We start from the raw sequence: 228,389 nt of genomic DNA, 5'->3' as shown, positions 1-228,389 counted from the left end.
CGGGCCACGGCATCGGCGTAGGCCTCGTCCACGCCGGTGTCGAGGTCGTTGTGGTTGATCGCGTTGGCGATCAGCAGGACCGAGCCCTCCCAGTGGTCCATGACGGCGAGGTCACTGGTCAGGAGCATGGTCAGCTCGGGCAGCTGCAGGTCGTCGCGCTCGCCGGGGCCGATCTTCTCCAGGCGGCGGACGATGTCGTAGCCGAGATAGCCGACCATGCCGCCGGTGAAGGGCGGCAGACCCTCCTGGCGTGGGGTGTGCAGGGCCTGGATCGTGGCCCGCAGGGCCTTCAGGGGGTCGCCGTCCACGGGCACGCCGACCGGCGGGGTGCCGAGCCAGTGCGCCTGTCCGTCGCGTTCCGTCAGCGTCCCGGCGGACCGGACACCGACGAAGGAGTACCGGGACCAGGAGCGGCCGTTCTCCGCGGACTCCAGCAGGAAGGTGCCGGGGCGCTCGGCGGCCAGTTTGCGGTACAGCGCGACCGGGGTGTCGCCGTCGGCGAGGAGCTTGCGCGTCACCGGGATGACGCGCCGGTCGGTGGCGAGTTTGCGGAAGGTCTCGAGGTCCATGGCGGCTGACCCTACTGATCCGGGGTGGTCGCGCCGGAATCGGCGTCCTTGAGGAGCACGTCCTCGTCGAAGCAGGTGCGCGCGCCGGTGTGGCATGCCGCGCCCACCTGGTCGACCTTGACGAGCACGGTGTCGGCGTCGCAGTCCAGCGCGACCGACTTCACCCACTGGACGTGGCCCGAGGTGTCGCCCTTGACCCAGTACTCCTGGCGGCTGCGCGACCAGTAGGTGCAGCGGCCGGTGGTCAGGGTGCGGTGCAGCGCCTCGTCGTCCATCCAGCCGAGCATGAGCACCTCACCGGTGTCGTACTGCTGGGCGATGGCGGGCAGGAGACCGTCCGCGGCGCGCTTGAGGCGGGCGGCGATCTCCGGGTCGAGGCTGCTGGGGGGAACGCTGCGGCGCGAAGCGCCTCGATCAGGGGCGGCGGTCGGGCGACGGGCGGGAGTCCCGGTCGTACTGGTCATGGGTGCCATTGTGCCGCGCGGGTACGACAGTGCCGGTGCCGTGTCCACTGCGCGGACTCGCTGCCTGGCCGTAGGCTGATCCCATGTCGACCTTCGCCAAGCGTGAACGGCTCCTGCTCGCCGACCTCTTGGAAACCGTCGGTCCGGATGCCGACACCCTCTGCGCGGGCTGGCGGACCCGGGACCTGGCCGCGCATGTGATCGTGCGCGAGCGCCGCCCGGACGCGGCCGGGGGCACGCTGATCAAGCAGCTCGTGCCGCGCCTGGAGAAGGTGATGGCCGAGTACACCGCGAAGCCGTACGAGGAGCTCATCCAGCTGATCCGTACCGGCCCGCCGCGCTTCTCGCCGTTCCAGCTCAAGCAGGTCGACGAGGCGGCCAACATCGTCGAGTTCTACGTCCACACCGAGGACGTACGCCGCGCCCAGCCGGACTGGAGCCCGCGGGAGCTGGACTCCGTCTTCCAGGACGCCCTGTGGTCCCGCCTGGAACGCACGGCACGGCTGGTGGCCCGTGGTGTGCCGACGGGCCTGGTGCTGCGCCGCCCGGACGGGCAGACGACGGTGGCGCACCGGGGCACGCCGGTGGTGACGGTGACCGGCGAGCCGTCCGAGCTGCTGATGTTCGCGTTCGGCCGGCAGAACGCGGCCGAGGTGGAGGTCGAGGGCGAGCCGGACGCGATCACCAAACTGAACGAATCGAAGCAGCTCGGGATCTGAGCCGGCCGGCCGACGGTCCGGGAGTGCGCTGGTCCGGCCGCGGGAGCGGCCCCGCGGTCAGCCCGGCAGTTCCGCGCGCCGCAGTGCCGGCACGACAAGGGCGACGAGCCCGCCGAGGCCACAGACACCCGCGCTGACGACGTAGACCGGCCCGAGCCCGAAGCCCCCGATCGCAGCCGCAGCGAGCGGCATGCCGAGCGGGGCCAGGCCGAGGCTGACCAGGCTGGAGACGGCGGTGACGCGGCCCAGGTAGGCGGGGTCGGCATGGGTCTGGAGCAGGGCACCGCACAGGGCGCCGCTGAGCCCGGCGAGCAGGCCCACGAGCCCGGCCACGCCGACGGCGGCGGCGAGCGCGGGCACGAACGCGAGGGCGCCGATGGCCACGGCTCCCGCGACACACGCCGACCCGGTGACCTGCCCCGCGCGGGGCAGTCGCCCCCGGACCGTGAGCAGCAGCGCGGAGGCTCCGGCCCCGACCCCGAATCCGGCCAGCACCCAGCCCATGCCCGAGGCACCCCAGCCCCGCCGGTCGGCGAGCAGCGTCAGCCCGATGTTCAGCGGTCCGACGAAGCCGAGGTCACCGAGGGCGATGGCCAGCATCAGCGGGGCGAGGACGCGATGGCGGCGGATGTGGCCGAGACCGGCGCGCAGATCGTTCCAGGCGGTACCCGCCACCTCGGCCGTGTCGTCCTTCGGCAGATCCCGTACCCGCACCGAGAGCAGCAGCGGAACGGAGACGGCGATGAGCATCCCGGCGAAGGCGAACGCGGCCGGGGCACCACCGACGGCCACGCCGAGCCCGCCGAGCGGAGCGCCGACCACGGCGGAGAACCGGATCGCGAGGCCGCGCATGCCCTGGACCCGGGCGAGCTGTCCCTTCTCGGTGAGGCGGGCCGGCAGGGCGCCCACGGCCGGCATGAACACGGCGTCGACCGCGCCGAAGACCAGCGCCAGCAGGGCGAGCGGCCACAGTCCCGGGCTGGTGAGGAAGAGCAGGGCCGCCACGGCGAGGACGGCCGCGCAGCGCACGGCGTCGCTGCCGATGACGACCCGGCGCGGCCCGAACCGGTCGGCGATCACTCCGCCGCCGAGCATCAGCACGGCCCGGGGCAGCGCGCTCGCGGACGTCACGAGACCGGCCTGCGCGGGCGTTCCGGCCTGTACGGCGGCCCAGGACAGGGCGAGGTAGTAGACGCTGTCGCCGAGCATCGAGCAGGTGTAGGCGGCGAGCCAGCGCAGGACGTTGGGGTCGCGGTGGGCCTGCGGAGCGGTCGCCGACGGTATGAGCGTGGCGGTCACGGGAGGGGGTCCTCTCAGACGCGGAACGGGAAGCCGTACAGGTAGAGGGCGACGTGCTCGCGTCCCTCGGTCTCGCCCGCGGCCTCGGCGGCCTGACCTCGTTCGTCGTACCTGCGCAGGACCGCGTCCAGTTCTTCCTTCAGCGCGGTGAGTTCCGCCGGCGTCAGCCGCAGCCACGACTCCGTGTCCACGGACGCGGTGTTCCACTCGGGCCCCCAGGCGGGGCGTTCGTCGAGGTAACGGCGGTACTGGTCGGCCCGCTGGTCGTGGAAGAGACGCGTGGCCGCGAGGTGTGCGGCGGCCTTTCCCGGCTCGCCCCGGAAGTCCTCGTCCCGGATGCTCACCCCGTCCGACGCCGGCTGCCACCAGCGCTCCCGGCCGTCCGCCGTCTGCGGCCGGGCCTCCTCGATCAGCCCGTGGTCGGCGAGTTTGCGCAGGTGGTAGCTGACCAGGGACACCGCCTCGTCCACGTGCTCGGCCAACTGGGAGGCCGTGGCCACCCGCTCCATGCACAGCAGCCGGTACAGGTTGGCGCGCAGCGGGTGCGCGAGGGCCTTGAGCGTGCCCACGTCCGTGATCCGGCGGTTCTCTTTGCTCGCCATGCCCTCACCGTAGATACGCAAGAAAAGTTGCGCAATAGATTTTGCGCAACTTGTCTTTCGCGTCCGTGCATGAGAAAGCCCCGGCCCACCCCAAAGAGGCAACCGGGGCTCGGCGCCGTGTCAGCGCACGGGGTGGCCCGCCTCGCGGAGGGTCTGCTTCACCTCGGGGATCCGGAGGTCGCCGAAGTGGAAGACGGAGGCGGCCAGGACCGCGTCGGCGCCGGCGGCGATGGCAGGGGGGAAGTCGGCCAGCTTGCCGGCGCCGCCGGAGGCGATCACCGGGACGGTCACGTGCTTGCGGACCGCCGCGATCATCTCCAGGTCGTAGCCGTCCTTCGTGCCGTCCGCGTCCATGGAGTTCAGGAGGATCTCCCCGGCGCCCAGCTCGGCCGCCCGGTGCGCCCACTCGACGGCGTCGATGCCGGTGCCGCGCCGGCCGCCGTGGGTCGTGACCTCGAAGGAGCCCGCCCCGGTGCGGCGCGCGTCCACCGACAGGACCAGCACCTGCCGGCCGAAGCGCTCGGCGATCTCGCGGATCAGGTCGGGGCGGGCGATCGCGGCGGTGTTCACGCCCACCTTGTCGGCGCCCGCCCGCAGCAGCTTGTCCACGTCCTCGGCGGTACGGACGCCGCCGCCGACCGTCAGCGGGATGAACACCTGCTCCGCCGTGCGCCGCACCACGTCGTACGTCGTCTCCCGGTCGCCCGAGGACGCGGTGATGTCCAGGAACGTCAGCTCGTCGGCGCCCTCGGCGTCGTACACCTTCGCCATCTCGACGGGGTCGCCCGCGTCGCGCAGGTTCTGGAAGTTGACGCCCTTGACGACCCGGCCGTTGTCCACGTCCAGGCAGGGGATGACTCGGACCGCCAGGGTCATGACTGTTCAGGCTCCTCTGAATGCTTCGATTTCCACTTCGACCAGGATCCGCGGATCGACGAACCCCTCGACGACCAGCAGGGTCGACACCGGGCGCACCGAGTCGAACATCTCCTTGTGCGCCCGGCCCACGGCGTCCACGTCCCGCACATGGGTCAGGTACATGCGTGTACGGATCACGGACGCGACATCGAGTCCGAACTCGCCGAGCGCCTCGAGGGCGCTGGTGAAGGCCACCTTGGCCTGTTCGTACGGGTCGCCCTCGCCGTACAGCACGGTGCCCTTGAAGGACGTCGTGCCCGCCACCAGCACCCGGTCGCCCGCCGCGACGGCACGTGCGAAACCGAAACTCTCTTCCCAGGGACTTCCGCTCTGCACGCGCCGCACGGCATCGCTCATGACGACACAGCCTCCAAGGCCTCTTCCAGGGTGAACGCCTTCGCGTACAGGGCCTTCCCGACGATGGAGCCCTCGACACCGAGGGGTACCAGCGCGGCGATGGCGCGCAGGTCGTCCAGGGACGACACGCCGCCGGAGGCCACGACCGGGCGGTCCGTCGCCGCGCAGACGTTCTTCAGCAGCTCCAGGTTGGGGCCCTGCAGCGTGCCGTCCTTGGCGATGTCGGTGACGACGTAGCGGGCGCAGCCCTCGTTGTTGAGGCGCTCCAGCGTCTCGTAGAGGTCGCCGCCGTCGCGGGTCCAGCCGCGGCCGCGCAGGGTCGTGCCCCGTACGTCGAGGCCGACGGCGATCTTGTCGCCGTGCTGGGCGATGACCTTGGCGACCCACTCCGGGGTCTCCAGGGCGGCGGTGCCGAGGTTCACGCGCGTGCAGCCGGTGGCCAGGGCGGCGGCCAGCGAGGCGTCGTCGCGGATGCCGCCGGACAGCTCCACCTTGATGTCCATCGCCCTGGTGACCTCGGCGATCAGGTCGCGGTTGTCGCCGGTGCCGAAGGCCGCGTCCAGGTCGACCAGGTGCAGCCACTCGGCGCCCGAGCGCTGCCAGGCGAGGGCGGCCTCCAGCGGGGAGCCGTAGGAGGTCTCGGTCCCGGACTCGCCGTGCACGAGGCGGACGGCCTGGCCGTCGCGGACGTCGACGGCGGGGAGGAGTTCGAGCTTGGCCATGTCTCTACAGGGTTCCGATCCAGTTGGTGAGGAGCTGGGCGCCGGCGTCGCCGGACTTCTCGGGGTGGAACTGCGTGGCCCACAGGGCGCCGTTCTCCACGGCGGCCACGAACGGCTTGCCGTGCGTCGACCAGGTCACCTTGGGCGCCGCGATCAGCGGGTTGTGCGATTCCAGGGCCCAGTCGTGGACGGCGTAGGAGTGCACGAAGTAGAAGCGGGCGTCGGCGTCGAGGCCGGCGAACAGCTCCGAGTCGGCGGGGGCTTCGACGGTGTTCCAGCCCATGTGGGGCACGACCTCGGCCTGGAGCGGCGCGACCGTACCGGGCCACTCGTCCAGGCCCTCGGCCTCCACGCCGTGCTCGATGCCGCGCGCGAAGAGGATCTGCATGCCGACGCAGATGCCCATCACGGGCCGACCTCCGGACAGGCGCCGGTCGACCACCCAGTCACCGCGGGCCGCGCGCAGGCCCTGCATGCAGGCGGCGAAGGCCCCGACGCCCGGCACCAGCAGGCCGTCGGCGTTCATGGCCTTGTCGAAGTCACGGGTGATCTCGACATCGGCGCCCACCCGCGCGAGGGCGCGTTCGGCCGAGCGGACGTTGCCGAAGCCGTAGTCGAAGACGACGACCTTCTTGCCGCCTGTGCTCAATTCCACACCCCCAGCCGCATCACGCCCGCGACCAGGCACATGCCCGCGCCGATGGAGAGCAGCACGATCAGGCTCCTGGGCATCTGCTGCTTGGCGAAGGAGATGATGCCGCCGACCAGGAAGAGACCGACGACGATCAGCAGGGTCGAGAGACCGTTCATGGGGTTACAGCGCGCCCTTCGTGGAGGGGAGGATGCCGGCCGCGCGCGGGTCGCGCTCGGAGGCGTACCGCAGCGCCCGGGCCAGGGCCTTGAACTGGCACTCCACGATGTGGTGCGCGTTGCGCCCGTACGGCACGTGCACGTGCAGCGCGATCTGCGCCTGGGCGACGAAGGACTCCAGGATGTGCCGGGTCATCGTGGTGTCGTACTCGCCGATCATCGGCGCCATGTTCTCGGGCTCGGTGTGCACGAGGTACGGGCGGCCGGACAGGTCGACGGTCACCTGGGCGAGGGACTCGTCCAGCGGGACCGTGCAGTTGCCGAACCGATAGATCCCCACCTTGTCGCCGAGCGCCTGCTTGAAGGCGGCGCCGAGCGCGAGGGCGGTGTCCTCGATGGTGTGGTGGGAGTCGATGTGCAGGTCGCCGTCGGTCTTCACGGTCAGGTCGAACAGACCGTGCCGGCCGAGCTGGTCGAGCATGTGGTCGTAGAAGCCGACGCCGGTGGCGATGTCGGTCCGCCCGGTGCCGTCGAGATCGATCTCGACCAGCACCGAGGTCTCCTTCGTGGTGCGCTCTATGCGTCCTACGCGGCTCATGCCTTACAGCTCCTTCTTCACTTCACGGACCGCGTCGAGGAACGCGTCGTTCTCCTCCGGGGTTCCGGCGGACACCCGCAGCCACCCCGGTACGCCGTTGTCCCGGACCAGGACGCCCCGGTCGAGGATCTTCCGCCAGGCGGTGTGGGCGTCCGGAAACCGGCCGAACTGCACGAAGTTCGCGTCGGACTCCGTGACCTCGTAGCCGATCGCGCGCAGCTCGGCGACCAGCCGGTCCCGCTCCGCCTTCAGCTGCTCGACGTACCCCAGCAGGGTGTCGGTGTGCTCCAGGGCGGCCAGGGCGGTCGCCTGGGTGATCGCCGACAGGTGGTAGGGCAGCCGGACGAGCTGGACGGCGTCCACGACCGCCGGGTCGGCGGCGAGATAGCCCAGGCGCAGACCCGCCGCGCCGAACGCCTTGGACATCGTGCGGGAGATGACCAGGTTCGGGCGGCCCTCGAGCAGCGGCAGCAGCGAGTCGCCGTGGCTGAACTCGATGTACGCCTCGTCCACGATCACCATCGACGGCTTGGCCGCCTGCGCCGCCTCGAACAGCGCGAGCACCGTCTGCGGCGGGACCGCGTTGCCCGTGGGGTTGTTGGGGGTGGTGATGAAGACGACGTCCGGCTTGTGCTCGGCGATGGCCCGCTCGGCGGCGGCGAGGTCGATGGTGAAGTCCTCGTTGCGGGGACCCGGGATCCAGCCCGTCCCGGTCCCGCGCGCGATGAGCGCGTGCATCGAGTACGACGGCTCGAAGCCGATCGCCGTACGGCCCGGCCCGCCGAAGGTCTGCAGCAACTGCTGGATGACCTCGTTGGAGCCGTTGGCGGCCCACACGTTCTCGATGCCGAGCGGGTACTTGCCCGTCTTCGTCAGGTACGCGGCCAGCTCGGTGCGCAGCTGGACCGCGTCCCGGTCCGGGTAGCGGTTCAGGTCGCGGGCGGCCTCCCGCACCCGCTCCGTGATCCGCTCGACCAGCGGCTCGGGCAGCGGGTAGGGGTTCTCGTTGGTGTTCAGCCGTACGGGGACGTCCAACTGGGGCGCGCCGTAGGGGGACTTGCCGCGCAGCTCGTCCCGTACGGGGAGATCGTCGATGCGGGTCACTTGCCTTCAGGAACCTTCCACCCGAAACGAGCCTTGATCGCCGCGCCGTGCGCCGGGAGGTCCTCCGCCTCCGCCAGCGTCACCACGTGATGGGCGACCTCGGCGAGCGCGTCCCTCGTGTAGTCCACGATGTGGATGCCGCGCAGGAAGGACTGGACGGACAGGCCCGAGGAGTGGCAGGCACAGCCGCCGGTGGGCAGGACGTGGTTCGACCCGGCCGCGTAGTCGCCGAGGGAGACCGGGGCCCACGGGCCGATGAAGATCGCGCCCGCGTTCTTCACCCGGTCGGCGACCGCGGCGGCGTCGGCGGTCTGGATCTCCAGGTGCTCGGCGCCGTACGCGTCGACGACCCTCAGGCCCTCCTCGACGCCGTCGACCAGCACGATCGCGGACTGCCGGCCCTTGAGCGCGGGCACGATCCGGTCCTCGACGTGCTTGGTGGCCGTGACCTGCGGCTGAAGCTCCTTCTCCACCGCCTCGGCCAGCTCGACGGAGTCGGTGACCAGGACGGCCGCCGCGAGCGGGTCGTGCTCGGCCTGGCTGATCAGGTCCGAGGCCACGTGCACCGGGTCGGCGGTGTCGTCCGCGAGGATCGCGATCTCGGTCGGGCCGGCCTCGGCGTCGATGCCGATCCTGCCGGTGAAGAAGCGCTTGGCGGCGGCCACCCAGATGTTGCCGGGGCCGGTGACCATGTTGGCCGGCGGGCAGGACTCGGTGCCGTAGGCGAACATCGCGACGGCGGTGGCGCCGCCGGCCGCGTAGACCTCGTCCACGCCGAGCAGCGCGCAGGCGGCGAGGATCGTCGGGTGCGGAAGGCCACCGAACTCGGCCTGCGGCGGGGAGGCGAGCGCGATCGACCCGACCCCGGCCTCCTGGGCCGGTACGGCGTTCATGATCACGGAGGACGGGTAGACGGACCGGCCGCCCGGCGCGTACAGCCCGACGCGCTCGACCGGCACCCACTTCTCGGTCACCGAGCCGCCCGGCACCACCTGGGTGGTGTGGGTGCTGCGGCGCTGCTCGCGGTGGACCAGGCGGGCACGGCGGATGGACTCCTCCAGCGCGGCGCGCACGGCCGGGTCGAGGGCCTCGAGGGCGTCGGTGAGGGCCCGGGCCGGGACACGGACGGATTCCAGCCGTACTCCGTCGAACTTCTCGGCGAAGTCGATCAGCGCCGCGTCGCCACGATGATGCACGGCCTCGCAGATCGGACGCACCTTCTCCAGGGCGGCCGAAACGTCGAAGTCGGCTCGGGGCAGCAGGTCGCGCAGGGCGAGTCCCTCGGGAAGGGCGTCGCCGCGCAGATCGATTCGGGAGATCACGGTCCCAATTCTCTCAGACCGCCGTCGCGAGCCGCGGACGCGTATCAATGGCTGATACAGAACGTGGCGGAACTCGGAAGATCTCCTTCACCTCTAGTGTTCCGGCAGTCACTGAGCGGGCATGAACGGCTGTACGAAAGCACTGGACGCACTGGACCGGGAGAGGACAAAGGTGACCGAGGGGGCCGGCGTCGCAGCCGGGGACCTGCCGGACGAGCTGACCGCGGCCGAGGCGGGCATGTGGCAGGCCTTCCGCAACGGCAGTGTGTACGACCTGAGCCGTGGGGACGCCGAGGTGGACGATCCGCACGGCGGACACCCCTGGGGTCCGGAGCGCACGGTGCGGGCGCGGATCGTGGCCTGGCTGCTGCTGGACGGCCCGCCGGCGCTCGCGGGCCGGGTGTCCGCGCTGAAGCTGACCGGCGTGCGGATCACCGGCACCCTGGACCTCTCGGGCGGCACGGTACGGCCGTACGTCGAACTGCGCGGCTGCCGCTTCGACGAGGAGGTCCTGCTGCCGGAGGCCCGGTTCACCACCCTGCGCATGGTGGACTGCGCGGTGCCCCGGCTGGAGGCGGCCCGCGTGCACACCGAGGGCGACCTGCATTTTCCGCGCTGCCGGTTCCAGAACGGGGCCCGGCTGACGGACGCGCACATCGGCACCGACCTGATGCTCAACCAGGCCGTGGTGTACCGCGACCGCAGCGGGCGGTCGATCTCGGCGGACGGCATGACCGTGGGCCAGGACCTCCAGGCGGAGATGCTCCAGTCGCACGGCGAGCTGCGGCTGCGCGGCGCCAAGGTCGGCGTCTCGCTCAGCCTGCGCGGCGCGAACCTGGACAACCCCTACTCCCGCTACGCCCTGAACGCCCCCCAGCTGACCGTCGAGCGCACCCTGTACCTGACCCCGGCCGGCGTGGGCAGCCCGCTGCTGAGCGGCACGACACCGGCGCGCGGGACGCGGATCCAGCGCTTCGAGTGCCGGGGCGGGATACGCCTGGACGACGGGCGGTTCGGGGACGCCGTCGACCTCGAGCGGGCCCGCTTCGCCCTCAGCGACGACCAGGAGCTGTCGCTGCGCCGGGTGCACGCCTCGGAGCTGCGCTTCCTCGGGGAGGGACCGCAGCGCGGCAAGGTGGTGCTGTCCGGCGCGCGGATCGTCAGCCTGGTGGACCGGGCGGCGAGCTGGCCGGGCCCCGGCAATCTGCACATGGGCGGCTTCGTGTACGAGAACCTCGTCCCGCGCGGCCCGTTCCCGCTGGCCGGCCGGCTGGACTGGGTGGCGGCGGCCACCGCGGAGTACGCCCCGGAGCCGTACGAGCGGCTGGCGGCGGTGCTGCGGGCGGCCGGGGAGGACGAGGACGCGCGGGAGGTGCTGCTCGCCAAGCAGCGCCGGCGCCGCGAGACGCTGCCGCCGGCCGCGAAGGTCTGGGGATTCGTGCAGGACTGGACCGTGGCCTACGGCTACCGTCCCGGCCGGGCCGCGGTGTGGATGGCGGTGCTGTGGGCGGCGGGCACGCTGGCGTTCGCCCACGCGGACCATCCGCCGGTGAACCACGACGGCCATCCGTACTGGAGCCCGGCCCTGTTCACGCTGGACCTGCTGCTGCCGGTGGTCGACCTGGGCCAGGCCGGCCAGTGGCAGCTGCGGGGCGGCTGGCAGTGGCTGGCGGCCGTGATGATCCTGCTCGGCTGGATCCTGGCGACGACGGTGGCGGCGGGGGCGACACGGCTGCTGCGGCGGAGCTGACCGCTTTCCGCCCGACGGCGGTACAAAGGTGGAACAGTCACCTTTTGCCGGTCCTTGACCCCGGACCGTACAACTTTCCGCGACTTCGCCCGTCCCTCTGGCGCGCCGCCGACCTGCGGTCTTTCAATGGTCGGCACCATGGTTGCGCTCCCACCGTTCATCCGCCCCACCCGGATGACCAAACGCCCCCCGCGCCCGGCCGGCCGACCGCAGGCCGGGGACGAGGTCGTGCTCGACGCACCCGACGACCGTCTCTCGCCCGCACTGGTCGCGGCCGGACGGGGCGAGTACCGGCCCGCGGCCGAGCTGATCGCCGCCACCCGCGCCGGCGGCGAGTGGGAGAACCACGACCGGTACGTCCGGTATCTGGCGGCCTTCGCCCGTTCGCGTCCCGAGTGGTTCGACTCCTGGCGGGCGAGCACCCCGGGGACGCCCGACGCCCTGGTGGTCGAGGCGCAGCTGGCCGTGGACCGCGCCTGGCCCTCGCCGGCCCGCGCCGAGCTGCTGCGCGAGGTGAGCCCGCTGATCACCGCCGCCGCCCGGGCCGACGACCGCGACCCGGTGCCCTGGCGGATCGCGCTGGACCACGCGCGCGGCTCACGGGCCGGCCACCGGTACTTCGAGGAGCTGTGGGAGGCGGCCGTGCGCCGCGCCCCGCACCACTACGGCTGCCATGTGGCCGCCCTGCGCTACCTGGCCGGCTTCCGGCGCGGTTCCCACGACGCCTGCTTCGACTTCGCCGAGCGGGCCGCGCAGGACGCCCCGGCCGACTCGCTCGTCCAGGCCCTGCCGGCCCGGGCCGCCTTCGGCTGCCTGATCGACGGGCACGACCCCGAGATCCCGCGCGCCCGGCTGGACATCGCGGCCGACCAGGCGCTCGCGCTCTCCGCCCGCTTCCCGGCGGCCGATCCGTGGACCGCCCAGATCCGCAACAAGCTCCTGTACGTCCTGCTGCGCCTGCACCGCTGGGAGGACGCGCGCGGCGAGCTGAGCCGGATCGGCCCGTACGCCACCTCCTTCCCCTGGGACCGGTTCTCCGAGGATCCGCTCGGCCACTTCCTGCGGCTGCGCGAGCACCTGCTGACAGCGGGGTCCCGGCCCGCCCGCGCAGGCCTCATGGCGCTGATGAGCACGCCCGGCGTCACTCAGGGCGGGCGCGGCGGACACACTCCCGCCGGTGACCACTAGGCTGGGGCGTCGTGACCACCGTCCGTCTCCCGCTCTTCCCGCTGAACACGGTGCTGTTCCCGGGGCTCGTGCTGCCGCTGAACATCTTCGAGGAGCGCTATCGCGCCATGATGCGCGAGTTGCTCAAGACACCCGAGGACGAGCCGCGCCGGTTCGCCGTCGTGGCCATCCGCGACGGCTACGAGGTGGCGCCGAGCGCCCCCGGCATGCCGGACCCCACGGCACAGCCCGACCGGGGCCCGGCCGCGGGCTTCGGCCAGGACCCCCTCAAGGCCTTCCACGGCGTGGGCTGTGTGGCGGACGCGGCGACCGTCCGGGAGCGGGCCGACGGCACGTTCGAGGTGCTGGCGACGGGGACGACCCGGGTGCGGCTGCTGTCCGTCGACGCGTCGGGCCCCTTCCTGACTGCGGAGTTGGAGGAACTGCCGGAGGAACCGGGCGACGAGGCGGGCGCGCTGGCCGAGGGGGTGCTGCGCTCCTTCCGCCAGTACCAGAAGCGGCTGGCGGGCGCCCGCGAGCGCTCGCTGTCGACGGGCGCGGACCTCCCGGACGACCCCGGCGTGGTGTCGTACCTGGTGGCGGCGGCGATGGTGCATGACACGCCGACGAAACAGCGCCTGCTCCAGGCCCCCGACACCGCGTCCCGCCTGCGCGACGAGCTGAAACTCCTTCGCTCCGAGACGGCCATCATCCGTAGTCTTCCGTCACTGCCCGCGTTCGAGCTGACTCGGGCGCCGACGAGCCTGAACTGAGGGACCTGCACGCACCGATGGCGAAGAAGTCGAAGAAACAGCAGCAGTCCGGAGGCACCCCCGCGACGGTCGCCCTGTCCTCGGCCGGCGTGGACTTCACGGTCCACTCCTACGACCACGACCCCTCCCACCCCTCCTACGGCGAGGAGGCGGCGGAGGCGATGGGCGTCTCCCCCGACCGCGTCTTCAAGACCCTGGTGGCCGACGTCGACGGCACCCTGACCGTGGCCGTGGTCCCGGTGTCCGGCTCCCTCGACCTGAAGGCCCTCGCGGCGGCGGTGGGCGGCAAACGGGCGACCATGGCCGACCCGACGCTGGCGGAGCGGACGACCGGGTATGTGCGGGGCGGCATCTCACCGCTGGGCCAGCGCAGCGAGCGACATGGCAAACACCTCACGACGGTTGTTGACGAGTCCGCCCTGACTCACCCCACGATGTTCGTTTCCGCAGGTAGGCGCGGCCTTGAAGTAGAGCTGTCTCCGACCGATCTAGTGGCGCTGACAGGCGCCGTAACGGCCAACATCGCTCGCTAGTCTGAGACAAGACGAGACCCCCGGCCGGAAGCCGGGGGTCTCAGGGCACCTGTCATGTTGCTTGCCGTCCAGTCGCCCCTACCGGCACCGGAAGATGCCGGAGCTCATTCGCCCCGCGGGGCATACGGGTGATCGGGCACCACACGGCCATCAGGCAGCGTCTTGACGTACGCAGGTGACGCCATGATGTGAGCCGCCACCTTCTGCACTACGTCAGCGTTCCAGGTGCCCATGGCGACCATCGGTCGGCCATCGGGCGCCACCCGCGGCACGAGTCGGATCAGATCACGGTTCGGGACGCCGATGGCTAGCAATGCCTGTCGCAGCGCCTCGTGTGCGTCAGAGGCAGCCTTACGGCTGCTCTTGTAGACCTCCATCGGGATCACGACCGCCCCCTGTGGTCATGGGGGTGAAGCCAGATCTCGACATTGCAGTCTGAGGCCTTGGACCAGTCGCCGGCCGCACGCGCCGCGGCGCGGCGCTTCTTGAGTACGGCACAGGTGACACAGTTCTCTGCCGGCTCAGGATCCGGAGCCGGTTCGGAAAGGTAGACGGGCGCGCTTGGCGCCGTCCAACGACTACTCTCTCTCACGTCGTCCTGTCCTCTCAGGATGGCCACGCCCCCGGATCACCCGCCGTGATCGCGGGGGTCCTTCATGTCCTCCATCGTCCTGCGCCTTCACGGCCGTATCTGCCGACGTTGAGGGACAGTTGGAGCGTCTGGGCGGTACCGTTGAAAACGCCCAAACGTCCAAGGAGGGGGACTTGAACCAAGCGCTAAGATCCGCTATGGACGACGCGGGCATGTCCCCGCGACAACTGGCAACCCTTGTCAGGGTCACGAGCAAGACGATTGATCGCTGGGTTGCGGACGAAAACCTGATCCCGCATGCCAGAAACAGGGCAGATGCCGCCGAAGCACTGAAGGTAGATGAAGGAATGCTCTGGCCTCAGGCAGTAAGAGACCGCGTGAAGACGGGCGGAGACCTAGAGATCGTGCGGTCATACCCCTACCGGTCTGCCTGCCCTTCAACGGTCTGGGGTGAGCTTGTAGCCAGTACGAAGGAAGAACTGTTCTTCGCCGGCTACACGAACTACTTCCTGTTCATCGATCAGCCCAACTTCGTCTCCACCCTGCGCGGCAAGCTAGAGAGCGGCTGTCGAGTCCGCTTCCTTCTAGGGGACCCTGAGGGCGAGATCACGCGTCAGCGTGAGGCCATCGAAGACGTAGCCCTGTCTGTCTCCACACGCATCCGCATCACACTTGAGAACCTGCGGAAGCTGGGCAACGCAGAAGGCCTGGAAGCGCGCTACAGCGCGCCAGAGGACGCGGCGAACCATGTGAGCCTGTCAGTCTTCAGGTTTGGCTCTGAGGCGCTTGTGACGCCTCACCTTGCACGGCTCGTTGGCCATGACTCGCCCCTCTTGCATCTCCGCAAGCGGGACTCTGGTGGACTCTTCGACCGGTTCACCGAACACGCAGAAGAGCTTTGGGGACGGGCGACGCCTGTCACTGCGTGACGCGACGCCTCTTGCTCCGGCAGGAGGCGTTTACGTCTTCCTGAGCCGTTCTCAGGCCGTTTGCATCGATATTCGGGATTTTATGCATCCCTTTGAAATGCCGTCACAGGCTGTCATCTGGGCATGTCCGATTTGATCTAGACCCCCCCTATCGGAACCTGCGAAAATGTGTCGAGTCATGGGGGCCGGGTCTTCTGCGTACAAGATCAACGAGATATACTCACCCCCCGGTATGCGGCTACAGCCGCTCACAGTAACGAGCGGTGACGAATGGACCTGCTGTTTATGCAGGTCAACGATCCCAGCCAATAGCAAAGTCATCGGTGAACGGCACTTGAGTGATGCCGAGATCAAGGCAGGCCGCTACGCGGTGGTGGCCATCCATCAGCTCGCCACGGCGTACGAGGATCGGACGCTGAACGCCATGCAGTCTGATGGACTCTAGAAGGTCCGGGTAGCTGTCGTCTTGACGCTTGCCGTCCAACGTGTCGGCCACGGCCAGGCCGAGTAAGTCACCTGAGTACAGTTCTAGAGCCTCAGATACCTGCATGACTCCGGCCATAGCCACACGCGTCTTTTTGCTGCCATGCACCAACTCAGTCAGGTTGAATGCTCTTCTCACGCAGTGATTACAGCTAGAAGGAATCGCATAGCCGCGGGGCGGCCGAAGGAACTCATTGGCCGGCCGCCATTGGCGGCATGATCCGCAACACTCCTTCTTTGGCTCAGTCATCGGGAACTACCTGCCGGCGCTTGCGCGCCCTGTATTCCCTTGCCTTCTGTACTCGCGTCTCACGAGTCTTCTGATATTGCTGCCTGGCCTCAGACTTCAGGCATGACTTACAGCGGGCGCGCAGGGCGCCTGTGTGGCTATGGAAGTAGAAGTACTCTGCTGTCGCAGGCAGTAGGGTGAGGCAGCTATTGCATTCCTTCATAGTGCTCCGTTCTTGGTAAGCGAGATAGAAAAAAGAGGCGCCCACTAGCTGAGGACTAGTGGGCGCCGTACCGACGCAGCGAGGATCAACGGGCAGGAAGTTAAAAGACCCTAGCCAAGCTTGGATTCCCTTGTGCTCGACTGAGCTGATTGCTAGTACTCAGTCATGGGTGACTTTGACGTCGGCATTGGTGCGTGCTGGGACTTTGACATCCCAGCACGCTTGACCTTAGAAGGTCGGGTTAACCAGGCCAGTTCCCTGAATCACAGCGATAGACGGAGCGTATCGCGACGTCACGAAAGAGGCGTAGTTGTAGAGGCGGACGAAGACGCTCATGTTCTGAGCGTACGTCTGCTGGAAGGCTTCCGCCCTGATGTGAGACTCGAAGAGCATCGAGTCTGCAAGCCTGGCAATCAGAATCTGATCCTGATTCGTGCCAGCACCAAGGTTGGTCGGGATGTTGTTGTCCAGGAAAACCGGGAGTCCGAACATCCGGCCAACGGCGCCTTCGGCAGTCTGCTCAGTCTGGATACCCATCGAGTTGAAGGGTCCCTGATCGTGAGGGAGGATGGCCGGCCGGTTCTGGGAATCCACTTGAGTGGAAATCCAGGCCCAACGCCGCGGATGCATCACAATGGCATCCGGCGGCAGGTAGCGAGACGCGTTGATCTGCTGAATGGCATTCGCCATCTGGTTATACAGATTCCCAGCACCGAACAGAGTCGGGGATGCGCTGGTGTACGTCACGCTATGCGTGCCGCTCAGGGTCGTGAGGCCAGTGAGCTGACCACCCGTACCCGGACCCGAAAGAACCTGAGTGTCAAGGGTCTGCGCATACGCGGCAGCGAGATCCGACAGGATCACATTGTCGATGTTCAGAGGGCTCTGCTCCAGAAGCTGGAGAGAAACCGTCTGACCACCAGCAATGGTCACGACCGGGGCAGCAATGCTGCTGGTCGTAATGTCAGTCTGCTGGATTCCAGTATTCTGAGCAGCCTGAGACGCAACACCCGTTCCACCAGTAATCTTCGGGACGTTCAGAACGTCCGTTCCGGCCGGCAGATCCTCGGTCGGAATGAGGTTGGCAGTCACGCGTCCAGGACGCGCAAACTTCACGTACTCATCCTCAAGCCACATCGGCGGAGCGAATTCACCGCCAGCGCCATTCGTGGTCGAGATGGCGCGCTCTTCGTTATTCCTGCGGAGCCTGTCAGCCGCATCTGCGTTGCCGTTGCGGGACTGGTAGAGATCCCGGAAGTAGGAGTGACTACCATCCTTGCGGTAAGTCGACTCATTGCGCGTCACGCTGACAGACGGAGCGTACTTACGAGCCATAGGAGCTGCCGCCGCTTCCGCGGCAATCTGCTCTTCAAGCTCCTGGATACGCTCGTCATAGCCGCGAACTTCAGTGGACAGAGCATCAAACCGGCTCTGCTGGCCACTGGACAGCGATCGATTGTGCTTCTCGGCAACCGCCAGAATGGAATCAATCGCGTTGCGTGCCTCAGTGCGCTTGGTGCGCAGATCGGCAAGCATCTGGTACTTAGTCATTTTGATGGACCTCCAAAAGGGTCGAAATTTGGAAGCCCACATGGCCACGCTTTAAGTCGGAGTCCACCGACATACGGCATGACAAAGGCCCGAATCCGAATCCACGGACCGGGCCTTGACTCAATATGGGTTGTTACTTGTTTGTCTCGTCAGCCTGGCTCTCCAGCCCCTTAACTCCCGAGATCTCCGACCACCGCGGTAGCGGTGGCAGAGAAGCTTCTATGTGCTCCATCTCGGCGCGATGCGCCGTTCTCAGCTCTTGCTCATAGCTCGCAATCACTGCGTCTTCCCTGGCGCGCTCAAAGGCGCCGAAGTGCAGAATGTCAATCGCAAGGGCATGCCAAAGCTCGTTTTCGCTCTCGCGGCATACGAGAGCAGTGAGGTACCGCTGACGCGGAGACATCTTCCTGATGGTCTCGCGCAGGGATGCAAATTCGCTCATGGATCAGACTCCTTTGATGGTCGATTCTTGGTTCCGAGAGGATAAAAGGACGCCGCCTGCCGGCGGTTCTGGAAACTTAAAGACCAGATGCAGCGTCGACAGGCGGCTAACCACCCAACCAAAGGAGGACCCCGCGATGAGCAGTCGCGGGTATAAGTGCAGTGCCACATCTCAAGTGGGTTCCACTGCGCGCCTATGCGCTTTCAACACGCCATAGGACAGACGAGCCTATGTAGGGGCACGTCCAGTTGCGACGACTCGAAGGAGTCTCCTTGGGTTTTTCCCTCTATTAGTCTAGGTAAAGCGTTACATACCTAGTTCTGCCTTGACCGCGCGATGTTTACGTACTCGCGCGGCAGTCTGCTTCCGGCGACGGTGATCCTTGCAGCCGTCGCAAACGCTTGGCCACTTGCGGCTTGAGGCCGCGGAACGCTGGACAGCGAAAGACTCCCGGCACTCCTGACAGGTGCCGGTATAGCTCTTCATTCCATCACTCAACTCAACACGGCCATGGGCCGTGTTCCATGCCTTCTGTCTTGCGCGTGCTGCGGCACGCTCTCTAGCTCGTATAACGGCCGAACGCTGTGCGGCCGGTATCTCCCACAGGGGAACGCCCTCCATGGCGTCAGGAGGGCTCTCAGGGATTTTCATTCTTCTCACTTCCACCGCAGCGCAAGGCTGCGTGATGTCATGCTTCCGCCCCGAACGTCTCGGGGCGATGGGATTATGAATCGTCAGGCCGGCGTCCATGACGTCGGCTATATCAATGCTCATTGAAGAACCTCCTTGGCAAGACAGAGAGAAGCCATCTCTTCGATGGCGAATCGATGGCTGACAAATAACGGCCGTGACTACGGCCGATCAGTTCACAATAAAGACAGAGGCCATCGTGAGGCGATGGCCGATCAAATCAACATCACTAGACATATACCGTTGGCCGATCATTCAAGGCCAACGCGTCAAATAGCGCCGTGGCTACGGCGCATCAATCCATCAGTTAGCGGCCCATGGCCTCATGGCCTAGGGCCGGATCAATTACTGATCAATAACCATGCAAGCCCATGGCTTGCTACTGATAAGTAACTTATCTAGTCATGGATAAGCCGTGCCGGCTCTTCGGCCGGCACGGCGTTGATTGATAGTCATAGTTCAATGGCGCCCGTAGGCGCCTGTATGTCTTGTGATTCATCGGTCATGGGATGGGCACCGAAGGTGCCCTAAAAGAATAGAGAGCAAAACTACGTTTCCCCTGATCACAGGGTTGCCGTTTAGCCTCGTAGGCTAAAGGCCTTAGCCTGACAGGCTAAAAACTCACTCCGTAGGCACTGGACTAAGGTCACGAACCCTGACGCCATGGTGTCGGCAGAACCCTGTGCCGTTGCTGCCCTTCTGGGCTGCGTAGGCAGGAATCACCAGGCAACGCGCTGAGGAGTCCTCAGAGATGAGTCCCCATCCCTTGGCTTGTTTGATGGCCTTAGAGAGCGTCACAGGGTGCACAGGCGCCATCTCGCCCGTCCTGGCGTCCACAGTGCCCAGGGCGCTCCCCAGGGCGCCAGGGGCGAACTCAGCATGTCCAATGCGGTTCATCTCGGCTACCGCGATGAAGTAGACGCGCATGGCCAAGGGCTTGATGGTGTGGTCCATCGCGCGCTCTCGCGCGACGCTCTGAGACACGGCCACCCAAGGGCCGTTGATAGTGATACTCACTCACTATCACCATCGTTCGGCACGTCCAGGAAAGCCATGACGAGAAGAGGCCCGATACGCTGCGCCTCATGGCGCATGCCGCGGACTGCATCGGCAATCTCCTTGTCTGAGGCGCCCTCAAACTGAATCATGATGAACTTCGTAGGGTCATCGTCCTCCATGCGGTGGACGTCAACGCCAGTAAGCATGCTTTCTCCCTTCGGTCGGTTGGTAGGCAATAACAAAGCGCCCCCAATGCCTTCACATTGGGGGCGCCCTGAGGCTCTGTATTCGTTTGTGAGCGCCTTTCAGCGCATCATGCGTCTCGTACCGCCATGGGTGGCTCGTATCGCTCCTCAGCGGCTGTCAGAGGCCGCGGAAGCCAATAGGAGCGGAATACCACACCATTGGTAAAGCTCTGCTCGACCCTTACGGCATCGGCCGGCAGGATGTCTAGGTCTGCGTCCGCCATGTCTTCCGCCAGGAAGACCAGCCATCCAACGGACTTGCCGTAATCGACCTCCAAGACTTGGAGGTCATCTTCGTCTTCGATGACTCGTGTGGGGTTCACCGGTCGCCGCCCTCGTAGGCGCGGACCAGGTCCATCATGATTCCAACGGCCTTGCCGACGTCGCCGTTGCTGCCCCTGACGTAGCCGTGCTGATTGAGCACGGCGAACACGTCGCTGATGAGTCCGAACGTGAAGCGCTCAGACTGCTGTTCCTGCCCCGTGGGCAGGGCTGTAGCATCGGACACAGCCGCTCTCCTTCTAGCCAAGGTGATCGGTCAGAAGGGCCGTTGAGGTTGCCGCCTCGCGGCCCTTCGTCGTGTTGCTGGGATGAGCATGACGACATGTGTCGTCACTGTCAACCCTTCTACTCCCCTAAGCGTCTGCCGACACTCCGACAGGCATGAACTTCTGGATGGACTCCAGGGGCACCCAAGCTCCCTCAGACAGGGCGGACAGCACGTCAGCTCCCACGGGCGCCACAGTGCCTCCCTGGACGTGCTCTTGGGCGCGCTGCTCCAAGTCCTCAGGCAGATGGAAGGCCATCACGGGGCCTTCCCACGGCACCGACGTGCCCAAGATGGTCTGTCGGGTTCCCTGATGGTGCTTGAACATGAAGCGAGCACCAGAGTTGAGCATCAACCGTCGGCGCCCTTCCTGGTCCAGTCGCTGCCACAGTTCCCCGAAGGTCTCCCCCGTTGGCTCTTGGACGTACCGAGCGGGGACTTTGGGCAGCGCCTCAAGGCGCTTTCGCTCCGAAACGAGATACCGCATGTCTTCCTGGTACTCAGCTTCGTCTTCGGGTCCGTCGTAGGCGCCGGCCGCACGGTCGGAACGCATGGCCTTGATTCTGGCCTTGACGGACTCCAGTTCCGCTGTGTGATCCTCGCCAGGAATGTACTTGCGGCGCATAACCTCAACGCCGCCAAGCTTCCCAAGGAAGATGAACTCTACGATTGCCTCAACACCGTCTGGCGTATCGGTACGGAATGCATGCTGAGGACAAGGCTTACTGTCCTTCGCCCCACGGCACATGTAGTACCGGTACTCTCGGAAAGTTCCGTTCTTATTCTGCCTACGGCGGTAGTTGTGACGCATCGGAGCGCCACACGCGCAGAAGACAACGCCTAGCAAGGCGGATGTCTGGTCGCTACGTACCTTCTTGACGGAACGAGCGTCTAGCACCTCGTTCACTTGCTGCCACTCAGACAGCGTGAGAACGGGATCAGCAACCTTGACATACTCCCCATTGACGAGAACGGGTTTCATGCCGATCTTATTGCCGTTCTCGTCCTTCTTGGCTTCCATCTTTCTGCCTAGCGTCCCTTCGGAACGCAGGATGAGACCAATCCTATTCCCTGTCCATGCTCCGCTCTTCGTTTCCTTGCCCTTACCAATCCTGGCCCGGTCAAGGTTCGTCGGAATGCCGCGGGCGTTCCAGTCTTGGGAGATCTCGTTAAGAGAGTCCCCATCCAATACCCTCTGCGCTGCCTCGCGGACAAGCTCCGCGCTTTCGGGGTCAATCTCGTACCCGACTCCGCCACCAGGAAGATTGACGTACCTGTAGCCGAAGGGTGCAGCGCCACCTGTTGAACGAGTGGTCTTCCTGGCATGGCGATACCATGAATTGACACGGTCCTTGATTGCCTGCGCCTCCATCTGCGCAGCAAAGGCAAACGCCATGACCATGAACTCTGAAGCGGCGTTAGTCAGGTCCAGTTCTTCAATGCCACCCTCACAGAAGATGAGCCGCTTTTTGTGGTCCTTGGCCCAACGGCAGAGATCTGCCGCATCTGCCATGGATCGCAACGCGCGATCCTGACGCCAGAAAATGAAGGCATCGAATTCATCTGGCCGGCGCATCCATGCGCCTAGCTCCGGCCGATCCTGAGGCGCGACCTTAGACGCGCTTACGTCTTCGTCGCACGCTTCGCCTACGACTTCCATACCCCGCTCACCAGCCTTACGGCTGGTGATGTCCCGTTGCCTGGTGATGCTGGTGGACTCGTCCTTGAGGTCTGAGATCCGCAGCGCCAGCACTGCGCGTAGCTTGGCCATGACGGCAGGGTAGGGATACACGAGGTGTCTGACAAGTCACCTACTCGGCCAGCGCAAGCGGCTGCCGACCGTCCTCGACGACTCGGCCGAGGCCCACGAGACGATCTGCGTGTCGGCCGGACGCCGGGGCCTGGAGGTGGAGCTGGCACCGGAGGCCCTGGCGAAGCTGACGGGAGCGGTGCTGGCGCCGATCGGGCGGGGCTGACGAACACGCTGCTCGCACCCATCGCCTGCGGCAGGCGGATCGGGCGGCTGCCGGGCGGGGCTGACGCCGGGTGCCCTGCCTGAGGGGCTCGGCGGGCGCGGTGCCTTCTCAGCCGACCGAGACCGGTGGGTGGGTGCGAAACGGGGGTACAGGGGGGCGGAGCCCCCTGGTCACGGTGCCGGTATCTCGGGATCGCGGGGCCCGAACAGCGCCGTGAGCCCGAGGTGAACCAGCAACGCACCCAACGGCCAGGCCAGCAGCGCCCCCTTGGCCCCCAGCTTCAGCGGCGCCGAGAAGGTGACCCCCTTCCCCACCTGCTTGGCGTGCGCCAGCACGTCGGACGTGGGCCCGAGCCACACCCCCAGCCGCCACGCCAGCACCGACCCGAGCAGCGCCCCGAGCCCGAGCGCCACCACGACCGGCACACCCCCACGCCGCCGCAGCAGAGAGACGACCACCGCGCTGACGAGCCCGAAGCCCAGCCCCAGCAGAGCGAACGTTCCGTCCACCCCCACCGCCTGCTCGCCCTCGCTGTCCTTGAGGTAGACGACCCAGCTCTTGTCGACCACGTCACCGACCAGCGGCACCTGCGGCGCCAGCCACCACCACAGCAGCCCGAACAGCACCCCGCCCAACGCCACGGCCACCGTGATCACGGCGGCATCCCGCAGTTCGGTCTTCATCCCGGGGCCGTCCTGTTCGTACACGCCCCCGGACAGCCCGGCAGGCGGCGGCGCCTGCCAGACGTCGTTCGGGGACTGGTTGTGCGGCGGCGTAGGCGGAGTCAACGGTGCGGTCACCCTGACATCGTGCCAGGTCGCGCTGTGCGCCGCGTCACCGGACGGCGGCCCTGCGGTACGCCCGGGCCGCCACGGCCAGCGAAACGACCCCGACACCCGCGCACACCCCCAGGTCGAACAGGACGACGGCCCAGTCCGGATGGGCCCCGAAGGTCCTGGCGTACGCCTCCACACCGTACGTCGACGGCAGCAGATCCCGGGCCAGCCGTACGGCCTCCGGCATCCGGTCGGCCGGCAGCACACCCAGCAGCAGCGCCGCCGACATGCCCAGCTGCCCGAGCAGGGTGGCCAGCTCGGGCCGTGGCGCGAGCAGTCCGCAGGCGGCGCCGAGCCCGGACAGCGCGGCCCCGGCGAGCGGGATCACGGCCAGCAGAATCCACAGATTGCCCAGCGGCAGCCCGAACAGCACGCACCCGAAGACGGCGGTCACCAGCGTCCCCGGCACCGTGAACGAGGCATAGGCCGCCGCCGCGCCGAGCACCACGGCGGCCGGCGGCACCGGCAGGGTGGCGTAATGATCGAGCCCGCCGCTCGCCCGCAGCTGCCCGAAGTACTGCGACAGCAGGTTCAGCGCCACATAGGCGACGACGAGCACCGACGATCCCGCCACCACGGACTGGGCCTCGCTCCCGCTGTCGACGACACCGCGCATCATCACGGCGATGCCGACGGACTGGAAGGTGGCCACGAACAGCAGCGGGATCCGTGCCACCCGGGCACGGGACAGCTGCGCCCGGTAGACGGCCGCCAGGGACGGCCACAGCCGCGCGGCCGGGCCGAGTTCGGCCGCGCCGGTCGCCGTCTCCGGCACCGCCCGGGCACCGCCCGGCAGAACCTCCGCGGGTACGACACTCACGACGAGCTGCTCCTCTTCCGTACGGCAGTCGCGCACACCCATACGTATGCCGCGGTCCGCGCGCTCACGCCTTCACCAACCCCTGCCGGGCCGCGCCGCCGAGCGCCAGGTAGACGTCCTCCAGGCTGGGCGTGGCGAGGGTGAAGTCGTCCAGGGCGGTGAAGGCGGCCCCGCCGGTCACGGTGGCGACAGCGGCGCGGGCCTCCTCGGGCGCGAGCCGCAGCGTCCAGCGCCGGCCGGACTCCACGGCGCGCTCGCGCAGTGCGGCGACCTCGGGCACCTGAAGCGGCGCCCGGTCCCGCCACACCAGCTCGACCCGCACCTCGCCGGCGACCTGTTCCTTCAGCCCGGCCGGGGTGTCACAGGCGATCACCCGGCCCTGGTCGACGACGGCGACCCGGTCCAGCACGGTCTCGGCCTCGATGACGTTGTGGGTGACCAGCAGCACGGTCGTACCGCGCTCGGCGCGCCGCCGGTCGACGGCCGCCCAGACCGCGCGTCGGGCCACCGGGTCCATGCCGGTGGTCGGCTCGTCCAGCACGAGCAGCGGCCGCTCGCCGACGAGGGCGGCCGCGAAGCAGGCGAGCCGCCGCTGCCCGCCGGACAGCTTCTTCAGCGCCCGCCCGGCGATCGGCGTGAGCCCCAGCTCCTCCAGTACGGCGTCCCGCTCGGCCCGAGCCTGCCGCAGGTCCAGGCCGCGCAGGCGTCCGGTGGTCTCGGCGGCGAGGGAGACGGTCAGCTCGTCCAGCGCGGAGGACTCCTGCCCCAGGTAGGCGAGGAGGCGCGCGGCCCGCTCGGGGTGCCGGACGATGTCGTGCCCGAGGATCTCGATGCTGCCGGTGTCCGGCCGCAGCAGCCCGGTGAGCTGCCGTACGAGCGTGGACTTGCCGGCGCCGTTCGGCCCGAGCAGCCCGAAGACCTCGCCGCGCCGCACGTCCAGCTCGACATCGTCGGTGGCCCGCACCTCGGGGGTGCCGGGCGCGCCGCGCCGGCCCTTCACGGCCGGGTAGGTCTTGCCGAGCCCGCGCACGCGTACGACCTCGTCATGCCAAGGTGCCTGTGCCGCGCGCGTACTCACAAGGGACGAGGGTACGGGGTCGGACCGCTTTACTCGCCTTTGGGGCCACTTCCGTACGCGACCGGTAAGAAGTGCCAGCCGTCACTCCCCCGTCACGCTCTCCGCCGCCGCCGGCACGTCGATCTCCCGCCAGAACCCCGCCCGAATGGCGTAGCGGTCGTGCTCGTCGATCTGGTCGTCCTTGTGGGCGAGCAGCCCGAACCGCGCGGCGTAGCGCAGCAGCTCGCCGTCGATGCGGTGCGGGATCCGGGGATACAGCTGCGAGAGCCTCTGCAGCTGGCTCTGGTCGCCGAGCCGGGAAATCCAGCGGCGTGCGAAGACCTGTCCCACCTCGTACGGGTCGCCGCCTACGGTGGTGATGTCCTCCTCGCGGTCGGCCCAGCGCTGCTCCGCCGTGGTGAGCTGGGCGAGCGTCGGCATGGAGGCGACCTCGGGCGGCTCGGCGACCACGCCGGGCCGGTCCACCCAGCCCTTGTCGGAGGACCAGCGCAGGGTGGCGGTCGCCGGCTGCTGGGCGGGCTGGGCGCCGGGGGCGCGCAGCGCGGCGAGGTCCTTGGGGGTGGGGACGCCCTTGTGGGCGCCGGCCCGCTCCTGGGTGCCGTTCTCGGTCCCCGCCACGGCCTGCGGGGGCGCGCCCTGTTCGTCCTGCCGCTCGGCGGCCGCGAGCGCGGACTCGGGCAGCGGCGCGGAGAGGATCGCGGCGATCTCGGGCCGGGGCGCGGGCGGCGGGGCACAGACGCCGGTCAGTTCCTTGGCGCGGACGGCCTGGGTGATCCAGGCGCGGTCCAGCACGCGCCGCTCGTCGGCCTCGGCGACCAGGTCCTCGGACTGGTTGTAGTCGCCGTCGGCGGCCTGGACGGCCCACAGGTGGACGGCGACGCCGTGCTCCTTGGCGGCCATCATGCCGGGCAGCAGATCGCCGTCGCCGGTGACGAGGACGACGTCGGAGCAGGCGCGGTTGCGGGCCAGCTCGGTCAGCTCGGCGTGCATGGCGGCGTCCACGCCCTTCTGCGCCCAGCGTCCGTCGCTGCGGGTGAGGGCGCCGAGCCGGACGGTGACCCGGGGCATCACGCGCAGCCGGCGATGCTCCGGTTGGGGGACGCGGTCGGGGGCGCCGTCGAACCAGTAGATGCGCAGCAGGGGACGCTCGGTGTCGGACTCCGCGCGCACCCGCAACGCCTGGATCAGCGCGGTGTGGTCGACGGTGATCCGGGACCGCGAGGGCTCACCGGCGAGGAGACTGGCGGCGGCTCCCAGCAGGTACCCGGCGTCCACCAGGACGATGCAGCGGTCCACGCGACTCACCCTCTTCCCGGGAGGTTTTGCTTCGGACTTCCTTCGAGTCTGCCCGACGCCGCGGGGGTTAACGGCCCGAACTCGATCTTCGGCGTGGCGTTTCCGGATCCCGTTCCCCCACCACCCCTGTCACACACGGTAATTATCCGACATGCGCTTGATGTCAGCGTATGTGAATCTGGTCCCGGCCCTGGCCCCTAGATCCCCCACAGGAGGCAGATCACCATGGCCAAGAACAAGAACCGCAAGCAGGCCGGCCCGCAGAACCGCGCGCCCCAGGCCGAGCAGGCCCACGAGCACGCGCAGCGGCAGACGGAGGCCCACGAGTCGCCGGTGTCGCACATCCAGGGCAGCCCGGCGGATGTTGCCGGCAAGAAGCGAAAGAGCTTCGGCCACAACTAAAGGGCAGTTGAAGCCCAGGCACACAGGAGGGGCGCACCCTTGGCGGGTGCGCCCCTTCGCGCGTGCTCATGTTGTCACGGGTCAGCCGGCCAGGCAGGAGGGGCCGAGGAGCACCTTCAAGTCGCCGAAGAGCGCGGGGTCGGGCTTGACCCGGTGCCGGTCCAGGCGCAGCACGGTGGTCTTGCGCGGGCCCTGGAGCCTGATGCGGACCTCGCTGTCGCCCTTGTGGTGGCTGAGGATCTCGCCGAGGCGGCTGACCATGGGCGGGGTGACCCTGGTGGCCGGAATGGTGAGGATCACCGGCGCGTTGGTGCCCGCGTTGGACAGGTCCGGGACCATCAGCTCCATGGCGACGAGCCGGGGCACGTCCTCCCGCTTGTCGAGGCGTCCCTTGACGAACACCACGGCGTCCTCGACGAGTTGGGTCGACACCAGCTGGTAGGTCGCCGGGAAGAACATGCACTCGATGGAGCCGGCGAGGTCCTCGACGGTGGCGATGGCCCAGGCGTTGCCCTGCTTGGTCATCTTGCGCTGCAGGCCGGAGATGATGCCGCCGATGGTGACGACCGCGCCGTCGGCGTGCTCGCCTCCGGTGAGCTGGGCGATGCCCGCGTCGGCCTTGTCGGCGAGGACGTGTTCCAGGCCGAAGAGCGGGTGGTCGGAGACGTACAGACCGAGCATCTCCCGTTCCTGGGCGAGGAGATAGGTCTTGTCCCACTCGTCGGTGGAGAACTCCACGTCGAGTCCGAAGCCGGGCTCGCTGCCGGTGTCCTCGCCCATGCCGCCGAAGAGGTCGAACTGCCCCTCGGCCTCCTTGCGTTTGACCGCGACCACGTTGTCGATCATCGGCTCGTACTGCGCCGTGAGCCCCTTGCGGGTGTGGCCCATGGTGTCGAAGGCGCCGGCCTTGATGAGCGATTCGGTGGTGCGCTTGTTGCAGACCACCGCCTCGACCTTGTCGAGGTAGTCGGGGAAGGAGGCGTACTTCCCCTTCGCCTTGCGGCACTTGATGATCGACTCGACCACGTTGGTGCCGACGTTGCGGACGGCGGAGAGGCCGAAGAGGATCACGTCGTCGCCCTGGGCGGCGAAGTTGGCCTCGGACTCGTTGACGTTCGGCGGGAGCACCCGAATGCCCATGCGACGGCACTCGTTGAGGTAGACCGCCGACTTGTCCTTGTCGTCCTTGACCGAGGTCAGGAGCGCGGCCATGTACTCGGCGGGGTGGTTCGCCTTGAGGTAGGCCGTCCAGTACGACACCAGGCCGTACGCGGCGGAGTGCGCCTTGTTGAAGGCGTATCCCGCGAACGGGACCAGCACGTCCCACAGGGCCTGGATGGCCTCGTCGCTGAAACCCTTCTTGCGCGCGCCCTCCTGGAAGAGGACGAAGTTCTTCGCCAGTTCCTCGGGCTTCTTCTTGCCCATCACGCGGCGGAGGATGTCGGCCTCGCCGAGCGAGTAGCCCGCGATGATCTGGGCGGCCTTCTGCACCTGCTCCTGATAGACGATCAGGCCGTAGGTGACGTCCAGGACTTCCTTCAGGGGCTCTTCGAGCTCCTTGTGGATCGGCGTGATCTCCTGCTGCCCGTTCTTGCGCAGCGCGTAGTTCGTGTGGGAGTTCATGCCCATCGGGCCCGGCCGGTACAGGGCCGACACGGCGGAGATGTCTTCGAAGTTGTCGGGCTTCATCAGCCGCAGCAGGGACCGCATGGGGCCGCCGTCGAACTGGAAGACGCCGAGGGTGTCGCCGCGCTGGAGCAGATCGAAGGTCGTGGGGTCGTCGAGGGGCAGGGACAGCAGGTCGATGTCGAGGCCCTTGTTGGCCTTCACCATCTTGACCGCGTCGTCCATGATCGTGAGGTTGCGCAGGCCCAGGAAGTCCATCTTCAGCAGGCCGAGCGACTCACAGCTCGGGTAGTCCCACTGCGTGATGGTCACGCCGTCGGTGTGCCTGACCCAGACCGGGACGTGCTCGGTGATGGTCTCGCTGGACATGATCACGCCGGCCGCGTGCACGCCCATCTGCCGGACCAGGCCCTCCACGCCGCGCGCGGTGTCGATGACCTTCTTCACGTCCGGCTCGTTCTCGTACATCGAGCGGACCTCGCCCGCCTCCGAGTACCGGGGGTGCTCGGGGTCGGTGATGCCGGACAGCGGGATGCCCTTGCCGAGGACGTCGGCGGGCATGGCCTTGGTGATGCGGTCGCCCATCGCGTACGGGTAGCCCAGCACGCGCGCGGAGTCCTTGATCGCGTTCTTGGCCTTGATGGTGCCGTAGGTGCCGATCATGGCGACCTTGTCGGCGCCGTACTTCTCGGTCACGTACCGGATCACCTCGACGCGCCGGCGCTCGTCGAAGTCGATGTCGACATCGGGCATCGAGATGCGCTCGGGGTTGAGGAACCGCTCGAAGATCAGGCCGTGCGGGATCGGGTCGAGGTCGGTGATGCCCATGGCGTAGGCGACGATCGAGCCGGCCGCGGAGCCTCGGCCGGGGCCGACGGCGATGCCGTTGTTCTTGGCCCACATGATGAAGTCGGCGACGACGAGGAAGTAGCCGGGGAAGCCCATCGAGATGATGACGTCCATCTCGTAGTCGGCCTGCTTCTGGCGGTCCTCGGGGACGCCGCCCGGGTAGCGGCGCTCCATGCCGCGGCGGACCTCCTCCTTGAACCAGGTGACCTCGGTGTAGCCCTCCGGGATGTCGAACTTGGGCATGAGGTCGCGCTTCTCGAACATGCCGTCCGTGTCGACCATCTCGGCGACGAGGAGCGTGTTGGCGCAGCCCTCCTGCCAGGCGTCCGAGGAGTCGATGGCGTACATCTCGTCCGTGGACTTCAGGTAGTAGCCGGTGCCGTCGAACTTGAAGCGGTCGGGGTCGGAGAGGTTCTTGCCGGTCTGGATGCACAGCAGGGCGTCGTGGGCGCCGGCCTCGTGCGCGTAGGTGTAGTGCGAGTCGTTGGTGACCAGCGGGGGGATGCCGAGCTTCTTGCCGATCTCCAGCAGGCCGTCGCGGACCCGGCGCTCGATCTCGATACCGTGGTCCATCAGCTCCAGGAAGTACCGGTCCTTGCCGAAGATGTCCTGGTAGTCGGCGGCGGCCTTCAGTGCCTCGTCGAAGTGGCCGAGGCGCAGCCGGGTCTGCACCTCGCCGGAGGGGCAGCCGGTGGAGGCGACGATGCCCTCGGACCACTGGGCGATGGTCTCCTTGTCCATCCGGGGCCACTTCTGCAGCCAGCCCTCGGCGTAGGCGTCGGAGGAGAGACGGAAGAGGTTGTGCAGGCCGGTCCTGTTCACGGCCCACATCGTCTTGTGGGTGTAACCACCGGAACCGGAGATGTCGTCCCGCTTCTGGTGCGGCTGGCCCCAGAGGATCTTGCGCTTGTTGCGCCGGGACTCGGGGGCGACATACGCCTCGATCCCGATGATCGGGGTGATTCCGGCCTTCTTCGCGGAGTGGAAGAAGTCGTACGCCCCGTGGAGGTTGCCGTGGTCGGACATGGCGATGTGCGTCATGCCCATCTCGTTGCAGGCGTTGAACATGTCCTTGAGCCGCGCGGCACCGTCCAGCAGCGAGTACTGGGTGTGGACGTGCAGGTGCGTGAACGGCGGCTTTGACACGGTATGGCCTCCAACAATTAAACGCAGCGGCGCGTAGCGCCTCGATGAGGGGCGGCGGTCGGGTGACGGGTGGGCACTCGGCGACGGGCTGGCGGACAGTTCTGGGGTCAGCGTCGAAGTCTATGCCCCGGGACTGACACTCGCGGGGAGTCTCTGCGTACCTTCGTGCGGGAACCGGGCACTCCCGCGTGGCGTCGCCCGTTGGAGACGGCAGAAACGCTGTCGTTCAGGTAGGCACGGAAAGCACCAGGAGGCACCCCGCGATGTCGGTCCCCCAGCTCAACGACGAGCAGCGCGGCGAGGAGATCCTCGCCGTCTTCGACACCGCCTTCGGCCGGCTCCTGGCCGCCGACCCGGCCGCGTTCCGGGTGAAGTTCCGGAAGATGGCGGCCTCGGCCTTCGCGTTCTACCGGGGCACCGCGGGCCTCTTCTACCACGACCTCGACGCCGAGAAGCGCGGTGGTCCATTCCTGGACGACCGCACCTCGCGCGTGTGGATCCACGGCGATCTGCACGCGGAGAACTTCGGCACGTACATGGACTCCAACGGCCGGCTGGTCTTCAACGTCAACGACTTCGACGAGGCCTACGTCGGCCCCTTCACCTGGGACCTGAAGCGGTTCTCGGCGTCGATCGCGCTCATCGGGTACGCGAAGGCGCTCAGCGACGAGCAGATCACCGAGCTGGTGACGGTCTACGCCGCCGCCTACCGCGAGCGCGTCCACGCCCTGGCCACGGGCGCCAAGAGCGACGAGGTGCCGCCGTTCACCCTGGACAGTGCCGAGGGCCCGCTGCTGGGCGCCCTGCGCGCCGCCCGCTCGCTGACCCGCTTCGAGCTGCTGGACTCGATGACCGAGATCCGCGACTTCGAGCGCCGCTTCGCGCCGGGCGGCGGCTCCATCGAGCTGGACGCGGCCACCCGCTACAAGGTCCTCGCGGCCTTCGACGGCTATCTGGAGACGCTGCCGGACTCGTCCCTGGCCCGCCCCGACTCCTACCGCGTGAAGGACGTCGTCGGCCGCCGCGGCATCGGCATCGGCTCGGCCGGTCTGCCGTCGTACAACATCCTGCTGGAGGGGCACAGCGACGCCCTGGAGAACGACGTCGTGATCTACATCAAGCAGGCCCAGACCCCGGCCGTCTCCCGGCACATCACCGATCCGGCCATCGCCGGCTACTTCCAGCACGAGGGCCACCGCACGGTGATCTCCCAGCGCGCCCTGCAGGCGCACGCCGACCCGTGGCTGGGCTGGACCGAGCTGGACGGCGCGGGCCAGCTGGTGGCCGAGGTCTCGCCGTACGCCGTCGACCTGGACTGGGGCGACATCGACGACCCGGAGGAGATCGCGCAGGTCGTCGCCGACCTGGGCCGGGCCACGGCGACGATGCACGCGGCGGCGGACGACACCTCCGGCGAGTCCCTGGTGCCGTTCTCCACCGAGCGGGCCATCGACGCGGCCATCGCCGCCGACGAGGAGGGCTTCGCGCCCCTCCTGGTGGACTTCGCGCACGAGTACGGCGCACGCGCGCGTGCCGACCACCAGATCTTCGTCGACCTGTTCCGCAACGGCCGGATTCCGGGGCTGTAACCTTCGGCACTCACAGGCACCCTTTAGGGGTCCCTTAACCGGCTACGTGTCAGACTCTTCTCTCGCTATGGACATATCCGGGACCCAGCTCAGAGCCGTGCGCGCGGCGCTGTTCACGGCTGTCGTCGTGACGCTCAGCACCGCGTCGCACGTGCTGCTGTCCCGGGCCCCGCTGCCGGTGGCGACCGTGCTCGCGGTCGCCGCCGGAGTGTTCGCCGGCGCGTACGCGCTGGCGGGCCGCGAGCGCGGCTTCGGCCGGATCGCGGCCCTGCTGATCCCGCTGGAACTGGCCGCCGACACGGTGTTCACCACCGGGCAGAACACCTGTTACGGCAGGGCGGGCGGCCCGATCGCCGGCCCGCTGCACGCGGTCGGCTTCGACGTGCTGTGCCAGGGCGGTGCCGTCGGCTCTCCGCTGGCCCAGATGGCCGGGGCGCACGGCCGCCCCGGGGCGCTGCTCGCGCACGCCAGTCCGGCGGCCGCCTGGCTGCTGCTCGCCGCGCACGTCGGCGTGGGCCTGCTCGCCGCCGCCTGGCTGCGCCGGGGCGAGCGGGCGCTGGTGCAGCTGCTGCGCGCGGTCGCCACCACCACCTTCCGGCCGCTGCTGCTCGCGGGCGCCGCCGTCACCGTCCGGCTGACCCCGGCGCCCCGGCTGCCGCGCCCGGCCCCGCGCCGGGCCGCCGCCCGCGACCGGCTTCTCGTGCACTCCCTGGGACGGCGTGGACCGCCGTGCTCGCCCGCCCTCGCCCTCGGCGCCGAGGCCTGAGCACTTCCAGTCCCCCACACGTATCCCGCGTACGGCATGTGCGCGTCCCATATGGAGATCACGAATATGAGCAAGCGGAACAGCCAGACGGCGAAGACGGCGGCGCGGGAGCGGCTGCGCGAGGAGCGCGAGCGCCAGGCCAAGCGCGACAAGGCCAAACGGCAGGTCATCGTGGCCGCCTCGGTCGTGGCCGTGCTGGCCGCGGCCGGCGGCATCGGCTATGCCGTCGTCCAGGAGAACAAGCCCACCGGGTGGGACGCCGCGAAGACCGAGCCGCTCGTGAAGCCGGCCAACACCACGGGCGCGGACGGCACGACCGTCGTCATCGGCAAGAGCACCGCCACGAAGACCCTCACCATCTACGAGGACCCGCGCTGCCCGGTCTGCGCGCAGTTCGAACAGACCGTCGGCTCGACGGTGAAGAAGGACATCGACGACGGCAAGTTCAAGCTCCGGTACGTCGGTGCGACCTTCCTCGACAAGAACCTGCCGGGGGTGGGCTCGAAGAACGGGCTCAGCGCCCTCGGCGCCGCGCTCAACGTCAGCCCTGAGGCGTTCCTCGAGTACAAGGCCGCCATGTACTCGACGAAGTGGCACCCCGACGAGAACGACGACAAGTTCAAGGACGACGCCTATCTGATCAAGATCGCCGACACGGTGCCCGCCCTGAAGGGCAACGCGGCGTTCCAGAAGGCCGTGAAGGACGGCACCTACGACCGGTGGGCGCTGGAGGAGTCCAAGATCTTCGACAAGGACGGCATACAGGGCACCCCGACCCTGAAGATGGACGGCAAGACGCTGACGGGCTCCGACGGCAAGAACCCGCCGATGACCGTGGCCGAGTTCAACACGGCCATCGACGCGGCGCTCAAGGGCTGACCACCCGGCGGAATCCGACGTTCCCGTGAAGAGCGGGCGAACATTGAGCGTTCGCCCGCTCTTGTGTGCGTACCGGTCAGTAACCTGATCGGCCGTGACCAGTCGAAGCAGATCATCCGAGGCATCAAAGGGCCTCAACTCCCTCTCGCCCCGCCGCCGTACGGTCGTCAAGGCCGCGGCGGCGACGGCTGTACTGGCCGGCCCGCTCGCCGTCGGCCTGCCGGCGCGCGCGGCCGACCAGGCCCCCGCCTTTCTGCACGGTGTCGCCTCCGGTGACCCGCTGCCCGACGGCATCCTGCTGTGGACCCGGGTGACCCCGGCCCCGGACGCGACACCCGGCTCCGGCGTCGGCCCGGACACCGAGGTCAGCTGGGTCGTCGCCACGGACAAGACGCTGGCGAACGTCGTCGCCAAGGGTTCGCTCACCGCGACCGCCGCCTCCGACCACACCGTGAAGGCCGACATCCGCGGCCTGGACCCGGCGACCGACTACTGGTTCCGGTTCTCCGCCGGCGGCACCGACTCCCCGGTGGCGCGTACGCGCACCGCGCCGGCCGCCGACGCGAGCGTGTCCGGCCTGCGCTTCGGCGTGGTCACCTGCGCCAACTGGGAGGCCGGCTACTTCGCCGCCTACCGCCACCTCGCGGCCCGGAACGACCTGGACGCCTGGCTGCACCTCGGCGACTACATCTACGAGTACAAGTCCGGCGAGTACGCGGCGCGCGGCACGGTCGTCCGCCCGCACGCACCGGCCAACGAGATCATCACGCTCACCGACTACCGGATCCGGCACGCGAAGTACAAGACGGACCCCGATCTGCAGGCCCTGCACCTGAAGGCGCCGGTCGTCGCGATCTGGGACGACCACGAGTTCGCCGACAACGCCTGGTCGGGCGGGGCGGTCAACCACACCGAGGGCGCCGAGGGCACCTGGACCGCCCGCAAGGCGGCCGCCAAGCAGGCCTACTTCGAGTGGATGCCGGTCCGTCCCGCGATCGAGGGGACCACCTACCGGCGGCTGCGGTTCGGCAAGCTCGCCGATCTGTCGCTGCTGGACCTGCGTTCCTTCCGCTCCCAGCAGGCGTCGGCGGGCAGCGGTTCGGTGGACGACCCGAGCCGGACGATCACCGGCCGGGCCCAGCTCGACTGGCTGAAGGCGGGCCTGAAGGCCTCCGACACCAGGTGGCGTCTTGTCGGCAACTCGGTGATGATCGCGCCGTTCGTCATCGGCTCGCTCACCGCCGACCTGCTCAAGCCGCTCGCCAAGCTGCTCGACCTGCCGCAGGACGGCATCGGCGTCAACACCGACCAGTGGGACGGCTACACCCACGACCGCCGCGAACTCCTCGACCACCTGCGCTCGAACGCCATCGGCAACACCGTCTTCCTGACCGGTGACATCCACATGTCCTGGGCCAACGACGTGCCGGTGAACGCGGGCACCTACCCGCTGTCGCCGTCGGCGGCCACCGAGTTCGTGATCACCTCGGTAACGTCCGACAACCTCGACGACATCGTCAAGGTGCCCGAGGGCACCGTCTCCGCCATCGCCGCGCCGCTCATCGAGGCCGCCAACCGGCACGTCCACTGGGTGGACACCGACCGGCACGGCTACGGCGTGCTGGACATCACCGACGAGCGCGCGCAGATGGACTATTACGTCCTCTCCGACCGCACCGACCGGAACGCGACCTCCACATGGGTGCGCTCCTACCGCACCCGCAGCGGCACGCAGAAGGTCGAGCGGACCTACGCCCCGGTGTAGCCGGCGGCTACTCGGACCGCAGGCCGTCGAGGAAGCCGAGCGCCACCCGCCAGGTGGCCTCGGCGGCCTCGCGGTCGTAGTCCGGCAACTCGGGGTCGGTGTAGAGGTGCCCGGCACCCGCGTACCGGTAGACCTCCACATCGGCTCCGGCCCGGCCCATCTGCAGATACCAGGCGGTCAGCCAGTCGTCCGTCTCGAACGGGTCCGGCTCGGCCACATGCAGCTGCACCGGCAGCTCGTCCACGTGCGCCGTGGGCGCGATGTCCGACGTGCCGTGCAGAAGCAGCAGCCCGCGCGCCTTGTCGTCACCGAGGGCGAGGGTCTGGGCGATCGATGCGCCGAGCGAGAACCCGGCGTACACCAGCCCGCGGTCCGAGTACGGGGCCGCCGCCAGCACGGCTCGCTTGAGCAGCTCCTCCTTGCCGATCGACTCCTTGAAACCCATGCCCTCCTCGACGGTGTCGAACGTGCGCCCCTCGAAGAGGTCCGGCGTCCACACCTCGTGACCGGCCGCGCGCAGTCGGTCCGCGGCCTCGCGCACCGCGGGCCTGAGGCCGTAGGTCGAGTGAAAAAGCATGATGTTCATGAGGCCATGGTGCCAGCCGGTGCGACACCGCCGAGCGCCCGTGGCCCAGGAACGCGCGGAATTCGCATGTTCATGGCCGCGCGGCACCGGTTAGGAGCGCAGGCATGGAGAACCTAGTCCGTCCTGTGATCGTGATCGGCGGCTCGGTGCTGCTCACGCTCGTCATCGGCTGGGCCACCGACCGGGTGCTGTGCAAGGCCGACGAACGCGACCATGACTCACCGCTGTGGGCGCTGCTGCGCCGCGGCCGTGTCCCCTACCAGCTCGTGCTGTGCGCCGCCCTGCTCCGCGGGTCGTACGACCAGGCGAAGCTGCTCGAGCGGCACCAGCCCGGCATCGGCCGGACGCTGACGCTGGTGCTCATCGGTTCCGCCGCCTGGCTGGTGATCCGGATCGCCGCGGCGATCGTCGAGACCTCCTACAGCCGCTACGCCCGCGCACACCGGGATCCGGCCCGCGTGCGCAGGGTCCGCACCCAGGTGGAGCTGATCATGCGGGTGGTGTCCGCGATCGTCATCGTCGTGGCGATCGCCGCCATGCTGCTGGCGTTCCCGGCGATGCGCGCGGCCGGCGCCTCACTGCTGGCCTCGGCGGGCATCCTCGGCATCGTGGCCGGTGTCGCCGCCCAGTCGACCCTGTCCAACATGTTCGCCGGGCTGCAGATCGCCTTCGGCGACATGGTGCGCATCGGCGACACGGTGGTCGTGGACGGCGAGTGGGGCACGGTCGAGGAGATCACCCTGACCTTTCTGACGGTACGGACCTGGGACGAGCGGCGGATCACCATGCCGGTGTCGTACTTCACCTCCAAACCCTTCGAGAACTGGTCGCGGGGCACCCCGCAGATGACCGGTACCGTCTTCTGGCACCTCGACCACACCGCGCCCGTCGAGGCAATGCGCGAGAAGCTGCGCGACATCCTGCGCGAGAGCCCCGCCTGGGACGGCCGCGCCTACGGCCTGGTGATGACGGACAGCACGCCGAACACCGTCCAGGTGCGGGCCCTGATGACCGCGAAGGACGCCGACGACATCTGGACCGTGCGGGTCGCGGTGCGCGAGCAGATGATCGCCTGGCTGGCGGCGGAGCACCCCTACGCGCTGCCCCGCGTCAACACCTCCGAGGCGGTGCCGCGTCCCTCGGACCCGGTCAGTGGCCGCGTTCCGCGCCCCCGTTGACCTGGATGATCTGTGAGGTGACGTGAGCGGCGGCGGGCGAGGCCAGCCAGTGCAGGGTCGCGGCCACGTCTCCCGGTATCCCGGCGCGGCCGGTCGAGGTCTCGGCGATGAGCTGCGCCCGCCGCTCCGGCGCCGGGCCGGCGCCGAAGAACTCGGTGTCCTCGATGTAACCGGGCGCGACCACGTTCACGGTGATGCCGTGCGGTCCCAGCTGCCGGGCCAGATCGTGGGCGTACGGGTGCAGCGCTGCCTTGGACGCCGCGTAGGCGCCGCTGCCCGAACCGCGGTAGGCGGCGATGGAACTCAGGAAGAGCACCCGCCCGCCCGGTTCGGCGAGCCGGTCCTTCAGGGCTTCGGTGAGGAGAGCGGCGGTCAGGGTGTTGAGCCGGAAGTTGTCCGTCCAGGCGTGGGCCACCTGCTCCAGGGGGTCGTCGGCACCGGCCGGCGGATGCTGGCCCCCGGCGCCGCCGGCGCTGTGCACGAGCACGTCGACCGTGCCGAGTTCCCGGGCGACGAACTCGGCCACCCGCCGTACGTCCGCCGGCCGGGTCAGGTCCGCCGCACAGGTGACGGAGCCGGGCACCCCCGCCTTCTCCAGCACCTCCGCACGCCGCCCCAGCAACAGCACCCGGTCGCCGTCCGCCGCGAACATCTGCGCCGTCGCCAGCCCGATGCCCGTACCACCACCACTGATCACGATGTTGCGAGTCATGATCCGAGAGTAGGAGCGAACCGCCGACGATGCCGGGATTTATCCACAGGTCCGGCATGTTTGTACGACTATTCGTGCACAGTGGCTGTTCATCCACAGCGGCCGTCCAGCCGCGAGGATCACCGCAGGCTGCGCACGTCGAGATGTCTGAGCACCCGGTCCACGATCTCCGGATCCGCCCCCGGCTCGCTCCGCGCCGCCAGGACCTCGTGCCGGGCCGCGCTCAGCATCTCGTTCTGGATGTTCCGGACCCGCTTCAGCCGCCTGGCCCGCTGATGCTGGGCCTCCCGCCGCTCCTCCTCGCCCATGTCGGGACTGATCCGGATCCCGATGTCGAAGGCGCGCCGCAGCATCTGCTCCGACAGGTCCTCGGGCAGCTCCTCCACCTGTTCGATCTCCCGCAGCCTGCGCTTGGCCGCCTTCGCGGCCCGCACCGCCAGCTCCTTCTCGAACTCCTGCTCCCGCTCGGAGTCGGCCCGCACCCCGAGCCACTGCACGAGGGACGGCAGCGTGAGCCCCTGCAGGACCAGGGTGACGATGATGACCCCGAAGGCGATGAAGACGATCTCGTCGCGGTCGGGGAACGGGGAGCCGTCGTCGGTCTTCAGCGGGACCGCCAGCGCCAGCGCCACCGAGGCCACCCCGCGCATCCCGGACCACCACATCACGACGGTCTCCCGCCAGCTGACCGGGATCTCCTCGTCGTAGTCCCGCCGCGCGTGCAGCCGCTTGGTCAGCCAGGTGGCGGGCAGCAGCCACACCAGCCGTACGACGATCACCACACCCACGACGGCGGCGGCCCAGCCCAGCAACTCGCCCCAGCGGCCCTGGGCCGTCCGGATGGCGTTGTGCAGTTCGAGGCCGATGAGCCCGAACGCCACACCGGTGACCAGGGTGTCGATGATGTCCCAGAAGGTGTGCCCGGCCAGCCGGGTCATCACGTCGTCGGCGCCGGTGGCGTACTCGGCGAGGAACAGCGCCGTGGTGAGCACCGCGAGCACCCCGGAGCCGTGCAGCTTCTCCGCGAGCACGTAGGAGGCGTACGGCACCAGCAGGGTCATGCCGATCTGCAGGGTCGGATCGCCCAGCAGGTCCATGAGCCTGTTCGCGCCCCAGCCGAGCACCAGGCCCACGGCCACCGCGACGACTGCGGACAGCACCAGGTCCAGGCCGGCTCGCCACGCCGAGAACGAGCCGCTCACGACCGCGGCGATCGCCACGTGGTACAGCACGATGGCGGTGACGTCGTTGAAGAGCCCCTCGCCCTCCAGGATCGACACCAGGCGGCGCGGCAGCCCGAGCTGCCCGGCGACGCTGGTCGCGGCGACCGGGTCGGGCGGGGCGATCAGCGCGCCGAGCGCGAAGGCGGCGGCGATCGGCAGCCCCGGCACGATCGCGCTGGCGACGAACGCCACACACGCCATCGTCACGAACACCAGCGCGACGGCCAGCAGGAGGATCGGGCGGACGTTGGCCGCGAACTGCCGCCAGGAGGTGCGCCGTACGGCGGCGTAGAGCAGCGGCGGAAGCAGCCCGGGCAGGATCAGCTCGGGCGGGATGTTCACGTTGGGCACGAAGTCGGCCACCGCGAGGGCGCCGCCGAACAGGGTCATCAGCACCGGCGCCGGCACCCTGAACCGATCCCCCAGCGGGACGCTCACCAGAGCCCCGAGCAGCAGGACGAACAACAGAGCCAACTGATCCACGGACGGCGCTCCGGGGGTCGACGATCACACGGCAGGCCTCAAGCCTGCCATCCGACCGGCGGCGGCGCCCGCCGCCACGGGGCCGCGGCGCAGGGCCTGCGGGGCCCGGCGCGAAGGCCTACAGGGCGCGGCGCATCGCCCGGTGGGGAATGCCGGCGTCCGGGAACTCCGGGCCGTACGCCGCGTAGCCGAGCCGCTCGTAGAAGCCCAGCGCGTGGGTCTGGGCGTGCAGGTCCACCGCGGTGAGGCCACGCGCGCGTGCCGCGTCCTCGATGGCCCGCACCAGGGCCACGCCGATGCCGAGCCCACGGGCCTCGCGGGCGACGGCGAGCCGCCCCAGGGAGCCCACCGAGGTGTCCGCACCGGTCTTCGCCGCCGCGGCCTCGCCGTGCAGCAGCCGGCCGGTGCCGAGCGGCACACCGTCCTCGCGGACCGCCAGCACATGCACGGCGACCGCGTCGTAGGCGTCGTACTCGATGGCCTCGTCGACGCCCTGCTCCGCGACGAAGACCTCCTTGCGGACCGCGAAGCAGGCGTCGCGGTCGGCCGGCTCCTCGGCGACCCGGACGGCGAACGGCGCGCTCACGCGTACGTCTCCTCACGGACCTGGTCGAGGGCCGTCTGCAGGTCCTCGGGATAGGCGCTCTCGAACTCCACCCACCCGCCGTCCCCGGGGTGCTCGAAGCCGAGGCGCACGGCGTGCAGCCACTGGCGGGTCAGGCGCAGCCGCTTGGCGAGGGTGGGGTCGGCGCCGTAGGTGAGGTCACCGACGCAGGGGTGCCGGTGGGCGGACATGTGGACGCGGATCTGGTGGGTGCGGCCGGTCTCCAGCTTCACGTCCAGCAGGGAGGCGGCGCGGAACGCCTCGATGAGGTCGTAGTGCGTCACGGAGGGCTTGCCGTCGGCCGTGACCGCCCACTTGTAGTCGTGGTTCGGGTGGCGGCCGATCGGCGCGTCGATCGTGCCGCTCGTCGGGTCCGGGTGGCCCTGGACCAGGGTGTGGTAGCGCTTGTCGACCGTGCGCTCCTTGAACTGGCGCTTGAGCGAGGTGTACGCCCGCTCCGACTTGGCGACCACCATCAGGCCCGAGGTGCCGACGTCCAGGCGGTGCACGATGCCCTGGCGCTCGGCGGCGCCGGAGGTGGAGATCCGGTACCCGGCGGCGGCGAGACCGCCGATGACGGTGGGGCCGCTCCAGCCCGGCGACGGATGCGCGGCCACGCCGACCGGCTTGACGATCACGACCACGTCCTCGTCGTCGTGCACGATCTCCATGCCCTCGACAGGCTCGGCGACCACCTGCACCGGCGCGGGCGCCTGCGGCATCTCGACCTCGAGCCAGGCACCGCCGCTCACCCGCTCGGACTTGCCGACCACGGCGCCGTCGACCTGGACCTTGCCGGCCGCGGCCAGCTCCGCCGCCTTGGTGCGGGAGAAGCCGAACATGCGGGAGATGGCGGCGTCGACGCGCTCGCCCTCCAGGCCGTCGGGCACGGGCAGGGTTCGGATCTCGGGAATCGTGCTCACCCGTCGAGTATGCCGGACGGGGGGAACCGGCCCGCACGAGCCTGTGGAAAACCGTCTGTGGACGGTCCCGGCCTCAGTCCTTGTGGACCGTGCCGTCAGTCCTTGTGGACCGTGCCGTCCGGGTCCAGGCCCCGGAAGGACAGCAGGACGATCAGGATGCCGCCGCACACGATGGCCGAGTCGGCCAGGTTGAACACGGCGAAGCCCTTGGGCGCGATGAAGTCCACGACCTTGCCCTCGAAGACGCCGGGCGAGCGGAAGATCCGGTCGGTGAGGTTGCCGAGGGCGCCGCCGAGCAGCAGGCCGAGCGCGATGGCCCAGGGGTAGCTGTAGAGCTTGCGGGCCAGGCGCATGATCACCACGATCACGGCCGCGGCGATCAGGGTGAAGATGACCGTGAAGGCCGCGCCGAAGCCGAAGGCCGCACCCGGGTTGCGGGTGGCGTTCAGCTCCAGCCAGTCCCCGACCAGCCTGATCGGCTCATGGCCCTCCAGCTTGGCGACCACGAGCAGCTTGCTGATCAGGTCGAGGGCGTACGCGAACGCGGCCACCGCGAACAGCAGGGCGATCCGGCGCCCGCGACCCCTCCGGGTCTCGGCCGGGGTGGACGCGCCGGAGCCGGCGGGCGCTCCTGCTGCAGCCGTCTGCTCGCCGCCGTCGTCCGGGGTGTCCGGCGTACCGATGATGCGCTCCGCCTCTGCCACGTGAGTCCCTCAACCTAGGTGCCTGACTGAGGACGAGACTACGGCACGGCCCCGCACACTCAGGAGCGGCGTTCCTGCTTCTGCTTGCACTCGACGCACAGCGTTGCCCTGGGGAAGGCCTGCATCCGGGCCTTGCCGATGGGGTTGCCGCAGTTCTCGCACAGGCCGTAGGTGCCCGCGTCCAGCCGCTCCAGGGCGTGCTCGTTCTGGACCAGCATCTCGCGCGCGTTGGCGGCGAGCGCCAGCTCGTGCTCGCGCGTGATGTTCTTGGTGCCGGTGTCGGCCTGGTCGTCTCCGGCGCCGTCCCCTGAGTCCCGCATCAGGCCCGCGAGGGACGCCTCGGAGGAGCTGATCTCGGCGCGCAGCCGCTCCACCTCGGACAGCAGCTCGGCGCGGGCCTCGGTGACCTCTTCCGGCGTCCAGGGGTCCTCGCCGGGGCGGACCGCCAGCTCGCCGGGCTCCGCCGCGGCGACCCGCGCTTTGGGGACGGCGGTCTCCGCCGTGGCCGTGCCAGGAGTCTTCTTCGCAACCACTGTCGTGGCTCCCGTCTGCTTCGCGGCCCGCGCCGCGCCCGCTTTCTTGGCCCTGCTCGTGTCGGCCGCCTCCGTGGCGTCCAGCGCGGCCGCCTTCCCGCCGCCGGTCTTGCTGGCCGCCGCCTTCTTGACGGCCTTCTCCTGCGCCGCTCCCTTCGCCGCCGGCTTCTTACCGCCGGTCTTCTTGGCCACCGCCTTCTTCGGGACCGCCTCGGCCACGTCACCGGCGACCGTCTTCTCGGCTGCCGCCTTCCCGGCCGACGCCTTCTTGGCGGCCGACGCCCTCTTGGCAGCGGCCTTCTTGGCAGCGGCCTTCCTGACCGGCGCCTCCTCGGCGCCGGTCTCCTTGCCGGCCGCCTTCGCGGCAGACCCGGCCGACCTCACGGCAGACGCGGCCGCCTTCTTCCCGGCCGCCTTCTTCCCAGCCGTCGTCGCCCTGTCCACGGACTTCCTGGGAGCCCTCTCCTCTGCGGCGGCCGTCTTCTTCGCCGTGGTCCTCCTCGCGGCCGGGTCCGCCGGCTCCTTCGCCGCGACCGTCCTGCCGGCAGCCGTCTTCCCGGTGGCCGGCTCCTTCACGGCCGGCTCACCGATCGCCGTCCTCGCGGCCGACTGCGTGCGCCTCCCCCCGGTCGGCCTCTTCCTGCCGTCCAATTCCTTGGCCTCGCCACCGGTGGCGGCCTCGGCGCCGGAGGCGGCCGCGCCCCCGCGCCTACCGGTCGCCGGCTGCTGTACGGCGGTCCTTTTCGCCACCATGGCCGCGACCCCTTCACATATTGTGATGTTGCACGCGAATCGTGCTGGGACGATAAATCGACTTGAGTCCCGCGGCAACGGGGCACACCGCCCGATTCGCCCGCCCGCACTCCCCCGCGCAGCGGGCCTGCATCCGTTGTGCCCAGCTCCCCGCCGGGTAATCCGCCGGGCCCGGCCCGCCCTGACCCGAACGCCCGCCCCTGGCCATTCGGGTCATCCCGGCCCGTCACACGGCCGGCGGCCGCACCCTGCGGAAAACCGGTCCGCCGCTGTCGGCGCGGCGCCGTACACTGGGCGGAGCGAAAAGCGTGGATGGGGACGAGTAGCGGCGTACGCAGCCCAGAGCGACCCGGGGACGGTGTGAGCCCGGGGGCGAGCGCGACGTGAAGATCACCCCGGAGCCGCCGGAAGAAAGCCGTAGCCGCAGGGCGAGGGCCAGTAGAACCGGCTTCGCGACCCCAATGAGGGGGCTCACCGGCGCGTACGGCGCGTCGGAGGGCCAAGGAGGGTGGTACCGCGGGAGCGCGCCGCACACGGCGTAGGCAGGATCGAAGGCTCTCGTCCCTCCGACGGAAGGCAGCAAGTCCGTTGGAGGATGCTCGCAGATGACAGCGCCGACGTACCGCCAGGTGCCCGCACAGGTCGACCTGCCCGCTCTTGAGCACGCCGTGCTCGACTTCTGGCGCGATCAGAAGATCTTCGCCAAGAGCCTGGAGCAGTCCGAGGGCCGCCCGGAATGGGTGTTCTACGAGGGCCCGCCCACCGCCAACGGCATGCCCGGCGCCCACCACATCGAGGCGCGCGTCTTCAAGGACGTCTTCCCGCGCTTCCGCACCATGCGCGGCTACCACGTGGCGCGCAAGGCCGGCTGGGACTGCCACGGCCTGCCCGTGGAGCTGGCCGTCGAGAAGGAGCTGGGCTTCTCCGGCAAGCAGGACATCGAGGCGTACGGCATCGCCGAGTTCAACGCGAAGTGCCGCGAGTCCGTGACCCGGCACACCGACGCCTTCGCCGAGCTGACGACCCGCATGGGCTACTGGGTGGACCTGGACGACGCCTACCGGACCATGGACCCCGAGTACGTGGAGTCGGTCTGGTGGTCGCTGAAGGAGATCTTCACCAAGGGCCTGCTGGTCCAGGACCACCGTGTCGCCCCCTGGTGCCCGCGCTGCGGCACCGGCCTGTCCGACCACGAGCTGGCGCAGGGCTACGAGACGGTCGTCGACCCCTCCGTGTACGTCCGTTTCCCGCTCACCTCCGGTCCGCTCGCCGGCGAGGCCGCGCTCCTGGTGTGGACGACGACCCCCTGGACCCTGGTGTCCAACACGGCGGTCGCCGCGCACCCGGAGGTCACCTACGTCGTCGCGACCGACGGCGAGGAGAAGCTCGTCGTCGCCAAGCCGCTGCTCGCCAAGGCGCTCGGCGAGGGCTGGGAGGCCACGGGCCAGACCTTCACCGGTGCCGAGATGGAGCGCTGGACGTATCAACGTCCGTTCGAGCTCGTGGAGTTCCCGAGCGTCAGCGAGGGAACCAACGGGCACAGTCCCGGGCCGGCCCACTACGTGGTGAACGCCGACTACGTGACGACCGAGGACGGTACGGGTCTGGTCCACCAGTCCCCCGCCTTCGGTGAGGACGACCTCAAGGTCTGCCGCTCCTACGGCCTGCCCGTCGTGAACCCGGTCCGCCCGGACGGCACCTTCGAGGAGGACGTCCCGCTGGTCGGCGGCGTCTTCTTCAAGAAGGCCGACGAAAAGCTCACCGAGGACCTCCAGCAGCGCGGCCTCCTCTTCAAGCACGTCGCGTACGAGCACAGCTACCCACACTGCTGGCGCTGCCACACCGCGCTGCTCTACTACGCGCAGCCCTCCTGGTACATCCGCACGACGGCGATCAAGGACCGCCTGATCCAGGAGAACGAGAACACCAACTGGTTCCCGGAGACGGTCAAGCACGGCCGCTTCGGCGACTGGCTGAACAACAACATCGACTGGGCGCTGTCCCGCAACCGCTACTGGGGTACCCCGCTGCCGATCTGGCGCTGCGAGGACGACCACCTCACCTGCGTCGGCTCCCGCGCGGAGCTGACCGAGCTGACCGGCACCGACCAGTCGGGCCTCGACCCGCACCGGCCGTACATCGACGATGTCACCTTCGCCTGCCGCCACGACGGCTGCGGCAGGACGGCCACGCGCGTGCCGGAGGTCATCGACGCCTGGTACGACTCGGGTTCGATGCCGTTCGCGCAGTGGGGCTACCCGTACAAGAACAAGGAGCTGTTCGAGAGCCGCTACCCGGCGCAGTTCATCTCCGAGGCGATCGACCAGACCCGCGGCTGGTTCTACACGCTGATGGCCGTCGGCACCCTGGTCTTCGACAAGTCGTCGTACGAGAACGTCGTCTGCCTGGGCCACATCCTTGCCGAGGACGGCCGCAAGATGTCCAAGCACCTGGGCAACATCCTGCAGCCGATCCCGCTCATGGACCAGCACGGCGCGGACGCGGTGCGCTGGTTCATGGCGGCCGGCGGCTCCCCGTGGGCGGCCCGCCGGGTCGGCCACGGCACCATCCAGGAGGTCGTCCGCAAGACCCTGCTGACGTACTGGAACACCGTCGCCTTCCAGGCGCTGTACGCCCGTACGTCGAACTGGGCGCCCGGCGCCGCCGACCCGGCCCCGGCCGAGCGCCCGCTGATCGACCGCTGGCTGCTGTCCGAACTGCACGCGCTCACCGGCGAGGTCACCGAGGCGCTGGAGACGTACGACACCCAGCGCGCCGGCAAGCTGCTGTCCGCGTTCGTCGACGACCTGTCCAACTGGTACGTCCGCCGTTCGCGCCGCCGCTTCTGGCAGGGCGACAAGGCCGCGCTGCGCACGCTGCACGAGGTGCTGGAGACGGTCACCAAGCTGATGGCGCCGATCACCCCGTTCATCACCGAGCGGGTGTGGCAGGACCTGGTCGTGCCCGTGACCCCGGGCGCGCCGGAGTCGGTGCACCTGGCCTCCTGGCCGGAGGCGGACCTCGCCGCGATCGACCCGGAGCTGTCGAGGCAGATGGTCCTGGTGCGCCGGCTGGTGGAGCTGGGCCGGGCCACGCGCGCGGAGTCGGGCGTCAAGACGCGTCAGCCGCTGTCCCGCGCGCTGATCGCCGCGAGCGGTTTCGAGACCCTGGACCGCGAGCTGCACACCCAGATCACCGAGGAGCTGAACGTCTCGTCGCTGGCGTCGCTGAGCGAGGTCGGCGGCAGCCTGGTGGACACCACCGCCAAGGCCAACTTCCGCGCCCTGGGCAAGCGGTTCGGCAAGCGGGTGCAGGACGTCGCCAAGGCGATCGCCGCCGCCGACGCGGCCGCGCTCTCCCTCGCGCTGCGTGAGGGCACGGCCTCGGTGGAGGTCGACGGTGAGACGGTCAGCCTCGCTCCCGACGAGGTGATCATCACCGAGACCCCGCGTGAGGGCTGGTCGGTGGCCTCCGACTCGGGTGCCACGGTGGCGCTGGACCTGGAGATCACCGAGGAGCTGCGGCAGGCGGGTCTGGCCCGTGACGCGATCCGGCTGATCCAGGACGCCCGCAAGAACAGCGGTCTGGATGTGGCCGACCGGATCGCTCTGCGCTGGGTGTCGACGGACCCGGCGGTGGTCGCTGCGCTGGCTGAGCACAGTGAGTTGATCGCCGAAGAGGTTCTGTCGACGGACTTCCGGCAGGGCGAGGCGGACGACAGCTTCGGTGAGCCGTTCACCGATGAGGGGCTGTCGCTGACGTTCCGGCTGCGCAAGGCGTAAGCGCCGAGCGGTTCGAGAAGGGCCCGGTCTCCAGGACGGAGACCGGGCCCTTCGTCTGAGCGCGCCCGGCGCTCACCTCTCAACCCGAGTAAAAAGGGCGGGCCCCCGGGACCGAAGTCCAAGGGGCCCGCCCTATTGAGCGCTGCCGACGCCGTTGTCGTACTAGTGCCCGGTGCTCAGTTGTCGTCCTCGTCGATCAGGAACCCGCGCATCGGCGAGGGTGCCTGACCCATCGGGGACGGGCCCTGCGGGCGGACCGGGGCCATGGGCTGGGTCATGGCCGGGGTCATCTGCTGCTGGCCGCCGTAGGACGGGGCGGACGGACCGGGGTTGCCGCCCATCGTCTGGTTACCGCCGTAGGACGGGGCGCTCGCGCCGGCCGGGGCCATGGAGGGCGCCGGGGACGGCGGCAGCGACGCGGTCGCCGGGGTACGCGGCGGGGCCAGGGAGTCGTCGGCCTGGGTCTCCAGCTGGCGCAGCTGGGACTCGAGGTACGACTTCAGGCGCGTGCGGTACTCGCGCTCGAAGCCGCGCAGGTCCTCGACCTTGCGCTCCAGCGTGGCGCGGGCGGACTCCAGGGAGCCCATCGCAACGCGGTGCTTCTCCTGCGCGTCCCGCTCCAGGGCGTCGGCCTTGGCACGGGCGTCGCGCTCCAGACCCTCGGCGCGGCTGCGGGCCTCGCCGACGATCTTGTTGGCCTCGGACCGGGCCTCGGCGATCGCCTGGTCGGCGGTCTGCTGGGCCAGCGAGAGGACACGGGCGGCGCTGTCGCCACCGGGGCCCTGACCGGGCATACCCATGGGACCGCCCATGGGGCCACCCATCTGCTGCTGCATGGGCGGCTGGCCGCCCATCGGACCCTGACCCATCGGGCCCTGACCCATCGGACCCTGGCCCATCGGGCCGGGACCCTGCGGGCCGCCCTGACCGCCGGGACCGGCGGGCAGCTGCGGGGCGCCGCTCGGCAGCTGGGGCGGGCCACCCATGGGGCCGCCCATCTGCTGCTGCGGCGGGCCCGATATCCCGGCGGGCACCGGCCCGCCGGGACCTCGCATGCCCTGCTGAGGCATGCCCTGCTGGGGCATGCCCTGCTGGGGCATGCCCTGCTGCTGCATGCCCTGCTGCTGCGGGTGCGGCTGCTGGTCCTGCTCCGGCGGGCCCTTGCGCATGTTCTGCTGGTTCTGCGCGGCCGCACGGGTCGCGGCGGCCAGCTTGGCGCGCAGGTCCTCGTTCTCGCGGAGCAGACGGGTCAGTTCGGCTTCGACCTCATCGAGGAAGGCATCGACCTCGTCCTCGTCATAGCCTTCTCGGAGGCGGACGGTCGTGAACTGCTTGTTCCGCACGTCCTCGGGGGTCAACGGCATCTCTTCACCTCAACGTAGTCATCGGCAGTCGGCAAGACCGTATCGTCCACCCTCATCACATGAAGCTCCCCGTGATGGAGAGGAGGATGTAGACGATGATCATCAGTACGAAGAAGGACAGGTCGAGCGCCACGCCCCCGAGACGCAGCGGCGGGATGAACCGCCGCAGAAGCTTCAGCGGTGGATCGGTGACAGTGTAGGTGGCCTCCAGTACGACCACCATCGCCTTGCCGGGTTGCCACGAGCGGGCGAACTGGAACACGTAATCCATGACCAGCCGGAAGATGAGCACGGCGAGGAACACCAGCAGCGCGGTGTGCACCACCGTGACGAACACGCTCATGGCCTGCGCTTCCCTCTCCCCTGTTCCGTGCTCTTCCGAGCCTCGATCCGGTTGTTGCGTCTCAGCTCTGGTTGAAGAACCCGCCCTCTGCGATGCGGGCCTTGTCCTCCGCCGTGACATCGACGTTAGCAGGCGACAACAGGAACACCTTCTGCGTCACCCGCTCGATGCTGCCGTGAAGACCAAACACCAAACCGGCCGCAAAGTCGACAAGTCGCTTCGCGTCTGTGTCATCCATCTCAGTCAGATTCATGATCACCGGGGTGCCCTCACGGAAGTGTTCCCCGATGGTACGGGCCTCGTTGTAGGTCCGGGGGTGAAGCGTGGTGATCCGGTAAGGCTCTCGCTCGGACACAACCTTGGGCATGATCACCGGTGCGTTCTTCTCGAGGGGCTGACGTTCTTGTGTGATGGACGCCACGGGCGCGATCCGCGCCGGACGCCCGGATTCCGCGGCGAGCGAAGTCGATCGGACCACCGGCTCGCGCGGCGCGGGCGGTTGCACGATTCGCACCTCTTCGTCCCTTTGGGACTGATGTGCACCGTGCGATTGGTGTGAAGGTTCGTGCCGTCGGTGATCCCGCTCGGGTTCCGGGTCCAACTCGGGCTCGAAGTCGTCGTCGGGGTCGAATCCGCGGCCGTCGTACCCATCGTCCTCCACGAGGCCGAGGTAGACCGCCATCTTGCGCATCGCGCCGGCCATGCTCTGAGTCCTCCGCTCTGTGGTGGATCGGCTGACGACTGCCAAGTGCCCGCGATCCACGTGGTCGTTGTGCCCGCCTTCGCAGGTACTGACCATATTTTCTGCTGTGGTCCGACTTCTTGGCGACGTTACCCGAGCCTGGGGCGGACTCCGAGTACCGCAGTGCCGACGCGCACATGTGTCGCACCGGCGGCCACGGCCTGTTCGAGGTCCGCACTCATCCCTGCCGACACCATGGTTGCAGCCGGATGGGCTCGGCGCAGGTCGGTCGACAAATCCATGAGGCGTTCAAACGCGGCCCGTTCGCGTCCCGCGTACTCCCCGGTGAGCGGGGCGACGGTCATCAGCCCGTCGAGCCGCAGTCCCGTTGCCTCGCCGACGAGGTCGGCCAACTCTTCGATTCCGCCCGGGGCCACGCCTCCGCGCTCGCCTCTGCCGCCCTCGCCCGCGTCCAGCGCCACCTGGATGAGACAGCCCACCTCGCGCCCGGCCCGTACGGCCTCCTTCGAGAGAGCTGTGACGAGCTTGGAACGATCCACGGACTGCACGACATCCGCGTAACCGACCACGGAACGGACTTTGTTGGTCTGCAACTGACCGACAAAGTGCCATTTGAGGGGCAGGTCCGCGCAAGCCGCGGCCTTCGGCGCCGCGTCCTGGTCGCGGTTCTCGGCGACATGCCGCACACCGAGTTCCGACAGGATCCGCACATCGCTCGCCGGGTAGGTCTTGGTGACCACGATCAGGGTCACCTCCTCCCGCTTGCGCCCGGCCGCCACACACGCGGCGGTGATGCGCTCCTCCACTTTCGCCAGATTCGCGGCGAGTTGGGTCCTACGGTCCGTCATGCCCCATCAGTCCAGCCATACATAGCCCGCGAGCCGCCCGGTGGTGCGGTCACGGCGGTACGAGAAGTGGTCACCCGACTCCAGCGTGCACTCCGGCGACTGCGCCCGGTCGCGCACCCCGAGCCGGTCGAGCTGCGCGTGCACCCCGGCGCTCACGTCGACCGCCGGCGTGCCCCAGCTGGTTTCGGCGTGCGCCGCCGGCTCGACGGCCGCCACCTCGGCGCGCATCGCCTGCGGCACCTCGTAGCACCGCCCGCACACGGCCGGTCCGGTGCGGGCGACGATCCGGCCCGGTTCGGCGCCGAGTTCGACCATGGCCCGCACGGCGGCGGGGACGATCCCCTTCACCATGCCGGGCCGGCCCGCGTGCGCCGCCGCGGCGACACCGGCGACGGGATCGGCCAGCAGCACCGGCACGCAGTCGGCGGTGAGGACGGCGAGGGCGAGTCCGCGGCGGGCGGTGACGATCGCGTCGACCTCCGGCACCGGACTCCCCCACTCCCGGCTTCGCTCGAGCGGGGGGACCCCCACTCCCCAGGGCTCGTCCACCACGGCCACGTCGGCGCCGTGCACCTGGTTCATCCAGACGACCCGGACCGGGTCGATACCGAGCGACTTGGCCGCGATGTCCCGGTTGGTCCGCACGGCCCCGGGGTCGTCGCCGACCGCGCCGCCGAGGTTGAGCTCCTCATACGGAGCGGCGCTCACCCCGCCCCACCGGTCGGTGAAGGCGAAGTGCGCGCCGCTCACGCTCTCGCGCCGTCCTATCACTTGAGGAAGTCCGGGACGTCCAGTTCCTCGGCCGCGCTGTCCGCGTAGGAGGGCCGCGGCGCCGGGGGGACCTGCGGAGCCGGGATGTCGGCCACCGGTTCGGGCGCCGGCTCCGGCTCCTCCTTGGGCTTGACGCTGCCCAGCGAGCCGAAGGACGGACGGCTGGGCTCGCTCGACCGGGCCGGAGCGGGCTCGTCGCGGCGGGAGCCCGCCGAAGTCGAGGCCGAGCCGAGGACGTTGTCCCGGCGGGCCGGCGGCTGGCCCCCATCGAAGCCGGCCGCGATCACGGTGACCCGGACCTCGTCGCCGAGGGCGTCGTCGATGACCGCGCCGAAGATGATGTTGGCCTCGGGGTGGGCGGCCTCGCTGACCAGCTGGGCCGCCTCGTTGATCTCGAACAGACCGAGGTCGGAGCCGCCGGAGATGGAGAGCAGCACACCGCGGGCGCCGTCGATGGACGCCTCCAGCAGCGGCGAGGAGATCGCCATCTCGGCCGCGGCCACCGCGCGGTCGTCGCCGCGGGCAGAGCCGATACCCATGAGGGCCGAACCGGCCTCGGACATGACCGACTTCACGTCGGCGAAGTCGAGGTTGATCAGGCCGGGCGTGGTGATGAGGTCGGTGATGCCCTGGACACCGGAGAGCAGGACCTGGTCGGCGGACTTGAAGGCGTCCAGGACCGAGACCTGGCGGTCCGAGATGGACAGCAGCCGGTCGTTGGGGATGACGATGAGGGTGTCGACCTCTTCGCGCAGTTCGGCGATGCCGTCCTCGGCCTGGTTCGCCCGGCGCCGTCCCTCGAAGGTGAACGGGCGCGTGACCACGCCGATGGTGAGGGCGCCGAGCGAGCGCGCGATGTTGGCCACGACGGGCGCGCCGCCGGTGCCGGTGCCGCCGCCTTCACCGGCCGTCACGAAGACCATGTCGGCCCCCTTGAGGACCTCCTCGATCTCCTCGCGGTGGTCCTCGGCGGCCTTGCGGCCGACGGCCGGGTTGGCTCCGGCGCCGAGTCCGCGGGTGAGTTCGCGGCCGACGTCCAGCTTGACGTCGGCGTCGCTCATCAACAGCGCCTGTGCGTCGGTGTTGATGGCGATGAACTCGACACCCTTGAGACCGACCTCGATCATCCGGTTGATGGCATTGACACCACCGCCGCCGACACCGATGACCTTGATGACTGCGAGGTAGTTCTGCGGTGCTGCCACGTCGAAGGCCTCTCGCCTCGAATTACGTTGTCGCCACCGGGGCGGTGCCCCGCGCCGGGACGACGGATGCCGAATGGGACGGTCCATAGCGCCGACCCGAACCCTAACCCTGAAGTTTAGGGTTACCAGTGTGTCTGTTCCCTGGAGTCTTCTGAACAGGACACTAAGTCGACAAGTGGCGCCCGTTCAACGAACACGCCGAACCTCCCGTTTTTCTTTTCACCCTATGTGATCAGCCGTAGCAGTGCCCAACCAGGGTGCTGGCCTGCGCTGATGCGCGTCAACTCCCCGATGACGCAGGGGCGGTGGGAACGCTGACGTCGAAGTGCCGCACGCGGGGAGCTGCTTTCATGAGAGCCGTGAGGGCCCGCGCCTTGGCGGGGCCGTTCTCGCCGCTGCCCCACGCGACCGTGCGGCCGTCGGCCAACTCCAGCGAGATGTCGTCGTAGGAACGGACTTGGACGGTCCGGGTGTCCCCCGCCACGGCGGCCGGCAGCTCACCGGCGACCCGGACCGCCTCGCGCACCAGCCGGTCGGCTCCGAAACGACGGAAGCTGGCGACGCCGGAACCGGTCCGAGAAACGGACAATTCCAACGCGGGAACGCCTTTCGGCGCTTGCGAAACCGTAGCGAATCGGACACCTTCGTCGTCGACTTCGACGAAGTTCCCGCCTTTTCGGACCAGCAGAACCGGAGTGCGCTCGGTCACTTTCAGACCGATTCCCTGGGGCCAGGAGCGGACCACATCAACGGTGTCAATTCTGGGCAATTTCCGGCGAAGTCGGGCCTCGATGCCCTCGGTGTCGACGGAAATCATCGGCGCCCCGACCGGTACGGCCGCCGCGTCCCGTACCTCGGCGGGGGTCAGCACGAGCGTGCCGGACACCGAGACGTGCCGGACGCGCAGCCAGTTCGAGCCGTACAACACCCAGGTGCCACCGCCCCCGAGGAGCACGACGAGTGCGGCCAGAATGACGATCACACGAAGGCCTGGTCTCCTGAGCCCGCGGACGAGCGGCGGGCCGGACGACTCCTGCTGGCGTTCACCGCGCTCGGCGGTGGAGGGTCCGGCCACGCGCGCTCCCTTTCTTGGCTCGGTTCACCTCCAGGGCGCCCAAGCCCGTGTCGAGAGCCCGATCGTGCTCAGCGCCGCGCGCCTCCGCGCGTTCGGTCTCTCGACACCGGCGCGCCCCTTCGGCTCACTCGCCGATGCTAGTGGTGGCGCGAGGCGATCGCCTCGTACACCATGCCGACGAGCAGCTCGTCGGCGTCCCGGCGGCCGAACTCGCTTGCCGCGCGGGACATCTCGTACAGCCGGTGCGGGTCGGCGAGCACGGGCAGGACGTTCTGCTGCACCCACTCGGGCGTGAGTTCCGCGTCGTCGACGAGGAGTCCACCGCCGGCCTTCACCACCGGCTGGGCGTTGAGCCGCTGTTCGCCGTTGCCGATGGGCAGCGGGACATAGGCGGCCGGGAGTCCGACGGCGGAGAGTTCGGCGACGGTCATCGCACCCGCGCGGCAGAGCATCATGTCGGCCGCGGCGTACGCGAGATCCATCCGGTCCAGGTAACTTACCGGGATGTAGGGCGGCATACCCGGCATCTGGTGCACTTGCGGCAGTTCGTTCTTCGGGCCGACCGCGTGCAGGATCTGGATGCCGGCCTGCTGGAGCCACGGGGCGACCTGCTGGACCACCTCGTTGAGGCGCCGGGCACCCTGGGAGCCGCCGGAGACGAGCAGCGTGGGCAGGTTCGGGTCGAGGCCGAAGCGGTGCCGGGCCTCCGGACGCGCGGCCGCGCGGTCCAGGGTGGCGATGGAACGGCGCAACGGGATGCCGATGTAGCGGGCGTCGCGCAGCTTGCTGTCCGGCGTGGAGACGGCGACCCGGGCCGCGTAGCGCGAGCCGATCTTGTTGGCCAGGCCCGGGCGGGCGTTGGCCTCGTGGATCACGATGGGCACACCGAGCCGCTTGGCCGCCAGGTAGCCGGGCAGCGCGACATAACCGCCGAAACCGACGACGCAGTCCGCCTTCGTGCGCTCCAGGATCTGCTCGGCGGCCTTGATGGTGCCGCGCAGCCGGCCCGGGACGGTGATCAGCTCGGGAGTCGGCTTACGGGGCAGCGGCACCGCCGGGATCAGCGCCAGCTCGTAGCCGCGCTCCGGGACGAGCCGGGTCTCCAGGCCGCGCTCCGTGCCCAGGGCCGTGATCCCCACGGTCGGGTCCTGCCTGCGCAGGGCGTCCGCGAGGGCGAGCGCGGGCTCGATGTGGCCGGCGGTCCCCCCACCGGCGAGTACGACATGCACCGAAATTCACCGCTCTCCGGACGAACGCGCCGCCGAGGCACGCCGTCGCATCGTGTTCCATCTCCGGGGACTCCGACCGGACCCGGAGCCCCCGGCACCCCGTTTTCTACCAAAGCGAGGTTGCCGCATGGCAAGCGCCGCCCGCGCAGCGGGCTCGTCGCGCGCGAAGGCGATCAGCAGCCCGATGGCGAACATGGTCGGCAGCAGGGCGGACCCTCCGTAGGAGAACAGCGGGAGAGGGACGCCGGCGATCGGCAGCAGACCGAGCACCGCACCGATGTTGATCACCGCCTGGGCGGTGATCCAGGTGGTCACGCCTCCCGCGGCGTACCTCACGAAGGGGTCCTCCGTGCGTCCGGCCACGCGGATACCCGCATAGCCTAGAGCCGCGAACAGGGCGAGCACCGACAGTGTCCCCGCCAGGCCCAGTTCCTCACCGGTGACGGCGAAGATGAAGTCGGTGTGGGCTTCCGGGAGTTGCCCCCATTTTTCCACACTCGCACCGAGACCGGAACCGAACAGCCCGCCGGAGGCCAGGGCGTAGATGCCGTGCGCGCCCTGCCAGCACATGTCGTTCGGGCCGGGGTCGGTTGCGGCGATGCAGCTGAGTCGGTTCAGCCGGTGCGGACTGGACCAGATGGCGAGCGCGGCGAGCACCCCGGCGATGCTCAGCACCCCGGAGAACAGCCGGGTCGGCGCTCCCGCGAGCCACAGCAGCCCGAACAGGATCGCGGTCAGGATGATCGTCGTACCCATGTCGCCGCCGAGCATGATCAGCCCGAGCAGCAGGAAGGCGACCGGCACCAGCGGCACCAGCATGTGCTTCCACTGGGTCAGCAGCCTCTTCTCCTGCTTGCGGGCGATCAGGTCCGCGCCCCACAGCACCAGGGCCAGCTTGCCGAACTCGCTGGGCTGGATCTGGAAGGAGCCGCCCAGGGAGATCCAGTTCTGGTTGCCGTTGACCGCCATCCCTATCCCGGGGATCTGCACCAGGACCATCAGGAACACGGCGCCGGCGAGGATCGGGTACGCCAGCGCCCGGTGCAGCTTCACCGGCATGCGGGAGGCCGCGAACAGCAGGGCACCGCCGATGAGCGCGGCGAGGAACTGCTTGCGGAAGAAGTACGACCCGGGCAGCGACAGCTGCAGCGCGGTGATCTGGGAGGCCGAGTAGACCATCACCAGACCCAGCACCATGATCAGCAGGGTGCCGCCGACGATCAGGTAGTAGGCGGTCAGCGGCCGGTCCCAGGCCTTCCGCGCGCGGATGTAGAACCGTTGCACGGAGCTCTCGCGCGGCGGACGGGGTGCCGCGGGCCTTCTGGCGGCGCCCTGAACCGGTGGACGGCCTGTACGGCTACCGGACATCACCAGCTCCTCGCACCCGCCGACCAAACCCGAGCCACATCCGCCTCACGCGTCCCTCCAAGGGTCCCGAAGCACCCCAGGTGACCGAGACCCGTCGTCAGGCGCCCGCGCCGAGTTCGCGGACCGCCGCCGCGAACGCGTCACCGCGCTGGTTGTAGTTGGTGAACATGTCCATGGAGGCGCAGGCCGGGGCCAGCAGTACCGTGTCACCGGGCTGAGCGAGCCGCCTGGCCTCCGTCACCGCCTGGAGCATCGCCCCAGTGTCGGTCCGGTCGAGCTCGACCACGGGTACTTCCGGCGCGTGTCGCGCGAGGGCGTCGCGGATGAGGGCACGATCGGCGCCGATCAGGACGGCACCGCGCAGCCGCTGTGCGGACTTGGCGACGAGTTCGTCGAAGGTCGCACCCTTCCCCAGACCGCCCGCAATCCATACGATCGGTTCATATGCCGCCAACGAGGCTTCCGCGGCATGGGTGTTGGTCGCCTTGGAGTCGTCGATGTACGCGACCCCGTCGAGGTCGGCGACGTGCGCGATGCGGTGCGCGTCCGGGCGGAAGGCCCGGAGGCCGTCGCGTACGGCCTTGGCGGGCACCCCGAAGGCGCGCGCGAGGGCCGCCGCGGCAAGGGCGTTGGCGATGTTGTGCGGGGCCGGCGGGTTGATGTCGGAGACCTCGGCCAGCTCCTGGGCGCTCTTCTGCCGGTTCTCCACGAAGGCGCGGTCGACCAGGATGCCCTCCACGACACCGAGTTGGGAGGGCCCGGGGGTGCCGAGGGTGAAACCGATGGCCCGGCAGCCCTCCTCGACGTCGGCCTCGCGCACCAGGTCCTCGGTGAGCTTGTCGGCCGCGTTGTAGACGCAGGCGACCCGATTGCCTTCGTAGATACGGCCCTTGTCGGCGGCGTACGCCTCCATGGAGCCGTGCCAGTCGAGGTGGTCCGGGGCGACGTTGAGGACGACGGCCGAGTGGGCGCGCAGCGAGGGCGCCCAGTGCAGCTGGTAGCTGGACAGCTCCACGGCGAGTACATCGAGATCGCGGTACGGCTCGTCCCCGAGCACCACGTCCAGCAGGGAGACGCCGATGTTGCCGACGGCGGCCGTGCGCAGGCCCGCGGCCCTGAGGATCGACGCGAGCATCTGCACGGTCGTGGTCTTGCCGTTGGTGCCCGTGACTGCCAGCCAGGGCGCCGCATCGGGCCCCCGCAGGCGCCAGGCCAGCTCGACGTCGCCCCATACCGGCACGCCCGCTTCGGCCGCCGCGGTGAACAGGGGCTTGTCCGGCTTCCAGCCTGGCGCGGTGACGATCAGCTCGGTGCCCTCCGGCAGGGTCGCCCCGTCGCCGAGGCGCACGGTGATGCCGAGCGCCCGGAGTTCGGCGGCCTGTTCACGCGCGCGTGCGTCGTCGCCGTCGTTGACGACCGTGACGATCGCCCCGCGCGCGTGCAGCGCCTTGGCCGCCGGTACGCCCGAGACGCCGAGCCCGGCGACGGTGACGTGCTTGCCCTGGAACCCAGAAGACCCAGAAGGCACCGAGGAGGTCACTTTTCCGCTGCCCATCCTGCGTAGAAGAGGCCCAGTCCGACAATCACACAGATGCCCTGGATGATCCAGAACCGGACCACCACCAGGACCTCGGACCAGCCTTTGAGTTCGAAGTGATGCTGGAGCGGCGCCATCCGGAAGACACGCTTCCCGGTGAGCCGGAAGGAGCCGACCTGGATGACGACCGACATGGTGATGAGGACGAACAGACCGCCCATGATGGCCACCAGCAGCTCCGTGCGGGAGAGGATGGCCAGGCCGGTGAGGACACCGCCGAGGGCGAGCGAGCCGGTGTCACCCATGAAGATCTTCGCGGGCGAGGTGTTCCACCACAGGAAGCCCAGGCAGGCACCCATCAGCGCGGAGGCGACCACCGCGAGGTCGAGCGGGTCGCGCACCTCGTAGCAGGCGGCCGGGTTGGTCAGCGTCTGCGCGTTGGCGCAGGACTCCTGGAACTGCCAGACACCGATGAACGTGTAGGCGCCGAAGACGAGCACGGAGGCGCCGGTGGCGAGGCCGTCCAGACCGTCGGTGAGGTTCACGCCGTTCGACATCGCGAGGATCATGAACAGCGCCCAGATCACGAACAGCACCGGGCCGATCGACCAGCCGAAGTCCGTGATGAACGACAGCTTGGTGGAGGCCGGGGTGTTGCCGCGCGAGTCGGAGAACATCAGCGACAGTACGGCGAAGGCGATGCCGACGATCAGCTGGCCGGCCATCTTCGCCTTGGCCCGCAGACCCAGCGAACGCCGCTTGACGATCTTGATGTAGTCGTCCAGGAAGCCGACCAGGCCCATGCCGACCATCAGCCCGAGCACCAGCAGCCCGGAGAACGTCGGCGGCTTGCCGGTGATCACCTTGCTGAGGAAGTAGGCGGCGACCGTCGCCAGGATGAAGGCGATACCGCCCATGGTCGGCGTACCGCGCTTGCTGGCGTGCTCGCGCGGGCCGTCGTCACGGATGTACTGGCCGTAGCCCTTGCGGGCGAGCAGCTTGATCAGCAGCGGAGTGCCGACCAGCGTCAGGAAGAGGCCAATGACTCCCGAGAACAGGATCTGGTTCATCATCGGGCGGCAACCTCACCCTCGGCGCCGGTCTCGATCAGCGCCTGGGCGACGCTTTCGAGCCCCACCGAACGGGACGCCTTCACGAGTACGACGTCCCCCGGGCGCAACTCGCTGCGCAACAGGTCGACCGCCGCCTGTGCGTCGGACACGTGCACCGACTCCTCACCCCACGAACCCTCGTTATATGCGCCCAGTTGCAGCCAGGAGGCCTCAGTCCCCCCGACCGCGACGAGCTTGCTGACGTTGAGCCGGACGGCGAGCCGTCCGACGGCGTCGTGCTCGGCGAGCGCCTCGTCCCCCAGCTCGGCCATCTTGCCGAGCACCGCCCACGTGCGGCGCCCCTGGCCCATGGCCGCGAGCGCCCTGAGGGCGGCCCGCATGGACTCGGGGTTGGCGTTGTAGGCGTCGTTGACGATGGTCACGCCGTCCGGGCGCTCGGTGACCTCCATCCGCCAGCGGGAGAGGGAGCCCGCCTCGGAGAGCGCGGTGGCGATCTCTTCCGCGGACATGCCCAGCTCATGGGCGACGGCGGCCGCGGCGAGCGCGTTCGACACGTGGTGCTCACCGTACAGGCGCATGGTCACATCGCTTGCACCGGAGGGTGTGTGAAGTCTGAAGGCGGGCTGTCCGCTGTCCGTGAGTCGCACGTTCTCGGCGCGTACGTCCGCTTCGGCCGACTCTCCGAAAAGGACCACCTTCGCCTTGGTACGGGAGGCCATGGCACGGACCAGCGGGTCGTCGGCGTTGAGGATCGCGGCGCCGTCCTCGGGAAGGCCTTCGACGAGCTCGCCCTTGGCCTGCGCGATCTGCTCCCGGCCGCCGAACTCGCCGATGTGAGCGGTGCCGACGTTGAGGACCAGGCCGATCCTGGGGGGCGTGAGGCCGGTGAGGTAGCGGATGTGCCCGATGCCGCGGGCGCCCATCTCCAGCACGAGGAACTGTGTCTCCTCGGTGGCGGACAGGGCGGTCAGCGGCAGCCCGATCTCGTTGTTGAGCGAGCCGGGCGTGAACACGGTCGGCGCCTTGCGCCGGAGCACCTGCGCGATCAGGTCCTTGGTGCTGGTCTTGCCCGCCGAGCCGGTCAGGGCGACGAGGGTCGCGCCGAGCCGGCGTACGACGTGCCGGGCGAGGGCACCGAGCGCGGTCTGGACGTCGTCGACGACGATCGCGGGCACGCCGACCGGGCGCGACGCCAGTACGGCGACCGCGCCCGCCTCGATCACCTGCGGTGCGTAGTCGTGGCCGTCCACGCGTTCGCCGACGAAGGCGGCGAACAGACTGCCGGGCACCACCTCGCGGGAGTCCCGGACGACCGGTCCCGTGACCTGCACGGACGGATCCGGTATGTCGTGCGTCTGCCCGCCGACGACTGCTGCGATCTCGGCGAGGGAGAGGGCGATCACAAGTTCATCCCCTGGGTCTTCTGGATTTTCATCCCTGGGTTTTCTGGATGGCTTCGCGGAGCACCTGGCGGTCGTCGAAGGGACGGACGACGCCGGCGATGTCCTGGCCCTGCTCATGGCCCTTGCCTGCGACCAGCACGGTGTCGCCGGCCTGGGCACGGCCCACGGCGGCCGCGATCGCGGCGGCCCGGTCCTCGAACAGGAGCACCTCGCCACGCTCGTGCGCGGGCACGGAGGCGGCGCCCTGCAGCATGGTCGCGAGGATCGCGAGGGGATCCTCGGAGCGGGGGTTGTCGGAGGTCAGTACGGCCGTGTCGGCGAGCCGTGCCGCGGCGGCGCCCATCGGGGCACGCTTGGTCTGGTCGCGGTCGCCGCCGCAGCCGAGAACCACGTGCAGACGGCCCTTGGTGACCTTGCGCAGCGCCTTGAGCACGGACTCGACGGCGTCGGTCTTGTGCGCGTAGTCGACGACCGCGAGGTAGGGCTGCCCGGCGTCCACGCGCTCCAGCCGTCCGGGGACGCCCGGGACGGCGGCGACGCCGTCGGCGGCGGTCTGCGGGTCGAGACCGGCGGCGGCGAGGGCGACGATCGCGGCGAGGGTGTTCGCCACGTTGAAGGGACCGGGGATCGGAGACCTGGCGTGGATCCGCTCGCCGTTCGGGCCGAGGACGGTGAACGTCGAGTCCATGGGGCCGACGTGGACGTCCTCCGCGCGCCAGTCGGCGTCGGGGTGGCCCTCGGCGGAGAACGTGACGACGGGGACCGTGGCCTCCTCCGCCAGCCGGCGGCCGTAGGCGTCGTCGGCGTTGATCACGCCCAGTCTGCTGCGTTTCGGGGTGAACAGCTGCGCCTTGGCCCGGAAGTAGTCCTCCATGTCGGAGTGGAACTCCATGTGTTCCGGGCTGAGGTTGGTGAACACGGCGACGTCGAAGACACAGGCGTCGACCCGGCCGAGGACCAGGGCGTGGCTGGAGACCTCCATGGCGACCGCCTCGACGCCCCCCTCGCGCATGACGGCGAACAGGGCCTGGAGGTCGGTGGCCTCGGGAGTGGTGCGCTCCGACTTGATGCTCTCGTCGCCGATGCGGATCTCCACCGTGCCGATGAGACCGGCGGGGCGGGAGGCGTCCAGGCCGCCCTCGACGAGATAGGCGGTGGTGGTCTTGCCGGAGGTGCCGGTGATGCCGATCTGGAGCAGGTCTCGGCCCGGGTGGCGGTAGATCGTCGCCGCCAGCTCCCCCATCCGTGCGCGCGGGTTCTCGACGACCAGGACGGGCAGTCCGGTCGCGGTGGCGCGCTCGGCGCCCGTGGGGTCGGTGAGCACGGCGACGGCGCCCAGGCTCGCGGCCTGGGTGACGAAGTCGGCGCCGTGCAGCCGTGCGCCCGGGAGGGCGGCGTACAGGTCGCCGGGGCGGACGGCGCGCGAGTCATGGGTGATGCCCTTGATCTCGGCGGCGCCCTCCGGCGCGGTGACACCCAGCTGGTCGGCGAGCTCCGCGAGAGGTGTGGCGGGGAGCAGCGACGGCCTGGGCAGTCCCGGATATGTCACGGGTTGGCCCTTCTGGGTGGTTTGGGACTGATCAGCGTGTGGCACGGCGGTGAGCGTACCGGGCGTACCCGCTCCGGAGCGAAGTGAGGGCTTGCCGGCCCCTTGGTTCCCGGCGTCGGGGGTGATCGTCGTCACGAGCTCGTTCCTGGTGTTTCGGGTGCTGATCAGGGGCTGTCTCAGGGCTTGTAGTCGACCGGCAGGTTCGCGGCCGGCACGCCGGTCGGCGGGACCTGGAGGGTCTTCAGGGCGAACTCCATCACCTGCTTGTAGATGGGACCGCAGATCTGCCCGCCGAAGTAGCTGCCGGAGGTGGCGTTCTGGATGGCGCAGTAGACGGTGATGCGGGGGTTGTCGGCGGGCGCGAAACCGGCGAAGGACGAGGTGTAGCCGCGGTACCTGCCGGTGGCCGGATCAACGCGGTTGGCCGTGCCGGTCTTGCCGGCGACGTTGTAGCCGGGGATGCGGGCCTTGATGCCGGTGCCCTGCTCGTCGTCCACGACGGACTCCAGCATCCGGGCAACCGTCTTCGCCGTCTTCTCGCTGACCACGCGGGTCTCCTTGGCCTTGGGCGCGGGGGTGAAGCGGCCGTCGGCGCCCTTGGTTCCGCGCACCAGGGTCGGCTCGATCCGGACCCCGCCGTTGGCGATGGTCGAGTAGACGGAGGCGGCCTGGACGGCGTTGATGGAGAAGCCCTGGCCGAAAGGAATCGTGTACTGCTGCGAGGTGGACCACTTCTGGTACGGCGCGAGGATGCCCGGGGTCTCGCCCGGGAAGCCGAGTCCGGTGTAGCTGCCGATGCCGAACTTGCGCAGATAGGAGTAGAGGACCTTGTCGGCCTCGGACTGCGTCTTGCCGAGCTGACCGGTGGCCAGGATGGTGCCGATGTTGCTGGACTTGGCGAGGACGCCGTTCAGCGTGAGGTACCAGGTGGCGTGGTCGACGTCGTCGGAGAAGAGCCGGTCGCCCCGGTGCAGCCGGTTCGGTACGACGACATGGGTGAGCGGGGTGGCCGCGTTCTCCTCCAGCACGGCCGCCATGGACATCACCTTGGCGGTGGAGCCGGGCTCGTAGGCGTCCTGGACGGCCGCGTTGCCCAGGGCGGCGGAGTCCGCCTTGGACAGGTTGTTCGGGTCGAAGCCGGGCGAGTTGGCCATGGCCAGGATCTGCCCGGTCCGGGTGTCCTGGACGACGACGTAACCGCGGTCGGCCCTGGACTTCTTCACCTGCTCGGTGATGGCGTTCTGCGCGGCCCACTGGATGTCGCGGTCGATGGTCAGCTCGACGTCGGAACCGGGCACGGCGGGCGTCTCGGTGGACCCGGCCGTGGGCACCTCCCGCCCACCGGACTGGGCGTACCGGATCTTGCCGTCCTTCCCCGCGAGCTGCTTGTTCAGCTCCTGCTCGATGCCGCCGCCGCCCTGGCCGTCGGCGTTGACCCAGCCCAGTATCCCGGCGGCGAGGTCACCGTTGGGGTACACCCGCTGGCTGCTCGGGTCGGCGAAGACGCCGGCGAGCACGTTGACGGTGTTCTTGTCCGTCTCCGACTTCTTGGCGAGCGCGCTCTTCAGGTCCTTGATCTGCTTCCAGACCTGTGGGGTCTGGCGGGTGGCGAGCCGGGCGTACCGGGAGCTCTGGTTCTTCGGCCGCAGCTTGTTCACGATGTCCCGCTGGCTCTGCCCGAGGATCGGCGAAAGCAGCGCGGCGGCCTGCTCCGGGCCGTCGTCGATCTTCAGCTGCTTCCTGCTGAACATCGTCGGATCGGCCGTGATGTCGTACGCGTCCTCGCTGATGGCGAGGGCCACACCGCTGCGGTCGGTGATCCCGCCGCGCTCGGCGGCCAGCGTGTGCACGACATACCGGTTCTGCTCGGCGCGCGCGGCGTACGCGCTGGCGTCGACGGCCTGCACCTGGAGCAGCCGTAGGACGAAGGCGATCAGGACCAGGGTGAGCGTGAGGCTGACCAAGCGCAGCCGGGGCCGTGGTCTGCCGAGCCGGAGCGGGCGCTGATACGGCGGCCGAGCAGCGCTCGGCCGCCGCGCCGGGCGCGCACCGGGCCCGGGCTGCCGCCGCACGGCACTCCGCGGCCGCGGCGGCCCGGCCGGCCCGGGCACACGACGGCGCGGCGGTTCCCTGTCGGACACTTCCGTCACCTGCCGGGGGTCGGGGTGGGGATGGGCTGGGGGGTGGAGGGGGGCGGGGGAATGGCACCCGCGAAGGCCGAGGCGGTGGGGACGGACTCGGGCCGGCCCTGTGCCGATGCGGTGGCGGAGGGCGTGGCCGAGGCCCGGGTGGTGTTCGTGGACGAGGCCGGGGTGGTGGGCATGGCCGAGGTCGGGCCGGTGGGCGTGGCCGGGGTCGCGGAGGGGGCCCCGGCCGGGGGCAGGGCCTCGGGGGCGACCGGGTCGCTGAGGACGGCGGACTCGGGGGCGGCGCTCGGGACGCCCTTGATCTTGCCGTCGGAGCCGAGGAAGGCCGGGTCGCCGCCGGGGACCATGCCCAGTTCGCGGGCGCGGCGCTGGAGGGCGTCGGGAGACGAGTAGGCGTCGATGTCCCGCTGGAGGGCCTGTTCCTCGTCGGTGAGGTTCTTCGTCCGCTTCTGCAGGTCGGCGAGTTTGAACGAGCCTTCGCTGAGCGCCGAGTTGAGCACCAGCAGTCCGATCAGGCCGCCGCCGAGGAGCAGGACGACGAGCAGCACGAACGGGGTGCGGGCGGCCCGGGCCCGGCCCGCCGGAAAAAGCCGGACGAGCCGCGCGGCCCGCCCCCTCAGCTGTGGTCTCCTACTCACGGCTCCCCCGCTTGCTCCTGCGCTCCTCGCCACCGCACCGGGCCGGCCGCACATCGGGGGCGTGGCACTCCGGGCGGGTACAGGGATCCGCAGGGTGCACCCGGTACGTCACGCAGTCCGCGTGGGGCTCCGGGCAGGATCGGGGATCCTCGCGTCGCTCCCGAGTCCCGCAGTCCGCGTGGCGCTCCCGGTACGTCCCGCAGTCCGCGTGAGGCTCCCGACGAGTCTCGCAGTCCACGTGGCGCTCCGGGCGGAGCCGAGGATCCTCGCGGCGCTCCCGGTGACCCCCGAAGTCCGCGCGGCACTCCCGGTGAGTTCCGGAACCCTCGCGGCGCTGCCGGTACGTCCCGCAGTCCGCGTGGCGCTCCCGGTGAGTTCCGCAGTCCGCGTGGCGCTCCGGGCGGAGCCGGGGATCCTCGCGGCGCTCCCGGTGACCCCCGAAGTCCGCGCGGCACTCCCGGTGAGTTCCGGAACCCTCGCGGCGCCCCTGGTGAGTTTCGAGGTCCGCGTGGCGCTCCCAGTGAGTTCCGCAGTCCGCGTGGCGCTCCGGGCGGAGCCGAGGATCCTCGCGGCGCTCCCGGTGACCCCCGAAGTCCGCGCGGCACTCCCGGTGAGTTCCGGAACCCTCGCGGCGCCCCCGGTGAGCCCCGAAGTCCGCGCGGCACTCCCAGTGAGTTCCGCAGTCCGCGTGGCGCTCCGGGCGGAGCCGAGGATCCTCGCGGCGCTCCCGGTGACCCCCGAAGTCCGCGCGGCACTCCCGGTGAGTTCCGGAACCCTCGCGGCGCCCCTGGTGAGTTTCGAGGTCCGCGTGGTGCGGCCGGTGGGTCCGGGAGGCCTCCTCAGCGGTCGCCCGGTGATTCCGGGGCCGGTCACCGGTCCCCCGGTGCGTCCGGGAATCCCCATGATCCCCCGGGAGAGCCCGGCAACTCCCACGGTCCCCCGGGAGAGCCCGGCAACCCCCACGCGCCACCCGGTACGTCCGGGAATCCCCGCATCCCCCCTGGCAGGTCCGGGAATGCCCCCGGCCCCCCTGGTGAGGCCGGGAATCGCCCCGCGCCCCCCGATGAGTTCGGGAATCCAACCGACCCGTCTCGGTCACTCGGCGTCCTCCCTGATGCGCTCGGCGCCGCGCAGCCTGGCCGGTGCGGCCCGGCGGTTCTCGGCGACCTCTTCCTCGGTGGGAAGTTCGGCACCCCGGGTGAGCAGCTTGAGCCGCGGCTGGTAGCGCTCCGGCACGACCGGGAGGCCGGGGGGCGCCGTGGACGCCGCGCCGGCCGCGAAGACCTGCTTGACCAGGCGGTCCTCCAGCGAGTGGTACGACAGGACCGCGATCCGCCCGCCGACGTCCAGGGCCTTCACCGCCGCCGGGATCGCCCGCTCCAGGACGGACAGTTCGCCGTTGACCTCGATGCGCAGCGCCTGGAAGGTGCGCTTGGCGGGATTGCCGCCGGTGCGCTTGACGGCCTGCGGCAGGGCGTCCCGGATCAGCTCGACCAGCCGCGCGCTGTTGCTGAACGGCTCCTTCTCGCGCTCGCGCACGATCGCGGCCACGATCCGCTTGGCCTGCTTCTCCTCGCCGTACGCGCGCAGGATCCGCACGAGTTCGCCCGCCGGGTAGGTGTTGAGGACCTCGGCGGCGCTCATGCCGGTCGTCTGGTCCATCCGCATGTCCAGGGGCGCGTCCTGCGCGTAGGCGAAGCCGCGGTCGGCCTCGTCCAGCTGCATGGAGGAGACCCCGAGGTCGAACAGAACGCCCTGCACGCGCGCGATGCGGAGCTTCTGCAGTACCTCGGGCAGCTCGTCGTAGACGGCGTGCACGAGGGTGGCACGCTCACCGTAGGGCGCCAGCCGCTCGCCCGACAGGCGCAGCGCCTCCTTGTCCCGGTCGAGTCCGATCAGCCGTGCCGCGGGGAACCGGGTCAGCAGCGCCTCGCTGTGTCCGCCGAGGCCGAGGGTGCAGTCGACGACCACCGCTCCCGGGCGCTCCAGGGCGGGCGCCAGCAGGTCCAGGCACCGCTGGAGCATGACCGGGACGTGTCGACTCTGTCCCTCCCGTCGCCCGCCACCGCCCTTCAGCGGAAGCGCTTCGCGCCCATTCATTCAGGGGGCCTCTCATCGTCCGGCGGGCCGCACGCACCGCCGGGTCCCCGCCAGCTCGTGCGGTGAAGGCCTGCCGGCGCCGGAAGCGTCAGCCGGACCGGGAGCGGGAGGAGGCCGAGCCGTACGTACGCGCCGCGCACGTGGGGAGACGGCCCGGGGGTGAGCCGGCGTCTCCGGGGGTTTCACCAGCAGGGAGAGCCACGTCTCCCGCTTCGCGTCACTTTAGTCCACCCTGTCTCGCGGTCAATCAACCGGCCTGCGCGTCGCCCACCGCATCGCATCGAGTGCCGCGATTCGGCCGGATTCACCCGTCCGGGGCAGGTTTACCCTCCCTGTGGGGTAGCTCACAACAAGCCACGATGACGTTTTTTGTCCCGCTCTCACAGCAGGACGGCACCAGGGGTGACCAGTAACGTCATGAGTATGACGACTTCCGCAGCAGTGCCCACTGGACCCGAAGGCGCCATAACCGACGGCGGCACCGTGACGGATCGCCTGGTCGAGGCCAACCAGGCGTACGCCGCCGAGTTCACCGACCCCGGCATGGACGCCCGCCCCGTTCTCAAGGTCGCGGTCGTGGCCTGTATGGACGCCCGCCTCGACCTGCACGCCGCGCTCGGCCTGCAACTCGGTGACTGTCACACCATCCGCAACGCGGGCGGTGTCGTCACCGACGACGTGATCCGCTCCCTGACCATCAGCCAGCGGGCACTCGGCACCCGCAGCGTCGTGCTCATCCACCACACCGGGTGCGGCATGGAGAGCATCACCGAGGACTTCCGGCACGACCTGGAGATGGAGGTCGGCCAGCGGCCGGCCTGGGCGGTGGAGTCCTTCCGGGACGTCGACCAGGACGTGCGCCAGTCCATGCAGCGCGTGCGCACCTCGCCGTTCCTGCTGCACACCGACGACGTGCGCGGTTTCGTGTTCGACGTGCGCGCCGGCCTGCTGCGCGAGGTCGACCCGGCCTGACCGGGCACACCGGCCCACCGCGCCGGAAGCATCCCGCCGTCGCCGTATCACCGTCTCACCGTATCGAAAAGACGGTCGAAAAAGACGTAACACCGACATCCTGCGGGCAGTTGTCCACAGGCGAGTGACACGAATCGGTAACGGCGGCAAGAATGCGGGGTGTGGCGTCACGCGGAACTATTCCCGCGTGGTGTCCGTGTTTCGGGGTGGGCCGGTTTCGCATGCAGCGTCGGCCCGGAAAGAACGGGCCGAGGAGGGCCGGGTGACGACCTATGACGATCGAGCGAGCCTCACAGATCTGACCGCCACGGTGGAGCGGGTACGCGGTTCGGTGGAGGGCGTGATCGAGGGCAAGCCCGAGGTCGTACGGCTCGCGCTGACCGTGCTGCTCGCCGAGGGCCACCTGCTGATCGAGGACGTCCCCGGAGTGGGCAAGACGATGCTGGCCAAGGCGCTGGCGCGGTCCATCGACTGCTCGGTGCGGCGCATCCAGTTCACGCCCGACCTGCTGCCCTCGGACATCACCGGTGTGTCCATCTGGGACCAGCAGCGCCGGGACTTCGAGTTCAAGCCGGGCGCCATCTTCGCGCAGATCGTGATCGGCGACGAGATCAACCGCGCCTCGCCCAAGACCCAGTCGGCGCTGCTGGAGTCCATGGAGGAGCGGCAGGTCACCATCGACGGGCAGACGTACGAACTGCCCAGCCCCTTCATGGTGGTGGCCACGCAGAACCCGGTCGAGATGGAGGGCACCTACCCGCTGCCCGAGGCCCAGCGCGACCGTTTCATGGCCCGCGTCTCCGTCGGCTACCCGAGCGTGGAGGCCGAGTTGCAGATGCTGGACATCCACGGCGGGGTGAGCCCGCTGGAGGACCTGCAGCCGGTGGCGCACGCGCACGAGATCGTGAAGCTGATCGAGGCGGTGCGCACCGTGCACGTCTCCGAGCCGGTCCGGCGGTACGCGGTGGAACTGGTCGCCGCCACCCGCACCCACCCCGACCTCAGACTCGGCGCCTCCCCGCGCGCGACGCTGCATCTGCTGCGCGCGGCCAAGGCGTCCGCGGCCCTCGCCGGCCGGGAGTTCGCGCTGCCGGACGACGTCCAGACGCTCGCCGTCGCCGTCCTCGCGCACCGCCTGCTGCCCACCGCACAGGCCCAGCTGAACCGACGTACGGCCGAGCAGGTCGTGCAGGAGATCCTCCAGCACACCCCGGTGCCCGCGGCACCGGGCCCGCACAGCGGCTTCGGCGGCTTCGGGCAGGGCGTTCCGGCATATCCCCAGCAGCCGCCGCGGAGTCTGTGATGAGCGCCGGGGGGACGGGGCAGGCCGAGGCCGACCGCGGAGAGTCCGGTGGCGTCCGCACGGCCCTCGCGGGGCTGACGACCCGTGGCCGTTCCTTCCTGGCGGCCGGGGTCGCGGCCGCGATCTGCGCGTACGTCCTGGGCCAGAGCGATCTGCTGCGGGTCGGCCTGCTGCTGGCCGCGCTGCCGCTGACCTGCGCGACCGTGGTGTACCGCACGCGTTACCGGGTGGCCGGCACCCGCCGGCTCTCCCCCGCGCGCGTGCCGGCGGGCAGCGAGGCCCGGGTGCATCTGCGGATGGACAACGTCTCCCGGCTGCCCACCGGCCTGCTGATGCTCCAGGACCGGGTGCCCTACGTCCTCGGGCCGCGCCCGAGATTCGTGCTGGACCGGGTGGAGCCGGGCGGCCGCCGCGAGGTGTCCTACCGGGTCCGCTCCGATCTGCGCGGCCGCTATCCGCTGGGCCCGCTGCAGCTGCGGCTCACGGACCCCTTCGGAATGTGCGAACTCACCCGTTCCTTCTCGACGTTCGACACCCTCACGGTCGTCCCGCGCGTGGAACCGCTCGCCCCGGTCCGCTTCAGCGGCGAGGCCAGGGGGTACGGCGACGGGCGGCAGCGCTCGCTGGCCCTGGCCGGCGAGGACGACGCGATCCCGCGCGGCTACCGCTACGGCGACGACCTGCGCCGGGTGCACTGGCGGTCCACCGCGCGTTACGGCGAGCTGATGGTGCGCCGCGAGGAGCAGCCCCGGCGCTCCCGGTGCACGGTCCTGCTGGACACCCGGGGCGGCGCCTTCGAGGGCGCGGGCCCCGACTCGGCCTTCGAGTGGGCCGTCTCCGGTGCCGCCTCGGTGCTGGTGCACATGCTCGAACGCGGCTTCTCGGTACGGCTGCTGACCGACAGCGGCAGTGTGGTGCCGGGCGAGGGCGCCGACGGGTTCGCGGGCACCGGCCAGGAGACCGCGGAGGCGGCCGGGCTGATGATGGACACCCTCGCGGTGATCGACCACTCCGACGGCACGGGCCTGTCCCGGGCGTACGACGTGCTGCGCGGCGGCAACCAGGGACTGCTGATCGCCTTCCTCGGCGACCTGGACGAGGAGCAGGCCGCGACGGTCGCCAAGATGAGCCGGCGCAGCGGCGGCGCCGTCGCCTTCGTGCTGGACCCGGACACCTGGGTGCGGGAGGCGACCGATGTGCCGCGGGCGGGCGAACGGCACGCCGAGCGGCTGCGGGCGCTGCGCGAGGCGGGCTGGACGGCGCTGAGCGTGCCGCGCGGCGCCGCGCTGAACGCGCTGTGGCAGCAGGCGGACCGGGAGCGCTCGGGCCTGGCCGCGGTGGGCGGGGAGGCGACGCGATGAGCGGACGGGCACGACTGGCGCTGTGCGCGGCAGCGGCCACGCTGATGGCCTCCTGCGCGCTGCTGCCCTTGGTGGCCGAGCCGACCTGGCTGCTGCAGCTGGTCCCGCTGGTGGCCGTGCAGACCGGGGTGGGCGCGGCGGCCCGCCGGGTGCCGCTGGGCCGGCCGCTGACCGTGGCGGCGCAGGCGCTGGTCACCCTGGTGCTGCTGACCCTGGTCTTCGCCCGGGAGTACGCGGTCGTCGGGCTGATCCCGGGCCCGGACGCCTTCCGGCACCTCGCCGACCTGCTGCAGCAGGGCTCGACCGACGTCAGCGAGTACGCGATACCGGCGCCGCTGACCGACGGCATCAAGCTGATGCTGATCGGCGGCGTGCTGGTGATCGGTCTGCTGGTGGACATGCTCGCGGTGACCTTCCGCAGCGCGGCGCCGGCCGGGCTGCCGCTGCTCGCGCTGTACTCGGTCGCCGCGGGGCTGTCCGACGGCGGGGCCGACTGGCTGTGGTTCCTGGTGGCGGCGGCCGGCTATCTGATGCTGCTGCTCGCGGAGGGCCGGGACCGGCTGGCCCAGTGGGGCCGGGTCTTCGGCGGCGCTCCCCGGACGCCGGGCGCCCCGGAGGGCGGCGCGGTGGCCCCGGTGCGCACCGGACGCCGGATCGGCGCGGTCGCGCTCGGCGCGGCCCTGGTGGTGCCGCTCGCCCTGCCCGCGATGCAGGGAGGCCTGCTGGACGCCGCCGGCACGGGCGTGGGAGCGGGCAACGGCAACGGCGGCACGATCTCCGCCGTCAACCCGCTGGTGTCCCTGCGCGACAGCCTGAACACGAACGACGACCGCCAGGTGCTGTCCGTGAAGACCAGCACGAACGACATCTCGGACCTGTATCTGCGGATAGTGTCCCTGGACGACTTCGACGGCACCACATGGAAGCCGGCCCAGCGGCACATCGTCGGCGTGCCGGCTCAGTTCCCCACACCGATCGGCCTCGGCGGCGACATCAAGCGCGGCACGGTGACGACCACCATCTCGGCGTCGGACTGGTACGCCCAGGACTGGCTGCCGATGCCGTACCCGCCGAGCGGTGTGAAGATCGGCGGCCGCTGGCGCTACGAGCCGGTCGGCATGACCCTGGTCGGCGACCACGGCCAGACCACGCGTGGCGAGACCTACCAGGTGACCAGCCTGGACGTGCAGCCGACCGCCGAGCAGCTGTCCACCGCGCCGGAGCCGCCGGCGGCCCTGGAGCGCGAGTACACGAAGGTGCCGTCCTCGCTGCCGAAGGTGGTGGCCAGAACCGCCAAGGAGATCACGTCGGGCGCGCGGAGCCACTACGAGGAGGCCGTCAAGCTCCAGGACTACTTCGCCGTCACGGGCGGCTTCCAGTACGACACCCAGGTCGAGGTCGGCCGCGGCCCCGGCGCCATCGCGAACTTCCTGAAGAAGAAGGAGGGCTTCTGCGTCCACTTCTCCTTCGCCATGGCGGCGATGGCCCGCACGCTCGGCATCCCGGCCCGGGTCGCGGTGGGCTTCGCGCCCGGCACCCCGCAGCCCGACGGCACGGTCGCGGTGAACCAGAAGGACGCGCATGCCTGGCCCGAGCTGTACTTCGAGGGCGTCGGCTGGACCCGTTTCGAGCCGACCCCGACGCGCGGCACCACACCGTCGTACACCCAGTCGGACACGCCCGGCACCTCGCTGCCGGACCAGACCCTGCCCTCGCACCAGTCGTCCTCGGCGCCCTCGGCGGCGGCCTCGCCGAGCCAGAGCTGTCCGGCCGCTCTGGTCAGGCTGCAGGACTGCGGCGGCGCATCCGCCGCGGCGGCCCCGCACAGCGGTGGCGGTGGCACGGGCCCGTGGTGGTACCTGCTGATCGGCCTGGCCGCCCTGGTGGTCCTGGCGATTCCGCTGTCCCCGTTGCTGTGGAGGTTGCGGGTGCGCTCGGTGCGGCTCGGCGGGCACGCCCGTACCGAGCAGGGCGCGGCCGCCCACGCCCTCGCGGCCTGGCAGGAGTTGACGGACACCGCCTGGGACCACGGCATCGCGCCGGACGAGTCGCTGACGCCGCGCCGGGCGGCCGCCCGGATCGTCGAGCTGGGCCGGCTGGATCCGGCGACCGGTGCCGCGGTGCACCGGGTCGCGGACGCGGTGGAGCAGGTGCTGTACGCGCCCCGGCCACGCCCGGCGGCGGGTACGGCGGAGGCCGTGCGCAGGGTGATCGACGGGCTGCGCGGCACGGCGAGCACCGGCGCCCGGCTGCGGGCGCTGTTCCTGCCCCGCTCCTCGGTGCGGGTGCTGTGGGCGGTGTCGGCGCGCTGGTCGGCGCTCAGGACCAGGGTGACGGCGGCCCGGCCCGGCCCGCGCCGGCCGTCGCAGCAGCAGGGCTGAGGGCATGTGTGAGGGGCGACCACCGCTGGTGGTCGCCCCTCACACGTTGTCTGTCGGCGTCCGGGAGAGCCCGGGGAAACCGTTGGCCGGCTAACGGCCGTGTTCGTCCCGGCGGCGCTGCCAGCGCTCCTCGATCCGCTCCATCATGGAGCGCTTCGGCCGCGCCTGGCGACGGACGGCGCCCGCGGGCTGCTCGCCCGGCTTCGGGGCCTTGCGCCAGCCGGTGACGGCGAGTACGGCACAACCCAGCATGACGAGGAAACCCACCACGCTGACCCAGATCAGCTGCATGACCATTCCGGTCATGAGGAGCGCGATACCAATGAGGAAGCCCGCAACCGCCTGGTAGACCCGCCGCCGGGTGTACGTCCGCAGCCCGTTTCCCTCAAGCGCTGACGCGAACTTGGGATCTTCGGCGTACAGCGCTCGCTCCATTTGCTCGAGCATGCGCTGCTCGTGCTCCGAGAGCGGCACGGAGTCCTCCTCATCGTGCAGTCGCCGGGGCGACCCGGGGGGTCCCTTCAGGATAGGCAGGGAATCGCCCCCGTGAAACCCGCCCCTCTACGCCAATTGGCCAACCGGAATCCGTCATGGCCGTCCCGACTCGCTGAGGCTTCCATTCCCCGGCGGCCGACCCGTCATGCCGGGTGGTGTACCTCGATCATACGGCGCAAACCCCTCGATCGGGGGTCTTGTGGCGTACTCCATCCGCCGCCGAGGCCCTGATCAGCGGCGGGTCACGGCAGTCGGCTCAGGCCTCGGCGGCACCCGGCGTCTCACCGAGCACATGCAGCTGGGTGGCGACGGAATGGAACGCGGGCAACTCGGCCGCGGCGGCCTCCAGCCTGAGGAGCGCGTCCAGGGCGCCGGGCTCGGTGTCCACGAGGACGCCGGGGACCAGGTCGGCGAAGACCCGCACGCCGTGCACCGCGCCGACCCTGAGGCCCGCGCCCTCGACCAGCGCGGTGAGCTGCTCGGCGGTGAACCGGCGCGGCATCGGGTCGCCGGCGCCCCAGCGGCCCTCGGGGTCCTGCAGTGCCTGCCGGGCCTCGGTGAAGTGGCCGGCGAGGGCGCGGGCGAGCACGGCGCCGCCGAGGCCGGCGGCGAGCAGGCTGAGGACGCCCTCGGAGCGCAGCGCGGCGACCGCGTTGCGGATGCCCTCGGCCGGGTCGTCCACGTACTCGAGGACGCCATGGCACAGCACGGCGTCGTAGCCACCGCGCTCGACCACGTCGAACAGGCCGTGCGCATCGCCCTGGACGCCCCGGACCCGCTCGGCGACGCCGGCCTCGGCGGCCCGGCGCTCCAGCGCGAACAGCGCGTTCGGGCTGGGGTCGACGACGGTGACGCGATGACCGAGCCGGGCGACCGGTACGGCGAAGTTGCCGCTGCCGCCTCCGGTGTCGAGGACGTCCAGCGACTCCCGTCCCGTGGCCTTGACCCGGCGGTCGAGAGCGTCCTGGAGGACCTCCCAGACCACGGCGGTACGCAGGGAGGCGCGGGGGCGGCTCGGGTCCGACACGGCAGTTGACTCCTCGGCAGGGCGGCATCGCTTCAGGCGAGTCCACCCTATTGCCTCCGCCGCCCTGCCGGTCACCGCGGGCGGATCCGGCCGGGCGCGTCTCGTACGCCGGACTTCCGGTGGTCAGCCCGCGTCCGGAAGGTCACCGCGCGCTCTCGGGCCGTCCGGTTCCCCGGGGTCCTGGCGGGGCTGGGGCAGCACCGGCTGGAGGACGAGCATCCGCTCGACGATGCGCAGGAACATCGCCACGTCCCGTATCAGGTCGTCGGCGTCGCGACGGCTCGCCGCGCCCTGTATGCCGGCCTCGGCACGGGCCCGGCGGGCGGCGCCGGAGGCGAACAGCGCGCTCCACTCGGTCAGTTCGGGGGCGATCTCGGGCAGCACCTCCCAGGCGCTGCGGATCCGGGCGCGGCGGCGCGGTGAGGTCTCGGGGCGGCCGCGGGCGGCGAGCACGGCGGCGGCGGTGCGCAGGGCGGCGAGGTGGGCCGTCGCATAGCGCTCGTTGGGCGTTTCCAGGACGGTGGCCTCGTCGAGTGCGGCGCGGGCCTGGGCGAGCAGGTCGAGGACGGCGGGCGGGGCCGTGGCCCGGCGGAGCACGGGGTGCACATCGCTCGCCGGGCCGGTCAGTGAGGGGGCAGGGCCGGTGGCGCGGCGCCGGCGAGCGGCGGCTGCGGACGGATTGGCCATGACGAACCTCCTGTCGTCTGGGTGACGGCACGGGTGCCGTATGTGTCCATCGTGGGGTATGGCACTGACAATCCGTTCTGACCTGGGGTTTTGCTTCGATCGTAGGTTCGGGCGTATTTTTTGCACTGACCAGTCAGTTCAAAACACAAACCGCAGGGGGGCTTGTGGACGGCGTGGACGTCAGGGCCGAGGGCCTCGGGCTCAAGGGGCCGCGGGGGTGGGCCTTCCGGGGCGTCACCCTCGACGCGGAGCCCGGCTCACTCATCGCGATCGAGGGACCGTCCGGCTCCGGGCGCACGTGTCTGCTGCTCGCGCTCACGGGACGGATGAAACCCACCGAGGGAGCGGCCACCGTCGGCGGGTTCGGACTTCCTCGGCACATGGCCCGGCTGCGCCGCGTCAGCGCGGTCGCCAACGTGGCCGGGGTGACCGACCTGGAGCCGGCCCTGACCGTCGGCGAGCACCTGCGCGAACGGGCCCTGCTGCAGAGCCGCTTCGGCGACTCCCTGCGCGAGCTGCTGCGCCCGCGCACCCAGCGCGTGCACGAGGCACGGCTGCGCGTCGACGCGGCCCTGGCCGCCGCCGGACTCGACCTCGAAACGTTGCCCAAGGGCTCCCGGACGGCCGTGCGCGACCTGGAGCGGCCGCAGGAACTGCGCCTGTCCATCGCCCTGGCGCTGCTCGGCAGGCCCGGGCTGCTCGGCGTCGACGACCTCGACACCAAGCTCTCGGACGCCGAGCGCGCCGAGCTGTGGGCGCTGCTCCGCTCGCTCACGCGCGCGGGGACGACGGTGGCGGTCGTGTGCCGCACGGCCCCCGACGGCTGCGTCGTCGTACCGACCGGGCCGAAGGACACCGGCGCGGAGGCCGGCACGGGCGACGCGAGCGACAAGGGCGACGAGCACCGGGGCGACGAGATCGAGAAGGGCGAGCCGATCGTGAAGAGCGACCCGAAGGAGGACGCCGATGCGCTCGCCTAGGCTGGCCGTGCTCGAGCTCAGGCGCTTCGGGCGCGGGCGCCTGCCGCGTGCCGCCCTGGTCGCGCTGCTCGTGCTGCCGCTGCTCTACGGCGCCCTGTACCTGTGGTCCTTCTGGGACCCGTACGGCCGTCTGGACCGTATCCCGGTGGCCCTGGTGAACGACGACAAGGGCGCCACCGCGGGCGGGAAGCGGATCACCGCCGGTGCCGGCATCGTGGACGGGCTGCGCGACAGCCGGACCTTCGACTGGCACGAGGTGAGCGACGACGAGGCCCGGGAGGGCGTCGAGAACGGCACGTACTACCTGTCGCTGACCATGCCGGCCGACTTCAGCCGGCGGATCGCCTCCAGCTCCGGCGGCTCCCCGGAGACCGGCGCCCTCCAGGTGCGCACCAACGACGCCAACAACTACATCGTCGGCCAGATCTCCCGCACCGTCTTCAACGAGGTCCGCTCGGCCGCCTCCGCCAAGGCATCCCGCACGTTCCTGGACAAGATCTTCGTCTCGTTCTCCGACATCCACGACAAGACCGTCACCGCCGCCGAGGGCGCCGACCGGCTGAACACCGGCATCGGGAAGGCGGAGAAGGGTTCCGAGGACCTCGCCGACGGGCTGAAGGACGCCAAGAGCGGCAGCGGCAAACTGGCCAAGGGCCTGAAGAAGCTGGACAAGGGCGCCGGCGCCCTCCAGGACGGCTCCCGCCGGGTCGCCGACGGCATCCAGGCCCTCGCCGACAAGGTCAACGGCGTCCATGACCAGGCCGGCCCCTACCTGAAGGACAACGAGAAGACCATCGGGGACACCGCCCGCCTGGTCGCGGACTCGGCCAGGACCGTCAAGGACAACCTGGACGTCCTGGTGAAGCTCGCGCCGGGCGCCGCGCAGGCCGCCCACACGAACGCGGACGTCCTGGCCGGCGTCTACAAGACGCGCTGCGAGGGTGCGGCCCTCCCCGACCCGATCTGCCCGGACCTGAAGCGGGCCAGGACGGCCGCGGCCGAGGTGGCCACCGTCGCCGACGATCTCAACACGCTGATCGCGGACCAGGACGGCGACCTGAAGAAGATGCGGGACAACCTCGGCACCCTCCAGAAGCAGGCCACGGCCCTGGAGAAGCGCGCACCGCACCTGTACGAGGACGTCGACGACGCCGTCAAGAAGATCGACAAGCTGAACACCGGCGCACAGAAGGTCGCCGACGGCGCCGAGAAACTGCACACCGGTCTCGGCACTGCCCAGACCGGCGCGACCACGCTGGACAAGGGCATCGGCACGGCCGCGTCGGGCGCCAAGACCCTGAACGGCGGCCTGTACCGGCTGTCCGACGGCTCCGGAAAGCTCGCCGGCGGACTGCACGACGGCGCCGGGAAGATCCCGGACTACGACAAGAAGGACCGCGACCGGCGCACCGGCGTGATGGCCGACCCGGTCCAGCTGGCCTCCCACGACCTGCACAGGGCGCCGAACTACGGCACCGGATTCGCCCCGTACTTCATCCCGCTGTCCCTGTGGGTGGGCGCGATGGTCGCCTACATGCTGATCCCGCCGCTCAACCGGCGTGCCCTGGCGGCCGGTTCGCCGGGCCGGCGGATCGCGCTCGCCGGATGGCTGCCGGTGGCCGCCCTGGGCGTGCTCCAGGTGGCCGCGCTGATGGCCGTACTGCACTGGGCGATCGGTCTGCAACTGCTCCGCGCGGTCGGCACGATCAGCTTCCTGTGCCTGGTCACGGCCTGCTTCGCGGCGATCGTGCAGTGGCTGAACGCCCGCTTCGGCGCGGCCGGCCGGATCCTGGTGCTCGCGCTGCTGATGCTCCAGCTGACCTCGGCGGGCGGCACCTACCCGGTGCAGACCAGCCCCGGCTTCTTCAACGCGATCCACCCGTTCCTGCCGATGAGCTACATCGTGGCGGCGCTGCGCCGGCTGATCACCGGCGGCGGGCTCGGCCCGGTCTGGCAGGCGTGCGGTGTGCTGGCCGCGTTCACCGTGGGCGCGCTCGCGCTGACCGCCCTCGCGGCCCGGCGCCGCCAGGTGTGGACGCTGGACCGGCTGCACCCGGAACTGAGCCTGTGAACCGGGGGGACGCCCCGCACGCGCGCGTACCTGTGACAATCGGGGCCATGGAAAGCAGCAGCGCCAGGTCCGGCGGCAGCACGCGCCGCGAGGCCACCCGGCAGAAGCTCTACGAGGCGGCCGTCACGCTCATCGCCGAGCAGGGCTTCTCCGCGACCACGGTGGACGAGATCGCGGAGCGGGCCGGGGTCGCGAAGGGAACGGTCTACTACAACTTCGCGAGCAAGTCGGTCCTCTTCGAGGAACTGCTGCGGCACGGGGTGGGCCTGCTCACCGCCTCGCTGAAGGAGGCGGCGGAGCGGACCGCGCGGGCGGGCGGCAGCAAGGTGGACGCGCTGGACGCGATGGTCCGCGCGGGCCTGGTCTTCATCGACCGCTATCCGGCCTTCACCCAGCTGTACGTGGCCGAGCTGTGGCGCACCAACCGGGCCTGGCAGTCCACGCTGATGGTGGTCCGGCAGGAGGCCGTCGCGGTGGTCGAGGGGGTGCTGCGCGCGGGTGTGGCGGCCGGCGAGTTCAGCGACGAGATCGACGTCCAGCTGACGGCGGCCGCGCTGGTCGGCATGGTCCTGGTGGCCGCGCTGGACTGGAAGTCCTTCCAGCCGGAGCGCTCCCTGGACGACGTCCACGCGGCCCTGTCCCGGCTGCTCCAGGGACGCGTGAGCGGAAAGGGCTGAGCACCTGGGAAGGCGCCGGTCCGCTGCCGGACCGGCGCCTCCTGTTCCCCCGTACCCCCTGTGGTCCCCCGTGGGTGGTCGTCCCCGGGTCCCCCGACTCGCTTCCGCCGACGGATCGGCGGAAGGAGCGGCCGGGTGGCGGGCGCCGTTCCGCCGCCCCGTGTCGGCGGTGCCGGGCCGCGCCCCCTTGCCGTGTCTCCACTGTCCCGTTCGCACGGGTCGCGGCCCATCCGCGCGCATACTCATCTCGCAACCTAGGTACGGATACTCAGGCCTGCGCACGCATGCCCACGCTCACGGCCCGCCGCCCGGCCGCGATCGCGTCCGCGCTCACCTCCCGAGGACCGGATTGTCAGCGGCGGTCGATAAAGTCGCAGGCATGGCACGGATTGCGGTGATCGGCGCCGGGATGGGCGCGATGGCGGCCGCCGCCCGGCTGGCCGTCGCGGGCCACCGGGTGGTGGTGTACGAACGCACGGACACGTACGGCGGCGCGGTGCGCCGCTTCGAGCGGGACGGGTTCGGCTTCGACACCGGCCCGGGCCTGCTGACGCTGCCCGCCGTGTACCGCGATCTGTTCGTCAAGACCGGCAAGGAGCCGCTGGAGGACCGCGTCGAGCTGGTCCAGGTCGATCCGTCCTCGCGGCACCTCTTCGCGGACGGCACCGAGGTGTCGCTGCCGAACGCCTCGCGCGCGGGTGTGGTCGCTGCCCTGGACGAGGCGCTGGGCGGGGGCGCGGGCGAGCGCTGGGGCGCGTTCCTGGTGCGGGCCCGGGAGGCCTGGGACCGGACCCGCAGACCGCTGCTGGAGGAGCCGCTGTGGACCGACTGGCGGGTGCTGGCGCAGAAGGAGCCGTATCCGGCCGTCCCGCACAAGCGGCTGCTGCGCACCCGGCGCGCGAGCACGCTGTCCGAGATCGGCACCTGGGAGCTGCGCGACGCACGCCTCGCGGCCCTGCTGGAGGGTTCCGCGCTCGCCCACGGCCTCGATCCGCGGACGACTCCGGCGAGCGCTGCCGTCCTGCCCTACATGGAGCACGCCTTCGGCACCTGGTATGTGCGCGGCGGAATCCGGGAGTTGGCACGCGCGGTGTACGAGCGCTGTGTGCAGCGGCGGGTGGAGTTCGTCTTCGGTGCGGAGGTCACCCGGGTCCTGGAGAAGGACGGCCGGGCGGTGGGCGTGGAGTTGAGAGGCGGCGAGGTCGCCGAGGCGGACCAGGTCGTGGCGGACGTGGACCCGGCTCGGCTGAGGACGCTGACGGAGCATGCGCTGGACGAGGAAGGGGACGTACGAGCCGATCCTTTCAGACCCTGGCCGGGGCGGTTCACCGTGCTGCTGGCCCTGCGCGGCGGGCGCGAGACCGGTGCCCCGCACCGGACGGTCGTCCACCCTCCGGCCCCCGAGTCGGAGCTGGACTTCCTGGCTTCTCCGGGCGGGGACCTGCCCCCGCGTCCCACGGTGACGGTGCTGCGCCCCGACGACCCGGCGCTCAGACCGGACGACGGGCACGAGTCCGTGGTGCTGTCCGCGGTCGTGCCGACCGAGGCCGGCTGGGACCGGGAGGGCACGGTGCGGCGGTACACGGAGCATCTCCTCGCTGCCGCCGAGGCCGCGATGCCGGGGCTGCGGGGCCGCGTCCTGTGGCAGGAGGTGCGCACACCCGAGCGCACCGACGCGGAGACGGGCGCCTTCCTCGGCGCGGTGCCCGCCCCTGCACTCGCCGCCGGCCGGGGACATTTCCTGCATCCGTCGAACACCACGCGGCTGCCCGGTCTGTACCGGGTCGGCGGCTGGTCCCACCCCGGCGGCGGCCTGCCGCACGCGGGCATGTCGGGCGCGCTGGTCGCGGGGCTGATCGTGGAGGGCCCGGGCTTCCGCGGCTCCCAGTGAGCCGGGCCCGGCTCCCAGTGAGCCGGGCCGGGCTCCCAGTGAGCTGGGCCCGGCCCTCACCAGCGGTGCGGGCTCAGAAGCGGTACTGCTCGTCGTACCCGGCGCCGGGCTGCTGCTGGGCCTGCCCCTGGTTCTGGTACGGGTACGGCTGCTCCTGGGGGAGTTCGCCGCCGTAGGTCTCGTCGGTGCGCTGCTGCGGCACCCACACCCCGCCGGGCGGGGTCGTCTCGCCGTAGCCGCCGTACGGCGCCTGGGCGTAGCCCTGCTGGTCGTACTGCCCGGCGTAGCCGGTGTTGTCGTACGCGGCGCCGCCGTAGGACTGGCTGCCGATGTACGGGTCGGAGTAGTTGGCGTAGCCCTGCTGGCCGCCGGTGTCGTAGCCGTAGGCCTGCTGGCCGTAGCCCGAGTAGTCGTAGGCGTAGTTCTGCTGCTCGGCGCCCTGGTGCTGGGCGGCGCCCGCGTAGGCGGTGTCGCCGTAGACGCCGTAGGAGCCGGTGTCCTCGGGCATGGGCTGGGGTTCGTAGACGGCGGTGCTCTCGGCCGCGGTGGGCTCCATGGCCGGCTGGCCGGCCGGGGTGAAGACGTCGTCGCGGTCGTAGTCGTCGTAGTCGCCGTAGTCGCCGTGTCCCTGGCCGTAGCCGGCCCGGTCGGCGTCCCGGTCGTCCTCCGGGCCCAGGAGCTCCTGGTCGGGGTCGTCCAGCGCCGGGTCGTGCCGGTCGGCCCTGCCGCGGCGGCGCTTGCTGCCGCCCGCCGCCTCGGCCCCGGGGTCGGGTCGTTTGACCGCCCAGCCGGCGGCGAAGCCGCGACGGAACGAGAGCGTGACATAGGTCTGGCCCACCGCGAAGGCGATGGCGCCGACGCCGATCACGATCACGGACGGCATCAGCACACCGACCACGACCCCGAGGAAGCCGGCGAATGCGAGCAGCCGCCAGCGCAGGCGCGCCTTGTACTGCAGCAGCACCTCGCCCAGCAACCACAGTGCGACGATGCCGAACGCGATGTAGAGGACCGTCCAGCCCATGTACGCCCCTCTCCCAGTGACCGCTACGCAGTGTGTCGTATTACGGTGCGGCCGGTCTAGGCCTGCGGGGGGTGGTGCAGGCCCAGGTTCTCGTAGATTTCCAGGGTCGCCGTGGAGTTGTTGAGCGTGATGAAGTGCAGTCCGGGCACTCCCTCGGCGAGCAGCCGAGCGCAGAACTCCGTGGCGAACTCGATACCGATGGAGCGTACCGCCGCCGGATCGTCCTTCGCTGTGAGGATCCGCTCTTTCAGGGCGTCCGGGAACAGGGCGGTGCTCAGCTTGGGCACCCGTTGCAGCATCTTCACGCTGGTGACCGGCAGCACCTCGGGGATGACAGGGGTCTCACAGCCCGCGGCCACCACACGGTCACGCAGCCGAAGATACGACTCCGGGTGGAAGAACATCTGTGTGATGGCGTAGTCCGCCCCCGCACGGCACTTGTCCACGAAGTGGGCGACGTCGGTGTCCCAGTCCGCGGAGCGGGGGTGCATCTCCGGGAAGGCGGCGACCCCCACACAGAAGTCGCCCGACTCCTTGATGAGGCGGACGAGTTCGGCCGCGTACGCCAGTCCCCGGGGATGCGGCACCCACTCGCCCATCGGGTCGCCGGGCGGGTCGCCCCGCACGGCGAGCATGTTGCGGATCCCGGCGTCCGCATACTGGCCGATGATGTTCCGTAGTTCGGCGATCGAGTGGTCGACCGCGGTGAGGTGGGCGACGGGCGTGAGCGTCGTGTCCACGACGATCTGCTGCGTCTCCCGGACCGTGGTCGTCCGCGTGGAACCGCCGGCGCCGTACGTGACGGAGACGAAGTCGGGGGCGACGGCCTCGACCCTCCTGAGCGCGTTCCACAAGTTCCGCTCGCCCTGGGGGGTCTTCGGCGCGTAGAACTCGAACGAGTACGTCGTCTTGCCGGTGGCGAGCATGTCGCGCACGGTGCGTGCGCGATCAGTCCTGGTGGAGGGGGTTCCAAGGGCCATACGGGCAGGTTAGCCAGGGGTGGGCGGTCCCCCAACCGGACGACGGAGATTTAGCCGAATTGTCGCTTTCTCGTCCACTCCTTGGACAAAAACTCGGACGACGGTGCCGTCAGCCCTGCCGCAACCGCTTGGCGAACTCAGCCGCGGCCGCCCCCGGGTCGTCGGCCTCGGTGATCGCACGCACCACGACCACCCTGCGGGCACCCGCGTCCAGCACCTGGTCGAGATGGGCGAGGTCGATCCCGCCGATCGCGAACCAGGGGCGGTCGGTGCCCAGGCCGGCCGTGTACCGCACCAGGTCCAGGCCGGGCGCGGGCCGGCCCGGCTTGGTCGGGGTGGGCCAGCAGGGGCCGGTGCAGAAGTAGTCCACGCCGTCCTGCACGGCGGCCGCGGCGGCCTCGGACTCGGCGTGCGTGGAACGGCCGATCAGCACCTCGTCGCCGAGGACGGCGCGGGCCGCCGGGACCGGCAGATCGCCCTGGCCGAGGTGCAGCACGTCGGCGCCGGCGGCATGGGCGACGTCCGCGCGGTCGTTCACCGCGAGAAGCTTGCCGTGCCGGGCGCAGGCGTCCGCGAAGACCTCCAGGTGCGCCAGCTCCTCGGCGGCCTCCATGCCCTTGTCGCGCAGCTGCACGATGTCGACACCACCGGCCAGGACCGCGTCCAGGAACTCGGGAAGGTCGCCCTGGCGCCTGCGCGCGTCCGTACAGAGGTACAGACGGGCGTCGGCGAGCGCGGCGCGTGCGGTGTCGGACATACGTGGGTCCCCCCTGGTCGGCGTCCCTGACGGCTTCGGCGGGCGGCGTACGGGCTGCGACGGCCCGCACGCCACCCCTCAGGTGCGATTCGGCTCAGACGGCGAGCGCCTGGGCGCGGCGCTTCACCTCCGTGCCGCGATTCTCGCTCAGGGCCTGCGCGGGCGTGCCGGGCAGGGTCGGGTCGGGGGTGAAGAGCCACTCGATCATCTCTTCGACCGTGAAGCCGTCGTCCCTCAGCAGCGTCAGGGTGCCGGACAGGCCCTTGACGACCTTGTCCCCGTCGATGAAGGCGGCGGGGACGTGCAGTGCGCGGTTCTCACCTCGGCGTACGGCGATGAGCTGGCCCTCCTTGACCAGCTGCCGCACGCGCGTCACCTCGACGCCGAACTGTTCGGCGATGTCGGGGAGGGTGAGCCAGGCGGGGACGAGAGCATCGATCTTTGCGTCAATCTCGGTCACGGAAACAGGGTAGTACCGGGGACGTGTCGTCGGTCGGCTGCGGGTGCGTCGTGGCTGGTCGCACAGTTCCGCGCGCCCCTCGGGCATGCTGCCCCAAGGCGCTGATCAGGTGGCCGTGGCGTCCTTCAGGGACTTTGCCGGATCTGCCAGCGCCTCCGCGTTCATGCTGCGGCCTGCCTCGATCAGCCGGCGCCCCTGCGCCAGATCACGCGGTCGGCCGACCGCCAGCAGGGCGATCAGGCGGTCCTCGCGCAGCCAGCACACCGTCCAGGCCGGGCTCGTCGGGTCGCCGCGCCAGACCATCTGGTCGGCCGCGGCGTGGTGGCCGGCGTACTGCACGAACCGGCCGAACTGCTCGGACCAGAAGTACGGCACCGGGTCGTAGACCGCCGGGGTCTCGCCGAGGATGTTCCCGGCGACCGTGCGCGGGCCCTGCAGGGCGTTGTCCCAGTGGTGGACGAGCAGCCGTTCGCCGTAGCGGGCGGAGGGGAAGGAGGCACAGTCACCGACGGCGTACACGTCCTCGACGGAGGTACGCAGCCGGTCGTCGGCGAGGACGTCGCCGTGCGGGCCCAGCTCCACGCCGGAGCCGGCCAGCCAGGCGGTGGCGGGGCGGGCGCCGATGCCGACGACGACGGCGCCCGCGGGCAGCCGGGTGCCGTCGGCGAGCACCACCGCGCCGGGCTCGATGTGCTCCACGCGCGCGTGGGTGCGCAGTTCCACGCCCGCGTCGGCGTACCAGGCGGTCATGGGCGCCGCGACCTCGGCGGGCAGGGCGCCGGCGAGGGGCCGGTCGGCGGCCTCCACGACGGTCACCGCGCAGCCGGCCTGGCGGGCGGCCGTGGCGAACTCGGCGCCGATCCAGCCGGCCCCGACGACCACGATCTCGTGCTGCCGGGCGAGCACCGGCTTCAGCCGTTCGGCGTCGTCCAGGGTGCGCAGCAGATGCACGCCGGGCACCCCCTCGGTGCCGGGCATGGTGATCGGCTCGGCGCCGGTGGCGAGGACCAGGACGTCGTACGGCACCGGGCCCGCCTCGGTGTCCAGCTCGCGCTCGGCGGGGCGCAGGCCCAGCACCTCGCAGCCGAGCCGCAGCTCGACGCCGAGGGACTCGAAGTCCACGTCGAAGGCGGAGTCCTCGGCCTTGCCGAGCAGCACGGCCTTCGACAGGGGCGGGCGGTCGTACGGCTGGTGCGGCTCCGCGCCGATCACGGCGACGGGCCCCTTGAAGCCCTGCTCCCGCAGCGCGACCGCGGTCTGCACCCCGGCCATGCCCGCGCCGACGACGACCACGCGCCGCCCCGCCGACGTGCCCCCTTGCCCTGTCTGCTCGCTCACCCGATCACCATAGACACGTGACAACGCGTCAGTCAGCGGGCGTGCCCGGTGACCTGTTCCACAACGCTCGTACCGGCGCCCGCCTGGGACTCCCACTCCCAGGTCTCCTCCAGCCGCACCCGCCCGTCCGGCAGTTCCAGGACCGTGGACACACAGTGCCCGGAGGAGGTCGTCCCGTCGGTCTTCAGCTGCACGTACCGGAAGTCCAGCCGGTCACCCTCCCGGGTGCCGACCAGATGACCGCGCACGACATCGCCGCCCGCGTACTCGGCCCAGATCTCGCCGTCCTGCTCGTGGTACGCGAACCGGGTGCGGGTGCCCACCTGACCTGGGGCTTGGTCAGCCACGGGGGCGAGGATCAGTCCGTCCAGCGAGCGGGTCATGGGCAGGGGGCTCCCTTACGGGTGACGAGGGGGGCGGGCTAGGGTGGCCACCGTACAAGCACTCGCGGGAGCCCGGACGCACCGGGCTGAGAGGGAGGCTGGCGGCCTCCGACCGTACGAACCTGATCCGGGTCATGCCGGCGAAGGGAGGGGCTGGACGCCCATGTCGTCACGTACGTCCGATACGTCCGACGTCCTCGTCATCGGGGGCGGAATCATCGGCCTGGTCACGGCCTGGCGCGCGGCGCAGCGCGGGCTCGCGACCGCCGTGGTGGACCCCGAGCCCGGCGGCGGGGCCGCGCGGGTCGCGGCCGGAATGCTGGCCGCGGTCACCGAACTGCACTACGGCGAGGAGCGGCTGCTCGCCCTGAACCTGGAATCGGCCCGCCGTTACCCGGACTTCGCGGCCGAGCTGAGCGAGCTGACCGGCCACGACCTCGGCTACCGCCGCTGCGGCACCCTCGCGGTCGCGCTCGACGCCGACGACCGCGCCCATCTGCGCGAACTGCACGCCCTGCAGCAGCGGTCCGGCCTGGACTCGGAGTGGCTGTCCGGGCGGGAGTGCCGGCGCCTGGAGCCGATGCTGGCGCCCGGGGTGCGCGGCGGGCTGCGGGTGGACGGCGACCACCAGATCGACCCGCGGCGGCTGGCGGCGGCGCTGGTGGCCGCGTGTGAGCGGGCGGGCGTCACCTTCCACCGCGCGTGGGCCGAGCGGCTGGACGTCGCAGGGGACCGGGCCGCCGGGGTGACCACCGCGGACGGCACCGGGCTGCGCGCCGGGCGGGTGGTGCTCGCGGCCGGGAGCATGAGCGGGCGGCTCGCGGGCGTGCCGGAGGCGCTGCTGCCGCCGGTGCGGCCGGTGAAGGGGCAGGTGCTGCGGCTGACGGTGCCGCGCCGGTACGCGCCGTTCCTCAGCCGTACCGTACGGGCCGTGGTCCGCGGCAGCCATGTCTACCTGGTGCCCCGCGAGAACGGCGAACTGGTCGTCGGCGCCACCAGCGAGGAGCTGGGCTGGGACACGACCGTCACCGCGGGCGGGGTGTACGAGCTGCTGCGCGACGCCCATGACCTGGTGCCGGGCATCACCGAACTGCCGCTCACCGAGACCCGGGCCGGGCTGCGCCCCGGCTCCCCCGACAACGCACCGCTGCTCGGCCCCTCCGGGCTGGACGGTCTGCTGCTGGCCACCGGGCACTACCGCAACGGGGTGCTGCTCACGCCGGTCACCGGGGATGTGATGGCCGAGGTCCTGGCGAACGGCCGGCTCCCGGAAGAAGCCCGTCCCTTCACGCCGCAGCGTTTCGGCGCCGCCGTCCTCATGGAGCAGCCCGCATGAGCATCTCCGTCACTGTGTCCATCTCCGTCAACGGAGAGCGCCGGGAGATCGTTCCGGGTACCGCTCTCGACGCCGTCGTACGGTCACTGGTGTCGGTGCCCTCCGGGGTGGCCGCCGCCGTCAACGAGACCGTCGTCCCGCGCGCGCAGTGGGCGTCCACGGCGCTGGCCGAGGGCGACCGGGTCGAAGTCCTCACCGCGGTCCAGGGAGGCTGAGCCATGGCCGACGATCCCTTGGTCCTCGGGGGTACGACCTTCTCGTCGCGGCTGATCATGGGTACGGGAGGTGCGCCCAGCCTGGAGGTGCTGGAACGGGCGCTGGTCGCCTCCGGTACGGAGCTGACGACGGTCGCGATGCGGCGGGTGGACCCCTCCGTGCACGGCTCGGTGCTGTCGGTGCTGGAGAAGCTGGGCATCCGGGTGCTGCCGAACACGGCGGGCTGTTTCACCGCGGGCGAGGCCGTGCTGACCGCGCGGCTGGCGCGGGAGGCGCTGGGCACGGACCTGATCAAGCTGGAGGTCATCGCCGACGAGCGGACGCTGCTGCCGGATCCGGTGGAGCTGCTGGAGGCGGCGGAGACGCTGGTCGACGACGGGTTCACGGTGCTGCCGTACACCAACGACGACCCTGTGCTGGCGCGGAAGCTGGAGGACGTGGGGTGTGCGGCGGTGATGCCGCTGGGGTCGCCGATCGGGTCCGGGCTGGGAATCCGCAATCCGCACAACTTCCAGCTGATCGTCGAGCACGCGCGTGTGCCGGTGATTCTTGATGCGGGGGCCGGTACGGCGTCCGATGTGGCGCTGGCCATGGAGCTGGGGTGTGCGGGGGTGATGCTCGCGTCCGCGGTGACGCGGGCGCAGGAGCCGGAGGTTATGGCGGCGGCGATGAGGCATGCGGTGGAGGGGGGCCGGCTGGCTCGGTCGGCGGGGCGGATCCCGCGGCGGTATCTCGCGGAGGCGTCGTCTCCTGCGGAGGGCTTGGCCGTGTTGGATCCGGAGCGTCCTGCGTTCTGAGCCGGTGTTGCGGTTGCCCCCTGCTCTCCCACCCACGCACCACCCGTCACCGCCTACTGGAAGGCTGGACTTTCCCGCGGGGCGCCCTCCCCGTCGGCGGCCGCGGGGGGTCGTGAGGGGGGCGTGGGGGCATGGGGGCGTGGGAGGGGCGTAGGGGGTCGTGGGGGTCCCCGGCCGCGGGGGATCGTGGGGCCCCGGGCGGGGCATGGAAGGACCTCGGCCGCGGGCAATTGGGGCCCCTGCTGCGGGTGTCTTGGGGGCTCGGCCGCGAGTGATCGTGGGCCCCTACCGCGAGTGATCGCGGGGGCCCGGCCGCGGGGGATCGTGAGGCCCCGGGCGGGGCATGGAAGGACCTCGGCCGCGGGCAATTGGGGCCCCTGCTGCGGGTGCTTGGGGACTCGGCCGCGAGTGGTCGTGGGGCCCCGGCCGCGGGGGATCGCGGGGCCCCGGCCGCGGGGGATCGTGGGGCCCCGGGCGGGGCATGGAAGGACCTCGGCCGCGGGCAATTGGGCCCCCGTTGCGGGTGCTTGGGGACTCGGCCGCGAGTGGTCGTGGGGCCCCGGCCGCGGGGGATCGTGAGGCCCGGCCGCGGGTGATCGCGGGGGCCCGGCCGCGGGGGATCGTGGGGGCCGGCAGCGGGTGATTGGGGGCCCGGCCGCTGGTGATTGGGGGGGCGGCTGCCGGTGGGCGGGTGGGGCGGGGGTTTGGTGGTGTGTCGCGTCACAGGTCGGCTTCAGTGGAAGGGGAAAAGCGGTCTCGGCGGGGGAAGTGTCGGTCGTCCCTCGTAGACTCCCCTGCGTGGATACGACCCTTCAGGACCCCCTCGTCGGGCAGGTGCTCGACGGCCGTTATCGCGTCGACGCGCGGATCGCGGTCGGCGGGATGGCCACGGTCTACCGGGCCCTGGACACCCGTCTGGACCGTGTGCTCGCGCTGAAGGTGATGCACCCGACGCTCGCGGCCGACGGATCCTTCGTGGAGCGGTTCATACGGGAGGCGAAGTCCGTCGCCCGGCTCGCCCACCCCAATGTCGTCCAGGTCTTCGACCAGGGGACCGACGGGTCGTACGTGTATCTGGCGATGGAGTACGTCGCCGGGTGCACCCTGCGGGACGTGCTGCGCGAGCGCGGGGCGCTGCAGCCCCGCGCCGCCCTCGACATCCTCGAACCCGTTCTCGCCGCGCTCGGCGCCGCGCACCGGGCCGGGTTCGTGCACCGGGACATGAAGCCCGAGAACGTGCTGATAGGCGACGACGGGCGGGTCAAGGTCGCCGACTTCGGCCTCGTGCGGTCCGTGGACACCCAGACCAGCACGACCGGCGCCGTCCTCGGGACCGTGTCGTATCTCGCGCCCGAGCAGATCGAGCAGGGCACCGCCGATCCACGCGTCGACGTCTACGCGTGCGGTGTCGTGCTCTACGAGATGCTGACCGGCGGCAAGCCGCACTCCGGGGACTCCCCCGCCCAGGTCCTCTACAAGCACATCCACGAGGACGTGCCGCCGCCCTCGGCGCTGGTACCGGCGCTGCCGTACGAGTTGGACGAGCTGGTCGCCTCGGCGACCGCGCGCACCCCGGACATCCGGCCGCACGACGCCGTGGCGCTGCTCGCCCAGGTGCGCGAGGCTCGTCAGAGGCTGAGCGAGGAGCAACTGGACGCGGTGCCGCCGCAGGCGCTGTCCGCGCAGCACGACAACGCGGGCGACCGTACGAGCGTGATACCGCGCTCGCTGACCTCCCCCACGCCCGGCTTCGCTCGCGCGGGGGGACCCCCGTCCCGGCCGCTGCCCGTCAACGAGGAGGGGCCCGACGGGGGTGACGTCCGGCACACCAGCCGGCTGCAGGCCCCGCCTGTCCCGCCCCGCAGGTCGAGGCGGCTGGTGCTGACGATCGCCGCCGCCGTGCTGGTGGTGTTCGGCGTGGGCGCCGGGGTCTGGTACATCAACTCCGGCCAGTTCACGAAGGTCCCGCCGCTGCTGTCGAAGACGGAGGCACAGGCCCGGGACCGGCTGGAGTCGGCCGGGCTCGAGGTCGGTCAGGTCAAGCGCGCGTACAACGACACCGTGCGGCGGGGCACGGTCATCGGCACCGACCCCGCGCCCGGCGCCCGGATCCGCGACCACGACTCGGTGACGCTGACCATCTCGCTGGGCCCGGAGACGGTGAACGTGCCGGATGTCACGGGCCGCCCGCTGGCCGAGGCGCGGGCGCGGCTGAAGGCCGACGGGCTGGAACCGGGCATGGTCACCCGGGAGTTCAGCGAGGACGTCGCCAAGGGCTCGGTGATCGCCACGACTCCGCAGGCCGGCACCCAGCGGCACGCCGGGTCGGCGATCGCGCTGACCGTCAGCAGGGGCCGCCCGATCGACGTGCCGGACGTCAGCGGTGACGACCTGGCCGACGCCAGGCAGGAGCTGACGGACGCCGGGCTGAAGGTGAAGATCGCCCCCCAGCAGGTCAACTCCGAGTACGACAAGGGCAAGGTGGCCCAGCAGAGCCCGGGCGACGGCAGCCAGGCGGCCGAGGGTGACACGGTGACGCTGACGCTCTCCAAGGGCCCGGAGATGCTCGAGGTGCCGGACGTGGTCGGCGACAGCGTCGGCGACGCCCACAAGGCACTGGAGGGCGCCGGGTTCAAGGTGGAGGAGGACCGCGGCCTGCTCGGGCTGTTCGGCGACACCGTGAAGAAGCAGTCCGTGCAGGGCGGCGACAAGGCGCCCAAGGGCTCGACCATCACGATCACCATTCGCTGACCAGGGCTCTCGCGGACCCGTCGGCAACAGCGGCGGCGGGCCGCCGGTGAGCCCGCGCAGTCGCACCCTGATCGGGGGCGTCCCCCCACGTCCTGGCATGCTGGGTGTGCCATGACCTCACCCTCTTCGCCCTCGCTCCCGGCCTCCCCTCCGCGCAACCCCGTCGGCGGACATGTCCCCGTGGCCGGCGGTCTGCACTCCGTGGGGCTGTCCTACGCCCGTGACCTGCGGGCGGAGACCGTGCAGGTCTTCGTGGCCAATCCGCGGGGCTGGGCCACGCCCGCCGGGAATCCGCGGCAGGACGAGGTCTTTCGCGCGGCCTGCGCCGAGGAGTCGGTCCCGGCGTACGTCCATGCCCCCTACCTGATCAACTTCGGCTCGCACACCGAGGCGACCGTGGAGCGGTCGGTGGAGTCGCTGCGGCACTCGCTGCGGCGCGGGCGGGAGATCGGTGCGCTGGGTGTGGTCGTGCACACCGGCAGCGCGACCGGCGGGCGGGCCCGGGAGGTGGCGCTGAAGCAGGTGCGGGAGCACATGCTGCCGCTGCTGGACGAGCTGACGCACGACGACGACCCGTTCCTGCTCCTGGAGTCGACGGCCGGGCAGGGGGCCTCGCTCTGCTCGCGCACCTGGGACTTCGGCCCGTACTTCGAGGCGCTGGACGCCCATCCGAAGCTCGGGGTCTGCCTGGACACCTGCCACATCTTCGCCGCCGGCCACGACCTGACCGGCCCGAGCGGCATGCACCAGACCCTGGACCTGCTGGTGGACACCGTCGGCGAGGGCCGGCTGAAGCTGATCCACGCCAACGACTCCAAGGACGTGGTCGGCGCGCACAAGGACCGGCACGAGAACATCGGCGCCGGCCACATCGGCGAGGACCCGTTCCGGGCCCTGATGACCCATCCCGCGACGGCGGGCGTACCGCTGATCATCGAGACGCCCGGCGGCAAGGAGGGGCACGCGGCGGACGTGGAGCGGCTGAAGAGGCTCAGGGACGGCTGAGGCGCGGGGTCAGTCCTCGTCTTCGAACAGTACGTGTGTCGTGTCTACGATGTGCACCACGAGCGCCACCGGATGGGCGACGAGATCTTGGTGCGGGGATCAGTGGACAGTATGGCGAGGCCGCGCTGAAGCAGTTCCCGGCGGTCCTCCGAAAGGCTGTCGCGCACGCGCGCCGCGGCCTCCGAGAAGATCACGTCGAAGACGGCCGTCGAGGCTCCTCGCACGGTTGTCGCAGTAACCGGCGATGAGCTTGACGGCCCGGTCAGAGCTCCGGCCCCTCCCCGGGCTCCTCCTGGTACGAGTACCGCTGTTCCTTCCACGGATCGCCGACGTTGTGGTAGCCGCGTTCCTCCCAGAAGCCGCGGCGGTCGGCGGTCATGTACTCGATGCCGCGGACCCACTTGGGGCCCTTCCAGGCGTACAGGTGCGGCACGACCAGGCGGACCGGGAAGCCGTGCTCGGCGGTGAGGAGTTCGCCGTCCTTGTGGGTGGCGAAGAGGGTGCGGTCGGAGGCGAAGTCGGACAGGCGCAGGTTCGAACTGAAGCCGTACTCCGCCCAGACCATCACATGGGTGACGTCCGGCGCCGGCGGGGCCAGTTCCAGGATGGTGCGGGCGGGGGCGCCGCCCCACTCCGCGCCGATCATGCTGAACTTCGTCACGCAGTGCAGATCGGCCACCACGGTGGTGTACGGCAGGGCCGTGAACTCCTCGTGGTTCCAGATGTGCTTGTCACCGTCGGCGGTGGCGCCGAAGACGCGGAACTCCCAGCGCTCGGGGCGGAACTTCGGGACGGGACCGTAGTGCGTGACCGGCCAGCCGCGCTGGAGCCGCTGACCCGGCGGAAGCGCGAACCCTGCCGTTGCTCCAGACTCTCGCTCCACCGGATGACCCATGTATCCATCCTGACAGACCTCGGGCAGTGCCCTTGACCACCCTCTCTGAAACCGGACAAGAACCAACAACAAGTGACTTACTTACTAAGTGCACACTTACTGGACGATCTTCGCCGCCGATGCCATCATGCGGCGCTATCGGCCGGGTCCGGTTTACCTGGAAGGAGTCCATTGCGATGCAGGGCGACCCCGAGATCATCGAACTGCTCAACGAGCAGCTGACCGCCGAGCTGACCGCAATCAACCAGTACTTCCTGCACGCCAAGCTGCAGGACCACAAGGGATGGTCGAAGCTCGCCGAGTACACCCGGGCCGAGTCGTTCGACGAGATGCGGCACGCGGAGATCCTCACCGACCGCATCCTGCTGCTGGACGGCCTGCCGAACTACCAGCGGCTCTTCCACGTCCGGGTCGGGCAGACGGTGACCGAGATGTTCCAGGCGGACCGGCAGATCGAGGTCGAGGCGATCGACCGGCTGCGCCGGGGCGTCCGGGTGATGCGCGAGAAGGACGACATCACGTCGGCCAACGTCTTCGAGGCGATCCTCGCCGACGAGGAGCACCACATCGACTACCTGGACACCCAGCTGGAACTCGTGGACAAGCTGGGCGAGGCGCTGTACATCTCGACCCTGATCGAGCAGAGCCAGCCCGATCCCTCGGGCCCCGGCACCGGCGGCTTCTCCGCACACTGAGCGCCGGCCCGCACGACTGCTAGGCCGCGTCGTCCAGCCGCTCCAGAGCCGGGACACGCCGTTCGACGAGCTCCCGGCGGGGGCAGGCGCCCCGGCCGAGCAGCGCCTGAATGCGCCGTACGCAGTTCCCGCAGTCCGTGCCCGCCTTGCAGGCGGAGGCAATCTGGCGGGGGGTGCAGGCACCGTCCTCCGCGTGCTGCTTGACCTGGGCCTCGGTGATGCCGAAGCAGCTGCAGACGTACACGCGGACTCACCTCCCGACGGGATCGCTGTATTGCTGCCATCCCCTTGATCGGTGAGGCAAACCTAACCTTACCCGCCGCACAGGGCGCGCAAAAGTGGGGAAGGGCGCGGATCGGATGTGATCCGCGCCCCAGATCGCCCACAGGTCCGGCGGGGTCCTACTGGTCCCGGTACATCTCCGCGACCAGGAACGCCAGGTCCAGCGACTGGCTGCGGTTCAGCCGCGGGTCGCAGGCCGTCTCGTAGCGCTGGTGCAGGTCGTCGACGAAGATCTCGTCTCCGCCGCCCACGCACTCGGTGACGTCGTCGCCGGTCAGCTCCACATGGATGCCGCCCGGGTGGGTGCCGAGCGCCTTGTGGACCTCGAAGAAGCCCTTGACCTCGTCGAGCACGTCGTCGAAGCGGCGGGTCTTGTGCCCGGAGGCCGCCTCGAAGGTGTTGCCGTGCATCGGGTCCGTCACCCAGGCCACCGTCGCGCCGGACGCCGTGACCTTCTCCACCAGCTCGGGCAGCCGGTCGCGGATCTTGTCGGCACCCATCCGGACGATGAAGGTCAGCCGGCCCGGCTCGCGCTCGGGGTCGAGGCGGTCGATGTACTGCAGCGCCTCCTCGGCCGTCGTCGTCGGGCCGAGCTTGATGCCGAGCGGGTTGCGGATCTTCGAGGCGAACTCGATGTGCGCCCCGTCCATCTGGCGGGTGCGCTCGCCGACCCACACCATGTGCGCGGAGACGTCGTACAGCTTGCCGGTGCGCGAGTCGACCCGGGTCAGGGCGGACTCGTAGTCCAGCAGCAGCGCCTCGTGCGAGGAGTACAGCTCGACGGTCTTGAACTCCTCCGGGTCAGTGCCGCAGGCCCGCATGAAGTTCAGCGCGTTGTCGATCTCCCGCGCGAGCTGCTCGTAGCGCTGGCCCGACGGGGAGGTCTTCACGAAGTCCTGGTTCCAGGCGTGCACCTGGCGCAGGTCCGCGTAACCGCCGGTGGTGAAGGCGCGCACCAGGTTCAGCGTGGACGCCGAGGCGTGGTACATGCGCTTCAGCCGCTCGGGGTCCGGGATGCGGGACGCCTCGGTGAACTCGAAGCCGTTGACGGAGTCGCCCCGGTACACCGGGAGCGTCACACCGTCGCGGGTCTCGGTCGGCTTGGAGCGGGGCTTGGAGTACTGCCCGGCGATACGGCCGACCTTCACCACGGGCACGGCGGCCGCGTAGGTGAGGACGGCACCCATCTGGAGCAGCGTCTTCAGTTTGTTGCGGATGTGGTCCGCGGACACCGCGTCGAAGGCCTCGGCACAGTCGCCGCCCTGGAGAAGGAACGCCTCTCCCTTGGCGACGGCCGCCATCCGGGCGCGCAGCTGGTCGCACTCGCCCGCGAAGACGAGCGGCGGATACGACTCGAGGTCCGCGATCACTGCGCGCAGAGCCTCGGGGTCGGGGTACTCGGGCTGCTGCGCCGCGGGCAGGTCTCGCCAGGTGTTGCCAGCGCTCGGGCTGGTCTTAGCGTTCACGGTCACCTCGTAAACATTACGGGGTCGTGTCGCATGCCCCATCTTCTGGCTCGAAGGGTGAGACGCGCCGGTTGTCCTGTGGACGGGGCCGACCGGCGACGGGTGCGGTAGGGTTCCTGCCATGTTCGCGCTTTCGATCCAGAACTGCACCCAGAACTGGTGGTGGACCGCTTCTCCGGCGGCCCACTGATCGCGCGTACGCAAGACTTCGCGAAGGCCGCCCGAGGGGCGGCCTTCGGCGTTCCCGGGGTCGTTCCTCACCGACATCGCTACCGGCATCGGTATCTCCAGCGACGGAAGAGGACCCATGGACCTGGCACAGCTCCTGCACGACGACCGCCCCTTCGCCCTGCTCCGCCGCCGTACGCCCGGCCGCGACGAGCACCCGGTGGAGGTGCTGCTCGGCCCGGTGACCCGCCGCGACCGGCTCGCCGACCTGCCCGACGAGGGCCTCGCGCTGGTCCCGTTCCGGCAGATCCGCGAGCGCGGCTTCGACGTCCGCGACGACGGCACCCCGCTGCTGGTGCTCACCCCCGAGGAGTCGTACGAGCTCCCGCTCGACGTGGCGCTGTCACAGCTCCCGGCGCACGAGGTGCGCGTCGAGGGCGGCGGCTTCGACGTCGGCGACGAGGAGTACGGCGAGATCGTCGGGCGGGTGCTGGCGGAGGAGATCGGCCGGGGCGAGGGCGCGAACTTCGTGATCCGGCGCACGTACGAGGGCGGGATCGCGGGGTTCGGCCGCGCCGACGCGCTCGCGCTGTTCCGGCGGCTGCTGGAGGGCGAGCGGGGCGCGTACTGGACGTTCGTCGTACACACCGGGGACCGCACCCTGGTGGGAGCCAGCCCCGAGGTGCACGTGCGGATGTCCGGCGGCACGGTCGTCATGAACCCGATCAGCGGGACCTACCGCTATCCCGCGGAGGGCCCGACCCCCGGGCATCTCCTCTCCTTCCTCGCCGACGGCAAGGAGATCGAGGAGCTGTCGATGGTGGTCGACGAGGAACTGAAGATGATGTGCACCGTCGGCGACATGGGCGGGGTGGTCGTCGGGCCGCGCCTGAAGGAGATGGCGCACCTCGCGCACACCGAGTACGAGCTGCGCGGGAAGTCCTCCCTGGATGCGCGGGAGGTGCTGCGGGAGACCATGTTCGCGGCGACGGTGACCGGCTCACCGGTGCAGAACGCGTGCCGGGTGATCGAGCGGCACGAGGTCGGTGGCCGGGGTTACTACGCGGGCGCGCTGGCCCTGCTCGGCCGGGACTCCGGGGGCGCGCAGACCCTAGACTCCCCCATCCTGATCCGCACCGCCGACATCTCCGCCGAAGGACATCTGCGCGTCCCGGTCGGGGCGACCCTGGTGCGCGGCTCCGACCCGGCGGGCGAGGTCGCGGAGACGCACGCGAAGGCGGCGGGCGTGCTGGCGGCCCTCGGGGTACGGCCGTCCCGGCCGCGCGAGGAGCGCGAGCGGCCCCGGCTGGCCGACGACCCCCGGGTGCGGTCGGCGCTGGACGGGCGGCGGTCCGCGCTGGCGCCGTTCTGGCTGCGGATGCAGGAGCGGTCGACGGCCCTGGAGGGCCATGCCCTGGTGGTCGACGGCGAGGACACCTTCACGGCGATGCTCGCGCACGTGCTGCGGTCGAGCGGCCTGGACGTCACCGTCCGGCGGTACGACGAGCCGGGACTGCGGGCGGCGGTGCTCGCGCACGAGGGGCCGGTGGTGCTCGGGCCCGGTCCCGGTGATCCCTCCGACGTGGCCGACCCGAAGATGCGCTTCCTGCGGGAGCTGACCGCCACGGTGCTCCGGGATCACCGGCACGGTGTCCTCGGGGTCTGCCTCGGCCACGAGCTGATCGCGGCCGAGCTGGGACTGGACATCGTCCGCAAGGAGGTGCCGTACCAGGGGGCGCAGACCACGATCGACCTGTTCGGGCGGCCCGAGACGGTCGGCTTCTACAACAGCTTCGTGGCGCGCTGCGACGACGAGGTGGCGGAGGAGTTGTCCGCGCACGGGGTCGAGGTGAGCCGGGCCGGCAATGGGGAGGTCCATGCCGTACGAGGGCCCCACTTCGCCGGCGTGCAGTTCCACCCGGAGTCGATCCTGACGCTGAACGGGGCAACGGTCGTACGGGAGCTGGTGGGCCAGCTGCGCCGCACGACCGTGTAGCCGTCCCGGCGCCGCGGTCAGCCGAAGAACACCCCGACCTCCTCGTACAGCTTCGGGTCCACCGTCTTCAGCTTGGCCGTGGCGTCGGAGATCGGGACCCGGACGATGTCGGTGGCGCGCAGGGCGACCATCCTGCCGAAGTCGCCGTCGTGGACGCAGTCGATGGCGTGCAGGCCGAAGCGGGTGGCCAGCCAGCGGTCGAAGGCGCTCGGCGTGCCGCCGCGCTGGACATGGCCGAGGACCGTGGTCCGTGCCTCCTTGCCGGTGCGGCCCTCGATCTCCTTGGCCAGCCACTCGCCGACGCCGGAGAGCCGGACATGCCCGAAGGAGTCCAGCGACCCGTCCTTGAGCACCATGTCGCCGTCCTTGGGCATGGCGCCCTCGGCGACGACCACGATCGGCGCGTACGACGCCCGGAAGCGGGAGGTCACCCAGGCGCAGACCTGGCCGACGTCGAAGCGCTGCTCGGGGATGAGGATGACGTTGGCGCCGCCGGCCAGCCCGGAGTGCAGGGCGATCCAGCCGGCGTGCCGGCCCATCACCTCCACGACCAGGACCCGCATATGGGACTCGGCGGTGGTGTGCAGCCGGTCGATGGCCTCGGTGGCGATGTTGACGGCGGTGTCGAAGCCGAAGGTGTAGTCGGTGGCCGACAGGTCGTTGTCGATGGTCTTGGGTACCCCGACGCAGGGCACCCCGTACTCGTCGGACAGCCGCGCGGCGACGCCCAGGGTGTCCTCGCCGCCGATCGCGATGAGGGCCTGCACGTCCAGCTTGGCCAGGTTGTCCTTGATCCGGCGGATGCCGTTCTCCGCCTTGAGGGGGTTGGTGCGCGAGGAGCCCAGGATGGTGCCGCCGCGGGGCAGGATGCCGCGCACCGCGGGGATGTCGAGACGGACGGTGTCGCCTTCGAGGGGGCCTCGCCAGCCGTCCCGGAAGCCGACGAAGTCATAGCCGTACTCCTGCACGCCCTTGCGGACGATGCCCCGGATGACGGCGTTGAGCCCGGGGCAGTCGCCGCCTCCGGTCAGTACTCCGACCCGCATGGAAATGTCCCTTCACCGCGGTTCCCTGACACAGAGTCACGCTAATGGTGATTCCCGTCACATCGGGAGAGGCGGGAAGGGTGATTCCGGATGAACGGCTGCGCGGCGGGCCCTACTCCTCGTCCAGTCCGCGCTCTATGGCGTACCGCACCAGCTCGACCCTGTTGTGCAACTGCAGCTTGCCGAGGGTGTTCTGCACATGGTTCTGCACCGTGCGGTGGGAGATGACGAGGCGTTCGGCGATCTGCTTGTAGCTCAGGCCCTTGGCGACCAGCCGCAGCACCTCCGTCTCCCGGTCCGTCAGCCGGGGCGCGCCGGGCTCGTCGGTGCCGGGGGCGGCGGCGGGTTCGGAGGCCAGCCGACGGTACTCGCCGAGGACCAGCCCGGCGAGGCCCGGCGTGAACACCGGGTCGCCCACGGCGGTACGGCGCACCGCGTCCAACAGCTCCTCCGTGGACGCCGACTTCAGCAGATAGCCGGTCGCGCCGGACTTCACCGCCTCCAGCACATCGGCGTGCTCACCGCTCGCCGAGAGGACGAGGACGCGCAACGCCGGATTGTGGGCGACCAGTTCCTTGCACACCTGGACGCCCGGCTTGGCGGGCAGGTTGAGGTCCAGCACGAGGACGTCGGGGGCGGCGGCCTTGGCACGGCGGACCGCCTGTTCGCCGTCGCCGGCGGTGGCGACCACGTGGAAGCCGGACTCGGTCAGGTCCCGGGCGACCGCGTCGCGCCACATGGGGTGGTCGTCCACCACCATGACCTTGATCGGGTCCTGCTGCTCGCTCATCGACGTCCCGCCTTCGCGTTCCTCGGTACCTTCAGTTCCACTTCCGTGCCCTGCCCGGGCACGGAGCCGAGTTCGGCGCTGCCGCCCAGGTCGCGCAGCCGCCCCCGGATCGACTGGGCCACGCCGAGCCGGCCCTCCCCCTCGGCCTCGGCGAGCCGGCCCTCGGGGATGCCGGGGCCGTCGTCCCGGACGGTCACGACGACCTCGTCCGGCTCGTCCTCGACCAGGATCCAGGCCCGGGCCCCCTCGCCCGCGTGCCTGCGCACGTTGTCCAGGGCGGCGCCGACCGCGGCGGCCAGCTCCCGCGCGGCCGGCCGGGGCAGCACGACCGGCGCACCGGGCTCGGCGAGGCTCACCCGCGAACCGGCGTACGGCGCCAGCAGGGCGCGCAGATCGACCGGTCCCTCGTCGTCGGGTTCTTCCACCGCGCGTACGACGGCTCCCGCCGAGGCGTCCTCCGACACCCGGGAGACCGGCAGCAGGCCGCCGGAGACCAGCGTGCGCAGTGCCACCTCCTGCTCCCCGGCGAGCCGCCCCAGCTCCGCCGCCTCACCGCCGCTGACCGCGCCGCGCCGCTGCACCATCGCCAGCACCTGGAGCACGCTGTCGTGGATGTCCCGGGCCAGCCGCTCCCGTTCCCGGGTCGCTGCCTCGATCTCCAGGGCGCGGGCGAGGGTGCGCTCGGAGGCGCGGGCGACCTCCACGACGTAGCCGATGGCGATCGAGGCCACCCAGACGAGGATCAGGCTGTGCACGGTGTCCCGGGCGGGGTGGCCGCGTTCGACCAGGTTGGCCAGCGCGACCGGTGTGGAGGCGGCGGCGGCCCAGCGCCAGCCGCCCTTGATCGCGAAGGCCAGCACCGCACCGGCGGTCCATATCGACGGCAGCGTGGGGCCGCCCGCGATCCGCTGGTGGCTGTCGGCGAGCGGGGTGATCAGGACACCGGCGAGGGCGATGGTCAGGTCGGCGGCCAGGAAGGGCTTGGTGCAGCTCGCCGCGTTGCGCACCCACGGCAGGGTGGCGAGGGTCCAGACGAACATGACGGCGAAGTAGCAGACGGCGACCCAGGGGCGCGTGAAGAGGCCGTGCCTGGTGGCGCCCAGACCGATCGCGTACAGCATGGTCAGGACGCGGTAGCCGGCGAGCGCGCGCCACAGCGGCAGCTCGACCGACATCCTCAGCACGCGCTCGCGCCTGGCCATGTCCCCCGTTCCCCCCGGCCTCTCCGTCAGGCCTCTGCCTTCTTCTCGGCTTCCTTCTTCTCGGCCTCCTTGGCCGCCTTGGCCGCCTCCGAGATCTGCCGCTTGGCAGCCGTCGCGTACATGTCGACGTACTCCTGGCCGGACAGCTTCATGATCTCGTACATGACCTCGTCGGTCAGGGCGCGCAGTACGAAGCGGTCGTGCTCCATGCCGTGGTAGCGGCTGAAGTCCAGCGGCTTGCCGATGCGGATGCCGGGCCGCATCAGCTTCGGCATCACCTTGCCGGGCGGCTGGATCTTCTCGGTGTCGATCATCGCCACCGGGATGACCGGAGCCCCGGTGGCGAGCGCCACGCGCGCGAGGCCGCCCGGCTTGCCCCGGTAGAGCCGGCCGTCGGGCGAGCGGGTGCCCTCGGGGTAGATGCCGAACAGCTCGCCGCGCTCCAGCACCTCTATGCCGCTCTTGATCGCGGCCTCGCCGGCGCCGCGCGCCCCGGAGCGGTCCACCGGGAGCTGTCCGACGCCCTTGAAGAAGGCGGCGGTCAGCCGGCCCTTCACACCGGGGGTGGTGAAGTACTCGGCCTTCGCGATGAAGGTCACCTTGCGGTCCAGGACCGCGGGCAGGAAGAACGAGTCCGAGAAGGACAGGTGATTGCTCGCCAGTATGGCGGGGCCCTCGGCCGGGATGTTCTCCAGGCCCTCCACCCAGGGCCTGAAGGCGACCTTCAGCGGCCCGCCGATGGCGACCTTCATCGTGCCGTACAACACCCGCTTGCCTCCTGTTTCCGTCGAACAGACCTTAACCCTTCAGGAGCGTCAAAGGCCCCGACGACCCTGGTCGGTGTCAGTGCGGTCGCGTACGGTGAAGCACATCCGCACGTTTCCCTCACGCCTCCGCCGGTCGCCGGTCGGGGCCCCTTCAGGAACAGGAGCGTCGAAGGTGCCGGTCCTCCCCGGAGCCGAGCCGTACCGCCACCAGGGCGGGGAGGTGGGGGTCCTCCTCTGCCACGGCTTCACCGGCTCGCCCCAGTCGCTGCGCCCCTGGGCGGAGCACCATGCGGCGCGCGGCCTGACCGTGTCGCTGCCCCTGCTGCCCGGCCATGGCACCCGCTGGGAGGACATGCAGGTCACGGGCTGGCAGGACTGGTACGCGGAGGTGGACCGCGAGCTGCGCCTGCTCGCCGAACGCTGCTCCCAGGTGTTCGTCGCCGGCCTGTCGATGGGCGGCGCGCTGGCGCTCAGGCTGGCCGCTCGGCACGGCGAGCGGGTGCGGGGCGTCGTGGTCGTCAACCCGGCGAACAAGGTGCACGGCCTGTCGGCGTACGCCCTTCCGGTGGCCCGGCATCTCGTGCGGACGACGAAGGGCATCGCGAGCGACATCGCCAAGGAAGGCGCGGCCGAGCTGGGCTACGACCGGGTGCCGCTGCACGCGGCGCACTCGCTGCGCGGGTTCCTGCGCCGGCTGGACGGCGAGCTGCCCCAGGTCACCCAGCCCTTGCTGCTGCTGCGCAGCGCCCAGGACCATGTGGTCCCGGCGGCCGACTCGGCCCGGGTGCTGTGCCGGGTGTCGTCCACGGACGTGACGGAGATCGTGCTGGAACAGAGTTACCACGTGGCGACGTTGGACCAGGATGCGGACCGGATCTTCGAGGAGAGCCTCGCCTTCATGGGCCGGCTCGCACCCGGTCTCGGCAAGGAAGGGGCGGCCACAGGTGGCTGAGCACGAGTCCGACCGCGAGGATCGCGAGCCGGACGAGCAGAAGGTGCCCTTCGACGAGGACGCCGCCTGGCGGGCCATCGTCGCGGGGTACGGCGAGGAGCCGCCGGACCCGCCGGGCGCCAGGCCCTTCAAGCCGGTGGAGGACCTGGCGCTGCCGGAGCCGGAGCAGGACGCCGGGAGCGACACCGACACGGCGCCCGCCCGCCCGCTGGGCAGCTCGGTCTCCTTCGCGCCCGGTGTCGGCCCGCGCGACCACAGCCCGCCCGAGCCCTCCGAGCACGACTTCGACGAGGACGACGAGGGCCACTTCGTCCCGCCGGAGCCGCCGCCGCTGCCGGACGCCGACGCCACGGCGAAGTTCGCCTGGCTGGGTGTCGTCGGCGGGCCGCTCCTGCTCCTGCTGGCGGTGGTGCTCGGCTGGGACATGACCTGGTGGCTGACGACCCTCGGCGTCGGCGGCTTCCTCGGCGGCTTCGCCACGCTGGTGATGCGGATGCGCACGGGCGACGAGGAGGACGACGACCCGGGGCGGGGCGCGGTGGTCTGAACTTTGTGCAAGTACTGCGGGGCTCACCTAGGGTGAGCCCATGCCGCGCGACACGCTCACCCAGGAACAGATCGTCCGGACGGCCGTGCGGCTGCTGGACGACGAGGGCCTCGAAGGCCTCAACATGCGCAGCCTGGGCAAGCGGCTGGGGGCCGCGGCGACCGCCGTCTACTGGCATGTGAAGAACAAGGACGACCTCCTGCTGCTGGCCGCGGACCGGGTGTGGCACGAGATCGACCTGCCGGCGCTCGACGGGGCCGACTGGCGGGCCACGGCCACGGTGATGGCCGACCGGCTGCACGCGATGCTCGTACGCCATCCGTGGCTGGTGCAGGCGATCGGCTCCCATGTCCTCTACGGCACCGGCAAGGCCCGCTACGACGACCGACTCCTCGGCGTCTTCGAGACCGCCGGGTTCACCCCGGAGGAGGCGGACCGGGCGGCGGGCGCGCTGGTGACGTACGTCCTGGGCAACGCGCTCGGCACCTCTGCTGCCGCCTCCCTGACGCGGAAGCTGCGGCGGGCCGGGGAGGATGCCGAGGGGTTGGTCTCGGAGACCCTGGCCAAGGCGGCGGAGGCGGCGGAGCCGTTTCCGCGGTTGCGGGAGCGGCTGGGGACGGCGGCGGCCGCGGAGTATGGAAAGGCACCCGACGGCAGCTACGCGGCGGGGTTGCGGGCGCTGCTGGACGGGCTGCGGCCGGGCGGGGTCGATGCCGGGCCCGGTACTGACGGAACGGCTGTGGGCGCTGCTCGCTGAGAGGCGCCGCTGCGCCCCGAAGGGGCGCGGGGAACTGCGCGACCAGCCCCGCGCACCCGCAGTCGCGTGCGGCGACTCAGGCCCGGGTGAAGAGGCGCCCGGCCAGGTCGACCCCCGTCACCGTCCCGTCGTCCGCGCGCGAGAAGAAGCCCTTCTGCCCCTTCAAGCCACCCTCCATGACGATGTACTCGTCCCCCGGCAGGAAGCCGATCCCCGCGGCCGGATAATCCGGCGGCATCTCCGCATCCGACGCCGCGCGGATCTCCGGCTTGATGCCGACGGCCAGCGTGACCCGGCCACCCTCCGCCGCGATGTCGAGATTCATGGCGTCGATCTCGTACCGCCCGGTGACCTCCCGCGCCCGCTCCTCGTCGTACGGCAGCGGCTCGGGTTCCCGCTCGACCACACCGAGGAACAGCTCCAGTGCCCGCTTCAGCACCGCCTGGTTGAACTGGTAGCCGTCCGGGCCGGAGTTGGCGAGCGAGACGACGGCGAAGTCCCGCTCCGGCACCAGCAGCAGCTCGGCGAACTGCCCGTTGCCCGAACCCCCGTGCCCGACCGTGCGCACGCCCTCCACGTCCCGAAGGAACCAGCAGATGCCGAAGGCGTCGCCGAGCGTGCTGCCCCGCAGTTCGACGGTCGGCTCCTTCATGCGGTGCAGCGTCTCGGCGGCCGGCAGCCCCTGTGCGTCGCCCAGCTGGAAGCGCGCCCAGCGCAGCAGATCGCTCGCCGAGGAGACGACTCCGCCGCCGGGGTTGTTGCCGCGCAGTCCGGCCCGCCACGACTTCCAGGGGCGGGCGAGGGTGAGGGAGCCGTCCTCGGCGCGGTTGTGGCCGGCGGCGAAGCGACGGACCACGACGTCGTCCAGGTCGAAGACGGTGTCGGACAGCCCCAGCGGCTCCAGGACCAGTTCGGCCAGCGCCTGCTCGAACGGCAGCCCGGTGACGTTCTCCACGACCCGGCCGAGCAGGTTGTATCCGGCCTGGCTGTAGGAGGCCCGGGCGCCGGGCGGGCCGATCAGCGGCAGCCGGTCCAACTGTCCGACGAACGCGGCGAGCGAGCCGTCGCCCTCGTCGGCGCCGACCAGGTTCCAGTCCAGGCCCGCCGTGTGGTTGAGCAGGTTCAGCACGGTGATCCGGGCGGCGGTCTCCTCGTCGGCGAGGCGCAGCTCGGGAACGTACCGGCGGACCGGCGCGTCGAGATCCACCCTGCCCTGCTCGACCAGGCGCATCAGCGCGGTCGCCGTGAAGGTCTTGCTGACCGAGGCCAGATGGAAGAGCGTGTGCTCGTCGATCGGCAGGGGGTGCTCCACGTTCGTCACGCCGTGGTCGACATGGATCTCCTCGCCGCCGGTCAGCACGGCTACGGCGGCCCCCGGCACCCCGAACTCCTTCGCCGCGGTCTCCACGAACGCGGCCAGCGACTCACGCTCACCGGACATCAGGTTCCCCCTCCTGGCCACTTGAACTAAGTACAGGAAGGACTGTAGGTGGGTGCGACAGGGGCGCACAAGGGGTTTCCTGCAGTGAGTGCAAGCGGAGCTCACGCCACCGGTACGCGCAGGGCGGCGAGGACCGGGAGATGGTCCGTGGCCGCCGTCAAGTCGGCCCGGGTGACGCCCGGTTGGTCCAGAGGGACGCCGCAGCCGAGCACCTCGATGCCCTTCGTCGCGAAGACGGCGTCGATGCGCCGCGGGGGGGCGCTGTGCGGCCAGGTGGTCTCGCCGCCCCAAGGGGCCACGGCGCGGCAGTCCTGGAGGCTCGCGGAGAGCAGCCCGAAGGTCGGGCCGCCGGGTCCTTCGTTCAGGTCGCCGCCGGCGATGGCGTGCTCGACGCCGAGTCCGGCGAGCCGGTCCAGGAGCAGGCCACCCTGGTCGTACCGCTCTTTGCCGTCCAGGCTCAGATGGCAGCTGATCACACCCAGCCGGGCCCCTCCGAAACGGACCACCCCCGTGGCGAAGCCGCGCCGGTGCAGCCCGGGGGTGAGGGGCAGCAGGACGTCCTCCGTCCGCTCCACGGTGGCCCGGAGCGAGCAGAGGATCGCCGGGCCCGCCGCGGTGGCGCCGCCGGTGAGGATCACCTGGCCGGAGGCCGCCGCCAGCCGGGCCAGCTTCTTGCGCCAGCGGAAGAAGCGGGGGGCCTCCTGGACGAGGACCAGGTCGGGGGCGCAGGCGGTGATGATCCTGGCCAGGGCGTCGGTGTCGTCTCGCATCGAGCGGATGTTGTAGCTCAGGACACGGATGACCACGGAACCGTCGGATTCGGTACGGGAGTTGGGAAGCAGCGTGCTGGTCGCCATGCCGATCAACATACGACGATGCCCGCCCGTCCCGGGACCGGACGCGGCGGGCACTGTCGCAGAACCCCACTACATGATCGGGTCGGGCTCACGGGCCAGGTCCGCCGCACCCACCAGGCCCGCCTTGTTGCCGAGTTGGGCGGCGATCACGTCGGCCACCGGGCGCCAGTTGCCGCCGACCAGCCAGCGCTTGTAGGACTTGCGGATCGGGTCGAGGACGAGTTCGCCCTCGTCGGAGAGGCCGCCGCCGACGATGAACGCGGACGGGTCGAAGAGGGAGGCGAGGTCGGCGAGGCCCGCGCCGGCCCAGCGGGCCAGCTCGCGGTAGGAGTCGACGGCGACCGGGTCGCCCTGGCGGGCGGCCATGGAGATGTGCTTGCCCTCGATGCCGTCGGGGGTGCCGTCACCGAGCGAGAGCAGCAGCTCCGCGTGCTCGGGGGTGGCGTTGGCGCGCTGCTTGGCGTAGCGGACCAGGGCGCGGCCGGAGGCGTACTGCTCCCAGCAGCCCTGCGAACCGCAACCGCACAGCAGGCCGTCCGGGACCATCCGGATGTGACCGAACTCAGCGGCCACGCCGAAGTGGCCGCGGCGCAGCTTGTTGCCGATGATGATGCCGCCGCCGAGACCGGTGCCGAGCGTGATGCAGATGACGTTGCGGTGGCCCTTGCCGGCGCCGAACTTGTACTCGCCCCAGGCGGCGGCGTTGGCGTCGTTCTCGACCACGACCGGGAGGCCCACGCGGGCCTCGACCTTCTCCTTCAGCGGCTCCTGGCGCCAGTCGATGTTCGGCGCGAAGTACACCGTCGAGCGCTGCCGGTTGACGTAACCGGCCGCACCGATGCCCACGCCGACGATCTCGTGCCCGGCGCGCGCACCCTCCACCGCCGAGGCGATGGCGTCCACGATGGCCTCGGGCGTGGTGGGGGTCGGCACCTTGAAGGTCGAGAGGATGTTGCCTTCCTCGTCGACCACGCCGGCCGCGATCTTGGTGCCGCCGATGTCGACGCCGATGGTGAGTCCCATGAATCCCTCAGTTTCGGTCGAGCCCCGCTACGGCCAACCGTACCCGAGGCCCTGCCGGGAAAGCGCTTCAGTCCAGGTCGATCCGCTCCCCCGGGCCGGTGCCCTCGCCCCCGTCCCGCCGGTCGTCCGGCCCCTCGCGGGTCAGGTCGTCGGCGGTGCGGGCGGTCCAGCGGCGCTCCTGGGCCTGGACGGCGGAGCGGTAGGCGGCGAGCAGTTCGCCGCCGGCCGCGGCCAGGTGGTCGAAGACGTCCGGGTTGCGGTCTATGACGGGCTCGACGGCGGCCTTGGCCTGCTGGACGACCTGGCGCACCACCTGCTGGGCGGCGGGCCCGGCGAGGCCACCGAGGAGCGGTGACTGGAGGCCGGACAGCTTGTCGGCCACCGTGTCCACGAGTTTCTTCAGTTCCTCCGCGGCCGAGCCCGGCTGCGGGCCGTGCTCCGCGCGGCGGCGGGTCTTCTCGGCGGCGAGGTCCTCGGCGCAGGCCGTGGCCCAGGCGTCGGCGTCGGTCGCCCGCCCCTGTGCCTCATATCCCTCGGACGAGTCGGATGCGGGACGCTCTTCGCTCATGGCGGACTCCTGACTACGGTTCGCCTTTACGACGTTACCCGAACTGGCGTACCCGGATCATCACCGTCCGGTTGCGGGCCACAGGCCGGGGTCCGGGACGAACCGGACGCGCAGCTCGCCCTCGCGCAGGCCGGCCCCGGCGACGGTGCAGCGGCGCAGGGCGGAGGGCAGCGGGACGATCCGCCGAAACGGGCCCACGGTGATCACGAGCTCGTCGCCGCGCCTGATCAGGTCCAGCTCGTCCCGTATCGCGCCGGGCAGCGGGATGTGCCAGACCAGTACGCCGTCCTCGCCTCGCCGGTCGGTGACGGGCCACTCGACGGGGGTGGGCGACGGGTTGACGTCCGGTACGGCGAGGGCGGCGAGGTCGTCGGCGCCGCGCGGGTCGTGGCCGAGGTGCGGGACGGGGTGGACGTCGTACGGCTGCTCCTGCCAGTCGGCGAGGGCCTTGCGCTGCTGGGCGAGGAGTCCGGCGAGCAGGCTCTCCGGGTCGGTCTCGGGCAGGGTGCGGTTGGCGATCAGGGCCTCGGTGCGCAGGCCGCGCAGGGCGAGGCCGAGGCCCGCGGTCCGTACGGCGTCGGCGCCGGCCGGGCCGGGTTCGGCGACCAGGCGCACGGCGGTGTGCCGGTCGGTGAGGACGGCCTCCACGGCGGCGAGTTCGAGGTCCCAGCGGGCGGCCGTCTCGTACAGCCACTCGGAGGGCATCGGCACGCCGGCCAGCCGGCCGAGGACCGGGCGCAGGGCGCGGGCCGCCTGCCGCTCGGGCGGGAGCAGGCGGCGCAGATAGCGGCGCAGCTCCTCGGGGAGGGCGAGCAGGGCGAGGGCCTGCGGGAGGGGCGGGAGGTCCACGACGAGCAGGTCGTAGCGCTCCGACAGCGCCGCGTCCCTGACGGCCCGCAGGAAGGACAGCTCCTCGGCGCCGGGCAGCGGGGTGACCTCCTCTTCGTCCAGCCGGGCGGCGCCGAGCAGGTCGAGGGCGCTTGCTGCGCGGTTCTGGAAGCCGGTGAGGTCCTCCCGGAACCGGGCGACGGCGTCGGGACGCCAGGCGGTGAGGTTCACGGCGGCCTCCCTGGGCGCCGGTCCTGTCGCGAAGCCCAGCGCGGTGCCGAGGCTGTCGGTGCGGTCGGCACTCAGGAGAAGCGTGCGGACGCCCTCGCCTGCGGCGCGCTGTGCGGTGGCGGCGGCGACGGTCGTACGACCGCTGCCGCCCGGGCCCGTGATCAGGATGGTGCGCATGAGGCTGAACGGTAACGGAGGGCGGGGGCACGGGGTGTTGGCCGTAGCCGACGCGGAAGCGCTGGACGGCGCCCGGGCCGAGGCAACGGGTGGCCGGCGCTGCCGGACGGCGGCCGGCCGGGGGCCGGTCGCGCCACCCGGCACCGACGGCTTGCCGCCCGCGGCTGGGCGGGCGGGTTCGAAGCGCGGCCGACCACGACGGGACGGGCGGGATGCGGCGCGCGGGCACCCCGGCTCCACGAGCGGCATGCGGCGCACGGCCACCCACGGCACGACGAACGCGGTGCGCGGCCAACCACGACTGGACGGGCGGGATGGGGCCGTGAACACGGCGAGTGGCGCAATGGACACATGACCGCCCGCGGCCGGGCGACCGGACCCGACGGATGGCTGGCCGACCGCCCACCGCTGGGCGAGGCGGTTCGATGCGCGACCGACCACGGCCGGTCGAGTGGGATGCGGCGCACGCACCCCGGCTCCACGAGCGGCATGCAGCGCACGGCCACCCACAGCACGACCAACGCGGTGCGCGGCCAACCGCCACTGGACGGGCGGGATGGGGCCGTGAACACGGCGAGTGGCGCAATGGACACATGACCGCCCGCGGCCGGGCGACCGGACCCGACGGATGGCTGGCCGACCGCCCACCGCTGGGCGAGGCGGTTCGATGCGCGACCGACCACGGCCGGTCGAGTGGGATGCGGCGCACGCACCCCGGCTCCACGAGCGGCATGCAGCGCACGGCCACCCACAGCACGACCAACGCGGTGCGCGGCCAACCGCCACTGGACGGGCGGGATGGGGCCGTGAACACGGCGAGTGGCGGCAATGGACACATGACCGCCCGCGGCCGGGCGACCGGACCCGACGGATGGCCAGCCGACCGCCCGCCGCTGGGCGAGGCGGTTCGATGCGCGACCGACCACGGCCGGTCGAGTGGGATGCGGCGCACGCACCCCGGCTCCACGAGCGGCATGCGGCGCACGGCCACCCACGGCACGACGAACGCGGTGCGCGGCCAACCACGACTGGACGGGCGGGATGGGGCCGTGAACACGGCGAGTGGCGGCAGTGGACACATGACCGCCCGCGGCCGGGCGACCGGACCCGACGGATGGCTGGCCGACCGCCCGCCGCTGGGCGAGGCGGTTCGATGCGCTGCCGACCACGGCGGGACGGGCGGGATGCGGCGCACGCACCCCGGCTCCACGAGCGGCATGCGGTGCGCGGTCAACCGCGACTGGATGGGGGCGTGGAGGCGCGCGGCCGTATGCGGCGGGTCGGGCCGTGGACACGTGGCCGCCCGCGGCCGGGTGGGCGGACGCGACCGGTGGCTAGCCGGACGTCGTGGTGGCTCCAGGGGCGGCTACTCCGCCGACTCCACCCTCTTCTTCAGGCCCGCCAGGGCGCGGTCGATGATGACCTTCTCCGCCTTGCGCTTGATCATGCCGAGCATGGGGATCTTGACGTCCACCGTGAGGAGGTAGGTGACCTCCGTCGTGGCGGGGCCCGTCGGCTTGAGGATGTACGAGCCGTCCAGGGAGCGCAGCATCTGGGACTTGACCAGGGTCCAGGAGACCTCGTTGTCGCCGGTCCAGGTGTAGGCCAGCGTCTGGTCGTCCTTGATGGCGCCCGCGTCCATGACGAGCCGGACCTGCTCGGCGCGGCCCTGGTCGTCGGTCTTGAGGACCTCCGCCTCCTTCACCTCGCCGGTCCAGTCCGGGTAACGGGCGAAGTCGGCGATCACCCCCATGACGTCGGCCGGTGCCGCCTCGATGGTGATGCTCGAGCTGGTGTGTTCCGCCATCGCCGTGGCTCCTCCAGATGCGGGCCGGTACAGAGGTCGTCGTGCGCACGTGTGTGCAGCGTGAAGGCTACCGCGCCGCCGACCTGCCGCCTTCACCCCATGTCCCACCCACCCTCGACCGGTCACCGTTCACGTCACCATTCGAGCGCCCAGGGGCGGCCCGTCCCCGCGAAGTGGCCCACGTTCACGCACTCCGTCGCGCCGATCCGCATACGGCGCACGAGCGGCTGATGGACATGCCCGAAGAGCGCATAACGAGGCTTCGTGCGGCGGATCGCGGCCAGCAGGGCCCGGCTGCCCCGCTCGAAGCGGCGCGCGACGGTGTCGTAGACCAGCTCGGGAACCTCCGGCGGGATGTGCGTGCACAGCACGTCGACCTCGCCGACCGCCTCGATCTTCGCCGCGTACTCCTCGTCACCGATCTCGTACGGCGTCCGCATGGGCGTGCGCAGACCGCCGCCGACGAAGCCGAAGGTCCAGCCGCCGATCTCCACCCGTTGCCCGTCGAGCACGGTGGTGCCGGGATGGGCGTAGTCCTTCCAGAGCGGCGGCATGTCGACGTTGCCGTAGGTGGCGTACGTCGGGGTCGGGAACGCGGCGAACAGCTCGGCGTACTGCTTGCGCACCGCCCTCTCGACGGCCGCGGCCCGGTCCGTGCCGATGTCGCCCCACAGCCGGGCGCCGAACTCCCGGGCCTCCTCGAAGCGGCGGGCGGTGCGCAGCGCGACGATGCGGTCGGCGTTCTCCTTGCCGAACAGGTCCGGGAAGATGCCGCGCGAGTGGTCGGCGTAGTCGAGGAAGAGGACGAGATCGCCCAGGCAGATCAAGGCGTCCGCACCCTCGCCCGCCCGGGCCAGGTCCCGCGCGTTGCCGTGCACGTCGCTGACCACGTGGACGCGCGTGCTGCGTCGCCCGGCGTCTCGGTTACCGGAGGGTGTGGATGCCATGGCGATCAAGCGTAGGCGTGTGCGGTGTGCGTGAACAGTGTCGGCCCCGCCTGCGGTTACTCGCCGGTCGGTTCAGCCGTGGACTACTGTGCGCGAAGGAACGCCAACATGTGTGACGCAGCGAACATCTCACCGGGAACCCCTGTCGGGAACGCCATACCGGCGGGTAACGTCCGGGCAGTCCAGTCGTGCTCTGGATTTCAACAGCTGAATTCCCGAGCACCTGCCCGAGCCTTGGACCGCACCGTCGCATCACACAGAGTCGTGGCGCCGGCGCCCTATGAGGAGCAGCAGTCTTGCGCGAGTTCAGCCTTCCGGCTTTGTACGAGGTCCCTGCGGACGGCAATCTGACCGACATCGTCCGTAGAAACGCCGCGCAGCATCCCGACGTCGCCGTCATCGCCCGCAAGACCGGGGGCACCTGGCAGGACGTGACGGCCGCCGCCTTCCTCGCCGAGGTGCGCGCCGCCGCCAAGGGTCTCATCGCCTCCGGCGTCCAGCCCGGCGACCGGGTGGGCCTGATGTCCCGGACCCGGTACGAGTGGACCCTGCTCGACTTCGCGATCTGGAGCGCGGGCGCGGTCACCGTGCCGGTGTACGAGACCAGCTCGCCGGAGCAGGTGCAGTGGATCCTGTCCGACTCGGGCGCGACCGCCTGCATCGTGGAACTGGACAACCACGCCGGGGCCGTGGAGTCGGTGCGCGAGTCGCTGCCCGCCCTCAAGCACGTCTGGCAGATCGAGGCCGGCGGCGTGGAGGAGCTGGGGCGGCTCGGCCAGGACGTGTCGGACCAGACGGTGGAGGAGCGCAGCTCGCTCGCCCGGGCCGATGACCCGGCGACCATCGTGTACACCTCCGGCACCACGGGCCGCCCCAAGGGCTGTGTCCTCACCCACCGCAGCTTCTTCGCCGAGTGCGGCAACATCGTGGAGCGGCTGCGCCCGCTGTTCCGTACCGGCGAGTGCTCGGTCCTGCTCTTCCTGCCGCTGGCGCACGTCTTCGGCCGCCTGGTGCAGATCGCGCCGATGATGGCGCCGATCAAGCTGGGCTGCGTCCCGGACATCAAGCACCTCACCGACGAGCTGGCCGCCTTCCGGCCGACGCTGATCCTCGGTGTCCCGCGTGTCTTCGAGAAGGTCTACAACACGGCGCGCGCCAAGGCGCAGGCGGACGGCAAGGGCGCGATCTTCGACAGGGCGGCGGACACCGCGATCGCCTACAGCAAGGCGCTGGACAGCGCCTCCGGCCCGTCGATCGGCCTGAAGGTCAAGCACAAGGTCTTCGACAGGCTGGTCTACAGCAAGCTGCGCGCGGTCCTCGGCGGCCGGGGCGAGTACGCCATCTCCGGCGGCGCCCCGCTGGGCGAGCGGCTCGGCCACTTCTTCCGCGGCATCGGCTTCACGGTGCTGGAGGGGTACGGCCTCACCGAGTCCTGCGCGGCCACGGCCTTCAACCCGTGGGACCGGCAGAAGATCGGCACGGTCGGTCAGCCGCTGCCCGGCTCGGTGGTGCGGATAGCGGACGACGGCGAGGTGCTGCTGCACGGCGAGCACCTGTTCAAGGAGTACTGGAACAACCCGGGCGCGACGGCGGAGGCGCTGGCCGACGGCTGGTTCCACACCGGTGACATCGGCACCCTGGACGAGGACGGCTATCTCAGGATCACCGGCCGGAAGAAGGAGATCATCGTCACGGCGGGCGGCAAGAACGTGGCGCCCGCGGTGATCGAGGACCGGATCCGCGCGCACGCGCTGGTCGCGGAGTGCATGGTGGTGGGCGACGGGCGGCCGTTCGTGGGCGCGCTGGTCACCATCGACGAGGAGTTCCTGGACCGTTGGGCCGCCGAGCACGGCAAGCCGGCGGGCTCCACCGCGGCGTCGCTGAAGGACGACCCGGATCTGAACGCGGCGATCCAGACGGCGGTCGACGACGGCAACGCCGCGGTGTCGAAGGCGGAATCGGTGCGGAAGTTCCGCATTCTGCCCTCCCAGTTCACGGAGGAGTCGGGCCACCTCACCCCGTCGCTGAAGCTCAAGCGGAACGTGGTGGCGAAGGACTACGCGGCCGAGATCGAGGCGATCTACGCGAAGTAGCACGCCTCCTGACGGTGTGTCATGGCGCGGTGTCCTCGGCGAGGACCCGCGCCATCGTGCGTTCGGCGAGCGCGGTGATGGTGACGAAGGGGTTCACGCCGATGTTGCCGGGCACGAGCGAGCCGTCGGTGACATAGAGGTGTGAGTACCCCCTGACCCGGCCGTGGTCGTCGGTGGCCTTCCCGAGGACGCAGCCGCCCAGCGGGTGGTACGTGAAGTCGTCGGCGAAGACCTTGCCGGCCGAGCCGAACAGGTCGTAGCGGTAGATGGTGGCGTTGGCCAGGTTGATCCGGTCGAACAGCTTCTTGGCCATGCTCACCGACACCGCGCTCTGGGCTTCGCTCCAGCCGAGCCGCACCGCGCCGGAGGCGGAGTCGTACGTGAAGGACGCCCGTTCGGGATTCTTGGTGATCGCCAGATAGAGGCTGATCCAGTGCTCGAAGCCCATGGGCAGCGGGGCGATCTCGGCGAAGACCGGGTTGTCGGTGTTGGCCCAGTCGTCGATGCCCATCACCGGCATGGTGGCCTCGTCGGCGCCGACGGTGTCCCAGACGTGGTTGGCGCGGCCGAGCATGGTGTTGCCGTTGGTGCCCCAGCCCGCGCCCACGGCGGAGTTCAGGTCGGGCAGGGTGCCGGTGTCCCGGGCGCGGACGAGGAGTTCGGTGGTGCCGAGGCTGCCGCCGCCGAGGAAGAGATACGTGCAGCTGTAGCTCTTGGTCTCGACGACCGTGCCGGTGGCGTCGATCCGGTCGGCGGTCAGCACGTACGACCCGTCGCCCGCCCGGCTGATGGACCTCACCTTCTCCAGGGTGTGGATCGTGACGTTGCCGGTGCCGAGGGCGGCGGCCAGATAGGTCTTGTCGAGGCTGCGCTTGCCGTGGTTGTTCCCGTAGATGACCTCGCCGGCGAGCGCGGACCTCGTGGCCGTGCCGGCGGCCTCCTGCTGCATGTAGCCGAAGTCGTAGACGTTCGGCACGAAGGTGGTCTTCAGGCCCGCGTTGCCGGCGGCCTTACGGGAGGTGCGGGCGAACCGGTACCAGTCGGTGGACTCGAACCAGGCCGGGTCGATGGTGTTGACGCCGAGCATGGCGCGGGCGCGGGGGTAGTAGGTGCCGTACATCTCGTCGGCGTCGACGGTCGGGAACTGCTCGGTGAAGTACGACTTCAGGGGCGTGACCGCCATGCCGCCGTTGACGAGGGAGCCGCCGCCGACGCCGCGGCCGACGTAGACGGACATGTGGTCGTAGTGGACGCGGTCCAGGACGCCCGGGTAGGAGCTGATGTCCTTGTTGACCACGTCCAGCCAGAGGAAGGTGGCGAGCGGGGCCTCGGTGCGGGTGCGGAACCACATCGAGCGCTGGTCGGGGGCGGTGGTGGAGCAGAAGATCTTGCCGTCACCGCCGGTGGTGTTCCACAGGCGGCCCATTTCGAGGACGAGGGTACGGATGCCGGCCTGGCCGAGGCGGAGGGCGGCGACGGCGCCGCCGTAGCCGGAGCCGATGACGATCGCCGGGGCCGATTCGACTGCGTCGGGCTCGGCGGCGTGGGCTGACTGGAGGCCGATGCGGGTGAAGCCGAGGGTGGCCGCGGTCTGCAGTGCGGCCATACCGAGTATGTGACGTCTCGTCAGCTGACGTCTCATCAGGTTTGCTGTCATGGGCGCAGCATGGGCGGATTTTTCGGTTCCGCCAAGGGCTCCGCCAGGGGGCGAGGGCGCCATCTGGGGTGCCGGGTGCGATTCGTCGGCGAATGCGGGTCGTTCGTGGTTGATCGCACAGTTCCCCGCGCCCCTTTGGGGCCCGTTTGCCCTACAGCACGTCTTTGAGTTTCTCGGCGAGCAGGTCCCAGCGCCAGCGCTCCTCCACCCACTGGCGGCCTCGCTCGCCCATGCGGCGGCGCAGCTCGGGGTCGCCCAGCAAAGCCACGATCCGCTCTGCGGCCGCCCCCGGGTCGCCGCCCTTGACCACCCACCCCGTCTCCCCGTCGAGCACCGCGTCCGGAGCCCCGCCCGAGTCGCCCGCCACCACCGGCAGGCCGGTTGCCGAGGCCTCCAGGTAGACGATGCCCAGGCCCTCCACGTCGAGGCCGCCCCGCCGCGTTCGGCAGGGCATGGCGAAGACGTCGCCGGCGCCGTAGTGGGCGGGCAGGTCGGACCAGGGGACGGCGCCGGTGAAGCGGACGGAGCCGGCGACGCCGGTCTCGGCGGCCATGCGGCGCAGGTCCCGCTCGTACGGTCCGCCGCCGACGACGAGCAGGACGGTGTCGGGCTCGGCGGCGAGGATGCGGGGCATCGCCTGGATGAGGGTGTCCTGGCCCTTGCGCGGGACCAGCCGGGAGACACAGACCACGACCGGGCGGTCGGTGAGGCCGAGGCGGGCGCGGATCTCGTCGCCGCCGGAGCCGGGGTGGAACGTCTTCTCGTCCACGCCGGGCGGCAGCTGGACCATGCGGGCGGCCGCGGCCGGGGTGAGTGCCGTGGCGATCCTCGACCGCGTGTACTCCCCCAGGTAGGTGATCGTGTCCGTCGACTCCCCGATCCGGCGCAGCAGTTGCCGGGCCGCGGGCAGCTGGGCCCAGCCGGCCTCGTGGCCGTGGGTGGTGGCCACCAGCCGCTCGGCGCCCGCCGTGCGGAGTGCGGGGGCCATGAGGCCGAGCGGTGCCGCCGCCCCGAACCACACCGAGGTGCAGCCGTGCTCGCGCAGCAGGCCGACCGCCCGCCGGGTCGCCTGCGGGGTCGGCAGCAGCATGGTCGTACGGTCGCGTACGACGGTGAAGGCCTGCTCGGCGTCGAAGGCGGTGGTGGCCTCGATGCCCTCCCGGCTGCGCTTCCAGGTGGAGGCGTAGACGACCAGCCGGCCGGGGTCCAGGCGGAGGGCCATGTTGTGCAGGAAGGCCTGGATGCCGCCCGGCCGGGGCGGGAAGTCGTTGGTGACGATCAGGGTCTTGTGCATCGCCGCCGACCCTACCGGTTCAGCCGTCCGGAGCCGGGTGTGGCCGAGTTTGTGGCATGCACACAGACGCGCACGACATCATGGTCCCCGACCGGCAACCGAACGGCAGGGGATCACGTGGAGACGAAAGGCGCCGGGCGGTCCCTGGCATGGCTGCTCGCGACCTGGGGCGTCACCCGCGCGATGCTGCTGCTGTTCGTCTTCCAGGTGTACCTGTTCCCGGGCCCGGACGTCACCTCCGACGTGTCGGTGATCTACCGGGGCTGGTACGAGGTGCTGCGCCAGGGAACGTTTCCGCTGGACGACGTGACCTGGCAGTACCCGCCGGCCGCCGCCCTCCCGGTGCTCTCCCCCGCCGCCCTGCCCTTCCTGTCGTACGCGCACGCCTTCTTCGTGCTGGCCTTCCTCGCCGACGTGGTCGTGCTGGCGCTGCTGCTGTATCCGCGCCGACGCCCCGGCCGCTCCCAGCGCGGCGCCTGGGTGTGGGTGGCGGGCGTGCCGCTGCTCGGTCCGACGGTGTACGCGCGCTACGACGTGATGGTGACCGCGGTTGCCGTGGCGGCGCTGCTCGCCGGGGCCCGGCATCCGCGGGTGATGGGGGCGCTGACCGCGTTCGGGGCGCTGCTGAAGGTGTGGCCGGCGCTGCTGCTGGTCGGTGCCGTGCGGCGGCGGGCGTGGTGGTCGGCGGCGGTGACCGCGACGGGAATCGCGGCGCTGTTCTCGGTGTCCATGCCGGGTGCCTTCGCCTTCCTGACCTTCCAGCGGGACCGGGGCACCGAGGTGGAGTCGCTGGGCGCCCTGGTCTTCCATGTGGCCCGGCACTTCGGCTGGCAGGGCCAGGTGCTGCTGAACTACGGGTCGATCGAGTTCGTCGGCCCGTATGTGGACCAGGTCAGCACGGCGGCACTGGCGCTGACCGTGACCGCGTTCGGCTGGCTGCTGCTGTGGCGGCTGCGCGCGACCCGCAGGGCGCCGCACACCCTCGCGGAGGCGGCCTTCACCGCCGTCCTGCTGTTCACGGTCACCAGCCGGGTGATCAGCCCGCAGTACCTGGTGTGGCTGATCGGCCTGGCCGCGGTCTGTGTCTCCTACCGGGCGAGCCGCATGGGGGCGCCCGCACTGATGGTGGTGGCCGCGTCCTTCCTGACGGTGCTGGAGTTCCCGCTCGGCTTCCTGCACGTGGTGACGAGCGACCGGTACGGCGTTCTGCTCCTGCTGCTGCGCAACGGCCTGCTGGTCGCGGCCTCGGTGACGGCAGCCCGCCGGCTGTGGCGCTCGACCGTGCCGCCGTCCCCCACCGCCCCGCTGCCACCGCGACCGACCCACCCCCGGCAGACCCCGGTCTCCTCCTGACCCGGCCGACCTGACGACGCCCCGAGGCGCCCCGGGCCTGGCCTGTCCTGAGAAGCTCCACGACGGAATCGGACGTCACTCGCTCCGGATCAGCTGCTCCCGGACATACTGCCGCCACTGCTCGGTGAACGCCCCCGGTGTCGTCCCCAGCACCTTTTTCAGCGCGTCCTCGACCGCGCCCGGGCGCTTCTCGTGGGTGCCGACGGCACGGTAGAAGGCGCCGAGGCGGGCCGTGCCCCAGTGGTCGGCGATCATCCGGCAGGCCAGCCAGCCGCCCTCGTAGGCCTGGGCGAGCTCGGCCGGGTCGCTGGTGAAGCCGAAGTCCTTGTCGGTGGGGAGCCGGGTGGGCGGGTGGCCGTCCTGCACGGCGCGGGTGAGTTCCGGCGCGGCCTCGGTGGGGGTGCGGCCGGTGCCGAGGTAGCCGATCCAGTCCGCGTAGCCCTCGGAGAGCCACAGCGGGGTCGCGGCGGTGGTGTGCGCGCGGGTGGCCACATGAGTGGTCTCATGGGTGAGCACCACCTGCTTGCCGAGGTCGCCGAGGATGGCGTACGCCTCCGGGTTGACGACCACCCGGTCCGCCGGCGCCGTGCCGGAGCCGCCCGCCTCACCGGTGGTGACTGCGGCTATCCCCCGGTAGTTCGCCGCGGGCGAGCCGAGAAGCCCCGCCATGCCCTGTAGCGAACGCGGGACGAGGACCACGACATGGCGGCTCCAGTCGGTGCCCCAGGCCCGGGAGACGGCGGGTACGGCGCGGTCGGCCAGCGTGGCGTACCGGCGCAGTTGGGCGGCGGGCCGGCCGGTGCCCAGCACCAGGCTGTGCGTGCCCCTGACGGCGGTCACGAGGCCCTGGTCCCACAGCTGCTGTCCGGTGTCCTTGGCGGGCCTGTCGGCGGTGACGTACCACCTGCCGTCGGCGGTGCGGCCCAGGGTGAGGGTGCGGCGGGCGTCGACGGGGGCCTTGTCGTACCCGGCGACCCGGTACCCCAGGTCGGCGTCGGCGGTGGCGCCGGAGGAGGTGCGGTGCACGGCGGTGACCCGGTAGGCCCAGGAGGCCAGCGGCAGGGCACGCAGCCGGGTGTACTCCGTGCGGGTGCCCGTCGCCCCGTACGCCGTCTCGTCGTGGTGGAGAAGCGCGGCGGAGCGCCGGTCGAGCAGCTGCTGCACCTCGGTGCGGGCGGAGTCGGCGGGGGTGCCGCCGCAGCCGGCCAGGGGCAGCAGCAGCCCCAGCCCCACGACCCCGATGCTCCACGCCCGCCTGCGACCAGCCACTTCCCGATCGTAACGGCGCCCGGCCCGGTTCAGGGCCGGGTGACCGAGGAGACCGGCATCATGCCGACCGGGTCGTAGCGCACCGCGGCGCCCGGATAGGGGGCGTGGATGACCTGGCCGTCGCCCACGTACATGCCCACATGGCTGGCGTCGGAGCGGTAGATCACCAGGTCGCCGGGGCGGGCCTGGGAGAGCGGGACCTGCCGGCCGGCGAAGCGCTGCTCCTGCGAGGTGCGCGGCAGCTGGACCCCGGCGTGCGCGTACGACCACTGCATCAGGCCCGAGCAGTCGAAGCCGGAGGGGCCGCTGGCGCCCCACACATACGGCCGGCCGAGGGCGGAACGGGCGGCGGCCACCGCGGCGGCGGCGCGGGGGTCGGGAGAGTCCGCGGTGTCGGGGGCGAGGAGGCCGGTCAGGTCGGACAGGTCGAGACGGCCGTCGCCGTCGGAGCGCGAGGCGCGGCCGAATGCGGCGCGTTCGGCGGGCGGGAGCGCGTCGAGCAGCTGCCGGGCCTTGGCGAGCTTCTGCACCACGGTCCGCTTGTGCACGGTCACGGCCTTGCGGCTGCTCTCCAGCTCGGCGAGCTTCCCGACCGCCACCGTGCGCTCCTGGGCGAGGTCCCGCAGCGCCGACTGCAACTCGCGCAGCTGACCGGCCTGTTGGGCGGTGATGCGGTCGAGGGTGGACGCCCTGTCGAGGTAGTCGTCGGGGTTGGCGGAGAAGAGCAGCGCCACGGCCGGGTCGATGCCGCCCGCGCGGTACTGGGCGCCGGCGAGCGAACCCAGCTGCTCGCGCAGGGTGTTGACGCGCTGCTGCTGCCGGGCGATGAGGTCCTGGGCGTCGCGTACCTCGCGGCGCAGCGTGCCGGCCCGCTCCTGGGCCTTGTCGAAGGCCTGGGTCGCCTGCTCGGCCTCCTGGTAGAGCCGGTCCACCTCGGCCCGGGTGTCGGCGTGCGGTGCGGCCTGTGCCGGTACGGCGCCCAGCGCGGCGGCCGTGGCCGACAGGACGCACAGGGCGACGGCGCCCCGGTCGAATCCGGAGGAGGCAAGACGGCGATGAGACCCCACGGCAGTCCTTCTGCTGGCGGACAGAGACCGTTTCCCCGGCGCCTGGGGACGGGGAGGCCCCGGCGCCGGGGAAACGCGGCAGACAGTAGCCGTGCGGAAGGGGCCGGACCAACGGCCGTGGCGGCAACATACGGTGACGCCCCGCCGCTGACCCAGGTCATTGGCGGGGCGTCGAGTCACCTTCGGTCCACGGGATTCGCCCGTTCGGGCGCCCCCGGGCGAGCGTTCCGCCGGGATGGCGGGGGTATCAGACCCGGTTTCGCGGGGTCGTTCTCGTCAGGGGTGTCAGACCCGGACGCCGAACTGGAACGGCATGTCGCTCATCGCCTCGTAGCGGACCACAGCACCGGTGTGCGGGGCGTGCAGCACCTGGCCGTTGCCGGCGTACAGGCCCACGTGGTGGATGTCGCCGTAGAAGAAGACCAGGTCGCCGACCTTGAGCTGGCTCTGGTCGTAGATCCGGGTGCCGATGGTGGCCTGCGACTCGGAGGTGCGCGGTATGGAGACACCGGCCTGGGCGTAGGCCCAGGAGGTCAGGCCCGAGCAGTCGAAGGAGGACGGGCCGGAGGCGCCGTAGACGTACGGCGAGCCGAGCACGCTCTGGGCGGCGGAGAAGGCCGCCGCGGCGCGGCCGGAGGCCGGCGGGGCGTCGCCGAGGTTCACGCGCTGGCTGGAGGAGCGGTCGGCGCGCGCCTGCTGGGCGGCGAGCTCCGCCTTCTCCTTGGCCGTCAGGGTGTTGAGGATCTTCTGCGCGGCGGCCAGCTTGGCCTGGACTTCCTTCTTCTTCTGCTCCAGCTGGGTGCGCGTGGAGGAGAGGTCCTTGAGCTTGTCGGCGGCTTCCGCCCGCTCCTGGGCCAGTTCGCGCTGTTTGTCCTGAATCTTCTTCAGGGCGTCGACCTGCTGGGCGCTCAACTGGTCGAGCGTGGAGGCCTTGTCGAGGAAGTCGTCCGGGTTGGAGGACAGGAAGAGCTGGACCGAGGGGTCGATGCCGCCGGAGCGGTACTGCGAGGTGGCCAGCGAACCCAGGCCGTCGCGCAGCTTGTTGAGGTCCTGCTGACCCCGAGCGACGTTGTCCTGGATGGTGGAGATTTCCTTCTGCAGCTTCTGCTGCTTCTCCTTCGCCCCGTCGAACTTCTCCGAGGCCTGCTCTGCCTGCTGGTAGAGCTCGTCGACCTTGGCCTTGACCTGGTCCTTGGTGAGCTTCTGGCTCGGCGCGGCGTTGGCGGCGTTCGCGCTCAGGACGACGGCTGCGGCGGCTGCGGTGGTCAGCACGGTCACGCGGGCGCGACTCTGCTGCTTGGGTCGACGATGGGACGCCACGGAGGACGAACTCCTTCTCGTGAGTGAGTGAGCGATCACCCGTTCGGAGGTTCGAGCCCAGACCCTAGTGACCTTCTTGTGATCAGATCAAATCCTCACACCAGAAAATCTGGTCACGCAATGCATTCTTTGCACTCAACTCACACGGGGTGAGGCCTGCTTGACGCTACGTTGCGTGACGATACGACCAATTCGGGCATTGCATATGCCGCTTGGACCTTCAGGACAGTCGCTTCAGAAGCACCGCAGAGGCGACCGGACGGGCACCCGCCCTGGCGACCCCGTCGGCCACCTCCCGGTCGGTGGAGGCGACGATGACCGGACGGCCCGGCGGCTCCGCGCGCACGAGCTGCCGGATCAGCTCGTCGGCCGTGACACCCGGCTTCGAGAACAGCACGCGCACGCCGCGCGGCGGGGCCAGCAGCACCGGGGCGGCCAGTTCGGCGCCGTCGAAGACACAGGTCACCTCGGCGCCGGTCTGCGCGGAGAGCGCGGAGAGCTGCCCGAGGAGCCGGAGCCGCTGCTTCTCCAGCGGCATCTGCGGATAGCCGGTCTTGGTGACGTTGTAGCCGTCGACCACCAGATGCGCCTGGGGCAGCGCCAGCAACTGGTCGAGAATCGCGGGATCGTTCTCCGACAGGGCGCGCGCCGCGATGTCCTTCGGTGTCATGCGGCCCGGTTCGACCGCGTCGACGGTCTCGGCGGGCCGTACGGACACGGGCGGCAGGGCGAGTTCGCGCCGGAGGCCCTGGGTCGCTTCCAGCAGGGTGTCGAGCAGCAGCCGCACCCGCATGTCCTCCACGCTGCGGCCCTCACGGGCCGCGCGGCGGGTGGCCTCCAGCGCGGCCTCGGCCTCGCCGAGCCGGGCCTTGAGCCGACGCGCCTCGCTCTCCGCGGCCGACACACGCAAGTGCGCCTCGGCGCGTACGGCGTCCATCTCGCCCTGGGCCTTGCGCAGGGCGGCCTCGCCCCGCTTGACGTCGCTGAGGGCGGCCCGGAGCTTACGGTGCAGCGAGTCCGCTTCCTTCTTCGTCGACTCCAGCTCCGTACGCAGCCGTTCGGTCTCGGCTCGGGTGTGTTCGCGGGCCTGGGCGAGCTCGGCGCGCAGCCGTTCCAGCTCGGCCCGGCTCTCCTCGTCGGCGCGCTCGGCGTCCGCGCGCTGGACCTCCTCGCCGGCCGCCGTGACCAGCTTCACCCAGCCCGCCGGGCGCAGTACGTAGGCCGCGGCCGCCACGTCGAGCGGGTCCGCGGCCGGGAGCGGCGAGCCGGAGTCGAGGGCGCCGGCGAGTTCCGGCTGCGCCTCTCTGAACTTCTCCCCGATCCGCTGCCGGAACAGCGCGTCGGTCTCCAGCGCCGCCGCCATCGCGTTCCCGGCGAACTTGGCCCGGCGAGTGGGGGTGAACCGGGCGTACTGCCTGAGTTGTGCGGGCAGTTCCATGACGGTCAGACCGCCGAAGCCGTCCGAGACGATCTGGACGACTCTGCGTCGCACCCCGTCGGGCAGCGGACGGTCAAGCACCTCAGCGGTGCCGTCGCCCGGCCCCCCGCCTGCGGTCTCCACCATCCGTCACACCCCACTACTTCAACTTCTTCGGGGCCGCTCCGCTCAGGAGCCGGCACCCGGCCTGTCCACGAGTTCCACCTGGTCCACCGCGTTGCACCAGCGGCACCGCACCGACTCGATGGTCTCACTGACCACCTCGCGCTCCTCCACGGTCGGCTCGCCGGCCAGATCGAGGTGGACATACTCGACGACCTTCGAGGAACGCGTCACGTCGAACCGGGTGAGGTTGCCGCACAGGGTGCAGCGCCATCGGGTGGTGGCGGTCGGCAGGGGAACCGTCATCGTGGCAGTCCGCTTCCTTCTCGTAGTCCTCACCGCGCCGCCGGCCGACGCGTGTGGCCGTAACCCTACGGCCTGGCGGCAACCCCCCGCTGGTCCGTCCATGGCGGCGAGGCGGTCTGTCAGCTTGCGTCCCGTTACGTCATGCTCTGTAGTCATGATCAGCCAGTGGAGCACGGCGGCCGGCAGGGCCTGCAGAGCGGTCCGGAGCACATCGGCCCCCATGACGCACGGCCTCATCGCCCTGTGCTGTCTGCTCTTCGTCCTGGGCCCGGCCTCGGGGCTCACACCGGGGTACGGCTCCGGGGCGGGCCTGCTCGCCGCGCAGCGGGCGTACTTCCGGGGCTGGGGCGTGGTGCCGGCCGAGCTGTTCGCCAGGCCGGTGCGGGAGGCCCTGACCCCCGCCACGGCGCTGTTCGTGCACGGCAGCTGGGTGCATCTGCTCGGCAACATGCTCTTCCTCTTCGTCTTCGGCGTGATGACCGAGGAACGGATGGGCCGGGTCCAGTTCACCCTCTTCTACGTCGGCTGCGGCTATCTCGCCCTGCTCGGCTACGCGGCCGCCAACGCCACCTCCGAGCAGTCGCTGGTGGGCGCGTCCGGGGCGATCTCAGCGGTCCTCGGAGCGTTCCTCTACCTGTTCCCCCGGGCCCGTGTGACCAGTCTTCTGCCGTTCCTGTTCTTCCTGCCACTGCGGTTCCCCGCGTGGATCGTGCTGCCGTTCTGGGCGGCGCTGCAGTGGGCGGCGGCGGGGCGCTCCGCGCAGGGGCCGGGGGTGGCCTATCTGGCACACCTGGTGGGATTCGTGCTGGGGTTCGTCTACGCGTGGGTGCGCTACGGGAAAAAGAAGAGCCCGAAGGGCGGCCCTGGAAGGGCGGTGGTGGGAGACGGGCGGGCGACTAGAGTGAAAGCCGCCCCTGCTCAGGCCCCCGAGGGAGAGAACCTGCCGTGATCACCGCGATCGTCCTGATCAAGACCAGCGTGGACCGGATCCCCGAGATCGCGGAGCAGATCGCTTCGCTGGACTCGGTCAGCGAGGTCTTCTCCGTCACCGGTACGTATGACTTGATCGCGATGGTCCGGGTGCGGCAGCACGATGATCTCGCCGATGTCATCCCCGGGCGGATCAGCAAGATCCCTGGTGTGGAGGGCACGGACACGCACGTGGCGTTCCGGACGTACTCGCAGCACGACCTGGAGGCGGCTTTCTCGATCGGCCTGGACAACTAGGGGCTGCGCCGCTCAGGCGGTGCCTTCTCGTCTGCCGGGCGAGATGCGCCGGCGGGCACGGGCCGTGCCTGGTTGCTCGTGCCCACGCGACGGCAGCCGCTCATCAGACACAGCCCCGCGCCCCTTCGGGGAGCTGCCCTTGGCGTCGGCCTCACACCGCCGGGACGCAGCGGCCGTCCTCCGTGCGGTAGGTCCACTTGGCACCCTCGGTGATCAGTTCCTTCACCGCCGTGACAAAGCGGTCGACATGCTCGTCCGGCGTGCCCGCGCCGAAGCTCACGCGGATGGCGTTGAGGGACTTCTCGCCCGGTGCGGCCTCGGGGGCGCCGCATTCGCCCTGGGTCTGGGGGTCGGTGCCGAGCAGGGTGCGGACCAGGGGGTGGGCGCAGAAGAGGCCGTCGCGGACGCCGATGCCGTACTCGGCGGAGAGCGCGGCGGCGAAGTGGGAGCTGTTCCAGCCCTCCACCACGAAGGAGATCACGCCCACGCGCGGGGCGTCGTCGCCGAAGAGGGACAGCACCTTCACCTGGGGCACCTCGGCCAGACCCGCGCGGACCGTACGGACGAGGTGCTGCTCACGGGCGACCAGGGTGTCCCAGCCGGCCTCGGTGAGTGCCTTGCAGGCCGACGCGATGGAGTAGGCGCCGATCACATTGGGCGACCCCGCCTCGTGCCGCGCGGCGCTCTCGTGCCACTCCACGTCCACGCCGCCGTCCTGACGCCGGGTCACCTTGCGGCTGGCGCCGCCGCCCGCCAGGTACGGCTCGGCCACGCGCAGCCAGTCGGCGCGGCCGGCCAGGACGCCGGAGCCGAAGGGGGCGTACAGCTTGTGGCCCGAGAAGGCGACCCAGTCGACATCCAGGTCACGGACGGACACGGGGTGGTGCGGGGCCAGCTGGGCGGCGTCCAGGACGATACGGGCGCCGTGCGCGTGGGCGGCTGCCGCCAGCTCCCGTACGGGCCACAGCTCGCCGGTGACGTTCGAGGCGCCGGTGACGCAGACCAGGGCCGGGCCGTAGGGGTCGCGGTCGGCAAGGGCGCGCTCCAGGGTCGTGACGGCCTGCTGCGGGGTGCGGGGGGCGTTCAGGTAGGTGACCCGGGCGTCCTGCCAGGGCAGCAGGCTCGCGTGGTGCTCGGTCTCGAAGACGAAGACCTGGCAGTCGGCGGGGAGAGCACGGGCCAGGAGATTCAGGGAGTCCGTGGTGGAGCGGGTGAAGACCAACTGGTCGTCGGCGCGGCAGTCCAGGAACGCGGCGACCGTCCTGCGGGCGTTCTCGAAGAGGTCGGTGGAGAGCTGGGAGAGGTAGCCGGCGCCGCGGTGGACGCTGCCGTAGTACGGCGCGTAGGCGGCCACGTCGTCCCAGACGCGCTGCAGGGCGGGGGCGCTGGCCGCGTAGTCGAGGGCCGCGTAGGTGACCTCGCCGCCGGTGACGAGCGGGACGGTGACATCCCGGCCCAGAACGGGCAGCGGGGCGCAGACGGACTGGTCGGAGGCAGCGGTGAAGACAGACATGGGGGAACTCCCGTGAGGACGCACACCGAAGACGGCGTACGGGAAAGGTGAGAAGGGGTGTGCGGAGGCGGGGCTCTGCGGCCCTATCGCATTCGCTTGCTCACGGAAGGCTCCCTCGATGACCAGGACCCCTGGTCCCGCGCTCAGCGGCGCGCGAGGGGTCCGCGCTTGCCGTAGACCTCGCTGCCTACGACCTGGTCCTCACCCGGGGCACCCCGCCACGGACGGAGGGTTGCCGGACAGCCGGCCGGGGCCGAATGGCTGTCACTCATGACCTGGTACAGGAACGTACGGGAAAAGATCGTCGTCCCGCAACCCGAGTCCGGATTGCGGGACGACCGCCGATCACCGCTAGGCGTTGCTCGCCGCCACCCACCGCTCCAGCGTTCGCTTCGCCGCCCCCGAGTCGATGGACTCCGCCGCCTTCGCCATGCCGGCCCGCAGCTGCGCGGCGAGCGGGGCGTCCGTCGGGTGCAGGGCGACGAGAGCCGCCGCGGAGTTCAGCAGCACGGCGTCCCGTACGGCCCCCTTCTCACCGTCGAGCAGGCGGCGGGCGACCTCCGCGTTGTACGACGCGTCCGCGCCGCGCAGGGCCTCCACGGGGACGAGATCGATACCGACGTCCCTCGGGTCGAAGGCCTCCTCGGTGACCTTGCCGTCCCGGACGACCCAGATCCGCGAGGTGGCGGTCGTGGTCAGCTCGTCCAAGCCGTCGTCGCCGCGGAAGACCAGGGAGGAGTTGCCGCGCTCGGCGAGGACGCCGGCCACGATCGGGGCCATCCGGAGGTCCGCCACGCCGACGGCCTGGGCGCGGACCTTCGCCGGATTCGTCAGCGGACCGAGGACGTTGAAGGTCGTACGGATGCCCAACTGGCCACGGGCGGCGGCCACATGGCGCAGCGCCGGGTGGAACTTCACCGCGAAGCAGAAGGTGATCCCGGCCTCCTCGGCGACCTGCGGGACCCGCTCCAGCGGGAGGTTCAGATTCACGCCCAGCTTCTCCAGCACGTCCGACGCGCCCGACGCCGAGGACGCGGCCCGGTTGCCGTGCTTGACGACCTTCGCGCCGGTGCCGGCGACGACGATCGCGGACATGGTGGAGATGTTCACCGTCTTGGCACCGTCACCGCCGGTGCCCACGATGTCGACGGTCTCCCCCGGCACCTCGATGACGTTCGCGTGGTCGTACATGGCGCGGACCAGCCCGGTGATCTCCTCCACCGTCTCGCCCTTGGCCCGCAGGGCCACGGCGAACCCGGCGATCTGCGCGTCCGTCGCCTCCCCGCGCATGATCCGGTCCATCGCCCAGGCGGTGGCGTCCGCGCTCTGGTCGCGGCCTGCCAGCAGGGCGTTCAGTACCTCGGGCCAGGAACGGCCCGCCGCGGTGTCGCCTCCAGCGGGGGTCACAGCGCTCATCAGCCGCTCCTGGTGTCGTGAGAAAGAGTGTGATCCCAGCCTATCCACCTCCGGACACGGCGAAGGGCCCCGTCCGTAAGCCGGACGGGGCCCTTCAGCGTGGCGTGGCGACGCGGGGATCAGTGGTGGCCGTGGCCGCTCGTGATCTCCTTGTACTCCTCGACGGTCGGCTTCGGGATCTGGTTGTCCTCGCCGTAGTAGCCGCTGGACAGCTTCACCCGGAGCTTCTCCGAGGCCGGAATCTTGCGCTCGACACCGTTCTCGTCGACCGTCGGGCCGATCTCGGCCGGCTCGTACTGGTGGTGAGCCGTGAGCGTGTGCAGCTGCTCCTGGCTGAGCGGCTCGTGCACCTCGATGAACTCACCGTGCGGCAGCCGCTTGATGATGCCGGTCTCGCGACCGTGCAGCACCTTGTCGCGGTCGCGACGCTGCAGACCCAGGCAGATCCGCTTGGTGACGAGGAACGCGAAGACCGGGCCGACGAAGAAGGCGATCCGGACGAACCAGGTCACGGCGTTGATCGACAGGTGGAAGTGCGTGGCCCACAGGTCGTTGCCGCCGCCGACCAGCAGCGTCAGGTACAGCACCATCCAGGCGACACCGAGACCGGTGCGCGTCGGGGCGTTGCGCGGGCGGTCCAGGATGTGGTGCTCGCTCTTGTCGCCGGTGACCCAGGACTCGATGAACGGGTAGACCGCGATCGCCACGAGGACCAACGGGAAGATCATCAGCGGGATGAAGACGCCCAGGACGAGCGTGTGACCCCAGAAGTTGATCTCCCAGCCCGGCATGAAGCGGATCAGGCCCTCGGAGAAGCCCATGTACCAGTCGGGCTGGGCGCCGGTGGACACCTGGTCCGGACGGTAGGGGCCCATGGCCCAGATCGGGTTGATCTGGGCGACCGCCGCGATGGCCGCGATGACACCGAAGACCAGGAAGAAGAAGCCTCCGGCCTTGGCCATGTACACCGGCAGCAGCGGCATGCCGACGACGTTCTTCTCGGTCTTTCCGGGACCCGCGAACTGCGTGTGCTTGTGGTAGAAGACCAGGATCAGGTGGCCCACCATCAGGCCGAGCATGATGCCCGGCAGCAGCAGGATGTGGATCGAGTAGAACCGGGCGACGAAGTCGTGACCGGGGAACTGGCCGCCGAAGAGGAAGAACGACAGGTACGTGCCGACGATCGGCACGGACAGGATCGCGCCCTCCATGAAGCGGACACCGGTGCCGGAGAGCAGGTCGTCCGGGAGCGAGTAACCGGTGAAGCCGGTGAACATGCCGAGGACGAACAGCAGGAAGCCGAACAGCCAGTTGATCTCACGCGGCTTGCGGAACGCGCCGGTGAAGAACACGCGCATCATGTGCACGAACATGCCGGCGAGGAAGATCAGCGCGGCCCAGTGGTGGATCTGCCGGATGAGCAGACCACCGCGCACGTCGAAGGAGATGTGCAGGGTCGAGTTGAACGCCTCGGACATCAGCTGTCCCTGGAGCGGGACATACGAGCCGTGGTACACGACCTCGTTCATCGACGGGTGGAAGAACAGCGTCAGATAGACACCCGTCAGGATGATGATGATGAAGCTGTACATGCACACTTCGCCCAACATGAACGACCAGTGGTCGGGGAAGATCTTGCGCATGTTGGACTTGGCCAGGGAGTAGATCCCGAGCCGGCCGTCGGCCCAGTCGGCGATCCGCTCGCCGGCCGGTGCCTTCCCGCGAGAGCGGGGCGTCTCGTTCGCAGCAGTACTCATCCGCGCTCCCAGAATGCAGGACCGACGGGCTCCTCGAAGTCGCCGAGCGCCTGGAGGTAACCGTCGCTGTCCACGCCGATGCGCAGCTGCGGCAGGGCGTGGCCGGCGGGGCCGAAGATCACTCGGGCACCGTCGGAGAGGTCGAAGGTGGACTGGTGGCACGGGCACAGCACGTGGTGCGTCTGCTGCTCGTACAGCGAGATCGGGCAGCCGACGTGGGTGCAGATCTTCGAGAAGGCGACGATGCCCTCGTGCGACCAGTCGAGCTCGCGCTTGTCCTTGATGTTGCCCGGCTGCAGCCGGACGATCATCAGCGCGGCCTTGGCGATCTCCGTCTGGAACTCCTCGTCCGTCTCCTGAAGCCCGTCGGGCTTGGCGAAGGTGAGGGAACCGACGGCGACGTCCTCGGGGCGCAGCGGCAGGCCCGTGTTCATGTTGACCAGGCGCTTGCCCTTGGCCCACAGCGTGTGCCGCAGCGAGGTGCCGGGCAGCGGCCCCAGGTCGCGCAGCAGCATGAGGCTGGAGAGCGGGAACAGGGCCAGCGCGCCGAACATCGTGTTGCGCAGCAGCTTGCGGCGGCCGAGCGCCGACTCCTTGGCGCCCTGCCGGAAGTCCGCGTGCACCTTCGCGCGGACGTCGGCCGGGGCCTCGATGGCGTGCCGGTCGTCGGCGACCTCGACGTCGGACATCAGGGTGCGGGCCCAGTGGACCGCGCCCGCGCCGATGCAGAACAGCGACGCCCCGAGGGTCAGGCCCAGCGCGAAGTTCAGCGCGCTGAGGTGCCCGATCGGGAAGACGAAGATGCTCTTGTCGTGCGGGATCGTCACGTACGAGACGATGAAGCCGACGGTGGCCAGCATCGACACCGTGAACAGCAGGGCGACCACGCGCTCGGACCGCTTGGCGGCCCGCTCGTCGATGTCCTGGATCCGGTGCTCGTGAGGCGGCAGCCCCGGGTCGGCGAACGGGTTCTTCTCGTCCGCGACCGCTACCGTGCCGTGGGCGTGGTCCTGCTCTGCGGGCAGGCTCTCTTCTGGAATGTCTTGGCTACTCATGACTTCTTGGCCTTTGCGGTCCGAGCGGCGACCCAGACGGCGACCACGATCAGCGCGCCGAGTCCGAAGATCCAGGCGAACAGACCCTCACTGACCGGCCCGAGGCCGCCCAGCTCCAGACCGCCGGGGTTCGTCGTCTCGCTGCTGTCGACCGCGTGCAGGTACGCGATGATGTCCTTCTTGTTCTTGGAGGACAGCGTGGTGTCGGGGAAGGACGGCATGTTCTGCGGGCCGGTCTGCATGGCCTCGTAGATGTGCTTCGGGTCGACACCCTCGAGAGTCGGCGCGAACTTGCCCTTGGTCAGGGCGCCGCCCTTGCCGGTGAAGTTGTGGCACTGCGCGCAGTTGGTGCGGAACAGCTCGCCACCCTTGGCGATGTCCGCGCCGGCGGGACCGTACTGGTCCTTGGTCGGCACGCTCGGGCCGGCGCCCAGCGAGGCGATGTACGCGGCGAGCTGGTCGATCTGCGTCTGGTTGTAGACGACCTTCTTGCGCGGGACCTGGGCGCCCTGCGAGGTGGCGGCCGGCATACGGCCGGTGCCGACCTGGAAGTCGACGGCCGCGGCACCCACGCCGACCAGGCTCGGCCCGTCGGAGGAGCCCTGGCCACCGGTGCCGTGGCAGCTGGCGCAGCCGACCTCGTAGAGCTTCTTGCCCTCCTTGATGGTCAGGGACTGGGCGGAATCATCGGCCTGCGCCTTGCCCGCGGGTGCGAACGCGGCGTACAGCCCCCCAGTGGCCGCCAGCGCGAGGAGTAGGACGACGACCGCCGCCAGCGGATGGCGTCGTCGTGCGGAGAGCTTTTTCACGGATTACCCCGGTGTCAGGATCTTCTGCGTCGGTGCTTCTGGATGTGCGGGAGCCGGTCCCGGCTACTTGATCAGGTAGATCGTGGCGAAAAGGCCGATCCAGACCACATCGACGAAGTGCCAGTAGTAGGACACGACGATGGCGGCGGTCGCCTGCTCGTGGGTGAACCTCTTGGCCATGTAGGTGCGGCCGAGGACCAGCAGGAAGGCGATGAGGCCGCCCGTCACGTGCAGGCCGTGGAAGCCGGTGGTCAGGTAGAACACCGAGCCGTACGGGTCGGAGGAGAGCGAGATGCCCTCGTCCCTCACCAGGCTCGTGTACTCGTAGATCTGACCGCCGATGAAGATCGCACCCATGATGAAGGTGACGATGAACCACCCTCTGAGCTTCTTCACGTCACCGCGCTCGGCCGCGAACACGCCGAGCTGGCAGGTGAGCGAGGAGAGCACCAGGATCGTGGTGTTCGTCGCGGAGAAGGGCACATTGAGCGCGTCGGCCATGTGCTTCCAGTGCGCCGGACCCGTCACCGATCGCAGGGTGAAGTACATCGCGAAGAGGGCCGCGAAGAACATCAGCTCGGAACTCAGCCAGATGATGGTTCCGACGCTGGTGAGGTTCGGCCGGTTGACCGACGGGTGCGCGTGCCCGGTTTCTACTGTCGTTGCTGTCGCCACGACCGACATTATGTCGGTCGCTTATCCCGCCCTCACTCCGGGGGGTGCCGTTCGGAGTGTTGCTGCCCGCCGAACCGGTGTTGACGTGGTGTTCATGGGGACTTCGACGGGAGTAAGCTCCGCCCCGAACGGCCCTGTCCGTCCCGTCCGTACGACGCTGACGTCCCGGAGGAACAATGCAGCCGACCGCCACGGTGCTGGTCTACAGCGACGACTCCAACACCCGCGAGCAAGTACGGCTGGCCACCGGCCGCAGGCCGGCTCCCGACGTCCCCCTGGTCGAGTTCGTGGAGTGCGCGACGCCCGACGCGGTGCTGCGCGAGCTGGGCAAGGGCGGTATCGACGTGTGCGTGCTCGACGGCGAGGCCGTGCCGATGGGGGGCATGGGGGTGTGCCGGCAGATCAAGGACGAGGTGTTCAACTGCCCGCCGGTGCTCGTCCTCATGGGCCGGCCGCAGGATGCCTGGTTGGCCACGTGGAGCCGGGCTGACGCGGCTGTGACTCTTCCGGTGGATCCTGTGGAGTTCGCCTCGGCCCTCGCTTCGCTGCTCCGTCAGAAGCGGTTGCTGAGCGCCTAGGAGCCCGGGGCGCGATGGTCGTGCGCGAGAGCGGGTCCATGGGGCCTTCTCGCGCCGCTTCAGGGCGCTCACGTGGCCGTTGGCTGCAGTCTCACCGTGTCCGCATCGGACGGGCCGTCCTGCTTGCCGTTGGTCAGGGCGCTGCCCTTGCGCCACTTGTTCCAGTCGACGTTCCAGTCGCCGAAGCCGTTGCCGAAGTCCTCCATTTCGCGGCCTCTGGAGTTGACGACCTTGACGATGTCGCCCTGGTGGATGTTGTCGAAGAACCACTTGGCGTTGCCGGTGCTCATGCCCGTGCAGCCGTGGCTGACGTTGGCGTAGCCCTGCGAGCCCACGGACCAGGGCGCGGCGTGCACGTACTCGCCGGACCAGGTCACCCGGGTGGAGTAGTAGACCGACAGGTCGAAGGAGTCCGAGCTGCCCGCGGCGATGCCGATCGTGGAGCTGCGCATGCGGACGACGTACGCCTTCTCCAGGACGACCTTGATGCCGTTGCGGGTGTCGAAGCCGGGTCGGCCGGTGGTGACCGGGATCTGCTTGATGGCCTGGCCGTCCTTGTAGAACGTCAGTCGGTGCGCCGCGGCGTCGGTGATGGCCTCGATCCGGTCACCGATGGTGAGCTTCAGCGGTTTCGACGGGCCGCCCCACAGCCGGTCACTGATCTTGATGCCGTTCAGGTTGCTGTGCACGGTGATGGTGGTGTGGACGGGCCAGTACGCCTCGGGCCGGTAGTGGAGTTCCTTGTCGCTCACCCAGTACCAGGAGCCCTCCACGGCCGGCACGGAGTCCACCCGGAGGGCACGTTCCACGACGGCGCGCTGCGCCTTGTCCTTGACCGGCTGGTCGAGTTGGGCGGTGATGGGCTGGCCGACGCCGTACTCGCCCGACTTCGGGCCGAGGGTGACGGTCAGGCGCTTCTTGCTGCTGGGGTTGCTGGTGTCGAACGTGTAGACCTTGCGGCCGGGCGCGCCGTCGTCGTCCTCGGTGCTCACGGTGACCGTGTAGTGGGTGTTGGCGGCCAGCGGGGCGGTGCTGTGCCATCTGCTGCCGTCGGCGGCGAGTTCGCCCGCCACATAGCGCCCTGCGGAGTCCTGAACGGTGACGTCGGTGATGACGTCGTCATCGTTGGCGGTGATCTCCAGGGGCTTGTCCGGATCGGCCCGCTGCTTCGCGTCGGTGGGGCCGTTGAAGGAGATTATGTCCGCCGCGTCGTACGGCTTGGACGACAGAGGGTCGCCGTCCGAACCGCAGGCGGTGACGCCCGCGCCGAGCGCGGTCACCAGCAGGGTGCAGCCGACGACGGTGCGGGTCCGCGGAGAGTGGTTCATACGATCACGCTATGAGGCGTTGACCCCATTTGCGCGGTGAGTAACCCGTACGGGCGACCGACACTGCGGCAAACGACCGAACCGCGCCCGGACAGCCTGTGGAAAAGCCGGAGGCCCGGACCCTCCTGAGGGAGCGTCCGGGCCTCCGGTACGTGCGCGCGGGGTGCGTGCTACTGGGTGCGGTTCTCACCGTGGTAGTACTCGAACACCCAGCCGAACAGACCGACCACGATGAACGGGGCGGAGAAGTAGATCAGCCACCAGCCGACCGCGATGCTGAGGAAGGCGATCGCACCGCCGAAGCCCAGCATGAGCGGCTGCCAGCTGTGCGGGCTGAAGAAGCCCAGCTCGCCCGCGTCGTCCGCGACGTCGGCCTCCTTGTCGTCCTGGGCGCCCGCGTCGACCCGCCGGGCGGTGAAGCCCAGGTAGAAGCCGATCATGATGCTCAGGCCGAAGGCCAGGAACAGTGCGGTGGTGCCGGCCGGCTCCTTCGACCACACGCCATACACGATGGCCATGATCAGGAGGAAGGCGCTCAGCCAGACGAACATCCGACCCTGGATCTTCACTTGCCGGCCTCCTTGCTGCCCGCGATGGCGGTGCCGTGACCGCTGTGCGCGAGCTGCTCGAGCGCGGCGATCTCAGGGTGGTGCAGGTCGAACGCCGGGGATTCGCTGCGGATCCGCGGCAGGGTGAGGAAGTTGTGCCGCGGCGGCGGGCAGGAGGTCGCCCACTCCAGCGAACGGCCGTAGCCCCAGGGGTCGTCCACGTCGACCGGCTTGCCGTACTTGGCCGTCTTCCAGACGTTGTAGAGGAACGGCAGGATCGACAGGCCGAGCAGGAAGGAGCAGATGGTGGAGACCGTGTTCAGGGCGGTGAAGCCGTCGGCCGCCAGGTAGTCGGCGTAGCGGCGCGGCATGCCCTCCACGCCCAGCCAGTGCTGGACCAGGAAGGTGCCGTGGAAGCCGACGAACAGCGTCCAGAAGGTGATCTTGCCGAGGCGTTCGTCCAGCATCTTGCCGGTCATCTTCGGCCACCAGAAGTGGAAGCCGGAGAACATGGCGAAGACGACCGTACCGAAGACCACGTAGTGGAAGTGGGCCACCACGAAGTACGAGTCGGAGACGTGGAAGTCCATCGGGGGCGAGGCCAGGATGACACCGGTCAGACCACCGAACGTGAAGGTGATCAGGAAGCCGACGGCCCAGAGCATCGGTGTCTCGAAGGACAGCGAGCCCTTCCACATCGTGCCGATCCAGTTGAAGAACTTCACGCCGGTCGGCACGGCGATCAGGAACGTCATGAAGGAGAAGAACGGCAGCAGCACACCACCGGTGACGTACATGTGGTGGGCCCACACGGTCACGGACAGACCGGCGATGGAGATGGTCGCGGCGATCAGACCCATGTAGCCGAACATCGGCTTGCGGGAGAACACCGGGATGACTTCGCTGATGATGCCGAAGAACGGCAGCGCGATGATGTACACCTCTGGATGGCCGAAGAACCAGAAGAGGTGTTGCCACAGGAGTGCGCCGCCGTTGGTGGCGTCGAAGACATGGGCGCCGAACTTGCGGTCCGCCTCCAGGGCGAACAGCGCGGCCGCCAGGACCGGGAAGGCCAGCAGGACCAGCACGGCGGTCAGCAGCACGTTCCACACGAAGATCGGCATGCGGAACATGGTCATGCCCGGGGCGCGCATGCAGATGATCGTGGTGATGAAGTTGACCGCACCGAGGATGGTGCCGAAGCCGGAGAAGGCCAGACCCATGATCCACATGTCGGCGCCGATGCCCGGGCTGCGGACCGCGTCCGACAGCGGCGAGTAGGCGAACCAGCCGAAGTCGGCCGCACCCTGCGGGGTGAGGAAGCCGCCCACCGCGATGGTCGAGCCGAACAGGTACAGCCAGTAGGCGAACATGTTCAGCCGCGGGAACGCCACGTCCGGCGCGCCGATCTGCAGCGGCATGATCCAGTTCGTGAAGCCGGCGAACAGCGGCGTCGCGAACATCAGCAGCATGATCGTGCCGTGCATCGTGAACGCCTGGTTGAACTGCTCGTTCGACATGATCTGCAGGCCCGGCCGGGCCAGCTCGGCGCGCATGAGCAGCGCCATCACGCCACCGATCAGGAAGAACGCGAACGACGTCACGAGGTACATCGTCCCGATCGTCTTGTGGTCGGTGGTCGTCAGCCACTTCACCACGACATTGCCGGGCTGCTTACGCCTGACCGGCAGCTCGTCCGCGAACGCGCCTTCAGCTGCCGCGGCACCCTGGGGTTCGTTGAGGATGCTCACAGGTTGTTCGTCTCCCGGTTCTTCTCGTGGCTCGTCTGCGCGATGCCGGCGGGAACGTAACCGGTCTGCCCCTTCTTGGCGAGGTCCTGGAGGTGCTTCTGGTACGCCGCCGGGGAGACGACCTTCACGTTGAACAGCATCCGGGAGTGGTCGACGCCGCAGAGCTCGGCGCACTTGCCGAGGAAGGTGCCCTCGTGGTTCGGGGTCACCTGGAACGCGTTGGTGTGACCCGGGATGACGTCCTGCTTCATGAGGAACGGCACCACCCAGAAGGAGTGGATGACGTCACGCGAGGTGAGGATGAAGCGGACCGTCTTGCCCTTGGGGAGCCACAGCGTCGGACCGGGGTTGCCGGTCTGCGGGTTCCGCGTGCCCGGCGTACCGACGTCGTAGACACCACCGGCGTTCGCCGGGAACTGGTTCTTGAACCGGTCCGGGATGGCGTTCAGGTTCGGGTCGGTCTTGGCGTTGCCGGAGACGCCGGGGACGTTCTCGACGTAGTTGAAGCCCCAGCTCCACTGGAAGCCGACCACGTTGACCGTGACGTCGGGCTTCTTGTCGAGGCTGAGGAGCTTCGTCTCGTCCCGGGCCGTGAAGTAGAAGAGCACCGAGATGATGATGATCGGGACCACCGTGTACAGGGCCTCGATCGGCATGTTGTACCGGGTCTGCGGAGGTACCTCGACCTTGGTGCGGCTGCGCCGGTGGAACATGGCGCTCCACAGGATCAGGCCCCACACCAGCACGCCGACGGCGAGCGCGGCAGCCCAGGAGCCCTGCCACAGGGAGAGGATCCGCGGAGCCTCTTCCGTGGTCGGGGTGGGCATGCCAAGGCGGGGGAAGTCCTTGTATGTGCAACCGGTTGCGGTCGCCAGGACCAGGCCCGCGGTCAGTGCCTGCAGCAGCTTCCGCCGCATCGGGCGCCGCGGCGAGCGGTCGGAGCCGTTGGGACTCACGTAGCGCCTTCCCGAGAGTCTCGCCCGCGCGGTCGGCTGCGGCCTTCTTCTCGCTGGTCGGTCGCCGCCCTGCGTCGGGCAGGGGTTTGGATGTTTATGCGGACCAAACCCTAGCCGACGCCCTCGGGGGGTTCGCGGGGAGGGGTGCCTACTAACTCGGGTGGTTCGCTGAATTGGCGGCTGCGGGTCCGTCGTAGCTGGTCGCGCAGTTCCCCGCGCCCCTTCGGGACGCTGCCCTGACCGGCGGTTTAGCGTTGCCGTATGGCCTACTTTGATGCTGCTTCCGCCGCTCCCCTCCATCCCGTGGCCCATCAGGCGTTGTTGGCCTCTTTGGATGAGGGGTGGGCCGATCCCGCGCGGTTGTACCGGGAAGGGCGCAAGGCGCGGATGCTGCTCGACGCCGCGCGGGAGGCGGCTGCCGAAGCCGTTGGGTGTCGGGCGGACGAGGTGGTGTTCGCCTCCTCCGGTACGCGGGCCCTGCACACGGGTGTCGCGGGGGCGTTGGCCGCGCGGCGCCGGGTCGGGCGCCACCTGATCGTGTCAGCCGTCGAACACTCCTCCGTGCTCCATGCGGCGGAGGTGTTCGAGCGGGACGGGGGGACGGTCACCCAGGTGGCCGTCGACCGGGCCGGAGCCGTCACTCCATCGGACTACGCCTCCGCCCTGCGTCCGGACACCGCGCTGGCGTGTCTGCAGTCGGCCAACCATGAGGTGGGGACCGTGCAGCCGGTCGCCGAGGTGGCCGAGGTGTGCCGGGCCGCCGGGGTGCCGCTGCTGGTGGACGCGGCGCAGTCGCTGGGGTGGGGGCCCGTCGAGGGCGACTGGTCGCTGCTGGCGGCCAGCGCGCACAAATGGGGCGGGCCGTCCGGGGTCGGGCTGCTCGTCGTGCGCAAGGGGGTGCGGTTCGCCGCCCAAGGGCCCGTCGACGAACGGGAGTCGGGGCGAGCACCCGGGTTCGAGAACATCCCGGCGATCGTGGCGGCCGCGGCCTCCCTGCGCGCGGTGCGGGCCGAGGCGGCCCAGGAGGCGGTACGGCTGCGGGAGCTGACGGAGCGGATCCGGGCCCGGGTGCCGCTGTTGGTGCCGGACGTGGAGGTCGTCGGCGACCCCGAGCGCCGGCTGCCCGGGATCGTCACCTTCTCCTGCCTCTACGTCGACGGCGAGGCGCTGCTGCACGAACTGGACCGGGAGGGCTTCTCCGTCTCCTCCGGTTCCTCCTGCACGAGCAGCACGCTGACGCCCAGCCATGTACTGAAGGCGATGGGCGTGCTGAGCGAGGGGAACGTACGGGTGTCCCTGCCGGCGGGGACGGCCGAGGAGGACGTGGAGCGGTTCCTGGCGGTGCTGCCGGGGGCCGTGGCCGGGGTCCGCGAGAAGCTGGGCGCGCCGACCGCACCGGCCGCCCAGGAGGGCCGCGGGGAAGTCCTCGTCGACTCCCTGGGCAAGCGGTGCCCGATCCCGGTCATCGAGCTGGCCAAGGTGTTCGGCCAGGTGCCGGTCGGCGGGACCGTACGGGTCCTCTCCGACGACGAGGCGGCCCGCCTGGACATCCCGGCGTGGTGCGAGATGCGGGGACAGGAGTACGTCGGGGAGGAGCCTGCGGAGCGGGGTACGGCGTACGTGGTACGCCGGGTGAGCTGAACGCCCCAGCTGCCGCCGCGTCAGCGCAGGTGGGCCTGAACCTCCTCGCCGGCCGAATCTCCGTACGCCTTCACGAACCGCTCCATGAAGTGCCCCCGCCGCAGCCGGTACTCCTGCGTCCCCACCGTCTCGATGACGAGGGTCGCCAGCATGCAGCCCACCTGAGCGGCGCGCTCCAGCGAGACACCCCAGGCCAGTCCCGACAGGAACCCCGCACGGAAGGCGTCGCCGACGCCCGTGGGGTCGGCCTTGCGCTCCTCCTCGGGGACGCCGACCTCGATCGGGTCTTCGCCGACCCGCTCGATGCGCACGCCGCGCGAGCCGAGCGTGGTGACGCGGTGGCCGACCTTGGCGAGGATCTCGGCGCCGCTCCAGCCGGTCTTGGTCTCGATGAGACCCTTCTCGTACTCGTTGGAGAACAGGTACGTCGCCCCGTCCAGCAGCACCCGGATCTCGTCGCCGTCCATCCGGGCGATCTGCTGGGAGAAGTCGGCGGCGAAGGGGATCCCGCGGGAGCGGCACTCCTCCGTGTGGCGGAGCATCGCCTCGGGGTCGTCGGCGCCGATGAGGACCAGGTCCAGGCCGCCCACGCGGTCGGCGACGGTCTTCAGCTCGATGAGGCGGGCCTCGCTCATCGCGCCGGTGTAGAACGAGCCGATCTGGTTGTGGTCGGCGTCGGTGGTGCACACGAAGCGGGCGGTGTGCAGGGTCTCGGAGATCCGGACCGAATCGGTGTCCACGCCGTGCCGGTCGAGCCAGGCGCGGTACTCGTCGAAGTCGAAGCCGGCGGCGCCGACCAGGATCGGCCCGGTGCCGAGCTGGCCCATGCCGAAGGCGATGTTGGCCCCGACGCCGCCGCGGCGCACGTCCAGGTTGTCGACGAGGAAGGAGAGCGAAACCGTGTGCAGCTGGTCCGCGACGAACTGGTCGGCGAAACGGCCGGGGAATGTCATGAGGTGGTCGGTGGCGATGGAGCCGGTGACTGCGATGCGCACGACGGGGAATCTCCTGCGGGAGGCGGGATTGACAGTTCACGCTACCCGCTCGGCCGCCCACGCAGTAGCTGGCGAAACTACCCGATAGTAGATCTTTCTTCGCGGCCCGGAGCAGGCCTACGGTGCGGTCATGACGAACCTCAAGTTCCGCCACACCGCCCCCGCCCACCTCGGGAGCGAGCCGGAGGGCGACCTCGCCGCACTGCGCGGCGACTGCGCCCGGATGGCTCCCCACTGGGCGGTCCCCGAGCACGCCGAGCCCCGGCCGGTGCCGCCGTCCCTGATCCACGGGGTGACCGTGCCGGTGCGGTCCGCGCGGCTGCTGGACGCGATGTCCGACTACGGCGACTGACGCGGGGCGCATTTCACGGGGAACCGCACGCTCCCCTCGCGCGTCCCATCGCCGTCCCCCAGGCGAGGGAGGCGGGTTACGACCAGCGAGGAGCGATGCGGTGAACACCGAGCGACCCGAGAACCGCGAGCACCCCGAGAGCTCCGAGCACGCCGAGGGCGCAGAGACCACCGAGAGCGCAGAGACCGCCGAGAGCGCAGGGACCGCCGAGAGCGCAGGGAACGCCGGGAGCGCAGGGAACGCCGGGAGCGCAGGGAACGCCGGGAGCCAGGAGGGTTTCGAGGGCTCGGGGAAGCCTGAGCCGGTGCCCGCTGCGGCGGAAGGCGCCGGCGACACGGAGGGCGGGCAGGCCGGCCGGCGGCGGTCGCGGCTCGTCGTCGTCTCCGTCGCCGCCGCCGTCCTGCTGGTCGGCGGCGGTGGCGCCTATCTCGCGGCGAGCAGCGACACCGGCGGCCGTACCGGCGGATCCGGCGCGGCCGGCTCCGGCGCCACTCCCCCGCCGCTCGCGCTGGACGGCTTCGGCGGCACGGGCGGAATCGCGGTGGGCGAGCCGGACCCGTACGGCGCCACCTACGTCGCCCAGGGGGAGCTGCCGGCCGGCCCCGGCTCCGCGCCGGTGTACGTGCCGAAGGGCGAGGTCGGCAAGGACGCGGTGGCCCGGCTGGCCAGGGCGCTGGGCGTCGACGGCGCGCCGGTGGCCGAGGGCCGGATCTGGCGGGTCGGCGGCAAGGACGGCTCCGGGCCGAGCCTGACGGTGAACCGGGACACGCCGGGCAGCTGGACGTTCAGCCGGTACGCGCCGGGCGCCGACGACTGCAAGAAGGGCGTGCTGTGCACGCACGACCCGATGGGCCCGACCGGCGCCCCGGTGAGCCTGCGGAAGGCGACCGAGGCGGCCGCGCCGGTGCTGAAGGCGGCGGGGCTGGACGACGCGAAGATCGACGCGAGCCAGGTCATGGGGAGCCGGCGGGTGGTCAACGCCGATCCGGTGGTCGGCGGGCTGCCGACGTACGGCTGGACGACCGGCCTGACCGTGGACCGACGGGGCGAGCTGGTCGACGGGCACGGGTTGCTCGGGGCGCCGGTGAAGGGCGACACGTACCCCGTGCTGAGCGCCGCGCAGACGCTGAAGCGGATGAACGCGGCACCGAGGAGCGACCACCGCATGGGCATCGGCGGCTGTGCCAGTCCGGTGCCGCTGAAGGACCGGCTGGAGCAGCCCTGCGGCGGGACCACGGGGGTGCCGAAGCGGGGGGCGGACGCGGGCACGGACACGGCGGTCACCGTGGAGAAGGCGGTGTTCGGGCTGGCCGCGCACTCCGTCGCGGGGCGGCAGACGCTGGTGCCGTCCTGGCTGTTCGAGGTGCGGGGGCCTGCCGGCCAGGGCGCGTCGACGGTTTCGTATCCGGCGGTCGATCCCCGGTATCTGGCGTCGGCGGCGACACCCTCGGCGCCTACGGCATCGGCGGCGCCCCGGGACGTGAAGGTCACCGGCTACCTGGCCGAGGACAGTGAGCTGACCGTGAGCTTCTACGGCGGGGTGTGCGCGGACTACACGGTGGCGGCGAAGGAGAGCGGCGAGCGGGTGACCGTGACCGTGACCGAGCATCCCTGGCCGAACAAGGTGTGCGTGCTGATCGCCAAGGAGTACGTGAAGACCGTACGGCTGGCTGCGCCGCTGGACGGGCGGGCGGTGGTCGGTGCCGACGGCAGCCGTATTCCGCAGGGCAAGCCGGGCGCGCTGCGGCCGGACGTCTCGGCACGGGCGCGTTAGCCTCCCGGGACACGACGAAGGCGGCGGCCCCCTCGCAGGGGGCCGCCGCCTTTCTCAAACCGTCGGAATGTGTGCCGCCGGCTCAGCTGAAGGAGTCGCCGCAGGCGCAGGAGCCGGTCGCGTTCGGGTTGTCGATCGTGAAGCCCTGCTTCTCGATCGTGTCCACGAAGTCGATGGTCGCGCCACCCAGGTACGGAGCGCTCATGCGATCCGTGACGACCTTGACCCCGCCGAAGTCCTTCTCCACGTCACCGTCGAGCGAGCGCTCGTCGAAGAAGAGCTGGTAGCGCAGGCCGGAGCAGCCGCCGGGCTGGACGGCGACGCGCAGCGCGAGGTCGTCGCGGCCTTCCTGGTCGAGCAGGGCCTTCACCTTGGCCGCGGCGGCGTCGGTCAGGATGATGCCGTCGGTGACGGTGGTGGTCTCGTCCGATACGGACATCTACATCTCTCCCGGGTTGTACGGAGACTGCTTGCCGACGAGTGCAACCGGCGCTTCCGCGGATTCATTCCGGGCCGGGCAGTCGCGTTGTCGCGTTTTTGGTTCCGCCTTCATGCTCGCACATGCCCAACGAGGCCGACAGCGACCTGTGGAGGGCCCGAGCGGGATTCACGTCACATCGACGCTATGGCCATCGTCAAACTGACGTGAACCGGTTATGATAGATAGCGTCAGTTAGACGAAAAGTAGAAAGGGTGCGTGCCGTGACCACCGCCCAGACCCCGGAACTCGACGTGCAGCCGACTCCGCTCGCCCTGCTGCTGCTCGGCCGTGAGGCCGACCCGAAGAGCGAGCGGGGCGTCGAGTGCCCCGGTGACCTGCCCTCGCCGTCCGACCCGGACCTGGTCGCGCGCGCCCGCGCGGCCAAGGAGAAGCTCGGCGACAAGGTCTTCGTGCTCGGCCACCACTACCAGCGCGACGAGGTCATCCAGTTCGCCGACGTCACGGGCGACTCCTTCAAGCTGGCCCGGGACGCGGCCGCGCGCCCCGAGGCCGAGTACATCGTCTTCTGCGGTGTGCACTTCATGGCCGAGTCGGCGGACATCCTCACCTCCGACGAGCAGAAGGTCGTCCTGCCCGACCTCGCCGCCGGCTGCTCGATGGCCGACATGGCGACGGCCGAGCAGGTCGCGGAGTGCTGGGACGTGCTGACCGAGGCGGGCGTCGCCGAGCAGGTCGTGCCGGTCTCGTACATGAACTCCTCCGCCGACATCAAGGCGTTCACCGGCAAGCACGGCGGCACGATCTGCACCTCCTCCAACGCCAAGCGCGCCCTCGACTGGGCCTTCGAGCAGGGCGAGAAGGTGCTGTTCCTGCCCGACCAGCACCTCGGCCGCAACACCGCCGTCCGGGACATGGGCATGTCCCTGGACGACTGCGTGGTCTACAACCCGCACAAGCCGAACGGCGGGCTGACGGCTCAGGAGCTGCGCGCCGCGAAGATGATCCTGTGGCGCGGGCACTGTTCCGTCCACGGCCGCTTCAGCCTGGACTCGGTCAACGACGTCCGTGAGCGCATCCCCGGCGTGAACGTCCTGGTCCACCCCGAGTGCAAGCACGAGGTCGTGGCCGCGGCGGACTACGTCGGCTCCACCGAGTACATCATCAAGGCCCTGGAGGCGGCCCCGGCCGGTTCCAAGTGGGCGATCGGCACCGAGCTGAACCTGGTCCGGCGGCTGGCGAACCGTTTCGCGCCCGAGGACAAGGAGATCGTCTTCCTCGACAAGACGGTCTGCTTCTGCTCGACCATGAACCGTATCGACCTGCCCCACCTGGTCTGGGCCCTGGAGTCCCTGGCCGAGGGCAACCTGGTCAACCGGATCGAGGTCGACAAGGAGACGGAGGCGTTCGCCAAGCTGGCGCTCGAGCGGATGCTCGCCCTGCCGTAGGGCTTCAGCAGCACGAACACCGAGGCTCGGCCCGCGTCCAGCGGGCCGAGCCTCGGTGCTTGGAGGAGCGCTCAGACGCCGGCCGGCTCCAGGACCTTCTCCTGCTTGGCCTCCCTCTTCGCCGCCCGCTTCTTCGCCCGCCGCTCCTTGCGGAGCTCCAGCATCGCGTAGAGCGTCGGCACCAGCAGGAGCGTCAGCAGGGTGGAGGTGATCAGGCCGCCGATGACGACCACCGCGAGCGGCTGGGCGATGAAGCCGCCCTCGCCGGTGACGCCCAGGGCCATCGGGAGGAGAGCGAAGATCGTCGCCAGCGCCGTCATCAGGATCGGGCGGAGGCGGTGGCGACCGCCCTCGACGACGGCCTCGACGACGCCGTAGCCCTGCCTCCTGTACTGGTTGATCAGGTCGATCAGGACGATCGCGTTGGTCACCACGATGCCGATCAGCATCAGCATGCCGATCATCGCCGGGACGCCCATCGGGGTGCCGGTGGCGACCAGCAGGCCGATCGCGCCCGTCGCCGCGAAGGGGATCGACACCAGCAGGATCAGCGGCTGGGCCAGCGAGCGGAAGGTCGCGACCAGCAGCATGAAGACGATCGCGATCGCCGCCAGCATGGCCAGGCCCAGGTTCTTGAACGCGTCGTTCTGGTCCGAGGTCACGCCGCCGATCTCGGCCTTCGCGCCCGCCGGGAGCTTCAGGGCCTTGATCTTCGACTGCAGCTTGCTGCTGATGGCGCCCGTGTTGTCACCGGTCGGCTTGGCCGTGATGGTGGCGGCACGCCGGCCGTCGATCCGGGTCAGCGACACCGGGCCGTCCACCAGCTTCACCGTGGCGATGTCGCCGAGCTTCACCGGGCCGAGGCGCAGCGCCTTCAGCTGGGCCAGCGTGGTCGCGGGCTTCGCCGACTTCACGACGACATCGCGCTCGGTGCCGTCGAGGATCGCCTTCGCCGCCGTCGTACCGCGCACCGCCTGGGCGACCGCCGCACCCAGCTTCTGGTCGTCGAAACCGGCCGCCGCGGCCTTCGCGCCCGCCTTGACCGAGATCCGGGGCACGCTGGTCGCGAGGTCGCTGCTGACGTCCGTGACGCCGTCGAGGCCGGCGACCGTGGAGCGGACCTGCTCGGCCGCCGTGCGCAGCGCCTGCGGGTCGGAGGCCTTGACCACCACGCTCAGGTTCTGGTTGCCGAATCCGTCACCGGCCGACACGGTGGTCGTGCCGATGCCCTCGAGCTGCTTGAGGCCGTCCTCGATGTGCTTCTGCACGGTGTCGTACGACTTCGAGTCCTTCAGCATCACCTGGTAGGACGCCTGGTTCGTGGCCGTGCTGCCGCCGAAGGCCGCCATGAAGCCGGAGGAGCCGACGGTGACCTGGTAGTCCTTGACGCCCTCGGTGGAGGCGAGCAGCTTCTCGACCCGCTTGGCCTGCGCGTCGGTGGCGGCCAGGCTCGTGCCGGGCTTCAGCTCCTGCTTGACGGTGATGACCTCCTGCTCGCCCTGGTCGAAGAAGTTGGTCTTCAGCAGGCCGCCCATGCCGAAGGTCACCACCAGGACCACGATCGCGATCAGGACACTGGTCAGGCGACGCCGCGTGGCGAAGCGCAGGACGGGGACGTAGGCGCGCTGGAGGCGGCTCTTCGCCTCCTTCTCCTCGGCCCGGCGGCGGGCCTCCACGGCGTCCTCAGGGGTGCCCTTCGGGGCGCGCAGGAACCAGTACGACAGAACGGGGACGACCGTCAGCGAGACGAGCAGGGAGGCCAGCAGGGCCGCCGTCACCGTGATGCTGAACGAGCCGAACAGGGCGCCCACCATGCCGCCGACCAGACCGATCGGCAGGAACACCGCGACCGTGGTGAGGGTGGAGGAGGTGACCGCGCCGGCCACCTCGCGCACGGCGTTGACGATGGCGTCCCTGCGCTCCTCGCCGTAGCCCAGGTGCCGCTTGATGTTCTCCAGGACCACGATCGAGTCGTCCACGACCCGGCCGATGGCGATGGTCAGCGCGCCGAGCGTGAGCATGTTCAGGGACAGGCCGCGCGTCCACAGCACGATCAGGGCCAGGACGACGGACAACGGGATGGACACCGCCGTGACCAGCGTCGAGCGGATCGACGCGAGGAAGACCAGGATGACGAGCACCGCGAAGAGCAGGCCGAGCGCGCCCTCCGTGGTCAGGCCCTTGATGGACTTCGACACCGCCGGGCCCTGGTCGCTGACGACCGTGAGCTTCGCGCCCGAGCCGAGCTGCCGGCGCAGGTCGGGCAGCTTGTCCTTGACCGCGTTCGAGATGGTGACCGCGCTGCCGTCGTGGTCCATGGTCACGTTGACGGCGAGGCTGGGCCTGCCGTCGGTGCGGGTGATGGAGTCCGCCGGGGCCGGCTGCTCCTTGACGGTGGCCACGTCACCGAGGCGTACGGGCCTCTTCCCGCTCTGGCCGGTGACCATGAGGTCCTGGATCTGCTGCAGCGAGGTGAAGCCGCCGCCGACCTGGACCGTGCGGTTGGCGCCGTCCTCGTCGAAGGAACCGGCCGGGACCGTCGCGCCGCCCGCCTGGAGGGCCTGGCCGAGCGCGGCGGAGGTGAGGCCGGCCCGCGCCAGCCTGCCGTCGTCCGCGGTGACGGTGACCTGGACGTCGCGGACGCCGGTGACCTGGACGCGGCCGACGCCGTCGATGTCCTTCAGCGTCGGTACGACGGTGTTGTCCAGCTGGTCCGCGAGCGCCTGCTGGTCCTTGTCGGAGGTGACGGCGAGGACCACGGTCGGCATGTCGTCGGTGGACCCGGAGACGACCTGCGGGTCGACGTCGTCCGGGAGCTGGTTGCGGGCTCGGTTCACGGCCTGCTGGACGTCGGAGACGATCTGCTTGGTGTCGTTGTCGTAGTCGAAGGACGCCATGATCACGGCGTTGCCCTCACTGGCGGTCGAGGTGACGCCCTTGACGCCGGAGACGCCCTGGAGGTTGTTCTCGATCGGCTCGACGACCTGCTTCTCGACGACGTCGGGCGAGGCGCCCTGGTACGGCGCGATCACCGACACCATGGGCAGGTTGATGGTCGGCAGCAGCTGCTGCTTGATCTGGGGTATCGCGATCAGCCCGAAGACGAGCGCGACGAGCGACATCAGGCCGATCAGGGCCCGTTGCCGGAGGCTGAATCTCGACAGCCAGGACATGGATCAGGGTCTCTCAATCTGTGAGCGGCAGACCCTCTCACCCTGGGCCATGGCAGAGCGCGCTCTTGTAAGCCCTGAGTCCATTTCCTTATCCGGGCCCTACTGCACCCGCAGTACGCCCGGGTGGAGACCCGCGGTACGCCCGGTGGGATCAGTCCGTCCTCGGACGTACCAGCCCCGACTCGTACGCGATCACCACCAGCTGCGCACGGTCGCGTGCGCCCAGCTTGGCCATGGCCCGGTTGACGTGCGTCTTCACCGTCAGCGGGCTGACCTGGAGGCGCTCGGCGATCTCGTCGTTGGAGTGGCCGCCGGCGACCTGGACCAGGACCTCGCGCTCCCGCCCGGTGAGCGCGCCGAGCCGCTCGGAGCGGGCGGGGTCACGGCCGTCGTCGCCGTCGCCCTGGGCGAGGAACCGGGCGATCAGCCCCTTGGTCGCGGCCGGGGACAGCAGGGCCTCACCGCCCGCGGCGACCCGGATGGCGTTCAGCAGCTCCTCCGGTTCGCTGCCCTTGCCGAGGAAGCCGGAGGCACCCGCGCGCAGGGCCTGGACGACGTAGTCGTCGACCTCGAAGGTGGTCAGGATGACCACGCGGACCTGTGCCAGGGAGGGATCGGAGCTGATCATCCGGGTGGCGGCCAGCCCGTCGGTCCCCGGCATCCGGATGTCCATGAGGACGACGTCGGCGCCCTGCTCCTTCGCCAGCCGGACCGCTTGCGCCCCGTCGGAGGCCTCCCCCACCACCTCCATGTCGGACTCGGAGTCGACCAGCACCCGGAACGCGCTGCGCAGCAGGGCCTGGTCGTCGGCGAGCAGGACACGGATCGTCATGCGGGCTCCCCCGGGGGCCGTCGTACGGGTCTCAGTGGGCGTCTGTGCGGGTCTTGAGGGGCAGGATCGCATGGACGCGGAAGCCGCCGCCGTAGCGGGGCCCGGTGGTGAGGGTGCCGCCGACGGCGGTGACCCGCTCGCGCATGCCGAGCAGTCCGTGCCCGCCGCCGGCCCCGGGCCGGCCCGCCGCGCCCGCGCCGTCGTCCAGCACGGTGACCTCGATGTCCGTCCCCACCCGTACGACGCTGACCTCGGCCTTGGCCTGCGGTCCGGCGTGTTTCTGCACGTTGGTCAGGGCCTCCTGGACGATCCGGTAGGCGGCCAGGTCGACGGCTGCGGGCAGCTCGGTGCCCTGGTCGGCGCGGGCCACCTCCACCGGCAGGCCCGCGTTGCGGAAGGTATCGGCCAGCTCGTCCAGCCGGCTCAGACCGGGTGCGGGCTCGGTCGGGGCCTCGGGGTCGCCGGACTGACGGAGCAGGCCGACGGTGGCGCGCAGTTCCTCCAGCGCCGACCGGCTGGCTTCGCGGACGTGGGCCAGGGCCTCCTTGGCCTGGTCGGGCCGCTTGTCCATGACGTGCGCGGCCACTCCCGCCTGCACGTTCACGAGGGCGATGTGATGGGCGACGACGTCGTGCAGATCGCGGGCGATGCGCAGCCGCTCCTCGGCGACCCGGCGGCGGGCCTCCTCCTCGCGGGTGCGTTCGGCTCTCTCCGCCCGCTCCCGGATGGCCCGGACGACCGCGCGCCGGCTGCGTACGGCGTCCCCCGCGGTGGCGCCGATGCCGGTCCAGGCGAGCACACCGAGGTTCTCCTGCGCGTACCAGGGGAGCGGGCCGCCGAGCATCGCGGCGGCGGTCAGCACGGTCATGGTGAGCAGGCCGACGCGCAGGGTGGTGGTGCGGTCGGTGGTCGAGGCGACGGTGTACAGGGCGACCACGGCGGACATCGCGACCGGGGCGCGGGGGTCGCCGGTGACGCACTCGACCACGGAGAGGGCGCCGGTGACCGCGAGGACCGTCTTGGCGGCGCGGCGCCGGAAGACCAGCGTGGCCGCGGCGAGCAGCATGAGGAGGAGGCTGAGCGGGTCGGGGGTGCGGATGCCCCAGGTGACTCCGTGCGCCCCGTGGGGGACGGCGAAGGAGCCGGCGACCATGCATACCAGCACGCCGGCGGCGACGGAGGCGTCCAGCGCGAGCGGGTGGGCCCTGAGGCTGCACCGGGCGCGGTCGAGAGTGCTCACGTGTTGAACAGTACGGGTGCCGGCAAGGTGCCCTGCGCCCCCGAGGGGCGCGGGGCTGTGGCCGATGTGCGGCTACCGCCGCGTGGGCGCGAGCAGCCCACCACGGACCCGCACCCGGGAACGGCCGGCCCCGACGGCGCTACCCCGGAATCAGCCCGTCGTCGGCGAGCATCTCCCGGACCTCCTCCAGCGACGCGTCCGGCGCCGGAAGGATCAGCTCCGAGGGTTCCAGGGCGTCGTCCGGCAGAGGCGTGCCCAGACGGCGGACGGAGTCGAGGAGGGCGCCGAGGGTGCGGCGGAAGCCCGCCTCGTCGCCGGCCTCCATCTGCTCCAGCAGCTCGTCGTCCAGCTTGTTCAGCTCGACGAAGTGGGAGTCGTCCAGCTTGACCTGGCCCTCCCCCATGATCCGTACGATCACGTCGGCCTCCTCGGCTCGGGTCCGCGCCGGACTACTGCTTGTCGAAGCGCGGGGTGTCCTGCGGCTGCTGCTGGGACTGCCCCTGCCCGGTGCCGCCCTCGATGGCCTGCTGCGGCTGGCCGCCGGCCAGCTCGGCCTTCATGCGCTGCAGTTCCAGCTCCACATCCGTACCACCGGAGAGGCGGTCCAGCTCGGCGGCGATGTCGTCCTTGGCCATGCCCGTCGGGTCGTCCAGGGCGCCGGAGGCGAGCAACTCGTCGATGGCGCCGGCGCGGGCCTGGAGCTGCTGCGTCTTGTCCTCGGCACGCTGGATGGCCAGGCCGACGTCGCCCATCTCCTCGGAGATGCCGGAGAAGGCCTCGCCGATCCGGGTCTGGGCCTGGGCGGCGGTGTACGTGGCCTTGATGGTCTCCTTCTTCGTACGGAACGCGTCCACCTTGGCCTGCAGGCGCTGGGCCGCGAGGGTGAGCTTCTCCTCCTCGCCCTGCAGGGTGGCGTGCTGCGTCTCCAGGTCGGTGACCTGCTGCTGGAGCGCGGCGCGCCGGGACAGCGCCTCGCGAGCCAGGTCCTCGCGGCCGAGCGCGAGCGCCTTGCGGCCCTGGTCCTCCAGCTTGGTGGACTGCTGCTGCAACTGGTTGAGCTGGAGTTCCAGGCGCTTGCGGCTGGTCGCCACGTCTGCGACGCCGCGGCGGACCTTCTGCAGCAGCTCCAACTGCTTCTGGTACGAGTAATCGAGGGTCTCGCGCGGGTCCTCGGCCCGGTCAAGGGCCTTGTTCGCCTTCGCGCGGAAGATCATCCCCATACGCTTCATGACACCGCTCATGGGCTTCGCGCGCCCCCTTCTGACGGACTCCAGCTCACAGATCCTGCGACAGGACCCACAGTACGGGCCCTGACTCCATTACCGCACTGTCCGGGGACGGATGCGCTCATCCCCGAGGACGACTGCGGACATCATCGCTCCGGCGTGAGGAGTAGGTGATCCCCCACCGGCCCTCACCGAAACGCCCCCTCTGTCCCCTCATGACGTCCGGTGTTGCCGGATCGTTCCCCGCCGGGCTGGGGTCCATGCCGCTGAAGCCCGTACCCTTGGGTTTTGTGTTCCGTAGCCGTGCCAAGGACGAGAAGGCCCCGACCGCCGACAAGGCGCAGGTGAACCTCTCCAAGCAGCCCCGTGACCCGCAGGCCCCGAAGGGCAGGCCCACGCCCAAGCGCAGTGAGGCCCAGTCCCAGCGGCGCAGCGTGGCCCACACGCCGACCAACCGCAAGGAGGCCGCCAAGCGCCAGCGCGAGGACCGGCGCCAGGCCCTGAACCGGCAGCGCCAGGCGCTCGCCACGGGTGACGAGCGCTATCTGCCCGCCCGGGACAAGGGCCCGGTCCGCAAGTTCGCCCGCAACTGGGTGGACTCGCGGTTCAACGTGGCGGAGTTCTTCCTGCCGCTCGCCGTGGTGATCCTGGTGCTGAGCGTGGTGCGGGTGCCGGCGATCCAGTCGATCGCGCTGCTGCTGTGGCTGGTGGTGATCGTGCTGATCGTGCTCGACGCGGCGTTCAGCGGCTTCCGGCTGAAGAAGCGGCTGGCGGAGCGCTTCCCGGACGACAACACGCGTGGCGCGGTCGCCTACGCCCTGATGCGCTCCCTCCAGATGCGCCGGCTCCGGCTGCCGAAGCCGCAGGTCAAGCGCGGAGAGCGGCCCTGAGCGCAGACGCCTTCACCGGGGGTGCGGCCGAGGCCTGGCTGAGCAAGCTGGGCCAGCTGCGTGATGTCGTACGACAGGAGCTGGTGGCGCGCCAGCTGGACGAGCAGATAGCCGGGCGGTTCCCGGTCGGGCAGCGGCTGCGGGTGCTGGACGTCGGGATGGGCCAGGGCACGCAGGCGCTGCGGCTGGCCCGGCTCGGCCATCAGGTGACCGGCGTCGAGCAGGACGCGACGATGATCGCCGCCGCGCGCGAGGCGCTGGCCGCGCAGCCGGAGGGCATCCGTGAGCGGGTCCGGCTGGTGCAGGGCGACGGGCGGGACACCGGTGTGCACTTCCTGCCGGGCAGTTTCGACGTGGTGCTGTGCCACGGGGTGCTGATGTACGTCGAGGAGCCGGACCCACTGGTGGCGGGCCTGGCGCGGATGCTCGCCCCCGGCGGGCTCCTGTCCCTGCTCGTCCGCAACGGCGACGCGCTCGCCATGCGGCCGGGCCTCTCCGGCGACTGGGCGGGCGCCCTGTCCGCCTTCGACGGCACGGCGTATCGCAACCGCCTCGGCCTGGACGTACGGGCCGACCGGCTGGCCTCCCTCACCGCCACGCTCGCCGGGATCGCGGCCCCGCTGCACGCCTGGTACGGCGTCCGGGTGTTCACGGACACGGCGGCGGACGACGCGGAGGTCCCGGACGACCTGCAGACCCTGCTGGCGGTCGAGGAGCGGGCCGGGCGGACGGACCCCTACCGCGGAGTGGCGGCACTGCTGCACCTGTGCGGCGTACGGGGCTGAGACCGTTCGGGCCAACACCACGCGCCGGCTGACCAGCGCGCGCTGACACTCGGGGTATGGACGCTTCCCCGATCCGTTCCCTGCGCAGGGTCGCCGTGGCGGCCGCGCTGCTGTGCTGCGTGGCGGCGGGCTGTACGTCGCACGCTCCCGAGGCCGGGCAGGACACCGGTCCGACCGCGCGGGCGGACATGCCGATGGCCGCGAGTGATCTGCAGAGCCAGTTCCAGAAGGTCATCAAGGAGGTCCTGCCGTCGGTCGTGCAGATCCAGTCCAGCAACGAGCTGGGCTCCGGGGTGGTGTACGACGGCAAGGGACACATCGTCACCAACGCGCACGTGGTCGCGTCGGCGAAGACCTTCAAGGTGACCGCGGCCAACAGCGAGGAGCCGCTCACCGCGCGCCTGGTGTACTCCTACCCCCAGCAGGACCTCGCCGTGATCAAGCTGGACAAGGTGCCGGCCGGGATGAAGGCGGCGGTGCTCGGCGATTCCACGAAGGTGGAGGTCGGCCAGATCGTACTGGCCATGGGCTCGCCGCTGGGGCTGTCCTCCAGCGTGACCCAGGGCATCGTCTCGGCGACCGGACGGACCGTCAGCGAGGCCCCTCACGGGGGTACGGGCGCGACCCTCGCGAACATGGTGCAGACCTCGGCCCCCATCAACCCGGGCAACAGCGGTGGCGCCCTGGTCAATCTGAACGGGCAGGTCATCGGCATCCCGACGCTCGCCGCCGCCGACCCCCAACTCGGGGGCAGTGCGGCACCCGGCATCGGGTTCGCCATCCCGGCGTCGATGGTCAAGACGATCGCCGGGCAGATCGTCGAGAAGGGCAAGGTCGTGAACTCGGGGCAGGCCGCGCTCGGCATCACTGCGCGGACCGTCGTGGACGGCAACCTCCGGCCCGCCGGGGCGGCGGTGGTCACCGTCAGGCCCGGCGGCGCGGCCGACAAGGCGGGCCTGCGCCCGGGCGACATCATCACCAAGGTGGGTGACCGGCCGGTCGCCACCGTCACCTCCCTCTCGGAGGCGCTGGCGGCGGACAAGCCGGGCGCGAAGACGTCGGTGACCTACCAGCGGAGCGGCGCCGAGAAGACGGTGGAGGTGACGCTGGGCGAGCAGTGACGAGGGGTACGACACCTACGGCCGCGGGGGCCGCACCCCTGCGCACCCGCTACGCCGCGTCGGCGTGCAGGCTCATCGGCCCGTAGATCTCGGTGTTCTCCTCGAACAGCCGCACCTGGTCGACGCCGCCCTCCAGGAGCGCCTTCCAGTGCTCGCCGATCCAGGACTCGGCATCCCCCTGCGTGGTGAACTCCTCGGGCTGCACCGCGGGCTGGACCTCCGTCCCGTCGGCCTTCTCGAACCGCCACGTCCATGCCGTCATGTGGGCCTCCTTCGATCCAACACCTGCTCGAAGGGTATTCGCTCCGCGGGTTCGGCCGTTAGAGGCTGTGGATCATCCGCGGGGCGCCGCGGTGAGCGGTGCCCCGCAGGGCAGGTGAGAATCGGTCCTGTGGAAATCACTCTGCTCGGTACCGGCGCCCCGGCCGGCCTGCCCCGCCCCGACTGCCCGTGCGCCGTCTGTGCGAGGGCGCTCGGACCGGACGCGCGGGCGGCCACCGCCGTGCTGGTGGACGGGGCGCTGCTCCTCGACCTGACGCCGGGGGCGGCGTTCGCGGCGGCGCGGGCCGGGCATTCGCTCGCCGGGGTACGGCAGGTGCTGCTGTCGCATCCGCACGACGGACCCGCGGTGGAGGTGCCGGCCGGGCTGCCGCAGCCCGGGCGGGTGCCGGACGGCCGGGAGTTGGCGCTGCTGACGGGGCACCGGGTGCGGGCCGTGGCGATGGACGCGGGCGGCACCGGGTACGCGGTGACCGGGCCGGACGGGCAGCGGCTGCTGTATCTGCCGCCGGGCGGGGCACCGGCGGGCCTGGAGGAGGCGACGGCGGAGTCGTACGACATGGTCCTGGCGGACGTGGTGGACCGTCCGGACGCGCTGGCGCGCCTGCGGGCGGTCGGCTCGGTCGGCCCGACGACGGACGTCCTGGCGGTCCACCTCGACCACGACGTGCCGCCCGGCCCGGAGTTGCGGCGCCGGCTGGCCGCGGCCGGGGCGCGGGCGGTGCCGGACGGTACGACGCTGGCGGTCGGCGCGTACGAGGACGTGCCGGACGTGCCGCGCCGGACGCTGGTGCTGGGCGGGGCGCGCTCGGGCAAGTCGGTGGAGGCCGAGCGGCGGCTGGAATCCTTCCCCGAGGTGCTGTACGTGGCGACCGGCGGAACGCGGGGCGGGGACACCGAGTGGGCCGCGCGGGTGGCTCTGCACCGGGAGCGGCGGCCGGGGTCGTGGCGTACGGCGGAGACGACGGACCTGGTGCCGCTGCTGCGCGAGGACGGGCCGCCGCTGCTGATCGACTGTCTGTCGCTGTGGCTGACGGACGTCATGGACTCCGTGGGGGCGTGGGACGACGCGGAGTGGGCCGGCGGGGGCGAGAAGTCCCTGCGGGAGCGGGTGCAGGAGTTGACGGAAGCGGTGCGCCGTACTCGGCGGACGGTGGTCGCCGTGTCCAACGAGGTGGGGTCGGGGATCGTGCCGGCGACGGCGTCCGGCCGCCGGTACCGGGATGAACTCGGGCGGTTGAACGCGGCGTTCGGGGCGGAGTGCGAGGAAGTTGTGTTGGTGGTGGCGGGGCAGGCGTTGGTGCTCCGGGGTTGAGGGGTGCCCGGTGCTGGTGTCGGCCGGGGGTCAGGTCGCTTGCCCGCGCTGACGGGGTGCCGACGGTTTGCGGGCCACGATTCTGTATGCGTTCGAGAAACACGTGTGGCGGAGCAAGGGGGCCAGCGCGCGGTCCAGCGCGGAGGCGGCGGCCAGGAGAGGGGCCGCGGCCCGGCGAACCGGCCCGGGGACGTGGGTCAGGAAGATGGCCAGCGCCCCCGAGAGGTCGTAGGGGATGTGCGGGGCGCGGCGGTCCGTCGTGAGGATCTCGCAGCCCCGGGCCCGGAGTTCCGCGCACAGGTTGGCCGGCGGCAGCAGATGCAGATGGCGGGGCTGGCCGTAGGGGAGCCACCATCTGCGCAGGAGTGTCGCGAACGCGCTGCGCGGGTCCGGGAGTTCGATGAGCAGGTGGCCGCCGGGCCGCAGGACGGCCAGGGCCGCGCGGAGTTCGGCGCGCGGGTTGGGCGCGTGCTCCAGGTGGTGGAACATGCTGACCACGTCGTAGCGGGAGCGCAGCCGGGCCAGGACCCAGGGACTGGTGAGGTCGCCGATGTGCGCCTCCTCGACGCGCTCCGCCCGGAGGGCCTCTTCGACGCGGGGGGTCGGGTCGAGGCCGTCGAAGGACGTGTAGGGGAAGACCTCCTTCGCCGTCTCCGGGAAGCGGCCGTGGCCGGTGCCGACGTCCAGCCAGCTCTCCGGTTCGGCGGCCAGCGGCAGGATCGTGCGGGCCGCGGCCAGGTGCCGGCGGCGGACCGCCCCGGGGGACAGGCTCCGCTCGGCGAAGTCGTCCAGCCGGCGCGCGAAGAAGTCCAGCTGGTGGAAGGCGAGGCCCTCCGCCGTGAGCCGCGGGTTCTGGAAGGCGTGCCCGCACGCGCGGCACTGGTCCATGACGAACATGCCGGGATCGCCCGGTCCCGGGGCGGCGGCCCGCGCCCGGGTGCGCAGGTTCCCGGAGCCGCACCAGGGGCAGTTCTCGCGGCGCGGGTCCTGGAACAGGTCGGCGACCCGGGGTGGGGTGGGGGGCGAGGTCGGCATGGGCGGCTCCCTGGGCGACATTCCGCTGCAAACCGGAACGTATGGGATCTCGATCTTGGGTGCAATGACGTCGTGGGGGTGTGGTGGCCATGTGGCGCGGAAGCGTTCGTTCTCTGGCGGTACTGTTCGGCGAATGAGCAGGCTTAATCTGGACGACTTCACCGATCTGATCGAGCGCCCGGACGGGGGCGTGCGCCGTGACGCCGAGGCCCGGCGGGAGCGCCAGATCGTGCCGCCCGGGGCGCTCGGCCGCCTCGACGAGCTGGGCGAATGGCTGGCCGCCGCGCAGAGTGCCGTACCGGTACGGACCGTGGAGCGGCCGAAGGTGATCCTCTTCGCCGGTGACCACGGTGTCGCGGGGCTGGGCGTCTCGGCGCGCCCCGCCGGCAGTGCGGAGCAGCTGGTACGGGCCGTGCTGGAGGGCGCGAGCCCGGTGTCCGTGCTCGCGCGGCGGCAGGAGGTGCCCGTACGGATCGTCGACATGGCCCTGGACTGCGCCCCGGACGCCTTCCCGGAGGACGTCGTACGGCACCGGGTGCGGCGCGGCAGCGGCCGTATCGACGTCGAGGACGCGCTCACCCTGGAGGAGGCCGAGGCGGCGCTGCGCGCGGGCATCGCCGTCGCCGACGAGGAGGCCGACTCGGGTACGGACCTTGTGGTGCTCGGTGACATCAGCGTGGGCGGCACCACGGCCGCGGCGGTGCTGATCGCGGCGCTGTGCGGGACCGACGCGTCGGTGGTGACCGGGCGGGGCGGGCTCGCGATCGACGACCTGGCGTGGATGCGCAAGTGCGCCGCGATCCGGGACGCGCTCCGGCGGGCCCGGCCGGTGCTCGGTGACCAGGTGCAACTGCTGGCGACCGTGGGCGGGGCGGACCTCGCGGCGATGACCGGGTTCCTGCTGCAGTGCGCGGTGCGGAAGCTGCCGGTGATTCTCGACGGCGTGGTGGCCGCCGCGTGTGCGCTGGTCGCCCAGCGGGTCGCCTTCAGGGCACCGGACTGGTGGCTGGCCGGCCACGACAGCGGGGAGCCGGGGCAGGCGAAGGCACTGGACCGGATGGCTCTGGTGCCGCTGCTGGAGCAGGGGGTGAAGGTCGGCGAGGGTACGGGAGCGTTGCTGGCGCTGCCTTTGGTACGGGCCGCCGCCGCGTTGGCGGCGGAGCTTCCGGAGAAGGAGCCGAAGGAGTAACCAAAGGCACAAAAGACGCGGGACATCAATAGCGTACGCACAGCACACGCACGGTCCGATGTGTGGTTCGCCAGGGCGGCACCCATATGATCCTGGCTCATGGGAGATGCCCGAAATGCCGTGCCGCAGCATGCCGAACCGGGGCGTCCGGACGAGCAGGGGCGGCGGTCCACCGGGACCTCCCGGCGGGCCGCCGCCTGCGCCGTCTGGTATCTGCGGACCGTCGCCTTCATCAACTTCCTCAGCGCGGTCTGGGTCTCGCTCGGCCAGGACGTGCGCCGGCACAACCAGGACGACTTCTTCACCCCGTACCTGCTGACGGCCGGCTTCGCCTCGGGTGTGTTCACCGCGTTCCTGGCGACCACCATGCGGCGCAGAAAGCGGGCCGCCTGGATCCTCAACCTGGTGATCAGCGGGGCCTTCCTCGCGCTGTTCGCGTTCGCCATGGCGTTCCCGGAGATCCGGCGGTACCCGCAGAACTGGATCTCGCTGGGGCTCACGGCCGTGTTCGTCGGCGCGCTCCTCGTGGGCCGCCGGGAGTTCTACGCCAAGGGCGACCGGTCCAACCCGCGGCTCGCGGCGACGGTCGCCGTCGGCGGCGGGCTGGCCGCGAGCCTGCTGGCCGGGCTGCTGGTGACGGTCACCAACCAGGCGCCGGACGCGGCCCGTTCGACCTTCCTGGAGCGCTGGCACTACGGCACCCTGCGCCTGGTGTCGGTGGCCGCCGACGAGAACCGCTTCCCCGGCATCGCCCCGCCGAACTGGGCCAACGTCGCCGTCAACGTGCTCAGCACGGCCCTCGTCCTCGCCGTGTTCTACGCCGCGTTCCGCTCCCGGCGCGCCGTGGATCCGCTCACCGAGGACGACGAGAAACAGCTGCGGGCCCTGCTGGAGCGGCACGGTGAGCGGGACTCACTCGGCTACTTCGCGCTGCGCCGGGAGAAGAGCGTGGTGTGGTCGCCCACGGGCAAGGCGGCCGTCGCCTACCGGGTGGTCGGCGGGGTGAGCCTGGCCTCCGGGGATCCGCTCGGCGATCCGGAGGCGTGGCCGGGTGCGATCGCGCCATGGCTCGCGGAGGCGCGGTCACACGGGTGGATCCCGGCGGTGATGGGGGCGAGCGAGGAGGCGGGGACGATCTACGCCCGGCACGGGCTCGACGCCCTAGAACTCGGCGACGAGGCGATCGTGGAGGTCGCCGACTTCACGCTGGAGGGCCGGGCGATGCGCACGGTCCGGCAGGCGTACAACCGGGTGAAGCGGGCCGGGTACGAGGTGCGGATCCGGCGCCACGAGGACGTCCCGGCGGACGAGATGGCGTACCTCGTCGAGCGTGCGGACGACTGGCGGGACGGGGCTACCGAGCGCGGGTTCAGCATGGCGCTCGGCCGGCTCGGGGACCCCGAGGACGGGCGGTGCGTGATGCTGGAGTGCACGGACGCCGAGGGGAGGCTGCGCGCGCTGCTGTCCTTCGTGCCGTGGGGGCCGCACGGGCTGTCCCTCGACCTCATGCGGCGCGACCGCGACTCCGACAACGGGCTGATGGAGTTCATGGTCATCGAGCTGCTGCGGCGGGCCGACGAGATCGAGATCACCCAGGTGTCGCTCAACTTCGCGATGTTCAGGTCGGTCTTCGAACGTGGCGCGCGCCTCGGTGCCGGTCCGGTGCTGAGGCTGTGGCGGTCGCTGCTCAGCTTCTTCTCCCGCTGGTGGCAGATCGAGTCGCTGTACCGCGCCAACGCAAAGTACCGGCCCATCTGGGAGCCGCGGTTCCTGCTCTTCGAGAAGAGCGCGGACCTGCTGCGCATCGGCCTCGCGTCAGCGCGTGCCGAAGGGTTCCTGGAGGCGCCGGGACTGCCGAAGTGGCTGCACCGCAGGCACCTGGACACACACCGCTGAGCAACGGCCGATGAGGATCGTCTGATGAGAGCGCTCGCCCGCTGGGCCCGTGAGGAGTGGGGGCTGCTGTACGTCACCGTACGGTCGGCCCTGCCGAAGCGGCACCTGCGGGCGGTCCCGATGACGCTCGGCGCGGTGTGTCTGACGGCCCTGCTGCAGTACGTGCAGAACCGGCCGTGGGGCTATCAGTTCGTGCAGGACGTGGGCGCCGTACGGGCCGAGGACCCGCTGTGGCTGGCCGTGCTGCGCACGCCCCTCTCCCTCTTCGTGCCGGCGCTGGACCTGCCGGTGTGGGGCGCGCTGGCGCAGATCCTGCTGGTGTTCGGGATCGCCGAGATCTGCATCGGCTGGTGGCGGACCCTGGTCATCGCGTACGCCGCCACGCTCGCCGGAACTCTCTACGCGCGCGTCGGCATCTCGCTCGGTGCGCACGCCCCGTTCGGGCTGCCGTGGACGGACGCGCAGGTGGTCGACACCGGTCCGTCGGCGGCCGTGGTGGGGCTCGCCGTGTACGCGAGCTGGCGCTACGGCGCGTACGTCACCTCGGGCGCGGTGACCCTGGCGATGGTCGCCGAGGTGCTGGTCAAGCAGAACCTGGCGGGCAAGGAGCATCTGGCCGCGCTGATGGCCGTGGGGCTGATCTGCCTCGCGGCGGCGGTGCGGCACCGCTACGGCCACGGGCTGCGGCTGCGGACACGCCACCCGTACGGCCGCCTGGCGCGCCGCGTTCAACGGCGGTCCGGCAACCGGGCCGGCCGCGGATCGGGCCTGCCACCGATCCAGTCCTGAACGACGCGGCTCCACCCGGCCCAGGTGCCAGTACGCACCCAGGACGGCCCCGGCGCGGGCGCGTTCAACGGCGGTCCGGCAACCGGGCCGGCCGCGGATCGGGCCTGCCACCGATCCAGTCCTGAACGGCGCGGGTCCACCCGGCCCAGGTGCCAGTACGCACCCAGGACGGCCCCGGCGCGGGCGCGTTCAACGGCGGTCCGGCAACCGGGCCGGCCGCGGATCGGGCCTGCCACCGATCCAGTCCTGAACGGCGCGGGTCCGCCGGGCCCAGCGGCGGTCGTGGTGGTAGGCGCGCAGGACGGCCTTGGCGCGGGCGCGGGGGCGGCGGCCGTAGAAGCGGCGGGACCACGCGGAGCCGGGGCGGGCCAGTCGTAGCGCGCCGACCAGCGCGACCAGCGGCACGATCGCCCCGAAGACCGCGATGCGCGCCTTGCCCTTGCTCAGCGCGACGAGGGCGAAGAGGAAGTTCAGGGCGATGGTGCTGAGGGCACCGCCGCGGTCCTGCAGTTCCTGCGCGGACAGGTCGTTGACGCCGAAGGGGGCGAACCCGGCGAGCAGCAGCCCGACGAGCGCGGCGGTGAGCACGACGACCTCGACGCTCTTGCGGCCCTCCTCGGTCCAGTAGACGTCGTCCAGATGCAGGATCAGCGCGAACTCGTCCAGCACCAGTCCGACCCCCATGCCGAACACCACGGCGGCGACGGCACCGCCCGCGCCGTGCCGGTCGCTGGCGACCGCGCCGAACCCGCCGACGACGGTGAGGACGACCCCGGGGACGACGTGGTGGATGTGCAGCCCGCCCGCCCTGACGTTGCCGAAGGGGCCCTTGCCGGCCCGGATCAGCCGGGTGATCACCCGGGTGACGACGAAGGTGAGCAGGAAGGCGGCGAGGGCGAGCAGCAGTGGGAGCTTGCCCGGTTCGACGATGTTCCGTACCCACCAGTGCCCCATATGCGCACCTTATCCCCGGGGGTGGAATGCGGCCCCGCGACCGCCGGGTAACCTGCGCCGGTGCTCAAGTCCTCGCCGCTGCACGGCCTCCGCTTCGCCTTCGGCACCCTCACCGTGCTGCCCGTCCGGGTGCACCGCTGGGACCGCGAGGCCGCACGCGGCGGGATGCTGAACGCCCCGGTCGCCGGACTGGTCGTGGGCCTCTGCGCGGCCGGACTCGGGCTGCTGCTGCTCCTCCTGGGTGCCGGCCCGCTGCTCGCCGCCGTCGCCTCCGTCGCCGTACCCGCCGCCCTGACCCGAGGGCTGCACCTCGACGGCCTCGCCGACACCGCCGACGGTCTGGGCAGCGGCAAGCCCGCTGAGGACGCGCTGCGGATCATGAAGCAGTCGGACATCGGCCCGTTCGGCGTCCTCACCCTGGTCCTGGTGCTCCTGGCCCAGGCCGCCGTCCTCGCCCAGCTGTACGGCGACTCCTGGACCCGGGGTGCCCTGGCGGCCGTCGTCGCGGCGGTCACGGCCCGCCTCGCCCTCACCCTGGCCGCCCGCACCGGCGTGCCGGCCGCCCGCCCGGAGGGGCTGGGGGCGGCGGTCGCCGGGGTGGTGCCGGTACCGGGCGCGCTGGCCGTCACGGCGGTCTGCACGATCGGTGCGGCGGCCTGGGGGACGGCCCTCGGCCCGTACGTCGCCGTACGCACGGCGGCAGCGGTCCTGCTGTCCCTAAGCGTGGCCGAACTCCTGCTGCGCCGTTGCGTGAGCCGCTTCGGCGGAGTCACCGGGGACGTCTTCGGCGCGTTGGCGGAGACGGCGGCGACAACTGCTCTCGTGGTGCTCTCCCTCGGCCGTTAGGCTTCGGGGCCGTACACGGACAAGAGCGTTGTGATTCGGGGGGATTCCGTGCTGAGGCTGCGCCGTGCCCTGGCCTGGTTCATAGACTTCGCGCTCGTGGCGGCCGCGGCCGCACTGCTGGCGATCCTGACGTTCCACAGGATCACCGCCCTGGTGACCGACGTACCGGAGTTGGCCACCAAGGGCGGTCTCGATCTCGTGACCTCGCGCGGTGACGTCATAGGCGCCTCCGAACACCTCGGTCTGTCCCTGTGGGACAAGGTGATCCTGGACGTCGAGGAGGCCTTCGGCGCGCTGGTCGTCGTCACGTTCCTCTACCAGTGGGCCTGCATCGCGCTGCTCGGCCGCACCCTCGGCAAGGGCCTGCTCGGCCTGCGCGTCACCCCGCGGCTGTCCCGGCACGCCCTGCGCCGCGCCGCCGTCACCACCGCCGCCGACGTCGCGGTGTACGCGCTGGCCTGTGTGCTGCTGATCGAGGCGCAGTTCGGACTGTCGCTGCTGGTGTGGGCCCTCGCGGTGGTGCTGTTCGTGGTCAACGCGCTCACGGTGGTCTTCCCCGGCCGCCGTTCCCTCGCCGACCGGCTGGCCGGCACCTCGGTCGTGGGCGCCTTTCAGCGGGCGCACTCCAGCCCGGTGGGCAGCGTGCCCCAGGGGTGAGCACCCGTGCCGGGCACCGCACAGTGCACGGCGGCGCTCCGCGCCCTCACCCGACCCGGCCGCCAGGCCGGGCCGGGGCGGGCAGGTCGCGCAACCCTGCCGCACCAGCGACGGGAGGAAGTGAGAGACCGCACTCCACTCGAAGCCCTCACACTTTGGTGATGCGACGGACCGTCCGGGCCGTAATGCCCGGATCACCGAGAACAGCCGACGCTCTCGGCAACGGCGGAAGTGACCATGACGCCACGCACAGGTGAACGCCCGCAGGAATGAGCGGACGCGCACACGCGCGTAGTCTCGTCCCGGGTGTTCGCCGACAGGGTGAAGGCCCCGGTTGCCACCTTCGCCCAGGCATGGACCTAGGGTCGGCTCTCGGGCCCGGTCGACCCACCCCACTTCGGCCACAGCAACTTCACATCGGAAGCGAGATTTCACCACCGTGACTGCTCTGACTCTCAGCACCGCAGCGGCGCCCGGCCTGCGGGCCGACGCGATCGTGATCGGTGTCGCCAAGGGCACCAAGGGCCCCGTGGTAACGCCGGGCGCCGAGGCCGTGGACAAGGCGTACGACGGCAAGCTGGCCGGCGTCCTGGAGACCCTCGGCGCCTCGGGTGCCGAGGGCGAGCTGACGAAGCTGCCCGCTCCGGCCGGCTTCAAGGCACCGATCGTCGTGGCGGTCGGCCTCGGCGCGGAGCCGGACGCCAAGAGCGAGGACGAGGGCGACGGGGGCTACGACGCCGAGGCGCTGCGCAGGGCCGCCGGCGTGGCCGCCCGCGCGCTCGCCGGCTCCAAGAAGGCCGCGTTCGCGCTGCCGGTCGACAGCCCCGGCGCCCTCGGCGCGATCGCCGAGGGCATCCTGCTCGGCGCGTACTCCTTCGACGTCTACAAGGAGAACGGCAACGGCAAGGACGCCAAGGCCAAGAACGGCAAGGCGCCGCTGGCCGAGGCCGCGCTGCTCGGCGGCAAGCCGCGCGACGCCGCCCACAAGGGGGCCGTCGCCCGCGCCGTCGCCGTCGCCGAGGAGCTGAACCGCGCCCGCGACCTGATCAACACCCCGCCGAACGACCTCACCCCCGCCGACTTCGCCGGCATCGCGCAGGCCGCGGCGAAGGAGCACGGCATCAAGGTGCAGGTGCTCGACGACAAGGCCCTGGCCAAGGGCGGCTACGGCGGCATCCTGGGCGTCGGCAGCGGCTCGTCGGCCACGCCGCGCCTGGTGAAGCTGTCGTACTCCCACCCGAAGGCGGACAAGCACCTCGCCTTCGTCGGCAAGGGCATCACCTACGACTCGGGCGGCATCTCGCTGAAGCCGGCCGGGCACAACGAGACGATGAAGTGCGACATGAGCGGTGCCGCCGCCGTGTTCGCCGCCGTCGTCGCCGCCGCGCGTCTCGGCCTGGAGGTCAAGGTCACCGGCTGGCTGGCGCTGGCCGAGAACATGCCGTCCGGCTCCGCCGTGCGCCCGGGTGACGTGCTGCGCATGTACAGCGGCAAGACGGTGGAGGTCCTCAACACCGACGCCGAGGGCCGGCTGGTGCTCGCGGACGCGCTGTGGGCGGCCTCGCAGGAGACCCCGGACGCGATCGTGGACGTCGCGACCCTCACCGGCGCGATGATGCTGGCCCTCGGCAGCCGGACGTTCGGTGTCATGGCCAACGACGACGCGTTCCGCTCCGCGGTGCACGAGGCGGCGGAGGAGGTCGGCGAGCCGGCCTGGCCGATGCCGCTCCCGGAGCACCTGCGCAAGGGCATGGAGTCCCAGGTCGCCGACATCGCGAACATGGGTGAGCGGATGGGCGGCGGCCTGGTCGCCGGTCTCTTCCTGCGCGAGTTCGTGGGCGAGGGGATCACCTGGGCGCACCTCGACATCGCCGGCCCGGCGTTCAACGAGGGTGGGCCGTTCGGGTACACGCCCAAGGGAGGCACGGGTTCCGCGGTACGGACGCTGGTCCGTCTGGCTGAGCTCACGGCCGCGGGTGACCTGGGATAACGGGTCGCCCGACAGCCCGGTTCGGCTGATTGTCCCGCAGCTCGCCGCGTGGGGGCCGGTCGCGCCCACGCGGCGGAGCCGCATGTCGAATACGGCCCCGCGCCCCTTCGGGGCGCCGGTACGTGGGGTGTCTCACACTCCAGCCCGGCGTCTCGTCCGCCTCGAACAAGTGCAAAGATGGAGCCCGGCAGGACAGGGCCCCCACCGAAGGGCCGAAGCATCAAGCGGCCGGACACCAGCCGCCCGCCGGTCACAGGAGATCGGCGCAAGGCGCACATGCATGGAGGACGTGACGTGGCGAACGACGCCAGCACCGTTTTCGACCTAGTGATCCTCGGCGGTGGTAGCGGTGGTTATGCCGCGGCCCTGCGCGGGGCGCAGCTGGGCCTGGACGTCGCCCTGATCGAGAAGGACAAGGTCGGCGGCACCTGCCTGCACCGGGGTTGCATCCCCACCAAGGCCCTGCTCCACGCGGGCGAGATCGCCGACCAGGCCCGCGAGAGCGAGCAGTTCGGTGTCAAGGCGACCTTCGAGGGCATCGACGTCCCGGCCGTCCACAAGTACAAGGACGACGTGATCTCGGGCCTGTACAAGGGTCTGCAGGGTCTCATCGCGTCCCGCAAGGTGACGTACATCGAGGGTGCGGGTCGCCTGTCCTCCCCCACCTCCGTCGACGTGAACGGCCAGCGCATCCAGGGCCGCCACGTCCTGCTGGCGACCGGCTCCGTGCCGAAGTCGCTGCCGGGCCTGGAGATCGACGGCAACCGGATCATCTCCTCCGACCACGCCCTCGTCCTGGACCGCGTGCCGAAGTCCGCGATCATCCTGGGCGGCGGTGTCATCGGCGTCGAGTTCGCCTCGGCGTGGAAGTCCTTCGGCTCGGACGTCACGGTCATCGAGGGCCTGAAGCACCTCGTCCCGGTCGAGGACGAGAACTCCTCGAAGCTTCTCGAGCGCGCGTTCCGCAAGCGCGGCATCAAGTTCAACCTCGGCACCTTCTTCCAGAAGGCCGAGTACACCCAGGACGGCGTGAAGGTCACCCTGGCGGACGGCAAGGAGTTCGAGGCCGAGGTCCTCCTCGTCGCCGTCGGCCGCGGCCCGGTCTCGCAGGGCCTGGGCTACGAGGAGGCCGGGGTCGCCATGGACCGCGGTTACGTCCTCGTCGACGAGTACATGCGGACCAACGTTCCGACCATCTCCGCCGTCGGCGACCTCGTCCCGACGCTCCAGCTCGCGCACGTCGGCTTCGCCGAGGGCATCCTGGTGGCGGAGCGTCTGGCCGGTCTGAAGGTCGTTCCGATCGACTACGACGGTGTCCCGCGGGTGACGTACTGCCACCCGGAGGTCGCCTCCGTCGGTATCTCCGAGGCCAAGGCCAAGGAGATCTACGGCGCGGACAAGGTCGTCGCTCTGAAGTACAACCTGGCGGGCAACGGCAAGAGCAAGATCCTGAAGACCGCGGGCGAGATCAAGCTCGTCCAGGTCAAGGACGGTGCCGTGGTCGGCGTCCACATGGTCGGCGACCGCATGGGTGAGCAGGTCGGCGAGGCCCAGCTGATCTACAACTGGGAGGCGCTGCCGGCCGAGGTCGCCCAGCTCATCCACGCCCACCCGACGCAGAACGAGGCGCTCGGCGAGGCCCACCTGGCCCTGGCCGGCAAGCCCCTGCACTCCCACGACTGAGCCTTCGGTCCACGGGCGCGACGACACAGACTTCCGCAATTCGTAAGGAGCAACCGAAACCATGGCGGTTTCCGTAACCCTTCCGGCGCTCGGTGAGAGCGTCACAGAGGGCACAGTCACCCGCTGGCTGAAGGCCGAGGGCGAGCGCGTCGAGGCCGACGAGCCGCTGCTCGAGGTGTCGACCGACAAGGTCGACACCGAGATCCCCTCGCCCGTCTCCGGTGTGCTGTCCTCCATCAAGGTCGCCGAGGACGAGACGGTCGAGGTCGGCGCCGAGCTGGCCGTCATCGACGACGGCACCGGCGCCCCCGCGGCCGCCCCGGCCCCCGCCGCCGAGGCCGCTCCGGCTCCGGCCGCCCCGGCCCCGGTCGCCCCGGCCCCGGTCGCCGAGGCGGCGGCCGCTCCGGCCCCCGCCGCCGCTCCGGCCGCCGCCCCTGCCGGCGGCGCCCAGGGCACGGACGTGGTCCTGCCCGCGCTCGGTGAGTCCGTCACCGAGGGCACCGTCACCCGCTGGCTGAAGTCGGTCGGTGACTCCGTCGAGGCCGACGAGCCGCTGCTCGAGGTCTCCACGGACAAGGTCGACACCGAGATCCCGGCGCCCGCCTCCGGCGTGCTGCTGGAGATCGTGGTGAACGAGGACGAGTCCGCCGAGGTCGGCGCCAAGCTCGCCGTCATCGGTGCCCCCGGTGCCGCCCCGGCCGCCGCTCCGGCTCCGGCCGCCCCGGCCCCCGCCGCCGCTGCCCCGGCTCCGGCTCCGGCTCCGGCTCCGGCTCCGGCCGCCCCGGCAGCGCCCGCCGCCCCGGCTCCGGCCCCCGCCGCTCCGGCCGCGCCCGCCGCTGCCGCCCCGGCCCCGGCCCAGCCCGCGGCTCCGGCGCCCGCCCCGGCCCCGGTCACCCCGGCCACCGCGCCGACCCACCCGACCGCCACCCAGGCGACGGACGAGGGCGCCTACGTCACCCCGCTGGTGCGCAAGCTCGCCGCCGAGAATGGCGTCGACCTGGCCACCGTCAAGGGCACCGGCGTCGGCGGCCGTATCCGCAAGCAGGACGTCATCGCCGCCGCCGAGGCCGCGAAGGCCGCCGTCGCCCCGGCGCCCGCCGCCGCTCCGGCCGCCGCCGCTGCGAAGAAGGCCCCGGCCCTGGAGGTCTCCCCGCTGCGTGGCCAGACCGTCAAGATGACCCGCATCCGCAAGGTCATCGGCGACAACATGGTCAAGGCGCTGCACGAGCAGGCCCAGCTGTCGTCGGTCGTCGAGGTCGACGTCACCCGTCTGATGCGGCTGCGCGCCCAGGCCAAGGACTCCTTCGCCGCGCGCGAGGGCGTCAAGCTCTCCCCGATGCCGTTCTTCGTGAAGGCGGCGGCCCAGGCGCTGAAGGCCCACCCGGTCATCAACGCCAAGATCAACGAGGCCGACGGCACCATCACCTACTTCGACACCGAGAACGTCGGTATCGCGGTGGACTCCGAGAAGGGCCTGATGACCCCGGTCATCAAGCACGCCGGCGACCTCAACATCGCGGGCATCGCCAAGGCCACGGCGGAGCTGGCGGGCAAGGTCCGCGCCAACAAGATCACCCCGGACGAGCTGTCCGGCGCGACCTTCACCATCTCCAACACCGGTTCGCGCGGCGCGCTGTTCGACACGATCATCGTGCCGCCGGGCCAGGTCGCGATCCTCGGCATCGGTGCCACGGTCAAGCGCCCGGCCGTCATCGAGACCGAGGAGGGCACGGTCATCGGCGTCCGCGACATGACCTACCTGACCCTCTCCTACGACCACCGCCTGGTCGACGGCGCCGACGCGGCCCGTTACCTGACGGCCGTCAAGGCCATCCTGGAGGCGGGCGAGTTCGAGGTCGAGCTCGGCCTGTAATCGCCGGTCAGCCTGCGCAGCACATCGGTGCCCTTGCCTGGAAAGTCCCGGGCAAGGGCATCGCTCTTCAGGGGCGCGGGGAACTGCGCGACCAGCCACAGACGCCCGCACCCGCCCGAACACGGACGAGACCGAGCTGGAATGCGCCACAAAGTCCATGTGCGCCTCGTCTCACCTGCACGAAAGCACCCCACGCGCCCTACCCGCGGAGCGAACCGGCCTTATTGTCTAAACGTCAGCCCTCCCTAAGGAGCCCCCATGACCGCGCCCGTCGTCCACTCGCTGCGCGAACAGATCCGCGAGCACATCGTGGAGGGAATCGTCAGCGGGCGCTGGCAGCCGGGCGAGCGGATCGTGGAGCGCCGGATCGCCACCGAGCTGGAGGTCAGCCAGACCCCGGTCCGCGAGGCCCTGCGGGAGCTGGAGTCCCTCCGGCTGATCGAGTCCGCACCGAACAAGGGCGTCCGGGTACGGAACCTGACCGCGGCCGACCTGGAGGAGAGCTACCCCGTCCGGGCCGGCCTGGAGGCCATCGCCGCGGAGCTGGCGGCCGCCCGCCTCGCCGAGGACTGCTCGGCCCTGGAGCCCCACGTCCTGGCCCTGTACGAGGCCGACCGCAAGGCCGACGGCACCGCCCAGGTCCGCCACACCGTCGGCTTCCACCGCGAACTCGTGCGCGCCGCGCACAACTCGGTGCTGCTGCACACCTGGGAGGGCCTGGGCATCGAGGTCTTCACGGCGCTGTCCATCCGCTGGCTGGGCACGGTCCAGCAGTCGTACGCGGAGGAGCACGAGGAGCTGGTGGCCGCCTTCAAGAGGCGGGACCCCCGCATCCCGGAGATCGTGAAAGCGCACGTCCTGGGCTGCGCCCCGCGGGCTTGACACCCGCTTGGTTCAGTCGAGCGGACCCCCGCTCAAACGCCGCCCCACCTGCGAAAACAAGGCCATTCGGCGTCACCCGGTGCCATCACCCAAGGCACCGCGTGCCGACTTTCTGGCAATCGAGGAGTTTTCGGCCTCAACCCTTTGATCGATCATCGATCAGGGAGTTACAGTCGCCGACGGACTTCCACCGAAGTCCCAGCCCTGTCCTGCCAAAGACCTAGGGCACCCCCGAACCCTTACCGATGAGGGAACCCCCTTCGACTGAGGAAGGCGGCGACATGACCGACCCCAACGCCATCCAGCCGAGCGCGCTCGACCAGCTCCCGGACCGCGACCCGGAGGAGACCGCCGAATGGCAGGCCTCCCTCGACGCCGTCGCTAGGGAGGCCGGGCCGCACCGCGCCGCATACCTGATGCGCCGCACGCTGGAACGCGCCGAGGCGGGCGGCATCGCGCTGCCGAAGCTCCTCGAGACCGACTACGTCAACACCATCCCCACCTCCGCCGAGCCGGCCCTGCCCGGCGACCCGGAGATGGAGGCCCGGATCACCGCCTGGAACCGCTGGAACGCGGCCGCGATGGTGACCCGGGGCAGCAAGCACGGCGTCGGCGGGCACATCGCCACCTTCGCCTCCGCGGCCTGGCTCTACGAGACCGGCTTCAACCACTTCTTCAAGGGCAAGGAAGGCGATGGCTCCGGCGACCAGCTGTACATCCAGGGCCACGCCTCCCCCGGCATCTACGCCCGCGCCTTCCTCGACGGCCGCCTGAACGAGGCGCACCTGGACAACTTCCGCCAGGAGGCCGGCGGCAACGGCCTGCCGTCGTACCCGCACCCGCGCCGCCTGCCCTGGCTGTGGGAGTTCCCGACGGTGTCGATGGGTCTCGGCCCGCTCTCCGCGATCTACCAGGCGCGCTTCAACCGCTACCTCACCAACCGCGGCATCAAGGACGTCTCCGCCTCCCACGTCTGGGCCTTCCTGGGCGACGGCGAGATGGACGAGCCGGAGTCGACGGCGGCCCTCGCGCTCGCCGCCCGTGAGGAGCTGGACAACCTCACCTTCGTCATCAACTGCAACCTGCAGCGCCTCGACGGCCCGGTGCGCGCCAACTTCAAGATCGTGCAGGAGCTGGAGGCCCAGTTCCGCGGCGCCGGCTGGAACGTCGTCAAGACGCTGTGGGGCTCCGCCTGGGACGAGCTGTTCGCCCTCGACACCACGGGCGCGCTCGTACGCCGCCTGCGCGAGGTACCGGACGCGCAGATCCAGACGTACCAGACCCGCGACGCCGCCTACATCCGCGCCGACTTCTTCGGCAAGGACCCGGCGCTCGCCGAGATGGCGAAGCTGCTGAGCGACGACAAGATCCTCGAGTGCTTCCACCTCTCGCGCGGCGGTCACGAGGCCCGCAAGGTCTACGCCGCGTACAAGGCCGCCGTCGAGCACAAGGGCGCGCCGACCGTGATCCTGGCCCAGACGGTCAAGGGCCACACCCTCGGCGAGGGCTTCGCGTCGAAGAACGCCAACCACCAGATGAAGAAGCTGACGGTGGACGAGTTCAAGGCGATGCGCGACCTGCTCGAGCTGCCGATCAAGGACAGCGACTTCGCCGACGGCGTGGTCCCCTACGGCCACCCCGGCGCCGACTCCCCCGAGGTCCGCTACCTCCAGGAGCGCCGCGCGGCCCTCGGCGGCCTGGCCCCGGCCCGCCGCACGCACGCGCTGGCCCCGCTGCCGGCCCCGGCGGAGAAGGCGTTCGCCGCCTTCGACAAGGGCTCCGGCTCGCAGAACGTGGCCACCACGATGGCCTTCGTCCGCCTGGTCAAGGACCTGGTCCGCGACAAGGAGACGGGCAAGCGCTGGGTGCCGATCGTCCCCGACGAGGCGCGCACCTTCGGCATGGAGTCGCTGTTCCCGTCCCTCGGGATCTACTCCCCCAAGGGCCAGACGTACGAGCCGGTCGACCGCGACCAGCTGATGTACTACAAGGAGGCCAAGAACGGCCAGATCCTCAACGAGGGGATCACCGAGGCCGGTTCGATGGCCGACTTCATCGCCGCGTCCAGCGCGTACGCGACGCACGGCGAGGCGATGATCCCGTTCTACATCTTCTACTCGATGTTCGGCTGGCAGCGCACCGCCGACCAGATGTGGCAGCTCGGCGACCAGCTCGGCCGCGGCTTCCTCGTCGGCGCGACGGCGGGCCGTACGACCCTGACGGGCGAGGGCCTGCAGCACGCCGACGGCCACTCCCCGGTCATCGCCGCGACCAACCCGGCCGCGCTGACGTACGACCCCGCGTTCGCCTACGAGATCGCGGTGATCGTCCGTGAGGGTCTGCGCCGGATGTACGGCGAGGCCAAGCCGGGCGAGGACCAGAACGTCTTCTACTACCTGACGGTCTACAACGAGCCGCTGCCGCAGCCGGCCAAGCCGGCCGGCCTCGGCATCGACGAGGGCATCGTCAAGGGCCTGTACCGCTTCAACACGGCGGAGTCGGCGGGCCTGTCCCCGGCCGCCAACGCCCCGCGCATCCAGCTGCTGGGCTCCGGTACGGCGATCCACTGGGCCCTTGAGGCGCAGAAGCTGCTCGCCGACGAGTGGGGTGTCGCGGCCGACGTCTGGTCGGCGACCTCCTGGACCGAGCTGCGCCGCGACGCCATGGAGGCGGACGCCGCCCTCCTGCGCGGCGAGGAGCGGGTGCCGTACGTCCGCCAGGCGCTGCAGGGTGCCGAGGGTCCGGTGCTGGCCGTCTCCGACTACATGCGCCAGGTTCCCGACCAGATCGCGCAGTGGGTGGAACAGGACTGGTCCTCCCTGGGCGCCGACGGCTTCGGCCTGTCGGACACCCGTGACGCCGCCCGCCGCCACTTCGGCGTCGACGCCCGGTCGATCGTCGTCGCGGCCCTGGCCCACCTCGCCAAGCGCGGCGAGGTGAAGGCGACGGCCGTGAAGGAAGCACGCGAGAAGTACGGGCTGTAAGCACCGGGGCCTGCCACCGAGGCCCTGGAGGAAGGGGTACGGCGTCCTGCCGTACCCCTTCTTCTGTCAGTGGCCCCCGGCATCATGAACGCATGCGTGCGGCCCGGCTCATCCAGATGGTGCTCCTTCTCCAGTCCCGGCAGACCATGACCGCCGCCGAACTCGCGCGGGAGCTGCAGGTGTCGGAGCGGACGGTCACCCGGGACGCGCAGGCGCTGTCGGAGGCGGGCGTGCCGGTGTACGCGGACCGGGGGCGGGCCGGCGGCTACCGGTTGGTCGGCGGATACCGGACGCGGCTGACGGGGCTGGCCAGGAGCGAGGCGGAGGCCCTGTTCCTGAGCGGGGTGCCGGGGGCGCTGCGGGAGATGGGGCTGGCGGACGCCGCCTCCGCGGCCCGGCTGAAGGTGTCCGCGGCGCTGTTGCCGTCCCTCCGGGACGCCCCGGACAGCGCCGCCCAGCGGTTCCATCTGGACGCGCCGGCCTGGTTCCGGGAGCCGGAGACACCCGCGCTGCTGCCGGCGGTCGCGGAGGCGGTGTGGGACGACCGCCGCGTCACCGCCCGCTACCGGCGCGGCGAGGACGAGGTGCAGCGGGTGCTGGAGCCGTACGGGCTCGTGCTGAAGGCGGGTGTCTGGTACCTGTGCGCGCGGGTCGCCGACGGCGACTCCTCCAGGACCGGCCGGACCTACCGCCCCTACCGCACCTACCGGATCGACCGGTTCAAGGCCGTGGAAGCCCTGGAGGAACGCTTCACCCGTGACCCGGACTTCGATCTGCCCGGCCACTGGGCCGAGCAGGCCGAGCGGTTCGCGCGCTCGATCCTGCGCGCCGAGGTCGTCGTACGGCTGTCCCCGGAGGGGGTGCGCCTGCTGCGGTACGCCGTCGATCCGCCGGCGGCCCGTGCGGCGCTGAGCGGCGCAGGCGAGCCGGACGGGGCCGGCTGGGTGACGGTGACGCTGCCGGTGGAGTCCGAGGAGGTCGCGCACACGCAGCTGACGGCGCTCGGCGCGGAGGCGGAGGTGCTGGCCCCGCAGGGTCTGCGGGAGCGGTTCGCGGCGGACGCGGCGCGACTGGCCGAGCTGTACGGCGGCCCGCGCCGGCCCGGCCGTACGGACGCCGAACGACGGGCCGGATAACGATCCGCCGTACTCCGGCGCACTCCGCGTGCGCCCCACCGGTGGAAGCCCGATGCTGGTGGCGTGATGGACGAGACGGAGTTCTGGGAGCTGATCGACGCCGCCCGCGAGGCCGCCGAGGGTGACCCCGAGGAACAGGCCGACGTACTCGTGGACCGGCTGCTCCAGCTGGACCCCGACCTGGTGCTGGACTTCGCCCGTCACTTCGAGGCCCGCTACAACCGCGCCTACCGCTGGGACCTGTGGGGCGCCGCCTGGGTGCTGCTGGACGGGGCCAGCGACGACGCGTTCGACTTCTTCCGGTGCTGGCTGATCGGCCAGGGCCGGGAGGTCTACGAGGGCGCCCTGCACGATCCCGACGCGCTGGCGGAGCTGCTCGGCGAGTTCGACGAGGAGATCGACGGCGACGGCGAGGAGCTGGGCTACGCGGCGGACGAGGCCTACGAGCAGCTGACCGGCACCGTCGCGCCCGATCTGGGCATCGCCCCGGCACCCGTCGAACCGGAGGGCTCGCCGGTGGACTTCGAGAACGAGCGGGCGCTCGCCGCACGGTTCCCCCGGCTGTGGGACCGCTTCCGGGACTAGGCCCTGTCGTCAAACTCCAGCCGTCCGCCCGAAGGGCGGGCCCTGCGGCGTCAGGTGCGTGCTCTCGGCGTGCCGGACCCTGGCCCTCGTACTTGGATGTACTTGGGCCTGGGTCCGGTGCGGCGAGAGTGCGTGCATGGCGTCGCGGGGCAGGAGGGAGTTTGACGACAGGGCCTAGCCCGCTCCGGCTCAGCCGGCCGTACGCCTGCGGAGGCTGTCGGCCGGCAGGTAGGCCTGCGGCTGGTCGGCCCGCACCGCGTGGTGCAGCGGCGCGGCGTTGGCCTGGCCGAGGGCGGACGCGGTGGCCGCGGCCGGGCCGAGGACGACGGTCGCGACCGCGCAGAGCACCGCCCAGGGCCCGCGCGCGGTCCGCTTCCGGTGCGCCCGCTCCGTGCTCTCGGCGGTGCCCTCGGCCGTGGTCTTTTCACCCGTACGACTGCTGTTCATGATCCCCGCCTCCAGTCGGCTCGTGATGTCCTCGACCGTAGGGCGCGCGGCTCGGAGCGGGCTGCGTGCTCCCTACGGAATCGCTATGAGCCGTGCCGTGACGGACCGGCCCTGCAGGCGAGCGGCCTTCTCCCTGATCTCGGGGAGGCGGGCGGTGAGGGCGGCGCCGGGGCAGCTGGTCATGAAGCCGTCCATGTGGCCTGCCAGGGCGGGCAGCAGGGCGGTGGTGCCGGCCTTGTAGCGGCTCAGGCTGTTGCTGGAGACCAGGTGGACCAGCGAGCGCGGGTCGACGTCGGCGAGGCCGAGTTTCCAGGCGGCCAGAGCGGCGATCGCGTCGGTCATGGCCTTCGGCACCGTCGCGCCCGCGGTGAAGGTGCCGAGGGCGGCGATGCCGGCGGAGCGGTGGTTGAAGCCCTGGGTGTGGGCTCCGGTGACGGGCCGGTCGGTGCCTCCGGCGCGGCCTTCGTAGATGGTGCCGCAGCGGTCGACGATGAAGTTGTAGCCGATGTCGTCCCACTTCCGGGCGCCGATCTGGCCGGCGTACAGGCGGCGGATGATCTCCGGCGCGGCGGCGCAGTCGTACGCGTTCGGCGAGTCGGTGTGGTGCAGGAAGACGGCGACCACCTTGTCGTCGTAGCGCGGCGGCGGCTGAGTGCGCCCCGCAGTGCCCAGCCACACGGAGCGGGGCAGGATGTGCGGCCGCGGGGCGCGATGGGTGGCCGGGCGAACCGGGACCGGCCGGTCGAAGCGGGCCGCGGCGGAGCGCTCGGCGCCGCGGGCGCACAGGGCGAGCACGAAGGCGGCCACCAGCCCGGGCAGACAGCCGAGCAGCACCAGCAGGGCCGGGGATATCCGCCGGGCGGACCGGCGCCAGGTCCTCGGCGGCTGCGGCGGTCCTGGCTTCTGGGGGGTGTCGAGCGTGTCCTCGGTCTCCGCGGGAGGTATCTGCGCCGTCCCCGGTTCGGCCGGTTTTTGTCGCCCGCGTCTCAGGAGGCCCAGAAGTCTCCGTATCCCCGGCGCAGGCCGGGCCTGGGAGGTCTCCGGCGTCTCGGTCCTCCGCGACGTCCCGGCGGTCTCCGTCGGCTCCGACGTGCCCGGCGGCCCGGCGGTCTCCTCCGGCAGTTCCTGCGTGTCCGGCGCCCGCTCGGCACCGGCGGTCTCCGATATGCCCCGGGCCTCCGGCGTCGCGCCGGTCTCCGGCATGTCCAGCGTTCCCGGGGTCTGTGGGTCCCCCGGTGTCTCCCGTGTTCTTCGGACGGCGTGCATGGTCCCACTGTCGGGCGGCCGGGTCGCGCCCGCGATGTGCACTCTGCCACCTGGCGGAACCATCATCCCGGTCCAGGACGTTTCTGGGGGTACATACAGACGTGGCCGGTTCGCCGTCCGGTGGCCGTGCCCTTGTGTGGGTGACTGATCACCGGACCCGTCCCGTCCGTACTGAGGGGTCCGAGAGAAAGGCGGCTCCGTGGACCTGCTCGACCTGGTGCTTGTGCTGGTGATGCTCGTCTACGCGGCGTCCGGTTACCGGCGCGGGCTGGTGGCCGGCTGTGTCTCGCTGGCCGGGTTCGTCGGCGGTGCCGTCGTCGGCGTGTGGGTGCTCCCCTGGGTGACCGGCCTGGTGGAGCGCGGCACGACGCAGGCGACGGCACTCGCGGTGGTGACGGTGCTGGTGCCCGCGGTGGTGGGGCACGAACTGGCGGGCCGGCTGGCGCTGCGGCTGCGCGGGGAACTGGACCGGGGCCCGCTGCGGGTGCTGGACGGGATGGGGGGCGCGGGGGCGAACGCGGCCGCGGTGCTGATCGTGGCCTGGGTGGCGGCGAGCGTGCTGGGGGCGGCCCCGTCGCAGACGCTGAACTCGGCGATACGGAACTCGACGCTGCTGGGCGCGGTGCAGGACGCGATGCCGGACACCACGCCCGCGTGGTTCTCGCGGGCCACGTCGGCGCTGACCGAGGCGGGCTTCCCGCAGGTCTTCAACCCGTTCGAGAACGAGTCGACGGCCCGGGTGGCCCGCCCCTCCGGCGACAGCGTCACACCGGCCGCGACGAGCGCCGCGAAGCTGAGCACGGTGAAGATCGAGGGCGCCTCGGGCAACGAGGGCCGCGAGGGCAGCGGTTTCGTCTTCGCCGCACAGCGTGTGATGACCAACGCGCACGTGGTGGCGGGCATCGACCACCCGAGCGTGCGGATCGGTGGCGTCGGGCGGTCGTACCCGGCCCGGGTGGTGCTCTTCGACCCCGACCGGGACGTGGCGGTGCTGTATGTGTCCGGGCTGCGCGCCCCGGTGCTGCACTTCGACACCAGCGCGACCCGCGGGGACTCGGCGGTGGTCGCGGGCTATCCGCAGGACGGCGGCCTGAACCTGCAGGCGGCGACCGTGGCGAGCCGGGTGCGGGCGATCGGCCAGAACATCTACAACGACGGCACGGTCACCCGGGACATCTATTCGATCCGCTCCACAGTCCGGCCGGGCAACTCCGGCGGGCCGCTGCTGACCACGGACGGCAAGGTGTTCGGCGTGGTCTTCGCGCGCTCCACCTCGGACGCCGAGACGGGGTATGCGCTGACGGCGGACGAGGTGGCGGGCGACGCCCGGCGCGCGTCCGGGGCTACGGTGGCGGTGAACACGGGCCAGCTGGTCAGCTCCTGACGGTCACAGGCGCCGGCCCATGAGCACGTCGTCGACGTAGGCGCCGTCGAGGAGGAACTCCTCGGGCTGCACTCCCTCGACGGCGAACCCCTCGGACTCGTACAGCGCGCGGGCCGGGGCGTTGTGTCCGAGGACGCGCAGGCTCAGCCGCCGTGCACCACGCCCGCGAGCCTCCTCGACGGCGGCCCGGATCAGCGCGCGCCCGAGGCCGCGGCCGCGCGCCTCCTCGGCGACGGCGAGGCCCTGGATCTGCAGGACGTGCGCGTTGGAGGTGAGCGGGGTCGGGCGGCCGACACGGACATAGCCGACGATCCGCCCGTCCGCCTCGGCGACCAGGTAGTCCTCCGGGGCATGGCGCTCGTCGAAGAACGGCCCCTCCGGCGGGGGCGACACCGCGTGCACGGTGGACCAGCTGGACCGGTCGAGGAGGGCCAGCTCCTCTTCGTCGTCGGGCACGGCGATGCGTATGAACGGCTCGGCCATGACGATCACCCTACGGCGCCGGCCCACGACGTCCCACCACGATTCCGAACGGAACCCTCACTGGGCTTTCCACGGGCTGCGCGGGTTCGGCCGAGGACATGACGTGCGGGCCGCACGGTTCGCGCCAGAGACAGGTTGGGCGCGCGCCGCACCCTCGGCCGGAGGGACGACGCGTGGGCCGTACCGCCGGGGCCGGAGGCACGTCGTGCGCGCCGCACAGTCGCGCCAGAGACACGCCGAGCGTGACGCACCCCACGCGCCGGGGGCACAGCGCGTGAGCCGTACCGCCGCCCCAGACGCACCGCGTGCGCGCCGCACTGTCCGGCCGAGGGCACATCGTGCGTGACGCACCCACGCGCCAGAGACACAGCGCGGGAGCCGTACCGCCGCCCCAGAGGCACCGCGTGCGCGCCGCACGCTCCGCGACGGAGGCACCGCGTGGCCGCCACACGCTCCGCGCCGAACGCACCGCGTGCGCGCCGCACAGTCGCGCCAGAGACACGCCGAGCGTGACGCACCCCACGCGCCGGGGGCACAGCGCGTGGGCCGTACCGCCGTGCCAGACGCACCGCGTGCCCGCCGGGCCGTCGTGGCGGGGCATGGCAGGTGGGGCGGGCGGTCATGCTGGGGGCATGGAACGTCTTCGTATCGCGGTGGCCGGTGCGTCCGGGCTCATCGGCAGCGCCCTGGTGCGGTCTCTGACCGCGGACGGGCACGAGGTGGTTCGTCTGGTGCGCCGGGCGGCCGCGGGGCCGGAGGAGGTCTGCTGGGACCCCGAGGGCCAGTACGTCGACGCGGGCGGGTTGATCAGCTGTGCCGTGGTGGTGAACCTGGCCGGGGCCGGGATCGGCGACCGGCGCTGGACGCCGTCGTACAAGCGGCTGCTGCGGGACAGCCGGGTGCTGGGCACCGCCGCGCTGGCGGAAGCGGTGGCCGCGCTCCCCGAGCCGCCCCGGGTCTTCGTCAGCGGCAGCGCGATCGGCATCTACGGCGACACCGGCGACCGGGCGGTGGACGAGGAGGCGCCGCCGGGCGACGGGTTCCTGCCCTCGCTGTGCGTGGAGTGGGAGGAGGCGGCGGCGCCCGCGCAGGAGGCGGGCGTGCGGACGGTGTTCCCGCGCACCGGCCTGGTGGTGGCGCGGGGCGGCGGGGCCTGGGGGCGGCTGTTCCCGTTGTTCCGGGCCGGGCTCGGGGGGCGGCTGGGCGACGGGCGGCAGTACTGGTCGTACATCGCGCTGCACGACGAGGTCGCCGCGATCCGCCATCTCATCGACGACGACACCCTTTCCGGGCCGTTCAACCTGACGTCCCCGCAGCCTCTGACGAACCGTGAGATCACGGCGGCGATGGCCCGGGTGCTGCACCGGCCGGCCCCGTTCGCGGTGCCGGCGCCGGTGCTGCGGGCGGTGCTGGGTGAGATGGCCGGGGATGTGCTGGGCAGCCAACGGGTGGTGCCGAAGCGGCTGTTGGAGTCGGGGTTCCGGTTCGCGTTCCCGGGGATCGAGGAGGCGATCCGCTCCGCGGGGTGAGCCGGCTCCAGGCTGCGCCCGGTTCGGCTGCAACACCGGCGAACAGCCGTGACCGTATGCGACCTGCATGCGACCGTGCCCTGTTGATGCGCGACTGTTCGTGACCGATCACGGACCTAACCTCGATCCGAACTCGGGTATCCCCGGAGCCAGTTGGGGGCATGACGTCTCCACCGGCCGCGCAACCACAGGAGGGGCCTCGTGCTTGAGCCCGCGTACCAGGTCGACGTCGTCATCGTGGGAGCCGGAATCGCCGGACTCTCGGCGGCCCATCGGCTGACCAGCGCAGGAATCTCGACCGCCGTCCTCGAGGCCGCCCCTTACGTCGGCGGCCGCATGTCGACGGAGAAGGTCGACGGCTTCCGGCTCGACCGCATCGGACAGCTGCTGTCCACGTCCTACCCCGAACTCCGCACGACCCCGGGCCTGGACTCCCTGGTCCTGCGCAGTTTCGCGCCGGGCGTCCTGCTGCACCGCGACGGACGCACCCACCGCGCGGGCGCACCGGCGTCCGGGGGGAGCACAAGGGGCGCACTCCATGTGGTGCGCGCCCTCGCGAGCGCCCCAAGGGGACCGGCGGCCACCCCCGGCCGGGCCGGCGCACCGGTGGGCGGCGCCGTCGACCAGGCCCGGCTCGGCGCGGCGCTGGGGCGGATCGCCGCCACGCCGGTCGAACGCATCCTGGCGCGGCCCGAGATGCCCGCCCGCAAGGCCCTCGCCCAGCGCGGGATGCCGCCGCGCACGGTGGACGGCTTCCTGCGCCCGCTGCTCGCCTGCCTGCTGTGCGACCCGGAGCTGACCACCTCCAGCCGGTGCGCCGACCTCGCGCTGCGCGCCTTCGCGAGCGGCCGGCTGTGCGTGCCGGAGGGCGGCGCGGAGGTACTGCCGGAGCTGCTGGCGCGGGCGCTGCCGCCGGGCACCGTGCACACCGGGGTACGCGTCACCTCGGTCTCCACGACGTCCGTCGCCACCGCCGAACACGGCGAGATCCGCTGCCGGGCGGTACTGCTGGCGACCGACGCGCGCGCCGCGGCGGAGCTGCTGCCGGGCCTCAGGGTGCCGGACTTCCACCCCGTGACCGTGGTCCACCACACCACCGACGACCCGGCGGCGGCCTTCTCGACCGGCACCTCCCTGCTGCTGGACGCCGACCGCGGTGGCCCGGTCGCACACACCGCGGTGCTCAGCAACGTGGACCCGAACCGGGCGCCGGTCGGCCGGGTGCTGATCTCCTCGACCGTGCTCGGCACCCCGCCCGAGGGGATCGACACCGCCGTCCGCATCCACCTCTCCCGTCTCTACGGCACCTCGACGCGCCGCTGGGAGACGCTGGCGGTGCACCACACCCCGGAGGCGGTCCCGGCGATGCGCCCACCCCACGACCTGCGCCGTCCGGTCCGCCTCCTGGCCGGCCTCTACGTCTGCGGCGACCACCGCGACACCAGCACGGTCCAGGGCGCCCTGCACTCCGCCCACCGGGCGACGGCGGCGATCCTGGCCGACCTCGGTGCGTCGGGCTCCCTGAACCGCGCGGATCCGGCACCGACGTTGCCAAGGGCGGCGTAGGCGCCCCAAGGGGCGCGGGACTGTGTCGATACGCGGCTCCGCCGCGTGGGCGCGACAAGCCACGACGGCGCGTCACCAAGCGACGGCGCGTCACCAAGCGAACGACCGCAACCCACGACGGCGAGTGGCAACCGGCTACCCCAACGCCGCCACCTTCTCCCGATACCCCCGCACCGGTGCCGCGTCCCGGTACGGCTCGAGCCGGCGCTCGAAGTCCCTCACGTACTCGATCGCCCGAGCGCTCCGCATTTCCGCGGCCTGCCCCGCCGCCTCCGCGGCCAGCGCGCACGCCTGGTCGAGCTCGCCGAGGCCGAGGCGGGCCGTGGCGAGGACGACGCGGCAGAAGAGCCGGCTGCGGGCGTAGGAGGGCGCGCGGAGCTGGAGCGAACGCTCGGCGTGCTGGGCGGAGGCCCGGAACTGCTGCAGATCCCGGTGGCAGTGCCCCAACTCGTCGGCGAGCTGCGCCTCGTCGAAGAACCTGGCCCAGTACGGCACCTCGTCCCCGGGCCGGGCCGCCTCCAGAGCGCGCTCGGCCCGCACGAGCGCCGCCGTGCACGCCCGCACCTCCCCGAGCACGCCGTGCGCCCGCGCCTCGGAGGCGTGCAGCAGCGCCTGCACGACCGGCGGGCCACCGGTCCCCGCGCCCTGCTGGGCGACCCGGGCCAGCTGCACGGCCTCCCTGCCGTGGCCGAGGTAGACCGCCTGGCGGCTCATGGTGACCAGGACATAGGAGCCGTACGCCCGGTCACCGGCCGCCTGGGCGAGCCGCAGAGCCTGCACGAAGTAGCGCTGGGCGAGTCCGTGGGCGGCGATGTCGTACGAGGTCCAGCCGGCCAGCCGGGTGAGGTCGGCGGCCGCGGCGAACAGCTTGCGGCCGGTCTGCTCGTCGTAGCTGCCGCGGAGCATCGGCTCGCACTCGTGCTCCAGGTAGCGCACCAGGGCCTGCCGGGCGTGGCCGCCGCCGTACCGGTCGTCGAGGGTGCGGAACAGCTCGCCGACCGAGCGCAGCGCGTTGATGTCGCCGCCCGTGACCCTGTTGCCGGGGGCGCGCTCGGCGTGCCCGCGCGCCCGGGGCGGGACCGCGAGCGCAGGCCGGCCCGGGGGCTTGGCCGGCGCCGCGCGGCCCTGCGCGGGAACCCGGGCTACCTGTTCGCGGGCCACCTTGTCGTCGGCCTTGCCGATCAGCCAGTCCCGGCTGGGCACCACGAGCCCCGCCGGGGTGAACGCGATCTTGCGCAGCTCGGCGTGGCTGCCGGAGTCCTTGCGCCACAGCCCGCTGACGATGTCGACGGCCTCCTCCGGGGTGGCCGCGAACTCCAGCCCCGCGTACACCGGCGCGCAGGCGTCCAGGCCGAGATCCTGGGCCGTGAGCCGGCGCCCGAGCCGGCGCGTGAAGACCTCGGCGATGAGGGCGGGGGTCGTACCGCGCGGCTGCTGTCCGCGCAGCCAGCGGGTGACCGAGGTCTTGTCGTATCTGAGGTCCAGCCCGTGCTCCAGGCCGAGCTGGTCGACGCGACGGGCCAGACCCGCGTTGGAGAATCCCGCTTCTGCGATGAGCGCGGCGAGCTGGCGGTTGGGGGTGCGCTGCGCGGGTCGGTCCGTCATCTGCGGTGCGGTCTCCTGCCTTCCGGGCCGCCGAAGTGCCCGGTTTGCCGTTGAGCAGCCCTTATGGCCTCATGAACGGCGCGAATGTAGCGGAGAGTGAGCAGGCGATCGCACATTCCGCCAGGCATTCATCCGATCGTGTGAGAAACGCCCGCAGGGCTGACGTACGCCGGACGGACGTACAGTGGCGTGGGCGCGTTACGTGCCTGACACACCGGTCGCTGAGGGAGGCGCTTGCCGTGAGTGAGTTGCGGTTCGTCCGCATGGGGTTCGGTGCGGATGCCGTCGATTACCAGGAAGCCTGGGACGAGCAGCGCCGGGTGCACGCGGCACGGTTCGCCGACGAGGTCCCGGACACCGTGATCCTCCTGGAGCACCCCCCGGTGTACACGGCGGGCCGCCGCACCGAGGACAGCGAGCGTCCGCTGGACGGCACCCCGGTCATCGACGTGGACCGCGGCGGCAAGATCACCTGGCACGGCCCCGGCCAGCTGGTGGGCTACCCGATCCAGAAGCTCCCGCGCCCGGTGGACGTCGTCGCGCACGTACGGCGCCTGGAGGAGGCCCTGATCCGCACCTGCGCCGAGTTCGGTCTGGAGACCACCCGGGTCGAGGGCCGCAGCGGCGTGTGGGTGCTCGGCGACCCGGTCGAGCAGCGGCCGGCGCTCGGGGGATTGTCCCTGGACTTCGACCCGCGACTGACGGACGACGAGTTCGACCCCCGGCTCAACGGCCCCGAGTACGCCCCCTCCAACGCGGGCCAGCGCCGCGAGGACCGCAAGATCGCCGCGATCGGCATCCGGGTCGCCAAGGGCGTCACGATGCATGGCTTCGCCCTCAACGTGAACCCCGACAACAAGTGGTTCGACCGGATCATCCCGTGCGGCATCCGGGACGCGGGGGTCGCCTCCCTCGCGGGCGAGCTGGGCCGGGACGTCACCATCGAGGAGGTCCTGCCGGTGGCCGAGAAGCACCTGAAGGACATCCTGGAGAACGCGGAGCTCAAGCCGCGGGTGATCGAGAAGGCGACGGCCTGACCGGGAATGAGCCCTGCGGTCCCGGGGTTGGCCTCACGGGCAGGGCGTGAAACGCACGGGCGTACCCTGGTGTGCGCCGAAGAATCGAAGTCACAGGGAGCCGGTCGTGTCCGCAGTCGCACCCGACGGACGCAAGATGCTGCGCCTGGAGGTCCGCAACAGCCAGACCCCCATCGAGCGCAAGCCCGAGTGGATCAAGACCCGGGCGAAAATGGGCCCCGAGTACACGAAGATGCAGAACCTCGTGAAGAGCGAGGGCCTGCACACGGTCTGCCAGGAAGCCGGCTGCCCGAACATCTACGAGTGCTGGGAGGACCGCGAGGCGACCTTCCTCATCGGCGGCGACCAGTGCACCCGGCGCTGTGACTTCTGCCAGATCGACACCGGCAAGCCCGAGGCCCTGGACCGTGACGAGCCGCGCCGCGTCGGCGAGTCCGTGGTCACCATGGACCTGAACTACGCCACCATCACCGGCGTCGCCCGCGACGACCTGGAGGACGGCGGCGCCTGGCTGTACGCCGAGACGGTGCGCCAGATCCACGCCCAGACCGCCGGCCGCGAGGGCGGCCGTACGAAGGTGGAGCTGCTGGCCCCCGACTTCAACGCGGTCCCGGAACAGCTCGCCGAGGTCTTCTCCGCCCGCCCCGAGGTCTTCGCGCACAACGTCGAGACGGTCCCGCGGATCTTCAAGCGGATCCGCCCCGGCTTCCGCTACGAGCGCTCCCTGAAGGTCATCACCGAGGCCCGCGACTTTGGCCTGGTGACCAAGTCCAACCTGATCCTCGGCATGGGCGAGACCCGCGAGGAGGTCGGCGAGGCGCTGCGGCAGCTGCACGACGCCGGCTGCGAGCTGGTCACCATCACCCAGTACCTGCGCCCCTCCGTCCGGCACCACCCCGTCGAGCGCTGGGTGAAGCCGCAGGAGTTCGTGGAGCTGAAGGAGGAGGCCGAGCAGATCGGCTTCTCCGGTGTGATGTCGGGTCCGCTGGTGCGGTCCTCGTACCGGGCCGGGCGCCTGTACCAGATGGCCGTCGAGAAGCGTGGCGCCTTCGTCGCCACGCAGGCTGTGTGAATTCGCGCACAAATAGCTACTGGCCAGTAATGGCCGAGTCGACGCGGTCCTGACCGTCCTCGCTGATGAGGGCGGGCGTCAGGGCCGCGTCAGCGTTTCAGTGCTCTGTATCAAGGCTTCATTGGTGTTTGACCGGTCGGACACGCCCTGGTAACACCAATCAGTGACTCTGGTATCACGCCTCGTACACCACCCGATCCGAGGGGGGACCTCGATCATGCAGGCCGCGCCCGTACGCGCCACCGCCATCCCGTCCTTCACCGACGCTCTCCGCGCCGTCGAGTCCCTGCTCATGAGCGGCGGTCAGCGCACCGCCCGGCGCAACGCCTGGACCTCCGTGCTGGAGGACCGCCGGCGGGCCAAGGACCGGGTCGAGGCGCAGCGTGTCCTGGAGCAGGCCGCCGGCCGCTCCTGATCCCCCGCCGGCCCCGTCCCGACGGACACTGCCGTCGTCCGCACTCCCGGGGCCACGTAGACTTCCTGACATGGCGAGGAAGGAAACCGCGGCGGACGCCGCGAACGCAGGGCGACTGAAGCAGATCGCTCTCACCTACAAGATGACCCGCAAGGTCGACAAGAAGATCGGTCTTGTACTCGGGGCCGTAGGCATCGGCACCCTCGCTGTCTTCCTTGTGATCGGCTTCTTGCTCGGCCACCCGGTCTACCTGGGCATCTTCGGCCTGCTGATCGCGCTGCTGGCGATGGCGATCGTGTTCGGCCGCCGGGCCGAGCGCGCCGCGTTCGGCCAGATGGAGGGCCAGCCGGGCGCCGCGGCCGCCGTGCTGGACAACATCGGCCGGGGCTGGACCACGACTCCGGCGGTGGCGATGAACCGCAGCCAGGACGTGGTGCACCGGGCGGTCGGCAAGGCCGGCATCGTGCTGGTCGCCGAGGGCAACCCGAACCGGGTGAAGAGCCTGCTGGCCGCCGAGAAGAAGAAGATGAACCGGATCGTCGCGGACGTACCGGTGCACGACGTGATCGTCGGCGACGGCGAGGGCCAGGTCGAGCTGAAGAAGCTGCGCACGACGATGCTGAAGTTCCCGCGCGTGCTCACCGGCCCCCAGGTGACGGCCACCAACGACCGACTGCGGGCTCTGGGCGACCTGATGAGCAACATGCCGGTGCCGAAGGGCCCCATGCCCAAGGGCATGCGGATGCCGAAGGGCCGCTGAGCCCCGCGGCTACCGGCCTGTCAGCACAGGCGCCGGAACTCCCGCTCGCAATAGACCATCGGCGAACCCTCGCCCAGCCGCACCCCCGTTACCCGGCCGATCAGGATCGTGTGATCCCCGGCCGGGTAACGCGCGTATGCGGCACAGTCCAGCTGTACGGGCGCCTCCCGCACGGTCGGCAGCCCGAAGGGGCTCGGCTGCAGCAGGGCGTCGGAGAACTTGTCGGCGCCCTTGGTGGCGAACAGCAGGGCCAGCGGCTGATGCTCCGGCGCCAGCACGCTCACCGCGAAGTGGTCGCACCGCGCGAAGACCGCCGACGAGTCGGCCGCGTCCGCGAGACACACCAGGACCAGGGGTGGCTCCAGGGAGACGGAACAGAAAGAGCTCGCCGTGAAGCCGCGCGGGGTGTCGTCCTCGCAGCTGGCAGTCACCACCACCACGCCCGACGGAAAACGCGCCATGGCGTTCCGGAACTCCTCCGGCGTCACCTCCGCCGCCATCACATCCTGAGCATCGGTCATACCGCGACGATGCAGCCGGCGGTGTGACCGGGCAACCGGATGGGGGCATCCGGGCCATCGCCGGATGCGGGAGCGTGGGGGTTGCTCGCGCAGCCGAGAACGGTCAGATACGGACCTCTACGGTCTTCGCGAGCCGGTCGTGCAGCCCCCGCCCGTCCCGGTCCCAGATCAGCGCCGGAATCGCGAGGCACAGCAGGGCCGTGCGCAGCAGTGACCGCAGCGGATTGACCGTGCCGGTCTCCAGGGCCACCACCCGGACGCCGAAGATACGCTTGCCCGGGGTGAAGCCGATCGTGCCGACGGTCAGCACGCTCATGACGAAGAAGACGCCGAGCGCCCAGTTGCTCGTCGCAGGCACCCGATAGCCATTCGTGATCAGGCCGTATGCGATCAGAACGCTCAGCCCCCAGTCCACGGCGAGCGCGCCGAGCCGCCGCCCCGGGCGTGCGATCGAGTTCGGCCCCTCCTCCGGGAGACCCAGCTGCTCACCCCGGTAGCCGAAGTCCGCACCGGCCTCTTCCATGGCCGCGCGGGGCCCGGAGAGCCACGATCCGAGTGCCTGCCTGTTGTCCACCCGTCCACGGTACTGGGCCCGAAATGACCGGGGTACGCCGGGGTGTCCCGGAGCTAGGGTGGACATGTGGCCGGTTAACTTCTGCGAAACAAATGGGTCACGCCCGAGAAATCACCCGTCCCTAGGGTCATGACCAGCGTGTGCCACCGCACTGGCCGCACGAACGATCTACCACCCCGGCGAGGACGGTCGGGAGTAGGAGGAGCTGGATGTTCCAGAACGCCGACGAGGCCAAGAAGTTCATCGCGGACGAGGACGTCAAGTTCGTCGACGTCCGCTTCTGCGACCTGCCGGGCGTCATGCAGCACTTCACGGTGCCCGTCGAGGCGTTCGACCCGGACGAGGAGCTGGCCTTCGACGGATCGTCGATCCGCGGTTTCCAGGCCATCCACGAGTCCGACATGGCCCTGCGCGCCGACCTCTCGACGGCCCGCGTGGACCCGTTCCGCCGCGACAAGACCCTCAACATCAACTTCTTCATCCACGACCCGATCACGGGCGAGCAGTACTCCCGTGACCCGCGCAACGTGGCGAAGAAGGCCGAGGCCTACCTCGCGTCGACCGGTATCGCGGACACCGCGTACTTTGGTCCGGAGGCCGAGTTCTACGTCTTCGACAGCGTCCGTTTCGCCACCTCGGCGAACGAGAGCTTCTACCACATCGACTCCGAGGCGGGCGCCTGGAACACCGGTGCCCTCGAGGACAACCGTGGTTACAAGGTCCGCTACAAGGGCGGCTACTTCCCGGTCCCGCCGGTCGACCACTTCGCCGACCTGCGCGCCGAGATCTCCCTGGAGCTGGAGAAGAACGGCCTGAAGGTCGAGCGCCAGCACCACGAGGTGGGCACCGCCGGCCAGGCTGAGATCAACTACAAGTTCAACACCCTGCTGGCCGCCGCCGACGACCTGCAGCTGTTCAAGTACATCGTGAAGAACGTGGCCTGGCGCAACGGCAAGACCGCGACCTTCATGCCGAAGCCGATCTTCGGCGACAACGGCTCGGGCATGCACGTGCACCAGTCGCTGTGGAGCAACGGCGACCCGCTGTTCTACGACGAGGCCGGTTACGCGGGCCTGTCGGACACCGCCCGCTACTACATCGGCGGCATCCTCAGGCACGCCCCGTCGCTGCTGGCCTTCACCAACCCGACGGTGAACTCGTACCACCGCCTGGTGCCGGGCTTCGAGGCGCCGATCAACCTGGTGTACTCGCAGCGCAACCGCTCCGCCGCGATGCGTATCCCGATCACGGGCTCGAACCCGAAGGCCAAGCGCGTCGAGTTCCGCGCCCCGGACTCCTCCGGCAACCCGTACCTGGCCTTCTCCGCCCTGCTTCTCGCGGGTCTGGACGGCATCAAGAACAAGATCGAGCCGGCCGAGCCGATCGACAAGGACCTGTACGAGCTGGCTCCCGAGGAGCACGCGAACGTCGCCCAGGTCCCGACCTCGCTGCCGGCCGTCCTCGACTCGCTCGAGGCCGACCACGAGTTCCTCCTCCAGGGCGACGTCTTCACGCCGGACCTGATCGAGACGTGGATCGACTTCAAGCGCACCAACGAGATCGCGCCGCTGCAGCTGCGTCCGCACCCGCACGAGTTCGAGCTGTACTTCGACGTGTGACAGACGCCACCTGAAAGGCCCCTCGGCTCCGCCGGGGGGCCTTCGGTGTGTTTCAGCCGGTGGGACACCGGGTGAGGGAACTTTTTCGCGCTTCCCGGACTTCCTACTTCCGGGGGATCATCCCTCCTGACCCTGCCGGACGAGAGAGGTTGAACGGGGATGACGGGACAGGACGACTGGGAGCGGGAGTTCGATCACCGCTGGGCCAATTCCGCCGTGCACAAGGAGCCCTCGGCCCGGGCGCGGATGCTGGCCGCGCGCTGGAAGGAGAGCCCGCCGAATCCGGCGCCCTTCCGCGCAGACCCCGGTCCGGTGCCGCGCCGGGCGTCATGGGCGTCCACGGCCGTGGTCTTCGGCTGTGTGATCGCGGTCATCGTGCTGATCGGGCTGCTGCAGTTCGGATCGTCGTACTAGGACGGGTCGTACCCGGCGCTCGGGCGCCGGGGACGCTCAGCGACAGCCGGCCGACCCACAGGTACGTTTTGCTGCTCCTAGGGCCGTTCAGGACCTGTTCATGGGAGTCGGCTGGTGCACACTGGACAGCGGGACGAGTGCCTGACTGCGGGGTGATGCAAGATGCAGAGCCGCTTCCGGAGCGACCGACGGCTGACCGTGCGCATGGGTCTGACGATGTTCCTGCTCGGTCTGCTGTACGTGGCCTTCATCGCAGCGCTGATCGCGCTGCTGAAGTCCTGGGTGCTGGTCGTCGTGGTGGTCGGGGCGATGTTCGTGGCGCAGTTCTGGTTCTCCGACCGGATCGCCATGTTCGCGATGCACGGCCGGGTCGTGGAGCGCGAGGAGTATCCCGAGCTGCACGCGGTGGTCGACCGGCTGTGCGCGATCGCGGACATGCCCAAACCGGTGGTCGCCGTATCCGACATGGACATGCCGAACGCGTTCGCTACCGGCCGTAATCCCGACCACGCCGTGGTCTGCGTGACCACGGGGCTGCTACGGCGGCTCGAGCCGGCCGAGCTGGAGGGCGTGCTGGCGCACGAGCTGTCGCACGTGGCGCACAAGGACGTCGCCGTGATCACGGTCGCGTCCTTCCTCGGTGTGCTGGCGGGCCTGATCGTGCGGTTCGCCTTCTACTCGCAGGTCTTCGGCGGGGGCCGCCGGGACCAGAACACCGCCGCCGTCTTCGCCGCGATCATGGGCGTCTCCGCGGCGGTGTACGCGATCAGCTTCCTGCTGATCCGTGCGCTGTCCCGGTACCGGGAGCTGGCGGCGGACCGTGCGGCCGCGCATCTCACCGGCCGCCCGTCGGCCCTGGCCTCGGCGCTCACCAAGGTCAGCGGCGACATCGCCCGGATCCCGACCAAGGATCTGCGCACCGCCCAGGCCTTCAACGCCTTCTATTTCACCCCGGCGACCGGGAAGGAGCCGGGCATCGAGCGGTTCTTCTCCACACACCCGTCCCTGGAGCAGCGGCTGGAGCAGCTCGGCCGGATCTCGGCGGAGCTGGGCGAGGCCGCCACCCCCGGGAAGGCGGGCTGAGCATTGGGGCTGCTGGACATCCTGCTGGGCCGTACGAAACCGGTCGCGCCCGATCTCGACCAGCTCTTCGCGCTGCCCTCGGCGGCCGTGACCCTTGAGGCAGCGGCCGGTTTCACACCGACCGGGACCGGCGCGGTGTGCTTCGCCACGGTGGAGGGCGCGGCCTTCGAGCAGACCCACCGGGAGGTGCAGGCGCTGCTGGACGCGGACACCGACCGCTCCGGCCCGCCGGTGGAGCTGCGCCGGGACGACTACGGGTACTCCTGGCTGGTGTCCGCGCGCAGCCCCGAGCAGCTGCCGGAGCTGGTGAACGATCTGCACGCGGTGAACAGCGCGATGGAGATCAACGGCTTCGGCCCGCAGCTGCTGTGCTCACTGGCCGCCTTCACGGACGACGGCGGCCGCAGGCTGGCGCTGGTCTATCTCTACAAGCGAGGCACGTTCTATCCCTTCGCTCCGCTGCCCGGCGCGGCCGAGCGGCGCGACAACGCGCTGGAGCTCCAGGTGAAGGCGACGCTCGCGAACGATCTGCGGATCGAGCAGGACCTCGGCCGCTGGTTCCCGGTGTGGGGCGCCCCCGGCCTGTGACCGGGGCCGCCCTACGCACTTCACCTGCTCTTCTCACGCTCCTGCCGGCGGGCCTCGAAGGGCCGCTCCCGGCGGTAGCGGCGCTCCCACTTCGCCTGCCGGTCCCGGCGCTCGCGGTAGGCGCGGTAGCTCTCCGGCGGGGGCGGGGTGCTCGCGCCGGCGGGTGGTGGCGTGCCGGGCGAACCACGCCCGTGCGTCACGTACAGGTACAGCAACGCGACGGCGGCGAGCCACCACAGATGGTTTCCGATTCCGAGGATCACCAGGACGACGGTCCCGGACGCGAGGATGCCACGCATGACGGACCTCCGTGGGGTGAGTGTGGCGGGGGTGGGGTGTGTCGGCTTCGTGCCGTTTGTTCAGCGTAGGGACGCGGTGGCAGGGACCGCATCCCGTTTTCCGCCCGGCGCGGGGCAGCCCTGAGTGCATGGCCCCATGAGCGAACTCGCGTACTTCACCTACGACTTCGACGGCGAACGACTCAGCGCGGTGCGCACCGGCGCGCCCGGCCGGGCCACCGTGGCCCTGCTGCACGGCGCGGGCAACGGCAGCAAGGAGCGCCTCCTGCCGCTGCTCACCGAGTTGGCCGGGCACGGCTGCCACGCTGTGGCGTTCGACTTCTCGGGGCACGGCGACAGCACCGGGTCGCTCGCGGAACTGAGCCCGCGCCACCGGTTCGAGCAGGCGGTGGCGGTGCTCGACGCACACGCCACCGATCTCGTACGGCACTACGGCCCCCGGGTGGCGGCCGTCGCGCTGTGCTCCCCCGCCGTCTACTCCGCCGAGGCCTGGCAGGTGCCGTTCGAGAACGGCCGGGGCCGGTTCAGCGAGATCATCCGCAGTCCGGACAGCCGGCGGACCTCAGCCGCCCTGGAGGCGTACCGGGCGTACGCGGGCCGGGCGGTGCCGGCGGTCCCCGGCACCGACGCCGTCATCCCGCCGGCCGTGACCGAGGCCGTACAGGACGCGCTGTCCACCCGGGCCCGGTACACCCGTTTCGAACTCCCGCACGCCGAGCACCGGTTGGGCCTCTGGTTCCAGGGCCATGCGGAGGACCGGCGGAGGTTCGTGACCCACCTGCTGGCGGAGTCGGCCGAGCGCGAGCCGGTCGAGGCCGTGTCGGCGTGAGAGGCCGCCGGGTGCCCCGCCGACGGGAAGGGCACCCGGTGTCCGCCGGCCTCAGCGGTTGTAGCGCATGAACGCGCGCACCATGTGGCACGTCGTGTCGGACGGCGGACGCATGCCGATCTCCTCCGCCGTGCTGCGGATCTTCTCGTCGCGGGCCTGGGCCGGGAAGTAGATGCCCGAGTCGAGCAGGGCTATGGCGAGGCGCATGGCCTTCAGACGGCGGTTGTGGGTGACATACCACTCGCGCGGCCGTCCGGCCGGCAGCGGCCGCTTCACCACGGGCTCGTAGGGCGAGTCGAACAGCACGGGGTGCTTGGCGGTGGACTGGGTGGGCAACGGCTTCGGCTTCAGGGCGGCAGCGGGCACGGGCATCCTCCTGTCGCGGTCAGGGCACCGTCCGGACAGTCCGGCGATGCCCTCGAACACTGCCTCCAGTCTACTGCCGGGCACTGACAATCGGTTGGCTACAGATGGTCGGTAAAGCCCCTGGTGGACACGGTGGTTGAGGTTCTGTGACAGCCGGTCGAGGAGGGGCTGCCGAGGCGTCGGAGAATCGAACAGACCCGGTACCGAGTACCGTGTCCCGCATGGAAATCTGGATCAACCCGGCCTGCTCCAAGTGCCGCAGCGCCATCAGCCTGCTCGACGCCGAGGGAGCCGAGTACACCGTCCGCCGCTATCTGGAGGACGTGCCGAGCGAGGACGAGATCAGGGCCGTGCTGGAGCGGCTGAACCTGGAGCCGTGGGACATCACCCGGACCGGCGAGGCGGTCGCCAAGGAGCTGGGGCTGAAGGACTGGCCGCGGGACGAGAACTCCCGGGACCGGTGGATCGCCGCGCTCTCCGGGCACCCCAAGCTCATCCAGCGCCCGATCATCACCGCCGACGACGGAACGGCCCTGGTCGCCCGCTCCGAGGACGCGGTACGGGAAGCCCTGTCCCACAACAAGGACTGAGCGGCCGCTCAACTCCGCTGTGACGCAGCCCACTTCACCGACTCCTGCAACCGCTGAGTAACCCCGTTCGGTATCTCGTACATAGCGGCGTACGCTCCCCTACCTCTTCAGGAGGCGCGCATGTCGCGCAGGAGAACTCTCGGTACGAAGAAGAAGATCGCGCTGCTCGTCGGTGCCGCGGCGGTGGCGGGCGGCGGGGCCTTCGCGCTCGCCACGACGTCCAACGCCGCCCAGCCCGCACAGGGCGCGAAGACCCTGTCCGCGGCGGACTCGACGGTGTGCCAGGGACTGGCCACGGCCCACGGCAACAACGACCGGTTCATCGCGGACCAAAAGGCTCATCCGGACGCGCAGTCGGCCGCCCGGATCGCCAACCGTGAGGCGGTCATCAAGCAGATCGAGCTCCAGCAGAAGGCGGCGGGTTGCACGGTTGGGGAGTCGGCTCAGGGCTCCCAGACCGGGCAGCAGACGCAGAACGGCCAGCAGGGCGCCGGACAGCAGGTCGGACAGCAAGGCACAGGCCAGCAGGGCGCAGGCCAGCAGAGCGCGCAGCCCTCGCAGTCCGCCGCCGCGGGGAGCAACGGCGGTGGCGCCGCCGCGGCCGCCGGCCAGCAGGTCTGCAACGGCTCCACGGTCACGCTCTCCGGTGAGGCCGGCGCGCCGGCCGCGTCCAGCAACCAGTTCCCGGCCGGGACGACGCTGAAGGTCACCAACCTGGACAACAACAAGTCCACGACGGTGAAGGTGACCTCGGTCTCCGGCAGCTGCGTGCTGCTCAACAACGCGGCCTTCGAACAGGTCAGGGAACCCGGCAAGTTCCTCATCCGGCACGCCCGGATCGAGAAGGTGGGGTGAGGTTCAGGGTCCGGACAGGAAATCCGTGAGGCGGCGGACCAGGACGGCAGGCGCGGCCTGCGGCAGTGCGTGGTGCGAGACGTCCGGCAGCACGGCCGTCTCCACGTGCGGCAGCAGCGCCTCCGCCCCGGCAGCCACCTCGCGGGAGTCGTGGGTCCTGCTGTTCGCCGCCACGAGCAGCAGGACCCGTGTCTCCAGCGCCCGCAGCGCGTCCGGCGCCGGGCGCGGGCCGGTCACCGGCTTCGCGGCCGGGAAGCCGGCGGCCGCCTCCTGGAGGGCGAGCCAGCCCGGGTCCAGGGCTGCCCCTCCCCCGGTCTCCCACTCCAGGAACGCGCGGACCCGGCGGGGCGTGGGCCGCAGCAGCATCGGCAGGGCGCGCAGCAGATACGCCGCCTTGTACCCGGCGAAGCACTGGGTCGGGTCCAGGAGGAACAGGCGGCGTGTCCGGTCGGGGGCATGCAGGGCGTGGTGCAGGGCGATCCAGCCGCCGTAGGAGTGGCCGCCCAGGTCGGCCGACGCGGCGCCCAGGCCGTCCAGCACCGCGTCCAGCCAGAGCGTCAGGTCGGCGACCGTACGGGGGTGGCGGTCGCCGGCCGGGACGCTCAGGCCCGGGGCGCCGATCACGTCGACCGCGTGCACCCGGCGCACCCGGGCCAGCTCCGCGACCTGGGCGTACCAGGAGACGGAGGTGGCCCCGCCGCCGCCCGGGAGCAGGACCAGCGGGGGCGCGTCGCGAGGGCCGCAGGAGTTGACGCGGGTGTCGCCGAAGGGCGTGGCGACCGTCAGCGCCTCCCGGTCGGCGGGCCATTTCGCCAACACCTTGTCGTACGCAACCCGGAAGGCCTCGCTGTCGTGTCCCGGCACCACACCGCCCCCTATTATCTCGCCCAGCAAGACATTCGCTCAGCGAGATAATAGCTTCGGAGGCCCCGCGTGCAGCGCGAGACGGAGATCGTCCACCTCTTGCGTGCCGTCGCCGTCGAACTCGGCCTGCACAGCGCCCGGTTCGCGCAGGCGAACGGCATGCACCCCACGGACGTACGCGCCCTGATCGCGCTCATGGACGCGCGGCGGGCCGGCGAGGAACTCACCGCCGGGCGGCTCGGGGCCGTGCTCGGGCTCAACTCGGCCGGGACGACCGCGCTGCTGGACCGGCTGGAGCGGGCAGGCCATGTCCGACGGGTGCGCGGCACGACCGACCGGCGGAAGGTCGTCGTCGAGGTGACGGAACACGCCGTGAGCCTCGGACAGGCGTCGTTCGGGCCGCTGATCGAGCGGTCGGTGGAGCTGCTGCGCGGCTACGACGACCACCAGCGGGCCGCGATCCGGGACTTCCTCGACGGGGTGCGGCAGGCCGCGGCGGAGGGCGCCCATACCCCTCCCGGCGACGCCTCACAACGTGAGCCGTGACACGGAACGACCAGGTAACACGGGGTTCACACGAGAGCAACGGACGGGAAATCGCCTGTTGACAGGCTGCCCGGCAGTTCGAGCGGCGCCCCAGTGCCGCAGCGCCGCAGCACCCGCACCGAGTGCGCCCGACCCCCGAAGGATGTGGCCCCGTGACCTTCAAGGCTGAGTACATCTGGATCGACGGCACCGCGCCGACGGCCAAGCTCCGTTCCAAGACGAAGATCATCGCGGGTACTCCGGCCGGTCTCGACGCGCTGCCCGTCTGGGGCTTCGACGGCTCCTCCACCAACCAGGCCGAGGGCCACTCCTCGGACTGCGTGCTCAAGCCGGTCTTCACCTGCCCGGACCCGATCCGCGGCGGCGACGACGTGCTGGTGCTGTGCGAGGTCCTGGACACGGACATGAAGCCGCACCCGTCCAACTCGCGGGCCGCGCTGGCCGAGGTCGCCGAGCGGTTCGCCGCTCAGGAGCCGGTCTTCGGCATCGAGCAGGAGTACACCTTCTTCGACGGCTCCCGCCCGCTGGGCTTCCCCGAGGGCGGCTTCCCGGCCCCGCAGGGCGGCTACTACTGCGGTGTCGGCGCCGACGAGATCTTCGGCCGTGACATCGTCGAGGCGCACCTGGAGAACTGCCTGAAGGCCGGCCTCGGCATCTCCGGCATCAACGCCGAGGTCATGCCGGGCCAGTGGGAGTTCCAGGTCGGCCCGCTCGCCCCGCTGGAGGTCTCCGACCAGCTGTGGGTGGCCCGCTGGCTGCTGTACCGCACCGCCGAGGACTTCGGCATCTCCGCGACCCTCGACCCCAAGCCGGTCAAGGGCGACTGGAACGGCGCGGGCGCGCACACCAACTTCTCGACCAAGGCCATGCGCGAGGGCTACGACGCGATCGTCACCGCGTGCGAGTCGCTCGGCGAGGGCTCCAAGCCGCTGGACCACGTCAAGAACTACGGCGCGGGCATCGACGAGCGCCTGACGGGTCTGCACGAGACCGCCCCGTGGGACAAGTTCTCCTACGGCGTCTCCGACCGCGGCGCCTCGGTCCGCATCCCGTGGCAGGTCGAGAAGGACGGCAAGGGCTACATCGAGGACCGCCGCCCGAACGCCAACGTCGACCCGTACGTGGTGACCCGCCTGCTGGTGGACACCTGCTGCACCGCACTGGAGAAGGCCGGCCAGGTCTGACCTCCCGCTTCGGGAAAGGGGCGCCCGCCGTCTTGGCGGGCGCCCCTGCTGCGTATCGTGCGCTGTCGTGGAGACCGATTTGGTGGTCGGCTCCGGAAGTCCTTCGGGGGTTCCCGCTCGGGGCACCGTCATCGTGTCCGTCGTGCGCTTGACCTTGACCTTTGGGGAAGCCGCACAGTGGTCGCGAGCGGGCGACCGCCCGGAACCAGGGAGCCGTCCATGGGCCTGGTCAGCATCGGTGAGTTCACGCGTCTGTCGCGTCTGTCGCCCAAGGCGCTGCGGCTGTACGACGAACTCGGGCTGCTGGTGCCCGCCCGCGTCGACCCGGACACCGGCTACCGCTGGTACGCGGCCACGCAACTCGATCAGGCCCGCCTGGTGGCCTCGCTGCGCCGGATCCGCGTCCCCTTGGCCCGGATCCGGGACATCCTGGCCCTGCACGCAGGGTCGGCCGCCGAGGAGATCCGCGCCTATTGGGCCGGAACCGAGGTCGAGCACGCCGCCCAGCGCGAACTGGTCGGCCGCCTCGTTGACCGCCTTCACGGAGAGAAGTCCGCCATGTACGAGGTCACCGTCCGCGACATGCCCGCCCGAAGCCTGCTCAGCGTCGTCCGCCGGGTGCACCAGGACGAGCTGGTGCCCATGGGGCGGGAGCTGTTCATCCACCGCCTGTGAGCGGCGACAGCGACGGCCCGGTCGAGTGGTGCCGGCCCGTCCCCGACGAGCAGGCCGGCCCGATCGCGGCCGGCTTCCCCGACCTCATCCTCCGCACGGATCCTGCCCATCAGGAGGCGTGCGTCCAACCGGAGACGCCCGGGCAGTGGGGCAGTGGGACCCAGGCCGAACTCGCCATCGAGGCGCTGGCCGCAGGGCCGCGCAGCAGCAGCGCCGGCCGTCCGGAGGCATCCGCCTCCTCCTCGTCCCCAAACCCGCGAGCGGGGGGACCGGACCGGACAGCGAGTTCGCCCTGCCGCTGCGCTGACCCGGGCTCAGGCCCGCACCCTGACGCCTCGGCCGGCCGGTCCGCGACACACAGGTGTACGCGGCCCGGCCGGCCATGCCTGACCCGGAAGATCGGCTGCCGCTCCACGATGCCTGCCTGCTCCGCCGTGCCCATGGTGGTCACCGCTTGTCCGGATACCGAGACACCATCTCGCGCAGGGGTCCTCTCCGGCGCCCGCGTCTGCTTCAATGAACCCATGGCCGGCTTCCAGGAGTACACCGCGACGGGTCGCCATGACCTCGAGCCCTTCTGGCCTTCCCGTCAGCACCACGATTTCGACCGGGTGTGTTGCCGCGCGGTGAACGCGCGGGCCCTCTAAAGCCGTACCCCCGGCCTTCGGCCAGCGCGAAGCGACGTACGTGTCCTGTCACGCCCCTCTCGCGCGAAAGAGCTGACCTCTCATGGCGATCACCCGTTCCCTGACCAGCCCCACCCCCGCCCGGCACCGGCTGCGCGCCGTCGACCGGGACGAGGTGGTCGACGTCGCGGACCTCCTGCCGCCGGGCGCCACCTGGCTGCCCGCGCCGCAGCACACCCTGCCCACCCTCCCCGGACAGCCGCCGATGGTCGGCTACCTGGTGCTGGTCCCGGCCGACCAGCGCCCGCCGTTCCTGCCGGTCGCGGTGCCGGACGAGCCGGAGACGGGCGCCGAGGCAGGCGGCGATGCGGGCGGGCGGCCGCTCGTGCGGATCGATCCCGCGCAGCGCACCGCCAGCGTCGACGGCCGTGAACTCGACCTCACCTACCTGGAGTTCGAGCTGCTCGCGCACCTGGTGGCCCATCCGCACCGGGTGCACACCCGCGACCAGCTGGTCACCACGGTGTGGGGCTACGGCCATGTCGGCGACGGCCGCACCGTCGACGTGCACATCGCCCGGCTGCGCCGCAAGCTGGGCGCCGAGCACCGGCAGACGATCCAGACGGTGCGCCGGGTGGGCTACAAGTACACCCCGCCGACCGGCCGCTGACCGCCCGTCGACAGGTCTTCTCTGCCCTCGGCAGAGTCCCGTACCGCCGGGCGCCCGGAGCGGGCACGATCACCGGTATGAGACTTCTGGTGCTGGGCGGTACGGAGTTCGTGGGACGGGCGGTCGCTCAGGCGGCGGTGGCGCGCGGCTGGGAGGTGACCGTCTTCCACCGGGGACGGCACCGGCCCCCGCCCGGAGTGCGGTCGCTGCACGGCGACCGCACCGCCCCGGACGGTCTCGCCGTGCTCGCCGCCGACCCGGGCGGCTGGGACGCCGTGATCGACACCTGGTCGGCGGAACCGCGTGCCGTGCTTGCGGCGGCACGGCTGCTGCGGGGCCGTGCCGCGCGGTACGTGTACGTCTCCAGCCGGTCGGTGTACGCCTGGCCCTGGCCCACCCTGGACGGCACCCCGGGGGCCGGGGCGCTGGTCGAGGGCGCCGCCGCCGACGCCGGGCCGACCGACTACGCGCGCGACAAGCGGGGCGGCGAGCTGGCCGCCGTGGAGGCGTTCGGCGAGGAGGACTCGCTGCTGGTGCGGGCCGGGCTGATCCTCGGCCCGCACGAGAACGTGGGCCGGCTGCCCTGGTGGCTGACCCGGATCGCCCGCGGCGGGCCGGTGCTGGCCCCCGGGCCGCGCGAGCTGCCGGTGCAGTTCATCGACGCCCGCGACCTGGCCGGCTGGCTCCTCGGGGCGGTCGAACAGTCGCTGAGCGGGCCGTACGACCTGATCGGCCCGCCCGGGCACGGCACCATGGGCGAGTTGCTCGACCAGTGCGTCCGGGTCACCGGCGCGGACGCCGAGCTGCGCTGGACCGACCCGGAGGTGATCCTGGCCGCCGGGATCGAACCGTGGACGGAGCTGCCGGTGTGGGTGCCGCCGGACACCGAGCTGTACGCGTGCGTGCACCGCACCGACGTGTCACGGGCGCTGGCGACCGGCCTGGTGTGCCGGCCGCCGGCGGAGACGGTCGCGGACACCTGGCGCTGGCTCACGGAGATCGGCGGCGAGGCGCCGATCCGGCCGGACCGGACTGCCACGGGCGTCGATCCGGAGGTGGAGGCAAGGGTCCTGGCCGGCGGCGGGGGTGTACCTGGCACCACCCCCGAAGAGGCGACTTCGGACGACTGACGCGCGTCCGGCCGTCGGCAAGACTGGCGGCATGAGCACCGACACCGACAGCGACGACTTCCGCAGCCGGGCCCGGAGCGCGGTGCTGGCCGCCGTACAGGGCCTGGCCCTGGCCCTGGCCGTGCTGCCCTGCGGTGTGGCGTTCCTCGTGCTGACCCTCGTCTCCGTCGCGCTCGTGCCGGTCGGCGTCGGGCTCGTCACGACTCCGGCGATCCTGACCGGCGTACGGGCGCTGGCGGATGCCCGCAGGAGGCTCGCGGCGGAGTGGTGCGGGGTGCGGATCCCGGCGGTGTACCGGCCGCTGCCCAGCAGCGCCAACCCCTGGACACGGACCTTCGCCCTGCTCGGGGACCCACAGGTCCGGCGGGACGTGCTGTGGCTGCCGGTGGACATGACGGCGGGCTTCGTCACCGCGCTGCTCCCGGCCCTGCTGCTGTTCTACCCGTTCGAGGGGTTCGCGGTGGCGGCCGGACTGTGGCGGGTGACGGACGGGCCGTACTGGTATCTGTTCGTGCCGGTCGACGGCCCCCTGACCGCGCTGGCCGCCGCCGCGCTGGCCGCCGGGCTCCTGGTCCTCGCCTTCCGCCACACCCCTCGGCTGATCCGCGTCCACTTCCATCTCACCCGGGCCGTCCTCAGCCCGGCCGACGCCGAACTCACCGAACGTGTGAGGGTGTTGACCGAGACCAGGCGCGACGCCGTCGACACCTCCGCCGCCGAGCTGCGGCGCATCGAGCGGGACCTGCACGACGGGGCGCAGGCCCGGCTGGTCGCCATGGGCATGGACCTGGGCACCATCGAGATGCTGGTGGAACGGGACCCGGCCCAGGCGAAGCGGCTGCTCGCCCAGGCCCGCCGGAACTCCGCCGAGGCCCTGGACGAGCTGCGCGACCTGGTGCGCGGCATCCACCCGCCGGTCCTCGCCGAACGGGGGCTCGGCGACGCCGTGCGGGCGCTGGCGTTGCGGCTGCCGCTGCCGGCCGAGGTGACCGTGGAGCTGCCCGGCCGGCCGGACGCGCCGGTCGAGTCGGCGGCCTACTTCGCGGTCAGCGAGGTGCTCACCAACGCCACCAAACACTCCGGCGCCGACCGGATCTGGGTCGACGTGCACCACACCGACGGCCGGCTGCGGATCACGGTCACCGACAACGGCAGGGGCGGCGCGGCGGTCGGCGCCGGGTCGGGTCTCGCCGGGGTCGAGCGCCGGCTCGGTACATTCGACGGCGTCCTGGCCGTCAGCAGCCCCGCCGGCGGCCCCACCCTGGTGACCATGGAGATCCCGTGCGCGTTGTCCTAGCCGAAGACCTCTTCCTGCTGCGCGACGGGCTGGTGCGGATGCTGGAGGCGTTCGGCTTCGAGATCGCGGCCGCCGTCGAGTCCGGTCCCGAACTCACCCGGGCACTCGCCGAGTCGGACCCGGACGTGGCCGTGGTCGACGTACGGCTGCCGCCCACGCACACCGACGAGGGCCTGCAGTGCGCGCTCGCGGCCCGCAAGGCCCGGCCCGGGCTGCCGGTGCTGGTCCTCTCCCAGCACGTGGAGCAGCTGTACGCGCGCGAGCTGCTCGCCGACGGCAACGGCGGGATCGGGTATCTGCTCAAGGACCGGGTGTTCGACGCCGAGCAGTTCATCGACGCCGTACGGCGGGTCGCGGCCGGGGGTACGGCGATGGACCCGCAGGTGATCCAGCAGCTGCTGTCCCGGCGGGCCGGCGGCGACCGGCCGCTCGCGGGCCTCACCCCGCGCGAGCTGGAGGTGCTGGAGCTGATGGCGCAGGGCCGGTCGAACGCGGGCATCGCGGCCCAGCTGGTGGTGACCGAACGCGCCGTGGCCAAGCACACCTCCAACATCTTCACCAAGCTGGGCCTGGAGGTGTCGGACGACGACAACCGGCGCGTGCTGGCCGTCCTCGCCTATCTGGACCGGGACCGCTGACCTGCCAACTCGCCTGTTCTGCGAGGAATTTGTGAGACCGGTGAACACCTCTGGGGCGGCGTCCGTATGGAAGGGCGCCGCTTCACTCCTGTCGGGCGCCTCGATGCTGCCCCGCAAGGAAGTCAGAGGAGTTCCATGGGACGCAACACACGAAAACGCCGTACGCCGCTGGCCACCAAGGCCATAGCCGCATCGGCGGCCCTAGCGCTCGGTGGGGGCGGGCTGATCTGGGCGAACTTCTACGCCTCTGCGCACGAGTCGAACAACCAGACGTGGGGAGGCAATCAGACGAAGGCCGCGACGGCGCAGGTCGCGACCATCTCGTGCCCGGACGTCGGCCAGAAACTGACCAACGTCCCCTGGCGGGCCCGCCAGGGCGTGGCGACGGAGCTGTCGAACCTCGACAAGCAGATCACCGAGGCCTACACCCGGCTCGCCTCCACGCGCGACGCGCAGACCAAGGACCCGAGCTTCGTGCAGAACGCGATCGTCGGCCCGCTCAAGGAGAAGCGGGCGGCGACGATCGACCGGATCCGCATCGACATCCAGCGGGTCGGTGGTTCCTTCGACAACGCGATCAAGCAGCTCGCCGCCTGTACGACGCAGACCGCCGACCAGACCACCGCTGGGGGGAACAGCGATGGCCAGCAGCAGAACAACGGCGGTCAGCAGCAGGGCGGTCAGCAACAAGGTGGCCAGCAGCAGGGCGGTCAGCAGCAGGGCGGTCAGCAGCAGGGCAACAACGGTGGCCAGGGCGGTGACGGGCCCTCCGCGGCGGACTTCGTGGACATCACCAAGGTCGCACCGAACGTCCTGTCCAAGCCGAACAAGACCCCCAACGCCTCGACGGGCACCTTCACCACGCGCTGCGGTGTGAACGCCAACCAGAACCACAACAGCGACAACGTGATCGTCGCGCCCGGTGTGACCAACGGTGCCCACCACGTGCACGACTACGTCGGCAACCAGAAGGTCAACGCGTTCTCCAGCAACCAGACGTTCCTGCAGGGCGGCAGCAGCTGCCAGAACCGGAACGACCTGTCGGCGTACTACTGGCCGGTCATCCGCGAGCAGGACGGCACCCAGGAGAAGGACGCGAACGCGGACGGCGGTGGCAAGGACCTCAACGTCGGCAAGATCCTGGTCGCCCAGCAGGCCCAGATCAAGTACGTGGGCAGCCCGGCGAGCAAGGTCGTCGCGATGCCGCAGTTCCTGCGGATCATCACCGGTGACGCCAAGGCGGCCACCAACGGCACGGCCAACGCCAACGCGCACTGGAGCTGCACCGGCTTCGAGAACAGGGTGCAGCTGACGGACAAGTACCCGATCTGTCCGACGGGCAGCAAGGTGGTGCGCACGTTCGCCTTCCAGAGCTGCTGGGACGGCCAGAACATCGACAGCGCCAACCACCGTACGCACGTGGCGTTCGCCGACCCCGGGAGCGGTGTCTGCCCGAACGGCTTCAAGGCGATCCCGCAGCTGACGATGCGTCTGGTGTACAACGTGCCGCAGCCGGTCGTCCAGGCGGACGGCACGGTGAAGAACGCCTACGCCGTCGACGGCTTCCCGGAGCAGCTGCACAAGGCGATCACCGACCACGACGACTTCATCAGCGTCACGACCGGCGGTCTGGCCAACAAGATCGCCGACTGCATCAACCGCGGGCAGAACTGCGCATGACCTTCTGACCCGGGCCATGAACAAGGCCGGTGACGGATCCCCCTCCCGTCACCGGCCTTCCCGTGTGTCTCAGCCGCCGTGCCCGGCGTGGGCGGCGTGGTTCGTGCCGATCTCCACGTCCCCGCCGAGGGTGCCGCGCAGCGCCTTGACGACCCCGTCGTCGCCGACGGCGACCCACTTGCGGCCCACGAGGTAGTAACCGCCGTAGTCCTTCGCGTCGTTGATCCACTCGCGCTGCCCGCGGTCGGTGGCGAAGGTGGCGAGGATGAACCGGCCGTCGCCGTTCCTGCAGATGGCCTGGCGGATGTCGTCGGCGTCGGTCTGCATGTTCGGCGTGCACTTCACCTCGGCGGCCAGGCTCTCCAGGCTGCCGGTCGCGGCGGGCGGGACCGCCTTGGTGTCACCGCCCGAACCGCAGCCCGCCAGCGCCAGTACGGCCACGGCGGCCGGCAGCAGTCGTGTCACCCTCATCAGTTCCTCCGGTCCAGTGGGCCAAGCATGCCTCAGCTCCTTCGGATACGGCCCCGGGCCTCCGTATGCTCAAATCCGGTGACCGGGTGTGCGACCGGCGTCCCATCTGCCGAATCACCCATCCGGTGGTGACCAACCCACGACTCGCTCGTTCTCCATGACGTGCAGTCACAGGATGTAGCCCAGCGTCACGCACCCACCTCCGAGAACACCGGACCGGTCGATGTCGAGCAGGCCGAGGCCGCGCTCGTCGAGCACTATCCACGGCTGGTCCGGATCGCCTATCTGGTGCTGCCTGCGAGTCTCGGCCGCAGCCGCCGGGTACTGACCGCACACGCGCTCGTCCAGCGCGCCCTGCCTAGAGGCCGGGGGCAGCAGCCCGTGATCCCTGCCCAGACCCCCGGGCGGGACGACGACCCCGGGTACGCCTTCCTGCGCGAGCGCGTCGTGCGTGGGGCCCTGGAGGCGGCCCGGCCCCGCAAGGGCCTGCCCCGGCTGTCCCAGCTGCCGCCGCTGCTGCCCCAGGTGTGGGGACTGAAACTGTTCCCGCGCTCGGGCGGCGCCGACGAACTCGCCCTGGACCAGCGGCTGTCCGCCCTGTCCGGCCCGGCCCGCGCCGCGTATGTGCTGCGCGGCCTGGAGAAGCTGTCCGACGCCGAGATCCGGGGACTGCTCACCGCGGTCGGGGTGGACGACGCGGGCGGCGCGCTGGCCTCGGCGAACGGCGTGCCCACCCAGCCGGCGCTGCTCTCCTCCGCCGAGTTCGACCCCTGTCTGCTGCAGGCCAGGCCGACCGATCTGATGCGCCGCCGCCAGCACACCAAGGCCGCCCTGGCCGCCGCCGCGGCGCTCGCGGTGTGCGGGGCGCTGCTCACCCTGCCCTCGGGCGGCTGGGGCCCGGACGGCGCCGCCGCGCCCGTCTACGCCGAGAACCCTGCCGCCGAGGCCGCCCTCGACCCCGCCCGGCTGATCCAGGTCTCCCCCGCCGATTGGAAGTCCGCCGCCCGCACCGACTTCTCGGTGTGGCCCGCGCGCGGCCCGCTCACCGGGGACACGGCCCTGCTGCGCCGCGCCCTCGCGGTGTGGGCCCGCCCCGGCGCGACGGTCCGCGTGTCGGCGACCCCCGGCACCCAGACCGGCGGCCCGGCCGGCCCGCCCCAGCTGCTGTACGCGGGCCAGGTCGCGGGCGCCCGCGTGGTGATGCTCTACGACGGTCTGCGCATCGCCCGTTACGCCGAACCGGCCGACGGCACCCAGGGCGCGGCCCTCGACCTCGCCCGGGCCGACGGCGCGACCGGCGCCGAGGCGAGCGCGCTGGTGCTGGGCCGCTCCGACGGCAACGTCCAGTACCTGACCGCGCCCTGGGTGAAGAAGGTGGCCACCCGGAACCTGACGAAGCCGGACTCGGCCGCGACCCGGGTGACGGTCACGGACGGCGTCACCGCGCCGCTGGCCAGCTCCGCGCTGCAGCCCGGCAGGTGCACCTCCTGGACCGCGCTCCAGCTGACCGGCGCCTCCGGCACCGTACTCACCACCGACCTGGGCGAGCTGGTACCGGCCCACCTGACCGCGGGGCGGCCCGGTTCGCCCGGCGAGGCGTCCGGGTCCGCCGGGCTGCGGGCCTGGGCGCCGTTCGCCTGCGCGCTGAACGCGGAGCGCTCCGGCGGGGTGCGCAGCGTCAACGCCTGGTCGTTCGCCGACCAGCCGCTGCCCGACGGCAGCGGGTCGGCCGCCTGGGTGTGCGCCAGGGCCGAGACCTGGCGCGGCGACGGTACGGGCTCGCTGGCCCTGTTCGGTCTGCCGGGCCATCCGGTCGGCGCCGTGGTCGCCAGGGGCACGGACGCGCGGTCCTGCGGTCCGCGTGATCCCCATGTGCTCGCCGGGGTGCTGTGGAAGTCCGCAGCCGGGCACTGGTATCTGCTGGCGGCGGGCGACAAGGACACGGCGTCGATCCGGGCGGGCGGCGCCGTCACCGCGGCCGGACAGGGGCAGTTCCTGGTGGCCCGGACCAAGCAGGGCGCCCGGGCCACGCTGAAGGCCACGCTGGCGGACGGAACCGAGGTCGGCGGGCTGCGGTAGGGCGGTTGCGGCAGCTCTGCATCGACACCGCTGGCTCATCGACAGTGACAGCCTTTATTGACACCGACGTAAACAAGCGCCGTCCCAGGGGTTCTCAGCGGGCCTACCCGTCAGTACATTGACGCCATGTCTAACACGCAGGCCCGGGTGCCGCTCAAGGCACGCAAGGTGTCCTTCTCCTGGGACGGCACGCCGTTGCACTGGGTGCCGGAGGATCCGTTCACCACGCACACCATCAACGTGCTGCACCTGCTGCTGCCCGCCGGTGAGCGGTGGTTCGTGCATGTGTACAAGCAGGTGCTGCCGTACATCCGCGACGAGCGGCTCCGCGAGGACGTCATCGGGTTCATCGGCCAGGAGGCCATGCACTCGCAGGCCCACGACGAGGTGCTGCCGCACCTGCGCGAGCAGGGCCTCGACCCGACGCCGTACACCGCGCAGGTCGACTGGTTCTTCGAGAAGCTGCTCGGCGACCGCACGCTGCCGCCGGGCAGGCCGCGCCGGTGGTGGCTGATGGAGCGGGTCGCGCTCATCGCGGCCATCGAGCACTACACCGCGTTCCTCGGCAACTGGGTGCTCAACGCGGACGAGTTGGACCGCCGCGGAGCCGACCCGACCATGCTGGACCTGCTGCGCTGGCACGGCGCGGAGGAGGTCGAGCACCGCTCGGTCGCCTTCGAGCTGTTCCTGCACGTCGACGGCAGCTACCGCCGGCGCGTACGGACCTGGGCCACGGCCTTCACGGCACTGGTGTTCCTGTGGCAGCGCGGGGCGCGGTTCTTCATGGAGAACGACCCGACCCTGATCGACGGCAAGGCGTCCTTCAAGGACTTCTACGTCCGTGGCAGGCGGGGCGTACTCCCCTCGACCGGAGACATGATCCGCTCCATCCCCCGCTACCTGAGCCGCGACTACCACCCCTCGCAGGAGGGCGACACCGAGCAGGCCGTCGCCTACCTGGCCGCCTCGCCCGCCGCGACGGCGGCGGAGAAGAGGGCCGCCTGATGCCGAAGCTGCGTACTGTCGTACTCGCCGCGGGTGCCGCCCTGCTGGCCCGGCGGGCCCTGCGCCGCCGGATCCAGGCCTCGCCGCTGTGGCCGATGCCCGCGCTGGAGGAGCCCACCTCGGGCCGGCCGCGCTCGCGGGCCCTACGGCTGTTGGTGACCTCGCACGAGACGATCGCCGACGGCGTCGTCCAACTCCGCCTGGAAGGCCGGGACTTGCCGCGCTGGGAGCCCGGCGCGCATCTCGACCTCGTCCTGCCGTCCGGACTCGTGCGGCAGTACTCGTTGTGCGGCGACCCCGAGGACACCTCCTCGTACACCGTCGCGACCCGGCTGGTCGCGGACGGGCGGGGCGGCTCGCGCGAGGTGCACGAGCAGGTGACGGAGGGCATGGAGCTGGAGGTGCGGGGGCCGCGGAACCGCTTCCCGCTGGTCGAGGCGGAGTCGTACGTCTTCGTCGCCGGCGGGATCGGGATCACCCCGCTGCTGGCGATGCTGCGGACACTTCCGGAGAACGCCGACTGGCGGTTGCTGTACGCGGGGCGCGACAGGGCCTCGATGCCGTTCCTGGAGGAGGTCGAGAAGCTGGGCCGGATGGGGGTCCCCCCGGGCGAGCGAAGCCGAGCCTGGGGGAGGGTGACCGTCGTGGAGGGGCGGCCGGACCTCGATGCGCTGGAGGTGGGCGAGGGCGCTGCCGTCTACTGTTGCGGCCCCGAGGGACTCATGACGGCCGTCGCGGCCCGCTTCCCGGACGTCCGCCTCGAACGGTTCGCGCCCCGTGCGTCGTCCGACGGCAACGCGGAGTTCGAGCTCGAACTCAGGCGCAGCGGACGGACGTTGGCCGTTCCCGCCGACTCCACCGTGCTGGCCGCCGTGCGCCGGGAACTGCCGGACACCGCCTACTCCTGCGAGCAGGGCTTCTGCGGGACCTGCCAACAGCGGGTGCTGGAAGGGGAGATCGACCACCGCGACGAGCTGCTGACCGACGAGGAGCGCGCCGACTCGATGCTGATCTGCGTCTCGCGAGCCCGCGGCGATCGTTTGGTGCTCGACATGTGAACGCCTGCGGCCGAATCCGATCGGTAAGGTGTTCGCATGAGTACCGGGGTTCGCCGCAGGATGGGTGTCGAGGAGCGGCGGCAGCAGTTGATCGGCGTCGCCCTCGACCTGTTCAGCCGACGCTCGCCCGACGAGGTCTCCATCGACGAGATAGCGTCTGCGGCGGGCATCTCACGCCCGCTCGTGTATCACTACTTCCCCGGCAAACTCAGCCTGTACGAGGCCGCGTTGAAGCGTGCCTCGGAGGATCTCGCGGGCCGCTTCACCGAGCCGCACGAGGGCCCGCTCGGCGCGCGCCTGCTGCGGGTGATGGGCCGCTTCTTCGACTTCGTCGACGAGCACGGCCCTGGATTCGCGGCATTGATGCGCGGCGGCCCGGCCGTAGGCTCTTCGGCCACCAACGCGCTCATCGACTCGGTGCGCCAGGCCGCCTACGAACAGATTCTGTCCCACCTCGGGGTCTCCGACGCGCCCCCGCGCCTGGAGCTGGTCGTCCGCTCCTGGATCTCGCTCGCCGAGTCCACGGCGCTGATCTGGCTGGACGGCCGGCGCATCCCGCGCGCCGAGTTGGAGGTCCAGCTGGTGCACGACCTCGCCGCGCTGGCCGCGGTCAGCGCCGCCTACGACGAGGGCATGGCGACCCTCTTGAAGGAGATGGTCAGGGACGAACCGGCCGACGGCCCCTTCGCGGAGCTCGTCGGCCGGCTGATCGCCCTCGGTTCCTAGACCGTCACCGGTCGAACTTCCGGTACGACGGGTCGAGGTCGCGGACCTCGGCGGAGGCGTGCAGCAGCGGGAACGCCACGTCCGCCACATGCCTGCGCAGCAGTTCCAGCGCCGCCTCCGTCAGCCTCGCCTTGGTCTCGTCGCTGCGGCCGGCGAGGAGCCCGATGGTCACGTGCACGATGGCGTGCCCGCGCACCCCCGGGTCCTCGTACCCGTACGCCGTCTGCGCGCTCGGCCGGAACTGCGTCTTGCAGGCCTCCGGCTTCGCCGCCGCGATCTCCACGGTCGCCTCGTGCAGTGCCCGCGCGAAACCAGCGCGGTCGAAGGCGTTCTCCATGGTGTCGGAGTAGTCGACGGTGATCTGCGGCATTGCGCACTCCTGTTCTACGGCAACGGCCCCGACCCTACTTCGTCGCCCGGCCGAACACCGCCACCGTCCGCGCCGGGACGCTGAACGTGCCCGAATCGGCCGCATAGGAGGAGGTCTTCACCACCGGGTCGGCGCCGGAGGCCTGCACCGGGTGCAGCCGGTACGACGTCCCCGCCAGGCTGTCGATCTTTTGCTCCTGCCGCTGCGGCGTGGCGTTGAAGACGACGACGAGGTCACCGAGCTTCATGGTGATCACCCCCGGCGTCTCGTCCTTCCCCGACAGCGGGAAGGAGAGCCGGTCCTGCACCTGCGTGGCCGTACCGAGCGAGAACGCCTGCTCGGTCGTCCGGATCCTCAGCAGGTCCTGGTAGGCGGCGGAGGCGCCGCTGATCTGCGGGCAGCCCACCTTCACGCTCGTGAGCAGCGGCCGGGCGTAGTCCCACTTGGACTGGTTGTCGGCCGCCATGGGCAGCCCGCGCCCGAAGCCGTTGCCGTCGGCGCAGTTCCAGTGGATGGCGTTGAACCAGTCCCCGCTGTCGAAGGAGTTGCGGTCCAGCGACTTCGAGCGCAGCAGGTCGGTGCCCGCCTGGGACAGGGCCGGCCCCTGCGACAGGGCGGCCGTGGCCATCGCCAGGACCTGCATGCGGGCTCGGTCGGACGCGGAGGTGTCCTTCGGGAGCTTGTAGGTCAGGGCGTCGAACAGCGACTCGTTGTCGTGCGCGTCCACATAGGCGAGGGCGTCGCCGGGCGCGTCCGCGTAGCCGGCGGGCGAGCCGTTGTAGTCGATCTCCGCTCCGGTGACCTCCTTGCCGTCGGTGTCCGTGAAGTGGTACTTCGCCAGGTTTCCGCTCAGCCCGACCTTGATCAGGTCCTGGTAGTGCAGGAGCCGGGCCTTCTGCTCGTCCTTCGAACCGTTGGCGGTGGACCCGTTCGGGTCGGTGTACAGCCCGGACGCGAAGCCCTGGATGCCGGGGTCGGAGTCGAAGGGGCTGCCGCCGCGCACCGCGTCACGGGCGCGGTCGGAGAAGGTGGCGATGCCGGTGCCGGCCATGTTGGCCTGCGTGGCCTGCACGAACCGGGCGTCGTTCGCGACCTCCCCGAAGTTCCAGCCCTCGCCGTACAGGATGATCTTCTTCCCGTCGACGCCGTCCTTCTTCAGGGTGAGCGCGTCGAGGGCCTTCCTGACGGCGAGGATGTTGGCCTTCGGGTGGTGGCCCATGAGGTCGAAGCGGAACCCGTCGACCTTGTACTCCTTGGCCCAGGTGACGATCGAGTCCACGACCAGCTTGCCCATCATCGCGTTCTCCGGCGCGGTGTTGGCGCAGCAGGTGCTGTTGGCCACCGACCCGTCGGCGAGCAGCCGCTGGTAGTAGCCGGGCACGATCCTGTCCAGCACGCTGGTGTCGGCCTGGCCGCCGGCCGCCGTGTGGTTGTAGACGACGTCCATGACGACCCGCAGGCCGTCCTGGTTGAGCCCCTGCACCATCTCGCGGAACTGGACCGTACGGGCGGTGCCGTCCGGGTCGGTGGCGTACGAGCCCTCGGGGACGGTGAAGTGGTACGGGTCGTACCCCCAGTTGTAGGCGTCCTTCGCGGCGCTCTTCGCCACGCACTCCTGCTGCTTGTCGGAGTCGGCCGCGTAGGAGGCGAGGTCGCAGTCGGGGCTCGCCTGGTCGGCCTTCTTCTCGGGGACGGTGGCGAAGTCGAACGCGGGCAGCAGGTGGACGTACGACGTGCCGGACTTCGCCAGCTCCTTCAGGTGCTTGGAGCCGTCGCTGTTCTTGTCGGTGAAGGCCAGGTAGGTGCCCTGGTCCTTCGCCGGGACGCTCTTGTCGGCGACCGAGAAGTCCCGGATGTGCAGCTCCTGGATCTGCGCGTCCCTCAGCGGTACGGCCTTGGGCTTGTGCAGGGCCGACCAGCCGCTCGGGGCGAGGGCCTTGTCGTTCAGGTCGACGACGAGGCTGCGCTCGGAGTTCGCGGTGAGGGCGACCGAGTAGGGGTCGGTCACCTTGTTGGTCACCATCTTGTGGACGCTGGGCGCCCACACCTTCACCACGTACCGGTAGGGCTTGCCCTTCCAGGACGCCGGGCCGGTGACGGACCAGACACCGGTGGTGTCGTCGCGGTGCATGGGCACGGTGGAGCCGCCCAGCTCCAGGGAGACGTGCTGCGCGGTCGGCGCCCAGACGGAGAGGGTGGGCTTTCCGTCGTGGAAGACCGGGCCGAGCTGTGCCTTGGCCGCGGCCGGGTAGAGGTCGTCCAGCACGCCCGCGATCTGCACGCCGGTCGCCGCCAGGACGGCGCCGTTGGCGGCACGCTGCGAGGCGACGAGCTGGCCCTTGAGCGCCCCGCGCACCCGGTCCCGGTCACGCGGGTCGACGGACCAGGCGGTGTAGTCCTTCAGATGCGGGAACCTCGCCTTCTGGGCGTCGGTCAGCGTGGTCTTCTCCAGCCGGATCCAGCGCTCGTCGTCGCTGGTCAGCGCCCCGTCCTTGACGGCGATCGAGCCGTCCAGGGAGTACAGCAGCTGGGTGGAGGCGGCGCCGTCCACGCCGTTGAAGGCAACCGTGTCGCGGTCGATCCAGATCGCCTTGGAGGTGCTCAGGTCGAGGGCGGCCGAGCTGCCCGCCGGCTGCGGCAGCAGGTACTTCTCCTGGCCGTTCAACAGCCACACCTCGTAGCCGTCGGACTTGAGGTCGAGGGACTGGTCGGCGGCGAGGTCCTTCTCGTCGCCCTTGTGGATGATGTAGCTGAGGCTGGTGGCACCCTCGGTGAGCGGCACCTCGTAGACCGCGCCATAGGCATCAGTCTTCACCGGCTTCAGCGGGTTCGACCAGTCGGTGGGGTTCGCGGCGCCCGTCCAGACGTGCAGGCCCCAGCCGTCGTAGTCACCGTCGGCCCGGTGGTAGTGGATGACCGCCTTGGTCCTGTCCTGCGCCGGGTAGTCGGGCTTCTGCGTCAGTACGTCCGGCTTCCCCTGCTCGACCCACACCTCACCCGTCTTGGTGACGTCGATGCTCCGGTCGGCGGAGACGTCCTTGTTGCCGTCCTTGTCGATGACCAGGAAGCCGACGCCGGAGGCGCCGGGCTTGAGCTTGACGTAGGCGAAGGCACCGTAGGCGTCCCGGCCGACGAAGGGGTGGCTGGCCGGCCAGTTCGTGGTCTCGCCGTCGGCGATGTCGCCCCAGGCGTACAGGCCCCAGTTGCCGTAGTCGCCGTCGGTGCGCTTGTAGTGGACGATCGCATAGTCGCGGGAGGAGGCCGTGGGGACCTCGGGCGCGGGCGGGGTCCCGGAGGTGCTGCTCGCCGTGGCGCTCGCGGTGTGCCCGGCCGAGTCGATCACGACGGCCTTGTAGCGCAGCGCGGCCCCTGCGGGGATGTCCTTGCCGAGGGTCTGGGTGACCTTGTACGGGGCGTGGTCGGCGGAGCCCAGTACCTGCCACTTGGCGTTGCCGACCTGCGCGGCGAAGACGACCCGGTTCAGCTGACCACCGTCGACGTCGGCGGTGACGTCCACGGTGCCGGTGGCTCCGGCGGCCGGAGCCTCGAGGGTGACGGTCGGCTCGGCGGCCGGCTTGTCGAGGGTGCCGGACGCCTTGTAGACGACGGCGGACTCGGCCGGCACGGTGACGGTGACCTTGCGGTCGGCGTCGGACTTCACGGTGTCGTCGGCGCCGTAGACGCCCTCGTACGCCATGCCGGCGGACCCGGTCGCGAAGGTCGCCGTCCGCGCGGTGCCGGCGTTGTTGAGGGCGACGACGTATTCCTGCCCGGTCTTCGCGTCCGTGCGGGTGAAGGCGTAGACCCCGGCGCCGTCGGCCGCGTACCGCTGCGTCTGGACGCCGTCGGTCAGGGCCGGGTTGGCCTTGCGGAGCTTCGAGAGCGCGGCGATCTGGCGGTAGAGCGGGGCGCTCTTGTCGTAGGAGTCGCTGGCGTGGGTGCGGTCGGTGCCGATCTCGTCGTCGTCCAGGTAGTCGGCGACCTTGGAGGCGAACATGGTCTGGCGGGCGTCCTTGTCGCCGCCGGAGCCGGTGAAGCCCTGCTCGTCGCCGTAGTAGACGACCGGGTTGCCGCGGCTGAGGAACATCAGCTGGTTGGCGAGCTCGTCCTTCTTCAGGATCTCGGCGTCGGTGGCCTTCGGGTTGTCCTGTTTCAGGAAGTACCCGATCCGGCCCATGTCGTGGTTGCCGAGGAAGGTGACCTGCTCGTACGCGTTGGCCTTGTCGGTCGTGTACTTGTAGTCGTCACCGAAGACGCTCGCGAGCTTCCGCGCGCTCGCGCCCTGGGAGGCGTAGGAGCGGGCCGCGTCCTGGAAGGGGAAGTCGAGGGTGGCGTCGAGGCGGCCCTGGGTGACGTACGGGGACGTGACGTTCGTGTCCGCCGAGTAGGTCTCGCCGAACATGAAGAAGTTCTTCCGGCCGTGCGCCGCCGCGTACGTGTCGAGCGCGGTGGCCCACTGCGTCCAGAACTCCATGTCGACGTTCTTGACGGTGTCGATCCGGAAGCCGTCGACGGCGAAGTCCTTCACCCACCGCTCGTAGATCTTCTCCATGCCGTGCACGACCTCGGGACGCTCGGTCCACAGGTCGTCCAGGCCGGAGAAGTCGCCGTAGGTCGCGGACTCGCCGGCGAAGGTCGAGTCGCCCCGGTTGTGGTACATCGTCGGGTCGTTGAGCCAGGCCGGAACCTTGGACCGACTGGTGACCTTCGGGGTGTACGGGAAGGACGCTCCGGAGACGGCCGGGAACTTCTTCGCGCCGTCCGCGTAGTCGGCGTCGTCGAACGGCCGCCCGTCCTTGGTCAGATAGGGGAAGGCACCCTTGGAGAGGTAGTCGTACGCCTTCTCCTGGTAGTCCACGACGTCGGCGGTGTGGTTGGTGATGACGTCGAAGAAGACCTTCATGCCCTTGGCGTGGGCCTTGGAGATGAGGGCCTTGAGATCCTGGTTGGTGCCGAAGTGCGGGTCGACCTGGGTGAAGTCGGTGATCCAGTAGCCGTGGTAGCCGGCGGAGGCATTGCTGCCCGTGCCCTGCACCGGGCGGTTCTTGAAGATGGGGGCCATCCAGATGGCGGTGGTGCCGAGCCCCTTGATGTAGTCCAGCTTCTTCGTCAGGCCCTTGAGGTCGCCGCCCTGGTAGAAGCCCTTGTCGGTGGGGTCGTAGCCGGTGCTGAGCCGGGAGCCGGTCAGTCCGCCCTTGTCGTTGGACGTGTCCCCGTTGGCGAAACGGTCCGGCATGACGAAGTAGAACTGCTCGCGCGTGTTGTCGTGCCGGGCGGGTACGGCGGCGAGCTTGGCGTCCGTGGGAGGCGGCGGAGGCGGGGTGGCCGCGTGTGCGGCCAGTGGCTGGATCAGGGCGGCGGCAAGGGCCACGGCGGTGACGGCCGCGGCCCGTTTCGCTCTCGGTATCACAGGCGGTAACTCCTAGCGGATGCGGCTCTTTTGGATCCCTTGGGTCCGACCCCGCGCGACCGTATCGCCGACGAAAGGTTTACAGCAAGAGTCTTGAAACTCATAGCAAGAAGTTTCAGCGTCAACCTTGGCGCGCCCTTCTCAACTCCCCGACCCTCACGGGCTGTTGCTTTCCGTCCCCTCATTTCCTGGCGGACGCCATCCCCCTGTCCTCGGCGTCTCACCCGAACTGGAGCCGACCGGTCATCGTCCCCAAGAGCACGACCTTCGCGTACGAGTACGTCAAGAAGGACGGCTCCGGGAACGTGACCTGGGATTCCGGGACGAACCGCTCGTGACGACGGACAGTTCGTCCGGCTGCACGACGAGTGACACCTGGAAGTGGTTCTCCGGGCTCAGCAGCTCGACTTCCCGGCGTAGATCGCGAGCGCCGTGTTCGAGCCCAAGGTGGCGGTGAACTGCCCACTGGAGTTCACCGTCACCGTCGTGTTGCTCTGGACGTTGCAGTACGTGCCCGCGGGCAGTGACGTCTGGTACGTCCTGGTCAGGCTGCCGGACTCGTGGTTGATCGCCACGTAGCCCTTGCCTCCCCGGCCGAACGCGATCGCGTTGTTGCCGTCGTCCCACCAGTTGGAGACGGCCTGGCCGCGGGTCGTGTTGCGGAAGGCGACCATGCGGATGATCTCCGGCCAGGCGTGCTGGCACTTCCAGCCGTCCTGCCAGCAGGCGTTGACCTGCCCGTTGTTGGGCGGGCCGGCGTCCGCGTCGGACCACTCGTAGCCGGAGTTGATGTCCGGGGCGCCGTAGGGCCAGGCGAGCATGAAGACGTTGGCCAGGGTGTAGTTGGCGCCGTCCTTGTAGTTGAGGGTGGAGCCGTTGCGCTCGGTGTCGTGGTTGTCGACGAAGACGCCGGCCACGGAGCTGCTCAGATAGCCCCAGCCCTCGCCGAAGTTGGTGAGGTAGGCCAGCTTCTCGTTGTTGAAGACGCGTTTGAGGTCGTAGGCGTAGCGGAACTCCTGGACGTCTCCGTTGCCGGTGTACTCGGAGGGCTGGACGGCCTCGTTCGCGCCGTAGATGACCTCCTGCTTCCAGTAGACGGAGGGGTTGGTCAGACGGGACTTGATGTTCGCCAGGTCGTCCGCCGGGATGTGCTTGGCCGCGTCGATGCGGAAGCCGTCGGCACCCAGGGAGAGCAGGTCGTTCATGTAGCCGGCGATGGTCTTGCGGACGTACTCCTCGCCGGTGTCCAGGTCGGCCAGGCCGACGAGTTCGCAGTGCTGGACGTTCCAGCGGTCCTGGTAGTTGGTGACCTGGGAGGTGCAGTCGTCGAAGTCCGGGTACGAGTACAGGCCGGGGTAGTCGTACTTCGAGTACGTCGAGCCGCCGGTGCCGGTGCCGCTGCCCGCCGACATGTGGTTGATGACCGTGTCGACGACGACCTTCAGACCGGCGGCGTGACAGGTGTCGATCATGTTCTTGAACGCGGTGCGGTCGCCGAGCCGGCCCGCGATCTTGTACGACACCGGCTGGTACGACGTCCACCACTGCGAGCCCTGTATGTGCTCGGCCGGCGGGGAGACCTGGACGTAGCCGTAGCCGGCGGGGCCCAGGGTGGTGGTGCACTCGCGGGCCACCGAGGCGTAGTTCCACTCGAAGAGGACGGCGGTGACGTCCTTGGTGCCGGGCGGGGAGGCCTGCGCTGTAGTCGGGTACATGCCAACCGTAACGGCGGCGGCGAGGGCGAGCGCCGCGGGGAGGGTTCTGCGTGCCATGTGGGGGTTCCTTCGTCCTTGAAGGCGCTTGCTGCAATGTTTCAGCAAACTTGCGGTGACGCAGATGTTAAAGGCCCGCTGCCTGAAAGGCAGCGGGCCGGTGTGAAGTTGATGCAAGAACTTGCCGACGGGCCGTCAGACCACCCAGTCAGACGGTCGTGAACCACACCGTCGTGTCGGCGGGTACCTTCGTCTCGTCGTCGGCCTCGGTCACCTCACCGCTGGCGAGCAGGACACGGCCGTAGGACGTGGTCGTCACGGACTCGCCGGTCGTGTTCGCGACGCACACGAACTCGCCCCGCCGGAAGGCCAGCACACCCTCGGGCGCCCGCAGCCATTCCACCGCGTCTCCCGCGCCGAGGTCGGGCTGGGAACGGCGCACGCTCAGCGCGGACCGGTACAGCTCCAGCGTCGAGCCCGCGGCACCCGTCTGCGCCTCCACACTCAGCTCGCCCCAGCTCGCCGGCTGCGGGAGCCAGCTGCCGCCGCTGCCGAAGCCGTACGAGGAGCCCTCGCGGGTCCACGGGATCGGCACCCGGCAGCCGTCGCGGAAGCCGTCCTGGCCGGCGCCGCGGAAGTACGCCGGGTCCTGGCGCACCTCGTCGGGCAGGTCGACGACGTCCGGGAGGCCCAGTTCCTCGCCCTGGTAGACGTACGCCGAGCCGGGCAGCGCCAGCATGAGGAGGGTGGCGGCGCGGGCGCGGCGCAGGCCCAGCTCCCGGTCTCCGGCGGTGCGGATCTGGGTGCCGAGGCCGGGCGGGTTGGCGAAGCGGGTGGCGTGCCGGGTGACGTCGTGGTTGGACAGGACCCAGGTGGCGGGGGCGCCGACGGGGCGCATGGCCTCCAGGGTGCGGTCGATGACGGTACGGAGTTCCCTCGCGTCCCATTCCGTCGACAGGTACTGGAAGTTGAAGGCCTGGTGCAGCTCGTCCGGGCGGACGTAGTTGGCGGTGCGCTCGACGGTCGGCGTCCAGGCCTCGGCCACGAAAATGCGCTCGCCCGCGTACTCGTCCAGGATCCGCCGCCACTGGCGGTAGATCGCGTGGACGCCGTCCTGGTCGAAGAACGGCATGACATCGTTGCCCAGCAGTTTGAGCTGGTCGTGGGAGCCGAGGTCGGGCAGGCCGTCTGCCTTGACCAGGCCGTGGGCCACGTCGATGCGGAACCCGTCCACGCCCATGTCCAGCCAGAAGCGCAGGATGGAGCGGAACTCGTCGCCGACGGCCGGGTGCTCCCAGTTGAAGTCGGGCTGCTCGGGGGCGAAGAGGTGCAGGTACCACTCGCCGGGCGTGCCATCCGGCTCGGTCACCCGCGTCCAGGCGGGGCCGCCGAAGATGGACTCCCAGTCGTTGGGCGGGAGTTCGCCGTTCTCTCCCTTGCCGGGGCGGAAGTGGTAGCGCTCGCGCAGCGGGGAGCCGGGGCCCTCGGCGAGGGCGCGCTTGAACCACTCGTGCTGGTCGGAGGAATGGTTCGGGACGAGGTCGACGATGATCCTGAGCCCCAGTTCGTGGGCGTCGCGGATCAGCGCGTCGGCGTCGAGCAGGTTGCCGAACATCGGGTCGACGGCGCGGTAGTCGGCGACGTCGTAGCCCGCGTCGGCCTGCGGGGAGGCGTAGAAGGGGCTGAGCCACACGGCGTCGACGCCGAGGTCACGCAGGTACGGCAGGCGGGAGCGCACGCCTTCCAGGTCGCCCATGCCGTCGCCGTTGCTGTCGGCGAAGCTGCGCGGATAGACCTGGTAGATGACGGCGTCCCGCCACCAGTCGCGGCGGCGGTCGGCGACGGCGGCCACGGCGGAGTGGGGGGCCGGTGCGGCAGGGTGCTGCTGGCTCATGGCGTCCTTGAGAGGTAAACGAGTTCGGGTCATGGGCGCGTGGGTGCGGTACGACGGCGGGTGCGGGCCGGAGGATGCGGCACCGGCGGGGTGTGCGAGGCGGCCGCGGTGACAGCGGGGTCGGATGGACACCGCGGCCGCCTACCCGCGCGGTGAGGCGCGCGGGAGTCCCGGGGCGGGCGTCAGCCCTTGGTGCCACCGGCGGTGAGGCCGGTGACGAGGTTCTTCTGCACGAGGTAGAAGAACACCGACACGGGTATCGCGATCAGCACCGCGGTGGCGGCCATGTAGTTCCACTGGGCGTCGTGCTCGCTGACGAAGGTCTGCAGACCGACGGCGAAGGTGTACTTGGAGTCGTCCAGCATGAAGGTGGTCGCGAAGGCGACCTCACCGACGGCGGTGATGAAGTTGTAGAAGGCGGCGACGGCGAGGCCCGGCCGGGCCAGCGGCAGGATCAGCCGGAAGAAGGTGCCGAACGGGGAGAGCCCGTCGACGCGTCCGGCCTCGTCGATCTCGAAGGGGATGGTGTCGAAGTACCCCTTGAGCAGCCAGGCGCTGTACGGCACCGCGGTGGTGCAGTTGATGACGATCAGCGCCCAGTAGGTGTCGATGAGATCGAGCTGGCTGAAGATCTCGTACATCGGCACGATCAGGATGGCGATCGGGAAGGCCTGGGTGAGCAGCAGGACCCACATCAGCTGCTTGTAGCCGGGAAAGCGCATCCGGGAGACGGCGTAGCCGGTGGTGGCGGCGACGAAGACGCCGATCAGGGTGGTGCCGCCGGCCACGATCATCGTCGACTTGAACCAGTCGAAGAAGCCGGTGTGCTCCAGCACGAAGCTGTAGTTGGAGAAGCTGATCTTGCCCAGGATCTTGCCCGGGTGCAGGTAGTCGTCCTTCTCGGGGCCGAGCGACAGGAAGATCAGCCAGGCCACCGGGGCGAGCGCGATCAGGCTCGCGACGGCGAGGCCGCCGTGCAGGACGGCGGCGCCGAGCGGGCCGCGTTCGCCGCGGCGGCGGGTCCGGCGCGGGGCCTGCGCGGCGGGGGCGGGCCCGGCCTCGGTCTTTTCCAGGGTCGTGGTGCTCATGGCGGCTCCTGCGGCGTCAGACGGCGAGCTGGTCATTGCGCTTCAGCCAGCGGAAGTAGAAGGAGGTGAAGACGGTGATGATCGACAGCAGCAGTACGCCGTACGCGGCGGACTGGGCGAAGTCGCGCGGCTGCTGGCCGAAGCCCAGGAAGTAGGCCCAGGTGACGAGGATCTGGGCGTCCGGGGCACTGGTCGGGCCGAACAGCAGGAAGATGATGGCGAACTGGTTGAAGGTCCAGATGATGCCGAGGAGTACGACGGTGGAGCTGACCGACCTCAGCCCCGGCAGGGTCACGTGCCGGAAGCGCTGCCAGGCGCTGGCGCCGTCCATCTCGGCGGCCTCGTAGAGCGAGGAGTCGATGGACTGCAGTCCGCCGAGCAGCGAGAGCATCATGAACGGCACGCCGCACCAGGTGTTGACCATGATCGCGGCGAACCGCTGCCAGAAGGTGTCCTCCAGCCACTGCGGCTCGGGCAGGTGGACGGCGTGCAGGATCTGGTTGATCACTCCGGAGTCGGAGAGCATGATCCGCCAGGAGAAGACGGTGACGAAGGTCGGCACGGCCCAGGGCAGGACCAGCAGCACCCGGTAGATGGTGCGGCCGCGCAGCTTCTCGTTGAGCATGAGCGCGAGGCCCAGGCCGATGGTGTAGTGCAGGGCGACACAGGCGGCCGTCCAGACGACGGTCCACAGGAAGTGCGACCAGAACCGGTCGTACGACAGCGGGCCGAACAGGATGTCCTTGTAGTTGCCGAACCCGATGAACTTGTAGGTGGCCGGGATGTGGTTGACGCCGATCGTGCGCGCCGAGTTGAGGCTGTTGGCATCGGTGAGGGTCAGGTAGACACCGCGGAGCAGCGGGTAGCCCACGATCACGGCGAGCACGACGACCACCGGGGCGATCATCGCGTACGCGTACCAGTACCTCTGGTAACCGTTCTTGATGCGCTGCCCCAGCCCGGGCCGAGGCGCGCGGTCACCGCGGCGCTTGCCGGTCGCGCGGTCGATGGCGACTGTCATGGTTCGACACCTTCAAAAGATCAAGGAGTTGGGCCGGGCACAGGGCGGTGGCCGCCGGATCCTTCCCCTCCTTACGAGAGGATCCGGCGGCCACGCGGGCATCACTTGCTGAAGTCGGGCACCAGCTTGCCGATGGCGACCTCGGCGTTGCTCAGACCCTTGTCCAGCGACTCCTTGCCGCCGGCGATCTTGGGCAGCTCGGTGTCGAGCGGACCCCACAGGCTGCTGTACTCGGGCAGCGCCGGGCGGGGCTGGGCGGCGGGCAGGACGGCCTGGTAGCCAGCGATACCGGGGTCGGCCTTGACCTTGTCGGTGTAGGCGTCCTCACGCGTGGGCAGGGTGGAGTTCTTCAGGGCGATGGTCTCCTGGGAGGCCGCCGAGGTCATGAACTTCACGAACTTCAGCGCCGCGGTCTGGTGGGCCTTGTCCGAGCCGGCGTAGACCGCGAGGTTGTGGCCGCCGGTCGGGGCGCCCGCCTTGCCGGTGGAGCCGGCCGGGACGGTGGCGATGCCGAGGTTGGACTTGTCCGTGAAGGCGCTGCCCTTGTAGAAGTTCGTGATCTCCCAGGGGCCCTGGATGATCGCGGCGACCTTGCCGTTGACGAACGCGTCCTGGATGTGGGCGTAGGCGTCGGCGGTGGTGTCGGCCTTGTGCAGGCCCTTGCCGGAGAACGTGCTCAGCCAGGTGCCGTAGGCCTTCTTCGCGGCCGCCGAGTTCACGGTGATCTTCTTGGCGGTGGCGTCGACGGTGTCGGTGCCCTCGCCGTAGAGGAAGGTCTGCGCGTAGTAGGCCTGGGTCGAGCCCCAGTAGCCGTACTGGCCCGTCTTGGCCTGGACCTTGGCGGCGTCGGACTTCAGCTCGTCCCAGGTCTTGGGGGCGTCGGTGATGCCGGCCTTCTGGAACAGCGCCTTGTTGTAGACGAGGGCCAGGGTGTCGGTGACCAGCGGCACGCCGTAGGTCTTGCCCTGGTACTGGGCCTGCTTGATCAGGCTGGGCTGGAACTTGGCCTGGTCGGTGAGGGCCTCGGTGCCGTCCAGCGGCAGGAAGTAGCCCTTCTTGGCGAAGGCCGGGGTCCAGCCGACCTCGGAGCGCAGCACGTCCGGGGCACCCTTGGAGCCGGCCGCGGTGTCGAACTTGTTCTGCGCCTGGTCGAAGGGGACGTTGACGTACTTGACCTTGATGTTCTTGTTGGCAGCCTCGAACTGCTTGATCAGGCCCTGGTACGTCGGCGCCTCGTTCGTGGCGTTGGAGGTGTCCCACCAGGTGATGGTCACCGGGCCGTCCGACTTACCGCTGTCGCTGCTGCTCCCGCCGCCGCAGGCCGTCGCCGCGAGGGCGAGGGACGCCACCAGCGCGGAGGCCGCTATGCCACGCCGCATGAGTTCTCCTTGAGGGTTTAGCCCGTGTGATGCCGACTGCGCCGTTGCTGCCGCCGAGCGACCAGGAACGTAACAGCGTTGTAAGCGTTGCGAAAGACCTTGCAGAAAAAAAGTGCAAGGGAACACGATGGTTACCCTGTCGTTACCGCTCAGCGTGGAGACAACCCGTGTGCAAGACTCTGCAAGCTCTTGCCGCCACCAATTCGAGGGAGCCCGATGAGGCAGCAACCCAGGGCGGGCCGTCCGGCCGCTCGCGCACGGCGTCCCGTCGGTGTGCAAGGCGACATACGACCGGTACAGTCCAGTGCCGTGACCACACGGCTTGCGGACATCGCTGCGCAGGCGGGGGTGAGCGAAGCGACCGTCAGCCGGGTCCTCAACGGGAAGCCGGGCGTCGCCGCCACCACCCGCCAGTCCGTGCTCGCCGCGCTGGACGTCCTGGGCTATGAGCGCCCGGTACGGCTGCGGCAGCGCAGCGAGGGCCTGGTCGGGCTGATCACGCCGGAGCTGGAGAACCCGATATTCCCGGCGCTGGCCCAGGTCATCGGCCAGGCGCTGACCCGCCAGGGCTATACGCCGGTGCTCGCCACGCAGACCCCCGGCGGGTCGACCGAGGACGAGCTGACCGAGATGCTGGTGGACCGGGGGGTCGCGGGGATCATCTATGTCTCCGGGCTGCACGCCGACACCACCGCCGACATGCAGCGCTATGAGCGGCTGCGGGCGCAGGGCGTGCCGTTCGTGCTGGTGGACGGGTTCTCGCCGAAGGTGCAGGCGCCGTTCATCTCCCCCGACGACCGGGCCGCGATGACGCTCGCTGTGACCCATCTGGTGTCGCTCGGACACACCCGGATCGGGCTCGCCCTCGGGCCGAAGCGGTTCGTGCCGGTGCAGCGCAAGATCGAGGGCTTCGTGCGGGCCATGCAGGACCAGTTGGGGCTCGCCGCCGAGACGGTCGAGACGGAGCTGATCCAGCACTCGCTGTACACGCTGGAGGGCGGCCAGGCGGCCGCGACCGCGCTGATCGACCGGGACTGCACGGCCGTGGTGTGCGCCAGCGACATGATGGCGCTCGGCGCGATACGGGCGGCCCGGCAGCAGGGCCTCCAGGTGCCCCGGGACGTGTCGGTGGTGGGCTTCGACGACTCCCCGCTGATCGCCTTCACCGACCCGCCGCTGACCACGGTCCGCAAGCCGGTGCCGGCGATGGGCCAGGCCGCGGTGCGCACGTTGCTCGAGGAGATCGGCGGGACACCCGCGCCACACAGCGAGTTCGTGTTCATGCCGGAGTTGGTGGTGCGCGGTTCGACCGATTCCGCGCCGAATGTCGTCCGTACGTCGTAGAAGGTGCGTGGCGGACCCGACCTTGGGATGATCGGGCGAAGGACCCTTTTCTGGCAGACTTGATGCCCATGAGTGACTCGACCGTGACGCAGTCGGAAGGTCGCGAGGAGGTGGCCGTTCCGCGCACCGACACGGGCGAGGACGGCGGGGGTTTGCTGCGGCGGATGCGAAGTCCGCGCCGGCCGCGGCTCTGGTTCGAGATCCTTCTGATCGCGGTGAGTTACTGGACGTACTCACTGATCCGCAACGCCGTCCCGGAGCAGCGGGGCAAGGCGCTGCGCGACGCCGACTGGATCTGGCGGGTCGAACACCATCTCGGCGTCGCCGTCGAACAGTCCGTCAACCACGCCGTGAACTCGGTGACTTGGCTGATCATCGGCATGAACTACTACTACGCCACACTGCACTTCATCATCACGATCGGTGTGCTGGTGTGGTTGTACCGGTGGCATCCGGGGCGTTACGCGGCGGCGCGGCTGGCGCTGTTCGCGACCACCGGCGTGGCTCTCGCCGGTTACTACCTGTTCCCGCTCGCGCCGCCCCGGTTGATGCGCGGCGGGCACTTCGTGGACACCGTGATGGTGCACCACACGTGGGGCTCGATGGCCTCCGGCGACCTGAAGCACATGTCGAACCAGTACGCGGCGATGCCGTCGATGCACATCGGCTGGTCGCTGTGGTGCGGGCTGACGATCTTCGCGCTGTCGTCCGTGCCGTGGGTGCGGGTGCTGGGGCTGCTCTATCCGGCGGCCACCCTGCTGGTCATCGTTGCCACGGCCAACCACTTCTGGCTGGACGCGGTGGGCGGTGTGCTGTGCCTGGCCTTCGGGTTCACGGTGGCCCGGGTGTGGTACGGCGCGCTGCCGTACGCCCTGCCCAGGCTGGTGCCGGTCCGCAGGACCGGGCCGGAGCGGGCGGCGGCCCGGGTGTGAGCACCGTGGCTCCGGCCCGGTGTCATCCTCCGTTGCCGTAGAACAACTCCTCGACCACCGTGCGCGCCCTGCGGGTGGTACGGCGGTAGGCGTCCAGCATGTCCCCGGCGTGCCCGGCGCCGTAGCCCAGGTAGCGGCCCACGGCGGACAGCTCGCGCGGCTCGGTGGGGAACGTGTCCCCGGCCCGGCCACGCACCAGCATCACCGCGTTGCGCACCCTCGTCGCCAGCACCCAGGCCTCGTCCAGGATCTCCGCCTCCTCGGCGGACAGCAGCCCGGCCTCGCGGGCGGCGGCCAGCGCCTCCCGGGTGCGGGTGGTGCGCAGCCCCGGCTGCTCCCAGCCGTGCCGGAGCTGGAACAGCTGCACGGTCCACTCGACGTCGGACAGCCCGCCCGGACCGAGTTTGGTGTGCAGCTTGGGGTCGGCGCCGCGCGGGAGGCGCTCGGACTCCATACGGGCCTTCAGCCGGCGGATCTCGCGTACGGCGTCCTCGTCGAGGCCCCGCCGGGGGTAGCGCAGGGGGTCGATCAGCTCGGTGAAGCGGCGGCCCAGGTCCTCGTCCCCGGCGACCGGCTCGGCCCGCAGCAGCGCATGGGACTCCCAGGCCAGGGACCAGCGGCGGTAGTACGCCTCGTACGACTTCAGGGTGCGCACCAGCGGGCCCGACTTGCCCTCCGGGCGCAGGTCGGCGTCGATGAGCAGCGGCGGGTCGGCGCTGGGCAGCGCCAGCAGGCGGCGCATCTCGGCGACGACCTTGTTCGCGGCGGCGGCCGCCTCGTGCTCGTCCACGCCGTCCTGCGGCTCGTGTACGAAGACGACGTCCGCGTCGGAGCCGTAGCCCAGCTCGTGACCGCCGAACCGGCCCATCCCTATCATCGCGAACCGGGTCGGCAGCGTGTCGCCCCAGCCGTCGCGGACCACCGCGCGCAGGGTGCCGGCGAGGGTGGCGGCGGTGAGGTCGGAGACCGCCGCGCCGACCCGGTCCACCAGCGCGCCCTGGTCGGCCTCGGCGGGGCTGGTCTCGGTGCCGTAGGAGCCGACGATGTCGGCGGCAGCCGTCCGGAACAGCTCCCGGCGGCGCACGCCGCGGGCCGCGGTGACGCCGTGCTCGGCGTTCTCGGCGCGGCCCACGGCGGCCAGGATCTCCTGCTCCAGGTGGGGGCGCCCGCGCGGGTCGAGGCCGCCGCCGTCGCCGTCGCCCAGCAGGGCCACCGCCTCGGGGGCGCGCATGAGGAGGTCGGGCGCCAGGCGGCCCGCCGACAGCACGCGGGCCAGGTTCTCGGCGGCCGCGCCCTCGTCGCGCAGGAGGCGCAGGTACCAGGGGGTCTTGCCGAGCGCGTCGGAGACCTTGCGGAAGTTCAGCAGGCCCGCGTCCGGGTCCGCCGAGTCGGCGAACCAGCCGAGGAGGACGGGGAGCAGGGTGCGCTGGATCGCCGCCTTGCGGGTCACGCCGGAGGCGAGTGCCTCGAGGTGGCGCAGGGCGGCCGCCGGGTCGGCGTAGCCGAGTGCCACGAGGCGCTCGCGGGCCGCCTCGGGGCTCAGGCGCGCCTCGCCGGGGGCGAGTTGGGCGACCGCGTCGAGCAGCGGGCGGTAGAAGAGCTTCTCGTGCAGCCGTCGTACGACGCCGGTGTGCCGCTTCCACTCGCGGATCAGCCCGGCCGCCGGGTCGGTGCGCAGGCCCAGGGAGCGGCCGAGGCGCCGCTGGTCCTCCTCGGCGACCGGGACGAGGTGGGTGCGGCGCAGGCGGTAGAGCTGGATGCGGTGTTCCATCGAGCGCAGGAAGCGGTAGGCCTCGTCCAGGCGGGCGGCGTCCTCCCGGCCGACGTAGCCGCCGGCGGCCAGGGCCTGCAGGGCGTGGAGGGTGGTGCCGCTGCGGAGGGACTGGTCGGTGCGGCCGTGGACCAACTGCAGGAGCTGGACGGCGAATTCGACGTCGCGCAGGCCGCCGGGACCGAGCTTGAGTTCGCGTTCGATCTCGGACGCGGGGATGTTCTCGACCACGCGCCGGCGCATCTTCTGGACGTCCGCTACGAAGTTCTCGCGTTCGGCGGCCTTCCAGACCAGGGGTTCGAGTGCGTCCACGTAGGCGTGACCGAGTTCCGCGTCCCCCGCTACCGGGCGGGCCTTGAGCAGGGCCTGGAACTCCCAGGTCTTCGCCCAGCGTTGGTAGTAGGCGAGGTGGGAGGAGAGGGTGCGGACCAGGGGGCCGTTGCGGCCCTCGGGGCGGAGGTTGGCGTCCACCGGCCAGATGGAGCCCTCCACCGTGGTCTCGGAGCAGATCCGCATGAGGTGGCTGGCGAGGCGGGTGGCGGCGGTGAGTGCCTTGGCCTCGGTGGTGCCTTCGGCCGCTTCGGCCACGAAGATCACGTCCACGTCGGAGACGTAGTTCAGTTCGTGGCCGCCGCACTTGCCCATCGCGATCACCGCGAGGCGGCAGGCGGCGGCGTCGGCCGGGGCGTTCGTCCGCGCGATGGCCAGGGCGGCGCGGAGGGTGGCCGTGGCGAGGTCGGCGAGTTCGGCGGCCGCCTCGGCGACGTCCGTGGTGCCGCAGACGTCGCGGGCGGCGATGGAGAGCAGGCAGCGGCGGTAGGCGACGCGGAGGGAGACGGGGTCGGTGGCCTCGGCCAGGCCGCGCTCGAACTCCGCGAGGCCCGGGTGCAGGTCCTGTGGCTCGTAGGTGACCAGGGCGTGCCAGTCGGCCGGGTGGCGGGCCAGGTGGTCGGCGAGGGCGGCGGAGGCGCCGAGGACGCCGAGGAGGCGGTCTCGCAGCGGCTTGGCCGCGATGAGGGTGTCCAGCAGTTCGCGGTGGGCGGTGGGGCCGTCCTGGGCCTCCAGGAGGCGGACCAGGCCGTGCAGGGCGAGGTCGGGGTCGGCGGTGGCGCCGAGGGCTTCCAGGAGGACGGGGTCGTCGCGGACGGGGGTGAGTTCCGGGCCGTCGAGGAGGCGCTCGGCGGCGGAGGGGTCGGTGAAGCCGTGTCGGAGCAGGCGGGTGAAGGTGCTGCTTCTGCGCCCCGGCGTCATCTCCGTGGCCTCCCCTGGCGCTAGGTCGTCCTGGCCAGAACGTCTCTGATCAGCTAAGTGATTCTATGCAGCAGATGGTGTCTTGCACGGGTTGTGCCCAACGGGGAGGGGTGGCATGGGCGTGCAGGTGGAATCCTGCGCCACGTGCCGCTCCTCGTGGCCGGTGTCGGCCGGCCGTGGGTGCGCTGATCGTCGTCACGCCCCGGTGCCGGTGGACCGGTCTTTCCGGCGGGTATTGCCGTCCAGTGCCATCGCGTCCCGCCTGCGGCCACCGCGACGCGCCAGGCCAGACACCGTAGCGCCGTCCAAGGCAGTTGCCTCGGTGTCTGCAGCCCGGATGACGCCTTCCCGATCGTTGTCACTCGGGGCCGCGCCCGGGGTGCCGCCGATCTGTACGAGGCTCCGGCGGACGGGTCGGGGGCGGCGCGGCGGATCAGCATGGCTGCGGTGTCGCCCGCGTACGTCGGATAACCGCACCGGCGTCGGCCGCGTGACCTGGGCGGATTCGGTCTCGTTGACCAGGGTGTGAAGAAGATCACCGCTCTCGCCGCGCTCACCGTCACCGGTCTCGCGCTCGCCGCCCCCGCCCACGCCGACGACGGCACCCACGGCCGCATCAACATCGCCGGCCGGCCCCTGACCCCGAACAAGCTCTGCGAGACGGCCCTCGGGCTCGTCCCGCTCACCGCGCCGTGGACGGGCAGCTCGGTGTACGACGCCTGCAACAACCGCAAGCACGTCCATCCCGAGCGGTCCCAGCAGCCCCGCCCCGAGTCCGCCTCCGACTCGGAGTGGCGGTGAACAAGCAGGCAGCGGCCCGCCCCGAGAGGCGGGCCGTCAGCTGTGGGCGGGCCGTCAGCTGTGGGCGGGCGGGAAGCCCGCCCTGACCTGCGCCTACAGCACCGGCAGGTTCTTGCGCAGCTCGAACGCCGTGACCTCGGAGCGGTACTCCTCCCACTCCTGGCGCTTGTTGCGCAGGAAGAAGTCGAAGACGTGCTCGCCGAGGGTCTCGGCGACCAGGTCGCTGCGTTCCATGAGGGTCAGGGACTCGCCGAGGTTCTGCGGGAGGGGCTCGATGCCCATCGCGCGGCGCTCGGCGTCGGAGAGGGCCCAGACGTCGTCCTCGGCGCCCGGCGGGAGCTCGTAGCCCTCCTCGATGCCCTTCAGGCCGGCCGCCAGGAGGACGGCGTAGGCCAGGTAGGGGTTCGCGCCCGAGTCCAGGGAGCGGACCTCGACGCGGGCCGAGCCGGTCTTGCCGGGCTTGTACATCGGGACGCGGACCAGGGCGCTGCGGTTGTTGTGGCCCCAGCAGATGTACGACGGGGCCTCGCCGCCGGCGCCGGCCGTGCGCTCGGAGCCGCCCCAGATGCGCTTGTAGGAGTTCACCCACTGGTTGGTGACCGCGGAGATCTCCGCCGCGTGCCGCAGCAGGCCCGCGATGAAGGAGCGGCCGACCTTGGAGAGCTGGTACTCGGCGCCGGACTCGTAGAACGCGTTGCGGTCGCCCTCGAAGAGGGACAGGTGCGTGTGCATGCCGGAGCCCGGGTGCTCGGAGAAGGGCTTCGGCATGAAGGTCGCCTGCACCCCCTGCTCCAGCGCCACCTGCTTCATGACCAGGCGGAACGTCATGATGTTGTCCGCCGTCGACAGCGCGTCGGCGTAGCGCAGGTCGATCTCCTGCTGGCCCGGGGCGCCCTCGTGGTGGGAGAACTCCACCGAGATGCCCATCGACTCCAGCATGGTGATCGCCTGGCGGCGGAAGTCCATGCCGACGTTGGTGGGCGTGTGGTCGAAGTAGCCCGAGTTGTCGGCCGGGGTGGGGCGTGAGCCGTCCAGCGGGCGGTCCTTCAGCAGGAAGAACTCGATCTCGGGGTGGGTGTAGAAGGTGAAGCCCAGGTCCGAGGTGCGGGCCAGGGCGCGCTTCAGCACGTAGCGGGGGTCGGCGAAGGACGGGGAGCCGTCCGGCATGAGGATGTCGCAGAACATGCGGGCGGTGCCGGGGGTCTCCGCGCGCCAGGGCAGGACCTGGAAGGTGGACGGGTCCGGCTTGGCGATCATGTCGGACTCGTAGACCCGGGCGAAGCCCTCGATGGCCGAGCCGTCGAAGCCGATGCCCTCGTCGAAGGCCTGCTCCAACTCGGCGGGGGCCACGGCGACGGACTTCAGGAAGCCCAGCACGTCCGTGAACCACAGGCGTACGAACCGGATGTCGCGCTCCTCCAACGTCCGGAGCACGAACTCCTGCTGCTTGTCCATCTTCCGCTACCCCATCCTTGCTGGTCAGGCCGCCTGTCCCCGATCCCGCGGGAGGCGGTCGGGCACTTGAGCATCCCACCACAACACCATTTCACGCGCGTTGCGGACCTTGATCGCGGACGCGTACCCGGCCTGAACGCCTCTCGTACGGCAGGTGTACTGCTGTGTCGCCCATCTTGCCTGCTCGGACCGACATCCGTAATGGCCGATCCGCTTTCCGACGTGAGGGATGCCACGTCCGTTTAATTTGCATCTCAGATGCAACTTTTCTTACGTTCGGATCAGTTCAGACGTAAGGAGCACTGATGCTGACCGAGCGGTCCGCAGCCACCGTCCGCGCCACCCTTCCCGCAGTCGGCGCGGCCATCGGCGAGATCACCGAGCGCTTCTACGCCCGCCTCTTCGCCGCCCACCCCGAGCTGCTGCGGGACCTGTTCAACCGCGGCAACCAGGCCTCCGGCGCCCAGAAGCAGGCCCTCGCCGGCTCCATCGCCGCCTTCGCCACGTACCTGGTGAACAACCCGGACCAGCGGCCGGACGGGATGCTCAGCCGCATCGCGCACAAGCACGCCTCCCTGGGCGTGGCCCCCGAGCACTACCCGATCGTGCACGAGCACCTCTTCGGCGCCATCGCCGAGGTCCTCGGCGAGGCCGTCACGCCCGAGGTCGCCGCCGCCTGGACCGAGGTCTACTGGCTGATGGCCAACGCGCTCATCGCCGTCGAGAAGCGCCTGTACGAGGAGAGTGGCAGCACGGAGCGCCGCCCCTGGGAGGTCGTGGAGCGCATCCATGAGACGGCGGACGTCGTCACCTTCCGGCTGCGGCCCGCCGACGGCGGCCCGGTGCGCGACTTCCGCGCCGGACAGTACGTCTCCGTCCAGGTCGGGCTGGCCGACGGCGCCCGCCAGATACGGCAGTACAGCCTGTCCGGCGCGCCCGGCGAGACGCTCCGCCAGTTCAGCGTCAAGCGCGTGGAGGGCGACGACGCCCCCGACGGCGAGGTCTCGAACCACCTCCACGCGCGCGTGCGCGTCGGCGACGTCCTGGACCTGTCCGAGCCGTACGGCGACCTCGTCCTGGACGCCGGCGCCGAGACCCCCCTGCTGCTCGCCTCCGCCGGCATCGGCGTGACCCCGATGATCGCGATGCTGGCCGACCTCGCGGCGGGCGGCCACGGCGCCCCGGTCACCGTCGTCCACGGCGACCGCTCCCCCGCCGACCACGCCCTGCGCACCGAACACGAGACGTACGCCGGGAAGCTCGCGGACGCGTCCGTGCACTTCTTCTACGGGCGGGACGCCGAGCCGGGCACCCGCACCGGCCTGGTCGACCTCGCCGACATCGCCGTACCGGCAGGCACGCGCGCGTACCTGTGCGGCCCGCTGCCGTTCATGCGCGCGGTGCGTGCCCAGCTGATCGAGAAGGGCGTGGCCCCGGCCGACATCCACTACGAGGTGTTCGGCCCGGACCTGTGGCTGGCGCAGCAGGGCGCCTGACGGGCTCAGCCCTGGTCGTGTCCGGCGGCCGCCTCGGTCACCTTGTCCAGGAGCGGCTGGAGCTTGGCGACCAGGCCCTGGTAGTCGGCGCTGCGGCCGTCCGACCACTGGGCCAGGCCGACCACCAGCAACCTGCCGTAACCGGTGAAGGACTGCACCA

The 228,389-nt window shown here is 70.8% G+C and carries 206 protein-coding genes, 1 pseudogene and 2 riboswitches (2 of these 209 only partly in view); of the genes and pseudogenes, 90 read left to right on the top strand and 117 right to left on the bottom strand.

Features of this window, described 5'->3' with window-relative positions:
- Together SRB17_RS05475 and hisI are read right to left on the bottom strand one after the other, a co-directional pair.
- On the bottom strand, positions 1-569 hold the start of the coding sequence (locus SRB17_RS05475) for an anthranilate synthase component I (protein ID WP_153534987.1). The gene continues 910 nt to the left of window position 1, outside the view; 569 of the gene's 1,479 nt are visible here — the first part of the coding sequence; its start codon is at positions 567-569; the stop codon falls past the left edge of the window.
- A gap of 11 nt (positions 570-580) precedes the next feature.
- The gene (hisI, locus tag SRB17_RS05470; protein WP_416237023.1) at positions 581-1,033 is read right to left on the bottom strand and encodes a phosphoribosyl-AMP cyclohydrolase; all 453 of its coding nucleotides are present in this window, start codon (positions 1,031-1,033) and stop codon (positions 581-583) included.
- 83 nt (positions 1,034-1,116) lie between these two features.
- Between hisI and SRB17_RS05465 the strand changes: the two genes are divergently transcribed.
- Positions 1,117-1,752, top strand: a complete 636-nt coding sequence (locus SRB17_RS05465) for a TIGR03085 family metal-binding protein (RefSeq protein WP_153534983.1) — start codon at positions 1,117-1,119, stop codon at positions 1,750-1,752.
- A 57-nt stretch (positions 1,753-1,809) separates the two neighbouring features.
- On the opposite strand, the gene SRB17_RS05460 is transcribed toward SRB17_RS05465, so the two are convergent.
- The 10 genes from SRB17_RS05460 to hisD form a co-directional block, all read right to left on the bottom strand.
- Complete coding sequence (locus SRB17_RS05460) at positions 1,810-3,051, bottom strand: MFS transporter (protein WP_323375027.1); 1,242 nt, start codon at positions 3,049-3,051, stop codon at positions 1,810-1,812.
- A 14-nt stretch (positions 3,052-3,065) separates the two neighbouring features.
- Entirely contained in the window at positions 3,066-3,653 is a 588-nt protein-coding gene (locus SRB17_RS05455; RefSeq protein WP_153534981.1) for an ArsR/SmtB family transcription factor, read from the bottom strand.
- 120 nt (positions 3,654-3,773) lie between these two features.
- Positions 3,774-4,529: an imidazole glycerol phosphate synthase subunit HisF gene (gene hisF / locus SRB17_RS05450; RefSeq protein WP_153534978.1), complete on the bottom strand. Its 756-nt coding sequence runs from the start codon at positions 4,527-4,529 to the stop codon at positions 3,774-3,776.
- 6 nt (positions 4,530-4,535) lie between these two features.
- Positions 4,536-4,928, bottom strand: a complete 393-nt coding sequence (locus tag SRB17_RS05445) for a RidA family protein (protein WP_153534976.1) — start codon at positions 4,926-4,928, stop codon at positions 4,536-4,538.
- Entirely contained in the window at positions 4,925-5,650 is a 726-nt protein-coding gene (gene priA, locus SRB17_RS05440) for a bifunctional 1-(5-phosphoribosyl)-5-((5-phosphoribosylamino)methylideneamino)imidazole-4-carboxamide isomerase/phosphoribosylanthranilate isomerase PriA (RefSeq protein WP_153534974.1), read from the bottom strand. Before priA ends, SRB17_RS05445 begins: the two co-directional genes overlap by 4 nt.
- A gap of 4 nt (positions 5,651-5,654) precedes the next feature.
- The gene (gene hisH / locus SRB17_RS05435) at positions 5,655-6,305 is read right to left on the bottom strand and encodes an imidazole glycerol phosphate synthase subunit HisH (RefSeq protein ID WP_323375026.1); all 651 of its coding nucleotides are present in this window, start codon (positions 6,303-6,305) and stop codon (positions 5,655-5,657) included.
- On the bottom strand, positions 6,296-6,460 hold the full coding sequence (locus tag SRB17_RS45325) for a hypothetical protein (RefSeq protein ID WP_194293904.1): 165 nt from the start codon (positions 6,458-6,460) through the stop codon (positions 6,296-6,298). The genes hisH and SRB17_RS45325 overlap by 10 nt, the downstream gene beginning before the upstream one ends.
- Positions 6,461-6,464: 4 nt before the next feature.
- A complete protein-coding gene (hisB, locus tag SRB17_RS05430) occupies positions 6,465-7,058 on the bottom strand; it encodes an imidazoleglycerol-phosphate dehydratase HisB (RefSeq protein WP_055710051.1) in 594 nt (197 codons plus the stop codon).
- Between the two features lie 3 nt (positions 7,059-7,061).
- Positions 7,062-8,162, bottom strand: a complete 1,101-nt coding sequence (locus tag SRB17_RS05425; protein ID WP_323375025.1) for a histidinol-phosphate transaminase — start codon at positions 8,160-8,162, stop codon at positions 7,062-7,064.
- On the bottom strand, positions 8,159-9,484 hold the full coding sequence (hisD, locus tag SRB17_RS05420) for a histidinol dehydrogenase (protein WP_323375024.1): 1,326 nt from the start codon (positions 9,482-9,484) through the stop codon (positions 8,159-8,161). The genes SRB17_RS05425 and hisD overlap by 4 nt, the downstream gene beginning before the upstream one ends.
- A 172-nt stretch (positions 9,485-9,656) precedes the next feature.
- Here hisD and SRB17_RS05415 point away from each other — a divergent pair, with 172 nt between their 5' ends.
- The 4 genes from SRB17_RS05415 to ybaK all read left to right on the top strand — a co-directional run bounded on the left by SRB17_RS05415 (position 9,657) and on the right by ybaK (position 13,707).
- Positions 9,657-11,234: an oxidoreductase gene (locus tag SRB17_RS05415; protein WP_323375113.1), complete on the top strand. Its 1,578-nt coding sequence runs from the start codon at positions 9,657-9,659 to the stop codon at positions 11,232-11,234.
- Positions 11,235-11,360: 126 nt separating this feature from the next.
- Entirely contained in the window at positions 11,361-12,422 is a 1,062-nt protein-coding gene (locus SRB17_RS05410; RefSeq protein ID WP_228395832.1) for a hypothetical protein, read from the top strand.
- 11 nt (positions 12,423-12,433) lie between these two features.
- Positions 12,434-13,174, top strand: coding sequence for an LON peptidase substrate-binding domain-containing protein (locus tag SRB17_RS05405; protein WP_323375022.1), 741 nt, complete (start codon positions 12,434-12,436; stop codon positions 13,172-13,174).
- Between the two features lie 17 nt (positions 13,175-13,191).
- Complete coding sequence (ybaK, locus tag SRB17_RS05400; protein ID WP_153534969.1) at positions 13,192-13,707, top strand: Cys-tRNA(Pro) deacylase; 516 nt, start codon at positions 13,192-13,194, stop codon at positions 13,705-13,707.
- Between the two features lie 104 nt (positions 13,708-13,811).
- Here the strand turns inward: ybaK and SRB17_RS05395 are convergent, their stop codons facing one another.
- Positions 13,812-14,093 (bottom strand): hypothetical protein, encoded by a 282-nt coding sequence (locus SRB17_RS05395; RefSeq protein WP_153534967.1) that lies wholly within the window; start codon positions 14,091-14,093, stop codon positions 13,812-13,814.
- Between the two features lie 403 nt (positions 14,094-14,496).
- On the opposite strand from SRB17_RS05395, the gene SRB17_RS05390 reads away from it, so the two are divergent.
- On the top strand, positions 14,497-15,228 hold the full coding sequence (locus SRB17_RS05390) for an XRE family transcriptional regulator (RefSeq protein WP_194293903.1): 732 nt from the start codon (positions 14,497-14,499) through the stop codon (positions 15,226-15,228).
- Between the two features lie 292 nt (positions 15,229-15,520).
- On the opposite strand, the gene SRB17_RS05385 is transcribed toward SRB17_RS05390, so the two are convergent.
- From SRB17_RS05385 to SRB17_RS05360, 6 genes are all read right to left on the bottom strand, one after another.
- Positions 15,521-15,850: a ParB N-terminal domain-containing protein gene (locus SRB17_RS05385; protein ID WP_194293902.1), complete on the bottom strand. Its 330-nt coding sequence runs from the start codon at positions 15,848-15,850 to the stop codon at positions 15,521-15,523.
- Positions 15,851-16,391: 541 nt separating this feature from the next.
- Entirely contained in the window at positions 16,392-17,714 is a 1,323-nt protein-coding gene (locus SRB17_RS05380) for a phage major capsid protein (RefSeq protein WP_153534963.1), read from the bottom strand.
- Between the two features lie 133 nt (positions 17,715-17,847).
- Positions 17,848-18,156, bottom strand: coding sequence for a hypothetical protein (locus SRB17_RS05375; RefSeq protein ID WP_153534961.1), 309 nt, complete (start codon positions 18,154-18,156; stop codon positions 17,848-17,850).
- Positions 18,157-19,859: 1,703 nt separating this feature from the next.
- Positions 19,860-20,024: a hypothetical protein gene (locus SRB17_RS05370; protein WP_153534959.1), complete on the bottom strand. Its 165-nt coding sequence runs from the start codon at positions 20,022-20,024 to the stop codon at positions 19,860-19,862.
- A 385-nt stretch (positions 20,025-20,409) separates the two neighbouring features.
- A complete protein-coding gene (locus SRB17_RS05365) occupies positions 20,410-20,598 on the bottom strand; it encodes a hypothetical protein (protein WP_153534957.1) in 189 nt (62 codons plus the stop codon).
- 127 nt (positions 20,599-20,725) lie between these two features.
- Positions 20,726-22,408 (bottom strand): recombinase family protein, encoded by a 1,683-nt coding sequence (locus tag SRB17_RS05360; protein ID WP_153534955.1) that lies wholly within the window; start codon positions 22,406-22,408, stop codon positions 20,726-20,728.
- 43 nt (positions 22,409-22,451) lie between these two features.
- On the opposite strand from SRB17_RS05360, the pseudogene SRB17_RS05355 reads away from it, so the two are divergent.
- Positions 22,452-22,613, top strand: a pseudogene (locus SRB17_RS05355) (Cys-tRNA(Pro) deacylase); the annotation flags it as partial.
- Positions 22,614-22,783: 170 nt separating this feature from the next.
- Here the strand turns inward: SRB17_RS05355 and SRB17_RS05350 are convergent.
- From SRB17_RS05350 to SRB17_RS05335, 4 genes are all read right to left on the bottom strand, one after another.
- Entirely contained in the window at positions 22,784-23,413 is a 630-nt protein-coding gene (locus SRB17_RS05350; protein WP_323375021.1) for an AAA family ATPase, read from the bottom strand.
- A 34-nt stretch (positions 23,414-23,447) separates the two neighbouring features.
- Positions 23,448-24,269 carry an ABC transporter permease gene (locus tag SRB17_RS05345; RefSeq protein ID WP_323375020.1) on the bottom strand — a complete coding sequence of 274 codons (822 nt, stop codon included), beginning with the start codon at positions 24,267-24,269 and terminating at the stop codon, positions 23,448-23,450.
- Between the two features lie 64 nt (positions 24,270-24,333).
- The gene (locus SRB17_RS05340) at positions 24,334-25,347 is read right to left on the bottom strand and encodes an ABC transporter ATP-binding protein (protein ID WP_323375019.1); all 1,014 of its coding nucleotides are present in this window, start codon (positions 25,345-25,347) and stop codon (positions 24,334-24,336) included.
- A gap of 81 nt (positions 25,348-25,428) precedes the next feature.
- Positions 25,429-26,643, bottom strand: coding sequence for an NYN domain-containing protein (locus tag SRB17_RS05335; protein ID WP_323375018.1), 1,215 nt, complete (start codon positions 26,641-26,643; stop codon positions 25,429-25,431).
- A 225-nt stretch (positions 26,644-26,868) separates the two neighbouring features.
- On the opposite strand from SRB17_RS05335, the gene SRB17_RS45320 reads away from it, so the two are divergent.
- Positions 26,869-27,045, top strand: coding sequence for a hypothetical protein (locus SRB17_RS45320; protein WP_194293900.1), 177 nt, complete (start codon positions 26,869-26,871; stop codon positions 27,043-27,045).
- Positions 27,046-27,126: 81 nt separating this feature from the next.
- Here the strand turns inward: SRB17_RS45320 and dnaE are convergent, their stop codons facing one another.
- Positions 27,127-30,666, bottom strand: a complete 3,540-nt coding sequence (gene dnaE, locus SRB17_RS05330) for a DNA polymerase III subunit alpha (protein ID WP_323375017.1) — start codon at positions 30,664-30,666, stop codon at positions 27,127-27,129.
- 263 nt (positions 30,667-30,929) lie between these two features.
- Between dnaE and SRB17_RS05325 the strand changes: the two genes are divergently transcribed.
- The 4 genes from SRB17_RS05325 (at position 30,930) to SRB17_RS05310 (ending at position 35,665) form a co-directional block, all read left to right on the top strand.
- Positions 30,930-32,255, top strand: coding sequence for a DUF2252 domain-containing protein (locus SRB17_RS05325; protein ID WP_153534949.1), 1,326 nt, complete (start codon positions 30,930-30,932; stop codon positions 32,253-32,255).
- Positions 32,256-32,322: 67 nt separating this feature from the next.
- On the top strand, positions 32,323-33,021 hold the full coding sequence (locus SRB17_RS05320) for a hypothetical protein (RefSeq protein WP_153534947.1): 699 nt from the start codon (positions 32,323-32,325) through the stop codon (positions 33,019-33,021).
- A gap of 66 nt (positions 33,022-33,087) precedes the next feature.
- Complete coding sequence (locus SRB17_RS05315) at positions 33,088-33,900, top strand: DsbA family protein (protein ID WP_153534945.1); 813 nt, start codon at positions 33,088-33,090, stop codon at positions 33,898-33,900.
- A 94-nt stretch (positions 33,901-33,994) separates the two neighbouring features.
- Positions 33,995-35,665, top strand: a complete 1,671-nt coding sequence (locus tag SRB17_RS05310; protein ID WP_323375016.1) for an alkaline phosphatase D family protein — start codon at positions 33,995-33,997, stop codon at positions 35,663-35,665.
- Positions 35,666-35,672: 7 nt separating this feature from the next.
- Here the strand turns inward: SRB17_RS05310 and SRB17_RS05305 are convergent, their stop codons facing one another.
- Complete coding sequence (locus SRB17_RS05305) at positions 35,673-36,251, bottom strand: dienelactone hydrolase family protein (RefSeq protein ID WP_153534943.1); 579 nt, start codon at positions 36,249-36,251, stop codon at positions 35,673-35,675.
- Positions 36,252-36,355: 104 nt separating this feature from the next.
- Here SRB17_RS05305 and SRB17_RS05300 point away from each other — a divergent pair, with 104 nt between their 5' ends.
- Positions 36,356-37,429, top strand: a complete 1,074-nt coding sequence (locus SRB17_RS05300) for a mechanosensitive ion channel family protein (protein WP_153534941.1) — start codon at positions 36,356-36,358, stop codon at positions 37,427-37,429.
- On the opposite strand, the gene SRB17_RS05295 is transcribed toward SRB17_RS05300, so the two are convergent.
- From SRB17_RS05295 to SRB17_RS05270, 6 genes are all read right to left on the bottom strand, one after another.
- The gene (locus SRB17_RS05295) at positions 37,401-38,141 is read right to left on the bottom strand and encodes an SDR family NAD(P)-dependent oxidoreductase (RefSeq protein WP_153534939.1); all 741 of its coding nucleotides are present in this window, start codon (positions 38,139-38,141) and stop codon (positions 37,401-37,403) included. The genes SRB17_RS05300 and SRB17_RS05295 overlap by 29 nt on opposite strands.
- 119 nt (positions 38,142-38,260) lie before the next feature.
- On the bottom strand, positions 38,261-39,847 hold the full coding sequence (locus tag SRB17_RS05290; RefSeq protein WP_323375015.1) for a Na+/H+ antiporter: 1,587 nt from the start codon (positions 39,845-39,847) through the stop codon (positions 38,261-38,263).
- A gap of 118 nt (positions 39,848-39,965) precedes the next feature.
- A complete protein-coding gene (locus tag SRB17_RS05285; RefSeq protein ID WP_323375014.1) occupies positions 39,966-40,433 on the bottom strand; it encodes a GNAT family N-acetyltransferase in 468 nt (155 codons plus the stop codon).
- Positions 40,430-41,374, bottom strand: a complete 945-nt coding sequence (locus SRB17_RS05280; protein WP_323375013.1) for an RluA family pseudouridine synthase — start codon at positions 41,372-41,374, stop codon at positions 40,430-40,432. The genes SRB17_RS05285 and SRB17_RS05280 overlap by 4 nt, the downstream gene beginning before the upstream one ends.
- 95 nt (positions 41,375-41,469) lie before the next feature.
- Positions 41,470-42,078, bottom strand: a complete 609-nt coding sequence (lspA, locus tag SRB17_RS05275) for a signal peptidase II (RefSeq protein ID WP_323375012.1) — start codon at positions 42,076-42,078, stop codon at positions 41,470-41,472.
- 59 nt (positions 42,079-42,137) lie between these two features.
- A complete protein-coding gene (locus SRB17_RS05270) occupies positions 42,138-43,364 on the bottom strand; it encodes a TraR/DksA family transcriptional regulator (protein ID WP_153534937.1) in 1,227 nt (408 codons plus the stop codon).
- A 605-nt stretch (positions 43,365-43,969) separates the two neighbouring features.
- On the opposite strand from SRB17_RS05270, the gene ileS reads away from it, so the two are divergent.
- Positions 43,970-47,146, top strand: a complete 3,177-nt coding sequence (ileS, locus tag SRB17_RS05260) for an isoleucine--tRNA ligase (RefSeq protein WP_153534935.1) — start codon at positions 43,970-43,972, stop codon at positions 47,144-47,146.
- A 176-nt stretch (positions 47,147-47,322) separates the two neighbouring features.
- On the opposite strand, the gene SRB17_RS05255 is transcribed toward ileS, so the two are convergent.
- The 16 genes from SRB17_RS05255 to rsmH all read right to left on the bottom strand — a co-directional run bounded on the left by SRB17_RS05255 (position 47,323) and on the right by rsmH (position 66,499).
- On the bottom strand, positions 47,323-48,510 hold the full coding sequence (locus SRB17_RS05255) for a DivIVA domain-containing protein (protein WP_153534933.1): 1,188 nt from the start codon (positions 48,508-48,510) through the stop codon (positions 47,323-47,325).
- A gap of 55 nt (positions 48,511-48,565) precedes the next feature.
- Positions 48,566-48,853: a YggT family protein gene (locus SRB17_RS05250; RefSeq protein WP_055707297.1), complete on the bottom strand. Its 288-nt coding sequence runs from the start codon at positions 48,851-48,853 to the stop codon at positions 48,566-48,568.
- Positions 48,854-48,914: 61 nt separating this feature from the next.
- The gene (locus SRB17_RS05245; RefSeq protein ID WP_153534931.1) at positions 48,915-49,556 is read right to left on the bottom strand and encodes a cell division protein SepF; all 642 of its coding nucleotides are present in this window, start codon (positions 49,554-49,556) and stop codon (positions 48,915-48,917) included.
- Between the two features lie 128 nt (positions 49,557-49,684).
- On the bottom strand, positions 49,685-50,404 hold the full coding sequence (locus SRB17_RS05240) for a YggS family pyridoxal phosphate-dependent enzyme (RefSeq protein WP_153534929.1): 720 nt from the start codon (positions 50,402-50,404) through the stop codon (positions 49,685-49,687).
- A 6-nt stretch (positions 50,405-50,410) separates the two neighbouring features.
- Positions 50,411-51,175, bottom strand: a complete 765-nt coding sequence (gene pgeF / locus SRB17_RS05235) for a peptidoglycan editing factor PgeF (protein WP_323375011.1) — start codon at positions 51,173-51,175, stop codon at positions 50,411-50,413.
- Positions 51,172-52,380 carry a cell division protein FtsZ gene (gene ftsZ / locus SRB17_RS05230; protein WP_323375010.1) on the bottom strand — a complete coding sequence of 403 codons (1,209 nt, stop codon included), beginning with the start codon at positions 52,378-52,380 and terminating at the stop codon, positions 51,172-51,174. Before ftsZ ends, pgeF begins: the two co-directional genes overlap by 4 nt.
- Positions 52,381-52,660: 280 nt before the next feature.
- Entirely contained in the window at positions 52,661-53,455 is a 795-nt protein-coding gene (locus SRB17_RS05225) for a cell division protein FtsQ/DivIB (protein ID WP_323375009.1), read from the bottom strand.
- Between the two features lie 137 nt (positions 53,456-53,592).
- Positions 53,593-54,684 carry an undecaprenyldiphospho-muramoylpentapeptide beta-N-acetylglucosaminyltransferase gene (murG, locus tag SRB17_RS05220; RefSeq protein ID WP_323375008.1) on the bottom strand — a complete coding sequence of 364 codons (1,092 nt, stop codon included), beginning with the start codon at positions 54,682-54,684 and terminating at the stop codon, positions 53,593-53,595.
- 6 nt (positions 54,685-54,690) lie between these two features.
- Entirely contained in the window at positions 54,691-56,052 is a 1,362-nt protein-coding gene (gene ftsW, locus SRB17_RS05215) for a putative lipid II flippase FtsW (protein ID WP_153534926.1), read from the bottom strand.
- 97 nt (positions 56,053-56,149) lie between these two features.
- A complete protein-coding gene (murD, locus tag SRB17_RS05210; protein WP_153534924.1) occupies positions 56,150-57,607 on the bottom strand; it encodes a UDP-N-acetylmuramoyl-L-alanine--D-glutamate ligase in 1,458 nt (485 codons plus the stop codon).
- A complete protein-coding gene (mraY, locus tag SRB17_RS05205; protein ID WP_153534922.1) occupies positions 57,589-58,662 on the bottom strand; it encodes a phospho-N-acetylmuramoyl-pentapeptide-transferase in 1,074 nt (357 codons plus the stop codon). Before mraY ends, murD begins: the two co-directional genes overlap by 19 nt.
- Positions 58,659-60,065 carry a UDP-N-acetylmuramoyl-tripeptide--D-alanyl-D-alanine ligase gene (locus SRB17_RS05200; protein ID WP_323375007.1) on the bottom strand — a complete coding sequence of 469 codons (1,407 nt, stop codon included), beginning with the start codon at positions 60,063-60,065 and terminating at the stop codon, positions 58,659-58,661. The genes mraY and SRB17_RS05200 overlap by 4 nt, the downstream gene beginning before the upstream one ends.
- A 28-nt stretch (positions 60,066-60,093) precedes the next feature.
- Positions 60,094-61,749, bottom strand: coding sequence for a UDP-N-acetylmuramoyl-L-alanyl-D-glutamate--2,6-diaminopimelate ligase (locus SRB17_RS05195; protein ID WP_323375006.1), 1,656 nt, complete (start codon positions 61,747-61,749; stop codon positions 60,094-60,096).
- 41 nt (positions 61,750-61,790) lie between these two features.
- Positions 61,791-63,755: a penicillin-binding protein 2 gene (locus tag SRB17_RS05190; protein ID WP_323375005.1), complete on the bottom strand. Its 1,965-nt coding sequence runs from the start codon at positions 63,753-63,755 to the stop codon at positions 61,791-61,793.
- Between the two features lie 5 nt (positions 63,756-63,760).
- A complete protein-coding gene (locus SRB17_RS05185) occupies positions 63,761-64,399 on the bottom strand; it encodes an FtsB family cell division protein (RefSeq protein ID WP_323375004.1) in 639 nt (212 codons plus the stop codon).
- Positions 64,400-65,494: 1,095 nt separating this feature from the next.
- Positions 65,495-66,499, bottom strand: a complete 1,005-nt coding sequence (rsmH, locus tag SRB17_RS05180) for a 16S rRNA (cytosine(1402)-N(4))-methyltransferase RsmH (RefSeq protein WP_153534915.1) — start codon at positions 66,497-66,499, stop codon at positions 65,495-65,497.
- A 423-nt stretch (positions 66,500-66,922) separates the two neighbouring features.
- Between rsmH and SRB17_RS05175 the strand changes: the two genes are divergently transcribed.
- From SRB17_RS05175 to SRB17_RS05160, 4 genes are all read left to right on the top strand, one after another.
- Positions 66,923-67,471, top strand: a complete 549-nt coding sequence (locus tag SRB17_RS05175) for a beta-class carbonic anhydrase (RefSeq protein ID WP_153534913.1) — start codon at positions 66,923-66,925, stop codon at positions 67,469-67,471.
- Between the two features lie 262 nt (positions 67,472-67,733).
- Complete coding sequence (locus SRB17_RS05170; protein WP_323375003.1) at positions 67,734-68,774, top strand: MoxR family ATPase; 1,041 nt, start codon at positions 67,734-67,736, stop codon at positions 68,772-68,774.
- Entirely contained in the window at positions 68,774-70,135 is a 1,362-nt protein-coding gene (locus SRB17_RS05165) for a DUF58 domain-containing protein (protein WP_153534911.1), read from the top strand. The genes SRB17_RS05170 and SRB17_RS05165 overlap by 1 nt, the downstream gene beginning before the upstream one ends.
- Positions 70,132-72,516 (top strand): transglutaminase TgpA family protein, encoded by a 2,385-nt coding sequence (locus tag SRB17_RS05160; protein WP_153534908.1) that lies wholly within the window; start codon positions 70,132-70,134, stop codon positions 72,514-72,516. The genes SRB17_RS05165 and SRB17_RS05160 overlap by 4 nt, the downstream gene beginning before the upstream one ends.
- Before the next feature lie 90 nt (positions 72,517-72,606).
- Here the strand turns inward: SRB17_RS05160 and SRB17_RS05155 are convergent, their stop codons facing one another.
- From SRB17_RS05155 to SRB17_RS05145, 3 genes are all read right to left on the bottom strand, one after another.
- Positions 72,607-72,990 (bottom strand): DUF3040 domain-containing protein, encoded by a 384-nt coding sequence (locus tag SRB17_RS05155; RefSeq protein ID WP_323375002.1) that lies wholly within the window; start codon positions 72,988-72,990, stop codon positions 72,607-72,609.
- Between the two features lie 277 nt (positions 72,991-73,267).
- Positions 73,268-74,038, bottom strand: a complete 771-nt coding sequence (locus tag SRB17_RS05150; RefSeq protein WP_323375001.1) for a methyltransferase — start codon at positions 74,036-74,038, stop codon at positions 73,268-73,270.
- A gap of 123 nt (positions 74,039-74,161) precedes the next feature.
- Complete coding sequence (locus tag SRB17_RS05145) at positions 74,162-74,725, bottom strand: SAV_6107 family HEPN domain-containing protein (protein ID WP_153534907.1); 564 nt, start codon at positions 74,723-74,725, stop codon at positions 74,162-74,164.
- A gap of 164 nt (positions 74,726-74,889) precedes the next feature.
- Between SRB17_RS05145 and SRB17_RS05140 the strand changes: the two genes are divergently transcribed.
- The 4 genes from SRB17_RS05140 (at position 74,890) to SRB17_RS05125 (ending at position 80,344) form a co-directional block, all read left to right on the top strand.
- Entirely contained in the window at positions 74,890-75,705 is an 816-nt protein-coding gene (locus SRB17_RS05140; RefSeq protein WP_323375000.1) for an ATP-binding cassette domain-containing protein, read from the top strand.
- Positions 75,692-77,776, top strand: a complete 2,085-nt coding sequence (locus SRB17_RS05135; RefSeq protein ID WP_153534903.1) for a YhgE/Pip family protein — start codon at positions 75,692-75,694, stop codon at positions 77,774-77,776. Before SRB17_RS05140 ends, SRB17_RS05135 begins: the two co-directional genes overlap by 14 nt.
- A 47-nt stretch (positions 77,777-77,823) precedes the next feature.
- Positions 77,824-78,453, top strand: coding sequence for a TetR/AcrR family transcriptional regulator (locus SRB17_RS05130; protein ID WP_153534901.1), 630 nt, complete (start codon positions 77,824-77,826; stop codon positions 78,451-78,453).
- A gap of 379 nt (positions 78,454-78,832) precedes the next feature.
- Positions 78,833-80,344, top strand: coding sequence for a phytoene desaturase family protein (locus tag SRB17_RS05125; RefSeq protein WP_153534898.1), 1,512 nt, complete (start codon positions 78,833-78,835; stop codon positions 80,342-80,344).
- A 73-nt stretch (positions 80,345-80,417) separates the two neighbouring features.
- On the opposite strand, the gene SRB17_RS05120 is transcribed toward SRB17_RS05125, so the two are convergent.
- The 6 genes from SRB17_RS05120 to SRB17_RS05095 all read right to left on the bottom strand — a co-directional run bounded on the left by SRB17_RS05120 (position 80,418) and on the right by SRB17_RS05095 (position 85,286).
- Complete coding sequence (locus SRB17_RS05120; protein WP_153534896.1) at positions 80,418-81,368, bottom strand: hypothetical protein; 951 nt, start codon at positions 81,366-81,368, stop codon at positions 80,418-80,420.
- A gap of 56 nt (positions 81,369-81,424) precedes the next feature.
- Complete coding sequence (metF, locus tag SRB17_RS05115) at positions 81,425-82,348, bottom strand: methylenetetrahydrofolate reductase [NAD(P)H] (protein WP_153534894.1); 924 nt, start codon at positions 82,346-82,348, stop codon at positions 81,425-81,427.
- Positions 82,349-82,457: 109 nt separating this feature from the next.
- Positions 82,458-83,105 (bottom strand): thiamine phosphate synthase, encoded by a 648-nt coding sequence (gene thiE / locus SRB17_RS05110; RefSeq protein ID WP_153534892.1) that lies wholly within the window; start codon positions 83,103-83,105, stop codon positions 82,458-82,460.
- Positions 83,106-83,199: 94 nt separating this feature from the next.
- Complete coding sequence (locus SRB17_RS05105; protein WP_061919720.1) at positions 83,200-83,565, bottom strand: Rv2175c family DNA-binding protein; 366 nt, start codon at positions 83,563-83,565, stop codon at positions 83,200-83,202.
- Positions 83,566-83,670: 105 nt separating this feature from the next.
- Positions 83,671-84,903, bottom strand: a complete 1,233-nt coding sequence (locus tag SRB17_RS05100; RefSeq protein ID WP_323374999.1) for an FAD-dependent oxidoreductase — start codon at positions 84,901-84,903, stop codon at positions 83,671-83,673.
- A 32-nt stretch (positions 84,904-84,935) separates the two neighbouring features.
- Complete coding sequence (locus tag SRB17_RS05095) at positions 84,936-85,286, bottom strand: hypothetical protein (RefSeq protein WP_153534888.1); 351 nt, start codon at positions 85,284-85,286, stop codon at positions 84,936-84,938.
- Positions 85,287-85,340: 54 nt separating this feature from the next.
- A riboswitch (TPP riboswitch) is annotated at positions 85,341-85,452 on the top strand.
- Between SRB17_RS05095 and thiO the strand changes: the two genes are divergently transcribed.
- From thiO to SRB17_RS05070, 5 genes are all read left to right on the top strand, one after another.
- Entirely contained in the window at positions 85,450-86,622 is a 1,173-nt protein-coding gene (gene thiO, locus SRB17_RS05090) for a glycine oxidase ThiO (protein ID WP_153534886.1), read from the top strand. (Overlaps the previous riboswitch by 3 nt.)
- Positions 86,619-86,837 (top strand): sulfur carrier protein ThiS, encoded by a 219-nt coding sequence (gene thiS, locus SRB17_RS05085; protein WP_153534884.1) that lies wholly within the window; start codon positions 86,619-86,621, stop codon positions 86,835-86,837. The genes thiO and thiS overlap by 4 nt, the downstream gene beginning before the upstream one ends.
- 3 nt (positions 86,838-86,840) lie before the next feature.
- Positions 86,841-87,635: a thiazole synthase gene (locus SRB17_RS05080; protein ID WP_153534882.1), complete on the top strand. Its 795-nt coding sequence runs from the start codon at positions 86,841-86,843 to the stop codon at positions 87,633-87,635.
- Positions 87,636-88,433: 798 nt separating this feature from the next.
- The gene (gene pknB / locus SRB17_RS05075) at positions 88,434-90,386 is read left to right on the top strand and encodes a Stk1 family PASTA domain-containing Ser/Thr kinase (RefSeq protein WP_323374998.1); all 1,953 of its coding nucleotides are present in this window, start codon (positions 88,434-88,436) and stop codon (positions 90,384-90,386) included.
- 111 nt (positions 90,387-90,497) lie between these two features.
- The gene (locus SRB17_RS05070) at positions 90,498-91,391 is read left to right on the top strand and encodes a deoxyribonuclease IV (protein WP_153534880.1); all 894 of its coding nucleotides are present in this window, start codon (positions 90,498-90,500) and stop codon (positions 91,389-91,391) included.
- Positions 91,392-91,653: 262 nt separating this feature from the next.
- On the opposite strand, the gene SRB17_RS05065 is transcribed toward SRB17_RS05070, so the two are convergent.
- Complete coding sequence (locus SRB17_RS05065) at positions 91,654-92,286, bottom strand: sulfite oxidase-like oxidoreductase (RefSeq protein WP_153534878.1); 633 nt, start codon at positions 92,284-92,286, stop codon at positions 91,654-91,656.
- Between the two features lie 176 nt (positions 92,287-92,462).
- On the opposite strand from SRB17_RS05065, the gene bfr reads away from it, so the two are divergent.
- Positions 92,463-92,981 carry a bacterioferritin gene (bfr, locus tag SRB17_RS05060; RefSeq protein WP_153534876.1) on the top strand — a complete coding sequence of 173 codons (519 nt, stop codon included), beginning with the start codon at positions 92,463-92,465 and terminating at the stop codon, positions 92,979-92,981.
- Between the two features lie 19 nt (positions 92,982-93,000).
- Here the strand turns inward: bfr and SRB17_RS05055 are convergent, their stop codons facing one another.
- Together SRB17_RS05055 and SRB17_RS05050 are read right to left on the bottom strand one after the other, a co-directional pair.
- The gene (locus SRB17_RS05055; protein WP_323374997.1) at positions 93,001-93,225 is read right to left on the bottom strand and encodes a (2Fe-2S)-binding protein; all 225 of its coding nucleotides are present in this window, start codon (positions 93,223-93,225) and stop codon (positions 93,001-93,003) included.
- 157 nt (positions 93,226-93,382) lie between these two features.
- Positions 93,383-94,735 carry a class II 3-deoxy-7-phosphoheptulonate synthase gene (locus tag SRB17_RS05050; protein WP_323374996.1) on the bottom strand — a complete coding sequence of 451 codons (1,353 nt, stop codon included), beginning with the start codon at positions 94,733-94,735 and terminating at the stop codon, positions 93,383-93,385.
- A 115-nt stretch (positions 94,736-94,850) separates the two neighbouring features.
- Here SRB17_RS05050 and SRB17_RS48415 point away from each other — a divergent pair, with 115 nt between their 5' ends.
- Both SRB17_RS48415 and SRB17_RS05040 read left to right on the top strand, forming a co-directional pair.
- Positions 94,851-94,919, top strand: a complete 69-nt coding sequence (locus SRB17_RS48415) for a trp operon leader peptide (RefSeq protein WP_153535823.1) — start codon at positions 94,851-94,853, stop codon at positions 94,917-94,919.
- A gap of 117 nt (positions 94,920-95,036) precedes the next feature.
- Positions 95,037-96,893, top strand: coding sequence for an anthranilate synthase family protein (locus SRB17_RS05040; RefSeq protein ID WP_153534872.1), 1,857 nt, complete (start codon positions 95,037-95,039; stop codon positions 96,891-96,893).
- Between the two features lie 17 nt (positions 96,894-96,910).
- Here SRB17_RS05040 and SRB17_RS05035 read toward each other — a convergent pair whose 3' ends face one another.
- From SRB17_RS05035 to SRB17_RS05020, 4 genes are all read right to left on the bottom strand, one after another.
- Entirely contained in the window at positions 96,911-97,939 is a 1,029-nt protein-coding gene (locus SRB17_RS05035) for a 6-phosphofructokinase (RefSeq protein WP_153534870.1), read from the bottom strand.
- A gap of 112 nt (positions 97,940-98,051) precedes the next feature.
- Positions 98,052-98,729, bottom strand: coding sequence for a response regulator (locus SRB17_RS05030; protein ID WP_153534868.1), 678 nt, complete (start codon positions 98,727-98,729; stop codon positions 98,052-98,054).
- A complete protein-coding gene (macS, locus tag SRB17_RS05025) occupies positions 98,726-99,931 on the bottom strand; it encodes a MacS family sensor histidine kinase (RefSeq protein WP_153534866.1) in 1,206 nt (401 codons plus the stop codon). Before macS ends, SRB17_RS05030 begins: the two co-directional genes overlap by 4 nt.
- A gap of 26 nt (positions 99,932-99,957) precedes the next feature.
- A complete protein-coding gene (locus tag SRB17_RS05020; RefSeq protein WP_153535821.1) occupies positions 99,958-100,695 on the bottom strand; it encodes a lysophospholipid acyltransferase family protein in 738 nt (245 codons plus the stop codon).
- 175 nt (positions 100,696-100,870) lie between these two features.
- Here SRB17_RS05020 and SRB17_RS05015 point away from each other — a divergent pair, with 175 nt between their 5' ends.
- The 3 genes from SRB17_RS05015 to SRB17_RS05005 are packed head-to-tail and all read left to right on the top strand — an operon-like array spanning position 100,871 to position 102,954.
- Positions 100,871-101,650: an alpha/beta hydrolase gene (locus SRB17_RS05015; RefSeq protein WP_323374994.1), complete on the top strand. Its 780-nt coding sequence runs from the start codon at positions 100,871-100,873 to the stop codon at positions 101,648-101,650.
- The gene (locus SRB17_RS05010) at positions 101,643-102,197 is read left to right on the top strand and encodes a hypothetical protein (protein WP_323374993.1); all 555 of its coding nucleotides are present in this window, start codon (positions 101,643-101,645) and stop codon (positions 102,195-102,197) included. The genes SRB17_RS05015 and SRB17_RS05010 overlap by 8 nt, the downstream gene beginning before the upstream one ends.
- Before the next feature lie 40 nt (positions 102,198-102,237).
- Entirely contained in the window at positions 102,238-102,954 is a 717-nt protein-coding gene (locus SRB17_RS05005; protein WP_153534862.1) for a TetR/AcrR family transcriptional regulator C-terminal domain-containing protein, read from the top strand.
- A gap of 76 nt (positions 102,955-103,030) precedes the next feature.
- On the opposite strand, the gene SRB17_RS05000 is transcribed toward SRB17_RS05005, so the two are convergent.
- The 7 genes from SRB17_RS05000 to SRB17_RS04970 form a co-directional block, all read right to left on the bottom strand.
- Positions 103,031-104,395, bottom strand: a complete 1,365-nt coding sequence (locus SRB17_RS05000; RefSeq protein WP_153534860.1) for a serine hydrolase domain-containing protein — start codon at positions 104,393-104,395, stop codon at positions 103,031-103,033.
- A 101-nt stretch (positions 104,396-104,496) separates the two neighbouring features.
- Positions 104,497-105,252 (bottom strand): endonuclease/exonuclease/phosphatase family protein, encoded by a 756-nt coding sequence (locus SRB17_RS04995; RefSeq protein WP_153534858.1) that lies wholly within the window; start codon positions 105,250-105,252, stop codon positions 104,497-104,499.
- Positions 105,253-105,321: 69 nt separating this feature from the next.
- Positions 105,322-106,275, bottom strand: a complete 954-nt coding sequence (locus SRB17_RS04990; RefSeq protein WP_153534856.1) for an ROK family glucokinase — start codon at positions 106,273-106,275, stop codon at positions 105,322-105,324.
- A gap of 67 nt (positions 106,276-106,342) precedes the next feature.
- Positions 106,343-106,843: a DUF5304 domain-containing protein gene (locus tag SRB17_RS04985; RefSeq protein WP_153534854.1), complete on the bottom strand. Its 501-nt coding sequence runs from the start codon at positions 106,841-106,843 to the stop codon at positions 106,343-106,345.
- A 60-nt stretch (positions 106,844-106,903) separates the two neighbouring features.
- Positions 106,904-108,079: an ArsA family ATPase gene (locus SRB17_RS04980; RefSeq protein WP_153534852.1), complete on the bottom strand. Its 1,176-nt coding sequence runs from the start codon at positions 108,077-108,079 to the stop codon at positions 106,904-106,906.
- Between the two features lie 1,366 nt (positions 108,080-109,445).
- Positions 109,446-109,886 carry an SRPBCC family protein gene (locus SRB17_RS04975; protein ID WP_153534850.1) on the bottom strand — a complete coding sequence of 147 codons (441 nt, stop codon included), beginning with the start codon at positions 109,884-109,886 and terminating at the stop codon, positions 109,446-109,448.
- A 134-nt stretch (positions 109,887-110,020) separates the two neighbouring features.
- On the bottom strand, positions 110,021-110,833 hold the full coding sequence (locus SRB17_RS04970) for a metallophosphoesterase family protein (protein WP_153534848.1): 813 nt from the start codon (positions 110,831-110,833) through the stop codon (positions 110,021-110,023).
- Positions 110,834-111,129: 296 nt separating this feature from the next.
- Here SRB17_RS04970 and SRB17_RS04965 point away from each other — a divergent pair, with 296 nt between their 5' ends.
- Positions 111,130-112,926: an AMP-dependent synthetase/ligase gene (locus SRB17_RS04965; RefSeq protein ID WP_153534846.1), complete on the top strand. Its 1,797-nt coding sequence runs from the start codon at positions 111,130-111,132 to the stop codon at positions 112,924-112,926.
- A 19-nt stretch (positions 112,927-112,945) separates the two neighbouring features.
- Here SRB17_RS04965 and SRB17_RS04960 read toward each other — a convergent pair whose 3' ends face one another.
- Together SRB17_RS04960 and SRB17_RS04955 are read right to left on the bottom strand one after the other, a co-directional pair.
- A complete protein-coding gene (locus SRB17_RS04960; RefSeq protein WP_153534844.1) occupies positions 112,946-114,532 on the bottom strand; it encodes a GMC oxidoreductase in 1,587 nt (528 codons plus the stop codon).
- A 202-nt stretch (positions 114,533-114,734) separates the two neighbouring features.
- Positions 114,735-115,877 (bottom strand): glycosyltransferase family 4 protein, encoded by a 1,143-nt coding sequence (locus SRB17_RS04955; protein WP_153534842.1) that lies wholly within the window; start codon positions 115,875-115,877, stop codon positions 114,735-114,737.
- A gap of 117 nt (positions 115,878-115,994) precedes the next feature.
- Between SRB17_RS04955 and SRB17_RS04950 the strand changes: the two genes are divergently transcribed.
- Positions 115,995-117,230 carry a glycosyltransferase family 87 protein gene (locus SRB17_RS04950; RefSeq protein ID WP_323374992.1) on the top strand — a complete coding sequence of 412 codons (1,236 nt, stop codon included), beginning with the start codon at positions 115,995-115,997 and terminating at the stop codon, positions 117,228-117,230.
- A gap of 75 nt (positions 117,231-117,305) precedes the next feature.
- Here the strand turns inward: SRB17_RS04950 and SRB17_RS04945 are convergent, their stop codons facing one another.
- The 5 genes from SRB17_RS04945 to SRB17_RS04925 form a co-directional block, all read right to left on the bottom strand.
- Positions 117,306-118,499, bottom strand: coding sequence for a hypothetical protein (locus tag SRB17_RS04945; RefSeq protein ID WP_323374991.1), 1,194 nt, complete (start codon positions 118,497-118,499; stop codon positions 117,306-117,308).
- A gap of 29 nt (positions 118,500-118,528) precedes the next feature.
- Complete coding sequence (locus tag SRB17_RS04940; protein ID WP_323374990.1) at positions 118,529-119,566, bottom strand: C40 family peptidase; 1,038 nt, start codon at positions 119,564-119,566, stop codon at positions 118,529-118,531.
- A 285-nt stretch (positions 119,567-119,851) separates the two neighbouring features.
- The gene (locus SRB17_RS04935; RefSeq protein WP_323374989.1) at positions 119,852-120,886 is read right to left on the bottom strand and encodes a C40 family peptidase; all 1,035 of its coding nucleotides are present in this window, start codon (positions 120,884-120,886) and stop codon (positions 119,852-119,854) included.
- Positions 120,887-121,106: 220 nt separating this feature from the next.
- A complete protein-coding gene (locus tag SRB17_RS04930; RefSeq protein WP_153534840.1) occupies positions 121,107-122,450 on the bottom strand; it encodes an NYN domain-containing protein in 1,344 nt (447 codons plus the stop codon).
- 42 nt (positions 122,451-122,492) lie between these two features.
- Positions 122,493-122,732: a hypothetical protein gene (locus SRB17_RS04925; RefSeq protein ID WP_014672226.1), complete on the bottom strand. Its 240-nt coding sequence runs from the start codon at positions 122,730-122,732 to the stop codon at positions 122,493-122,495.
- Between the two features lie 154 nt (positions 122,733-122,886).
- On the opposite strand from SRB17_RS04925, the gene SRB17_RS04920 reads away from it, so the two are divergent.
- Complete coding sequence (locus SRB17_RS04920) at positions 122,887-123,681, top strand: rhomboid family intramembrane serine protease (protein WP_153534838.1); 795 nt, start codon at positions 122,887-122,889, stop codon at positions 123,679-123,681.
- A complete protein-coding gene (locus SRB17_RS04915; RefSeq protein WP_323374988.1) occupies positions 123,678-123,959 on the top strand; it encodes an Lrp/AsnC ligand binding domain-containing protein in 282 nt (93 codons plus the stop codon). Before SRB17_RS04920 ends, SRB17_RS04915 begins: the two co-directional genes overlap by 4 nt.
- Positions 123,960-124,110: 151 nt before the next feature.
- On the opposite strand, the gene SRB17_RS04910 is transcribed toward SRB17_RS04915, so the two are convergent.
- From SRB17_RS04910 to SRB17_RS04885, 6 genes are all read right to left on the bottom strand, one after another.
- Positions 124,111-125,472 carry an aminotransferase class V-fold PLP-dependent enzyme gene (locus SRB17_RS04910; protein ID WP_153534836.1) on the bottom strand — a complete coding sequence of 454 codons (1,362 nt, stop codon included), beginning with the start codon at positions 125,470-125,472 and terminating at the stop codon, positions 124,111-124,113.
- A 159-nt stretch (positions 125,473-125,631) separates the two neighbouring features.
- A riboswitch (SAM riboswitch) is annotated at positions 125,632-125,748 on the bottom strand.
- A gap of 75 nt (positions 125,749-125,823) precedes the next feature.
- Positions 125,824-126,888 carry an anthranilate phosphoribosyltransferase gene (gene trpD, locus SRB17_RS04905; protein WP_153534834.1) on the bottom strand — a complete coding sequence of 355 codons (1,065 nt, stop codon included), beginning with the start codon at positions 126,886-126,888 and terminating at the stop codon, positions 125,824-125,826.
- A 119-nt stretch (positions 126,889-127,007) separates the two neighbouring features.
- Positions 127,008-128,645: a cytochrome b gene (locus tag SRB17_RS04900; RefSeq protein ID WP_153534832.1), complete on the bottom strand. Its 1,638-nt coding sequence runs from the start codon at positions 128,643-128,645 to the stop codon at positions 127,008-127,010.
- Positions 128,642-129,700: a ubiquinol-cytochrome c reductase iron-sulfur subunit gene (locus SRB17_RS04895; protein ID WP_153534830.1), complete on the bottom strand. Its 1,059-nt coding sequence runs from the start codon at positions 129,698-129,700 to the stop codon at positions 128,642-128,644. The genes SRB17_RS04900 and SRB17_RS04895 overlap by 4 nt, the downstream gene beginning before the upstream one ends.
- Positions 129,697-130,509 carry a c-type cytochrome gene (locus tag SRB17_RS04890; RefSeq protein WP_323374987.1) on the bottom strand — a complete coding sequence of 271 codons (813 nt, stop codon included), beginning with the start codon at positions 130,507-130,509 and terminating at the stop codon, positions 129,697-129,699. Before SRB17_RS04890 ends, SRB17_RS04895 begins: the two co-directional genes overlap by 4 nt.
- A gap of 63 nt (positions 130,510-130,572) precedes the next feature.
- Positions 130,573-131,193 (bottom strand): cytochrome c oxidase subunit 3, encoded by a 621-nt coding sequence (locus SRB17_RS04885; RefSeq protein WP_153534828.1) that lies wholly within the window; start codon positions 131,191-131,193, stop codon positions 130,573-130,575.
- Between the two features lie 167 nt (positions 131,194-131,360).
- Here SRB17_RS04885 and SRB17_RS04880 point away from each other — a divergent pair, with 167 nt between their 5' ends.
- A complete protein-coding gene (locus tag SRB17_RS04880) occupies positions 131,361-131,762 on the top strand; it encodes a response regulator transcription factor (RefSeq protein ID WP_153534826.1) in 402 nt (133 codons plus the stop codon).
- Positions 131,763-131,830: 68 nt separating this feature from the next.
- Here the strand turns inward: SRB17_RS04880 and SRB17_RS04875 are convergent, their stop codons facing one another.
- From SRB17_RS04875 to coxB, 4 genes are all read right to left on the bottom strand, one after another.
- The gene (locus SRB17_RS04875) at positions 131,831-133,090 is read right to left on the bottom strand and encodes a L,D-transpeptidase (protein ID WP_153534824.1); all 1,260 of its coding nucleotides are present in this window, start codon (positions 133,088-133,090) and stop codon (positions 131,831-131,833) included.
- Between the two features lie 170 nt (positions 133,091-133,260).
- Entirely contained in the window at positions 133,261-133,659 is a 399-nt protein-coding gene (locus SRB17_RS04870; RefSeq protein ID WP_323374986.1) for a cytochrome c oxidase subunit 4, read from the bottom strand.
- Complete coding sequence (ctaD, locus tag SRB17_RS04865) at positions 133,656-135,389, bottom strand: cytochrome c oxidase subunit I (RefSeq protein ID WP_323374985.1); 1,734 nt, start codon at positions 135,387-135,389, stop codon at positions 133,656-133,658. Before ctaD ends, SRB17_RS04870 begins: the two co-directional genes overlap by 4 nt.
- Complete coding sequence (gene coxB / locus SRB17_RS04860; RefSeq protein ID WP_323374984.1) at positions 135,386-136,345, bottom strand: cytochrome c oxidase subunit II; 960 nt, start codon at positions 136,343-136,345, stop codon at positions 135,386-135,388. Before coxB ends, ctaD begins: the two co-directional genes overlap by 4 nt.
- Before the next feature lie 261 nt (positions 136,346-136,606).
- On the opposite strand from coxB, the gene SRB17_RS04855 reads away from it, so the two are divergent.
- Positions 136,607-137,986: a cysteine desulfurase/sulfurtransferase TusA family protein gene (locus SRB17_RS04855; RefSeq protein WP_153534822.1), complete on the top strand. Its 1,380-nt coding sequence runs from the start codon at positions 136,607-136,609 to the stop codon at positions 137,984-137,986.
- 20 nt (positions 137,987-138,006) lie between these two features.
- Here the strand turns inward: SRB17_RS04855 and SRB17_RS04850 are convergent, their stop codons facing one another.
- Positions 138,007-138,981 (bottom strand): carbohydrate kinase family protein, encoded by a 975-nt coding sequence (locus SRB17_RS04850; RefSeq protein ID WP_323374983.1) that lies wholly within the window; start codon positions 138,979-138,981, stop codon positions 138,007-138,009.
- 130 nt (positions 138,982-139,111) lie between these two features.
- On the opposite strand from SRB17_RS04850, the gene SRB17_RS04845 reads away from it, so the two are divergent.
- Together SRB17_RS04845 and SRB17_RS04840 are read left to right on the top strand one after the other, a co-directional pair.
- Positions 139,112-139,333: a hypothetical protein gene (locus SRB17_RS04845; protein WP_153534820.1), complete on the top strand. Its 222-nt coding sequence runs from the start codon at positions 139,112-139,114 to the stop codon at positions 139,331-139,333.
- Positions 139,334-139,433: 100 nt separating this feature from the next.
- Positions 139,434-141,107, top strand: a complete 1,674-nt coding sequence (locus SRB17_RS04840) for a hypothetical protein (protein WP_323374982.1) — start codon at positions 139,434-139,436, stop codon at positions 141,105-141,107.
- A gap of 82 nt (positions 141,108-141,189) precedes the next feature.
- Here the strand turns inward: SRB17_RS04840 and SRB17_RS04835 are convergent, their stop codons facing one another.
- On the bottom strand, positions 141,190-141,546 hold the full coding sequence (locus tag SRB17_RS04835) for an iron-sulfur cluster assembly accessory protein (RefSeq protein WP_028422454.1): 357 nt from the start codon (positions 141,544-141,546) through the stop codon (positions 141,190-141,192).
- Positions 141,547-141,800: 254 nt separating this feature from the next.
- On the opposite strand from SRB17_RS04835, the gene nadA reads away from it, so the two are divergent.
- The gene (nadA, locus tag SRB17_RS04825; RefSeq protein WP_323374981.1) at positions 141,801-142,994 is read left to right on the top strand and encodes a quinolinate synthase NadA; all 1,194 of its coding nucleotides are present in this window, start codon (positions 141,801-141,803) and stop codon (positions 142,992-142,994) included.
- Between the two features lie 71 nt (positions 142,995-143,065).
- Here the strand turns inward: nadA and SRB17_RS04820 are convergent, their stop codons facing one another.
- The 5 genes from SRB17_RS04820 to SRB17_RS04800 all read right to left on the bottom strand — a co-directional run bounded on the left by SRB17_RS04820 (position 143,066) and on the right by SRB17_RS04800 (position 149,480).
- The gene (locus SRB17_RS04820) at positions 143,066-146,167 is read right to left on the bottom strand and encodes an efflux RND transporter permease subunit (RefSeq protein WP_153534816.1); all 3,102 of its coding nucleotides are present in this window, start codon (positions 146,165-146,167) and stop codon (positions 143,066-143,068) included.
- Between the two features lie 151 nt (positions 146,168-146,318).
- Positions 146,319-146,999 carry a response regulator gene (locus SRB17_RS04815; protein WP_153534814.1) on the bottom strand — a complete coding sequence of 227 codons (681 nt, stop codon included), beginning with the start codon at positions 146,997-146,999 and terminating at the stop codon, positions 146,319-146,321.
- Positions 147,000-147,030: 31 nt separating this feature from the next.
- Positions 147,031-148,239, bottom strand: coding sequence for a sensor histidine kinase (locus tag SRB17_RS04810; RefSeq protein WP_323374980.1), 1,209 nt, complete (start codon positions 148,237-148,239; stop codon positions 147,031-147,033).
- A 139-nt stretch (positions 148,240-148,378) separates the two neighbouring features.
- A complete protein-coding gene (gene pspAA / locus SRB17_RS04805; RefSeq protein WP_323374979.1) occupies positions 148,379-148,657 on the bottom strand; it encodes a PspA-associated protein PspAA in 279 nt (92 codons plus the stop codon).
- A 31-nt stretch (positions 148,658-148,688) separates the two neighbouring features.
- A complete protein-coding gene (locus SRB17_RS04800) occupies positions 148,689-149,480 on the bottom strand; it encodes a PspA/IM30 family protein (protein WP_153534812.1) in 792 nt (263 codons plus the stop codon).
- A 200-nt stretch (positions 149,481-149,680) separates the two neighbouring features.
- On the opposite strand from SRB17_RS04800, the gene SRB17_RS04795 reads away from it, so the two are divergent.
- From SRB17_RS04795 to SRB17_RS04785, 3 genes are all read left to right on the top strand, one after another.
- Complete coding sequence (locus tag SRB17_RS04795; RefSeq protein ID WP_194293899.1) at positions 149,681-150,355, top strand: DUF3043 domain-containing protein; 675 nt, start codon at positions 149,681-149,683, stop codon at positions 150,353-150,355.
- Positions 150,356-150,438: 83 nt separating this feature from the next.
- Positions 150,439-151,140 carry a class I SAM-dependent methyltransferase gene (locus SRB17_RS04790; protein WP_323374978.1) on the top strand — a complete coding sequence of 234 codons (702 nt, stop codon included), beginning with the start codon at positions 150,439-150,441 and terminating at the stop codon, positions 151,138-151,140.
- Positions 151,141-151,196: 56 nt separating this feature from the next.
- Complete coding sequence (locus tag SRB17_RS04785; RefSeq protein WP_153534810.1) at positions 151,197-152,261, top strand: S1C family serine protease; 1,065 nt, start codon at positions 151,197-151,199, stop codon at positions 152,259-152,261.
- Between the two features lie 49 nt (positions 152,262-152,310).
- Here SRB17_RS04785 and SRB17_RS04780 read toward each other — a convergent pair whose 3' ends face one another.
- A complete protein-coding gene (locus tag SRB17_RS04780) occupies positions 152,311-152,523 on the bottom strand; it encodes a hypothetical protein (RefSeq protein ID WP_153534808.1) in 213 nt (70 codons plus the stop codon).
- Between the two features lie 129 nt (positions 152,524-152,652).
- On the opposite strand from SRB17_RS04780, the gene SRB17_RS04775 reads away from it, so the two are divergent.
- Entirely contained in the window at positions 152,653-153,855 is a 1,203-nt protein-coding gene (locus SRB17_RS04775; RefSeq protein WP_323374977.1) for a bifunctional adenosylcobinamide kinase/adenosylcobinamide-phosphate guanylyltransferase, read from the top strand.
- Positions 153,856-153,885: 30 nt separating this feature from the next.
- Here the strand turns inward: SRB17_RS04775 and SRB17_RS04770 are convergent, their stop codons facing one another.
- The gene (locus SRB17_RS04770; protein WP_153534806.1) at positions 153,886-154,890 is read right to left on the bottom strand and encodes a class I SAM-dependent methyltransferase; all 1,005 of its coding nucleotides are present in this window, start codon (positions 154,888-154,890) and stop codon (positions 153,886-153,888) included.
- Positions 154,891-155,023: 133 nt separating this feature from the next.
- Here SRB17_RS04770 and cobT point away from each other — a divergent pair, with 133 nt between their 5' ends.
- From cobT to SRB17_RS04755, 3 genes are all read left to right on the top strand, one after another.
- Positions 155,024-156,079, top strand: a complete 1,056-nt coding sequence (cobT, locus tag SRB17_RS04765) for a nicotinate-nucleotide--dimethylbenzimidazole phosphoribosyltransferase (protein WP_153534804.1) — start codon at positions 155,024-155,026, stop codon at positions 156,077-156,079.
- A gap of 99 nt (positions 156,080-156,178) precedes the next feature.
- Positions 156,179-157,975 carry a phosphatidylglycerol lysyltransferase domain-containing protein gene (locus SRB17_RS04760; RefSeq protein WP_153534803.1) on the top strand — a complete coding sequence of 599 codons (1,797 nt, stop codon included), beginning with the start codon at positions 156,179-156,181 and terminating at the stop codon, positions 157,973-157,975.
- A gap of 24 nt (positions 157,976-157,999) precedes the next feature.
- Complete coding sequence (locus SRB17_RS04755) at positions 158,000-158,764, top strand: hypothetical protein (RefSeq protein WP_153534801.1); 765 nt, start codon at positions 158,000-158,002, stop codon at positions 158,762-158,764.
- Positions 158,765-158,953: 189 nt separating this feature from the next.
- Here the strand turns inward: SRB17_RS04755 and SRB17_RS04750 are convergent, their stop codons facing one another.
- Positions 158,954-159,718, bottom strand: coding sequence for a hypothetical protein (locus SRB17_RS04750; RefSeq protein WP_153534799.1), 765 nt, complete (start codon positions 159,716-159,718; stop codon positions 158,954-158,956).
- A gap of 60 nt (positions 159,719-159,778) precedes the next feature.
- Here SRB17_RS04750 and SRB17_RS04745 point away from each other — a divergent pair, with 60 nt between their 5' ends.
- From SRB17_RS04745 to SRB17_RS04705, 9 genes are all read left to right on the top strand, one after another.
- The gene (locus SRB17_RS04745) at positions 159,779-160,564 is read left to right on the top strand and encodes an adenosylcobinamide-GDP ribazoletransferase (protein WP_323374976.1); all 786 of its coding nucleotides are present in this window, start codon (positions 159,779-159,781) and stop codon (positions 160,562-160,564) included.
- Positions 160,565-160,612: 48 nt separating this feature from the next.
- Positions 160,613-161,221, top strand: a complete 609-nt coding sequence (locus SRB17_RS04740) for an RDD family protein (protein WP_416237022.1) — start codon at positions 160,613-160,615, stop codon at positions 161,219-161,221.
- Positions 161,222-161,660: 439 nt separating this feature from the next.
- Positions 161,661-163,211 (top strand): leucyl aminopeptidase, encoded by a 1,551-nt coding sequence (locus tag SRB17_RS04735; protein WP_323374975.1) that lies wholly within the window; start codon positions 161,661-161,663, stop codon positions 163,209-163,211.
- 294 nt (positions 163,212-163,505) lie between these two features.
- A complete protein-coding gene (gene lpdA / locus SRB17_RS04730; protein ID WP_323374974.1) occupies positions 163,506-164,894 on the top strand; it encodes a dihydrolipoyl dehydrogenase in 1,389 nt (462 codons plus the stop codon).
- A 61-nt stretch (positions 164,895-164,955) separates the two neighbouring features.
- Entirely contained in the window at positions 164,956-166,767 is a 1,812-nt protein-coding gene (gene sucB / locus SRB17_RS04725; protein ID WP_153534795.1) for a 2-oxoglutarate dehydrogenase, E2 component, dihydrolipoamide succinyltransferase, read from the top strand.
- Positions 166,768-167,025: 258 nt separating this feature from the next.
- Entirely contained in the window at positions 167,026-167,649 is a 624-nt protein-coding gene (locus SRB17_RS04720; RefSeq protein ID WP_153534793.1) for a GntR family transcriptional regulator, read from the top strand.
- A gap of 281 nt (positions 167,650-167,930) precedes the next feature.
- A complete protein-coding gene (gene aceE, locus SRB17_RS04715) occupies positions 167,931-170,633 on the top strand; it encodes a pyruvate dehydrogenase (acetyl-transferring), homodimeric type (RefSeq protein ID WP_153534791.1) in 2,703 nt (900 codons plus the stop codon).
- Positions 170,634-170,725: 92 nt separating this feature from the next.
- Positions 170,726-171,769: a helix-turn-helix transcriptional regulator gene (locus SRB17_RS04710; protein WP_153534789.1), complete on the top strand. Its 1,044-nt coding sequence runs from the start codon at positions 170,726-170,728 to the stop codon at positions 171,767-171,769.
- A gap of 66 nt (positions 171,770-171,835) precedes the next feature.
- A complete protein-coding gene (locus SRB17_RS04705) occupies positions 171,836-172,354 on the top strand; it encodes a DUF4240 domain-containing protein (protein ID WP_153535780.1) in 519 nt (172 codons plus the stop codon).
- Between the two features lie 189 nt (positions 172,355-172,543).
- On the opposite strand, the gene SRB17_RS04700 is transcribed toward SRB17_RS04705, so the two are convergent.
- Together SRB17_RS04700 and SRB17_RS04695 are read right to left on the bottom strand one after the other, a co-directional pair.
- Positions 172,544-172,801 carry a hypothetical protein gene (locus tag SRB17_RS04700; RefSeq protein ID WP_153534786.1) on the bottom strand — a complete coding sequence of 86 codons (258 nt, stop codon included), beginning with the start codon at positions 172,799-172,801 and terminating at the stop codon, positions 172,544-172,546.
- A gap of 72 nt (positions 172,802-172,873) precedes the next feature.
- Positions 172,874-173,641: a peptidoglycan recognition protein gene (locus SRB17_RS04695; protein WP_153535778.1), complete on the bottom strand. Its 768-nt coding sequence runs from the start codon at positions 173,639-173,641 to the stop codon at positions 172,874-172,876.
- 625 nt (positions 173,642-174,266) lie between these two features.
- On the opposite strand from SRB17_RS04695, the gene SRB17_RS04690 reads away from it, so the two are divergent.
- A complete protein-coding gene (locus SRB17_RS04690) occupies positions 174,267-175,451 on the top strand; it encodes a MarP family serine protease (RefSeq protein ID WP_323374973.1) in 1,185 nt (394 codons plus the stop codon).
- Positions 175,452-175,454: 3 nt separating this feature from the next.
- Here the strand turns inward: SRB17_RS04690 and SRB17_RS04685 are convergent, their stop codons facing one another.
- The gene (locus tag SRB17_RS04685; protein WP_153534784.1) at positions 175,455-175,934 is read right to left on the bottom strand and encodes a GNAT family N-acetyltransferase; all 480 of its coding nucleotides are present in this window, start codon (positions 175,932-175,934) and stop codon (positions 175,455-175,457) included.
- A 632-nt stretch (positions 175,935-176,566) separates the two neighbouring features.
- On the opposite strand from SRB17_RS04685, the gene SRB17_RS04680 reads away from it, so the two are divergent.
- Both SRB17_RS04680 and SRB17_RS04675 read left to right on the top strand, forming a co-directional pair.
- A complete protein-coding gene (locus SRB17_RS04680; protein ID WP_153534782.1) occupies positions 176,567-177,463 on the top strand; it encodes a TIGR01777 family oxidoreductase in 897 nt (298 codons plus the stop codon).
- A gap of 201 nt (positions 177,464-177,664) precedes the next feature.
- Complete coding sequence (locus tag SRB17_RS04675) at positions 177,665-179,029, top strand: NAD(P)/FAD-dependent oxidoreductase (RefSeq protein ID WP_323374972.1); 1,365 nt, start codon at positions 177,665-177,667, stop codon at positions 179,027-179,029.
- A 135-nt stretch (positions 179,030-179,164) separates the two neighbouring features.
- Here SRB17_RS04675 and SRB17_RS04670 read toward each other — a convergent pair whose 3' ends face one another.
- Positions 179,165-180,634, bottom strand: coding sequence for a regulator (locus SRB17_RS04670; protein WP_153534780.1), 1,470 nt, complete (start codon positions 180,632-180,634; stop codon positions 179,165-179,167).
- Positions 180,635-180,873: 239 nt separating this feature from the next.
- Between SRB17_RS04670 and lipB the strand changes: the two genes are divergently transcribed.
- The 4 genes from lipB to SRB17_RS04650 all read left to right on the top strand — a co-directional run bounded on the left by lipB (position 180,874) and on the right by SRB17_RS04650 (position 183,918).
- Positions 180,874-181,671, top strand: a complete 798-nt coding sequence (gene lipB, locus SRB17_RS04665; RefSeq protein WP_323374971.1) for a lipoyl(octanoyl) transferase LipB — start codon at positions 180,874-180,876, stop codon at positions 181,669-181,671.
- Between the two features lie 106 nt (positions 181,672-181,777).
- Complete coding sequence (gene lipA / locus SRB17_RS04660; protein ID WP_323374970.1) at positions 181,778-182,743, top strand: lipoyl synthase; 966 nt, start codon at positions 181,778-181,780, stop codon at positions 182,741-182,743.
- Positions 182,744-182,960: 217 nt separating this feature from the next.
- Positions 182,961-183,158, top strand: coding sequence for a hypothetical protein (locus tag SRB17_RS04655; RefSeq protein WP_053653973.1), 198 nt, complete (start codon positions 182,961-182,963; stop codon positions 183,156-183,158).
- Between the two features lie 70 nt (positions 183,159-183,228).
- Entirely contained in the window at positions 183,229-183,918 is a 690-nt protein-coding gene (locus SRB17_RS04650) for a DUF4191 domain-containing protein (RefSeq protein ID WP_153534778.1), read from the top strand.
- A 20-nt stretch (positions 183,919-183,938) separates the two neighbouring features.
- Here the strand turns inward: SRB17_RS04650 and SRB17_RS04645 are convergent, their stop codons facing one another.
- Entirely contained in the window at positions 183,939-184,439 is a 501-nt protein-coding gene (locus SRB17_RS04645; RefSeq protein WP_153534776.1) for a flavin reductase family protein, read from the bottom strand.
- A gap of 103 nt (positions 184,440-184,542) precedes the next feature.
- Positions 184,543-185,013, bottom strand: a complete 471-nt coding sequence (locus SRB17_RS04640) for an RDD family protein (RefSeq protein ID WP_323374969.1) — start codon at positions 185,011-185,013, stop codon at positions 184,543-184,545.
- Between the two features lie 209 nt (positions 185,014-185,222).
- On the opposite strand from SRB17_RS04640, the gene glnA (SRB17_RS04635) reads away from it, so the two are divergent.
- From glnA (SRB17_RS04635) to pspAB, 4 genes are all read left to right on the top strand, one after another.
- Complete coding sequence (gene glnA / locus SRB17_RS04635; RefSeq protein ID WP_153534772.1) at positions 185,223-186,632, top strand: type I glutamate--ammonia ligase; 1,410 nt, start codon at positions 185,223-185,225, stop codon at positions 186,630-186,632.
- 159 nt (positions 186,633-186,791) lie between these two features.
- On the top strand, positions 186,792-187,046 hold the full coding sequence (locus tag SRB17_RS04630) for a hypothetical protein (protein ID WP_153534770.1): 255 nt from the start codon (positions 186,792-186,794) through the stop codon (positions 187,044-187,046).
- Positions 187,047-187,208: 162 nt separating this feature from the next.
- Positions 187,209-188,129, top strand: a complete 921-nt coding sequence (htpX, locus tag SRB17_RS04625) for a zinc metalloprotease HtpX (protein ID WP_153534768.1) — start codon at positions 187,209-187,211, stop codon at positions 188,127-188,129.
- Positions 188,130-188,132: 3 nt separating this feature from the next.
- On the top strand, positions 188,133-188,717 hold the full coding sequence (gene pspAB, locus SRB17_RS04620) for a PspA-associated protein PspAB (protein ID WP_153534766.1): 585 nt from the start codon (positions 188,133-188,135) through the stop codon (positions 188,715-188,717).
- A 20-nt stretch (positions 188,718-188,737) separates the two neighbouring features.
- On the opposite strand, the gene SRB17_RS04615 is transcribed toward pspAB, so the two are convergent.
- Positions 188,738-189,016, bottom strand: a complete 279-nt coding sequence (locus SRB17_RS04615) for a hypothetical protein (RefSeq protein WP_153534764.1) — start codon at positions 189,014-189,016, stop codon at positions 188,738-188,740.
- A 136-nt stretch (positions 189,017-189,152) separates the two neighbouring features.
- Between SRB17_RS04615 and SRB17_RS04610 the strand changes: the two genes are divergently transcribed.
- Entirely contained in the window at positions 189,153-189,845 is a 693-nt protein-coding gene (locus SRB17_RS04610; RefSeq protein WP_153534762.1) for an alpha/beta hydrolase, read from the top strand.
- Positions 189,846-189,896: 51 nt separating this feature from the next.
- Here SRB17_RS04610 and SRB17_RS04605 read toward each other — a convergent pair whose 3' ends face one another.
- Complete coding sequence (locus SRB17_RS04605; protein ID WP_323374968.1) at positions 189,897-190,211, bottom strand: hypothetical protein; 315 nt, start codon at positions 190,209-190,211, stop codon at positions 189,897-189,899.
- Between the two features lie 221 nt (positions 190,212-190,432).
- Between SRB17_RS04605 and SRB17_RS04600 the strand changes: the two genes are divergently transcribed.
- Positions 190,433-190,801, top strand: coding sequence for an arsenate reductase family protein (locus tag SRB17_RS04600; RefSeq protein ID WP_153534760.1), 369 nt, complete (start codon positions 190,433-190,435; stop codon positions 190,799-190,801).
- A 120-nt stretch (positions 190,802-190,921) separates the two neighbouring features.
- Positions 190,922-191,656 (top strand): hypothetical protein, encoded by a 735-nt coding sequence (locus SRB17_RS04595; protein ID WP_153534758.1) that lies wholly within the window; start codon positions 190,922-190,924, stop codon positions 191,654-191,656.
- Between the two features lie 3 nt (positions 191,657-191,659).
- On the opposite strand, the gene SRB17_RS04590 is transcribed toward SRB17_RS04595, so the two are convergent.
- Positions 191,660-192,520, bottom strand: a complete 861-nt coding sequence (locus SRB17_RS04590) for an alpha/beta fold hydrolase (RefSeq protein ID WP_323374967.1) — start codon at positions 192,518-192,520, stop codon at positions 191,660-191,662.
- A gap of 69 nt (positions 192,521-192,589) precedes the next feature.
- On the opposite strand from SRB17_RS04590, the gene SRB17_RS04585 reads away from it, so the two are divergent.
- From SRB17_RS04585 to SRB17_RS04550, 9 genes are all read left to right on the top strand, one after another.
- On the top strand, positions 192,590-193,066 hold the full coding sequence (locus SRB17_RS04585; RefSeq protein ID WP_323374966.1) for a MarR family winged helix-turn-helix transcriptional regulator: 477 nt from the start codon (positions 192,590-192,592) through the stop codon (positions 193,064-193,066).
- 152 nt (positions 193,067-193,218) lie between these two features.
- Positions 193,219-194,250: a glutamine synthetase gene (gene glnII, locus SRB17_RS04580; protein WP_323374965.1), complete on the top strand. Its 1,032-nt coding sequence runs from the start codon at positions 193,219-193,221 to the stop codon at positions 194,248-194,250.
- 219 nt (positions 194,251-194,469) lie between these two features.
- On the top strand, positions 194,470-194,925 hold the full coding sequence (locus SRB17_RS04575) for a MerR family transcriptional regulator (protein WP_153534757.1): 456 nt from the start codon (positions 194,470-194,472) through the stop codon (positions 194,923-194,925).
- Positions 194,926-195,365: 440 nt separating this feature from the next.
- On the top strand, positions 195,366-195,572 hold the full coding sequence (locus SRB17_RS45985; RefSeq protein WP_228395831.1) for a hypothetical protein: 207 nt from the start codon (positions 195,366-195,368) through the stop codon (positions 195,570-195,572).
- Between the two features lie 82 nt (positions 195,573-195,654).
- On the top strand, positions 195,655-196,221 hold the full coding sequence (locus SRB17_RS04570) for a winged helix-turn-helix domain-containing protein (protein WP_153534755.1): 567 nt from the start codon (positions 195,655-195,657) through the stop codon (positions 196,219-196,221).
- A gap of 77 nt (positions 196,222-196,298) precedes the next feature.
- Entirely contained in the window at positions 196,299-197,351 is a 1,053-nt protein-coding gene (locus SRB17_RS04565) for an NAD-dependent epimerase/dehydratase family protein (protein WP_153534753.1), read from the top strand.
- Between the two features lie 31 nt (positions 197,352-197,382).
- Positions 197,383-198,648: a sensor histidine kinase gene (locus SRB17_RS04560; RefSeq protein ID WP_153534751.1), complete on the top strand. Its 1,266-nt coding sequence runs from the start codon at positions 197,383-197,385 to the stop codon at positions 198,646-198,648.
- On the top strand, positions 198,633-199,286 hold the full coding sequence (locus SRB17_RS04555; protein ID WP_323374964.1) for a response regulator transcription factor: 654 nt from the start codon (positions 198,633-198,635) through the stop codon (positions 199,284-199,286). Before SRB17_RS04560 ends, SRB17_RS04555 begins: the two co-directional genes overlap by 16 nt.
- Before the next feature lie 135 nt (positions 199,287-199,421).
- Positions 199,422-200,966, top strand: a complete 1,545-nt coding sequence (locus tag SRB17_RS04550) for a DUF1996 domain-containing protein (RefSeq protein WP_153534749.1) — start codon at positions 199,422-199,424, stop codon at positions 200,964-200,966.
- A gap of 69 nt (positions 200,967-201,035) precedes the next feature.
- Here SRB17_RS04550 and SRB17_RS04545 read toward each other — a convergent pair whose 3' ends face one another.
- Entirely contained in the window at positions 201,036-201,437 is a 402-nt protein-coding gene (locus SRB17_RS04545; protein WP_153534747.1) for a hypothetical protein, read from the bottom strand.
- A 162-nt stretch (positions 201,438-201,599) separates the two neighbouring features.
- Between SRB17_RS04545 and SRB17_RS04540 the strand changes: the two genes are divergently transcribed.
- The 4 genes from SRB17_RS04540 (at position 201,600) to SRB17_RS04525 (ending at position 206,305) form a co-directional block, all read left to right on the top strand.
- The gene (locus SRB17_RS04540; protein ID WP_323374963.1) at positions 201,600-203,516 is read left to right on the top strand and encodes a hypothetical protein; all 1,917 of its coding nucleotides are present in this window, start codon (positions 201,600-201,602) and stop codon (positions 203,514-203,516) included.
- A 126-nt stretch (positions 203,517-203,642) separates the two neighbouring features.
- Complete coding sequence (locus tag SRB17_RS04535) at positions 203,643-204,521, top strand: metal-dependent hydrolase (protein ID WP_153534745.1); 879 nt, start codon at positions 203,643-203,645, stop codon at positions 204,519-204,521.
- A complete protein-coding gene (locus SRB17_RS04530; protein ID WP_153534743.1) occupies positions 204,521-205,579 on the top strand; it encodes a PDR/VanB family oxidoreductase in 1,059 nt (352 codons plus the stop codon). Before SRB17_RS04535 ends, SRB17_RS04530 begins: the two co-directional genes overlap by 1 nt.
- A gap of 36 nt (positions 205,580-205,615) precedes the next feature.
- Positions 205,616-206,305, top strand: a complete 690-nt coding sequence (locus SRB17_RS04525) for a TetR/AcrR family transcriptional regulator (protein ID WP_153534741.1) — start codon at positions 205,616-205,618, stop codon at positions 206,303-206,305.
- 4 nt (positions 206,306-206,309) lie between these two features.
- Here SRB17_RS04525 and SRB17_RS04520 read toward each other — a convergent pair whose 3' ends face one another.
- A complete protein-coding gene (locus tag SRB17_RS04520) occupies positions 206,310-206,675 on the bottom strand; it encodes a 5-carboxymethyl-2-hydroxymuconate Delta-isomerase (RefSeq protein ID WP_153534739.1) in 366 nt (121 codons plus the stop codon).
- Positions 206,676-206,709: 34 nt separating this feature from the next.
- Positions 206,710-212,085, bottom strand: a complete 5,376-nt coding sequence (gene pulA / locus SRB17_RS04515) for a pullulanase-type alpha-1,6-glucosidase (protein ID WP_323374962.1) — start codon at positions 212,083-212,085, stop codon at positions 206,710-206,712.
- Positions 212,086-212,273: 188 nt separating this feature from the next.
- Here pulA and SRB17_RS45980 point away from each other — a divergent pair, with 188 nt between their 5' ends.
- On the top strand, positions 212,274-212,423 hold the full coding sequence (locus SRB17_RS45980) for a carbohydrate-binding module family 20 domain-containing protein (protein ID WP_228395892.1): 150 nt from the start codon (positions 212,274-212,276) through the stop codon (positions 212,421-212,423).
- A 57-nt stretch (positions 212,424-212,480) separates the two neighbouring features.
- Here SRB17_RS45980 and SRB17_RS04505 read toward each other — a convergent pair whose 3' ends face one another.
- The 5 genes from SRB17_RS04505 to SRB17_RS04485 all read right to left on the bottom strand — a co-directional run bounded on the left by SRB17_RS04505 (position 212,481) and on the right by SRB17_RS04485 (position 219,179).
- Positions 212,481-213,857, bottom strand: a complete 1,377-nt coding sequence (locus tag SRB17_RS04505; RefSeq protein WP_194293898.1) for an alpha-amylase — start codon at positions 213,855-213,857, stop codon at positions 212,481-212,483.
- 148 nt (positions 213,858-214,005) lie between these two features.
- Positions 214,006-215,691, bottom strand: coding sequence for an alpha-amylase family glycosyl hydrolase (locus SRB17_RS04500; RefSeq protein WP_153534738.1), 1,686 nt, complete (start codon positions 215,689-215,691; stop codon positions 214,006-214,008).
- Positions 215,692-215,873: 182 nt separating this feature from the next.
- Complete coding sequence (locus SRB17_RS04495; protein WP_153534735.1) at positions 215,874-216,779, bottom strand: sugar ABC transporter permease; 906 nt, start codon at positions 216,777-216,779, stop codon at positions 215,874-215,876.
- Positions 216,780-216,795: 16 nt separating this feature from the next.
- Complete coding sequence (locus tag SRB17_RS04490; RefSeq protein ID WP_153534733.1) at positions 216,796-217,800, bottom strand: carbohydrate ABC transporter permease; 1,005 nt, start codon at positions 217,798-217,800, stop codon at positions 216,796-216,798.
- A 101-nt stretch (positions 217,801-217,901) separates the two neighbouring features.
- Positions 217,902-219,179, bottom strand: coding sequence for an extracellular solute-binding protein (locus SRB17_RS04485; protein ID WP_153534731.1), 1,278 nt, complete (start codon positions 219,177-219,179; stop codon positions 217,902-217,904).
- Positions 219,180-219,488: 309 nt separating this feature from the next.
- On the opposite strand from SRB17_RS04485, the gene SRB17_RS04480 reads away from it, so the two are divergent.
- Positions 219,489-220,523: a LacI family DNA-binding transcriptional regulator gene (locus tag SRB17_RS04480; protein WP_323374961.1), complete on the top strand. Its 1,035-nt coding sequence runs from the start codon at positions 219,489-219,491 to the stop codon at positions 220,521-220,523.
- Positions 220,524-220,591: 68 nt separating this feature from the next.
- Positions 220,592-221,455, top strand: a complete 864-nt coding sequence (locus SRB17_RS04475) for a phosphatase PAP2 family protein (RefSeq protein WP_153534727.1) — start codon at positions 220,592-220,594, stop codon at positions 221,453-221,455.
- 22 nt (positions 221,456-221,477) lie between these two features.
- Here the strand turns inward: SRB17_RS04475 and SRB17_RS04470 are convergent, their stop codons facing one another.
- Positions 221,478-224,477, bottom strand: a complete 3,000-nt coding sequence (locus SRB17_RS04470; RefSeq protein ID WP_153534725.1) for a bifunctional [glutamine synthetase] adenylyltransferase/[glutamine synthetase]-adenylyl-L-tyrosine phosphorylase — start codon at positions 224,475-224,477, stop codon at positions 221,478-221,480.
- Between the two features lie 525 nt (positions 224,478-225,002).
- Here SRB17_RS04470 and SRB17_RS04465 point away from each other — a divergent pair.
- Complete coding sequence (locus SRB17_RS04465; RefSeq protein ID WP_194293897.1) at positions 225,003-225,278, top strand: hypothetical protein; 276 nt, start codon at positions 225,003-225,005, stop codon at positions 225,276-225,278.
- Positions 225,279-225,371: 93 nt separating this feature from the next.
- Here SRB17_RS04465 and glnA (SRB17_RS04460) read toward each other — a convergent pair whose 3' ends face one another.
- The gene (gene glnA, locus SRB17_RS04460) at positions 225,372-226,733 is read right to left on the bottom strand and encodes a type I glutamate--ammonia ligase (RefSeq protein ID WP_153534723.1); all 1,362 of its coding nucleotides are present in this window, start codon (positions 226,731-226,733) and stop codon (positions 225,372-225,374) included.
- A gap of 305 nt (positions 226,734-227,038) precedes the next feature.
- Here glnA (SRB17_RS04460) and SRB17_RS04455 point away from each other — a divergent pair, with 305 nt between their 5' ends.
- The gene (locus tag SRB17_RS04455) at positions 227,039-228,229 is read left to right on the top strand and encodes a globin domain-containing protein (RefSeq protein WP_153534721.1); all 1,191 of its coding nucleotides are present in this window, start codon (positions 227,039-227,041) and stop codon (positions 228,227-228,229) included.
- A gap of 5 nt (positions 228,230-228,234) precedes the next feature.
- Here the strand turns inward: SRB17_RS04455 and SRB17_RS04450 are convergent, their stop codons facing one another.
- Positions 228,235-228,389, bottom strand: the 3' end of a protein-coding gene (locus tag SRB17_RS04450) for a hypothetical protein (protein WP_153534719.1). Its footprint extends 505 nt past the window's final position; 155 of the gene's 660 nt are visible here — the last part of the coding sequence; its start codon lies beyond the right edge, outside the window; it ends in the stop codon at positions 228,235-228,237.

Origin of the sequence: Streptomyces sp. RB17 (genome assembly GCF_009604455.1) — a bacterium.
GTDB lineage: Bacteria > Actinomycetota > Actinomycetes > Streptomycetales > Streptomycetaceae > Streptomyces.
Note: the sequence above shows the minus strand (reverse complement) of the source record. Positions and strands in the feature narration are given on the sequence as shown.

Coding starts and splice junctions, on each gene's coding strand:
- SRB17_RS04630 (WP_153534770.1), top strand. CDS start 186,792: ATGACGGGACAGGACGACTGGGAGCGGGAGTTCGATCACCGCTGGGCC.
- SRB17_RS05270 (WP_153534937.1), bottom strand. CDS start 43,364: ATGGTGGCGAAAAGGACCGCCGTACAGCAGCCGGCGACCGGTAGGCGC.
- SRB17_RS04855 (WP_153534822.1), top strand. CDS start 136,607: ATGGCCTACTTTGATGCTGCTTCCGCCGCTCCCCTCCATCCCGTGGCC.
- SRB17_RS45320 (WP_194293900.1), top strand. CDS start 26,869: ATGGCCAAGAACAAGAACCGCAAGCAGGCCGGCCCGCAGAACCGCGCG.
- SRB17_RS05375 (WP_153534961.1), bottom strand. CDS start 18,156: ATGAGCGAATTTGCATCCCTGCGCGAGACCATCAGGAAGATGTCTCCG.
- SRB17_RS04910 (WP_153534836.1), bottom strand. CDS start 125,472: ATGTCTGTCTTCACCGCTGCCTCCGACCAGTCCGTCTGCGCCCCGCTG.
- SRB17_RS04925 (WP_014672226.1), bottom strand. CDS start 122,732: ATGACGGTTCCCCTGCCGACCGCCACCACCCGATGGCGCTGCACCCTG.
- SRB17_RS04595 (WP_153534758.1), top strand. CDS start 190,922: ATGTCGCGCAGGAGAACTCTCGGTACGAAGAAGAAGATCGCGCTGCTC.
- SRB17_RS05005 (WP_153534862.1), top strand. CDS start 102,238: ATGCCGCGCGACACGCTCACCCAGGAACAGATCGTCCGGACGGCCGTG.
- SRB17_RS05135 (WP_153534903.1), top strand. CDS start 75,692: ATGCGCTCGCCTAGGCTGGCCGTGCTCGAGCTCAGGCGCTTCGGGCGC.
- SRB17_RS04610 (WP_153534762.1), top strand. CDS start 189,153: ATGAGCGAACTCGCGTACTTCACCTACGACTTCGACGGCGAACGACTC.
- SRB17_RS04835 (WP_028422454.1), bottom strand. CDS start 141,546: ATGTCCGTATCGGACGAGACCACCACCGTCACCGACGGCATCATCCTG.
- hisB (WP_055710051.1), bottom strand. CDS start 7,058: ATGAGCCGCGTAGGACGCATAGAGCGCACCACGAAGGAGACCTCGGTG.
- SRB17_RS05445 (WP_153534976.1), bottom strand. CDS start 4,928: ATGAGCGATGCCGTGCGGCGCGTGCAGAGCGGAAGTCCCTGGGAAGAG.
- SRB17_RS04655 (WP_053653973.1), top strand. CDS start 182,961: ATGCAGGCCGCGCCCGTACGCGCCACCGCCATCCCGTCCTTCACCGAC.
- SRB17_RS04815 (WP_153534814.1), bottom strand. CDS start 146,999: ATGACGATCCGTGTCCTGCTCGCCGACGACCAGGCCCTGCTGCGCAGC.
- SRB17_RS04535 (WP_153534745.1), top strand. CDS start 203,643: ATGTCTAACACGCAGGCCCGGGTGCCGCTCAAGGCACGCAAGGTGTCC.
- hisF (WP_153534978.1), bottom strand. CDS start 4,529: ATGACCCTGGCGGTCCGAGTCATCCCCTGCCTGGACGTGGACAACGGC.
- SRB17_RS05455 (WP_153534981.1), bottom strand. CDS start 3,653: ATGGCGAGCAAAGAGAACCGCCGGATCACGGACGTGGGCACGCTCAAG.
- glnA (WP_153534772.1), top strand. CDS start 185,223: ATGTTCCAGAACGCCGACGAGGCCAAGAAGTTCATCGCGGACGAGGAC.
- SRB17_RS05095 (WP_153534888.1), bottom strand. CDS start 85,286: ATGACCCGCTCGCTGGACGGACTGATCCTCGCCCCCGTGGCTGACCAA.
- SRB17_RS05125 (WP_153534898.1), top strand. CDS start 78,833: ATGGCACGGATTGCGGTGATCGGCGCCGGGATGGGCGCGATGGCGGCC.
- SRB17_RS04875 (WP_153534824.1), bottom strand. CDS start 133,090: ATGAACCACTCTCCGCGGACCCGCACCGTCGTCGGCTGCACCCTGCTG.
- SRB17_RS45325 (WP_194293904.1), bottom strand. CDS start 6,460: ATGAACGGTCTCTCGACCCTGCTGATCGTCGTCGGTCTCTTCCTGGTC.
- SRB17_RS05295 (WP_153534939.1), bottom strand. CDS start 38,141: ATGACTCGCAACATCGTGATCAGTGGTGGTGGTACGGGCATCGGGCTG.
- mraY (WP_153534922.1), bottom strand. CDS start 58,662: ATGATGAACCAGATCCTGTTCTCGGGAGTCATTGGCCTCTTCCTGACG.
- SRB17_RS04525 (WP_153534741.1), top strand. CDS start 205,616: ATGAGTACCGGGGTTCGCCGCAGGATGGGTGTCGAGGAGCGGCGGCAG.
- SRB17_RS05320 (WP_153534947.1), top strand. CDS start 32,323: ATGGACATATCCGGGACCCAGCTCAGAGCCGTGCGCGCGGCGCTGTTC.
- bfr (WP_153534876.1), top strand. CDS start 92,463: ATGCAGGGCGACCCCGAGATCATCGAACTGCTCAACGAGCAGCTGACC.
- SRB17_RS04900 (WP_153534832.1), bottom strand. CDS start 128,645: ATGAGTACTGCTGCGAACGAGACGCCCCGCTCTCGCGGGAAGGCACCG.
- SRB17_RS04545 (WP_153534747.1), bottom strand. CDS start 201,437: ATGAGGGTGACACGACTGCTGCCGGCCGCCGTGGCCGTACTGGCGCTG.
- SRB17_RS04720 (WP_153534793.1), top strand. CDS start 167,026: ATGACCGCGCCCGTCGTCCACTCGCTGCGCGAACAGATCCGCGAGCAC.
- SRB17_RS04920 (WP_153534838.1), top strand. CDS start 122,887: ATGATCAGCCAGTGGAGCACGGCGGCCGGCAGGGCCTGCAGAGCGGTC.
- SRB17_RS05360 (WP_153534955.1), bottom strand. CDS start 22,408: ATGGCCAAGCTACGCGCAGTGCTGGCGCTGCGGATCTCAGACCTCAAG.
- SRB17_RS05380 (WP_153534963.1), bottom strand. CDS start 17,714: ATGACTAAGTACCAGATGCTTGCCGATCTGCGCACCAAGCGCACTGAG.
- SRB17_RS04575 (WP_153534757.1), top strand. CDS start 194,470: ATGGGCCTGGTCAGCATCGGTGAGTTCACGCGTCTGTCGCGTCTGTCG.
- SRB17_RS04700 (WP_153534786.1), bottom strand. CDS start 172,801: ATGAACAGCAGTCGTACGGGTGAAAAGACCACGGCCGAGGGCACCGCC.
- SRB17_RS04475 (WP_153534727.1), top strand. CDS start 220,592: ATGAGTGACTCGACCGTGACGCAGTCGGAAGGTCGCGAGGAGGTGGCC.
- SRB17_RS05390 (WP_194293903.1), top strand. CDS start 14,497: ATGGACGACGCGGGCATGTCCCCGCGACAACTGGCAACCCTTGTCAGG.
- SRB17_RS04505 (WP_194293898.1), bottom strand. CDS start 213,857: ATGGCACGCAGAACCCTCCCCGCGGCGCTCGCCCTCGCCGCCGCCGTT.
- SRB17_RS05300 (WP_153534941.1), top strand. CDS start 36,356: ATGGAGAACCTAGTCCGTCCTGTGATCGTGATCGGCGGCTCGGTGCTG.
- SRB17_RS05315 (WP_153534945.1), top strand. CDS start 33,088: ATGAGCAAGCGGAACAGCCAGACGGCGAAGACGGCGGCGCGGGAGCGG.
- thiE (WP_153534892.1), bottom strand. CDS start 83,105: ATGTCCGACACCGCACGCGCCGCGCTCGCCGACGCCCGTCTGTACCTC.
- SRB17_RS05130 (WP_153534901.1), top strand. CDS start 77,824: ATGGAAAGCAGCAGCGCCAGGTCCGGCGGCAGCACGCGCCGCGAGGCC.
- SRB17_RS04995 (WP_153534858.1), bottom strand. CDS start 105,252: ATGGCGACCAGCACGCTGCTTCCCAACTCCCGTACCGAATCCGACGGT.
- SRB17_RS05080 (WP_153534882.1), top strand. CDS start 86,841: ATGGCCGACGATCCCTTGGTCCTCGGGGGTACGACCTTCTCGTCGCGG.
- SRB17_RS45985 (WP_228395831.1), top strand. CDS start 195,366: ATGGTGGTCACCGCTTGTCCGGATACCGAGACACCATCTCGCGCAGGG.
- SRB17_RS04705 (WP_153535780.1), top strand. CDS start 171,836: ATGGACGAGACGGAGTTCTGGGAGCTGATCGACGCCGCCCGCGAGGCC.
- SRB17_RS04780 (WP_153534808.1), bottom strand. CDS start 152,523: ATGACGGCATGGACGTGGCGGTTCGAGAAGGCCGACGGGACGGAGGTC.
- SRB17_RS04800 (WP_153534812.1), bottom strand. CDS start 149,480: ATGAGCGGTGTCATGAAGCGTATGGGGATGATCTTCCGCGCGAAGGCG.
- SRB17_RS05035 (WP_153534870.1), bottom strand. CDS start 97,939: ATGCGGGTCGGAGTACTGACCGGAGGCGGCGACTGCCCCGGGCTCAAC.
- SRB17_RS04520 (WP_153534739.1), bottom strand. CDS start 206,675: ATGCCGCAGATCACCGTCGACTACTCCGACACCATGGAGAACGCCTTC.
- SRB17_RS04845 (WP_153534820.1), top strand. CDS start 139,112: ATGACGAACCTCAAGTTCCGCCACACCGCCCCCGCCCACCTCGGGAGC.
- metF (WP_153534894.1), bottom strand. CDS start 82,348: ATGGCCCTTGGAACCCCCTCCACCAGGACTGATCGCGCACGCACCGTG.
- htpX (WP_153534768.1), top strand. CDS start 187,209: ATGCAGAGCCGCTTCCGGAGCGACCGACGGCTGACCGTGCGCATGGGT.
- SRB17_RS04485 (WP_153534731.1), bottom strand. CDS start 219,179: ATGCGGCGTGGCATAGCGGCCTCCGCGCTGGTGGCGTCCCTCGCCCTC.
- SRB17_RS04930 (WP_153534840.1), bottom strand. CDS start 122,450: ATGGTGGAGACCGCAGGCGGGGGGCCGGGCGACGGCACCGCTGAGGTG.
- thiO (WP_153534886.1), top strand. CDS start 85,450: ATGTCGTCACGTACGTCCGATACGTCCGACGTCCTCGTCATCGGGGGC.
- SRB17_RS04710 (WP_153534789.1), top strand. CDS start 170,726: ATGCGTGCGGCCCGGCTCATCCAGATGGTGCTCCTTCTCCAGTCCCGG.
- SRB17_RS04570 (WP_153534755.1), top strand. CDS start 195,655: ATGGCGATCACCCGTTCCCTGACCAGCCCCACCCCCGCCCGGCACCGG.
- aceE (WP_153534791.1), top strand. CDS start 167,931: ATGACCGACCCCAACGCCATCCAGCCGAGCGCGCTCGACCAGCTCCCG.
- SRB17_RS04985 (WP_153534854.1), bottom strand. CDS start 106,843: ATGAGCGAAGAGCGTCCCGCATCCGACTCGTCCGAGGGATATGAGGCA.
- SRB17_RS04645 (WP_153534776.1), bottom strand. CDS start 184,439: ATGACCGATGCTCAGGATGTGATGGCGGCGGAGGTGACGCCGGAGGAG.
- cobT (WP_153534804.1), top strand. CDS start 155,024: ATGAGCAGGCTTAATCTGGACGACTTCACCGATCTGATCGAGCGCCCG.
- SRB17_RS04495 (WP_153534735.1), bottom strand. CDS start 216,779: ATGAGCACCACGACCCTGGAAAAGACCGAGGCCGGGCCCGCCCCCGCC.
- ybaK (WP_153534969.1), top strand. CDS start 13,192: ATGGCGAAGAAGTCGAAGAAACAGCAGCAGTCCGGAGGCACCCCCGCG.
- SRB17_RS04760 (WP_153534803.1), top strand. CDS start 156,179: ATGGGAGATGCCCGAAATGCCGTGCCGCAGCATGCCGAACCGGGGCGT.
- SRB17_RS05325 (WP_153534949.1), top strand. CDS start 30,930: ATGTCGGTCCCCCAGCTCAACGACGAGCAGCGCGGCGAGGAGATCCTC.
- SRB17_RS04470 (WP_153534725.1), bottom strand. CDS start 224,477: ATGACGCCGGGGCGCAGAAGCAGCACCTTCACCCGCCTGCTCCGACAC.
- SRB17_RS04530 (WP_153534743.1), top strand. CDS start 204,521: ATGCCGAAGCTGCGTACTGTCGTACTCGCCGCGGGTGCCGCCCTGCTG.
- SRB17_RS05255 (WP_153534933.1), bottom strand. CDS start 48,510: ATGCCGTTGACCCCCGAGGACGTGCGGAACAAGCAGTTCACGACCGTC.
- ileS (WP_153534935.1), top strand. CDS start 43,970: ATGACAGCGCCGACGTACCGCCAGGTGCCCGCACAGGTCGACCTGCCC.
- SRB17_RS04885 (WP_153534828.1), bottom strand. CDS start 131,193: ATGTCGGTCGTGGCGACAGCAACGACAGTAGAAACCGGGCACGCGCAC.
- SRB17_RS05065 (WP_153534878.1), bottom strand. CDS start 92,286: ATGGGTCATCCGGTGGAGCGAGAGTCTGGAGCAACGGCAGGGTTCGCG.
- ftsW (WP_153534926.1), bottom strand. CDS start 56,052: ATGTCCGGTAGCCGTACAGGCCGTCCACCGGTTCAGGGCGCCGCCAGA.
- SRB17_RS05410 (WP_228395832.1), top strand. CDS start 11,361: ATGGTCGGCACCATGGTTGCGCTCCCACCGTTCATCCGCCCCACCCGG.
- SRB17_RS05040 (WP_153534872.1), top strand. CDS start 95,037: ATGGACCTGGCACAGCTCCTGCACGACGACCGCCCCTTCGCCCTGCTC.
- SRB17_RS05165 (WP_153534911.1), top strand. CDS start 68,774: ATGAGCGCCGGGGGGACGGGGCAGGCCGAGGCCGACCGCGGAGAGTCC.
- SRB17_RS05370 (WP_153534959.1), bottom strand. CDS start 20,024: ATGGAGGACGATGACCCTACGAAGTTCATCATGATTCAGTTTGAGGGC.
- thiS (WP_153534884.1), top strand. CDS start 86,619: ATGAGCATCTCCGTCACTGTGTCCATCTCCGTCAACGGAGAGCGCCGG.
- SRB17_RS04680 (WP_153534782.1), top strand. CDS start 176,567: ATGGAACGTCTTCGTATCGCGGTGGCCGGTGCGTCCGGGCTCATCGGC.
- rsmH (WP_153534915.1), bottom strand. CDS start 66,499: ATGAATGGGCGCGAAGCGCTTCCGCTGAAGGGCGGTGGCGGGCGACGG.
- SRB17_RS05465 (WP_153534983.1), top strand. CDS start 1,117: ATGTCGACCTTCGCCAAGCGTGAACGGCTCCTGCTCGCCGACCTCTTG.
- SRB17_RS04820 (WP_153534816.1), bottom strand. CDS start 146,167: ATGTCCTGGCTGTCGAGATTCAGCCTCCGGCAACGGGCCCTGATCGGC.
- SRB17_RS04980 (WP_153534852.1), bottom strand. CDS start 108,079: ATGCGCACCATCCTGATCACGGGCCCGGGCGGCAGCGGTCGTACGACC.
- SRB17_RS04960 (WP_153534844.1), bottom strand. CDS start 114,532: ATGGCCGCACTGCAGACCGCGGCCACCCTCGGCTTCACCCGCATCGGC.
- glnA (WP_153534723.1), bottom strand. CDS start 226,733: ATGGACAAGCAGCAGGAGTTCGTGCTCCGGACGTTGGAGGAGCGCGAC.
- SRB17_RS05240 (WP_153534929.1), bottom strand. CDS start 50,404: ATGACGGACCGTAGGACCCAACTCGCCGCGAATCTGGCGAAAGTGGAG.
- SRB17_RS04500 (WP_153534738.1), bottom strand. CDS start 215,691: ATGAGCCAGCAGCACCCTGCCGCACCGGCCCCCCACTCCGCCGTGGCC.
- priA (WP_153534974.1), bottom strand. CDS start 5,650: ATGGCCAAGCTCGAACTCCTCCCCGCCGTCGACGTCCGCGACGGCCAG.
- SRB17_RS05160 (WP_153534908.1), top strand. CDS start 70,132: ATGAGCGGACGGGCACGACTGGCGCTGTGCGCGGCAGCGGCCACGCTG.
- SRB17_RS04750 (WP_153534799.1), bottom strand. CDS start 159,718: ATGGGGCACTGGTGGGTACGGAACATCGTCGAACCGGGCAAGCTCCCA.
- SRB17_RS04785 (WP_153534810.1), top strand. CDS start 151,197: ATGGACGCTTCCCCGATCCGTTCCCTGCGCAGGGTCGCCGTGGCGGCC.
- SRB17_RS04455 (WP_153534721.1), top strand. CDS start 227,039: ATGCTGACCGAGCGGTCCGCAGCCACCGTCCGCGCCACCCTTCCCGCA.
- SRB17_RS04490 (WP_153534733.1), bottom strand. CDS start 217,800: ATGACAGTCGCCATCGACCGCGCGACCGGCAAGCGCCGCGGTGACCGC.
- SRB17_RS04795 (WP_194293899.1), top strand. CDS start 149,681: ATGACGTCCGGTGTTGCCGGATCGTTCCCCGCCGGGCTGGGGTCCATG.
- SRB17_RS04550 (WP_153534749.1), top strand. CDS start 199,422: ATGGGACGCAACACACGAAAACGCCGTACGCCGCTGGCCACCAAGGCC.
- SRB17_RS04895 (WP_153534830.1), bottom strand. CDS start 129,700: ATGAGTAGCCAAGACATTCCAGAAGAGAGCCTGCCCGCAGAGCAGGAC.
- SRB17_RS04600 (WP_153534760.1), top strand. CDS start 190,433: ATGGAAATCTGGATCAACCCGGCCTGCTCCAAGTGCCGCAGCGCCATC.
- SRB17_RS05000 (WP_153534860.1), bottom strand. CDS start 104,395: ATGTCCGGTGAGCGTGAGTCGCTGGCCGCGTTCGTGGAGACCGCGGCG.
- trpD (WP_153534834.1), bottom strand. CDS start 126,888: ATGAGCGCTGTGACCCCCGCTGGAGGCGACACCGCGGCGGGCCGTTCC.
- SRB17_RS04970 (WP_153534848.1), bottom strand. CDS start 110,833: ATGGCATCCACACCCTCCGGTAACCGAGACGCCGGGCGACGCAGCACG.
- sucB (WP_153534795.1), top strand. CDS start 164,956: ATGGCGGTTTCCGTAACCCTTCCGGCGCTCGGTGAGAGCGTCACAGAG.
- SRB17_RS04685 (WP_153534784.1), bottom strand. CDS start 175,934: ATGGCCGAGCCGTTCATACGCATCGCCGTGCCCGACGACGAAGAGGAG.
- SRB17_RS05120 (WP_153534896.1), bottom strand. CDS start 81,368: ATGGGCTGGACGGTCCTCTACATCGCGTTCGGCATCGTCGCACTGTGG.
- SRB17_RS04955 (WP_153534842.1), bottom strand. CDS start 115,877: ATGCACAAGACCCTGATCGTCACCAACGACTTCCCGCCCCGGCCGGGC.
- SRB17_RS04755 (WP_153534801.1), top strand. CDS start 158,000: ATGAGAGCGCTCGCCCGCTGGGCCCGTGAGGAGTGGGGGCTGCTGTAC.
- SRB17_RS04615 (WP_153534764.1), bottom strand. CDS start 189,016: ATGCGTGGCATCCTCGCGTCCGGGACCGTCGTCCTGGTGATCCTCGGA.
- SRB17_RS05145 (WP_153534907.1), bottom strand. CDS start 74,725: ATGGCCAATCCGTCCGCAGCCGCCGCTCGCCGGCGCCGCGCCACCGGC.
- SRB17_RS05030 (WP_153534868.1), bottom strand. CDS start 98,729: ATGAGCGAGCAGCAGGACCCGATCAAGGTCATGGTGGTGGACGACCAC.
- SRB17_RS04770 (WP_153534806.1), bottom strand. CDS start 154,890: ATGCCGACCTCGCCCCCCACCCCACCCCGGGTCGCCGACCTGTTCCAG.
- SRB17_RS04565 (WP_153534753.1), top strand. CDS start 196,299: ATGAGACTTCTGGTGCTGGGCGGTACGGAGTTCGTGGGACGGGCGGTC.
- SRB17_RS04560 (WP_153534751.1), top strand. CDS start 197,383: ATGAGCACCGACACCGACAGCGACGACTTCCGCAGCCGGGCCCGGAGC.
- SRB17_RS04880 (WP_153534826.1), top strand. CDS start 131,361: ATGCAGCCGACCGCCACGGTGCTGGTCTACAGCGACGACTCCAACACC.
- SRB17_RS04670 (WP_153534780.1), bottom strand. CDS start 180,634: ATGACGGACCGACCCGCGCAGCGCACCCCCAACCGCCAGCTCGCCGCG.
- SRB17_RS05245 (WP_153534931.1), bottom strand. CDS start 49,556: ATGGCCGGCGCGATGCGCAAGATGGCGGTCTACCTCGGCCTCGTGGAG.
- SRB17_RS05250 (WP_055707297.1), bottom strand. CDS start 48,853: ATGAGCGTGTTCGTCACGGTGGTGCACACCGCGCTGCTGGTGTTCCTC.
- macS (WP_153534866.1), bottom strand. CDS start 99,931: ATGGCCAGGCGCGAGCGCGTGCTGAGGATGTCGGTCGAGCTGCCGCTG.
- SRB17_RS04990 (WP_153534856.1), bottom strand. CDS start 106,275: ATGGGACTCACCATCGGCGTCGACATCGGCGGCACCAAGATCGCGGCC.
- murD (WP_153534924.1), bottom strand. CDS start 57,607: ATGGGCAGCGGAAAAGTGACCTCCTCGGTGCCTTCTGGGTCTTCTGGG.
- SRB17_RS05070 (WP_153534880.1), top strand. CDS start 90,498: ATGACCTCACCCTCTTCGCCCTCGCTCCCGGCCTCCCCTCCGCGCAAC.
- hisI (WP_416237023.1), bottom strand. CDS start 1,033: ATGACCAGTACGACCGGGACTCCCGCCCGTCGCCCGACCGCCGCCCCT.
- SRB17_RS05305 (WP_153534943.1), bottom strand. CDS start 36,251: ATGAACATCATGCTTTTTCACTCGACCTACGGCCTCAGGCCCGCGGTG.
- SRB17_RS04650 (WP_153534778.1), top strand. CDS start 183,229: ATGGCGAGGAAGGAAACCGCGGCGGACGCCGCGAACGCAGGGCGACTG.
- SRB17_RS05175 (WP_153534913.1), top strand. CDS start 66,923: ATGACGACTTCCGCAGCAGTGCCCACTGGACCCGAAGGCGCCATAACC.
- SRB17_RS04975 (WP_153534850.1), bottom strand. CDS start 109,886: ATGGCGGAACACACCAGCTCGAGCATCACCATCGAGGCGGCACCGGCC.